General features: G+C 56.3%; 197 protein-coding genes, 14 tRNA genes, 7 rRNA genes, 1 pseudogene and 2 riboswitches (2 of these 221 cut by a window edge). Of the genes and pseudogenes, 81 read left to right on the forward strand and 138 right to left on the reverse strand.

The features are described 5' to 3' along the window. Positions 1-769 (reverse strand): 16S ribosomal RNA (locus EH164_RS21010); it reaches 773 nt to the left of the window's first position. 569 nt (positions 770-1338) lie between these two features. On the opposite strand from EH164_RS21010, the gene purH reads away from it, so the two are divergent. Continuing rightward, positions 1339-2928 (forward strand): bifunctional phosphoribosylaminoimidazolecarboxamide formyltransferase/IMP cyclohydrolase, encoded by a 1590-nt coding sequence (gene purH / locus EH164_RS21020; protein ID WP_023479380.1) that lies wholly within the window; start codon positions 1339-1341, stop codon positions 2926-2928. Between the two features lie 15 nt (positions 2929-2943). Beyond that, positions 2944-4239 carry a phosphoribosylamine--glycine ligase gene (purD, locus tag EH164_RS21025; RefSeq protein WP_124970734.1) on the forward strand — a complete coding sequence of 432 codons (1296 nt, stop codon included), beginning with the start codon at positions 2944-2946 and terminating at the stop codon, positions 4237-4239. Positions 4240-4461: 222 nt separating this feature from the next. Here purD and EH164_RS21030 read toward each other — a convergent pair whose 3' ends face one another. From EH164_RS21030 to nudC, 6 genes are all read right to left on the reverse strand, one after another. After that, positions 4462-5154, reverse strand: coding sequence for a DUF1481 domain-containing protein (locus EH164_RS21030; protein ID WP_206430708.1), 693 nt, complete (start codon positions 5152-5154; stop codon positions 4462-4464). 12 nt (positions 5155-5166) lie between these two features. After that, complete coding sequence (hupA, locus tag EH164_RS21035) at positions 5167-5439, reverse strand: nucleoid-associated protein HU-alpha (protein WP_002884342.1); 273 nt, start codon at positions 5437-5439, stop codon at positions 5167-5169. 186 nt (positions 5440-5625) lie between these two features. After that, positions 5626-6216 (reverse strand): YjaG family protein, encoded by a 591-nt coding sequence (locus EH164_RS21040; RefSeq protein WP_023479398.1) that lies wholly within the window; start codon positions 6214-6216, stop codon positions 5626-5628. A 33-nt stretch (positions 6217-6249) separates the two neighbouring features. Further along, on the reverse strand, positions 6250-6930 hold the full coding sequence (gene nfi, locus EH164_RS21045) for a deoxyribonuclease V (protein WP_034812663.1): 681 nt from the start codon (positions 6928-6930) through the stop codon (positions 6250-6252). A 9-nt stretch (positions 6931-6939) separates the two neighbouring features. Then, a complete protein-coding gene (gene hemE, locus EH164_RS21050; protein WP_023479397.1) occupies positions 6940-8004 on the reverse strand; it encodes a uroporphyrinogen decarboxylase in 1065 nt (354 codons plus the stop codon). Between the two features lie 39 nt (positions 8005-8043). Further along, positions 8044-8817 (reverse strand): NAD(+) diphosphatase, encoded by a 774-nt coding sequence (gene nudC, locus EH164_RS21055; RefSeq protein WP_124970740.1) that lies wholly within the window; start codon positions 8815-8817, stop codon positions 8044-8046. Positions 8818-8896: 79 nt separating this feature from the next. Between nudC and EH164_RS21060 the strand changes: the two genes are divergently transcribed. From EH164_RS21060 to EH164_RS21105, 10 genes are all read left to right on the forward strand, one after another. After that, on the forward strand, positions 8897-9400 hold the full coding sequence (locus tag EH164_RS21060; protein ID WP_023479394.1) for an Rsd/AlgQ family anti-sigma factor: 504 nt from the start codon (positions 8897-8899) through the stop codon (positions 9398-9400). 53 nt (positions 9401-9453) lie between these two features. Then, a riboswitch (TPP riboswitch) is annotated at positions 9454-9590 on the forward strand. Positions 9591-9673: 83 nt separating this feature from the next. Next, the gene (gene thiC, locus EH164_RS21065; RefSeq protein ID WP_124970743.1) at positions 9674-11569 is read left to right on the forward strand and encodes a phosphomethylpyrimidine synthase ThiC; all 1896 of its coding nucleotides are present in this window, start codon (positions 9674-9676) and stop codon (positions 11567-11569) included. Next, positions 11569-12204, forward strand: coding sequence for a thiamine phosphate synthase (gene thiE, locus EH164_RS21070; RefSeq protein WP_124970746.1), 636 nt, complete (start codon positions 11569-11571; stop codon positions 12202-12204). The genes thiC and thiE overlap by 1 nt, the downstream gene beginning before the upstream one ends. After that, positions 12197-12955 (forward strand): HesA/MoeB/ThiF family protein, encoded by a 759-nt coding sequence (locus EH164_RS21075; protein ID WP_124970749.1) that lies wholly within the window; start codon positions 12197-12199, stop codon positions 12953-12955. Before thiE ends, EH164_RS21075 begins: the two co-directional genes overlap by 8 nt. Further along, complete coding sequence (thiS, locus tag EH164_RS21080; RefSeq protein WP_042716089.1) at positions 12936-13136, forward strand: sulfur carrier protein ThiS; 201 nt, start codon at positions 12936-12938, stop codon at positions 13134-13136. The genes EH164_RS21075 and thiS overlap by 20 nt, the downstream gene beginning before the upstream one ends. 1 nt (position 13137) lies before the next feature. After that, the gene (gene thiG, locus EH164_RS21085; RefSeq protein WP_124970752.1) at positions 13138-13908 is read left to right on the forward strand and encodes a thiazole synthase; all 771 of its coding nucleotides are present in this window, start codon (positions 13138-13140) and stop codon (positions 13906-13908) included. After that, entirely contained in the window at positions 13905-15059 is a 1155-nt protein-coding gene (thiH, locus tag EH164_RS21090) for a 2-iminoacetate synthase ThiH (protein WP_124970755.1), read from the forward strand. The genes thiG and thiH overlap by 4 nt, the downstream gene beginning before the upstream one ends. 337 nt (positions 15060-15396) lie before the next feature. Continuing rightward, entirely contained in the window at positions 15397-15702 is a 306-nt protein-coding gene (locus EH164_RS21095; protein ID WP_023479403.1) for a PTS sugar transporter subunit IIB, read from the forward strand. Positions 15703-15706: 4 nt separating this feature from the next. Beyond that, on the forward strand, positions 15707-16024 hold the full coding sequence (locus tag EH164_RS21100) for a PTS lactose/cellobiose transporter subunit IIA (protein ID WP_124970758.1): 318 nt from the start codon (positions 15707-15709) through the stop codon (positions 16022-16024). 136 nt (positions 16025-16160) lie between these two features. Continuing rightward, positions 16161-17198, forward strand: coding sequence for an AraC family transcriptional regulator (locus tag EH164_RS21105; RefSeq protein ID WP_124970761.1), 1038 nt, complete (start codon positions 16161-16163; stop codon positions 17196-17198). Here the strand turns inward: EH164_RS21105 and EH164_RS21110 are convergent. The 14 genes from EH164_RS21110 to EH164_RS21180 all read right to left on the reverse strand — a co-directional run bounded on the left by EH164_RS21110 (position 17128) and on the right by EH164_RS21180 (position 32384). Then, positions 17128-18189: an alpha/beta fold hydrolase gene (locus EH164_RS21110; protein WP_124971650.1), complete on the reverse strand. Its 1062-nt coding sequence runs from the start codon at positions 18187-18189 to the stop codon at positions 17128-17130. The genes EH164_RS21105 and EH164_RS21110 overlap by 71 nt on opposite strands. Before the next feature lie 142 nt (positions 18190-18331). Beyond that, positions 18332-22555: a DNA-directed RNA polymerase subunit beta' gene (gene rpoC, locus EH164_RS21115; RefSeq protein WP_023479382.1), complete on the reverse strand. Its 4224-nt coding sequence runs from the start codon at positions 22553-22555 to the stop codon at positions 18332-18334. Between the two features lie 76 nt (positions 22556-22631). Continuing rightward, a complete protein-coding gene (gene rpoB / locus EH164_RS21120; protein WP_124970764.1) occupies positions 22632-26660 on the reverse strand; it encodes a DNA-directed RNA polymerase subunit beta in 4029 nt (1342 codons plus the stop codon). Between the two features lie 321 nt (positions 26661-26981). Next, positions 26982-27350, reverse strand: coding sequence for a 50S ribosomal protein L7/L12 (gene rplL / locus EH164_RS21125; RefSeq protein ID WP_023479395.1), 369 nt, complete (start codon positions 27348-27350; stop codon positions 26982-26984). Between the two features lie 66 nt (positions 27351-27416). Continuing rightward, positions 27417-27914, reverse strand: a complete 498-nt coding sequence (gene rplJ / locus EH164_RS21130; RefSeq protein WP_007704673.1) for a 50S ribosomal protein L10 — start codon at positions 27912-27914, stop codon at positions 27417-27419. 298 nt (positions 27915-28212) lie between these two features. Continuing rightward, positions 28213-28917 carry a 50S ribosomal protein L1 gene (gene rplA / locus EH164_RS21135; protein WP_023479399.1) on the reverse strand — a complete coding sequence of 235 codons (705 nt, stop codon included), beginning with the start codon at positions 28915-28917 and terminating at the stop codon, positions 28213-28215. 3 nt (positions 28918-28920) lie between these two features. Next, entirely contained in the window at positions 28921-29349 is a 429-nt protein-coding gene (gene rplK / locus EH164_RS21140) for a 50S ribosomal protein L11 (protein WP_023479393.1), read from the reverse strand. A gap of 141 nt (positions 29350-29490) precedes the next feature. Further along, positions 29491-30036 (reverse strand): transcription termination/antitermination protein NusG, encoded by a 546-nt coding sequence (gene nusG, locus EH164_RS21145; RefSeq protein ID WP_006816549.1) that lies wholly within the window; start codon positions 30034-30036, stop codon positions 29491-29493. A 1-nt stretch (position 30037) separates the two neighbouring features. Beyond that, a complete protein-coding gene (gene secE, locus EH164_RS21150; RefSeq protein WP_003033128.1) occupies positions 30038-30421 on the reverse strand; it encodes a preprotein translocase subunit SecE in 384 nt (127 codons plus the stop codon). A gap of 228 nt (positions 30422-30649) precedes the next feature. Beyond that, positions 30650-31834 carry an elongation factor Tu gene (gene tuf / locus EH164_RS21160; RefSeq protein WP_076768836.1) on the reverse strand — a complete coding sequence of 395 codons (1185 nt, stop codon included), beginning with the start codon at positions 31832-31834 and terminating at the stop codon, positions 30650-30652. 114 nt (positions 31835-31948) lie between these two features. Then, a tRNA-Thr gene (locus EH164_RS21165) sits at positions 31949-32024 on the reverse strand. Positions 32025-32029: 5 nt separating this feature from the next. After that, positions 32030-32104: transfer RNA gene (locus EH164_RS21170), tRNA-Gly, on the reverse strand. A gap of 111 nt (positions 32105-32215) precedes the next feature. After that, positions 32216-32300: transfer RNA gene (locus EH164_RS21175), tRNA-Tyr, on the reverse strand. Between the two features lie 8 nt (positions 32301-32308). Then, a tRNA-Thr gene (locus EH164_RS21180) sits at positions 32309-32384 on the reverse strand. Positions 32385-32795: 411 nt separating this feature from the next. On the opposite strand from EH164_RS21180, the gene coaA reads away from it, so the two are divergent. Further along, positions 32796-33746, forward strand: a complete 951-nt coding sequence (coaA, locus tag EH164_RS21185) for a type I pantothenate kinase (protein ID WP_034812588.1) — start codon at positions 32796-32798, stop codon at positions 33744-33746. A gap of 31 nt (positions 33747-33777) precedes the next feature. On the opposite strand, the gene birA is transcribed toward coaA, so the two are convergent. The 11 genes from birA to pepQ form a co-directional block, all read right to left on the reverse strand. Continuing rightward, a complete protein-coding gene (gene birA, locus EH164_RS21190; protein WP_124970767.1) occupies positions 33778-34740 on the reverse strand; it encodes a bifunctional biotin--[acetyl-CoA-carboxylase] ligase/biotin operon repressor BirA in 963 nt (320 codons plus the stop codon). Beyond that, complete coding sequence (gene murB / locus EH164_RS21195; protein ID WP_124970769.1) at positions 34737-35765, reverse strand: UDP-N-acetylmuramate dehydrogenase; 1029 nt, start codon at positions 35763-35765, stop codon at positions 34737-34739. The genes birA and murB overlap by 4 nt, the downstream gene beginning before the upstream one ends. Positions 35766-35892: 127 nt before the next feature. Further along, positions 35893-36008: ribosomal RNA gene (gene rrf, locus EH164_RS21200) — 5S ribosomal RNA — on the reverse strand. Positions 36009-36203: 195 nt separating this feature from the next. Further along, a 23S ribosomal RNA gene (locus EH164_RS21205) occupies positions 36204-39110 on the reverse strand. A 178-nt stretch (positions 39111-39288) separates the two neighbouring features. Continuing rightward, positions 39289-39364: transfer RNA gene (locus EH164_RS21210), tRNA-Ala, on the reverse strand. 107 nt (positions 39365-39471) lie between these two features. Next, positions 39472-39548 (reverse strand) — tRNA-Ile (locus EH164_RS21215). 73 nt (positions 39549-39621) lie between these two features. After that, positions 39622-41163, reverse strand: a 16S ribosomal RNA gene (locus tag EH164_RS21220). Together the 16S, 23S and 5S rRNA genes with 2 tRNA genes alongside form the textbook arrangement of a ribosomal RNA operon. Positions 41164-41519: 356 nt before the next feature. After that, complete coding sequence (gene hemG / locus EH164_RS21225; RefSeq protein WP_124970772.1) at positions 41520-42062, reverse strand: menaquinone-dependent protoporphyrinogen IX dehydrogenase; 543 nt, start codon at positions 42060-42062, stop codon at positions 41520-41522. Between the two features lie 11 nt (positions 42063-42073). Further along, positions 42074-43525 carry a Trk system potassium transporter TrkH gene (trkH, locus tag EH164_RS21230; protein ID WP_023479564.1) on the reverse strand — a complete coding sequence of 484 codons (1452 nt, stop codon included), beginning with the start codon at positions 43523-43525 and terminating at the stop codon, positions 42074-42076. Between the two features lie 40 nt (positions 43526-43565). Further along, positions 43566-44180: an IMPACT family protein gene (locus EH164_RS21235; RefSeq protein ID WP_124970775.1), complete on the reverse strand. Its 615-nt coding sequence runs from the start codon at positions 44178-44180 to the stop codon at positions 43566-43568. After that, entirely contained in the window at positions 44180-45511 is a 1332-nt protein-coding gene (gene pepQ / locus EH164_RS21240; protein ID WP_124970779.1) for a Xaa-Pro dipeptidase, read from the reverse strand. Before pepQ ends, EH164_RS21235 begins: the two co-directional genes overlap by 1 nt. Positions 45512-45700: 189 nt before the next feature. Between pepQ and fadB the strand changes: the two genes are divergently transcribed. Together fadB and fadA are read left to right on the forward strand one after the other, a co-directional pair. After that, positions 45701-47890: a fatty acid oxidation complex subunit alpha FadB gene (gene fadB, locus EH164_RS21250; protein ID WP_124970782.1), complete on the forward strand. Its 2190-nt coding sequence runs from the start codon at positions 45701-45703 to the stop codon at positions 47888-47890. 9 nt (positions 47891-47899) lie between these two features. Beyond that, positions 47900-49063: an acetyl-CoA C-acyltransferase FadA gene (gene fadA / locus EH164_RS21255; RefSeq protein WP_124970785.1), complete on the forward strand. Its 1164-nt coding sequence runs from the start codon at positions 47900-47902 to the stop codon at positions 49061-49063. Between the two features lie 1142 nt (positions 49064-50205). Here fadA and fre read toward each other — a convergent pair. Beyond that, complete coding sequence (gene fre, locus EH164_RS21275; RefSeq protein ID WP_124970796.1) at positions 50206-50907, reverse strand: NAD(P)H-flavin reductase; 702 nt, start codon at positions 50905-50907, stop codon at positions 50206-50208. A gap of 18 nt (positions 50908-50925) precedes the next feature. After that, positions 50926-52404, reverse strand: coding sequence for a 4-hydroxy-3-polyprenylbenzoate decarboxylase (gene ubiD / locus EH164_RS21280; protein WP_023479541.1), 1479 nt, complete (start codon positions 52402-52404; stop codon positions 50926-50928). Between the two features lie 178 nt (positions 52405-52582). On the opposite strand from ubiD, the gene rfaH reads away from it, so the two are divergent. Further along, entirely contained in the window at positions 52583-53071 is a 489-nt protein-coding gene (rfaH, locus tag EH164_RS21285) for a transcription/translation regulatory transformer protein RfaH (RefSeq protein ID WP_023479606.1), read from the forward strand. A gap of 4 nt (positions 53072-53075) precedes the next feature. On the opposite strand, the gene tatD is transcribed toward rfaH, so the two are convergent. The 9 genes from tatD to udp form a co-directional block, all read right to left on the reverse strand. Continuing rightward, complete coding sequence (gene tatD / locus EH164_RS21290; protein ID WP_124970799.1) at positions 53076-53870, reverse strand: 3'-5' ssDNA/RNA exonuclease TatD; 795 nt, start codon at positions 53868-53870, stop codon at positions 53076-53078. Between the two features lie 30 nt (positions 53871-53900). Further along, positions 53901-54665, reverse strand: a complete 765-nt coding sequence (gene tatC / locus EH164_RS21295) for a Sec-independent protein translocase subunit TatC (RefSeq protein ID WP_094419083.1) — start codon at positions 54663-54665, stop codon at positions 53901-53903. A 2-nt stretch (positions 54666-54667) separates the two neighbouring features. Further along, complete coding sequence (tatB, locus tag EH164_RS21300; protein ID WP_124970802.1) at positions 54668-55192, reverse strand: Sec-independent protein translocase protein TatB; 525 nt, start codon at positions 55190-55192, stop codon at positions 54668-54670. A 3-nt stretch (positions 55193-55195) separates the two neighbouring features. Beyond that, on the reverse strand, positions 55196-55459 hold the full coding sequence (tatA, locus tag EH164_RS21305; protein WP_042716354.1) for a Sec-independent protein translocase subunit TatA: 264 nt from the start codon (positions 55457-55459) through the stop codon (positions 55196-55198). Between the two features lie 101 nt (positions 55460-55560). Further along, positions 55561-57201, reverse strand: a complete 1641-nt coding sequence (ubiB, locus tag EH164_RS21310) for a ubiquinone biosynthesis regulatory protein kinase UbiB (RefSeq protein ID WP_124970805.1) — start codon at positions 57199-57201, stop codon at positions 55561-55563. Beyond that, the gene (locus tag EH164_RS21315; RefSeq protein ID WP_124970808.1) at positions 57198-57803 is read right to left on the reverse strand and encodes an SCP2 domain-containing protein; all 606 of its coding nucleotides are present in this window, start codon (positions 57801-57803) and stop codon (positions 57198-57200) included. The genes ubiB and EH164_RS21315 overlap by 4 nt, the downstream gene beginning before the upstream one ends. Positions 57804-57814: 11 nt before the next feature. Further along, entirely contained in the window at positions 57815-58570 is a 756-nt protein-coding gene (gene ubiE, locus EH164_RS21320) for a bifunctional demethylmenaquinone methyltransferase/2-methoxy-6-polyprenyl-1,4-benzoquinol methylase UbiE (protein WP_023479593.1), read from the reverse strand. 66 nt (positions 58571-58636) lie between these two features. Beyond that, positions 58637-60094 carry a DNA recombination protein RmuC gene (rmuC, locus tag EH164_RS21325; RefSeq protein WP_124970810.1) on the reverse strand — a complete coding sequence of 486 codons (1458 nt, stop codon included), beginning with the start codon at positions 60092-60094 and terminating at the stop codon, positions 58637-58639. Between the two features lie 132 nt (positions 60095-60226). Continuing rightward, positions 60227-60988, reverse strand: coding sequence for a uridine phosphorylase (gene udp / locus EH164_RS21330; protein WP_042716347.1), 762 nt, complete (start codon positions 60986-60988; stop codon positions 60227-60229). A gap of 258 nt (positions 60989-61246) precedes the next feature. On the opposite strand from udp, the gene EH164_RS21335 reads away from it, so the two are divergent. Then, on the forward strand, positions 61247-62053 hold the full coding sequence (locus EH164_RS21335) for a dienelactone hydrolase family protein (RefSeq protein WP_124970813.1): 807 nt from the start codon (positions 61247-61249) through the stop codon (positions 62051-62053). A 23-nt stretch (positions 62054-62076) separates the two neighbouring features. Here EH164_RS21335 and EH164_RS21340 read toward each other — a convergent pair whose 3' ends face one another. From EH164_RS21340 to metE, 4 genes are all read right to left on the reverse strand, one after another. Beyond that, entirely contained in the window at positions 62077-63105 is a 1029-nt protein-coding gene (locus EH164_RS21340) for an ABC transporter ATP-binding protein (RefSeq protein ID WP_124970816.1), read from the reverse strand. Continuing rightward, on the reverse strand, positions 63093-64802 hold the full coding sequence (locus tag EH164_RS21345; RefSeq protein ID WP_124970819.1) for an iron ABC transporter permease: 1710 nt from the start codon (positions 64800-64802) through the stop codon (positions 63093-63095). Before EH164_RS21345 ends, EH164_RS21340 begins: the two co-directional genes overlap by 13 nt. Positions 64803-64805: 3 nt before the next feature. Then, positions 64806-65783, reverse strand: a complete 978-nt coding sequence (locus EH164_RS21350; protein WP_124970822.1) for an ABC transporter substrate-binding protein — start codon at positions 65781-65783, stop codon at positions 64806-64808. A 129-nt stretch (positions 65784-65912) separates the two neighbouring features. Further along, complete coding sequence (metE, locus tag EH164_RS21355) at positions 65913-68174, reverse strand: 5-methyltetrahydropteroyltriglutamate--homocysteine S-methyltransferase (protein WP_124970825.1); 2262 nt, start codon at positions 68172-68174, stop codon at positions 65913-65915. A 234-nt stretch (positions 68175-68408) separates the two neighbouring features. Between metE and metR the strand changes: the two genes are divergently transcribed. After that, the gene (gene metR, locus EH164_RS21360; protein WP_054803671.1) at positions 68409-69362 is read left to right on the forward strand and encodes an HTH-type transcriptional regulator MetR; all 954 of its coding nucleotides are present in this window, start codon (positions 68409-68411) and stop codon (positions 69360-69362) included. On the opposite strand, the gene EH164_RS21365 is transcribed toward metR, so the two are convergent. From EH164_RS21365 to pldB, 3 genes are all read right to left on the reverse strand, one after another. After that, complete coding sequence (locus tag EH164_RS21365; protein ID WP_124970828.1) at positions 69250-70149, reverse strand: carboxylate/amino acid/amine transporter; 900 nt, start codon at positions 70147-70149, stop codon at positions 69250-69252. The two genes, metR and EH164_RS21365, sit on opposite strands and share 113 nt — an antisense overlap. Before the next feature lie 98 nt (positions 70150-70247). Further along, complete coding sequence (yigL, locus tag EH164_RS21370) at positions 70248-71054, reverse strand: sugar/pyridoxal phosphate phosphatase YigL (protein ID WP_023479545.1); 807 nt, start codon at positions 71052-71054, stop codon at positions 70248-70250. Positions 71055-71079: 25 nt separating this feature from the next. After that, a complete protein-coding gene (pldB, locus tag EH164_RS21375) occupies positions 71080-72072 on the reverse strand; it encodes a lysophospholipase L2 (protein ID WP_023479539.1) in 993 nt (330 codons plus the stop codon). 109 nt (positions 72073-72181) lie between these two features. Between pldB and rhtB the strand changes: the two genes are divergently transcribed. Further along, positions 72182-72802 (forward strand): homoserine/homoserine lactone efflux protein, encoded by a 621-nt coding sequence (rhtB, locus tag EH164_RS21380; RefSeq protein ID WP_042714313.1) that lies wholly within the window; start codon positions 72182-72184, stop codon positions 72800-72802. Positions 72803-72969: 167 nt separating this feature from the next. Here the strand turns inward: rhtB and rhtC are convergent, their stop codons facing one another. The 3 genes from rhtC to pldA form a co-directional block, all read right to left on the reverse strand. After that, positions 72970-73590 carry a threonine export protein RhtC gene (gene rhtC, locus EH164_RS21385; protein WP_023479561.1) on the reverse strand — a complete coding sequence of 207 codons (621 nt, stop codon included), beginning with the start codon at positions 73588-73590 and terminating at the stop codon, positions 72970-72972. A gap of 60 nt (positions 73591-73650) precedes the next feature. Continuing rightward, positions 73651-75477, reverse strand: coding sequence for an ATP-dependent DNA helicase RecQ (recQ, locus tag EH164_RS21390; protein ID WP_124970831.1), 1827 nt, complete (start codon positions 75475-75477; stop codon positions 73651-73653). 68 nt (positions 75478-75545) lie between these two features. Then, positions 75546-76415, reverse strand: a complete 870-nt coding sequence (gene pldA / locus EH164_RS21395; RefSeq protein ID WP_124970833.1) for a phospholipase A — start codon at positions 76413-76415, stop codon at positions 75546-75548. A 159-nt stretch (positions 76416-76574) separates the two neighbouring features. Between pldA and yigI the strand changes: the two genes are divergently transcribed. The 4 genes from yigI to EH164_RS21415 all read left to right on the forward strand — a co-directional run bounded on the left by yigI (position 76575) and on the right by EH164_RS21415 (position 78953). Continuing rightward, on the forward strand, positions 76575-77042 hold the full coding sequence (gene yigI / locus EH164_RS21400; protein ID WP_023479602.1) for an acyl-CoA thioesterase YigI: 468 nt from the start codon (positions 76575-76577) through the stop codon (positions 77040-77042). 55 nt (positions 77043-77097) lie between these two features. Continuing rightward, entirely contained in the window at positions 77098-77994 is an 897-nt protein-coding gene (gene rarD / locus EH164_RS21405) for an EamA family transporter RarD (RefSeq protein WP_023479586.1), read from the forward strand. A gap of 148 nt (positions 77995-78142) precedes the next feature. Further along, positions 78143-78529 (forward strand): hypothetical protein, encoded by a 387-nt coding sequence (locus tag EH164_RS21410; RefSeq protein ID WP_124970836.1) that lies wholly within the window; start codon positions 78143-78145, stop codon positions 78527-78529. A gap of 31 nt (positions 78530-78560) precedes the next feature. Beyond that, the gene (locus EH164_RS21415; RefSeq protein WP_124970839.1) at positions 78561-78953 is read left to right on the forward strand and encodes a DUF2628 domain-containing protein; all 393 of its coding nucleotides are present in this window, start codon (positions 78561-78563) and stop codon (positions 78951-78953) included. Between the two features lie 40 nt (positions 78954-78993). Here the strand turns inward: EH164_RS21415 and corA are convergent, their stop codons facing one another. From corA to EH164_RS21450, 8 genes are all read right to left on the reverse strand, one after another. Further along, positions 78994-79944, reverse strand: coding sequence for a magnesium/cobalt transporter CorA (corA, locus tag EH164_RS21420; RefSeq protein ID WP_023479615.1), 951 nt, complete (start codon positions 79942-79944; stop codon positions 78994-78996). Positions 79945-80097: 153 nt separating this feature from the next. Next, positions 80098-80154 carry a YsgD/CorL family protein gene (ysgD, locus tag EH164_RS22955; protein ID WP_353656052.1) on the reverse strand — a complete coding sequence of 19 codons (57 nt, stop codon included), beginning with the start codon at positions 80152-80154 and terminating at the stop codon, positions 80098-80100. A 148-nt stretch (positions 80155-80302) separates the two neighbouring features. After that, positions 80303-82465 (reverse strand): DNA helicase II, encoded by a 2163-nt coding sequence (gene uvrD, locus EH164_RS21425; RefSeq protein ID WP_023479611.1) that lies wholly within the window; start codon positions 82463-82465, stop codon positions 80303-80305. A 135-nt stretch (positions 82466-82600) separates the two neighbouring features. Beyond that, positions 82601-83317, reverse strand: coding sequence for a 5-amino-6-(5-phospho-D-ribitylamino)uracil phosphatase YigB (gene yigB, locus EH164_RS21430; RefSeq protein WP_124970842.1), 717 nt, complete (start codon positions 83315-83317; stop codon positions 82601-82603). Then, the gene (gene xerC, locus EH164_RS21435) at positions 83317-84219 is read right to left on the reverse strand and encodes a tyrosine recombinase XerC (RefSeq protein WP_124970845.1); all 903 of its coding nucleotides are present in this window, start codon (positions 84217-84219) and stop codon (positions 83317-83319) included. The genes yigB and xerC overlap by 1 nt, the downstream gene beginning before the upstream one ends. Continuing rightward, positions 84216-84923: a DUF484 domain-containing protein gene (locus tag EH164_RS21440; RefSeq protein ID WP_023479550.1), complete on the reverse strand. Its 708-nt coding sequence runs from the start codon at positions 84921-84923 to the stop codon at positions 84216-84218. The genes xerC and EH164_RS21440 overlap by 4 nt, the downstream gene beginning before the upstream one ends. Then, positions 84920-85744 carry a diaminopimelate epimerase gene (gene dapF / locus EH164_RS21445; RefSeq protein WP_023479551.1) on the reverse strand — a complete coding sequence of 275 codons (825 nt, stop codon included), beginning with the start codon at positions 85742-85744 and terminating at the stop codon, positions 84920-84922. Before dapF ends, EH164_RS21440 begins: the two co-directional genes overlap by 4 nt. Before the next feature lie 36 nt (positions 85745-85780). After that, positions 85781-85984, reverse strand: a complete 204-nt coding sequence (locus tag EH164_RS21450; protein WP_023479542.1) for a lipoprotein — start codon at positions 85982-85984, stop codon at positions 85781-85783. A 136-nt stretch (positions 85985-86120) separates the two neighbouring features. Between EH164_RS21450 and cyaY the strand changes: the two genes are divergently transcribed. Then, on the forward strand, positions 86121-86441 hold the full coding sequence (cyaY, locus tag EH164_RS21455; protein WP_023479612.1) for an iron donor protein CyaY: 321 nt from the start codon (positions 86121-86123) through the stop codon (positions 86439-86441). A 31-nt stretch (positions 86442-86472) separates the two neighbouring features. Here the strand turns inward: cyaY and cyaA are convergent, their stop codons facing one another. Then, complete coding sequence (gene cyaA, locus EH164_RS21460) at positions 86473-89016, reverse strand: class I adenylate cyclase (protein ID WP_023479540.1); 2544 nt, start codon at positions 89014-89016, stop codon at positions 86473-86475. A 357-nt stretch (positions 89017-89373) separates the two neighbouring features. Here cyaA and hemC point away from each other — a divergent pair, with 357 nt between their 5' ends. Genes hemC through hemY form a run of 4 tightly spaced genes read left to right on the forward strand, consistent with a single transcriptional unit; the run spans position 89374 to position 93436 of the window. Then, positions 89374-90315 (forward strand): hydroxymethylbilane synthase, encoded by a 942-nt coding sequence (hemC, locus tag EH164_RS21465; protein WP_034812856.1) that lies wholly within the window; start codon positions 89374-89376, stop codon positions 90313-90315. After that, entirely contained in the window at positions 90312-91052 is a 741-nt protein-coding gene (hemD, locus tag EH164_RS21470) for a uroporphyrinogen-III synthase (RefSeq protein WP_124970848.1), read from the forward strand. The genes hemC and hemD overlap by 4 nt, the downstream gene beginning before the upstream one ends. Positions 91053-91073: 21 nt before the next feature. Next, on the forward strand, positions 91074-92237 hold the full coding sequence (gene hemX, locus EH164_RS21475; protein ID WP_124970851.1) for a uroporphyrinogen-III C-methyltransferase: 1164 nt from the start codon (positions 91074-91076) through the stop codon (positions 92235-92237). Between the two features lie 2 nt (positions 92238-92239). Next, on the forward strand, positions 92240-93436 hold the full coding sequence (hemY, locus tag EH164_RS21480; protein ID WP_023479581.1) for a protoheme IX biogenesis protein HemY: 1197 nt from the start codon (positions 92240-92242) through the stop codon (positions 93434-93436). A gap of 577 nt (positions 93437-94013) precedes the next feature. Here hemY and EH164_RS21485 read toward each other — a convergent pair. From EH164_RS21485 to trxA, 18 genes are all read right to left on the reverse strand, one after another. Beyond that, positions 94014-94090 (reverse strand) — tRNA-Pro (locus EH164_RS21485). A gap of 39 nt (positions 94091-94129) precedes the next feature. Further along, positions 94130-94216, reverse strand: a tRNA-Leu gene (locus EH164_RS21490). 30 nt (positions 94217-94246) lie between these two features. Then, positions 94247-94322, reverse strand: a tRNA-His gene (locus EH164_RS21495). A gap of 69 nt (positions 94323-94391) precedes the next feature. Beyond that, positions 94392-94468, reverse strand: a tRNA-Arg gene (locus EH164_RS21500). A 103-nt stretch (positions 94469-94571) separates the two neighbouring features. Beyond that, positions 94572-95957 carry an amino acid permease gene (locus EH164_RS21505; protein WP_023479594.1) on the reverse strand — a complete coding sequence of 462 codons (1386 nt, stop codon included), beginning with the start codon at positions 95955-95957 and terminating at the stop codon, positions 94572-94574. Positions 95958-96213: 256 nt separating this feature from the next. Beyond that, a complete protein-coding gene (gene wecG, locus EH164_RS21510) occupies positions 96214-96954 on the reverse strand; it encodes a lipopolysaccharide N-acetylmannosaminouronosyltransferase (protein ID WP_124970854.1) in 741 nt (246 codons plus the stop codon). A gap of 12 nt (positions 96955-96966) precedes the next feature. Then, positions 96967-98319 (reverse strand): ECA oligosaccharide polymerase, encoded by a 1353-nt coding sequence (wzyE, locus tag EH164_RS21515; protein ID WP_124970857.1) that lies wholly within the window; start codon positions 98317-98319, stop codon positions 96967-96969. Then, positions 98316-99395, reverse strand: coding sequence for a TDP-N-acetylfucosamine:lipid II N-acetylfucosaminyltransferase (locus EH164_RS21520; RefSeq protein WP_124970860.1), 1080 nt, complete (start codon positions 99393-99395; stop codon positions 98316-98318). The genes wzyE and EH164_RS21520 overlap by 4 nt, the downstream gene beginning before the upstream one ends. Further along, a complete protein-coding gene (gene wzxE / locus EH164_RS21525) occupies positions 99392-100642 on the reverse strand; it encodes a lipid III flippase WzxE (RefSeq protein WP_124970863.1) in 1251 nt (416 codons plus the stop codon). The genes EH164_RS21520 and wzxE overlap by 4 nt, the downstream gene beginning before the upstream one ends. Before the next feature lies 1 nt (position 100643). Next, positions 100644-101774: a dTDP-4-amino-4,6-dideoxygalactose transaminase gene (rffA, locus tag EH164_RS21530; protein WP_124970866.1), complete on the reverse strand. Its 1131-nt coding sequence runs from the start codon at positions 101772-101774 to the stop codon at positions 100644-100646. Between the two features lie 4 nt (positions 101775-101778). Then, positions 101779-102456 carry a dTDP-4-amino-4,6-dideoxy-D-galactose acyltransferase gene (gene rffC, locus EH164_RS21535; protein ID WP_124970869.1) on the reverse strand — a complete coding sequence of 226 codons (678 nt, stop codon included), beginning with the start codon at positions 102454-102456 and terminating at the stop codon, positions 101779-101781. A 9-nt stretch (positions 102457-102465) separates the two neighbouring features. After that, positions 102466-103728: a UDP-N-acetyl-D-mannosamine dehydrogenase gene (gene wecC, locus EH164_RS21540; RefSeq protein WP_124970872.1), complete on the reverse strand. Its 1263-nt coding sequence runs from the start codon at positions 103726-103728 to the stop codon at positions 102466-102468. Next, on the reverse strand, positions 103725-104855 hold the full coding sequence (gene wecB, locus EH164_RS21545) for a non-hydrolyzing UDP-N-acetylglucosamine 2-epimerase (RefSeq protein WP_023479595.1): 1131 nt from the start codon (positions 104853-104855) through the stop codon (positions 103725-103727). The genes wecC and wecB overlap by 4 nt, the downstream gene beginning before the upstream one ends. Positions 104856-104910: 55 nt before the next feature. Continuing rightward, complete coding sequence (gene wzzE, locus EH164_RS21550) at positions 104911-105957, reverse strand: ECA polysaccharide chain length modulation protein (protein ID WP_023479608.1); 1047 nt, start codon at positions 105955-105957, stop codon at positions 104911-104913. A gap of 13 nt (positions 105958-105970) precedes the next feature. After that, positions 105971-107074 (reverse strand): UDP-N-acetylglucosamine--undecaprenyl-phosphate N-acetylglucosaminephosphotransferase, encoded by a 1104-nt coding sequence (wecA, locus tag EH164_RS21555; protein ID WP_124970874.1) that lies wholly within the window; start codon positions 107072-107074, stop codon positions 105971-105973. A 241-nt stretch (positions 107075-107315) separates the two neighbouring features. Next, positions 107316-108575, reverse strand: coding sequence for a transcription termination factor Rho (gene rho, locus EH164_RS21560; protein ID WP_023479599.1), 1260 nt, complete (start codon positions 108573-108575; stop codon positions 107316-107318). Positions 108576-108662: 87 nt separating this feature from the next. Continuing rightward, complete coding sequence (locus EH164_RS21565; protein ID WP_124971653.1) at positions 108663-108761, reverse strand: rho operon leader peptide; 99 nt, start codon at positions 108759-108761, stop codon at positions 108663-108665. 161 nt (positions 108762-108922) lie between these two features. Continuing rightward, positions 108923-109252 (reverse strand): thioredoxin TrxA, encoded by a 330-nt coding sequence (gene trxA, locus EH164_RS21570; RefSeq protein ID WP_023479590.1) that lies wholly within the window; start codon positions 109250-109252, stop codon positions 108923-108925. A 144-nt stretch (positions 109253-109396) separates the two neighbouring features. Between trxA and rhlB the strand changes: the two genes are divergently transcribed. Continuing rightward, positions 109397-110668: an ATP-dependent RNA helicase RhlB gene (gene rhlB / locus EH164_RS21575; RefSeq protein ID WP_023479570.1), complete on the forward strand. Its 1272-nt coding sequence runs from the start codon at positions 109397-109399 to the stop codon at positions 110666-110668. A 5-nt stretch (positions 110669-110673) separates the two neighbouring features. After that, entirely contained in the window at positions 110674-112158 is a 1485-nt protein-coding gene (ppx, locus tag EH164_RS21580; protein WP_124970877.1) for an exopolyphosphatase, read from the forward strand. 51 nt (positions 112159-112209) lie between these two features. On the opposite strand, the gene EH164_RS21585 is transcribed toward ppx, so the two are convergent. From EH164_RS21585 to rep, 7 genes are all read right to left on the reverse strand, one after another. After that, complete coding sequence (locus EH164_RS21585; RefSeq protein ID WP_164483635.1) at positions 112210-113838, reverse strand: class I SAM-dependent methyltransferase family protein; 1629 nt, start codon at positions 113836-113838, stop codon at positions 112210-112212. A gap of 61 nt (positions 113839-113899) precedes the next feature. Beyond that, on the reverse strand, positions 113900-114850 hold the full coding sequence (locus EH164_RS21590) for a hypothetical protein (protein ID WP_124970882.1): 951 nt from the start codon (positions 114848-114850) through the stop codon (positions 113900-113902). Between the two features lie 30 nt (positions 114851-114880). After that, entirely contained in the window at positions 114881-115621 is a 741-nt protein-coding gene (fabG, locus tag EH164_RS21595) for a 3-oxoacyl-ACP reductase FabG (RefSeq protein ID WP_124970885.1), read from the reverse strand. 12 nt (positions 115622-115633) lie between these two features. Beyond that, a complete protein-coding gene (locus EH164_RS21600; protein WP_124970888.1) occupies positions 115634-116407 on the reverse strand; it encodes a MaoC/PaaZ C-terminal domain-containing protein in 774 nt (257 codons plus the stop codon). After that, positions 116404-117678, reverse strand: coding sequence for a beta-ketoacyl-[acyl-carrier-protein] synthase family protein (locus tag EH164_RS21605; RefSeq protein WP_124970891.1), 1275 nt, complete (start codon positions 117676-117678; stop codon positions 116404-116406). The genes EH164_RS21600 and EH164_RS21605 overlap by 4 nt, the downstream gene beginning before the upstream one ends. 1 nt (position 117679) lies before the next feature. Further along, positions 117680-117931: a phosphopantetheine-binding protein gene (locus tag EH164_RS21610; protein WP_124970894.1), complete on the reverse strand. Its 252-nt coding sequence runs from the start codon at positions 117929-117931 to the stop codon at positions 117680-117682. A 278-nt stretch (positions 117932-118209) separates the two neighbouring features. Next, the gene (rep, locus tag EH164_RS21615; protein WP_023479546.1) at positions 118210-120231 is read right to left on the reverse strand and encodes a DNA helicase Rep; all 2022 of its coding nucleotides are present in this window, start codon (positions 120229-120231) and stop codon (positions 118210-118212) included. Positions 120232-120376: 145 nt separating this feature from the next. On the opposite strand from rep, the gene ppiC reads away from it, so the two are divergent. Further along, positions 120377-120658: a peptidylprolyl isomerase PpiC gene (gene ppiC, locus EH164_RS21620; RefSeq protein ID WP_001140255.1), complete on the forward strand. Its 282-nt coding sequence runs from the start codon at positions 120377-120379 to the stop codon at positions 120656-120658. Between the two features lie 50 nt (positions 120659-120708). Here the strand turns inward: ppiC and ilvC are convergent, their stop codons facing one another. After that, complete coding sequence (gene ilvC / locus EH164_RS21625; protein WP_023479616.1) at positions 120709-122184, reverse strand: ketol-acid reductoisomerase; 1476 nt, start codon at positions 122182-122184, stop codon at positions 120709-120711. A 153-nt stretch (positions 122185-122337) separates the two neighbouring features. Here ilvC and ilvY point away from each other — a divergent pair, with 153 nt between their 5' ends. Then, entirely contained in the window at positions 122338-123228 is an 891-nt protein-coding gene (ilvY, locus tag EH164_RS21630) for an HTH-type transcriptional activator IlvY (protein ID WP_124970897.1), read from the forward strand. Here ilvY and ilvA read toward each other — a convergent pair. From ilvA to ilvL, 6 genes are all read right to left on the reverse strand, one after another. Beyond that, positions 123225-124769 (reverse strand): threonine ammonia-lyase, biosynthetic, encoded by a 1545-nt coding sequence (gene ilvA / locus EH164_RS21635; protein ID WP_124971656.1) that lies wholly within the window; start codon positions 124767-124769, stop codon positions 123225-123227. The genes ilvY and ilvA overlap by 4 nt on opposite strands. Positions 124770-124771: 2 nt before the next feature. Further along, the gene (gene ilvD, locus EH164_RS21640; RefSeq protein ID WP_023479566.1) at positions 124772-126622 is read right to left on the reverse strand and encodes a dihydroxy-acid dehydratase; all 1851 of its coding nucleotides are present in this window, start codon (positions 126620-126622) and stop codon (positions 124772-124774) included. A 186-nt stretch (positions 126623-126808) separates the two neighbouring features. After that, positions 126809-127738: a branched-chain amino acid transaminase gene (locus tag EH164_RS21645; RefSeq protein WP_076770438.1), complete on the reverse strand. Its 930-nt coding sequence runs from the start codon at positions 127736-127738 to the stop codon at positions 126809-126811. 17 nt (positions 127739-127755) lie between these two features. Then, positions 127756-128025 (reverse strand): acetolactate synthase 2 small subunit, encoded by a 270-nt coding sequence (ilvM, locus tag EH164_RS21650; protein WP_023479554.1) that lies wholly within the window; start codon positions 128023-128025, stop codon positions 127756-127758. Next, positions 128022-129668 carry an acetolactate synthase 2 catalytic subunit gene (ilvG, locus tag EH164_RS21655; RefSeq protein WP_124970900.1) on the reverse strand — a complete coding sequence of 549 codons (1647 nt, stop codon included), beginning with the start codon at positions 129666-129668 and terminating at the stop codon, positions 128022-128024. Before ilvG ends, ilvM begins: the two co-directional genes overlap by 4 nt. 138 nt (positions 129669-129806) lie before the next feature. Next, positions 129807-129905, reverse strand: coding sequence for an ilv operon leader peptide (ilvL, locus tag EH164_RS21660; RefSeq protein ID WP_032229281.1), 99 nt, complete (start codon positions 129903-129905; stop codon positions 129807-129809). A 319-nt stretch (positions 129906-130224) separates the two neighbouring features. Between ilvL and EH164_RS21665 the strand changes: the two genes are divergently transcribed. Further along, on the forward strand, positions 130225-131745 hold the full coding sequence (locus EH164_RS21665) for a YifB family Mg chelatase-like AAA ATPase (RefSeq protein ID WP_124970904.1): 1521 nt from the start codon (positions 130225-130227) through the stop codon (positions 131743-131745). A gap of 26 nt (positions 131746-131771) precedes the next feature. Here the strand turns inward: EH164_RS21665 and EH164_RS21670 are convergent, their stop codons facing one another. After that, on the reverse strand, positions 131772-132110 hold the full coding sequence (locus EH164_RS21670) for a DUF413 domain-containing protein (protein ID WP_023479578.1): 339 nt from the start codon (positions 132108-132110) through the stop codon (positions 131772-131774). Between the two features lie 118 nt (positions 132111-132228). On the opposite strand from EH164_RS21670, the gene hdfR reads away from it, so the two are divergent. Next, entirely contained in the window at positions 132229-133050 is an 822-nt protein-coding gene (hdfR, locus tag EH164_RS21675) for an HTH-type transcriptional regulator HdfR (protein WP_124970907.1), read from the forward strand. Positions 133051-133173: 123 nt separating this feature from the next. On the opposite strand, the gene EH164_RS21680 is transcribed toward hdfR, so the two are convergent. The 9 genes from EH164_RS21680 to btuB form a co-directional block, all read right to left on the reverse strand. Further along, positions 133174-133249: transfer RNA gene (locus EH164_RS21680), tRNA-Trp, on the reverse strand. Positions 133250-133257: 8 nt separating this feature from the next. After that, positions 133258-133334, reverse strand: a tRNA-Asp gene (locus EH164_RS21685). 55 nt (positions 133335-133389) lie between these two features. Then, a 5S ribosomal RNA gene (gene rrf / locus EH164_RS21690) occupies positions 133390-133505 on the reverse strand. A gap of 203 nt (positions 133506-133708) precedes the next feature. Further along, a 23S ribosomal RNA gene (locus EH164_RS21695) occupies positions 133709-136615 on the reverse strand. A 178-nt stretch (positions 136616-136793) separates the two neighbouring features. Continuing rightward, a tRNA-Ala gene (locus EH164_RS21700) sits at positions 136794-136869 on the reverse strand. 107 nt (positions 136870-136976) lie between these two features. After that, a tRNA-Ile gene (locus EH164_RS21705) sits at positions 136977-137053 on the reverse strand. 73 nt (positions 137054-137126) lie between these two features. Next, positions 137127-138668: ribosomal RNA gene (locus tag EH164_RS21710) — 16S ribosomal RNA — on the reverse strand. Positions 138669-139023: 355 nt separating this feature from the next. Beyond that, entirely contained in the window at positions 139024-139875 is an 852-nt protein-coding gene (murI, locus tag EH164_RS21715; protein WP_023479359.1) for a glutamate racemase, read from the reverse strand. Next, positions 139820-141658 (reverse strand): TonB-dependent vitamin B12 receptor BtuB, encoded by a 1839-nt coding sequence (btuB, locus tag EH164_RS21720; RefSeq protein ID WP_124970910.1) that lies wholly within the window; start codon positions 141656-141658, stop codon positions 139820-139822. Before btuB ends, murI begins: the two co-directional genes overlap by 56 nt. Before the next feature lie 65 nt (positions 141659-141723). Then, positions 141724-141894: riboswitch (cobalamin riboswitch) on the reverse strand. 116 nt (positions 141895-142010) lie between these two features. Between btuB and trmA the strand changes: the two genes are divergently transcribed. Next, a complete protein-coding gene (gene trmA / locus EH164_RS21725) occupies positions 142011-143111 on the forward strand; it encodes a tRNA (uridine(54)-C5)-methyltransferase TrmA (protein WP_124970913.1) in 1101 nt (366 codons plus the stop codon). Between the two features lie 41 nt (positions 143112-143152). Here trmA and EH164_RS21730 read toward each other — a convergent pair whose 3' ends face one another. Next, positions 143153-143524, reverse strand: a complete 372-nt coding sequence (locus EH164_RS21730) for a YijD family membrane protein (RefSeq protein WP_023479341.1) — start codon at positions 143522-143524, stop codon at positions 143153-143155. 3 nt (positions 143525-143527) lie between these two features. Further along, entirely contained in the window at positions 143528-144172 is a 645-nt protein-coding gene (gene fabR, locus EH164_RS21735; protein ID WP_034812619.1) for an HTH-type transcriptional repressor FabR, read from the reverse strand. 196 nt (positions 144173-144368) lie between these two features. On the opposite strand from fabR, the gene sthA reads away from it, so the two are divergent. After that, complete coding sequence (sthA, locus tag EH164_RS21740; protein WP_023479370.1) at positions 144369-145769, forward strand: Si-specific NAD(P)(+) transhydrogenase; 1401 nt, start codon at positions 144369-144371, stop codon at positions 145767-145769. Here sthA and oxyR read toward each other — a convergent pair. The 4 genes from oxyR to argC form a co-directional block, all read right to left on the reverse strand. Next, positions 145752-146669, reverse strand: a complete 918-nt coding sequence (gene oxyR, locus EH164_RS21745) for a DNA-binding transcriptional regulator OxyR (RefSeq protein WP_124970916.1) — start codon at positions 146667-146669, stop codon at positions 145752-145754. The genes sthA and oxyR overlap by 18 nt on opposite strands. A 261-nt stretch (positions 146670-146930) precedes the next feature. Further along, positions 146931-148304, reverse strand: a complete 1374-nt coding sequence (gene argH / locus EH164_RS21750) for an argininosuccinate lyase (protein ID WP_124970919.1) — start codon at positions 148302-148304, stop codon at positions 146931-146933. 75 nt (positions 148305-148379) lie between these two features. After that, positions 148380-149156: an acetylglutamate kinase gene (gene argB, locus EH164_RS21755; protein ID WP_124970922.1), complete on the reverse strand. Its 777-nt coding sequence runs from the start codon at positions 149154-149156 to the stop codon at positions 148380-148382. 13 nt (positions 149157-149169) lie between these two features. Continuing rightward, positions 149170-150174, reverse strand: coding sequence for an N-acetyl-gamma-glutamyl-phosphate reductase (gene argC / locus EH164_RS21760; protein WP_124970925.1), 1005 nt, complete (start codon positions 150172-150174; stop codon positions 149170-149172). A 170-nt stretch (positions 150175-150344) separates the two neighbouring features. Here argC and argE point away from each other — a divergent pair, with 170 nt between their 5' ends. From argE to fsa, 5 genes are all read left to right on the forward strand, one after another. Then, on the forward strand, positions 150345-151496 hold the full coding sequence (gene argE, locus EH164_RS21765) for an acetylornithine deacetylase (RefSeq protein ID WP_023479340.1): 1152 nt from the start codon (positions 150345-150347) through the stop codon (positions 151494-151496). A 253-nt stretch (positions 151497-151749) separates the two neighbouring features. After that, entirely contained in the window at positions 151750-154401 is a 2652-nt protein-coding gene (ppc, locus tag EH164_RS21770) for a phosphoenolpyruvate carboxylase (RefSeq protein ID WP_124970928.1), read from the forward strand. A gap of 225 nt (positions 154402-154626) precedes the next feature. Continuing rightward, a complete protein-coding gene (locus EH164_RS21775) occupies positions 154627-156360 on the forward strand; it encodes a phosphoethanolamine transferase CptA (protein WP_124970931.1) in 1734 nt (577 codons plus the stop codon). Between the two features lie 81 nt (positions 156361-156441). Further along, complete coding sequence (locus EH164_RS21780) at positions 156442-157287, forward strand: helix-turn-helix domain-containing protein (protein WP_124970934.1); 846 nt, start codon at positions 156442-156444, stop codon at positions 157285-157287. Between the two features lie 214 nt (positions 157288-157501). Then, positions 157502-158164: a fructose-6-phosphate aldolase gene (gene fsa / locus EH164_RS21785; protein ID WP_124970937.1), complete on the forward strand. Its 663-nt coding sequence runs from the start codon at positions 157502-157504 to the stop codon at positions 158162-158164. A gap of 10 nt (positions 158165-158174) precedes the next feature. Here fsa and metF read toward each other — a convergent pair whose 3' ends face one another. From metF to metB, 3 genes are all read right to left on the reverse strand, one after another. Then, positions 158175-159074 (reverse strand): methylenetetrahydrofolate reductase, encoded by a 900-nt coding sequence (gene metF, locus EH164_RS21790; protein ID WP_124970940.1) that lies wholly within the window; start codon positions 159072-159074, stop codon positions 158175-158177. A gap of 205 nt (positions 159075-159279) precedes the next feature. Beyond that, positions 159280-161712, reverse strand: coding sequence for a bifunctional aspartate kinase/homoserine dehydrogenase II (locus EH164_RS21795; RefSeq protein WP_124970943.1), 2433 nt, complete (start codon positions 161710-161712; stop codon positions 159280-159282). Positions 161713-161714: 2 nt separating this feature from the next. Beyond that, the gene (gene metB, locus EH164_RS21800) at positions 161715-162875 is read right to left on the reverse strand and encodes a cystathionine gamma-synthase (protein WP_124970946.1); all 1161 of its coding nucleotides are present in this window, start codon (positions 162873-162875) and stop codon (positions 161715-161717) included. A 262-nt stretch (positions 162876-163137) separates the two neighbouring features. Here metB and metJ point away from each other — a divergent pair, with 262 nt between their 5' ends. Next, a complete protein-coding gene (gene metJ / locus EH164_RS21805) occupies positions 163138-163455 on the forward strand; it encodes a met regulon transcriptional regulator MetJ (RefSeq protein WP_023479337.1) in 318 nt (105 codons plus the stop codon). Between the two features lie 307 nt (positions 163456-163762). Here metJ and rpmE read toward each other — a convergent pair whose 3' ends face one another. Further along, on the reverse strand, positions 163763-163975 hold the full coding sequence (gene rpmE, locus EH164_RS21815; RefSeq protein ID WP_023479344.1) for a 50S ribosomal protein L31: 213 nt from the start codon (positions 163973-163975) through the stop codon (positions 163763-163765). A 207-nt stretch (positions 163976-164182) separates the two neighbouring features. Here rpmE and priA point away from each other — a divergent pair, with 207 nt between their 5' ends. The 7 genes from priA (at position 164183) to rraA (ending at position 172150) form a co-directional block, all read left to right on the forward strand. Then, entirely contained in the window at positions 164183-166375 is a 2193-nt protein-coding gene (gene priA, locus EH164_RS21820) for a primosomal protein N' (RefSeq protein ID WP_124970952.1), read from the forward strand. A gap of 124 nt (positions 166376-166499) precedes the next feature. Next, positions 166500-167525, forward strand: a complete 1026-nt coding sequence (gene cytR, locus EH164_RS21825; protein WP_023479294.1) for a DNA-binding transcriptional regulator CytR — start codon at positions 166500-166502, stop codon at positions 167523-167525. Between the two features lie 95 nt (positions 167526-167620). Beyond that, positions 167621-168610: a cell division protein FtsN gene (gene ftsN, locus EH164_RS21830; RefSeq protein WP_124970956.1), complete on the forward strand. Its 990-nt coding sequence runs from the start codon at positions 167621-167623 to the stop codon at positions 168608-168610. Between the two features lie 91 nt (positions 168611-168701). Continuing rightward, a complete protein-coding gene (gene hslV / locus EH164_RS21835) occupies positions 168702-169232 on the forward strand; it encodes an ATP-dependent protease subunit HslV (RefSeq protein ID WP_023479345.1) in 531 nt (176 codons plus the stop codon). 9 nt (positions 169233-169241) lie between these two features. Next, the gene (hslU, locus tag EH164_RS21840) at positions 169242-170576 is read left to right on the forward strand and encodes an HslU--HslV peptidase ATPase subunit (RefSeq protein WP_023479328.1); all 1335 of its coding nucleotides are present in this window, start codon (positions 169242-169244) and stop codon (positions 170574-170576) included. A 66-nt stretch (positions 170577-170642) separates the two neighbouring features. Next, a complete protein-coding gene (gene menA / locus EH164_RS21845; protein WP_124970959.1) occupies positions 170643-171572 on the forward strand; it encodes a 1,4-dihydroxy-2-naphthoate polyprenyltransferase in 930 nt (309 codons plus the stop codon). Positions 171573-171664: 92 nt separating this feature from the next. Next, positions 171665-172150, forward strand: a complete 486-nt coding sequence (gene rraA, locus EH164_RS21850) for a ribonuclease E activity regulator RraA (RefSeq protein WP_124970962.1) — start codon at positions 171665-171667, stop codon at positions 172148-172150. A 194-nt stretch (positions 172151-172344) separates the two neighbouring features. Here rraA and zapB read toward each other — a convergent pair whose 3' ends face one another. Beyond that, positions 172345-172590 (reverse strand): septal ring assembly protein ZapB, encoded by a 246-nt coding sequence (gene zapB / locus EH164_RS21855; protein ID WP_023479321.1) that lies wholly within the window; start codon positions 172588-172590, stop codon positions 172345-172347. Positions 172591-173083: 493 nt separating this feature from the next. On the opposite strand from zapB, the gene EH164_RS21860 reads away from it, so the two are divergent. From EH164_RS21860 to fpr, 4 genes are all read left to right on the forward strand, one after another. Continuing rightward, the gene (locus EH164_RS21860; protein ID WP_023479322.1) at positions 173084-173935 is read left to right on the forward strand and encodes an MIP/aquaporin family protein; all 852 of its coding nucleotides are present in this window, start codon (positions 173084-173086) and stop codon (positions 173933-173935) included. Positions 173936-173956: 21 nt separating this feature from the next. Beyond that, positions 173957-175465 (forward strand): glycerol kinase GlpK, encoded by a 1509-nt coding sequence (glpK, locus tag EH164_RS21865; RefSeq protein ID WP_076768846.1) that lies wholly within the window; start codon positions 173957-173959, stop codon positions 175463-175465. Positions 175466-175572: 107 nt separating this feature from the next. Further along, on the forward strand, positions 175573-176583 hold the full coding sequence (gene glpX, locus EH164_RS21870) for a class II fructose-bisphosphatase (protein ID WP_042717041.1): 1011 nt from the start codon (positions 175573-175575) through the stop codon (positions 176581-176583). Between the two features lie 96 nt (positions 176584-176679). Beyond that, positions 176680-177426 carry a ferredoxin--NADP(+) reductase gene (gene fpr / locus EH164_RS21875; RefSeq protein ID WP_023479366.1) on the forward strand — a complete coding sequence of 249 codons (747 nt, stop codon included), beginning with the start codon at positions 176680-176682 and terminating at the stop codon, positions 177424-177426. Here the strand turns inward: fpr and EH164_RS21880 are convergent, their stop codons facing one another. After that, a complete protein-coding gene (locus EH164_RS21880; protein WP_124970965.1) occupies positions 177427-177846 on the reverse strand; it encodes a DUF805 domain-containing protein in 420 nt (139 codons plus the stop codon). A 113-nt stretch (positions 177847-177959) separates the two neighbouring features. On the opposite strand from EH164_RS21880, the gene EH164_RS21885 reads away from it, so the two are divergent. Continuing rightward, entirely contained in the window at positions 177960-178559 is a 600-nt protein-coding gene (locus tag EH164_RS21885) for a DUF1454 family protein (protein ID WP_042717036.1), read from the forward strand. A 107-nt stretch (positions 178560-178666) separates the two neighbouring features. Beyond that, positions 178667-179434 (forward strand): triose-phosphate isomerase, encoded by a 768-nt coding sequence (gene tpiA, locus EH164_RS21890; protein WP_023479339.1) that lies wholly within the window; start codon positions 178667-178669, stop codon positions 179432-179434. A gap of 39 nt (positions 179435-179473) precedes the next feature. On the opposite strand, the gene EH164_RS21895 is transcribed toward tpiA, so the two are convergent. The 6 genes from EH164_RS21895 to cpxP form a co-directional block, all read right to left on the reverse strand. Further along, complete coding sequence (locus EH164_RS21895; RefSeq protein ID WP_124970968.1) at positions 179474-180778, reverse strand: SLC13 family permease; 1305 nt, start codon at positions 180776-180778, stop codon at positions 179474-179476. A gap of 73 nt (positions 180779-180851) precedes the next feature. Then, on the reverse strand, positions 180852-181610 hold the full coding sequence (locus tag EH164_RS21900; RefSeq protein WP_124970971.1) for a CDP-diacylglycerol diphosphatase: 759 nt from the start codon (positions 181608-181610) through the stop codon (positions 180852-180854). 112 nt (positions 181611-181722) lie between these two features. Continuing rightward, a complete protein-coding gene (locus EH164_RS21905; RefSeq protein WP_124970974.1) occupies positions 181723-182712 on the reverse strand; it encodes a sulfate ABC transporter substrate-binding protein in 990 nt (329 codons plus the stop codon). Between the two features lie 146 nt (positions 182713-182858). Beyond that, entirely contained in the window at positions 182859-183821 is a 963-nt protein-coding gene (gene pfkA / locus EH164_RS21910) for a 6-phosphofructokinase (protein WP_023479317.1), read from the reverse strand. A gap of 201 nt (positions 183822-184022) precedes the next feature. Next, positions 184023-184907 (reverse strand): CDF family cation-efflux transporter FieF, encoded by an 885-nt coding sequence (fieF, locus tag EH164_RS21915; RefSeq protein ID WP_023479353.1) that lies wholly within the window; start codon positions 184905-184907, stop codon positions 184023-184025. 149 nt (positions 184908-185056) lie between these two features. Beyond that, a complete protein-coding gene (gene cpxP, locus EH164_RS21920) occupies positions 185057-185551 on the reverse strand; it encodes a cell-envelope stress modulator CpxP (protein ID WP_023479354.1) in 495 nt (164 codons plus the stop codon). 151 nt (positions 185552-185702) lie between these two features. Between cpxP and cpxR the strand changes: the two genes are divergently transcribed. Beyond that, positions 185703-186401, forward strand: a complete 699-nt coding sequence (gene cpxR / locus EH164_RS21925; RefSeq protein ID WP_034812606.1) for an envelope stress response regulator transcription factor CpxR — start codon at positions 185703-185705, stop codon at positions 186399-186401. Continuing rightward, entirely contained in the window at positions 186398-187771 is a 1374-nt protein-coding gene (gene cpxA, locus EH164_RS21930) for an envelope stress sensor histidine kinase CpxA (protein ID WP_124970977.1), read from the forward strand. Before cpxR ends, cpxA begins: the two co-directional genes overlap by 4 nt. Here cpxA and yiiM read toward each other — a convergent pair. Beyond that, positions 187736-188477 (reverse strand): annotated as a pseudogene (yiiM, locus tag EH164_RS21935) (6-hydroxyaminopurine reductase). The gene cpxA and the pseudogene yiiM overlap by 36 nt on opposite strands. Positions 188478-188690: 213 nt before the next feature. Between yiiM and EH164_RS21940 the strand changes: the two are divergent. Beyond that, positions 188691-189542, forward strand: a complete 852-nt coding sequence (locus tag EH164_RS21940; protein WP_241175056.1) for a dihydrodipicolinate synthase family protein — start codon at positions 188691-188693, stop codon at positions 189540-189542. A 78-nt stretch (positions 189543-189620) separates the two neighbouring features. On the opposite strand, the gene sodA is transcribed toward EH164_RS21940, so the two are convergent. Continuing rightward, positions 189621-190241: a superoxide dismutase [Mn] gene (gene sodA, locus EH164_RS21945; protein ID WP_023479369.1), complete on the reverse strand. Its 621-nt coding sequence runs from the start codon at positions 190239-190241 to the stop codon at positions 189621-189623. 288 nt (positions 190242-190529) lie between these two features. On the opposite strand from sodA, the gene rhaT reads away from it, so the two are divergent. After that, positions 190530-191564 (forward strand): L-rhamnose/proton symporter RhaT, encoded by a 1035-nt coding sequence (gene rhaT / locus EH164_RS21950; protein WP_124970986.1) that lies wholly within the window; start codon positions 190530-190532, stop codon positions 191562-191564. Here rhaT and rhaR read toward each other — a convergent pair whose 3' ends face one another. Then, entirely contained in the window at positions 191565-192413 is an 849-nt protein-coding gene (rhaR, locus tag EH164_RS21955) for an HTH-type transcriptional activator RhaR (protein ID WP_023479373.1), read from the reverse strand. 73 nt (positions 192414-192486) lie between these two features. Beyond that, complete coding sequence (gene rhaS, locus EH164_RS21960; RefSeq protein ID WP_124970989.1) at positions 192487-193323, reverse strand: HTH-type transcriptional activator RhaS; 837 nt, start codon at positions 193321-193323, stop codon at positions 192487-192489. Positions 193324-193624: 301 nt separating this feature from the next. Here rhaS (EH164_RS21960) and rhaB point away from each other — a divergent pair, with 301 nt between their 5' ends. The 9 genes from rhaB (at position 193625) to rhaM (ending at position 203594) form a co-directional block, all read left to right on the forward strand. Next, positions 193625-195094, forward strand: a complete 1470-nt coding sequence (gene rhaB / locus EH164_RS21965) for a rhamnulokinase (RefSeq protein ID WP_124970992.1) — start codon at positions 193625-193627, stop codon at positions 195092-195094. Further along, the gene (locus EH164_RS21970) at positions 195091-196350 is read left to right on the forward strand and encodes an L-rhamnose isomerase (RefSeq protein WP_124970995.1); all 1260 of its coding nucleotides are present in this window, start codon (positions 195091-195093) and stop codon (positions 196348-196350) included. The genes rhaB and EH164_RS21970 overlap by 4 nt, the downstream gene beginning before the upstream one ends. Positions 196351-196523: 173 nt before the next feature. Beyond that, complete coding sequence (rhaD, locus tag EH164_RS21975; protein WP_124970998.1) at positions 196524-197354, forward strand: rhamnulose-1-phosphate aldolase; 831 nt, start codon at positions 196524-196526, stop codon at positions 197352-197354. 116 nt (positions 197355-197470) lie between these two features. After that, positions 197471-198457: a rhamnose ABC transporter substrate-binding protein gene (gene rhaS, locus EH164_RS21980; RefSeq protein WP_124971001.1), complete on the forward strand. Its 987-nt coding sequence runs from the start codon at positions 197471-197473 to the stop codon at positions 198455-198457. Positions 198458-198503: 46 nt separating this feature from the next. Continuing rightward, positions 198504-200015, forward strand: a complete 1512-nt coding sequence (locus tag EH164_RS21985; protein WP_124971004.1) for a sugar ABC transporter ATP-binding protein — start codon at positions 198504-198506, stop codon at positions 200013-200015. Further along, the gene (locus EH164_RS21990) at positions 200012-201016 is read left to right on the forward strand and encodes an ABC transporter permease (RefSeq protein ID WP_094422599.1); all 1005 of its coding nucleotides are present in this window, start codon (positions 200012-200014) and stop codon (positions 201014-201016) included. Before EH164_RS21985 ends, EH164_RS21990 begins: the two co-directional genes overlap by 4 nt. Further along, a complete protein-coding gene (locus EH164_RS21995) occupies positions 201013-202017 on the forward strand; it encodes an ABC transporter permease (protein WP_124971007.1) in 1005 nt (334 codons plus the stop codon). The genes EH164_RS21990 and EH164_RS21995 overlap by 4 nt, the downstream gene beginning before the upstream one ends. A 117-nt stretch (positions 202018-202134) precedes the next feature. Continuing rightward, positions 202135-203283, forward strand: coding sequence for a lactaldehyde reductase (gene fucO, locus EH164_RS22000; RefSeq protein ID WP_124971659.1), 1149 nt, complete (start codon positions 202135-202137; stop codon positions 203281-203283). Continuing rightward, positions 203280-203594 (forward strand): L-rhamnose mutarotase, encoded by a 315-nt coding sequence (gene rhaM, locus EH164_RS22005; RefSeq protein ID WP_054804141.1) that lies wholly within the window; start codon positions 203280-203282, stop codon positions 203592-203594. Before fucO ends, rhaM begins: the two co-directional genes overlap by 4 nt. Before the next feature lie 42 nt (positions 203595-203636). On the opposite strand, the gene EH164_RS22010 is transcribed toward rhaM, so the two are convergent. Beyond that, positions 203637-204185, reverse strand: a complete 549-nt coding sequence (locus EH164_RS22010) for a helix-turn-helix domain-containing protein (RefSeq protein WP_023479331.1) — start codon at positions 204183-204185, stop codon at positions 203637-203639. 102 nt (positions 204186-204287) lie between these two features. On the opposite strand from EH164_RS22010, the gene EH164_RS22015 reads away from it, so the two are divergent. Then, positions 204288-204950 carry an AzlC family ABC transporter permease gene (locus EH164_RS22015; RefSeq protein ID WP_076768856.1) on the forward strand — a complete coding sequence of 221 codons (663 nt, stop codon included), beginning with the start codon at positions 204288-204290 and terminating at the stop codon, positions 204948-204950. Continuing rightward, positions 204950-205273, forward strand: a complete 324-nt coding sequence (locus EH164_RS22020) for an AzlD domain-containing protein (RefSeq protein WP_042712304.1) — start codon at positions 204950-204952, stop codon at positions 205271-205273. The genes EH164_RS22015 and EH164_RS22020 overlap by 1 nt, the downstream gene beginning before the upstream one ends. A gap of 46 nt (positions 205274-205319) precedes the next feature. On the opposite strand, the gene EH164_RS22025 is transcribed toward EH164_RS22020, so the two are convergent. Together EH164_RS22025 and fdhD are read right to left on the reverse strand one after the other, a co-directional pair. Continuing rightward, a complete protein-coding gene (locus tag EH164_RS22025; RefSeq protein WP_124971010.1) occupies positions 205320-205529 on the reverse strand; it encodes a YdgH/BhsA/McbA-like domain containing protein in 210 nt (69 codons plus the stop codon). A gap of 124 nt (positions 205530-205653) precedes the next feature. Further along, entirely contained in the window at positions 205654-206493 is an 840-nt protein-coding gene (fdhD, locus tag EH164_RS22030; protein ID WP_124971012.1) for a formate dehydrogenase accessory sulfurtransferase FdhD, read from the reverse strand. A 154-nt stretch (positions 206494-206647) separates the two neighbouring features. Here fdhD and fdnG point away from each other — a divergent pair, with 154 nt between their 5' ends. From fdnG to fdhE, 4 genes are read left to right on the forward strand one after another with little or no spacing between them, the layout of a single operon-like run. Then, complete coding sequence (gene fdnG, locus EH164_RS22040; protein ID WP_164483636.1) at positions 206648-209698, forward strand: formate dehydrogenase-N subunit alpha; 3051 nt, start codon at positions 206648-206650, stop codon at positions 209696-209698. Positions 209699-209710: 12 nt separating this feature from the next. Beyond that, positions 209711-210613, forward strand: coding sequence for a formate dehydrogenase subunit beta (gene fdxH, locus EH164_RS22045; RefSeq protein WP_023479333.1), 903 nt, complete (start codon positions 209711-209713; stop codon positions 210611-210613). Further along, complete coding sequence (gene fdoI / locus EH164_RS22050) at positions 210610-211248, forward strand: formate dehydrogenase cytochrome b556 subunit (RefSeq protein WP_124971018.1); 639 nt, start codon at positions 210610-210612, stop codon at positions 211246-211248. Before fdxH ends, fdoI begins: the two co-directional genes overlap by 4 nt. Next, a complete protein-coding gene (gene fdhE / locus EH164_RS22055; RefSeq protein WP_023479362.1) occupies positions 211245-212174 on the forward strand; it encodes a formate dehydrogenase accessory protein FdhE in 930 nt (309 codons plus the stop codon). The genes fdoI and fdhE overlap by 4 nt, the downstream gene beginning before the upstream one ends. A gap of 50 nt (positions 212175-212224) precedes the next feature. Here fdhE and EH164_RS22060 read toward each other — a convergent pair whose 3' ends face one another. Beyond that, complete coding sequence (locus EH164_RS22060; protein WP_124971021.1) at positions 212225-212470, reverse strand: CopG family transcriptional regulator; 246 nt, start codon at positions 212468-212470, stop codon at positions 212225-212227. A gap of 200 nt (positions 212471-212670) precedes the next feature. Between EH164_RS22060 and EH164_RS22065 the strand changes: the two genes are divergently transcribed. Next, a complete protein-coding gene (locus EH164_RS22065) occupies positions 212671-213582 on the forward strand; it encodes an alpha/beta hydrolase (RefSeq protein WP_124971024.1) in 912 nt (303 codons plus the stop codon). Positions 213583-213635: 53 nt separating this feature from the next. Here the strand turns inward: EH164_RS22065 and fabY are convergent, their stop codons facing one another. The 5 genes from fabY to typA all read right to left on the reverse strand — a co-directional run bounded on the left by fabY (position 213636) and on the right by typA (position 218483). Further along, entirely contained in the window at positions 213636-214577 is a 942-nt protein-coding gene (fabY, locus tag EH164_RS22070; protein ID WP_023479318.1) for a fatty acid biosynthesis protein FabY, read from the reverse strand. A gap of 44 nt (positions 214578-214621) precedes the next feature. Next, positions 214622-215056 (reverse strand): D-aminoacyl-tRNA deacylase, encoded by a 435-nt coding sequence (dtd, locus tag EH164_RS22075; protein ID WP_124971027.1) that lies wholly within the window; start codon positions 215054-215056, stop codon positions 214622-214624. Then, entirely contained in the window at positions 215053-215925 is an 873-nt protein-coding gene (locus tag EH164_RS22080; protein ID WP_124971029.1) for a virulence factor BrkB family protein, read from the reverse strand. Before EH164_RS22080 ends, dtd begins: the two co-directional genes overlap by 4 nt. Beyond that, a complete protein-coding gene (gene yihX / locus EH164_RS22085; RefSeq protein WP_124971032.1) occupies positions 215922-216518 on the reverse strand; it encodes a glucose-1-phosphatase in 597 nt (198 codons plus the stop codon). Before yihX ends, EH164_RS22080 begins: the two co-directional genes overlap by 4 nt. Positions 216519-216659: 141 nt before the next feature. After that, the gene (gene typA, locus EH164_RS22090) at positions 216660-218483 is read right to left on the reverse strand and encodes a ribosome-dependent GTPase TypA (RefSeq protein ID WP_023479326.1); all 1824 of its coding nucleotides are present in this window, start codon (positions 218481-218483) and stop codon (positions 216660-216662) included. 380 nt (positions 218484-218863) lie between these two features. Here typA and glnA point away from each other — a divergent pair, with 380 nt between their 5' ends. The 4 genes from glnA (at position 218864) to EH164_RS22625 (ending at position 223149) form a co-directional block, all read left to right on the forward strand. Then, a complete protein-coding gene (gene glnA, locus EH164_RS22095) occupies positions 218864-220273 on the forward strand; it encodes a glutamate--ammonia ligase (protein WP_023479289.1) in 1410 nt (469 codons plus the stop codon). Between the two features lie 201 nt (positions 220274-220474). Beyond that, positions 220475-221524 carry a nitrogen regulation protein NR(II) gene (glnL, locus tag EH164_RS22100; protein ID WP_023479377.1) on the forward strand — a complete coding sequence of 350 codons (1050 nt, stop codon included), beginning with the start codon at positions 220475-220477 and terminating at the stop codon, positions 221522-221524. 8 nt (positions 221525-221532) lie between these two features. Beyond that, positions 221533-222942, forward strand: coding sequence for a nitrogen regulation protein NR(I) (gene glnG / locus EH164_RS22105; protein ID WP_023479374.1), 1410 nt, complete (start codon positions 221533-221535; stop codon positions 222940-222942). Between the two features lie 96 nt (positions 222943-223038). Further along, positions 223039-223149 (forward strand): YshB family small membrane protein, encoded by a 111-nt coding sequence (locus EH164_RS22625; RefSeq protein ID WP_094192975.1) that lies wholly within the window; start codon positions 223039-223041, stop codon positions 223147-223149. 33 nt (positions 223150-223182) lie between these two features. On the opposite strand, the gene hemN is transcribed toward EH164_RS22625, so the two are convergent. Together hemN and yihI are read right to left on the reverse strand one after the other, a co-directional pair. Then, a complete protein-coding gene (gene hemN, locus EH164_RS22110; RefSeq protein ID WP_124971035.1) occupies positions 223183-224556 on the reverse strand; it encodes an oxygen-independent coproporphyrinogen III oxidase in 1374 nt (457 codons plus the stop codon). A gap of 186 nt (positions 224557-224742) precedes the next feature. Beyond that, complete coding sequence (yihI, locus tag EH164_RS22115) at positions 224743-225246, reverse strand: Der GTPase-activating protein YihI (RefSeq protein WP_023479295.1); 504 nt, start codon at positions 225244-225246, stop codon at positions 224743-224745. Positions 225247-225816: 570 nt separating this feature from the next. Here yihI and yihA point away from each other — a divergent pair. Further along, positions 225817-226446: a ribosome biogenesis GTP-binding protein YihA/YsxC gene (yihA, locus tag EH164_RS22120; protein ID WP_023479300.1), complete on the forward strand. Its 630-nt coding sequence runs from the start codon at positions 225817-225819 to the stop codon at positions 226444-226446. 303 nt (positions 226447-226749) lie between these two features. On the opposite strand, the gene polA is transcribed toward yihA, so the two are convergent. Further along, positions 226750-229536: a DNA polymerase I gene (gene polA, locus EH164_RS22125; RefSeq protein ID WP_124971662.1), complete on the reverse strand. Its 2787-nt coding sequence runs from the start codon at positions 229534-229536 to the stop codon at positions 226750-226752. A gap of 422 nt (positions 229537-229958) precedes the next feature. Between polA and EH164_RS22130 the strand changes: the two genes are divergently transcribed. Then, positions 229959-230686, forward strand: the 5' portion of a protein-coding gene (locus tag EH164_RS22130) for an acyltransferase (RefSeq protein WP_124971665.1). Its footprint extends 181 nt past the window's final position; the window shows 728 of its 909 coding nt (coding positions 1-728); it begins with the start codon at positions 229959-229961; its stop codon lies beyond the right edge, outside the window.

Consider the following 230686-nt stretch of genomic DNA (forward strand, 5'->3'; position numbering starts at 1 on the left):
CTTTCGCACCTGAGCGTCAGTCTTCGTCCAGGGGGCCGCCTTCGCCACCGGTATTCCTCCAGATCTCTACGCATTTCACCGCTACACCTGGAATTCTACCCCCCTCTACGAGACTCAAGCCTGCCAGTTTCGGATGCAGTTCCCAGGTTGAGCCCGGGGATTTCACATCCGACTTGACAGACCGCCTGCGTGCGCTTTACGCCCAGTAATTCCGATTAACGCTTGCACCCTCCGTATTACCGCGGCTGCTGGCACGGAGTTAGCCGGTGCTTCTTCTGCGGGTAACGTCAATCGACGCGGTTATTAACCGCATCGCCTTCCTCCCCGCTGAAAGTACTTTACAACCCGAAGGCCTTCTTCATACACGCGGCATGGCTGCATCAGGCTTGCGCCCATTGTGCAATATTCCCCACTGCTGCCTCCCGTAGGAGTCTGGACCGTGTCTCAGTTCCAGTGTGGCTGGTCATCCTCTCAGACCAGCTAGGGATCGTCGCCTAGGTGAGCCGTTACCCCACCTACTAGCTAATCCCATCTGGGCACATCTGATGGCAAGAGGCCCGAAGGTCCCCCTCTTTGGTCTTGCGACGTTATGCGGTATTAGCTACCGTTTCCAGTAGTTATCCCCCTCCATCAGGCAGTTTCCCAGACATTACTCACCCGTCCGCCACTCGTCAGCGAAGCAGCAAGCTGCTTCCTGTTACCGTTCGACTTGCATGTGTTAGGCCTGCCGCCAGCGTTCAATCTGAGCCATGATCAAACTCTTCAATTTAAAGTTTGATGCTCATCGAATTAAACCGTAATGAATTACGTGTTCACCCGTGAGACTTGGTATTCATTTAGTGTCCGAAGACATCAAGAATCCATGTCACCTGAGTGCCCACACAGATTGTCTGATAAATTGTTAAAGAGCAGTTGCGACGCGCTTCAGCGCTCTGTCGCGAGGTGGCGTATATTACGCTTTCCTCTTTCAGAGTCAACCCTGAATTTCAGGATTTTTTCTCTTCCGACTTAACGTCGCTGCAAGCTGTTGTTTGCTTAGCGCCGTGTCGATGGAGGCGCATTATAGGGAGTTCTCCGCACCCCGCAATAGAAAAATGACATAAAAATGACTGACTGCTGCATTCCACAGCAAAAGCCGCCCTTATACGCATTTACGCACAGAGTTATCCACAAAGCGCCAAAAGTGGAAAAATTCCCGAGCGTTGCGCAAACGTTTTCGTTACAATGCCCGCGCAAAATTAATCCGCCCTGCCTGGGGTGTTAGCTGAATCTTCCCATAATAAAGAAGCGAAAATTCAGCTAACGCTCTCTGTTAAAGTCAAATCCAGGGGATTTACCATGCAACAACGTCGTCCAGTCCGCCGCGCCCTGCTCAGTGTTTCTGATAAGGCCGGTATCGTCGAATTCGCCCAGGCGCTCTCACAGCGTGGCGTCGAACTGCTCTCTACCGGCGGAACCGCTCGTCTGCTGGCAGATAAAGGCCTGCCGGTGACTGAAGTCTCCGACTACACCGGTTTCCCGGAAATGATGGATGGACGCGTAAAAACCCTGCACCCGAAAGTGCACGGCGGCATTCTGGGTCGTCGCGGCCAGGATGATGACATCATGGCGCAGCACGCCATCGCCCCAATCGATATGGTAGTGGTTAACCTCTACCCCTTCGCCCAGACCGTTGCCCGTGAAGGGTGCTCGCTGGAAGACGCCGTTGAGAATATCGATATCGGCGGCCCGACCATGGTGCGCTCTGCCGCGAAGAACCATAAAGATGTCGCCATCGTGGTTAAGAGCAGCGACTACACCACCATCATTAATGAAATGGATGCCAACGACGGCTCGCTGACGCTGGAGACCCGTTTCGACCTCGCGATCAAAGCCTTTGAGCACACCGCCGCTTACGACAGCATGATCGCCAACTACTTCGGCAGCCTGGTGCCCGCCTATCATGGCGAGAGCAAAGAGCCAGCCGGCCGCTTCCCGCGCACGCTGAACCTCAACTTTATTAAGAAGCAGGATATGCGCTACGGTGAAAACAGCCACCAGCATGCTGCCTTCTATATAGAAGAAGAGATCAAAGAAGCTTCCGTTGCCACCGCTCAGCAGCTGCAGGGCAAAGCGCTCTCCTATAACAACATCGCCGACACCGACGCGGCGCTGGAGTGCGTGAAAGAGTTTGATGAGCCCGCCTGCGTAATTGTGAAACACGCCAACCCGTGCGGTGTTGCCGTCGGCGGTTCAATTCTTGATGCGTACGATCGCGCTTATAAAACCGACCCAACCTCAGCGTTCGGCGGCATTATCGCTTTCAACCGCGAACTGGATGCTGAAACGGCGCAGGCCATTATCTCCCGCCAGTTTGTGGAAGTGATTATCGCCCCTTCTGCCACTAAGGAAGCGCTGAGCATTACCGCCGCTAAACAGAACGTCCGCGTACTGGTCTGCGGCCAGTGGGCAGCGCGCGTACCGGGCCTCGATTTCAAACGCGTTAATGGCGGCCTGCTGGTTCAGGATCGCGACTTGGGCATGGTAACCACCAACGAGCTGCGTGTGGTCAGCAAGCGCCAGCCGACCGAGCAGGAGCTGCGCGATGCGCTGTTCTGCTGGAAAGTGGCGAAGTTCGTTAAATCCAACGCCATTGTCTACGCCAAAGAGAACATGACCATCGGTATTGGCGCAGGCCAGATGAGCCGTGTCTACTCTGCGAAGATCGCCGGTATCAAAGCCGCTGACGAAGGGCTGGAAGTGAAAGGTTCCGCAATGGCTTCTGACGCCTTCTTCCCGTTCCGTGATGGTATTGATGCCGCTGCCGCTGTTGGCGTGAGCTGCGTTATCCAGCCGGGCGGATCTATCCGCGATGACGAAGTGATTGCCGCCGCCGACGAGCACGGCATCGCGATGATCTTCACCGACATGCGTCACTTCCGCCATTAATCCACGGAGCAGAGAATGAAAGTATTAGTGATTGGTAACGGCGGGCGCGAACACGCGCTGGCCTGGAAAGCGGCCCAGTCTAAACGGGTTGAAACTGTCTTTGTCGCACCGGGTAACGCAGGCACAGCGCTGGAGCCGACGCTGCAAAACGTGGCGATTAGCGCAACGGATATTCCTGCACTACTCAGCTTCGCCCAGAACGAGAAGATCGATCTGACCATCGTCGGCCCGGAAGCGCCGCTGGTGATTGGCGTAGTCGACGCCTTTCGCGCGCAGGGGCTGAAAATTTTTGGCCCGACGCAGGGTGCGGCACAGCTGGAGGGCTCCAAAGCCTTCACCAAAGATTTCCTTGCACGCCACAACATTCCGACGGCGGAGTACCAGAACTTTACCGAGGTAGAGCCAGCGCTGGCTTACCTGCGCGAGAAAGGCGCGCCGATTGTCATCAAAGCGGACGGTCTGGCAGCCGGTAAAGGGGTGATTGTCGCCATGACGCTGGAAGAGGCGGAAGCGGCGGTCCACGATATGCTGGCCGGTAACGCCTTTGGCGATGCCGGTCATCGCATTGTGATTGAGGAGTTTCTCGACGGCGAAGAGGCGAGCTTTATTGTGATGGTCGACGGCGAGCATGTGCTGCCGATGGCGACCAGCCAGGATCACAAACGGGTCGGCGACGGCGATACCGGCCCGAATACCGGCGGTATGGGCGCGTACTCCCCGGCTCCAGTGGTGACCGATGAAGTGCACCAGCGGGCAATGGATCAGGTTATCTGGCCAACCGTGCGCGGCATGGCGGCAGAAGGAAATACCTACACCGGTTTCCTCTATGCCGGGCTGATGATCGATAAGCAGGGCAACCCGAAGGTGATCGAGTTCAACTGCCGCTTTGGCGACCCGGAGACGCAGCCGATTATGTTGCGCCTGCAGTCGGACCTGGTAGAGCTCTGCCTGGCAGCCTGTGACGGCAAGCTGGATGAGAAAGTCTCGAAATGGGATGCGCGCGCGTCGCTTGGCGTGGTGATGGCTGCCGGAGGCTATCCGGGCAACTATCGCACTGGAGATCAGATCCACGGCCTGCCGTTGGAAGAGGTGGCGGACGGGAAAGTGTTCCATGCCGGTACCACGCTTGCTGACGACGATCGGGTGCTGACCAACGGCGGACGTGTGCTGTGCGTGACCGCGCTTGGTGACACCGTTGCCGAAGCGCAGCAGCGCGCTTATGCGCTGATGACCGATATCCACTGGGATGGCAGCTTTAGCCGCAGCGATATTGGTTACCGCGCGATTGCCCGCGAACAGGGCAGCAAGTAATACGCGATCCACGGCCGGGTGGGATTGTGCTTATCCGGCGTTCAGAAGTCGAATTGCCGGATGGCGCTGCGCTTATCCGGCCTACAAAAACAGTGCCGTGATCATTGCCGGGTGGCGTTTCGCTTACCCGGCCCACGGAACACACCTTACTGTCGTGAAAGCGCTTTTCGTAGGCCCGATAAGGCATCGCCGCCATCGGGCAACACCCCGATGACGCCAACGCTAAAAGTTCTTCTCCGTCGGCTGCCAGTGACAGAAATCCTCATTCGCCACCAGCAACAGCTGCGCCCCTTCCGGCGCTTCCAGCCACGCCACGCTCACCGCCAGCGACGAACGGCTCTGGCGCTGCGCAATATGGTTTAACGCCCACGTATCAAGCTCTGGCTTCACGGTCTGCCCTTCACAGGTCTGCACCGTGTTATTTGCCTGCCAGCGCCCCTGACGCAATACAACCCATCCCTGACGCAGCGCATCGCTGGTCTGGCGGATCTGTTCGGCGCGGTAGCGATAAAGCGCAATCTGGTCGCTGGAGAGCTGCTGCTTCTGGCCGTTCACTTCGCGCTGCATAAAGCTCAGCTCGCCGCGATCGTCAAAACGCACGCGAATATGCTCAGGCGGGTTGGCGTAGATATTGAGTTCGATAAGGGTGAGCGCATCGCCTTGCCAGCGATACTCAGCTAAAGAGGTGTTCCCGCGATGCCACGGGCTAAATGCGGAGAGCAGATGGGTCTCACCGCCTGAATCTTTACGCCAGATGCGTATTGCGCCCTGATCGCCGGCGAAACCGCTGGCGGTAAAGGGCGGCAATGACGAATCGTGGCTACAGGCGGCAAGCAGCAGTGCGCCGACCAGCAAAAGCGGGCGACGCCAGTATGACAAAAGGGGCGTTACCGCCCCTTCGACAAAACTGTTCACTGCCATGCTGTCTTACTTAACAGCGTCTTTCAGTGCTTTACCAGAAACAAATGCCGGCACGTTAGCTGCGGCGATTTTGATTTCTTTACCGGTCTGCGGGTTGCGGCCAGTACGCTCAGCGCGGTGGTTCACCTTGAAAGTGCCGAAACCAACCAGTTGTACCGCATCGCCTTCTTTCAGAGACTCAGTAATGGCAGCCAGGGTGGATTCCAGTGCAGCTTTCGCTTGCGCTTTAGACAGATCAGCCTTGTCTGCAATTACATCAATCAGTTGAGTCTTGTTCATAAGTTATCCTTTCAATGTGTTTATCGCTTGCTAAGCATCGAGTGCGACGGAAATGCCTCAAAAGCACTCTCCTGCATACACGCACCGATAGCCACTTTTTTTCGCCCCCCAAATGTAGACCAGACGGGGGTAAGAAGGGAAGCCTTCAGGCGCGACAAAACAGGCCTTAAATCACGTTTTATTGTCTCATTGCTGCAAATTTATACCGATATTACTCTCGCCAGCCTCGCGCAGGTCTGCGCGCAAGCCTTTGATCAGGTCAATATCACGCTCTTCGCAGGCGGCCAAAAGGCGGAAAATCTCCCACTGGATATCCCATTCCTGCTCTACAGCGGGATTGAGACCCAGCTCTTCATCGGTCATTTCGCGGCCCTGCTGCGTCATTTCCAGCATCGCCACGGTGGTGATCGAGGTCTTGCTGACTTCAATGGCGTGTTCCAGCGTTTCACCGCTCAGACGCGAATGAATCAACTCGCTCAGCGCCACACAGGCGTCAATCGCCGGGTAGACACCGTAGAGATCGTAATCCTCTGCGGCGGGGATCCCCTCTTCCAGCTTCTCAAGCTGGCTGTCGAAATTGACCTTCGCATCTTTGACGGTCTCTGTTTCCCACACCAGGTCAAGAATACGGCGATAGAGCTGCGCATCGCCAAAGCCGGTCTGGCGGCAGAACAGCGCATAGTTGGGGTACATGCGCTCGCACAGACAGGCCATGAAAACAACGTGCTGCCAGCTTTCCTGCTTTTCCAGTCGCAGATGAATCGGGTTTTGTAACATGATCGCTTCTCAAAAACGGTAATGCGCCGCAGTTTACCCGATATCGCGCTGAATTGCCTGCCATCGCGCAAAGGCGGGGCGACCCGATGCCACAGCGTCTGCCCAGCGCGTCGGCTCCGGCAAGCGGTAGCCCTTCATGCAGCGCTGCACCCACGCCAGCGCCGTATCCTGGCTGACGCGGTGGCCGGTGGCGACAAAGAGCGGATTACAGCGCGCTTTACTGCGCCATACCCACGCCAGCTGTTCGCCTTTATCCATCAGCGGCGACAGTGCGCCGGGCTCATCGGCCAGCGGTTCGAACTTGCCGCACAGCCGTTTTTTCGCCACGCCGATGGTCGGCACATCCACCAGCAGGCCAAAGTGGCTGGCAACGCCAAGGCGGCGCGGATGGGAGATCCCATGCCCGTCGACAAAGAGTAAATCGGGTTTCTGCGACAGCATCTCCCACGCCGCCAGCAGCGCGGGATACTCACGAAATGAGAGGAAGCCAGGAATATAGGGCATGGTGGTGGCGATACGCGCCACCTGATACTCAACCAGTTCCAGCGAAGGCCAGGTGAGCAGCACCATTGCCGCCCGCGTCACTTCGCCACCTTGCTCGAAACCGACATCCGCCCCGCCGATCAACGTCGGCGGATCTTTATCAAGACGATCCTCGCGGATCACGGAAGAGGCCAGTTCAAGTTGTTGTGCGCGTAGCGACGCGAGATCCATACTCACTCCTTATTGATGCCAGGGGGCCGACAGACGGTGAACCGCCTCGACAAATACTCCTGCATGTTCCGGCGGGACATCCTGGTGAATGCCGTGACCGAGGTTAAATACATGGCCTTCGCCTTTGCCAAAGCCAGAGAGAATTGTAGACACTTCTTCCTCAATGCGTGCAGGCGGCGCATAAAGCATGGAGGGATCCATGTTGCCCTGCAGCGCTACTTTGTCGCCAACGCGACGGCGCGCATCGCCAATATCGGTGGTCCAGTCGAGGCCGAGCGCATCGCAGCCGGTCGCCGCCATCGCTTCCAGCCACTGGCCGCCGCCTTTGGTAAACAGGGTCACCGGTACGCGACGCCCCTCGTTTTCACGCAGCAGGCCATCGACGATTTTATGCATGTAGTAGAGAGAAAACTGCTGGTAGTCGCGCCCGGTCAGCACGCCGCCCCAGGTGTCGAAAATCATCACCGACTGCGCGCCCGCGCGGATCTGCGCGTTGAGATAAGACGTCACGCTCTGCGCCAGCTTATCCAGCAGCGCATGCAGCACCAGCGGCTCGGCGTACATCATCTTTTTGATTTTAGTGAACGCTTTGCTGCTGCCGCCTTCAATCATGTAGGTCGCCAGCGTCCACGGGCTGCCGGAGAAACCAATCAGCGGCACTTCGCCTTTCAGTTCACGGCGAATGGTGCGCACGGCGTTCATCACGTATCCCAGCTCATCTTCCGGGTCCGGTACGGGCAGCTTGTCCACATCCGCTTTACAGGTGATGGGATGGCTAAAACGCGGCCCTTCACCGGCTTCGAAATAGAGCCCCAGCCCCATCGCGTCCGGCACCGTCAGGATATCGGAGAAGAGGATCGCCGCATCCAGCTTGTAGCGGCGCAGGGGCTGCATCGTCACTTCACAGGCCAGCTCCGCATTGCGGCACAGCGACATAAAGTCGCCAGCTTGCGCACGGGTCGCCTTATATTCCGGCAAATAGCGGCCTGCCTGGCGCATCATCCATACCGGCGTCATATCTACTGGCTGGCGCTGAAGCGCGCGCAGGTAACGATCGTTTTTCAGTTCGGTCATTGTCAGTTCCTCAAGCGTCAGGCCGCCAGTATATACACCTTATTCGCTCTCTGCCCGACACATCGCCACGGTATCCTCGATCAGGCGGCGCGCGACGGTACCCGGCGGCGGAAGCAGCGGTAGGTCGTCATAGCGATACCAGCCGGCATCGATCAGCTCTTTGGTATCAATGACGATATCACCGCTCTCATACTCGGCCATAAAGGCAGTCATTAATGATTGCGGGAAGGGCCACGGCTGAGAGGTAACATAACGCAGGTTCTTGATTTTAATCCCGCTCTCCTCCATCACCTCGCGCGCTACCGCCTGCTCCAGCGTCTCGCCGACTTCAACAAATCCGGCCAGCACGGTATACACACCATTACGATGACGCGTATGCTGGGCAAGTAGCAGGCTGTCATCGCGGCGAATAGCGACAATGATGCAGGGAGCAATTTGTGGATAGTAGCGTTCCCGGCAGTGGTCGCAGAGCATCGCCCATTCGGTTTTGCTGGGGTGCATGGTGTGCCCACAGTAGCCGCAAAACTTATGCGATCGGTAAAACTCGGCCAGCTGCACGCCGCGCCCGGCTAACTGGAACAGCGCGGTATCCTGATCGATCAGTAAACGTACCGATCCCATCTCGCTGGAGCGCTGCTGGCGAACAAGCCAGACGCTCTCTCCCTGCCATTCGCCGATAATTTGCGCGGGTTGACCCACAAGATCGAAATTTCCTGCCTCTCCATGTGGTAATTCTCCAGCGGGCAACCATAATTTTTGTTCATGGCTGACTATCCACCAGCCACGGTGATGAGCTTCAAGAGTTTGTACCATTGCGCGACCTTAGCTTCACTGGCATGTTATTAACATTATTATTACATCATTTTTAATCTTACATTTTGCGGAGTCATTTATGCTGAACCAGTTAGAAAGCCTGACAGAACGACTGGGGGGAAGTAACAAGCTTATCGATTTCTGGCTCAACGAACGTAAGCAGTTGCTTATCTCCTATTACAATCTGGTGGGAATCAAGCCGGGCAAAGGGTCGTACATGCAGCTTAACGAAAAAGCGCTGGATGATTTTTGCCATAACCTGGTTGAATACCTTTCCGCCGGTCATTTCACTATTTATGAACGCATCATCAATGAAATGGAAGGCGCCAGCCCACTTTTAGCAGCGACTCAGCTCTATCCGCAGCTTGAAGCCAATACCGTTGAAATCATGAAACATTATGATTCCAGCCTCGAACAGTCCATCGATGATGACAACTGCATGGAGTTCCAGCAGGCTCTCTCAGACATCGGTGAAGCGCTGGCGGCGCGTTTTACGCTGGAAGATCAGCTGATCACGCTGGCGTTCGATAACCACCTCAGCGAAAGCGCCAATGATGAAACCGGGATGGCGCGCCCGGCTTGAGTTCTTAAGCATTAACGCGTAGTTTAAAAACAGTCCCCCGCTTCGGGCGGGGGTTTTTCTTGTCGGAGTGCCACTCTTTTACACCAACGCTTTCTGAAAGCTGACGTGTAAAAAGGCTGAGACCGTTAATTCGGGATCCGCGGAACCTGATCAGGCTAATACCTGCGAAGGGAACAAGAGTAATCCATCCACAACACCACCCTTACGGGCGGTTTGCTGCCATTACTCCATCCGTCGTCTGACAAGCCATCTCCTTTGACACTGGAATGAGCTATGTCTACTACTCAATATTCACGCCGTGAACAACGCGCCCAGGCGCAACACTTTATCGATACGCTGGAAGGCACCGCTTTCCCCAACTCCCGCCGCATCTACCTCACCGGCTCACAGCCCGATATTCGCGTGCCAATGCGTGAAATCCAGCTCAGCCCGACGCTTGTCGGCGGCTCTAAAACCGACCCGCAGTACGAAAAGAACGAAGCGGTGCCGGTGTATGACACCTCCGGCCCGTATGGCGATCCGGCGATCGCCATTGATGTGCAGCAGGGGCTGGCGAAGCTGCGCGCGGCGTGGATTGCCGCCCGCGATGACAGCGAAGAGCTGGATCATCGCAGCTCGGCTTATACCAACCAACGCCTGGCGGATGACGGCCTTGATGCGCTGCGTTTTAACGGTCTGCTGACGCCGCGCCGCGCCAAAGCGGGTAAATGCGTGACGCAGCTGCACTATGCCCGTTTGGGCATCATTACCCCCGAAATGGAATTTATCGCCCTGCGCGAAAACATGGGGCGTGAGCGCATTCGCAGTGAAGTATTGCGTCGCCAGCACCCTGGAGAAGGGTTTGGCGCGCGGCTGCCGGAGAACATTACGCCGGAGTTTGTCCGCGCTGAAGTGGCGGCGGGCCGGGCCATTATTCCCGCCAACATCAACCACCCTGAATCAGAGCCGATGATCATTGGCCGCAACTTCCTGGTGAAAGTAAATGCCAATATCGGTAACTCTGCCGTCACCTCATCGATTGAAGAGGAGGTTGAGAAGCTGGTGTGGTCTACCCGCTGGGGCGCGGATACGGTGATGGATCTCTCTACCGGTCGCTATATTCATGAAACCCGCGAGTGGATCCTGCGCAACAGCCCGGTGCCGATCGGCACTGTCCCGATCTACCAGGCGCTGGAGAAAGTCAACGGGATCGCCGAAGATCTCAGCTGGTCGGTACTCCGCGACACCCTGCTGGAGCAGGCGGAACAGGGAGTCGACTACTTCACCATCCACGCCGGTGTGCTGCTGCGCTATGTGCCAATGACCGCGCAACGCCTGACGGGCATTGTCTCGCGCGGCGGCTCGATCATGGCGAAATGGTGTCTCTCCCATCACGAGGAGAACTTCCTCTACACCCATTTCCGCGAGATCTGCGAGATTTGCGCGGCTTACGATGTCTCTTTATCACTCGGCGATGGCCTGCGCCCGGGATCAATTCAGGATGCCAATGACGAAGCGCAATTTGCCGAGCTGCATACGCTGGGTGAACTGACCAAAATCGCCTGGGAGTATGACGTGCAGGTGATGATTGAAGGCCCCGGTCACGTGCCAATGCAGATGATCCGCCGCAATATGACCGAAGAGCTGGAGAGCTGCCACGAAGCGCCCTTCTACACCCTTGGGCCACTCACCACCGATATTGCGCCGGGTTATGACCACTTCACCTCCGGTATCGGTGCGGCGATGATTGGCTGGTTTGGCTGCGCGATGCTCTGTTACGTCACGCCGAAAGAGCACCTCGGCTTGCCGAACAAAGAGGATGTCAAACAGGGGCTGATTACCTACAAAATCGCCGCCCACGCTGCGGATCTGGCCAAAGGCCACCCTGGCGCGCAGATCCGCGATAATGCGATGTCGAAAGCGCGATTTGAGTTCCGCTGGGAAGATCAGTTTAACCTCGCCCTCGACCCCTTTACCGCCCGCGCCTATCACGATGAAACCCTGCCGCAGGAGTCCGGCAAAGTGGCGCACTTCTGCTCGATGTGCGGGCCGAAATTCTGCTCGATGAAAATTTCGCAGGAGGTGCGTGACTATGCCGCCGCGCAGACCATCGATGCGGGCATGGCGGATAAAGCCAGCGACTTCCGCGCCCGCGGCGGGGAGATCTATCTGAAACAGGAGGAGGCATAATGTACCAGCCTGATTTCCCGCCGGTACCCTTTCGCCTCGGGCTCTACCCGGTCGTTGATAGCGTGGAGTGGATCGCCCGCCTGCTGGATGCAGGTGTGCGCACCCTGCAACTGCGCATCAAAGATAAACGCGATGAAGAGGTGGAAGCGGACGTGATGGCCGCGATTGCCCTGGCGCGCCGCTACAACGCGCGGCTGTTTATCAATGATTACTGGCGGCTGGCGATCAAACATCAGGCCTACGGCGTGCATCTCGGTCAGGAAGACCTTGCTACTACCGACTTAGGCGCTATTCGCCAGGCCGGGCTGCGGCTCGGCCTCTCAACCCATGACGATATGGAGATTGACGTCGCGCTGGCGGCGCGCCCCTCCTATATCGCCCTTGGGCATGTTTTCCCGACCCAGACCAAGCAGATGCCTTCCGCTCCGCAGGGGCTGGCAACGCTTACGCGCCACGTTGCGCGGCTCGGCGACTATCCGACGGTGGCAATTGGCGGTATCAGCCTTTCGCGCGCGCCCGAGGTGCTGGCAACGGGCGTCGGCAGCATTGCCGTGGTGAGCGCCATTACCCAGGCGGATGAGTGGTCGCAGGCCACGCGGCAGCTGCTGGATCTCGCGGGGGTGGGCGATGAATGACCACGACTTTATGCGCTACAGCCGCCAGATCTTGCTGGAGGAGATCGCCATCGCCGGGCAGCAGAAGCTGCTCGATGGCCGGGTATTGATTGTCGGCCTTGGCGGTCTTGGCGCACCGGCCGCCGCCTACCTGGCGGGCGCGGGTGTCGGCATGCTGGTGCTGGCGGATGATGACGCCGTGCACCTGAGCAACCTGCAACGGCAGATCCTCTTTACCTCGCGCGATATCAACCAGCCAAAAGCCACGGTGATAGCAGAGCGGCTGCATCAGCTCAACCCGGAGATTGAACTGGTCTCTCTCTCACAGCGGCTCAGCGGCGACGCGCTGCTTGAAGAGGTCTCGCGCGCCGATGTGGTGCTTGATTGCAGCGATAACATGCAGACCCGCCAGGCGATTAACGCCGCCTGCGTGGCGCGTAATACGCCGCTGGTTTCCGCCAGCGCCGTCGCCTTTGGCGGCCAGTTGCTGGTGCTCACCCCGCCCTGGGAGCAGGGCTGCTACCGCTGTTTGTGGCCCGACGAGCGCGAGCCGGAACGCAACTGCCGCACGGCGGGCATTGTCGGCCCGGTGGTCGGCATTATGGGAGCGATGCAGGCGCTGGAAGCGATCAAGCTGTTAACCGGTATGCAGGCGGCGCAGGGGGAGCTGCGGCTGTTTGACGCCCGCACCAACCTGTGGCGCACCCTCGCATTGCAGCGCGCCAGCGCCTGCCCGGTCTGCGGAGGGCATCATGCAGATTCGCTTCAATGATGAACCGATGACCTGCGCACAAACGCTAAGTGTTGCCGACCTGCTTAAGGAGCTTGAACAGTTAAAGCCGGGCGTCGCGCTGGCGCTAAACGAGGCGATTCTGCCGCGCGAGCGCTGGGAAGAACAACAGTTGCAGGATGGCGATCGCATCCTGCTGTTTCAGGTTATCGCAGGGGGTTGAGATGTTACGTATTGCAGATAAAACCTTTTCCTCACGCCTCTTTACCGGCACGGGAAAATTCGCCACGCCGCAGCTGATGGTGGAGTCGATTCAGGCTGCGGGCAGCGAGCTGGTGACGCTGGCGATGAAGCGCGTCGATTTACGCCAGCGCAATGACGCCATTTTGCAGCCGCTGATTGACGCAGGCGTCACGCTGTTGCCGAACACCTCCGGTGCGAAAAATGCCGAAGAGGCGATCTTTGCCGCCCAGCTCGCGCGGGAAGCGCTGGGCACACACTGGCTGAAGCTGGAGATCCACCCCGATGCGCGCTGGCTGCTGCCGGACCCTATCGAAACCCTGCGCGCGGCAGAGAAGCTGGTGCAGAGCGGGTTTGTGGTGCTGCCCTACTGCGGCGCAGATCCGGTGTTATGCAAACGGCTGGAAGAGGTGGGGTGCGCAGCAGTAATGCCGCTCGGCGCGCCGATTGGCTCTAACCAGGGGCTGGAGACCCGCGCCATGCTGGAGATCATCATTGAGCAGGCCAATGTTCCGGTGGTAGTAGATGCCGGCATCGGTGCGCCAAGCCACGCCGCACTGGCGCTGGAGATGGGCGCGGATGCTGTGCTGGTCAATACCGCCATCGCCGTCGCGGACGATCCGGTCGCCATGGCGCGCGCGTTTCGCCTGGCGGTGGAAGCCGGGGCGCTGGCGCGCCGCGCCGTACCGGGCGCTCGCCAACATTACGCCGCGGCCACCAGCCCGCTGACCGGCTTTCTGGAGACGCTGCAATGAACACCTTTACCGACCGCTGGCGGCAACTGAACTGGGATGATATCCGCCTGCGTATTCACAGCAAGACCACCGCCGACGTCGAGCGCGCGCTTAACGCCCGGCAAGTGACCCGCGACGATATGATGGCCCTGCTCTCCCCGGCGGCTAGCGAGTTGCTGGAACCGCTGGCGCAGAAAGCGCAGCGCCTGACCCGCCAGCGCTTTGGCAACACCGTCAGTTTTTATGTCCCGCTCTATCTGTCGAATCTCTGCGCCAATGACTGCACCTATTGCGGGTTCTCGATGAGCAACCATTTGAAACGCAAAACGCTGGATGAGGAGGAGATCGCCCGCGAGTGCGCTGCCCTGCGTGATCTGGGGTTTGAGCATCTCCTTCTGGTCACCGGCGAGCATCAGGGAAAAGTGGGTATGGACTATTTTCGCCGCCATTTCCCCGCTATTCGCCGCCAGTTCGCCTCATTACAGATGGAAGTGCAGCCGCTTTCTGAAGAGGAGTATCGTGAGCTAAAAGGGCTTGGGCTGGATGGCGTAATGGTCTACCAGGAGACCTACCATGAGGCGCAGTATGCCCGGCATCATCTGCGCGGCAAGAAGCAGGACTTTTTCTGGCGGCTGGAGACGCCGGATCGCCTTGGCCGTGCGGGGATCGATAAGATCGGCCTTGGCGCGTTGATGGGGTTATCCGATAGCTGGCGCGTCGACTGCTATATGGTGGCGGAACATCTGCTCTGGTTACAGCAGCACTACTGGCAGAGCCGCTACTCCGTGTCGTTTCCTCGCCTGCGCCCCTGCGCGGGCGGGATCGAACCGGCGTCAATCATGGACGAGAAACAACTGGTGCAGACCATTTGCGCCTTTCGCCTGCTGGCACCGGATACCGAGCTGTCGTTGTCGACGCGCGAGTCACCACACTTTCGCGATCATGTTATTCCCCTCGCCATCAACAATGTCAGTGCGTTTTCTAAAACACAGCCCGGCGGCTATGCCGACGATCATCCGGAGCTGGAGCAGTTCTCGCCCCATGATGGACGTCGCCCGCAGGTGGTCGCTGATGCGCTCATCGCCCGCGGGCTGCAACCGGTGTGGAAAGACTGGGATAGCTGGCTGGGACGTGTGCCGCAAAAAAAGAGTAATACGCTGATAAGCGGTTAATTTTCTTGCGGCCTGTTACGTAAAGTGAAATTCGGGCGCTGGCACGAAAGCGCCCGCTACGGCAACCTTGCTTCGTCAGCGTACACTGACCGGAGCGGGCGCCGTTCCCCTCTCCCGCTCCGCCCCCCCTTCGGCACGTACGCTGCTTATGGCGCTGGAAAACAACGCGACCAACGGCGGTCATGCAAGGAGTGAAACGAAGTAATGTCAGGTTGTAACCGGTTTCACATTCGCTGCCCTTTCTTTGTGATGCCAGACACACAATCACCGTAAAGCGGTTGTTGAAGTCAACGCCGACGGATAATTATCAATTATCCCATCAACACCGAGGCTGACTATGAAAAACATCGTTTTATGCTGTGCAGCAGGTATGTCCACCAGCATGTTGGTGCAACGAATGAAAGACGCGGCGCAAAAGAAAGGCGTCGAGGTCACTATCAAAGCGGTTCCTGTTGCGGACTTTAAAGATGAGATTGCAACGGCAGATATCGTGTTGCTGGGGCCGCAGGTGAAGTATGAGCAGGCAAAACTGCAGGCGCAGGCCGAGCCGCTGGGCAAGAAGGTGGCGGTGATCGATATGATGGATTACGGCATGATGAAAGGCGATGTCGTACTGGAAAAAGCCCTTAAGCTGCTGGAGTAAGCGCGTGGAAGAGTTAGAAACCATCATTATGGAACTGCTGGTCAACGCCGGTGCGGCGCGCAGCCAGGCACTGACCGCGCTGCAGATGGCGCGCAAAGGCGATTTCGACGACGCGGAAAAAGCGATGGAGGAGTCACGCGAATTTGTTAAAGCGGCGCATAAGATCCAGACCCAGCTAATCGGTCTGGACGAAGGCACCGGTAAACTGCCGGTCAACCTGATTACCGTTCACTCACAGGATCACCTGATGAACGCGATGGTCATCCAGGACCTGGCCGACGACCTGATTGAGATCTACCGCAGGCTTCCGCCGCGCGGTTAATATTCGCCTCACCATACGCATAGACGCCCGCTTTACCGGGCGTTTTTTATTGCTGCCAAAACGGTGAGGTGTATTCCGCGTCGTTTTATGGCACAACATGGCATTCGCCGATCGTAATCACCACCGCAGGTGCCTGATGCCCGCCATTCCCGTTCCGTTTTATACCCTCTCCCTGCTGCTGATGCTGCTGGCAAAGGTCTGGCTGCAACGCCCCTCCGGCTACCGCCCCCTCGCCACCTTTATCACCGGCTGCGCGCTGCTGGTGCTGATGACGGCGCTGCGCTGGCAATTTGATGCGCTAATTTTGCGACAACTACAGTCGATGCTGGCGATTGCGCTGCCGCCGCTGGCGTGGCGCTGTTTTGCCCGCGTCACCGATCAAAGCCGCACTTCTGAACGTATTGCCTCGCTGCTGCCGCCTGTCATTGCGCTGGTGCTGAACCTGATTGCTCCCATGGCTACCGACTTTGTTCTGATGCTGCTCTACATCGGTTACGGCGGCGCACTAATTTGGACCGCTTATCGCGGCGCGGATGCCTTTGTGCTGACACGGTTAACGGATGCGCGCAGCACCTCGGTGATGGCCTTTCTTGCTGGGGCGTTTCTCTGCTTTAGCGGCCTGACCGATGTGGCGATTATGCTCGACTTCGCCTGGTATGACGGCTTGCAGGCACCGCGCCTCGTCGCCCTCTCGCAGGCGATACTGCTGCCGTTTATCTGCCTCGCCATTCTCTACAGCGGCAAGAAAATCCCCGCCGCTGATGAAACACCGCTCATACCGCCAGCCGACGTACAAAGCGTGGAGGTAGATAGCGATCTGGTTACCCTCTGCGAAAAGCTGGAGGCGCGTCTTACCGAACAGCAGCTGTTTCTCAATAGCGACCTGACGCTCGATCTGCTGGCGCGAAAATGGGTGATCCCGGCGCGCCAGATTTCACGGGCTGTTAATGCGGTGCGCGGCTGCAATGTCTCACAGTGGATTAACGGCTTTCGCATTCACTATGCCCAACACCTGCTGCTCACCACCGACGCGCCCGTCACCAGCATCATGCTTGATGCTGGCTTTGCCACCAAATCCAACTTCAACCGCGAGTTTGTGCGTATCAGCGGCGTGAGCCCGACGGAGTTTCGCCGCGCGGCGGGTAATCCAGCGCCTGTTGCAGAAAAGCCGTGATCGTGTCGCTTAGCCGCTGATGAATGTCAGCCCGGCTTAGCGAACCGCCATCGTCACACACAATTCCTTCGCCGGGATCCTGCGCCTCAATCAACGCCTTCGCGCCGGGCTTGCAGAGCTGCATAAAACTAAAGTGGGTTGCGCCCGTAACGCTTTGTGCCTGCTGCTTCGCTGCCGGAATGTAGTGTTGCAGATAGCCGGACTCCAGCCGGGCAGGTAACTCGTCGCTATCGGCCTGCGCGGAGAGGATCAGCACCGGCAAATCGAGTTGCGCGAGGCTCTCCGGAGTGAAACCGCGTGCCAGCCCCAAATCCAGCGAAACAACGGCTTTGATCAGCGGCTCGCGCTGGCTCTCCATCAACGGCGCGGATGCCTCAGGACGATTGATGCCGAGGGTCGGGATCAGCTTACAGCCCGCCAGCGCGGGATGGCTTTTACAATCCGTCTGGAAACGCTCTGCGTCGAAGCGCGCGCCTGCCAGCTCCATTACCGTCCAGCCCCCCAGCGAGTGGCCGATCGCGGCGATGCGCCGGGTGTCCACCTGGCCAGCAATAGCAGGATCGCCAATCAGGTCATTCATTACGCGGCGCAGATCGCGCGGGCGTTGCCAGAGCTGCCAGGCATCCTGCTGCGCTTTATTGCGGGTGGTGGTGCCCGGATGATCGGGCGCGGCGACGATATACCCCTGCGCCGCCATGCGTTGCGCCAGCCAGTTCAGGTTGCGCCAGTTGCCGCCATACCCGTGTGAGAGCAGCAATAATGGATGCTTGCCGGTTGCGGGCTGTGCGTTACGCAAAGCCGGTGTGCCGACAAAAACCGGGTTGTCGCCCACCGTTTCCGGGGTGCCGGTTTGTGCTGTGGGATACCAGACGGCGACATCAAGCGGGCGGGCTTTATCCTCTTGCAGATGCAGCTGGCGAAAGGCGGTGTCGGCATGGGTTATGCCGCTCAGAAGGAGCGTAAAACAGAGAATGAGTGTGCGTAAGGACATCATGCGTTCCTGATGGGTTAACAGAACGCTGAGTGTGCCCGTCCCTTGTGCGGCGGGCGTCCTGAAACACGATCGAGGACCGGTTTAGCGGATTTCGGGCATAAAAAAACCCGCCGAAGCGGGTTTTTAGGACGAGAAACGATTACTCGTTGTCGGAACCACCCAGACCTGCGTTCAGCAGTTCTGCAAGGCTCGCGGACGCGTCTTCCGCAGTGACCTGCGGTGCTGCCGGCAGTTCGCCAGCGGCGCGACGGCGCATACGATCCTGGTGGTACGCATAACCGGTACCGGCCGGGATCAGACGACCCACGATAACGTTCTCTTTCAGACCGCGCAGTTCGTCGCGTTTGCCCGCAACAGCTGCTTCGGTAAGCACACGAGTTGTCTCCTGGAACGATGCCGCGGAGATGAAGGACTCGGTCGCCAGAGACGCTTTGGTGATACCCAGCAGATCGCGTGCATAGGTTGCACTGATTTTGCCGTTCGATTCGAGATCGCGGTTAGCAATCTTGACGCGAGAGTATTCAACCTGCTCGCCTTCCAGGAACTCGGAGCTGCCCGCGTTCACAATGGTGGCTTTACGCAGCATCTGACGAACGATAACTTCGATGTGCTTATCGTTGATCTTAACGCCCTGCAGACGGTAAACGTCCTGTACTTCGTTGGTGATATAACGCGTTACCGCGTGTACGCCACGAAGACGCAGAATGTCGTGCGGTGCTTCCGGACCGTCGGAAACCACGTCACCACGTTCTACACGTTCACCTTCAAACACGTTGAGCTGACGCCATTTCGGGATCATCTCTTCGTACGGATCGCTACCGTCAACCGGCGTGATCACCAGACGGCGTTTCCCTTTGGTCTCTTTACCGAAGGAAATAATACCGCTGATTTCAGCCAGGATTGCCGGCTCTTTCGGACGACGTGCTTCGAACAGATCCGCAACGCGCGGCAGACCACCGGTAATATCCTTGGTACCGCCGGATTCCTGCGGAATACGTGCCAGGGTGTCACCGGAGCTGATCTGTACGCCATCTTCCAGCTGAACAATCGCTTTACCCGGCAGGAAGTACTGGGCAGGCATATCGGTGCCTGGGATCAGTACGTCGTTACCATTGGCATCAACGATTTTCAGTGCCGGACGCAGGTCTTTACCGCCAGCGGTACGCTCTGCAGAGTCCAGAACCACCAGCGAAGAGAGACCGGTCAGTTCGTCGGTCTGACGGGTAATCGTCTGACCATCGATCATGTCGGTGAAGCGGATGAAACCAGCCACTTCGGTGATTACCGGCATGGTGTGCGGATCCCAGTTTGCAACGGTTTCGCCGCCGGCAACCTGCTCGCCATCACCCTTCGCCATCACCGCACCGTAAGGCACTTTATAGCTCTCTTTGGTACGACCGAATTCGTCGATCAGTTTCAGCTCAGTGTTACGGGAGGTAACCACCAGCTTACCGCTGGAGTTAACAACCGACTTCGCATTGCTCAGACGGATGCTACCTTTGTTTTTCACCTGGATGCTGGATTCAGCAGCCGCACGCGATGCCGCACCACCGATGTGGAACGTACGCATCGTCAGCTGTGTACCCGGCTCACCGATGGACTGTGCTGCGATAACGCCGATTGCTTCACCTTTGTTGATGATGTGGCCACGCGCCAGGTCACGACCATAGCAGTGGGCGCACACACCAAAGTCGGTGTCACAGGATACAACGGAACGCACTTTCACGGAGTCGACAGAGTTCGCTTCCAGCAGGTCACACCACTGTTCGTGCAGCAGCGTGTTGCGCGGAACCAGAATGTCTGCGGTGCCCGGCTTCAGAATGTCTTCAGCGGTCACACGACCCAGAACGCGATCGCGCAGCGGCTCTTTAACGTCGCCACCTTCGATAACCGGCGTCATGGTGATCCCTTCGAGGGTTCCACAATCGTCTTCAGTTACAACCAGATCCTGTGCCACGTCAACCAGACGACGGGTCAGGTAACCGGAGTTCGCGGTTTTCAGTGCGGTATCCGCCAGACCTTTACGCGCACCGTGCGTGGAGATGAAGTACTGGAGTACGTTCAGACCTTCACGGAAGTTCGCGGTGATCGGCGTTTCGATGATGGAGCCATCCGGCTTCGCCATCAGACCACGCATACCAGCAAGCTGACGAATCTGGGCTGCAGAACCACGCGCACCGGAGTCGGCCATCATGTAGATGCTGTTAAAGGAAACCTGCTGCTCTTCAACGCCGTCACGGTTAATAACGGTTTCAGTCTGCAGGTTATCCATCATCGCTTTGGATACGCGATCGTTCGCCGCGGCCCAAATATCGATAACTTTGTTATAGCGTTCGCCCGCGGTGACCAGACCAGACTGGAACTGCTCCTGGATCTCGGCAACTTCAGCTTCCGCTTCGGAGATGATCTCGTGTTTCTTCTCCGGGATGACCATGTCATCGATACCAACGGATGCACCTGAACGCGCTGCATAAGCAAAGCCGGTGTACATCGTCTGGTCAGCGAAGATAACGGTCGGCTTCAGACCCAGAATGCGGTAACAGGTGTTCAGCATTTTGGAGATCGCTTTCTTGCCCAGCGCCTGGTTGACGATGGAGAAAGGCAGACCTTTCGGTACGATCATCCACAGAATGGCACGGCCAACGGTCGTGTCTTTCAGGCTGGTGGTCGCAACGAACTCGCCGTTAGCATCTTTTTCATATTCGGTGATACGCACTTTAACGCGCGCATGCAGAGAGGCCAGGCCAGCGCGGTAAATACGCTCAGCTTCTTTCGGGCCAGTCAGCACCATGCCTTCGCCTTTGGCGTTAACACAGTCACGGGTCATGTAGTACAGACCCAGTACAACGTCCTGAGACGGAACGATGATTGGTTCGCCGTTCGCCGGAGACAGGATGTTGTTGGTAGACATCATCAGCGCACGCGCTTCCAGCTGGGCTTCCAGCGTCAGCGGTACGTGAACAGCCATCTGGTCACCATCGAAGTCGGCGTTATATGCCGCACAAACCAGCGGGTGCAGCTGGATCGCTTTACCTTCGATCAGTACCGGTTCAAAGGCCTGGATACCCAGACGGTGCAGTGTTGGTGCACGGTTCAGCAGTACCGGGTGTTCGCGGATAACTTCGTCCAGGATATCCCAAACGACAGCTTCTTCGCGCTCAACCATTTTCTTCGCGGCTTTGATGGTGGTGGCGAGGCCACGCAGTTCCAGCTTGCCGTAAATGAACGGTTTAAACAGCTCCAGCGCCATTTTCTTCGGCAGACCGCACTGATGCAGACGCAGGTATGGACCTACGGTGATTACAGAACGACCGGAGTAGTCAACACGCTTACCGAGCAGGTTCTGACGGAAACGACCCTGCTTACCTTTGATCATATCGGCCAAAGATTTCAGCGGACGCTTGTTGGAACCGGTGATCGCACGACCGCGACGGCCGTTATCCAGCAGGGCGTCGACCGCTTCCTGCAGCATACGTTTTTCGTTGCGTACGATGATGTCCGGTGCCGCCAGATCCAGCAGACGTTTCAGACGGTTGTTACGGTTGATCACGCGACGGTACAGATCGTTCAGATCCGACGTTGCGAAACGACCACCGTCCAGCGGAACCAGCGGACGCAGGTCCGGCGGCAGCACTGGCAGAACGGTCAGGATCATCCACTCCGGCTTGTTACCAGACTGTACGAAGGCTTCCAGCAGCTTGATACGCTTGGTCAGCTTCTTACGTTTGGTTTCGGAGTTGGTTTCGTTCAGCTCTTCACGCAGCTGTTCGCACTCTTGCTCCAGATCCATGCTTTTCAGCAGGGCCTGGATCGCTTCGGCGCCCATCTTCGCGTCGAATTCGTCACCGAACTCTTCCAGCGCGTCCAGATACTGCTCTTCAGTCAGGATCTGGTTACGTTCCAGGTTGGTCATCCCACCTTCGATAACCACATAGGATTCGAAGTAGAGAACGCGTTCGATATCACGCAGCGGCATATCCAGCAGCAGACCGATACGGGACGGCAGTGATTTCAGGAACCAAATGTGCGCGGTCGGGGAAGCCAGTTCGATGTGGCCCATGCGCTCACGACGCACTTTAGTCTGGGTCACTTCAACGCCGCACTTCTCACAGATCACACCGCGGTGTTTCAGGCGCTTGTACTTACCGCACAGGCACTCGTAATCTTTTACTGGCCCGAAAATACGCGCACAGAAAAGGCCGTCACGCTCAGGTTTGAACGTACGGTAGTTGATGGTTTCTGGCTTCTTAACTTCACCAAAAGACCATGAACGGATCATGTCTGGCGAAGCCAGAGCAATTTTGATCGCATCAAACTCTTCGGTTTTAGTTTGCGCTTTCAGAAACTTTAATAAGTCTTTCACGGATTTGCTCCCGTCGGAGTTAGCACAATCTGGTGCCGGGTGTTACCCCGGCACCAGTGACCTGTTTGAGCGAGAGTTACTCGTCTTCCAGCTCGATGTTGATACCCAGCGAACGAATCTCTTTCAACAGTACGTTGAAGGACTCTGGCATCCCCGGTTCCATCTGATGGTTGCCGTCCACGATGTTCTTATACATCTTGGTACGACCATTCACGTCATCAGACTTAACGGTGAGCATTTCCTGCAGGGTGTATGCCGCGCCATATGCTTCCAGCGCCCACACTTCCATCTCCCCGAAGCGCTGACCACCGAACTGCGCCTTACCACCCAGCGGCTGCTGAGTAACCAGGCTGTAGGAACCGGTGGAACGCGCATGCATTTTGTCATCAACCAGGTGGTTCAGTTTCAGCATGTACATGTAGCCAACGGTAACCTGGCGCTCGAACTGCTCACCGGTACGACCGTCGAACAGTGTGATCTGACCGGAAGTCGGCAGGCCACCCAGCTGTAACAGTTCCTTGATTTCAGACTCTTTCGCACCGTCGAAGACCGGCGTTGCGATCGGCATGCCTTTACGCAGGTTTTCAGCCAGACGCAGTACTTCGTCATCGCTGAAGGTGCTCAGGTCGACTTTCTGACGAACGTCAGCGCCCAGATCGTATGCACGCTGGATGAACTCGCGCAGTTTCGCGACTTCCTGCTGCTGTTTCAGCATGGCGTTAATCTTGTCGCCAATACCTTTCGCAGCCATACCCAGGTGGGTTTCAAGGATCTGACCGATGTTCATACGAGACGGTACGCCCAGCGGGTTCAGTACGATGTCTACCGGCGTGCCGTTTTCATCGTATGGCATATCTTCGATCGGGTTGATCTTGGAGATAACACCCTTGTTACCGTGACGACCTGCCATCTTATCACCAGGCTGGATCTGACGTTTAACGGCCAGATAAACCTTAACAATCTTCAGCACGCCCGGTGCCAGATCGTCGCCCTGAGTGATCTTACGGCGTTTCGCTTCGAGTTTTTTCTCGAACTCGTGTTTCAGTTCGTCGTACTGCTCAGCCAGCTGTTCCAGCTGATTCTGTTTCGCTTCGTCGGTCAGGCCGAGTTCCAGCCAGCGGTCGCGCGGCAGTTTGTCGAGCTTCTCAGCTTCAACGCCACCGGATACCAGCACGGAGTGGATACGGCTGAACAGGCCAGCTTCGAGGATCTGCAGTTCTTCAGACAGGTCTTTCTTCGCCTGTTTGAGCTGCATCTCTTCGATTTCCAGCGCACGTTTGTCTTTTTCCACGCCATCGCGGGTGAAGACCTGAACGTCGATAACCGTACCGGAAACACCGTTTGGTACGCGCAGAGAAGAGTCTTTAACGTCAGACGCTTTCTCACCGAAGATCGCGCGCAGCAGTTTCTCTTCTGGCGTCAGCTGGGTTTCACCTTTCGGCGTTACCTTACCAACCAGAATGTCGCCGCCGGTCACTTCTGCACCGATGTAAACGATACCGGATTCATCCAGTTTGGAGAGCGCAGCTTCACCCACGTTCGGGATGTCAGCGGTGATCTCTTCCGGCCCCAGTTTGGTGTCACGGGACACACAAGCCAGTTCCTGGATGTGAATAGTGGTGAAACGATCTTCCTGAACCACACGCTCGGAGACGAGGATGGAGTCTTCGAAGTTGTAACCATTCCACGGCATGAACGCTACGCGCATGTTCTGACCGAGCGCCAGTTCACCGAGGTCGGTGGACGGACCATCTGCCAGCACGTCGCCGCGCTCAATCGGCTCACCCAGGTAAACACACGGCATCTGGTTGATGCAGGTGTTCTGGTTAGAACGGGTGTATTTGGTCAGGTTGTAGATGTCGATACCTGCTTCGCCCGGGTACATCTCGTCTTCGTTAACTTTGATAACGATACGGGAAGCATCCACGTACTGAACGGTACCGCCACGTTTCGCAACGGCAGTTACGCCGGAGTCAACGGCAACAGCACGTTCCATACCGGTACCAACCAGCGGCTTATCAGCGCGCAGAGTCGGAACCGCCTGACGTTGCATGTTCGCACCCATCAATGCACGGTTGGCGTCATCGTGTTCCAGGAACGGGATCAGGGATGCACCGACGGAAACCACCTGCTGGGTGGATACGTCCATGTAGTCAACCTGGTCTGCGCTGAAGAGGCTTGATTCGCCTTTGCTGCGGCAGGTTACCAGATCTTCTGCAAAACGCCCTTCTTCCGTCAGGTTGGTGTTCGCCTGAGCGATAACGTAGTTACCCTCTTCAATTGCAGAGAGGTAATGGATCTCGTCAGTCACCACGCCGTCAGTCACTTTACGGTACGGCGTTTCGAGGAAGCCATATTCGTTAGTCTGTGCATAGACGGACAGGGAGTTGATCAGACCGATGTTCGGACCTTCAGGCGTTTCGATTGGACATACGCGACCGTAGTGAGTCGGGTGTACGTCTCGAACTTCAAAGCCTGCGCGCTCACGGGTCAGACCGCCCGGGCCAAGTGCAGAGATACGACGTTTGTGCGTAATCTCAGACAGCGGGTTGTTCTGATCCATAAACTGAGAGAGCTGGCTGGAGCCGAAGAACTCTTTCACCGCCGCCGAAATCGGCTTGGCGTTGATCATGTCCTGCGGCATCAGGGTATCCAGATCGCCCAGAGAGAGACGCTCTTTCACCGCACGCTCTACACGCACCAGGCCAACGCGGAATTGGTTTTCCGCCATTTCGCCTACGGAACGGATACGACGGTTGCCGAGGTGGTCGATATCATCCACTTCACCGATGCCGTTACGGATACCGATGAGCTTCTTCATCACTTCGATGATGTCGTCGTTGCTCAGGATACCGGAACCTTCAATGCTGTCGCGCAGCAGAGAACGGTTGAACTTCATGCGGCCTACCGCAGAAAGGTCGTAGCGGTCTTCGGAGAAGAACAGGTTTTCGAACAGGCTTTCAGCCGCTTCGCGAGTCGGCGGCTCACCCGGGCGCATCATGCGGTAGATTTCTACCAGCGCGCTCAGACGATCGTTAGTTGGGTCGACGCGTACGGTTTCAGAGATGTACGGGCCGTGATCCAGATCGTTGGTGAACAGCGTTTCGATACGTTTGTGACCGGCCTGGCTCAGTTTAGCCAGCAGATCGAGCGACAGCTCCATGTTAGCCGGGCAGATCAGCTCGCCAGTGGATTCGTCAACGTAGTCTTTCGCCGCAACTTTGCCCGCGATGTACTCAACCGGCACTTCGATATGTTGGATTTCGTCTTTTTCCAGCTGACGAATGTGGCGCGCGGTGATGCGGCGGCCTTTCTGAACATACATTTTGCCGTTGGCTTCGATATCGAAGGAGGCGGTTTCGCCACGCAGGCGTTCCGGTACCAGTTCCATCTGCAGCTTGTTGTCGCGGATCTCAAAGACCACTTTTTCAAAGAACAGGTCAAGGATCTGTTCAGTGGTGTAGTTCAGCGCGCGCAGAATGATGGTTGCCGGCAGCTTACGACGACGGTCGATACGAACGAACAGGTTGTCTTTCGGATCGAACTCAAAGTCCAGCCATGACCCACGGTAAGGAATGATACGTGCGTTATAGAGCACCTTACCGGAAGAGTGGGTTTTACCCTTGTCGCTGTCAAAGAAGACGCCCGGGCTACGGTGCAGCTGAGAAACGATAACACGCTCAGTACCGTTGATAACAAAGGTACCGTTGTCGGTCATGAGCGGAATTTCGCCCATGTAGACTTCTTGTTCTTTAATGTCTTTTACGGTGCCTTCCGGCGCTTCGCGCTCGTAGATCACCAGACGCAGTTTTACGCGCAGCGGGGCGGAGTACGTCACACCACGGATTTGACACTCTTTAACGTCAAATACGGGTTCGCCAAGACGGTAGCTGACGTATTGCAGTTCCGAATTGCCGCTGTAGCTCTTGATCGGGAACACGGAGCGGAATGCCGCTTCGAGCCCGTACTGGCCTTCAGGATCTTGCTCGATGAACTTCTGGAACGAGTCAAGCTGGATAGAAAGGAGATAGGGAACATCCAGTACTTGTGGACGTTTACCAAAATCCTTACGAATACGTTTTTTCTCGGTATAGGAGTAAACCATAGGGTTCCTCAGCTCGCTGACAAGTCGACCCATCTGCCCAGGGAAAGGACAGTTTGTGCAACACTATTTTTTTGACCGGAAAGTGGAGCACTTTCCGCAATGCTTGTTGCTATCACGCTTAAATCATTTCATTGCGATTTACACAGCGCCGAGCGACTGTCGCAGTATATTAAGTCGTCGATAGAAACAAGCATTGAAAAGGCAACAGGTAGTCAAACAGTGTGAAACACTACCAGCGCCTTCTACAGCGCAAAAAGGCTGGTGACCAAAAAGTCACCAGCCATCAGCCTGATTTCTCAGGCTGCAACCGGAAGGGTTGGCTTATTTAACTTCAACTTCAGCGCCAGCTTCTTCCAGAGATTTTTTCAGAGCTTCAGCGTCATCTTTGCTCACGCCTTCTTTCAGAGCGGCCGGAGCAGATTCTACCAGGTCTTTAGCTTCTTTCAGACCCAGGCCAGTTGCGCCACGTACTGCTTTGATAACAGCAACTTTGTTAGCGCCAACAGCTTTCAGAATAACGTCGAATTCAGTTTTCTCTTCAGCAGCTTCAGCAGCCGGGCCAGCAGCAACAGCTACAGCGGCAGCAGCAGAAACACCGAATTTTTCTTCCATTGCAGAGATCAGTTCAACAACGTCCATTACGGACATAGCGGAAACTGCTTCAATGATTTGATCTTTAGTGATAGACATTTAAATTGTTCCTGAATATCAGAATAAGTTTATACGTAAGCGAATGCGTTATAGAGAAAACTGCGATTAAGCAGCTTCTTTCGCATCGCGTACAGCAGCCAGAGTACGAACCAGTTTGCCAGCAGAGGCTTCTTTCATGGTTGCCATCAGGCGTGCAATTGCTTCTTCGTAGGTCGGCAGGGTTGCCAGGCGATCGATCTGGGACGCCGGGATCAACTCACCTTCAAAGGCAGCGGCTTTGACCTCAAATTTTGCATTCGCTTTCGCGAAATCTTTGAACAGACGAGCAGCAGCGCCCGGGTGTTCCATAGAATATGCAATCAGGGTCGGACCAACGAACGCGTCTTTCAGGCACTCGAACTGAGTACCTTCAACAACACGGCGCAGCAGGGTGTTGCGAACAACACGCATGTAAACGCCGGCTTCGCGACCTGCTTTACGCAGTTCGGTCATTTTATCTACGGTAACGCCACGGGAATCCGCAACAACCGCAGACAGCGCGCCTTTGGCTACTTCGCTGACTTCAGCAACAATCGCTTGTTTGTCTTGAAGATTTAAAGCCATTAGCTTTGCTCCTGGATGTTTGCCAGGGCTCATGCCCTGGAACTCACTTCACTCTTTTCAACGAAAAGAGCGTCTTAATACGGTGAGCAGAAACAAGCCAAAGAGTACTTAAAAAATATTCTTCAGGTTCTGTCACCGTCTACGCAGGGAATTAAGTCTCTTGCGAAACACCTGCGGTCTTCGACGGAGGCCTGGATAGGCCAGGCTCCAACGAACAAATCTGTTTGTTTGCTAGCTTACGCGAGCAAAACGTGGGGGAAGATTGTAGACAAATCCGCCACCCACGTAAAGGCGAATATTAGTTCGCCGCTGCGTTCAGACCAGCCTGGTCTACCGCAACACCAGCACCCATGGTGGTGGAGATGCTAACTTTCTTGATGTACACGCCTTTCGCCTGAGACGGTTTTGCTTTTTTCAGCGCAACCAGCAGAGACTCCAGGTTTTCTTTCAGTTTGTCAGCGTCAAAGTCCACTTTACCGATGGTGGTGTGGATGATGCCGTTTTTGTCGTTACGGTAACGAACCTGACCCGCTTTAGCGTTCTTAACCGCTTCAGCAACGTTCGGCGTTACAGTACCAACTTTCGGGTTCGGCATCAGGCCGCGCGGACCCAGAACCTGGCCCAGCTGGCCAACAACGCGCATTGCATCCGGGGAAGCAATAACAACGTCAAAGTTCATTTCGCCTTTCTTGATCTGGTCAGCCAGATCTTCCATACCTACCAGCTCAGCGCCAGCTGCTTTAGCAGCTTCAGCGTTCGGGCCCTGGGCAAATACGGCTACGCGAACAGAACGGCCAGTACCGTGCGGCAGTACAGTTGCACCACGTACGTTCTGGTCAGATTTACGTGCGTCGATGCCGAGGTTAACGGCAACGTCTACGCTTTCTACGAATTTAGCAGTGGCCAGCTCTTTCAGCAGAGCAATGGCTTCGTTGATGTCGTACTGTTTGGTCGCATCAACTTTGTCACGGATCACGCGCATACGCTTGGTCAGTTTAGCCATTTCTTAATCCTCCACTACCAGGCCCATGGAACGCGCAGTACCTTCGATTGAGCGAGTCATCGCTTCAATGTCAGCACCGGTCATGTCCGCGGCTTTAGTCTGAGCGATTTCCTGCAGCTGAGCGCGGGAGATGGTGCCCACTTTGTCTTTGTTCGGCTTGCCGGAACCAGACTTGATACCAGCCGCTTTCTTCAGCAGAACTGCTGCCGGAGGCGTTTTGGTAACGAAAGTGAAGGAACGGTCAGCGTAAACGGTAATAACAACCGGAATCGGCAGACCTTTTTCCATGGATTCTGTTTTTGCGTTGAACGCTTTGCAGAATTCCATGATGTTAACACCCTGCTGACCCAGAGCCGGACCAACCGGTGGGCTCGGGTTTGCCATGCCAGCTGCAACCTGCAGCTTGACGTAGGCCTGGACTTTCTTAGCCATTGAAATTTCCTCGTTTGGGTATAGCGCCCCGAAAGGCTCCCCGTGGTTAAAACTGTTTTACCGGTTCAGAACCCGTAAAAACAAAAGGCGCGAAATTGTATGTCAATTTCGCGCCCTGTGCAACGTTTGATCGCCGAATATTTAGGCTTTTTCGACCTGGCTGAAGTCCAGCTCTACCGGGGTCGCACGACCGAAGATAGAGACGGAAACTTTCAGGCGGGACTTCTCGTAGTCCACCTCTTCAACCACACCGTTAAAGTCGGCAAACGGACCATCGCTAACGCGGACCATTTCACCCGGCTCGAACAGCGTTTTCGGACGCGGCTTATCACCAACCTGCTGCAGGCGGTTCATGATCGCATCCACTTCTTTGTCGCTAATCGGCGCCGGACGATCGGAGGTACCACCGATGAAGCCCATTACGCGCGGAACGCTGCGCACCAGGTGCCAGCTGGCGTCGTTCATTACCATCTGGACAAGTACGTAGCCCGGGAAGAATTTGCGTTCGCTTTTGCGACGCTGGCCGCCACGGATTTCGACCACTTCTTCGGTCGGCACCATAACTTCGCCAAACAACTCTTCCATGTTGTGTAATTTGATATGCTCGCGCAGCGACGTTGCTACGCGGCCTTCAAAACCGGAAAACGCCTGAACGACGTACCAGCGCTTTTTAGGAGCTTCAGACATCTCAGAACCTCAGGCCAGTGATAAAGGAAACCAGGCGGACCAGAATACCATCCAGCCCCCACAGGATCAGTGACATAACTGCGGTGACCGCAGCCACAATCAACGTGGTGTGCAATGTTTCCTGACGAGTGGGCCAAATCACTTTACGTACTTCGGTTCTCGCTTCACGGGCAAAAGCAACGGTCGCTTTTCCCTTCGTCGTCAACAGCGCGACACCACCTGCTGCAGCAATCAGAATTACAACTGCCAGCGCGCGGAGCGGCAGCATCATGTCACGATAAAGATAGTTGCCAACGATAGCCACGAGCAGCAGTACTGCAACAACAACCCACTTCATCGCTTCCAGGCCGCGCCCGCTCCCTTGAGCTTCGGTATTCGCACTCATAAACCAACCTGTCACAAGAATTCAGACAAACATTTTTGCCCCGCATAAGCGAGGCAACCAAACCGAAATGCTCTGGCGAGTTTCGGACTCACGCCCTCTTCAGAGCCTGTCTCAGCAATGATTATGGACAAAAAAATCACTGATGAGCCAGGTTCTGGGTCGAAAGCGTACAAAAAGGGCATCAAATGATGCCCTTTTCTTGCGCATTGCGTCAAATGTTATCAGCGATTAGCTGAGAACTTTTGCTACAACGCCCGCGCCAACGGTACGGCCGCCTTCACGGATTGCGAAACGCAGACCATCGTCCATCGCAATCGGGTGAATCAGGGTAACAACCATTTTGATGTTGTCGCCCGGCATTACCATCTCAACGCCTTCCGGCAGTTCGATGGTGCCAGTCACGTCAGTTGTACGGAAGTAGAACTGCGGACGGTAGCCTTTGAAGAACGGAGTATGACGGCCGCCTTCGTCCTTGGACAGGATGTACACTTCAGATTCGAATTTGGTGTGCGGCTTGATGGAACCCGGCTTAGCCAGTACCTGACCACGTTCGATTTCTTCACGTTTGATACCACGCAGCAGAACACCAACGTTCTCACCAGCACGGCCTTCGTCCAGCAGTTTGCGGAACATTTCAACGCCGGTACAGGTAGATTTCGCGGTGTCTTTGATACCAACGATTTCAACTTCTTCACCAACCTTGATGATACCGCGCTCTACACGACCGGTAACAACGGTACCACGACCGGAGATGGAGAATACGTCTTCGATCGGCAGCAGGAACGGCTTGTCAATCGCGCGCTCTGGTTCCGGGATGTAGGAATCCAGGTAGCCAGCCAGCTCGATGATTTTCTCTTCCCACTCAGCTTCGCCTTCCAGCGCTTTCAGCGCGGAACCGCGAACGATCGGGGTGTCGTCGCCCGGGAAGTCGTACTGAGACAGCAGCTCACGCACTTCCATCTCAACCAGTTCCAGCAGCTCTTCGTCATCAACCATGTCACATTTGTTCAGGAACACGATGATGAACGGAACGCCTACCTGACGACCCAGCAGGATGTGCTCACGGGTCTGCGGCATCGGGCCGTCAGTCGCAGCAACAACCAGGATCGCGCCGTCCATCTGCGCAGCACCGGTGATCATGTTTTTAACATAGTCGGCGTGGCCCGGGCAGTCTACGTGCGCGTAGTGGCGAGTCGGGGTGTCATATTCAACGTGAGAGGTGTTGATGGTGATACCACGAGCTTTTTCTTCCGGCGCGTTATCGATCTGGTCGAATGCGCGAGCAGCACCGCCGTAGGTCTTAGCCAGTACGGTAGTGATTGCAGCAGTCAGCGTTGTTTTACCATGGTCAACGTGGCCGATAGTACCGACGTTAACGTGCGGTTTTGTACGTTCAAACTTTTCTTTAGACATCGATTGTCCCTCTAAGACACGGATAAATCGGTGATATCACCACATCAACCAGGCAACATGCCCGACTCGTTGAATGCTAAATAACAGAAGAGAAACCAGGAAGGAGAAGTGAAGTGGTGCTGATACCCAGAGTCGAACTGGGGACCTCACCCTTACCAAGGGTGCGCTCTACCAACTGAGCCATATCAGCACGTCTGGAGCGGGCAGCGGGAATCGAACCCGCATCATCAGCTTGGAAGGCTGAGGTAATAGCCATTATACGATGCCCGCATCCTGAAACTCGGCTACCCAGTGCTTCTGTATTGCCGGGAGAAGATTCTCTCCCTGAGAGCTGATTCACTACTGACACCAACTCAGGTTACGTTTTAGCGTAACCGAAAATGGTGGTGGGGGAAGGATTCGAACCTTCGAAGTCTGTGACGGCAGATTTACAGTCTGCTCCCTTTGGCCGCTCGGGAACCCCACCGGACTTGATGGTGCCGACTACCGGAATCGAACTGGTGACCTACTGATTACAAGTCAGTTGCTCTACCTACTGAGCTAAGTCGGCATCAAGTAGCGCGCATTCTAGGGAGACCTGCGGAGGGATGCAACAAAAAAATTGCACAAAATGCTCTATCGCTCACATTTTGCACGACAACGCGAATAAATGCTGTAATTTCATGCAACACCGTGGAAAAAACCATCATATCTGCTCGCGAATTTGGTGCGCCAAAAGGTCGTTTCATCCCTTTTAATTTTATTGTCTGGCTGCGCATTCTCCTTAATGGGTGTAACCGATGGGTGGGAAACCCTCTCCAGAGTGTGATTTTTCATATAATTCACTGTCATCTGGTGTTAACCTCCTGCCCATTGTTCCCACTTATTTAATAACGCCGAGCCATAGCATTATCTAAAGAGATGCTCTCGTTGCGCGCCGCCAGGCGCACCGCAGAGAGCCATGGCAGGCCGATAAAAGCGTATGAGTAAAAAAGAGCAAACGTTAATGACGCCCTACCTACAGTTTAATCGCAGCCAGTGGGCTGCCCTTCGTGCTTCGGTTCCCATGACGCTGACCGAAGGCGAAATCGCAAGATTAAAAGGCATTAATGAAGACCTTTCTTTAGAAGAAGTGGCGGAAATTTATCTCCCTCTTTCCCGTTTACTCAATTTCTATATCAGCTCTAACTTGCGACGCCAGGCTGTGCTCGAACAATTTCTCGGCACTAACGGGCAGCGCATTCCTTATATCATTAGCATTGCCGGAAGCGTGGCAGTAGGTAAAAGCACCACGGCACGCGTACTGCAAGCCTTATTGAGCCGCTGGCCCGAACATCGCCGCGTTGAACTCATTACTACCGATGGTTTTTTACATCCAAACCAGGTGCTAAAAGATCGCGGTCTGATGAAGAAGAAAGGCTTTCCGCAATCTTATGATATGCATCGCCTTGTGAAATTCGTGTCAGATATCAAATCCGGGGTGACCAATGTTACCGCGCCGGTTTATTCGCACCTGATTTATGATGTCATTCCGGATGGTGACAAAACGGTTGCTCAGCCCGATATTCTGATTCTTGAAGGGTTGAATGTCCTGCAAAGCGGTATGGATTATCCTCATGACCCGCACCATGTATTTGTCTCTGACTTTGTCGATTTTTCAATATATGTCGATGCGCCTGAAGAGTTGCTGCAGAACTGGTATATCAATCGCTTCCTGAAATTCCGTGAAGGGGCATTTACCAACCCAGATTCTTATTTCCATAACTATGCGAAATTATCGAAAGAGGAAGCCGTCGAGATTGCGCAATCGCTGTGGAAAGAGATTAACGGGTTAAATCTTAAAGAGAATATCCTTCCAACGCGCGAGCGCGCGAGCCTGATTATGACTAAAAGCGCTAATCATGCTGTTGAAGAAGTACGTCTGCGTAAGTAATAAAAAAGGGAGCATCTCTGCTCCCTTTCAGTTATTCCGCGCTGCGTAGCGATATTTCCCCACCAACCCAGGGTTTAACTACGCCATCCTGCTCAAGCAACAAAGCCCCCTGCGAATCGATGCCGCGAGAGATACCGAAGATCTCTTTCTCGCCAATAATCAATTTAACCGGACGGTTAATAAAATTATCCAGCACTTCCCAGCGGGCAAGAAAAGGCGTGAGCCCCTCTTGTTCAAAGCAGTGCAGAGCGCTGCGTAACTCAGTGATAAGCCGTGCAGCAAGAACGTTGCGGTCGATACGCACGCCCGCTTCCTGCAGGTTAATCCAGCCCTGATTGATATCACCTGCCTGCGCATTTCGCATGGCCAGATTGACACCGGCGCCGATTACGATCTGCGCCGCATCGCCTGTTTTTCCCGTTAGTTCGACGAGGATGCCGGCCAGTTTGCGATCCTGAAGATAGAGGTCGTTAGGCCATTTCACACGCACCTGATCCGCACCTAAGTCGCGTAATACTTCAGTCATGACGATGCCAATAACCAGGCTTAAGCCGATAGCGGCAGCGGGGCCTTGTTCAAGACGCCAGTACATGGAGATATAGAGATTGGCACCAAAGGGCGAAATCCATTTCCGGCCGCGGCGTCCACGGCCTGCCTGCTGATACTCGGCGACACAGGCATCGCCTGACTGCAGTCCGGCAAGACGATCGAGCAAATACTGGTTAGTGGAGTCAATGACAGGCAATACCGCCACGCTCCCTTGCTCAACTTCGCGACGAATGAAAGTCTCATCCAGCAGTTGAATAGGTTCAGGAAGACTATAGCCTTTCCCCGGTACGGTGAAGACATCCACACCCCAGTCCCGAAGCGTCTGTATATGTTTATTGATTCCAGCCCGGCTCATACCCAGGCTTTCACCAAGCTGTTCACCGGAGTGAAACTCGCCATCAGCCAGAATCGAGATGAGCGTCAATGGGATAGTATTATCTTTCACGCAATAACCTCCACGGCATTCACCTCTCCGGCATGGCCAATAAAGCGCACCTCAGGCTCCAGCCAGACGTTGAATTTTTCGCCGACGCGCTGGCGCACTAAATGGGCAAGCTGAACCACATCATCACTTGTCGCCCGATCTGCATTAATGAGCACCAGAGCCTGTAAGTGATGAACGGCAGCTCCGCCTGTCGATGTCCCTTTCAACTGACATTGATCGATAAGCCAACCGGCGGCCAGTTTTACCGAGCCATCGGCCTGTGGATAGTGCGGGGCTTGAGGATGAGCAGCCAGCAGAGCAACGGCTTGTTCGGCAGAGATCACCGGATTTTTGAAGAAGCTGCCCGCATTACCGTAAATTTTGGGATCTGGCAGCTTGCTGGTACGCATATGACAAACGGCGTCGAAAACCTGCTGCGGTGTTACTGTCGCAGGATCAAGCCGGGTGAGGTCCCCATAGGTCAGTACCGGTTGCCAGGCTTTAGCCAGACGCAATCCTACGGCAGTGATCGCAACGCGATCCTGATACTCATGCTTGAATATGCTGTCACGATAGCCAAAGCGGCACTCTTTTGCGGTTAAACGTTGTTGCTTGCCACTGCTTAGTTCAACGCAATCAACGTAATCGCAGACACGTTGCAATTCAACGCCATACGCGCCGATATTCTGGATAGGTGAGGATCCCGTACAACCCGGGATTAGCGCCAGGTTTTCGAGACCGGGCATTCCGCGTTCAAGCGTGAATTGCACAAGCTGATGCCAGTTCTCACCAGCACCAACGTGCAGAAACCATGCATCAGCCTCTTCGCTAATAGTGATGCCTTTGATGCGATTGATGATGACGGTTCCGGCAAAATCCTCCAGGAAAAGCACATTACTGCCCTCTCCAAGAATTAGCACCGGTTGCTGATGCTCTACTGCACTCTGCCAGGCTTCCAGCAGTTGTTGGGTATTCTCGGCGCATACGATGCGACGGGCATTATGCTCAATACCAAAGGTATTCCACGGCTTAAGGGAGAGATTCATTCACGCTATCCTGATGCAAAAACAGGGCTAGTTTACCGTATCCGAAGGGGGAGCGCTTGCGGTGTTTCAGGAAGATACAACGCAAAAAGCCTCATGCTTTCGCATGAGGCTTTCGGCTTTGTTTGATGCCTGGCAGTTCCCTACTCTCGCATGGGGAGACCCCACACTACCATCGGCGCTACGGCGTTTCACTTCTGAGTTCGGCATGGGGTCAGGTGGGACCACCGCGCTAGTGCCGCCAGGCAAATTCTTTGTGCCCGGAACGTCTCTTTTACCCTGATGCGGCGTTGGCTGCGCTCGTAAAGTCAGTCACATACTTCAGTATGCTCCTTCCTTTCCGTCACTTGCCGCCTTGCCTCAGTGCAAAAGCGTTCGTTCCTTCAAATCTGGTATCAGCTGAAAATCTGTCTCTCACCGCCAAAACATCTTCGGCGTTGTAAGGTTAAGCCTCACGGTTCATTAGTACCGGTTAGCTCAACGCATCGCTGCGCTTACACACCCGGCCTATCAACGTCGTCGTCTTCAACGTTCCTTCAGGAGACTTAAAGTCTCAGGGAGAACTCATCTCGGGGCAAGTTTCGTGCTTAGATGCTTTCAGCACTTATCTCTTCCGCATTTAGCTACCGGGCAGTGCCATTGGCATGACAACCCGAACACCAGTGATGCGTCCACTCCGGTCCTCTCGTACTAGGAGCAGCCCCCCTCAATTCTCCAGCGCCCACGGCAGATAGGGACCGAACTGTCTCACGACGTTCTAAACCCAGCTCGCGTACCACTTTAAATGGCGAACAGCCATACCCTTGGGACCTACTTCAGCCCCAGGATGTGATGAGCCGACATCGAGGTGCCAAACACCGCCGTCGATATGAACTCTTGGGCGGTATCAGCCTGTTATCCCCGGAGTACCTTTTATCCGTTGAGCGATGGCCCTTCCATTCAGAACCACCGGATCACTATGACCTGCTTTCGCACCTGCTCGCGCCGTCACGCTCGCAGTCAAGCCAGCTTATGCCATTGCACTAACCTCCTGATGTCCGACCAGGATTAGCTGACCTTCGTGCTCCTCCGTTACGCTTTAGGAGGAGACCGCCCCAGTCAAACTACCCACCAGACACTGTCCGCAACCCGGATTACGGGTCCACGTTAGAACATCAAACATTAAAGGGTGGTATTTCAAGGTTGGCTCCACGCAGACTGGCGTCCACGCTTCAAAGCCTCCCACCTATCCTACACATCAAGGCTCAATGTTCAGTGTCAAGCTATAGTAAAGGTTCACGGGGTCTTTCCGTCTTGCCGCGGGTACACTGCATCTTCACAGCGAGTTCAATTTCACTGAGTCTCGGGTGGAGACAGCCTGGCCATCATTACGCCATTCGTGCAGGTCGGAACTTACCCGACAAGGAATTTCGCTACCTTAGGACCGTTATAGTTACGGCCGCCGTTTACCGGGGCTTCGATCAAGAGCTTCACCTTGCGGTTGACCCCATCAATTAACCTTCCGGCACCGGGCAGGCGTCACACCGTATACGTCCACTTTCGTGTTTGCACAGTGCTGTGTTTTTAATAAACAGTTGCAGCCAGCTGGTATCTTCGACTGGTTTCAGCTCCGCGAGCAAGTCGCTTCACCTACGCACCAGCGTGCCTTCTCCCGAAGTTACGGCACCATTTTGCCTAGTTCCTTCACCCGAGTTCTCTCAAGCGCCTTGGTATTCTCTACCTGACCACCTGTGTCGGTTTGGGGTACGATTTCGTGTTACCTGATGCTTAGAGGCTTTTCCTGGAAGCAGGGCATTTGTCACTTCAGCACCGTAGTGCCTCGTCATCACGCCTCAGTGTTAAAGTGAACCGGATTTACCTGGAACACACACCTACACGCTTAAACCGGGACAACCGTCGCCCGGCCGACATAGCCTTCTCCGTCCCCCCTTCGCAGTAACACCAAGTACAGGAATATTAACCTGTTTCCCATCGACTACGCCTTTCGGCCTCGCCTTAGGGGTCGACTCACCCTGCCCCGATTAACGTTGGACAGGAACCCTTGGTCTTCCGGCGAGCGGGCTTTTCACCCGCTTTATCGTTACTTATGTCAGCATTCGCACTTCTGATACCTCCAGCATGCCTCACAGCACACCTTCAACGGCTTACAGAACGCTCCCCTACCCAACAACACATAGTGTCGCTGCCGCAGCTTCGGTGCATGGTTTAGCCCCGTTACATCTTCCGCGCAGGCCGACTCGACCAGTGAGCTATTACGCTTTCTTTAAATGATGGCTGCTTCTAAGCCAACATCCTGGCTGTCTGGGCCTTCCCACATCGTTTCCCACTTAACCATGACTTTGGGACCTTAGCTGGCGGTCTGGGTTGTTTCCCTCTTCACGACGGACGTTAGCACCCGCCGTGTGTCTCCCGTGATAACATTCTCCGGTATTCGTAGTTTGCATCGGGTTGGTAAGCCGGGATGGCCCCCTAGCCGAAACAGTGCTCTACCCCCGGAGATGAATTCACGAGGCGCTACCTAAATAGCTTTCGGGGAGAACCAGCTATCTCCCGGTTTGATTGGCCTTTCACCCCCAGCCACAGGTCATCCGCTAATTTTTCAACATTAGTCGGTTCGGTCCTCCAGTTAGTGTTACCCAACCTTCAACCTGCCCATGGCTAGATCACCGGGTTTCGGGTCTATACCCTGCAACTTAACGCCCAGTTAAGACTCGGTTTCCCTGCGGCTCCCCTATACGGTTAACCTTGCTACAGAATATAAGTCGCTGACCCATTATACAAAAGGTACGCAGTCACCCCATAAAAGAGGCTCCCACTGCTTGTACGTACACGGTTTCAGGTTCTGTTTCACTCCCCTCGCCGGGGTTCTTTTCGCCTTTCCCTCACGGTACTGGTTCACTATCGGTCAGTCAGGAGTATTTAGCCTTGGAGGATGGTCCCCCCATATTCAGACAGGATACCACGTGTCCCGCCCTACTCATCGAGCTCACAACCTGTGTGCTTTTGTGTACGGGGCTGTCACCCTGTATCGCGCGACTTTCCAGACGCTTCCACTAACACTCAGGCTGATTCAGGCTCTGGGCTGTTCCCCGTTCGCTCGCCGCTACTGGGGGAATCTCGGTTGATTTCTTTTCCTCGGGGTACTTAGATGTTTCAGTTCCCCCGGTTCGCCTCACAGCACTATGTATTCATGCTGTGATAGTGCAACGGATTGCACTGGGTTTCCCCATTCGGACATCGCCGGCTGTAACGGTTCATATCACCTTACCGGCGCTTTTCGCAGATTAGCACGTCCTTCATCGCCTCTGACTGCCAGGGCATCCACCGTGTACGCTTAGTCGCTTAACCTCACAACCCGAAGATGTTTCGTAAAACATCTCTGATTGCGAAAATTTGAGAGACTCACGGAACAATTCGCATTGTTCTGTGTTTCAATTTTCAGCTTGATCCAGATTTTTAAAGAGCAAAACTTCGCAGCACACACAGCATGTGTACTCTGAAGTTTTCTTGTGACGAACAGTGAGGATGGTGGAGCTATGCGGGATCGAACCGCAGACCTCCTGCGTGCAAAGCAGGCGCTCTCCCAGCTGAGCTATAGCCCCATCGTAGTTAAACTCTGTACCTTGAATTCGTTTCCGGGCGCGGCGTGATGGAGCGAAGCATACGTAATGTATGTGAGCTTCAGCACAACAAAGCACGGGAGCGAATTTGGTAGGCCTGAGTGGACTTGAACCACCGACCTCACCCTTATCAGGGGTGCGCTCTAACCACCTGAGCTACAAGCCTGCAGAGATTTTCACTGCTCGTTATTTTTCATCAGACAATCTGTGTGGACACTGCAGGGAAAGGTTCTTTAAGGTAAGGAGGTGATCCAACCGCAGGTTCCCCTACGGTTACCTTGTTACGACTTCACCCCAGTCATGAATCACAAAGTGGTAAGCGCCCTCCCGAAGGTTAAGCTACCTACTTCTTTTGCAACCCACTCCCATGGTGTGACGGGCGGTGTGTACAAGGCCCGGGAACGTATTCACCGTGACATTCTGATTCACGATTACTAGCGATTCCGACTTCATGGAGTCGAGTTGCAGACTCCAATCCGGACTACGACGCACTTTATGAGGTCCGCTAGCTCTCGCGAGATTGCTTCTCTTTGTATGCGCCATTGTAGCACGTGTGTAGCCCTGGTCGTAAGGGCCATGATGACTTGACGTCATCCCCACCTTCCTCCAGTTTATCACTGGCAGTCTCCTTTGAGTTCCCGGCCGGACCGCTGGCAACAAAGGATAAGGGTTGCGCTCGTTGCGGGACTTAACCCAACATTTCACAACACGAGCTGACGACAGCCATGCAGCACCTGTCTCACAGTTCCCGAAGGCACCAATCCATCTCTGGAAAGTTCTGTGGATGTCAAGACCAGGTAAGGTTCTTCGCGTTGCATCGAATTAAACCACATGCTCCACCGCTTGTGCGGGCCCCCGTCAATTCATTTGAGTTTTAACCTTGCGGCCGTACTCCCCAGGCGGTCGACTTAACGCGTTAGCTCCGGAAGCCACGCCTCAAGGGCACAACCTCCAAGTCGACATCGTTTACGGCGTGGACTACCAGGGTATCTAATCCTGTTTGCTCCCCACGCTTTCGCACCTGAGCGTCAGTCTTCGTCCAGGGGGCCGCCTTCGCCACCGGTATTCCTCCAGATCTCTACGCATTTCACCGCTACACCTGGAATTCTACCCCCCTCTACGAGACTCAAGCCTGCCAGTTTCGGATGCAGTTCCCAGGTTGAGCCCGGGGATTTCACATCCGACTTGACAGACCGCCTGCGTGCGCTTTACGCCCAGTAATTCCGATTAACGCTTGCACCCTCCGTATTACCGCGGCTGCTGGCACGGAGTTAGCCGGTGCTTCTTCTGCGGGTAACGTCAATCGACGCGGTTATTAACCGCATCGCCTTCCTCCCCGCTGAAAGTACTTTACAACCCGAAGGCCTTCTTCATACACGCGGCATGGCTGCATCAGGCTTGCGCCCATTGTGCAATATTCCCCACTGCTGCCTCCCGTAGGAGTCTGGACCGTGTCTCAGTTCCAGTGTGGCTGGTCATCCTCTCAGACCAGCTAGGGATCGTCGCCTAGGTGAGCCGTTACCCCACCTACTAGCTAATCCCATCTGGGCACATCTGATGGCAAGAGGCCCGAAGGTCCCCCTCTTTGGTCTTGCGACGTTATGCGGTATTAGCTACCGTTTCCAGTAGTTATCCCCCTCCATCAGGCAGTTTCCCAGACATTACTCACCCGTCCGCCACTCGTCAGCGAAGCAGCAAGCTGCTTCCTGTTACCGTTCGACTTGCATGTGTTAGGCCTGCCGCCAGCGTTCAATCTGAGCCATGATCAAACTCTTCAATTTAAAGTTTGATGCTCATCGAATTAAACCGTAATGAATTACGTGTTCACCCGTGAGACTTGGTATTCATTTAGTGTCCGAGGACATTAAGAATCCATGTCACCTGAGTGCCCACACAGATTGTCTGATAAATTGTTAAAGAGCAGTGCCGCTTCGCTTTTCGCAGCGGCGCGGGGTGTGCATATTACGCTTTCCCGCTGTGAAGTCAACTGATTATTTTCAGAATTCTTCACCTGACAGGCCGGTGTGTTTGCCGTTGTGCCGTGTCAGTGGAGGCGCATTATAGGGAGTTAATTTCCGCTGACAACCCCTAATTTCAAAAAAGTTTTCGTTCGCTTATTTTTCGGTCGCAATGCCCATTAAACGGGCGTTTTGCTTTTTAACTGAGCAATTTCGCGAGCGAAATGCGCCACTTGCTGCCAGTCGGTATAGACCACCTCCTGACTGGTGTTCGTTTCTCCCCCCGTCATCTTCATAATCAGCCGAATCATAAAACGGTCATACCAGCGATAACGCGGGTAACGGAGCGCGCCGGCAAACACGGCGCAGTGATCGGGCTTCCAGGGAGAAGAGAGAAGAAACTTGCGCGTATAGCTATTGGTCTGCGGCGAACTCTTCTCTGGTTTACGCGCGACCAGGTTAACGGAATAGAACGCGCTCGGCAGAGTATTCAGCGTTTGCAGGTGCTTTTTCACAAAGCTCTCCAGCGCCGGGTGGAAATGACCGTAGCGAATAGAGGCCCCAATCACCACGCGGTCATACTTCGCCCAGTCAATCTCCGGCGTGCGGTTCAGGTTCACCACATCGGCGTAAACGCCCAGCTCTTTCAGTTCAGAGGCGAGGTAAGAGGCAATCTCCCGCGTTTGCCCATCCCGGGTAGAAAAAAGAATCAATGTTTTCACGTAACGCTCCCTTATTCGCGCCAGAAAGTGGGGGTAAACAGCACCAGCAAGGTGAAGACCTCCAGACGACCAAACAGCATATTGGCGATAAGTACCCATTTTGCCACCGGGTTCATACTGGCGAAGTTGTCTGCCACCACGCCCAGCCCCGGCCCCAGGTTATTGAGCGTAGCCACAACTGAAGCGAAGGCGGAGAAATCATCCACGCCGGTGGCGATAATCGCCAGCATGCTGACAATAAAGACCAGCGCATAAGCGGAGAAGAATCCCCATACCGCTTCAAGAATACGTTCCGGCAGCGCGCGCTGGCCGAGCTTAATACTGTAAACCGCATTCGGGTGCACCAGACGCTTAAGCTCTCGGTTCCCCTGCTTGAAGAGCAGTAAGATGCGGATCACTTTTAGGCCGCCGCCCGTTGAACCGGCACACCCACCGATAAACGCCGAGCATAACAACAGCACCGGCAGGAACAGCGGCCAACGAGCAATACTGTCGGTGGTAAAGCCAGCCGTGGTAGCCATAGAGACCACCTGGAAGAAAGCCTGGTTCACCGTGGTCAGCGCCGAGGTGTAGACATCATGGAACCAGAGCACCACGGTACAGATAACCACCAGCGTCAGCTGCACGCCGATAAACATGCGAAACTCAGGATCGCGCCAGTACACCTTCAGGCTGCGCCCGCTCAAGAGCGAGAAGTGCAAACCGTAGTTACAACCGGAGATGAGTAAGAAGATAGCAATAATGGTGTTAATCGTCGGGCTGTCGAAATAGCCGATACTGGCATCGTGCGTCGAGAAGCCACCGATAGCGATAGTGGCGAAGCTGTGTCCGATAGCGTCAAACGCCGGCATACCGGCAAACCACAGCGCCAGCGCACAGGCCACCGTCAGTAACACATAGATAAGCCACAGCGTCTTCGCCGTTTCCGCAATACGCGGGCGCATCTTATTGTCTTTCAGCGGCCCCGGCATCTCGGCGCGATAGAGCTGCATACCGCCGACGCCAAGAATAGGCAGAATGGCGACGGCCAGCACAATGATCCCCATCCCGCCGAACCATTGCAGCATCTGGCGATAAAAGAGAATCGCATGCGGCAGCGAATCAAGCCCCACCAGCGTGGTGGCCCCCGTGGTTGTCAAACCAGAGAAGGATTCAAAAAAGGCGTCGGTCACCGTCAGATTCGGGCTTTCCGAGAAGATAAAGGGCAGCGCACCGACGCTGCCCAGCACGGTCCAGAAAAGCACCACGATCAGAAACCCTTCGCGGGATTTCAGTTCCCCTTTCTCACGGCGGTTCGGCCACCACAAGATGGAGCCAATCACCAGCGCGGCGAGAAAGGTCTGGGTGAACGCGCGCCCCGCGCCGTCGCGGTAAATAAGGGCTACCAGTCCAGGTAAGATCATCGTTCCGGAAAAGAGGATGACCAGCAGTCCAACGATTCGGGTTATGGCGCGAAAATGCATCTCTGCCGCTTCCTATGGTGTTCAGAAAATCAGGTGGCGATTATTCTTCAGTTTTTAACAATTGCAATGCGCCACGGCTAAAATCAGCCAGCTTTGCCGAAAAGGCGTCCAGATGACTCTGCGGAAGCGCGACACGTAGCTGCACCGCCGCCTGATAGTCGCTGGAGACAATTTTCCCGTCGAACTGCCCAAGCAGCCCTTCGACTCCCGCAAGCTGTGCATAATCGCAACACAAAGTATATTCGGTTAACGGCATTTTGCGGGTGGTGGTGAGCTGCGTGAGCGCTTGCTGCACACCGCCGCCATACGCCTTCACCAGCCCGCCGGTACCCAACAACACGCCGCCATAGTAACGCACCACTACCGCGGTAATTTCCCCGACGCCGCTGCCCATCAGCTGCGCGAGGATCGGCTTGCCCGCCGTCCCTGCCGGCTCGCCATCGTCAGAAAAACCTAACTGTTGTGAGTCATCCGGCGCACCGGCAACCCATGCCACGCAGTGGTGGCGGGCAGTCGGGTGTTCAGCGCGCACGGACTCGACAAACGCCTTTGCCGCCTCGACGCCATCCGTGTGCGCCAGCAGAGTAATAAAGCGGCTCTTTTTGATCTCCTCGCTAAAGGTGACCGGCGCCGCCGGAATAAGCCAGCTCTCCATTACGCCAGCTTCAGATCCCGCGTCATGTTCTCGGTACCATTTTCATGAATGACGACGTTATCTTCGATACGGATGCCGCCAAACGGCTTCAGCGCCTCAATTTTCTGCCAGTTGAAGTGCTTGCCGAGCGGGCCATCGCGCCACGGTGCCAGCAGCGACTCAATAAAGTAGATCCCCGGCTCAATGGTGACGACCATGCGCGGCTGCATCACGCGCGTGCAGCGCAGGTAAGGGTATTTCGACGGTGCGGCCAGATGGGTACCGGTATCATCCTGCATAAAGCCACCGACATCATGCACCTGCAAACCGAGCGGGTGACCCAGGCCATGCGGCATAAACGGCCCGGTAATGTTCTGCTCAACCATCGCCTCTTCGCTGATATCGGTAATGATCTGGTGGCGACGCAGCAGTTTCGCGATGCGCTGATGGAACTGAACATGGTAGTCAACGTAGTTAACGCCCGCTTTCAGTGTGGCGATCAGCGCGAGCTGCTCTTCATTCACATCTTTTATAAGCTGCGCAAAGTCGGTGTCGCTGTTCGCCGCCCAGGTGCGCGTTAAATCGGCAGCATAACCGTTATATTCCGCACCGGCGTCCAGCAGGAAACTGCGCATCTCGGCGGGCGCACGGTGATCGAGTTTGGTGTAGTGCAGCACCGCGGCATGTTCATTAAGCGCCACGATATTGCCGTACGGCACATCGGTATCGCGATGCCCGGTGGCGGTCAGATAGGCGAGGTTGATGTCGAACTCGCTCATCCCGGACTGGAACGCTTCATGCGCCGCGCGATGACCGATCACCGCGGTCTTCTGCGCTTCGCGCATACAGGCCAGCTCGTAATCCGTTTTATAGGCGCGATAGTAGTGCAGATAATCAATCACCGCTTTCGGGTTGATATTGCTGGCGGCGATATCGAGCTTCAGCGCGCGCTCAGGCACCGGGCCAATATAGGCGATATTGCTGCGCGCGGCAGGCAGCTGGCCACCGATATCATCAGCTTTCGGCAGGGCAATCACCTCAATCTCTTCGGTCCAGAACGCGGTCGGCAGCGGCTCAACGTTATGCCAGTAATCGACCGGCAGATAGAACCACAGCTTCGGCTTGTTCACGCCATCCACCAGCAGCCAGCAGTTCGGTACCTGTGTCACCGGCACCCAGGCTTTGAATTGCGGGTTCACTTTAAAGGGATAGGGATGGTCATCAAGAAAGACGTTAAACAGCTCACCAGAGTGAATCAGTAACGCGTCAAGATTGCTGCGTGCCAGCACGTCACGCGCGCGTTCTTGTAGGGTAACAATATGATTTTTATACAGCGCTGCCAGCGAATCCATCGTCTTTCCTTTTGTTAATCAAGACCACAAGTTGTCGCATCTTAGCACACCTCCTTTTATGTGAGTGATTTCCGCCGAGCGTGATCGACGCTGCATTTTTTTAATGACTCATTTGCAATTTATTAACATAAAAACCACACTCCGCTTCATCTGGTATGACCAGATCACTGCTGAATTCTGGAGACTGACATGCTCTACAAAGGCAATAACCTGTACCTCAACTGGCTGGAAGATGGCATTGCCGAACTGGTGTTCGATGCGCCCGGCTCAGTGAATAAGCTCGATACCGCCACCGTCGCCAGCCTCGGCGAAGCGCTGGACGTGCTGGAGAAGCAAACAGATTTAAAAGGGCTGCTGCTGCGCTCGGAGAAAGCGGCCTTTATCGTCGGTGCCGACATTACCGAATTCCTCTCCCTCTTTCAGGTTCCTCAGGAGCAGCTGAGCCAGTGGCTGCATTTCGCCAACAGCGTCTTTAACCGCCTGGAAGATCTGCCGGTGCCGACCCTCTCTGCGGTCAACGGTTACGCCCTCGGCGGCGGCTGCGAATGTGTGCTGGCAACCGACTACCGCCTGGCGACGCCGGATCTGCGCATCGGCCTGCCGGAAACCAAACTCGGTATTATGCCGGGCTTTGGCGGCTCGGTGCGTCTGCCGCGCCTGCTGGGTGCCGATAGCGCGCTGGAGATTATCGCCGCCGGGAAAGATGTTGATGCTGAACAGGCGCTTAAAATTGGCCTTGTCGATGGCATCGTCAAACCAGAGAAGATCCTTGAAGGCGCTGTCGCCATTCTGCGCCAGGCGATTAATGGCGATCTCGACTGGAAAGCGAAGCGTCAGCCGAAGCTTGAACCGTTAAAGCTCAGCAAAATCGAAGCGTCGATGAGTTTTACCATCGCCAAAGGCATGGTGATGCAGACCGCCGGTAAACACTACCCTGCGCCGATCACCGCGGTGAAGACCATTGAAGCGGCGGCGAAGCTGGGGCGTGACGAGGCGTTAAAGCTGGAAAACCAGAGTTTCGTCCCGCTGGCGCACAGTAAAGAAGCGCGCGCGCTGGTCGGTATCTTCCTTAACGATCAATTCGTCAAAGGCAAAGCGAAGAAGCTTACCGCCGATGTCGAAACGCCAAAACAGGCGGCCGTGCTGGGCGCGGGCATTATGGGCGGCGGCATTGCCTACCAGTCAGCCTGGAAAGGCGTGCCGGTATTAATGAAGGATATTAATGAGAAGTCGCTCAGCCTCGGCATTAATGAAGCAGGCAAGCTGCTGAATAAACAGCTTGAGCGCGGCAAAATCGACGGACTCAAGCTGGCGAAGGTGATCGCCACCATCCAGCCGACGCTGGAGTACGCCGGGTTCGAACGCGTGGATGTGGTTGTCGAAGCGGTGGTGGAAAACCCGAAAGTGAAAAAAGCGGTGCTGGCGGAAACTGAAGAGAAAGTTCGCCCGGATACCGTGCTGGCTTCAAACACCTCCACCATTCCTATCAGCGAGCTGGCAAGCGTGCTGAAACGCCCGGAGAACTTCTGCGGCATGCACTTCTTTAACCCGGTGCACCGCATGCCGCTGGTTGAAGTGATCCGCGGCGAGAAAACCTCCGATCAAACCATCGCCAAAGTGGTGGCCTGGGCGAGCAAGATGGGCAAAACGCCGATTGTGGTCAACGACTGCCCCGGCTTCTTCGTCAACCGCGTGCTGTTCCCCTACTTTGCCGGTTTCAGCCAGCTGCTGCGCGATGGCGCGGACTTCCGCAAAATCGACAAAGTGATGGAGAAACAGTTCGGCTGGCCGATGGGCCCGGCCTACCTGCTCGACGTTGTCGGCATTGATACCGCGCATCATGCGCAGGCGGTAATGGCCGCCGGTTTCCCGCAGCGTATGCAGAAGAATTATCGCGACGCCATCGACGCGCTGTTTGAGGCGAACCGCTTTGGGCAGAAGAATGGCCTCGGTTTCTGGCGCTATAAAGAGGACAGCAAAGGCAAACCGAAGAAAGAGGAAGATAGCGCCGTTGAAAGCCTGCTGAGCGATGTGCGCCAGGGCAGCCATGAGTTCTCCGATCAGGAGATCATCGCCCGCATGATGATCCCGATGGTCAATGAAGTGGTGCGTTGCCTTGAGGAAGGCATTATCGCAAGCCCGGCCGAAGCGGATATGGCGCTGGTGTATGGCCTCGGCTTCCCTCCGTTCCACGGCGGCGCTTTCCGCTGGCTCGATACGCTTGGCAGCGCGAAATACCTCGATATGGCACAAGCGTATCAGCACCTTGGGCCGCTGTATGACGTCCCGGCCGGGTTACGTGAAAAGGCACTCCACAACGAGCCTTACTATCCCGCGGTTGAACCTGCGCGCCCGGTTGGCGCTTTGAAAACGGCTTAAGGAGTCACAATGGAACAGGTTGTCATTGTCGATGCAGTACGTACCCCGATGGGCCGTTCAAAAGGCGGCGCTTTTCGCCACGTCCGCGCGGAAGATCTCTCTGCGCACCTGATGCGTAGCCTGCTGGCGCGCAACCCGGGGCTGGAGGCGAGTGCGATTGACGATATTTATTGGGGCTGTGTCCAGCAGACCCTCGAACAGGGCTTCAACATTGCCCGTAACGCCGCGCTGCTGGCGGAGATCCCCCACTCAGTTCCGGCAGTGACGGTTAACCGCCTGTGCGGGTCGTCGATGCAAGCACTGCATGATGCCGCGCGCATGATCATGACCGGCGATGCGCAGGTCTGCCTGGTGGGTGGCGTGGAACATATGGGTCACGTGCCGATGAACCACGGCGTCGATTTCCACCCGGGTATGAGCCGTAACGTTGCTAAAGCGGCGGGAATGATGGGGCTGACCGCGGAAATGCTGTCGCGCATGCACGGTATCAGCCGTGAGATGCAGGATGCTTTCGCCGCCCGCTCTCATGCTCGTGCCTGGGCCGCCACGCAGTCCGGCGCGTTCAAAAACGAGATCATTCCCACCGGCGGGCATGACGCTGACGGGGTGCTCAAGCAGTTTAACTACGATGAAGTGATCCGCCCGGAAACCACCGTTGAAGCGCTCTCTACCCTGCGCCCGGCGTTTGATCCGGTGAGCGGTACCGTTACCGCCGGTACATCATCGGCGCTGTCCGATGGCGCATCGGCGATGCTGGTGATGAGCGAAAGCCGCGCTCGCGAGCTCGGCTTAACGCCACGCGCGCGGATCCGCTCAATGGCGGTGGTCGGCTGCGATCCATCGATTATGGGTTACGGCCCGGTACCGGCGTCGCAGCTGGCGCTGAAAAAAGCCGGGCTGACCGCCAGCGATATCGATCTGTTTGAGATGAACGAAGCGTTTGCCGCGCAGATCCTGCCGTGCATTAAGGATCTGGGGTTGATGGAGCAGATCGACGAGAAGATCAACCTCAACGGCGGCGCGATCGCCCTCGGTCACCCGCTGGGCTGCTCTGGTACCCGTATCAGTACCACGCTGCTCAACCTGATGGAGCGCAAAGATGCCCATCTTGGTCTGGCAACGATGTGTATCGGTTTGGGTCAGGGGATCGCCACGGTGTTTGAGCGCGTATAACGCATCACCTATGCCGGGGGCGCTGCGCTTGCCCGGCCTACAAGCACACTCCGTAGGCCGGATAAGGCACTTGTGCCGCCATCCGGCACGGAACGCCGGGGGCGCTGCGCTTGCCCGGCCTACAATGCACACTCCCATAGGCCGGATAAGGTGCTTGCGCCGCCATCCGGCATGGATCGCCGGGGCCGCTGCGCTTGCCCGGCCTACAAGCACACTCCCGTAGGCCGGATAAGGCGCTTGCGCCGCCATCCGGCATGGAACGCCGGGGACGCTGCGCTTGCCCGGCCTACAAGCACACTCCCGTAGGCCGGATAAGGCGCTTGCGCCGCCATCCGGCACGGAACGCCGGGGGCGCTGCGCTTGCCCGGCCTACAAAGCACGCACCCGTAGGCCGGATAAGGCGCTTGCGCCGCCATCTGGCACGGAACGCCGGGGGCGCTGCGCTTGCCCGGCCTACAAATACACTCACGTAGGCCGGATAAGGCGCTTGCGCCGCCATCCGGCACGGATCGCCGGGGGTGCTTCGCTTGCCCGGCCTACAAGCACACTCCCGTAGGCCGGATAAGGCGCTTGCGCCGCCATCCGGCATGGATCGCCGGGGGCGCTGCGCTTGCCCGGCCTACAAGCACACACTCGTAGGCCGGATAAGGCGCTTGCGCCGCCATCCGGCATGGATCGCCGGGGGCGCTGCGCTTGCCCGGCCTACAAAAGCACACTCCGTAGGCCGGATAAGACACTTGCGCCGCCATCCGGCATGGAACGCCGGGGGCGCTGCGCTTGCCCGGCCTACAAAAGCACACTCCGTAGGCCGGATAAGGCGCTTGCGCCGCCATCCGGCATGTATGCTGAAAGAGAGAAAATTTAGTTGCCGTTTTTACCGCCTGTCAGGGGCGGTTTTTTTATGGCGTTATACGCAAGGCGGCAACTGAGAGAGTCCCCGGGAGCATTGATAACTATGTGACCGGGGTGAACGAAGGCGCCCAACGCCGCTATGGCGGCAAGGGCAAACAATGCGGTTTTATCGAGCCATTGGCGTCAGAGCAAGGCGGCAACTGAGAGAGTCCCCGGGAGCATAGATAACTATGTGACCGGGGAGAACGAAGGCAGCCAACGCCGCTATGGCGGCAAGGGCGAAGATAAAATCAGATGAACGCGAACGCGTCGCCGAACAACCGATCCTCACGCGCGCCGCGCTCGTTACAGAAGAGATCGCGGGCGATTTTTGCCATCTCGAAGCGGCCAGCGATGTAGATATCGTGCCCGGAGAGGGAGCCGAAATCCTGCAGCACGGCGGCGAGTACGGTGCCTGAACGGCCGCGCCACTCTTCATCAGGCTGCTCTACTACTGGCACTACACTCAGATTCGGGTGTGTAACCGACAGCGCTTCCAGTTCGGAAAGATCGTAAAGATGCTTCGCTTCACGCCCGCCCCAGTAAATGGTGATATCACGGTCCGGCGTTTTCGCCAGCGAGGTGAGCAGAATAGAGCGCACATAGGAGAAACCTGTCCCACCGGCAATCAGCACCATCGGGCGCTCTTCATCGTCGCGCAGCCAGGCATCGCCGTGGGGAATGTCGATAACGATTTCGCGCTCTTTCAGGATGCGATCCATTACCGCCATTGCGTAAAGGTTTAACTCGGAAGCACCGATATGCAGTTCGATATAGTCGTGCTGATCGGGGGTCGACGCCATGGAGAAGGGGCGCTTGTCGCGCTCATCCATCACCACCATCAAGTACTGGCCTGCACGAAATGAAAATGCCGCTTCCGGCACTAAACGGACGCGATACACGGTATCAGTGATGGCATCTACCGAGGTCACTTTACAGCTTAAGGTTGTCATGCGCTCTCTCTGTCGGGTCTATTTTTCGGCGTTCATTATGGCCAGTTCATCCCAGATGGCGTCGATTCGCGCCGTCACCTCGGGATCTTTCTTGATCGGGCGACCCCACTCACGGTCGGTTTCGCCGGGCCATTTATTGGTGGCATCCAGTCCCATTTTTGAACCAAGCCCGGAAACCGGCGAGGCAAAATCCAGATAATCGATCGGCGTATTCTCCACCAGCACCGTATCCCGCGCAGGGTCCATGCGGGTGGTGATCGCCCAGATCACATCGTTCCAGTCGCGGGCGTTAACATCGTCATCGCACACGATCACAAATTTGGTGTACATAAACTGGCGCAGGAAAGACCAGACGCCCATCATCACGCGCTTGGCGTGCCCGGCATACTGCTTCTTGATGGTGACTACCGCCAGGCGATAGGAACACCCTTCCGGCGGCAGATAGAAATCAACAATCTCCGGGAACTGCTTTTGCAGGATCGGCACAAACACTTCATTCAACGCCACGCCCAGCACCGCGGGCTCATCCGGCGGCCGTCCGGTGTAGGTGGAGTGATAGATGGCATCTTCACGCTGCGTGATATGCGTAACCGTAAACACCGGGAAATTATCGATTTCATTATAGTAGCCGGTGTGATCGCCATACGGCCCTTCCGGCGCCATCTCACCCGCTTCAATATAGCCTTCCAGCACGATCTCGGCGCTGGCGGGCACTTCCAGATCGTTTGATATGCACTTAACGACTTCGGTTTTATTGCCGCGCAGCAGCCCGGCAAAGGCATATTCAGAGAGGGTATCCGGCACCGGCGTCACTGCGCCAAGAATGGTGGCCGGATCGGCACCCAGCGCCACGGCGACCGGGAAACGCTCGCCCGGGCGGGCATTTTGCCACTCCTGAAAATCGAGAGCGCCGCCGCGGTGCGAGAGCCAGCGCATAATCAGCTTATTTTTGCCGATCAACTGCTGGCGGTAGATCCCCAGGTTCTGGCGCTCTTTGTGCGGCCCGCGAGTGACGGTAAGACCCCAGGTGATCAGCGGCGCGGCATCTTCCGGCCAGCACTGCATAATCGGGATGGTGTGCAGATCGACCGCATCTCCCTGCACCACCTTTTGCTGACATGGCGCACCGCGTAGACGTTTGGTCGGCATGTTCAGCACTTGCTTGAACTGCGGCAGCTTATCGAAGAGATCGCGGAACCCTTTCGGCGGCTCCGGCTCTTTCAGAAACGCCAGCAGTTTGCCAACGTCGCGCAGCGCGCTGACATCATCCTGCCCCATGCCCAGTGCGACACGACGCGGCGTGCCGAAGAGGTTGCACAACACCGGCATCGCGTAGCCTTTCGGGTTTTCAAACAACAATGCCGGACCGCCCGCACGCAGCGTGCGATCGGCTATTTCCGTCATTTCCAGATAGGGATCAACCGGAAGCGCGATGCGTTTCAGCTCGCCCTGTTGCTCAAGTAGTGTCAGAAAGTCGCGAAGATCGGTGTATTTCATGGGGTTATGATTGCCTCCAGATAAGCGCTTTATTATACGGTGTTCGTCCTAAGGTTGCTGTATTTTTGTTAAATAGGCGTGAAATACAACGGCATTGCTCAGTCAGCGTTATAATCACCTTAGCCATCATGCGGTGGTTTTGATATTCTTGCGGCCGAACTTACGGAAAAGAGTCATTATGCAATCCTGGTATCTACTCTACTGCAAACGAGGCCAACTTCAGCGCGCCCAGGAACACCTGGAACGCCAGTCAGTCTCCTGTCTGACGCCGATGATTGCGCTGGAAAAGATTGTCCGTGGCAAGCGGACAACGGTGAAAGAGCCTCTCTTTCCAAACTACCTGTTTGTGGAATTCGATCCAGAGGTCATACACACCACGACCATCAACGCGACGCGCGGCGTCAGCCACTTTGTGCGTTTTGGTATGCATCCGGCAAGCGTTCCGCAGGCGGTGATCCAGCAGCTTGAAGCGTATCAGCCGGAAGGGATCACCGACCCGGAAACCCCCTACCCTGGCGACAGCGTTGTAATTACGGAAGGTGCGCTCGAAGGGTTGCAGGCGATCTTCAAAGAGCCGGATGGCGAAGCACGCTCCATGCTGCTTCTGCATCTTCTCAATAAGCAAGTTTTGCAGAGTGTCAAAAACACCGATTTCCGCAAAGCCTGACCGCTTAAAACGCTATCCCAAATAGCCGCTTCACATTCTCATCCGTCGCAGTACTTAGCGCCTGCGGCGTTTCGCCGCGCAGTTCGGCAACCGTCGTCAGAATATGCGCAAGCAGAGCAGGCTCGTTACGGCGAGAAGCGGGCTTCGGTTTAAGATCGCGCGGCAGCAGCCAGGGCGCATCGGTCTCAATCATCAGCCGATCGGCAGGAATCATTGGCACCACTTCGCGCAGTTCCAGTCCGCGCCGCTCATCGCATACCCAACCGGTAATTCCAAGCCAGAGACCGCGGGCAATGCACTCCTGCGCCTCGTGCGCTGAACCGGTAAAACAGTGCAGTACCGCACCGGGGAGCTTATCGAGCCAGGGATCCAGCAGGGTGAGAAAACGCTGATGGGCATCGCGACAGTGCAGAAACACCGGCAGATTAAGCTCGGCGGCTAATGCCAGCTGGGCGCTGAACGCCCGCTCCTGCTCCTGCGGCGTTGAGAAGTTACGGTTAAAATCGAGCCCGCACTCGCCGATCGCCACCACACCCGGCATTGCAGCCAGAGCACGAATCGCCCGCGCGGTCTCATCCGTCCAGCTACTGCTGTCATGGGGATGTACGCCAGCGGTCGACCAGCAGCGCGCATAGCGCTGCGTAAGCTGCTGCGCCTGCTGGCTCTCATGCAGGTTCGTGCCAGTAATTAACATCCCGGTCACGCCCGCCGCCTGCGCACGGGAGACAATATCGTCCCGATCACGGTCAAACTGCGAGCTGGTTAAATTTACGCCAATATCAAACATGCTGTTTCCCATACAACAACCGCCCTGGCGGGCGGCTGATTATTACTCTTCGGTGGTTTCCGTTTCGCTCTCATCGTCCGGCACGCGACGCTTCCCGACGTAGAAGCGGGCGAAAAAGACGCCGACTTCAAACAGGCAGTACATCGGGATTGCCAGCAGCGTTTGCGAAAAGACATCCGGCGGCGTCAGCAGCATGCCGACAACAAACGCGCCAACCAGCACATAGGGGCGCTTCTGCCGCAGATCGTCCGGCGTGGTGACGCCCATCCAGCAGAGCAGGACGATGGCAACCGGCACTTCAAACGAGACGCCGAAGGCCATAAACAGCGCCATCACGAAACTGAGGTAGCTGGCGATATCGGTCGAGACCTGTACCCCTTCCGGCGCGGTATGGGTCAAAAAGCCAAACGCCAGCGGGAAGACCACGAAGTAGGCGAATGCCATACCGATATAGAACAGCAGCGAGCTGGAGACCAGCAGCGGCACCACCAGGCGGCGCTCATGCTTGTAGAGTGCGGGTGCAACAAAGGCCCACACCTGGTAGAGCACAACCGGCGCGGAGAGGATCAGCGACACCATAAAGGTGAGCTTGATCGGCGTGAAGAAGGGCGAGGCGACATCGGTGGCGATCATCGTCGCGCCCAGCGGCATCTGTTTGATCAGCGGCGCGGAGACCAGCTGGTAGATATCATTCGCGAAGTAGACCAGCGCGAGGAAAATCACCATCACCGCGATGATGCAGTTCAACAGACGTTTACGCAGCTCAATCAGGTGCGCGATCAGCGGTTGGGTATCGTCTACGGCCATGTTCAGGACTTATCACTTGCAGAGGGGGTGGAGTCGGAAACCGGCGCAGCGGTTTTCGCCAGAGAGATTTTTGCCGGGGCATTTTCTTCCGGCACATCCTGGGGAGCCTGTTGCGGCGCGCTCACCTGATGTTCAGCAACGCCAGGCGTAACGCCTTCATGCTGCGCTTCGTAATCTTTCACCACCGGGTTATGGATGGTATGCGCTTCGTCACTCGCTTTTTCCGCGTCGTTGGCGCTGTAGGTGCGCTTCATCGATTCCGCTGCCTGACGCAGCTCGTCCATCGACTCTTTCAACTCCGGCGTCAGGTTGTCCAGGCTCGCTTTCTCTACCTTCTTCAGGCTGTCCTGAAACTCCTGCAGCTTAAGCTCCTGCGTCAGCTCGTTCTGTACGGTGGTCGCCAGCGAGCGCAGGGCGCGGATCCAGCCAACCACAGTGCGCACGGCGACGGGCAAACGCTTCGGACCCAGCACCACCAGACCAATGATAAAAACGAGTAACAATTCGCCAAAACCTATATCGAACACGACTTACACCTGCTCTTTATCGTGACGTTTTTCGTCGCTCTTCACGACGTCGGGGTTACGGGTATCAGAGAGATTCTTCGCGGTAAAATCCGCATCCTGTGCCGATTTTGCCTCACTCTCTTTTTTATCATCGTCGCTCATCGCTTTTTTGAAGCCCTTGATCGAAGCACCGAGATCGGAGCCAATCGAGCCGAGCTTTTTGGTGCCGAACAGCAACACAACGATGACTGCAATAACCACCAACTGCCAAATGCCGATACTACCCATACTCACTTCCCCTCTAAGAGACGATGTTAGAAAGAGGCCACAGTATACACGTTATGCCACGGGCTGCATGTCCCTGACCGGCATGGCCAGGGCGCATCAGGTCAACGCGTCTTACGCCAGCCCAACAGCCAGACAAGCAGCCCGCCGCCCATTAACCACAACGGATTATTTCCCAGTTCAGGGCGGGTTATCAGCAATAAGGTGCCGCTTAACAGCAGCGTCGCACCAATGCCAAACAGATAGCGGGACTGCCCCTGCCGTACGCGGTTGACCTCTAACTCACGGGCAATCTTATCAACGCTTTGTTGCAAATGTTTTCCATGCTGCAATCCGTTGAAAATCAGTTCAGGAACTTCCGGCATTCTTTCGATCCAGAAGGGGCCTTTCTCCTTGATTGCCCGCACCAGCGCCGGGAAACCGACCTGGTCTTTGATCCACGTTTCAAGGAAAGGCTTCGCCGTTTTCCACAAATCGAGCTGCGGATAGAGCTGACGCCCTACCCCTTCAATGTAGAGCAGAGTTTTTTGCAGTAATACCAGTTGCGGCTGCACTTCCATATTGAAGCGGCGCGCGGTGTTGAAGAGGTTCAGCAGCACGTGACCAAAGGAGATCTCCGCGAGCGGCTTCTCAAATATCGGCTCACAGACGGTACGAATGGCAAACTCAAACTCTTCAACGTTGGTATCCGCCGGTACCCACCCTGAATCAACGTGCAGCTCCGCCACTTTGCGGTAGTCACGGTTGAAGAAGGCGATAAAGTTTTCCGCCAGATAGCGCTTATCTTCTTTGTTCAGCGAGCCGACGATACCGCAGTCAATGCCAATGTATTGCGGATCTTCCGGGTGATCGTAGCTAACGAAAATGTTGCCAGGGTGCATATCGGCATGGAAGAAGCTGTCCCGGAACACCTGGGTGAAGAAGACCTGCACACCGCGTTCAGCCAGCAGCTTCATGTTGGTGCCGTTCTTCTCCAGCGCCGCGACATCAGAAACCGGAATGCCGTAGATGCGCTCCATCACCATCATGTTCTGGCTGCAGTAGTCGGAATAGACTTCCGGCACATAGAGCATCGGGCTGTTTTCAAAGTTGCGGCGTAGCTGAATAGCGTTAGCCGATTCGCGCAGCAGATCGAGTTCGTCGATCAGCGTCTTCTCATATTCATGCACCACTTCTTGCGGGCGCAGACGGCGGCCATCCGGCAGCAGGCGCGGAACCCAGCCCGCCAGGCGGTAGATCAGGCGCAGATCCGCTTTGATGATCGGCAGAATGTCCGGGCGGATCACTTTGATCACCACCTCTTTGCCATTCTCTTTCAGCCGTGCGGTATGCACCTGCGCGATAGAGGCTGATGCCAGCGGTTCAATATTGAAATCGTCAAACCACTCCTCAACCGGGCGGTCGCCCATCGCTTTTTCAATCTGCTTTTTTGCCAGCCTTCCGTCGAAGGGCGCGACGCGATCCTGCAACATCGCCAACTGATCGGCGATCATCGGTGGGAAGAGATCGCGGCGGGTGGAGAGCATCTGGCCGAATTTAATCCATACCGGCCCAAGCTCTTGCAGCGCGAGGCGCAGACGAACGCCTAACTCCTTCTCTTTATGCCGGTTGGGCATCCAGAAGAGGGTTCTGCGCCACAGACGCAGCGGCAGGGTAAGACGCATTTTGGGGATGAGCTCATCAAGCCCGTAACTCAAAAAAGTCTGGATGATGAAATAGAGTCGCCGTAATTCTCCGGGCGTCATTTGCCCTCCAGTTTATCCAGTCGTTTGGCTAAGGCGTCAGCGGCACGTTCAACCGCCGCGGTCTCTTCGGCAAACCAGGCGATTTCCAGCGCGCCCGGTGCCACGCGCCACTCTTCCGTTAAGGCTTCAGAGAGGTAGCGTTGCTGGCGCGTAAAGCCGTGGCGAAAAAGGCGTGCGCCGCCGCGCAGAAATTTGCTGATACCCTCAGCGGCAATGTCGCCGGTCCACGGCGCAAGCACTTCCGCCGGGTCAAACTCGGCCTGATCCATCAGTGAAGAGAGGTTTTGCACGACCTGAATATCGCCCTGCACCTCCAGTTCACCGCTGCGGATAAGCGCGGTGAGCTGCTGACGGTCGCGCAGCTTTGGCAGCACGTTGAGGCGGGTAATGACCGAACAATCGGCTTCCCCTTCCCACTCACTCAGCACGTCGACCTGGCGCTCGCTGAAGACCAGCACAATCGGTGCGGAAAACTCCTGCACCACCACGCGCAGCACTTTGCCGTAGAGGCGCTGGCGCGCCGCTTTCAGCGCGCTGTCGCGGTAAAAAAAGGTATTCAGCACGCGTTCAATTCCCGCGGCCACCATCGGCTTAAAGGGCATACGCACTCCTGTCAGAATTTGTAGCCACGGTGCAGGGCAACAATACCGGCGGTCAGGTTGTAGTAATCGACGTTTTCAAAACCGGCATCCTGCATCATCGCTTTCAGGGTGTCCTGATCGGGATGCATACGGATAGATTCGGCCAGGTAACGGTAGCTCTCCGCGTCGTTTGCCACCATCTGACCAATGCGCGGCAGAACGTGGAAGGAGTAAGCGTCGTAAGCTTTGCTCAGCGGCTCGATAACCGGTTTGGAGAACTCCAGCACCAGCAGACGGCCGCCCGGCTTCAGCACGCGAAACATGGAGCGCAGCGCTTTCTCTTTGTCGGTAACATTACGCAAACCGAAGGAGATGGTGATGCAGTCGAAGGTGTTGTCCGGGAACGGCAGCGCTTCGGCATTCGCCTGTACATATTCAACGTTGCCGATAACACCGAGATTGCGCAGCTTTTCGCGGCCCATCTTCAGCATCGACTCGTTAATGTCCGCCAGCACAACCTGGCCGGTTTCGCCGACCAGACGAGAAAATTTTGCGGTGAGATCGCCGGTGCCACCCGCCAGATCGAGGACTTTCTGCCCACGGCGTACGCCGCTGCAATCGATGGTAAATCGCTTCCATAAGCGGTGGATACCCATCGACATTAAGTCGTTCATCACATCGTATTTTGACGCAACCGAGTGGAAAACATGCGCCACCATATCGGCTTTATTTTCCTTGGCGACGGTCTGAAAACCAAAGTGTGTTGTCTCTTTTGAATCTTCCGCCATCTTAGTGCCTGCTATTTAAGGATTTGTTGATGAAGTGTATCAGATTGGACGCGATTGCCCTACGTTTCAACCACCCGAAGAGGCCTTCGCCGCAGCCTCTTCGCCCGGCGTCGCCATATCTAATCCCTTGTCTTGATTATGATCGTTAAACGCGTCTTGTCCTGCCCGCAGACGAAATTCTTCGTCCTGCTCTTGCGCCTGCGCGACCAGTTCCGGATTAATCTCGCGCTTGATCTCGACGCCAAGGCCACGAAATGCCTCAGTTTGTGCCAGCAGGTTGCCGCGCCCTGAGCTCAGTTTTTTCATCGCCTGGCGGTAGTTCTCCTGCGCCTTCTCCAGACTCTGGCCAATCGCGGTCATATCGTCGACAAAGAGACGCATTTTGTCATACAGGCGGCTCGCCCGCTCCGCGATCTGCTGGGCGTTGCGGCTCTGGTGCTCGTAACGCCACAGGTTGGCAATGGTGCGCAGCGCGACCAGCAGCGTTGTCGGGCTGACTAGCATAATGTTGTTTTTCAGCGCCTCGGTAATCAGCTCCGGCTGCCTGTCGAGGGCGATTAAAAAGGCGGGTTCCACCGGGATAAACATCAGGACGTAGTCCAGGCTGCGCAGGCCGGAGAGCTGCTGATAATCTTTCCTTCCCAGCAGGCGAATGTGACCGCGCACGGAGGTGATGTGCTCCTGCAGCGCCGCTTCGCGGGAAAACTCATCCTCGGCGTTGAAGTAGCGCTCGTAGGCCACCAGCGTCATTTTGGCGTCGATCACCACGTCCTTGCCCTGCGGCAGGCGCACAATGACGTCCGGCTGCATGCGCGCGCGGCTCTCGTTCTCCATGCTGACCTGAGTTTCATACTCATGCCCTTCGCGCAGGCCGGAGGCTTCAAGCACGCGGGTCAGCACCACTTCGCCCCAGTTACCTTGGGTTTTGTTATCGCCTTTCAGAGCGCGGGTGAGGTTGATGGCTTCCTGCGCCATCTGGGCATTCAGCTGCTGGAGGTTGCGGATCTCATGCGCCAGAGTGTGCCGTTCGCGCGCCTCCTGGCCAAAGCTCTCCTGCACCTGGCGGCGAAAGCCGTCGAGCTGCTCGCGCAGCGGGGTGAGTAAACCATTGAGGCTCTGGCGGTTCTGCTCGTCAACGCGGCGGTTGCTCTGTTCGAAAATACGGTTAGCGAGGTTTTCAAACTGCTCGCTCAGACGCTGCTCGCTGCTGTGCATCTGGCGCAGTTTCTCTTCCGCATGCAGCTGGGTGGATTCAAGCCGGGTGGTGACTTCACGCAGATCCGCTTCCAGCGAGCTATTGATATGTTGCAGGCTGCGCAGTTCGTTATTGAGCAGCTCGCACTCTTCGCGCCAGTGGCTATTCTGGGCGATCTGCTGGCGGGCGGCGCTCAGTTCACTGAAGACATCGCGCTGCTCGGCGAGCAACTCCGCCTGCTGCTGCGCACCGCGCCAGCTTGCGGCCAGCCAGCCGACCAGTAACCCTGCCAGCGCCACGGCTGCCAGTACGATGATTGAACTCTCCATTCCGCTCCCTCTTCATCACCCATTCCGTCGGGATTGTGCTGTATAAACGTCCAGTTTGGAAGGGCTTTTCTGCGAGGCGTTACGCAAATAAAAAAGGCCGAACGCGTCGGCCTTGTAAATCTGGAAGCGGGATTACAGAAGTCGACGCGCGGCATCGACCACAATTTTCACCGCGTGGCTTTCGGTCTTCTTCATGGTTTCCGCGTTCGGGATCTCCTGCTGGGTGCGGTTGACGATCACCCCGGCAACCATCCCGGCGCGCAGCCCCTGGCTTGCACACATGGTCAGCAGCGTAGCGGACTCCATTTCATAGTTCATCACGCCCATTGACTGCCACTCTTCCATTGAGCCTTTAAAGCTTTTCACTACGCGGCCGGAGAAGGTGTCATAACGCTCCTGACCCGGGTAGAAGGTGTCAGACGAGGCGGTCACGCCGATATGTTTAGTCGCGCCAATCGCATCGGCCGCGGCCACCAGCGCCGTGGTGCACTCGAAATCCGCCACCGCCGGGAACTCCATCGGGGCAAAATGCAGGCTGGCACCGTCAAGACGCACGGAAGCGGTGGTGATCAGTACATCGCCGACGTTGATATGCGGCTGGATCGCGCCGGTGGTGCCGACACGCAGGAAGGTGCGGATGCCCAGCTGCGCCAGCTCTTCAACGGCGATGGAAGTAGAAGGACCGCCGATACCGGTAGAACAGATGATCACTGCTTTGCCATCCAGCTCGGCGCGCCAGCTGGTGAATTCGCGGTGAGAGGCCAGCTTGACCGGCTTATCCATCAGCGCGGCGATCTTTTCCACTCGCTCCGGATCGCCAGGGACGATGGCCAGGGTAGCCCCTTGTAAATCGTTTTTAGTGAGGCCGAGGTGAAAAACATCAGACTTGGACATAACAGACTCCTCTGTGGTCGGTATTATCGGGGGGAGGTAAAACGGTACTTTACAGAAGCCACGCGCTTGTTTTCGTGACTGCTGTCACCATGAATGAAATTGATTGCACTCAATTTCCATAAAATAGTGACGCGCGTCACACTAACACGTTATCCCCGCTAACTCAGCAGCAAAGATTGCCTGCGTACGGCGATTGCGCATGCCCTGGTCTTCATGACTATAGTTAGGGGAGCGCTAATAAAGGGTAGGGAGAATCTCATGACCACCACCAAACAGCCGGGCTTTGCGCCTGCGGCTTCACCGCTTGCGTCAACCACGGTTCATACGCCGGAAGAGAGGCTGATCGCAGGCGAAACTTCCATTCCAACGCAGGGCGATACCATGCCCGCGTATCACGCCCGACCAAAAGATACCGAAGGCCCGCTGCCGATTGTTATCGTCGTGCAGGAGATTTTTGGCGTCCATGAACATATTCGCGATCTCTGCCGCCGGCTGGCGCTGGAGGGGTATCTTGCCGTCGCGCCGGAGCTCTATTTCCGCCAGGGCGATCCGAATGATTTTGCCGATGTTCCCACGCTCTTAAGCGGGCTGGTCAGCAAAGTGCCGGATGCGCAGGTGCTGGCCGATCTCGACCACGTCGCCAACTGGGCGGCACGCAACGGCGGTGACGCCCATCAACTGCTGGTGACCGGTTTCTGCTGGGGCGGCCGCATTGCGTGGCTTTACGCGGCGCACAACCCGCAACTGAAAGCGGCGGTCGCCTGGTACGGCAAGCTGACGGGTGAAAAAACTTTAAATTCGCCGAAACACCCGGTCGATATCGCCACCGATCTGACCGCCCCAGTGCTCGGCCTGTATGGCGCGCAGGATACCGGTATCTCGCAAGAGAGCGTGGAGACGATGCGCCAGGCCCTGCGCGCGGCGAATGCCAACGCGGAGATCATCGTCTACCCGGAAGCGGGTCACGCGTTCAATGCCGATTATCGCCCGAGCTACCATGCGGAATCTGCCGCCGACGGCTGGCAGCGAATGCTGGCGTGGTTTGCGCAGTACGCGAAAAAGTAATCTTCCCGCACGGAGGCGGCGCGCTATGCCGCCTCCAGCTTCCAGCCCTGTAGTAAACGCACGCAGACCGACTGCTGCGGTTCCAGCGCGGCGTAATGAAACGCCGTCAGCCCCTGCCCGTCCGCTAAACGTAGCGCCAGCAAATAGCGCTCGCCCTGATAAATACAGCTCTCCACCTGCGCGCTTAACCCTTCCCCGGCAATCTGCACATGCTCCGGGCGCACCAGCACCGGCTGTTGCGCGCCATACCCGCTCTGCGACAAGCCGTGATGCAGCGAGGCGCTGTCCAGCTGTTGATCTCCGGCGGGCGTCGCCAGCGTCAGCACGCTGCCCTTGCCAATAAAGCGCGCGACCCAGCCACTTTTCGGCTGCTGGTAGAGATCCTGCGGTGCGCCCCACTGCATCAGCTCCCCCTGGTGCAGCACCGCAATATGGCTCGCCAGCGCCATCGCTTCCGCCTGATCGTGGGTGACATAGACAAAGGTGGCACCGGTGCGGCGATGAAACTCCCGAAACGTCTGCTCCATGGTGGCGCGCAGGTGCCTGTCGAGATTGGCTAATGGCTCATCCAGCAGCACCACTTGCGGCTCGGAGACCAGACAGCGCGCCAGCGCAACACGCTGACGTTGCCCGCCGCTCAGTTCGTGCGGCGCACGCCCGGCATACGCCCCAAGTTCTACCACCTCCAGCGCCGCCATCACCTGTTTTTGCCGCGCGGCACCGTTCACCTTGCGCAGCTTCAGCGGATAACCGACGTTTTCGGCGACCGTCATATGCGGCCACAGGGCATAGGATTGAAATACCATCCCCATATCGCGCTGTTCCGGCGGCGTATGGTGGCTTTTATCCGCCAGCAGCCGCTCACCCAGCAGCAAACGCCCGTCGCTTAATGTCTCCAGCCCGGCGAGAATGCGCAGCGTGGTGGTTTTGCCGCAGCCGCTGGGGCCTAACAGCGCGGTAAACGCGCCCTGCGGCAGCGTTAAGGAGAGATCCCGCACCACCGTCTGCTCGCCAAACACTTTGCTGAGCCCTTCAAGCTTCAGTTCTGCCATGGGATCACTTCTTTCGGTAGATAGCGCCCGAGGGCGCCGAGCAGCAGCATCACCAGCGCGACCAGCGCCACCACCAGCACGGAGAGCGCCGAGGCCAGCACCTTATCGCCGCTCTCATCAAGGTTGAAAATCACCACGCCGATGGTCTCCTTTCCCGCGCTCCATAACAGCGCCGAAACGGTTAACTCATTAACCGCCGTAAGAAATACCAACAGCGCACCGGCGAATGCTGCCGGGGCCAGCAGTGGTAAGACGATATGGCGCAGACGCTGGCCGAAAGCTGCGCCCGCCAGGCTTGCCGCCTCCTCCATCGCCGGGTCGAGTTGCAGCATGCTGCTGTGCACCGGCTTCAGGCAGACCGTCAAGAAGCGCGCCAGATAGGCCAAAAAGATAATCGTCAGCGTGCCGCCGAGCGCGATATCAAGCAGCGGCAGCGGGCGGGCGAAGAGCAGAATGCAGGCGATCGCCTGCACCACACCCGGCAATGTGTAAGGAATATCAATTATGCTGTGCAAGCCGCGCAGCAGGCGGTTCGGGTAGCGCACCAGCAGCCACGCCAGCGGCAGGCTAACCAGCATCAGCACCAGCGCTGCTGCGATCGATAGCAGAAAACTGTTGCCGAGGGCGCGCGCCGTGGCGCTCTGCCCGGTGAAGAGGTTGTGCCAGGCGGTGAGGGTGAAGGTTTCGCTGTTAAGCGGCACGCCGAGCGTCGGCACCAGCGATGTCGCGATCAGCGCCAGCAGGGGCGCAAGCAAGATTGCGCACAGCACCGCGCCGAGCAGCACTTCAATTGCCAGCCGCCCTCTTCCCAGCCTGAAGGCGATCGCGCGCCCGGTTGTGCCAATCAGCGGTAAGGCATAGCGCCGCTGCATCCGGCTCTGGAGCATGACAATGCCAATCGCCAGCACGCCCATCAGCAGCGAGAGCGCCGCCACGTCATTGAGCATTGAGGGGCCGAAGCTTGCCAGCGTCTGGTAGATATGGATTGGCAACACGAAATAGGAGATGGGAATGCCGAGCATTGCCGGAATACCAAAGTTGCCCAGCGCCGAGACAAAGGCGATGGCCGCCCCGGCCCATAGCGCGGTGCGGCACAGCGGCAGCACAATATCGATAAATACACGCCATAATGACGCGCCGTTAAGCCTCGCCGCTTCAATATGCTCCTGCGGCAGTGCGCGCAGTTGCGTACGCAGCGCGAGAAACACCAGCGGTGCATGCTGGATGCCAAGCAGCAGCGCAATCCCTTCCGGCGAGTAGAGCGGGTTGCTGCTGCCAAACCCCGGCGCGATACCGAGGCTGTTAAGCAGAATGCTGCCGGGGCCGAAGAGTTGCAGCCAGCTTAGGGCCGTCACCTGCGGCGGGATCATCATCGGCAACATAAACAGAAACACCCACATCTGTTTCAGGCGGATGTTGGTCAGCGCCAGGCAGAAGGCGAACAGGCTGCCGAGCAGCAGCGACAGCAGTGTGCCGAGCCCGCTGGTATAAAGGCTGTGCCAGAGCGCCAGCCAGGTCGCCGGGTTGCTGAGCACGCGCCACAGGCTGCTGTCACTCCCCTGCCGCCAGTCCACCAGCGCCGAGAGCAGCAGCCGCAGGCTGGGCAACAGGCTCAGCAGCGCCACCAGGCACAGCAATAGCCAGAGCAGCCCTTTGGTTGCGCCGCCGCTGCTGTTCGGCACGATTGCGCTACTCATCGTTTAACGGTTACCGAAGAGATCGGCGAAGCGTTTTTTGTTCGCCTCGGTCTCGGCCAGCGCTTTCGCCGCATCAAACGGCATCAGTTTGATGCTGTCACGCGGCGGGAAGCCTTTCGGCACCGGCAACTTCGCATCCGCAGGCAGGTAGCCCTGTTGCAGCACCAGTTTCTGACCCGCGTCCGAGAGGACAAAATCGATAAACTCTTTCGCCCCTTGCGGGTTCTTTGTCCCCTTCATCATCGCTACCGGTTCGGTAACAACGCTGACGCCCTCTTTCGGGAAGAGAAACTCAACCGGCGCGCCTTTGGCTTTTTCGCGGATCGCCAGGTAATCCACCAGCACGCCATAGGCTTTGCTGCCGGAGGCGATGGCGCTCATCACCGCGCCATTGCCGCTTTGCGGCATCGCGCCGTTCTGTTTCAGTTTTTCGTAGTATTGCCAGCCGAGCGCCGGGTCGTTCATTAGCGTCGCCTGGTGGATCTGCGCCGCGCCGGAGTAGAGCGGGCTTGGCAGCGTGGTCATGTTTTTCACTTCAGGTTTGAGCAGATCCAGCCATGAGGTCGGTTTGAGCGGCGCTTTGCTGTGGTAAGCAATGCCGGTAGTGATCACTTTGGTGCCGTAGTAATAGCCTTCTTTATCAAACAGCTGTGGGTCGAAGCGCGCCGCTTCGGGTGACTTATAGGCTGCCAGCAGGTTCTGTTTTTTGAGGGATTCCATGGTCACGCTGTCGGCAATCAGCAGCACATCCGGCGCGGCGCTTCCGGCGGCTAACTCTGCCTGCAAGCGGGCAATAAGCTTGCTGGTGCCGTCGCGGATCCACTTCACTTCAATATCCGGGTGCGCTTTTTCGAAGGCGCTGACGGTCATCTGCGCATCATCATTCGGCTGGCTGGTATAAAGCGTTAAGGTTGATTTTGCCCATGACGAGGCACTGATGAGAGCCAGCACAACTGCGGCCAGCACACGTTTGTTATTCATGGATCTCTCCCGCTGTTTTCGTTGCGACGATTAAAACAAGGGAGTTTGACAATCATGTTACGAAGGCGGGATGAGATGCGCTAAGACAATGACGCGCCGCCGTTTTTAACAGCGGCGCGGTAAGGCTGATTACTGCTGACGCAGGTTCTGCGCGGCTTTCACCATGTTCGCCAGCGCGCTGCGCGTTTCCGGCCAGCCGCGGGTTTTCAGGCCGCAGTCCGGGTTGACCCACAGACGCTCTGCCGGGATACGCTGCGCCGCTTTCTGCAACAGCTCCTCGATCCACTCAACGCTCGGGACGTTTGGCGAGTGAATGTCATACACGCCCGGCCCGATTTCGTTCGGGTATTCGAACTCTTCGAAGGACTCCAGCAGCTCCATGTCGGAACGGGAGGTTTCGATGGTGATAACGTCGGCATCCAGCGCGGCGATAGAGTCCATGATGTCGTTGAACTCGCAGTAACACATGTGGGTGTGGATCTGCGTCTCATCTTTCGCCACTGCGGCGTTAAGGCGGAAGGCTTCAACACCCCATTGCAGATAGGCGTCCCAGTCGCTGCGGCGCAGCGGCAGCCCTTCGCGCAGGGCAGGTTCATCAATCTGAATGATGCCGATACCGGCAGCTTCCAGATCCGCCACTTCATCACGCAGCGCCAGCGCAATCTGTTTGGCGATGGTTTCACGGCTGACATCTTCACGCGGGAAGGACCAGCAGAGAATGGTCACCGGGCCGGTAAGCATCCCTTTGACCGGTTTATCGGTCAGCGACTGGGCATACTTCGCCCACTCAACGGTGATCGGCTGCGGACGGCTGACATCGCCGATGACTACCGGCGGTTTCACGCAGCGGGAGCCGTAGCTCTGTACCCAACCATTTTGCGTAAAGACGAAGCCGTCGAGGTTTTCACCGAAGTACTCGACCATGTCGTTACGCTCGGCTTCACCATGCACCAGCACATCCAGCCCCAGGCGCTCCTGCTCGGCAATCGCCTGTTTGATATGTTCCGCGATACCGGTGCGGTAGTTGCTGGCGTCGAGATTGCCCTTTTTAAAGTCCAGACGCAGGCCACGAATTTCAGTGGTTTGCGGGAAGGAGCCGATAGTGGTGGTCGGCCAGGCCGGCAAATTAAAGCGCGCGCGCTGCGCCTGAGCGCGTTCGGCGTAGGGGCTTTGACGCTGGCTGTCCTGCGCGGTGATCGCCGCCAGGCGTTTCGCAACGGCGGTGTTGTGCACGCGGGTTGAGTGGCGACGCGCCTGGATTGGGGCGCTCCACTCCGCCAGTTTGTCGGTATTGCCGCTGTTGAGCGCATCGCGCAGCAGCGCCAGCTCCTGGCATTTTTGCAGGGCGAAGGCGAACCAGCTTTTCACCTCTTCATCGAGACGAGTTTCTACGCTCAGGTCGATCGGGCTATGCAGCAGCGAGCAAGAGGAGGCAACCCACAGCGGGCGTTTACCCACCAGCTCTTTGATCTGCGCATACTTCTCGGTGAGATCGGCGCGCCAGACGTTACGGCCATTAATCAGCCCGGCGGAGAGCAGCCAGTCGGCCGGCAGGCGCTGATGCAGCTCGGCAACGTTGTCTTTGCCGTGCACCAGATCGACATGAAGGCCCTGCACTGGCAGCGCGGTAATGGTATCGAGGTTCGGCGTGACGCCTTCGAAATAGGTGGTCAGCAGCAGTTTGACCTGGCCGCTCAGCGCGTCGTAAGCCGGTTTAAAGGCATCAAGCCAGGCTTGCGGCAGCTCCAGCACCAGCGCAGGTTCGTCAATCTGCACCCACTCAACGCCGCGTTTCGCCAGCTCCGCCAGCACCTGCTGGTAGACCGGCAGAATATAGTTCAGCAGGCTCAGGCGGTCGAACTGCTCGCCTTTGACTTTGCCCAGCCACAGGTAGGTAACCGGGCCAAGCAGCACTGGCTTGACGTTGTGGCCGAGCGCCAGCGCTTCATCTACTTCGTCCAGCAGTTGGGTCCAGGTGAGTTTGAACTGCTGGCCCTGGGTGAATTCCGGCACCATGTAGTGGTAGTTGGTGTTAAACCATTTGGTCATTTCCGCTGCCGCCGCCGGTTCGCCGGTCGGTGCACGACCACGACCGATGCGGAACAGGGTATCGATATCGACAGAGCCGTCTTTGTTCTGATGACGAGCCGGCACGTTGCCAAGCAGCAGGCTGGTGGTCAGAACATGGTCGTACCAGGCGAAGTCGCCGACCGGCAGCAGATCGACACCCGCTTCTTTCTGCTGATCCCAGTGACGAGCGCGCAGCTCGCGGCCCACCGCCAGTAACTCTTCACGGCTGGCGTTGCCGGCCCAGTAGCTCTCTTGCGCTTTCTTCAGCTCGCGACGCAGACCAACACGAGGAAAACCGAGGGTGTGGTTGATTACTGTCATTTTATTAGCCTCTTCAATTAGTTAATCCAAAGGATTTCGGATTAAGGGAAGGCGGCAAGTTCATGAATCCCCGGGAGCTTACTGAAGTAAGTGACCGGGGTGAATGAGCGCAGCCAACGCACCGTTAATTCGAAAGACGCAGGATTTGGACGTCCAGATGTTTACACATCCATAATGTGAAGGTAGTGTGTATTCCTCAAGCGCAAAATATTCATGCCGGAGTGAAAGAGTTTCATGATCGAGATTAAGCACCTGAAAACGCTGCAAGCGTTACGAAATAGCGGATCGCTGGCCGCCGCTGCGGCAACGCTGCACCAGACGCAATCCGCCCTTTCCCATCAGTTCAGCGATCTGGAACAGCGCCTTGGTTTCCGTCTGTTTGTGCGTAAAAGCCAGCCGCTGCGTTTTACGCCGCAGGGGGAAATTTTGCTGCAACTGGCTAATCAGGTGCTGCCGCAGATTAGCCGCGCGCTGCAGGCCTGCAATGAGCCGCAGCAAACTACCTTACGCATCGCCATTGAGTGCCATAGCTGTATTCAGTGGTTGACCCCCGCGCTTGAGAATTTCCGCCAGAGCTGGCCGCAGGTGGAGATGGATTTCAAATCTGGCGTTACCTTCGATCCGCAGCCCGCTTTGCAGCAGGGCGAGCTGGATGTGGTGCTCACCTCCGACATTCTGCCGCGCAGCGGTCTGCACTATTCGCCGATGTTTGATTTTGAAGTGCGTCTGGTGCTGGCGCCGGATCATCCGCTGGCGGCGGTGGCGCATATCACGCCGGAAGATATTGCCAGCGAAACGCTGCTCATCTACCCGGTGCAGCGCAGCAGGCTTGATATCTGGCGGCACTTTCTGCAACCGGCAGGCGTCAGCCCGTCGCTGAAAAGCGTCGATAACACGCTGCTGCTGATTCAGATGGTCTCCGCGCGCATGGGGATTGCCGCGCTGCCGCACTGGGTGGTGGAGAGTTTTGAGCGCCAGGGTCTGATTGTGACCAAAACCCTCGGCGAGGGATTGTGGAGCCGGCTGTACGCCGCAGTGCGCGACGGCGAGCAGCGTCAGCCGGTAACGGAAGCGTTTATTCGCTCAGCGCGGAACCACGCCTGCGATCATCTGCCGTTTGTGCGGAGCGCGGAGCGACCCAACGGCGATGTACCCATAGCGAAGCCATTATCACCGCACCACCAATAATAAAACTGGGCCAGTGCGGCTGCTGCTGCCAGATGGCAAGGTTGACCAGCAGCCCGGCGGGAACATGCACATTGTTCATGATGCCGAGCGTGCCCGCATCCACCTGCGTCGCGCCGTAGTTCCACATAAAGTAACCGAGCCCCGACGCCACGACGCCCAGCCACACCAGCACACCCCACTGCAACGTGGTGGTCGGTAATTTCTGCGGATTGCCCATTATCAGCCACGCTACTGCTGCCACCACAAACGCGCCAAGATAGAACCAGGCAAAAGCGTTGTGCTGCGGCATCGGTCGCGTCTCCATCAGGCGCTTATACCCCACCATGCCAATCGCAAAGCTGATATTCGCCAGCTGCACGAGGATCAGCCCCGTCCAGAAGTGATCGCTCACTTTGTCGTAGCGGATGATCGCCGCGCCAATCACCGCCAGCCCGGCGCTCAGCAGGTAGCTCCAGCGCAACCTGCGTTTGCTCAGCAGGTCGTAAATCAGCGTGATATAGAGCGGGGTAAACACGGTGAAGAGCAGGAACTCGGAGACCGTTAAGTAGAGATAGGCCTGGAAGCCGAACAGATACATGATACCCAGTTGCAGCGCGCCCACCAGCATATACAAGCCGATGGTTTGCAGGCTATGGCCGCGCGCTCGCAGGAAAGGTAAAAAGACCAGCGCCGCCAGCCCGACGCGCATCAGCACCGAAAAGTAGCTGTCGACATGCCCGGCAAGGTATTCGCCAATCAGGCTAAACGAGAAGGCCCACAGAATGGTGGTGATGATCAGTAACGCCACAATGAATGTCTCTCAAGTGAAAGGACACGCATTGTAGCGAACTCAGGTGTACAAAGTTTGACTATTTAGTTGACGTCTGTTTGTTTTGCGAACAGTTGTCAATCTTCGCCAAGATAGAGCTTACGCAGGTATTTCGGCACGGCGTTGTCGGCGTTGGTACCAATTACTTCCAGTTCCGGATGGAGCTGTTTCAGGCGCTGATGGGCGTTCGCCATAATGCAGCCTTTACCCGCCATCGACAGCATTTCAGCATCGTTCATGCCGTCGCCGAAGGCGATGCAATTTTTCAGGCTGTAACCCAGCGCGTGCGAGACCGCTTCCAGCGCATGGCCTTTCGATACGCCGCCCGCCATCACTTCCAGGCAGGTCAAGGTGGAGAAGCTGACGTTGACACGATCGCCCCAACGGGCGTTGATCGCCTGCTCCAGCGGCAGCAGTTTTTCGTGGTTGTCGCAGGAGAAGAAGACTTTGCTGACGCCCTCCGGCTCCAGTAAACCCGGCTCGTAAATCGCGTATTTGAAAACCGCCTCTTTGAAGAAGCGCATCTCATCCGGACGGTGGCGGTTCATAAACCACTCATCGTCGCGGTAGACGTTGGTGATGATCTCCGGCTCGTTATGCATCATGCCGAAGAGATCGGCGGCGATATCGCGGTCGAGGTTATGGGTGAAGACCAGGTTTCCGTCGGTATCGTGCACGCGCGCGCCGTTGGAGGTGATCATGTAGGCTTTGATATCTAAATTATCGCGGATCTGCCCGACATCAACGTGGTGGCGGCCGGTGGCGAAGACAAAATTCACACCGCGCGCGGTCAGCAGTTTTAAGGTTTCTTTGGCGAAAGGCGACAGTGTGTGGTCGGGAGAGAGCAGCGTACCGTCTAAATCAGAGGCAACAACCTGGTACATAAGAAAATTTAACCTCAATAAATCATCAGTTATGTCGATCGAAAAAATCGACGATGGCGTTGAGCGCGACTGAGCGCATGGCGTCCTTTTCAAAAAGGATCTCATGGTACGCGCCTTCGATGACCAGCGGTTTCCCCCCTTCGCAGGGGTGACCGGCGGCGGCGCGGCGTTCGCAGAAGCGCTGATGCATGCGGTTATCCACCACATGCTCCTCTTCTGCCTGAATCAGTAATGTCGGCGTGGCGTCTTTTTCCACCCCGGCCAGCGCCTGCTCGCCCGCGAGGATGCCTTCACGCACCCAGTGCCAGGTCGGGCCGCCGACGCGCAGGGTCGGTTCATCAGCGTAGAAACGAACGTTACGGCGGTAGCGCTCGCGGCTGTGGGTCAACACGTTGATGGCGAAGGGCAGCGGACGCCAGCTGCCGGTGCCGATAGCGTAACCGTCGCGGATGCTCGGGTAGCTCTCAGCCCACTCCAGCAGCGGACGCACCACCCAGTCCGGCAGGTGAATAACAATGCCGAACATCGGCGCGCAGAGCGCGATGGCGTCGCAAGCGTGCGGATAGCGCTGTAAAAAGAGCGTTGAGATCGCGCCGCCCATTGAGTGCGCCAGAATATAGCGTTTGCGCCACGGGCCGCTGGCAACTTCCTGCTCCCAGAAGGCGGCCAAATCTTCGACATAGTCGCTAAATTTCACCACATGGCCGCGATGCGCGTCGGGCAGCATGCGCCCGGAGCGACCCTGGCCGCGGTGATCGATAATCAGCACGTCGTAACCAAGGTGGAACAGGTCATAGGCCAGTTCGGCATACTTTACGTAGCTTTCGATACGGCCAGGGCAGATCACGATCACCCGATCGTTACTCTGCGCGCGAAAACGCACAAAACTGACCGGCACGTCGTCCACGCCGGTAAACACGTCCTCTTCACGCGATCGCCAGAAATCCATTAACGGACCCATGGTGAATGCGGCGAACGCTTTTTCTCTGCTTTCCCACGCCTTTTTTTGCCGAAACATCGGGATTTTGCCCCTTTTAGCCATGTAAAATCGTTTTTTTGTGACCAATAGCAAATTCCACAGACAATGGCGTATTGTGGCATAAAAACCGACAACCAGGGAATTTCTCATGACCTTCGAGTGGTGGTTCGCCTACCTGCTGACATCGTTGATTTTAAGCCTCTCCCCCGGCTCCGGGGCGATCAATACCATGACCACTTCAATTAGCCACGGCTATCGCGGCGCGGCGGCCTCAATTGCCGGTTTGCAGACCGGGCTGGGGATCCATATCGTGCTGGTCGGTATCGGTCTGGGCACGCTCTTTTCCCGCTCGGTGCTGGCTTTTGAGGTGTTGAAGTGGGCGGGCGCGGCCTACCTGGTGTGGCTCGGAATTCAGCAGTGGCGCGCCGCAGGCGCGCTCGATCTCCATACCCTGGCGCAGACGCAATCACGCGGGCGGCTGTTTAAACGCGCGGTGTTTGTGAACCTCACCAACCCGAAGAGCATCGTGTTTCTTGCCGCCCTCTTTCCGCAGTTTATCGCGCCCAATCAGCCGCAGGTGATGCAGTATGTGGTGCTTGGAGCGACGACCATCGTGGTCGATATCATTGTGATGATTGGTTATGCCACGCTGGCGCGGCGCATTGCGGGATGGATCAAAGGCCCGCATCAGATGAAGGCATTGAATAAAGTGTTCGGATCGCTGTTTGTGCTGGTGGGGGCGTTGTTGGCGTCGGCAAGACACGCGTGAGTGCGGTCTGTTTGCCGGATGGCGGCTGCGCCTTATCCGGCCTACGCGAACATTCGCACATTTGTGACTGATATGCCGGATGGCGGCTGCGCCTTATTCGGCCTACAAGATTTGCCGCCTGGTTTTCGTAGGCCGGATAAGCGCAAGCGCCATCCGGCAATCCGGCATTAACGGGAGATGATCAGATGGATACCAAACCCGGCGAAGAGCGCACCGGCGACGCCATCGATCCACTTCGCCATTCGCTGATAGCCGCGACGCACGCGCGGTAACGCAAAGACGCTGGCGACCAGCGTAAACCAGGCGAAGGTCTCTACCACAATCAGCACAAAGATGCCCCAGCGCGCGTTAGCGCCGACGCTGTCGCCAACAAACAGCGAGAAGACCGATCCGAAATAGATAATCGCTTTCGGATTTGCAAGGTTGGTTAGTAAGCCTTTCACAAAACTACGGCCGCCCGCCGCCAGCTCAACCTGCGGCGCATCGCTGTTCGCCGTCTCTTTCTTCAGCGCACCGCGCAGCATCTGGAAGCCCATCCAGCAGAGATAGAGCCCGCCGCCGACCATAATGATGCTATGCAGCCACGCCATTTTCGCGAGGATCAGGTTGAGGCCAAGCAGCGCGACCGCTGCCCACACCATTACACCGGCGGTGATGCCGAGCACGCCCAGCATCGCTTCTTTGCGCGAGCGGCTGACGGCAGTTTGGGAAACAAAGAAAAAATCGGGACCGGGGCTCATCAGCGCAATGAAGTGCACTGTCATGACGGAGAGAAAGAGCGTTAACATAGCGAACTCGCGAGAAAAGATTCAGTGAAGGGCTATCCTGACACTTTTCCCGCAGGCTGACTACTCTTCATCGCCGTCGACATGGGCGCGGATCAGCGCCATAAACTCCTGGCCGAAACGCTCCAGTTTGCGCGTGCCGACGCCGTTGACGCTCAGCATATCGCCCGGCGAAAGCGGCATCTGCTCCGCCATCTCAATCAGCGTGGCATCGTTAAACACCACGTACGGCGGGATGTTCTCTTCGTCGGCAATCGCTTTACGCAGCTTACGCAGTTTGGCGAACAGCTTGCGATCGTAATTGCCGACCGCCGCCTTCTGCATCACCTTCGGCTTCAGCGTTACCATGCGCGGCACCGCCAGCATCAGCGGCACCTCACCGCGCAGAACCGGACGCGCCGCTTCCGTCAGTTGCAGCGCCGAGTGCTGGGCGATATTTTGCATGGCGAAGCCCAGGTGGATCAGCTGGCGAATCACGCTTACCCAGTGTTCGTGGCTCTGCTCGCGCCCGATGCCGTAGACCGGCAGCTTGTCATGGCCCATCTCGCGGATACGCTGGTTATTCGCGCCGCGCAGCACCTCAACCACATAACCCATCCCGAAGCGCTGGTTAACGCGATAGATGGCGGAGAGCGCTTTCTGCGCATCCTGCAAACCGTCGTACTGGCGCGGCGGATCGAGGCAGATATCGCAGTTGCCGCAAGGCGCGTGACGCCCTTCGCCAAAGTAGTTGAGCAGCACCAGGCGACGACAGGTTTGCGCTTCAGCAAAGGCTCCCATCGCATTGAGCTTGTGACGCTCGATATCCTGCAACGGCCCGGCGGGCTTCTCCTCCAGGCAGCGGCGCAGCCAGGCCATATCTGCCGGATCGTAAAACAGCATCGCTTCTGCGGGCAGGCCATCACGCCCGGCGCGGCCGGTCTCCTGGTAGTAGGATTCGATATTGCGCGGGATGTCGAAGTGCACCACAAAGCGGACGTTGGGTTTGTTAATCCCCATGCCAAAGGCGACGGTAGCAACCACAATTTGCAGGTCATCGCGCTGGAACTGCTCCTGCACCCGCGCGCGAACCTCGTTTTCCAGCCCGGCGTGATAAGGCGCGGCGCTGAAGCCCCGGGCCTGTAAGCGCGCGGCGGTATCTTCCACTTTCGCCCGGCTGTTACAGTAAATGATGCCGCATTTGCCCCGCTGCTCCTGCACATAGCGCAGCAGCTGATCGAGAGGCTTAAACTTCTCCATCAGCATGTAGCGGATGTTTGGACGGTCGAAACTGCTGACCTGAATCAGCGGATCGTTAAGGCTGAGCAGGCGTTCAATATCGCGCCGCGTGGTGTCATCGGCGGTGGCGGTAAGCGCCATAAAGGGCACGTTGGGGAGCATATGGCGCAGCTGGCCGAGCGCGGCGTATTCCGGGCGGAAATCGTGCCCCCACTGGGAGATACAGTGCGCTTCATCGACGGCAATAAGCACCGTGTTCCACTGGCGCAGCTGATCAAGGAAGTTGTCGAGCATCAGGCGCTCAGGCGCGATATAGAGCAGACGGATCTGCCCGTTGCGACAGCCGTTTACCACCTCGAGCTGCTGCTCGCGATTCTGGGTCGAGTTGAGACAGGCCGCCGCTACGCCGTTGGCGAGCAACTGGTCGACCTGATCTTTCATCAGCGAGATAAGCGGCGAGACCACCACCGTCAGCCCTTCCAGCACCAGCGCCGGAATTTGATAACAGAGGGATTTGCCGCCGCCGGTCGGCATCACCACCAGGCAGTCGCGACCGCCAAGCACGGTGTCGATAATATCCTGCTGGCCAGGGCGGAACTGCTGGTAGCCAAAGGTCTCTTGTAAAACCTGTTTAGCCAGCGATTCCTGATTCAATACTTCCGCCTGCGCCACATTGACCCCATTTGCCTGAAATAAAAACAGGCGCTATTTTCAGCGCCTGTGACTGAAACTGCAATGCCTTAAAACAGATCGTTGAGCATCACGCCCACGCCGAAGCGGGTCTGATTGAAATTATAATCAATCAGCGATTCGCCGTAGCCGCTGTAAACCTGAGTATAGAGGCGAACGTGTTTGGTCACCGGGTAGCTGAGGCCGATCTCTGCGCCGCCGTAGCCGGTATTCCAGTTGTACTGCCCTTTCGCGCTGAGGATCGCATCACCAATTTCGTAACCGATTTTCAGCTGGTAGTAACCCATATATTTGGTGATATCCGGGTTGTCATCCGTGGAGCCTACGACATACCAGGGCTTCACTTCCACCATCCAGTTACCGTTTTGCGCCATCAGGCGGGTGTAAGCACGGTTCCAGCTGCGCGAGGTCGGATCGGAGCGGCCATTGGAGTCATGGTTAAAACCAACTTCCACGTCACGCAGCGTCCAGCCGGCAAATTTGTAATCCGTGGCGAAACCGAGGAACAGCTGCGGTTCGTAGTTGGTTTCTCGGAAGGGAGAAGACTCACCGCTGTTGGAGAGCTGCCACCAGGATTTTTGCGTATAGGAGCCGCCTAATACCGAGTTTGGCCCGAGAATGCCGCGCCAGAAGGGGAAAGCGAGGCTTATCTGGAACTTCACTTCATCTTTACGCGCGTTGTCAGCCCAGTTGTAGGAGCGGATCGCTTCCTTATTCAGATCGCTGGTATCGGTATAGATCACATAGTTGGATTCATACGGATAGAGCGTGAAGGGATTATCATGCTCCTGCAACATATTCGCGATGATGCTACCGCGCACGACGGGCGCATCATGAACTTCTTTGATGGTTGCTTCTTGTGCGAGTGCCATAAACGGCAGTGCCAGCACTGCGAAAATATACCCCGGCCAGGTGCGCATCGGTTTAAGCTCCGAATTCTAGTTGAGTTAATTAATAGTCTTATCCGCACGTATTCTACATATTTCTTGCGTCACTGCTCGTCTATCGCTCTTAAAGTAGCAATCAACAAACATTGAGCATAAAATTAACACTCCATTAACTCATCGGATCAGATTGATATGTCAGCCGTTCTTACCGCCGATCAAGCCCTGCAAATGGTGGGCGAAATTTTTGTCTATCACATGCCCTACAACCGTGCGTTAGGCCTTGAGCTAGGGCGCTATGAAAAAGCATTCGCAGAACTGCATTTCAATAACCAGCCGATGATGGTCGGTAACTGGGCGCAGAGCATTCTGCACGGCGGAGTGATTGCCTCCGCGCTGGATGTCGCCGCCGGGCTGGTGTGTGTCGGCAGCACCCTCACCCGCCATGAAACCATCAGCGAAGAGGAGCTTCGCCAGCGCCTGGCGCGGATGGGAACGATTGATTTGCGTGTCGATTATCTGCGTCCTGGCCGCGGTACGCGCTTTACCGCCAGCAGCAGTTTGCTGCGCGCGGGCAATAAGGTCGCCGTTGCACGCGTGGAGCTGCATAACGAGGAGCAGGTGCATATCGCCAGCGCAACCGCTACCTATATGGTGGGGTGAGCAGGCCTGCGAAATCGGGTACCATGCGGTTACATTTTCGCAACGAGTCTTTCTGATGGATGCAAAGCAGACGCGGCTTGGCGTATTACTTGCGCTCGCCGCTTATTTTATCTGGGGCATCGCGCCCGCCTACTTCAAAGTGATTTGGTATGTTCCCGCCGATGAGATCCTGACTCACCGCGTCATCTGGTCCTTCTTTTTTATGCTGGCGCTGATAAGCGTAAGCCGCCAGTGGAAGAGCGTGAAAGCGCTGCTGCAAACGCCGAAAAAGATTTTGCTGCTGGCGGTTTCGGCGGTGCTGGTGGGCGGTAACTGGCTGCTGTTTATCTGGGCGGTTAACCATAACCATATGCTGGAAGCGAGCCTCGGCTACTTTATTAACCCGCTGGTGAATATCCTGCTGGGGATGCTTTTCTTAGGCGAGCGCTTCCGTCGCATGCAGTGGCTGGCGGTGATCCTCGCCGCGCTGGGCGTGCTGGTACAGCTCTGGACCTTTGGTTCGCTGCCGGTGATTGCCCTCGGCCTCGCCTTTAGCTTCGCCTTTTACGGTCTGCTGCGAAAGAAAATCGCTGTCGAGGCGCAAACCGGCATGCTGATAGAGACCCTGTGGCTGCTGCCGGTGGCCGCCATCTGGCTGTTTGGCATTACCGATAGCCCGACCAGCCATATGTCGCAGAACAGCCTGTCGCTCAATCTACTGCTAATCGCTGCGGGCGTGGTGACCACGGTGCCGCTGCTCTGCTTTACCGGAGCGGCAACGCGTCTGCGCCTCTCAACCCTCGGTTTCTTTCAGTACATCGGCCCGACGCTGATGTTCCTGCTGGCGGTGACCTTTTACGGTGAGCATCCCGGCGCGGATAAGATGGTGACCTTTGGCTTTATCTGGGTGGCGCTGGCGATCTTCGTAATGGATGCCCTTTATACCCAGCGCGCATTGCGTAAAACACGCTAATTCCGCTTAGGGAACAAATCAGGCGGGCGGAATTGCCGCCCGCTCCCTACAAATATTCGTGGGTTATTCGATCGTCGCGTCGCATATTAATCTACTGAATGGTATGTTCGCCGCTTTATTATTACGCTATTCAGGACGACCCGGAAAAATGATCCGCAGGATTTTTTGGCCAACAGGCAAGGCATGCCTCGCGCGTAAGCCCTATTTCCTTATTTTTATGCTTCTGCATATTGTTTTTTTAATTGCCATGGTTAGCGTGGCGAAGCTTCCTATACTGCCGCTGCTCTGCCTGCTGGTTTACACGTGGGTGAAGATCAATATCAATGCGCAGCGCTGCCGGGATAGTGGATTAAAGGGGCGTTATGTCGTCATTTTGTCGATCCTGGTTTATCTCATTTCGCCAGTGGTCTCCGCAGCAGGTTTCGTGCTGGATGATGAATATCTGCTGCTTGGCGTTCAGATCTATTTTTGGTTCGACGGCCTGGTATTTTTTATGCTTATGTTCGCGCCAACGGAAGTAAAAACAGCTAATTAGTTTTAAAGACAGGGTTTTTCAGGAGAGAAAAATGAGCACCATCAACGACTATGACTATCAGAAAGACGAATCGCTGAGCGATAAGTGGAAGTATCGTTTCGCATTTTTTGAAAAGAATGGTTATCCCGGATTCTGGCGTGTTTCACCGGCGTGGAAGCAAGCGTTCAAAGGAATGTCTTTTTGGGAGAAACGCAGAGTCTCCGTAAATTACTTCGCATTATCTTTCAGCTTTATTTATCTCTTTATTCTGGGCCTGTGGAAAAAAGCACTGACCTCTATTGCTCTGATTATATTGGGATTATTCGTTTCCGCTCTTATAGGCATACCCTTCCTGACCATTTTTGTAGCCATGATGATCGGATTTCGGGCTAATGTCTGGTATTACGAATATAAGGTCAAAGGCATCCAGACCTGGGGCTTTTAAAGAAAAAAGGTTCAGCGCAGGCTGAACCTTTTTTTTGGCTTCAAAGCCAGTTGCGGCGTTTAAAGTAGAGGTAGGGGGCAAGACCGGCAAGGATCATAAAGATAATCGCGCCGGGGTAGCCGAAACTCCAGTGCAACTCAGGCATAAACTCGAAGTTCATCCCATAGCTCGATGCCACCAGCGTTGGCGGCAGAAACACCACCGAAACGACCGAGAAGATCTTGATGATTCGGTTCTGCTCGATATTGATAAAACCCATCGCCGCCTGCATCAGGAAGTTCACCTTCTGGAACAGGGATTCGTTATGCGGCAAAAGCGATTCGATATCGCGCAGGATCTCGCGCGCCTGCTCAAGCTGACCCGCCGGTAAACGCGCTTTGCGCACCAGGAAGTTCAGCGCGCGCTGGGTATCCATCAGACACAAACGCACTTTCCAGCCGATATCTTCCTGCTCAGCAAGCGTCGAGAGCGCTTCGTCATACTCATCGCCCTGCTGCCCTTCCATAATGACGCGGCTGAGCTTTTCCAGATCGCTGTAGATGTTTTCAATCTCATCCGCCAGCTGTTCAATTTTGGTTTCGAAGAGATCGAGCAGCAGCTCATAGGCGTTGCCGTCAACCATCTCCTGGCTGCGGGCGCGCATACGATAAAGACGAAACGCGGGCAGTTCGCGCTCGCGCAGGGTAAAGAGACGCCCTTCGCGAATGGTGAATGCTACCGTTGAGTTGCCTGCGTGATCCTCCGCATCTTCATAAAAGAAGAAGGAGTGAATGTGCAGACCGTCTTCGTCTTCGAAAAAACGCGCCGAGGCTTCGATGTCTTCCAGTTCAGGTCGCGTAGCCAGATTCTGGCCCAATTCCGTTTGCACGCGGGTACGTTCATCATCGTCCGGCTCGACCAAATCCACCCAAACCGAGCTGGCGAGGTGTTTGATTTCGTCAGCCTCAAGACGGCTTAAACGATTGTTTTCCAGTTGAAATGCGCTCAGCATGGCCGGGACTCCCAATGCAAAAAATATCGGACAGTTCGCAGGGCACACAAGAAACAATTGGGGTTTCAGACCATTAAACAGTCTGACTCAGCGCGACGGGGGATAAAGCAGGTCGCCGACAACCACTAAGGCCATCAGCGTGAGGAGAAAGCCTTAGGAGTTGTTCCTGAAATCCAGGAAATTGAGCCAGCATCTACTGGGTGTGTCCAAGGCGAATGTCCTCTTAGCGTGATCGTGCGCGCATGTTACGCCAGCACTCAGAAGGCGTCAACACGCAACGAAACGCTAAAGAGCAATATTTGCCCTTTAGCGTATAAGGCTAGCAGAATATTACAAAATGATGATATTTTTCTGAAGGTTACACAGTTTCGAGCTTCGCATAGGCGGCGACTAACCACTTAATGCCCTGCCCCTGGAACGCCACCTGCAAGCGGCTGTGCTCGCCGCTGCCTTCCATATTCACCACCGTGCCTTCGCCAAATTTGGCGTGGCGCACGCGCTGACCAAGCTTATAGCCCGTATCGCTCTGTGCTACCGGCGTGCCCATCCGCTGATGGCTGACCGGACGGCTGATGCTGGCGCGCAAGCGCACCTCTTCAACGCACTCTTCCGGCAGCTCGCCGATAAAGCGCGAAGGGCGGTGATAAACCTCTTTGCCATACAGCCGACGCGTTTCCGCATAGGTTAAGGTCAGCTTTTTCATCGCGCGCGTGACACCGACATAGGCCAGACGGCGCTCCTCTTCCAGACGGCCGCCCTCATCAAGGGACATCTGGCTCGGGAACATCCCCTCTTCCATGCCGACAATAAACACCTGCGGGAACTCAAGCCCCTTCGCCGAGTGCATGGTCATTAACTGCACCGCGTCCTGCCAGGTGTCCGCCTGCCCTTCACCCGCTTCCAGCGCCGCGTGGGAGAGGAACGCCTGCAGCGGCATTAAATCTTCATCTTCTTCGTTGTAGCTGAACTGCCGCGTTGCGGTGACCAGCTCCTCTAAGTTCTCAATTCGCGTCTGGCCTTTTTCGCCCTTCTCCTGCTCGTACATCGCGCGCAGGCCGGAATCGCTGATCACCCGGTCGGTTTGCACATGCAGCGGCATATCTGCCGTCTCTTGTGCCAGTGCGTCGATTAGCTCAAGAAAACGCTGCAACGCACCCGCCGCGCGTCCTGCCAGCGCTTTCTCTTGCAGCAGCTCGCGGGTTGCCTGCCACAGCGTCAGCTGGCGCTCGCGGGAGGTCTGACGAACAACATCAAGGGTGCGATCGCCGATGCCGCGCGTCGGCGTATTGACCACGCGCTCGTAAGCGGCGTCATCGTTACGGTTGGCTATCAGGCGCAGATAGGCGAGCGCATCTTTGATCTCCTGGCGCTCGAAGAAGCGCATGCCGCCATAGATGCGGTAGGGCATGCTTGCCTGCAGTAACGCCTCTTCCAGCACGCGCGACTGGGCGTTACTGCGATAGAGAATGGCGCACTGCGTCAGCTGGCCGCCGTTGTCCTGCCAGGCTTTGATACGGTTGACGACAAAACGCGCCTCATCCAGCTCGTTAAATGCGCAGTAGAGGGAGATCGGCTCGCCGTCGCTCCCTTCGGTCCAGAGCTTTTTCCCCAGACGCCCGTTGTTGTTCTCAATCAGGGCGTTGGCGGCACTCAGAATATTGCTGGTGGAGCGGTAGTTCTGCTCAAGACGAATAGTTTGCGCGCCGGGAAAATCGGTGAGGAAGCGCTGGATGTTCTCCACCTGCGCGCCGCGCCAGCCGTAGATCGACTGGTCATCGTCGCCGACGATCATCACCTTGCCGGTATCGCCCGCCAGCAGGCGGATCCACGCATACTGAATGTTGTTAGTATCCTGGAACTCATCGACCAGGATATTGGTAAAGCGTTCGCGATAGTGCTGCAGGATATGCGGTTTGTTCAGCCACAGCTCGTGGGCGCGCAGCAGCAGTTCAGCAAAATCGACCAGCCCGGCGCGATCGCACGCCTCCTGATAGGCCTGGTAAACCTTCTGCCAGGTCTGCTCTACCGGATTGCCGAAGCTTTGAATGTGGTGCGGGCGGATGCCCTCATCTTTCTGACCGTTGATGTAGTACATCGCCTGGCGCGCCGGCCACTGCTTCTCATCAAGGTTCATTGCTTTGATCAGACGCTTGAGCAGGCGCAGCTGATCTTCGCTATCGAGGATCTGGAAATCCTGCGGCAATTTCGCGTCCATATGGTGCGCGCGCAGCAGGCGATGCGCCAGCCCGTGGAAGGTGCCGACCCACATGCCGCCCTGAGTGGTGCCCATCAGCTGGCCGATACGGTGGCGCATCTCCGCCGCCGCTTTGTTGGTAAAGGTGACCGCCATAATCGAGAAGGGCGAGCAGTTCTCCACGGTCATCAGCCATGCGATACGGTGCACCAGTACGCGCGTCTTGCCGCTTCCCGCTCCCGCCAGCACCAGCATATTGCTGCGTGTCGCCGCTACGGCGTCGCGCTGTTTGTCATTGAGGCTGTCGAGCAGATAAGAAACGTCCATAGGTACCGTCGCGTAGTCATCAGGAATTGAACAAAACGCCGGTGGCGCTTCGCGTACCAGGGCCTGGTTTGCGTGGACGCATTCGCGCCGCGCCCGCCACCAAAACCCTGGTATTTTATACAGAACAATGGGTGATTATATCAGCGTAGTGAGGGATGCCAACCGCGAAATTTCCATATGCGGCAACAGGCGGCTGTCGCTGGCTTGCAGCAGATCTGCACCTTCAGGTTTGATCCAGCAGGCCTGCATGCCACAGCGGATCGCGCCCGCAACGTCGGTGGTGAGATCGTCGCCAACGTGCAAAATGGTGCCAATGGGCACGTCAAGACGCTCAGCGGCGCGGTGATACATATCGCTGAAGGGTTTTGATCGCCCGTCCGGCCCGGCGCGCAGAACAAATTTGAAATAGTCGCCGAGCCCGAACAGCTCCGGCTGCGCATTGCCATTGGTGATCGCCACCAGCGGCCACTTTTTTGCCAGCTTCGCCAGCGTGTCGTGGGTCTCGTCCGGGACATCAATGCGGCTGCGCCAGTGCGCAAAGTTGGCCATGGCGGCTTCGGCACCAGCCGTGGCCTCTTCTGCCGTCAGCCCGGCTTCAAGCATGGCGCGCTCAACGGCGCGTCGCCGCCACTCGGTGACATCGTGGTAGATATCCGGCTCGGTTTCGCGCAGCGCCTGGCGCAGACGCTTAAATTCGCTATTCTCCAGCGTGCTGAGCGCCGGGTGGTAGCCCTGCAAAAAGGCCAGCGACTCCTGCTCTGTACGCTGGATCACCAGCCGGTTGTCATAAAGGGTGTCGTCCAGGTCGAAAGTGATCGCAGAGATCTCGCCTGGTGGGCGGTAAAAACGCATTATTTCCCCCGTTTTGCGCGCGGATGCGCCGCATCGTAGACCGAAGCAAGGTGTTGAAAATCAAGATGGGTATAGATCTGGGTGGTGGACAAATTGGCGTGGCCGAGCAGCTCCTGCACGCCGCGCAGATCGCCGCTCGACTCCAGCATATGGGTGGCAAAAGAGTGGCGCAGTTTATGCGGATGCACATGGCTGTTCAGCCCCTGCTTAATGCCCCATTCAGCAAATCGTTTCTGCACGTTGCGCGCCGAGATGCGCTTGCCGAGCTTTGAGAGGAACAGCGCATCGTCCTGCGCGCCAAACAGCTCGCGCAGATCGAGCCAGTGCTCAACCCAGCTCACCGCATTGCGGCCTATCGGCACGCGGCGCTCTTTGCTGCCTTTGCCGAGAACCCACACTTCGCCGCTCTCCAGATCGAGATGTTTGATATCGAGATTGACCAGTTCCGACAGACGCAGACCCGCGCCGTACATCACTTCCAGCATCGCGCGGTCGCGCACCGCCAGCGGATCGTTAATGTCGATCTCCAGCAGGCGGTTTACATCATCGACATCGATATTTTTCGGCAGATGGCGCGCGGCTTTCGGCGCGGAGATCCCTTTCGCCGGGTTAGCGGGCAACTCGCCCTGGCTCACCAGCCAGTCGAAGAAGCTGCGCAGGGCGGAGAGCCGTAGCGCGAGACTCGCCGCGCCCAACCCTTTGCGGCGGCTGCGGGTGGCAATTGAGCGCACCGTCGCAGCATCGCACTGTTGCCAGCTTTTGAGTCCGAGATCGTCCGCCATCGCCATTATGGCGTCCAGCTGGCGCTGGTAGTTGCGCAGGGTGATTGGGCTGAGCTGGCGCTCAACGCCGAGGTAACGCAAAAAGCGGGTAACGAGCGGGAAGAGCGGCGAAGCGGTCATGCGCGTGCGATCCAGCGCTCAATCAGATCCGGCAGCATCTGCGCGATCTCCTCCAGCAACTGAGTGCCCTGACCATGTTGATAATGGTGCGGATCGCGGCTGCTGAACAGCACCACGCCGAGCGAGCCATCTTGCCCCATCAACGACATCGCCACTGAACCGATGGCTTTCGCTTCCGGCAACAGCAGCAACAGCTCCGGCCCGTTGAGCGATCCCAGATAGTGATGCTGGTGACCAAGGCGCTGAATGCGCAGTGGCTCAAACGCCTGACGAGAGAGGGAGAGATGGGTATAGCGCGACGGCGCACCGAGACGCCAGCGATCCGGAAAGAGGCGCACCGTCGCGCCCGCCAGCCCTAAATCGCGCGCCCAGCGGTGCAGGCGGTTCAGCATCTCATCAAGGCTTGGCGCGGAAGCCAGCCGACTTTGCAGGCGCAGCAGGCGGTAAAAGAGCCCTTCATTGGCGCTCGCCTGCTCCATCAGCAGCGTCATGTTCTCTTCCAGCACGTTGATGTGGTTGCGCGAGCGCGCCATATGCCACTCCACCAGAGAAACCGTGTCGCGCACCGCATGCGGCACGCGCATCTGTTCCACCAGCCGCGCGTTACGGATAAAGAAGTCAGGATGGCGCACCAAATAGTCGGCAACGGTCTGATCTTCCAGCTCCGTCAGCGTCTCCTGCAATTCTTCCCCTGGTTGCTTCATAGATGAATAAACCCGTCATAAACATGTGCCGCCGGGCCAGTCATGTACAGCGGTTGGCCCGGGCCTTTCCAGGCGATATCAAGTCGACCACCCGGTAACTCCACACGAACGCTTTCCGCCAGCAAGCCTTGCTGAATGCCGACGGCAACGGCTGCGCAGGCACCGCTTCCGCACGCCTGCGTTTCACCTGCGCCGCGCTCGAAAACGCGCAGGCGGATATGATCGGTTTTGACGACCTGCATAAAGCCGATATTGGCGCGTTCAGGAAAGCGCTCATGGCTCTCCAGCACCGGTCCCAGCGTCTCTACCGGCGCGTTTTCCACGCTATCGACCTGAATAACACAGTGCGGGTTGCCCATCGATACGACGCCGCAGAGCACGGTTTGTTCCGCCGCGCGCATAATATAGGTCTTCTCAGCTTTGTTCGCGCGAAACGGCACCTGCGACGGTTCGAAGTTCGGCTCGCCCATATTGACGCGCACCAGTTCATCTTCCGTTACGCTCAATACCATACGCCCGTTCGCTGTACTGACGCGAATGTCACGTTTATTGGTCAAACCTTTCAGACGCACAAAACGGGCGAAACAGCGCGCGCCGTTGCCGCACTGCGACACTTCGCTGCCGTCAGCGTTAAAAATACGGTAGTGAAAATCGAGTTCTGGATCGTAAGGAGGCTCAACCACCAGCAGTTGATCGAAGCCTACGCCAAGATGGCGATCCGCCAGACGACGGATCAACTCCGGGGAGAAAAAGAGGTTCTGCGTCACCGCGTCGACGACCATAAAATCGTTGCCAAGGCCATGCATCTTTGAGAACTGCATTATCTACTCCATTTACGCGGGTACAGAGCGGTAACGTCAATAATTCACCTGGGTCGGCGAGCCGGTATCACCCCGATCGTTACTATTCGGAATAGTAGGCTGGATCGTGCTCTCCTGCTTTTTGGTTGGCGGCGGCGCGGTTTTATCGGCCGGAGGGAAGTAGAGCGGCCCTTTCAGACCACAGCCCGTCAGGCTGAACAGAGTCAGCACTACGGCCAGCGTGCGAAACAGATCTTTCATTATCGTTGCCTGTGAGTTGATTCTTACTGCGCTCTATCATCGCAGGAGAAGACACAAAAGCAAGAGTTTGCACGTTTAGGGCAACGGGAAATGTTTCGCGTTATACTGCGGCCATCATAAAAAACAGGAAAGCAGAATGAACGATTCAGAATTTCATCGCCTCGCCGACGGCCTGTGGCTCACCATCGAAGAACGCCTGGATGAGTGGGACGGCGATAGCGATATCGACTGTGAAATCAATGGCGGCGTGTTAACCCTCAGCTTTGAAAACGGCAGTAAGATCATCATCAACCGCCAGGAGCCGCTGCACCAGGTGTGGCTGGCGACAAAACAGGGCGGTTACCATTTCAATCTCAAAGGGGATGAGTGGGTCTGCGATCGCAGCGGCGAAACCTTCTGGGATCTGCTGGAGCAGGCGGCAAGCCAGCAAGCAGGCGAAAGCGTCACTTTCCGCTAAGACGCACTGCCCGGGAGACCGGGCAGCACTATCAGGAGAAGTACTGCTGCAACAGCGGTGCGGCGTTATCCTGATTGGCTGGCGATGCGGTGCTGATCGCCTGGTTGCGGAACGGGATCACCTGCGCGCGCCCTTCAACATTCACAATCTGGTAGAACTGCGGCAGGTTGAAGTTGATAAAGCTTGAGCCGTAGGTAAAACGATCGTGGGAGGAGGAGAAGAAGCGGCTTACGTCACGCACCAGCTCCTCTTTGCTGCCTTCGCAGTGGTGATACACTTCAGCGCGGTTGCTCTCATCCAGAATATAGATGTTAAAGCCCTCTTCCCCCGCCTCTTCAAAGAAGAACTGAATAATCCCTTCGCTGGCAAAACCATCCACCACCGCCGGTAATTCGACGTGGTTGGTCTCCACCTGCACCGACAAACCATGCAGCTTGTTGTGGGAGATAGCGCCGTAAAACTCAATGGCATTTTCCAGCTTCTGCACCGAAACGTTCACGCGCTCGAAGAACAGCCCCCAGGTTTGCCCCGCCACGCGCAGCGCTTTAAAGCGACCGGTTTCGTGACGCGTCGTCGAGAGGCGCAGTTCGATACATTCAGAGACCAGTTGCTGCACGCGGGTGCGGATCAGGCCACGCAGATGCTGGCTGTAACAGAAGACTTCGACGCTGTCCGGCGGCGCGGCATCCTGGTGCATTTTGCCGAGGATGGTTTTCAGCGCTTCAATCATCGCCTGCTCGCCGTTGAAGTGCAGGGTACGCACTTCGTTCCACGAGTTGCGATAGAGCAGATCGACGCTGCCAACGAGGCAGTTTTGCTGCTCGCCGAAGCTGAAGACATCAAGCTTGCGGAAATCAAAGTGCACCACCTGGTTACGGAACGCCGCTGTCGGGTCGTACTCCAGGTTGACGATAATCGCCAGATGGCGGATTTCGCACGGGCTGTAGAGCGCTTTTGGCGTTGGCGCAGGCAGGCGCAGCGGGAAGTGGTGCGAGACATCAGCAACCATCTCCTGCAGCTTCGGCAGATCGACAATGCCGTTGCCCTTAATAAACAGGCGCGTACGCGACGTCAGCAAACCGTTAAACCATGCCCAGGCGACCAGCTTGTTCAGGTAACGGTTATACTCCAGCGGCTGATGGCTGACGATGGAGTCCATATTCGGCGCACGGTTGTAGAGATACCAACCGGTACGGTTGGCGCGTCCCGGCGGCACATGAATAAAGGTTAAGTTCGGTTCGGAGAGATCCGGTGAAATCTGCGGGTTCACCAGCGTCACTTTGCCCGGCAGCGCTTCAAACGCCGCGTAGAGTTTACGGGTTAAAACACCGATATCCTGCGGGCTGGCGGAGACGCTAAGGTTATTACGGCGGGCAAAGCGGATCAGGTTGCGGTAGCTCTGCATCATCGCATCGAGCAGCTCATTGTGCGCTTCGCGCACCTGATCGATTTTCCAGTTGGCGCGGTTATCGAGCATTGCGAGGCGCGCTTCGTCCCATCCCCACTCTTTCACTAACTGCGTGATCACTTCGCGACGCCAGCCGACGCAGGCGCGTTCACGGCTCAGCTTTTCACACACTTTTAAGTAGAAACATCGACGCACCAGGTCCAGACGCGTTGGATCCTCAATCGCTTCCAGATAGTGCGTGACGCGCTCAAGCATCATGCAGTAGTGATCGAGACCAAATGAGACGATCTCGCCGTCGTGCAGGCGCTGTTTGATATCTTTCGCCAGCAGGCGGGTATTCGGATATTCCCAGGAGTAGGCTTCGAGCAGCAGGGTTTTCAGCACCGCTTTATAGGGCGAGTCGATACTCTTATAGAGCTGCCACAGGCTGGCACCAAAATACTCTTCCGCCGAGAGCGAGCTTAAGCCGCCCAGATCGAGCCACTCGTTCGGGGTCAGCACGCCCTGCGCGTAGAGCGTCATGACGTAATCGTCGTAATTTTCCTCTTCGTCGCCCGGCACCATATTCCACAGAATACGTTTACCTGCCAGGCGCACGGCGGTGCGGTAGAACTCATCGAGCAGTAAAATGTGCTGCGTTGAGCCGCAATCTTCGCCGCCGAGGCTGCCGCTTTCATTATGGCGGAAGCGGTTCTCATCAATCAAGAAGAAGCTCACTTCCACGCCGAGGGAAGCCGCCCAGCTCTCCAGCAGGCTGCATTTACGCTGTAACAGCTGGCGCTCGTCGTTATCGAGCCAGGATTGGTGGCAGACCCAGATATCGAGATCGGAAGAGCAGCTCTGCCCAACCGAAGAGGTGCTGCCCATGGAGTAGACGCCGGTGATCGGCAGTTCGCCGGTCGGCGCATCCTGCGCAGGCAGGCCACGGTTCAGCTCAAGTTCGTTCAGGTAGTGGAGTTGGTTTTCATCAGGCGTGTAAAGGCAAATGCCATTGGGAACGTTACCGTCAAGGTAGCCAGGCATCAGCGGATGGTGATAGTGCAGTAATGTCGGCAGCAGACTGTAAACCTGCTGAAAAGCAGGGCCCATGGCAGCAAGCGCGCGATCCACACGCAGTTGATTAATGGCATCCAGTCGCTGTTTCAGCGTCTCAATATAGAGGTACAAGACATATCGCCTGATGTTTTATACACACCTTCATGCTGATGTTTTGTAGGCCGCAGCTTGAAAAGGGGTGCGTAGACAGAAAATCCAAAAGTAGCCGTTGCCCTTTTTTCGTCGTTATCGTTATGGGAGGACAGACGAAAAAATGGTCTAAAACGTGATCAATCTAACACCTTGCTCATTGACCGTAAAGAAAGATGCGCTACAAACCAGTTTAGCATTAAACGCACTCTGTAAATTCCGAATTACATCCCCCGCTGCGCCTGTTGCGCGGCGCGAGACCCGCAATCGACCGTGAACACTGACACCCTAATGCAACAGTGTTAGGATGGTCAACGGACGAAATTGACGGTATCAAGCATGGTAGACAATGTTTTAAGAATTGCCACACGGCAAAGCCCGCTTGCTCTCTGGCAGGCACATTATGTAAAAGCGCGCCTTGAAGCGAGCCATCCGGGGTTAGCCGTTGAGCTGGTGCCGATGGTCACGCGCGGCGATGTGATCCTCGATACGCCGCTGGCGAAAGTGGGTGGCAAAGGTCTGTTCGTCAAAGAGCTTGAGCGTGCGCTGCTCGACAACCACGCCGACATCGCCGTGCACTCAATGAAAGATGTCCCGGTCGACTTCCCCGATGGACTGGGCCTTGTAACGATTTGCGAACGCGACGATCCGCGCGACGCCTTTGTCTCTAACCGCTATAAAGCGCTGGATGAACTGCCCGCAGGCAGTATTGTCGGCACTTCCAGTTTACGTCGCCAGTGTCAGCTGGCTGCGCTGCGCCCCGATCTGGTGATCCGCTCGCTGCGCGGCAACGTTGGCACCCGCCTGAGCAAGCTGGATAACGGCGAATACGATGCGATTATCCTCGCCGTCGCCGGCCTTAACCGCCTGGGTCTTAGCGATCGCGTACGCTGGGCGCTGCCGCCGGAAATCTCACTCCCGGCCGTAGGCCAGGGCGCGGTAGGCGTTGAGTGCCGTCTTGACGATGCGCGTACCCGCGCGCTGCTGCAGCCGCTGAATCATGATGAAACAGCGATTCGCGTCAAAGCCGAGCGGGCGATGAATACCCGTCTTGAAGGCGGATGCCAGGTGCCGATCGGCAGCTATGCTGAACTGATTAACGGTGAACTCTGGTTACGCGGGCTGGTTGGCGCGCCGGATGGTTCGACGATGATACGCGGCGAGCGCCGCGGCCAACCGGAAGATGCAGTAAAAATGGGTATTTCGCTGGCCGAAGAGCTGCTGGATAACGGCGCGCGCGCCATTCTTGCTGATATTTACAACGGAGAAGCCCCCGCATGAGTATCCTGGTCACCCGTCCCTCTCCCTCCGGGGAAGAATTAGTGAGCCGACTGCGCACACTGGGTTTGGTGGCCTGGAGCTTTCCGTTGATTGAATTCACGCCGGGTCGAGAGCTGCCTTTATTACCTGAGCGGCTCGCAAGGCTCGGCGCGAATGACCTCGCGTTTGTCCTGTCACAGCACGCTGTCTCCTTCGCGCATGCCTATTTGCAGCAGGCTGGTCTCACTTTCCCAACGGAACCGGCCTGGTTTGCCATCGGACGCACCACCGCGCTCGCGCTGCATACGGTAAGCGGCATCGATGTGCGCTACCCTCATGACCGGGAAATCAGCGAAGTGTTGCTACAATTACCTGAATTGCAAGATGTTCAGGGCAAGCATGCGCTAATCTTACGGGGCAACGGCGGACGCGAGCTATTGGCGGAAACGTTGACTGAGCGCGGCGCACATGTTGAATTTTGCGAGTGTTATCAACGCAGTGCAAAATTTTATGACGGTGCAGAAGAAGCGATGCGCTGGCATACGCGGGGTGTCTCAACGCTGGTGGTCACCAGCGGCGAAATGCTGCAGCAACTTTTTTCACTTATTCCTCCCTGGTATCGGGAGAACTGGTTACTTCGCTGCCGCCTGGTGGTGGTAAGCGAACGTCTGGCGAACCTTGCCCGGGAACTGGGCTGGCAAGAGATTCAGGTCGCTGACAATGCCGACAACGATGCGCTGCTTCGCGCATTACAATAACTCTCATAATGGGAAGCCATAATGACGGAACACGAAAACTCCTCCGCCGTGGTTGAAGAGACCAAAGCGGCTGACGGCGTAACGCCGCCGCCGGAGAAAGCAGAGAAGAAGAGACGCGCTAACAGGACCAGCCTCGCGCTAAGCGCGATCGCCATCGCTATTGCGCTGGCATCGGGCGCCGGGCTTTATGGCTGGGTGAAGCATCAAAATAAAACCCTGCAAACCAGCAATGGCGAAATCGCCGACCAGCTGATCGCGCTGCAACAGACGCAGGATAAGCAGCGTAGCGAGCTGGAAGGGGTGATTAAACAGCAGGCTGATGCGCTGGCGGCAGAAAAACGCCAGAGCGAAGCGCTGGCGAAGCAGCTTGATGAAGTTCAGCAGAAAGTCGCGACCATCTCTGGCTCCGATGCCAAAACCTGGCAGCTGGCGCAGGCCGATTTCCTCGTCAAACTGGCGGGCCGTAAGCTGTGGAGCGATCAGGATGTCACCACCGCGGCCGCGCTGCTGAAAAGCGCTGACGCCAGCCTGGCGGATATGAACGATCCGAGCCTGATTACTGCGCGCCGCGCCATCACTGACGATATCGCCAGCCTCTCCTCCGTGACGCAGGTCGATTATGACGGGGCCATTCTTAAGCTGAACCAGCTCTCCAACCAGATCGACAATCTGCGGCTGGCCGACAATAACGACGATGATTCGCCGATGGATTCCGACAGCGGCGAACTCTCAAGCTCCATCAGCGAGTGGCGCGTTAACCTGCAAAAAAGCTGGCACAACTTTATGGACAGCTTTATTACCATTCGCCGCCGCGATGAGACCGCCGTGCCGCTGTTAGCGCCGAATCAGGATGTCTATCTGCGCGAGAACATTCGCTCGCGCCTGCTGGTTGCGGCGCAGGCTGTGCCGCGTCATCAGGAAGAGACCTACAAACAGGCGCTGGATAATGTGTCGACGTGGGTTCGCGCCTACTACGACACCGACGATGCGGCCACCAAAGCGTTCCTCGAAGAGGTGGATAAGCTCGGCCAGCAATCTATCGCCATGGAGCTGCCTGAATCGCTCCAGAGCCAGCCTATTCTGGAAAAATTGATGCAGACCCGCGTGCGTAATCTGCTCGCGCAGCCCGCTGTGCCGTCTGAACAGGCGCCGTCCGCGCCCGCCGATGCAGCGCAGGGAGAATAATCATGCTGAAAGTATTATTGCTCTTTGCACTGCTTCTCGCCGGGATCGTGCTGGGCCCAATGCTCGCCGGGCATCAGGGTTATGTGCTGATCCAGACGGATAACTACAACATTGAAACCAGCGTCACGGGGCTGGCGATCATGCTGGTGCTGACGCTGGTGGTCTTCTTTGCGCTGGAGTGGCTGCTGCGTCGTATTTTCCGTACCGGTGCGCATACTCGCGGCTGGTTTATGGGCCGTAAGCGCCGTCGCGCACGCAAACAGACAGAACAGGCGTTGCTGAAGCTGGCGGAAGGCGATTATCAGCAGGTTGAGAAGCTGATGTCGAAAAATGCCGATCACGCAGAGCAACCGCTGGTTAACTATCTACTGGCAGCGGAAGCCGCCCAGCAGCGCGGCGATGAGATGCGCGCTAATCAGCACCTTCAGCGTGCCGCCGAACTGGCAGAGAATGACCCGATTCCGGTGGAGATCACCCGCGTACGTCTGCAACTGGCGCGCAATGAGAACCATGCTGCGCGTCACGGCGTCGATAAACTGCTGGAGATTGCGCCGCGCCATCCGGAAGTGTTGCGTCTGGCGGAACAGGCCTATATTCGCACCGGCGCGTGGACATCGCTGATCGACATCATCCCTTCAATGGCGAAAGCCAACGTTGGCGATGAAGAGCACCGTGACATGCTGCAACAGCAGGCGTGGATCGGCATTATGGATCAGGCGCGCGCCGATCAGGGCAGCGATGGCCTGAAGGGCTGGTGGAAGAATCAGAGCCGCAAAACGCGTCACCAGGTGGCGCTGCAGGTGGCAATGGCGGAGCACTTAATTGAGTGTGACGATCACGACACCGCGCAGGAGATCATCCTCGACGGCCTGAAGCGGCAGTATGACGATCGTCTGGTGCTGGTGATCCCGCGCCTGAAGACCAATAACCCGGAACAGGTTGAAAAAGTGCTGCGCCAGCAGATCAAGACGCAGGGCGATCGCCCGCTGTTGTGGAGCACGCTCGGTCAGTCGCTGATGAAACATGGTGAGTGGCAGGAAGCGACGATCGCGTTCCGCGCCGCGCTGAAACAGCGCCCGGATGCGTTTGACTACGCCTGGCTCGCAGACTGTCTCGACCGCCTGCGCCAGCCTGAAGAGGCCGCAACGATGCGTCGCGACGGTCTGCTGTTAACGCTGCAAAACAATCCGCCCGCTTAAGCCCTTCCCTTCGCGTTACAGAGTTTATCTGTGGCGCGAAGCCTCTCTTCTCCCGCCATAAAAAAACGCCTGTCAGCATACACTGACAGGCGTTAAAACAGGTCTTTGACAACTAATGGGTGCTTCACTCAACGTTATGCCCATGGTGTTTGATGAGGCCGAAGCGACATCTCTCGGTGGACGATAAGCACCATAAAACGGCTCTGCGTCATTCCTGAGTTTATGAGGCCAGAAGGCGAACATAAGAGATGGAATGAGCATCTACCCCTGTATTATTGCACATAGCGTGCCAACCCTGCATTAATAAACGTTATATCGCGCAACCTTTTAAGAAACCTCTATATTCAGGCTGCTGGTGGGCAGAGAGCGCTCTTCCTGTGCATCTCTATAGAGACAATGTGTCGCTGTGGGACGACATTTCTACGCGCTTTTAGGTAAAGCTATTCCAGTCAACAGGTTACGTGTAGCTGATAGGCGACAACGCCTGATAAGAATGTCGCTGAAGAGCAACAGCGAGAAAATGAGGAAAACCTGAACCGCAGAAAACAAAAAACCCCGCTTACGCGGGGTTCAAAATTGGTCGGCGAGAGAGGATTCGAACCTCCGACCCACTGGTCCCAAACCAGTTGCGCTACCAAGCTGCGCTACTCGCCGTTTTTACTGCTTTTTGACTTTTTTGTTCAATCAAAGTTGTGGTGCGAGGGGGGGGACTTGAACCCCCACGTCCGTAAGGACACTAACACCTGAAGCTAGCGCGTCTACCAATTCCGCCACCTTCGCATCGCCACGAAACTTTTTACTGCTAAATAATGGGGTGGCTAATGGGACTCGAACCCACGACAACTGGAATCACAATCCAGGGCTCTACCAACTGAGCTATAGCCACCACTGTAAATCTGTTCACGCGGTATCGTGATAATTCACGAACCACCGCAGCTCAAGCGCCGGGTTAAAATGGCGCGCCCGACAGGATTCGAACCTGAGACCTCTGCCTCCGGAGGGCAGCGCTCTATCCAGCTGAGCTACGGGCGCGTAGCGCCGTTGCGGGGGTGGATAGTACGGACTTCGGGGGCAGCTGTCTAGTGCTTTTTTGAAGAAAAATGCGCGTTTGGTTATGCTTTGCGCACTTTGTCTCTTATTCACCCACCCGAGGCGTTGCCGCACGGCGATCGAAGCCAAATAGCTTATATACCAGCGTTACGGCAGCCAGGAAGATTACGCCGACAAACAGCGACATACGGGTGTCTTCATTGAATCCCATGCCAATCAGCACGCAGACGAGGAAGGCCATAGTGAGCCAGTTCGCCCACGGGAACAGCATCGAGCGGAACGGATGGCTGGCAATCGCCTCTTTGTGAACCTTACGAAAACGCAGCTGGCTAATCAGGATCACGAACCACGGCACCATGCCCGGCAGCACGCTGGCGCTATAGACATAGACAAACACGCGCTGCGGGTTAGGAATGATGTAGTTCAGGCACGAACCGATCAGCAGAATGATAATAGAGATAGTCACGCCCACCGCCGGCACGCCGTTTTTAGAGACTTTGGCTACCGCTGCCGGTAACTGACGGTTCTTCGCCAGCGCATAGAGCATGCGGCCACAGCTGTACATCCCGCTGTTACAGCCGGAGAGCGCCGCCGTCAGCACAACAAAGTTGATGATGCCTGCCGCCGCGGTAATACCGATTTTCGCGAAGGTCAGTACGAACGGGCTGCCGTTGGTACCAATTTCATTCCACGGGAAGATGGTGACGATAACGAAGATTGCGCCAACATAGAAAATCAGGATGCGCCACAGCACCTTGCTTACGGCACTGCGCAGCGTCACCTGCGGGTTTTTCGCTTCACCCGCGGTAATACCAATCAGCTCAACGCCCTGATATGAGGCGACAACAATACAGAGCGCGGTGAGGAACCCTTTCCAGCCGCCTGCGAAGAAGCCGCCGTGCTCGGTGAGATTGCTAAAGCCGATGGAGTGACCGCCATTGCCAAAGCCGAAGAAAATCACACCCAGCCCCACGATGATCATCACAATGATGGTGGTGACTTTGATCATCGCAAACCAGAACTCAATCTCACCATACAGGCGCACCGCCGCGAGGTTCGCCAGCGCCACCAGCCCAACGGCAATCAGTGCCGGTATCCACTGGGCGAGATCCGGGAACCAGAACTGGACATAGACGCCAATGGCGGTGATTTCCGAAATCCCTACCGCCATCCACATAAACCAGTAGGACCAGGCGGTGAGATAACCAAAGAAGGGACTCATGTAACGATGAGCATAGACCGCGAACGATCCGGCGACCGGCTCGAGGAAGAGCATTTCGCCCATCGAACGCATAATAAAGAAGACGAAAAGTCCGGCAATTATATAGGCCAGCAGAACTGACGGGCCAGCCCACTTCAGGGTGCTGGCGGCGCCCATAAACAGGCCAACGCCGATGGTGCCGCCAAGGGCAATTAATTCAATGTGACGAGACTCCAGCCCACGCTGAAGTTCGGGTTGTTTTTCGGCCATAAATCCTCTGTTGTATTTGCTTCATGCTTCGCCCGCGTCGCGGGTTATTGTTATGAGTTTCCCTCATCCCCTAACAGGCCATGCTGCTCCGCCCCGCGAGAGGGAGGACGCAAAATGAGCGCGGCGCTGCAGTGAGAGAGCGAATGGTTTCTTAAATCGACGGAAATGGCAAACGATGTGTATAAAAAATCCTGGTGGCGCGCAATAAAAGAGCAGCCAGAGGAGAAAAGGCAGCGCATTGCGCCGCCGGAGGGGGTCAGAGTTTTCCGCTGTAGTGCCAGCGTAAATAGCGTAGCAGACGGAGCTGGCGCTTCAGCCGTGAAGGCTGCGATAACAGGCGGTATAGCCACTCAAGGCCGAGGTTCTGCCAGAATTTAGGCGCACGCTTAACATGTCCGGTAAAGACATCGTAGGTTCCGCCAACGCCCATATAGAGCGCATCCGGATAAACGAGGCGGCAGTCACGCATAAAAATCTCCTGCCGTGGCGAGCCCATCGCCACGGTGACAATCTTCGCCCCGCTGTAGCGGATAGCCGCAAACAGCGTCTCGCGCTGCTCGGGTTTGAAGTAGCCATCCCGGCAACCGACAACATTCACCTGCCACTGGTCACGCAGTTTCTGCACGGTTTGCGCCAGCACGTCCGGCTTACCGCCCACGAGGAACACCGGCGTACCCGTCTCCCCTGCCCTTGCCATTAACGCTTCCCACAAATCGGCACCCGCCACGCGGGAGACCTGCGCCTGCGGAAACTTTTTGCGTATCGAGCGCACGACGCTGATGCCATCAGCATATTTAAACTCCGCCGCCTCAATCAGGGTGCGAACCTCGGCATCATCTTCCAGCGTCAGCATCTTTTCGGCATTGATCGCTACCAGCGTACCCTGCTTCACGCGCCCGTCAGCGAAGAGATGATCCAGCGCGTGGGGCATATCGCGCCAGCCAATCAACTTCAGGCCGCGCAGGTCATACAGCGGTGCCGCCGTCTTGTCCGTCATGTTTGATCCTTTTTACAACTGGGAGAGCGGTTTGACCGCGCGCGTACCGCGACGCTGTATCAATCCGGCGCTATCGAATAGCCAGTACAACAGTTTCGCCGCCAGCAGGCAGAAAGCGAACACGGCGAGGAAAAAGACCACACGAGAGGCGAATGCATCCAGCCCTTCACGCGCCAGCACAATCATGTTGAAGATCGCCCCAAAGCAGAAGCTGTGCAGGATCGCCGCCTTGTAGCGGTTTGTTTCCCGGTTGCCCAGGTTATACACCCAGTCGAACCATTTGATGATCAGCCCCACCGCTGCCGCGCCCAGCGGAATAAACCACGCACCGCCCATCACCACTAATGAGCCAATCAGCGTCGGTGAAATCGCCAGCCCTGAGTGGTTATTCAGCACTTCCCAGGTAAAGTAGTTCGCAGTGTTGAGCACAATACCCGGGCGCGATGGCCACAGCCAGGTGGGGATAAAGACGTAGAAGTCGCGCACAATAGGCGCCAGCCCCTGAAACTCAATCTTGTCGTAGTTTTGCAGCAGCAGCGCGAGGTTTTCCCACGGCGAGAAGGTATCGCGCGTCAGGTAGAGGAAGGTGTAAAACGCTTCATCGCCGCGCACATCCAGCCCGTAGCGTTTCAGCGCCAGCCAGAACATGCCAACAATGCCGAGCACGCCCGCCGCCGCCAGCATCCACAACGAGATCCAGCCGCGAATAATGCCGATAAACAGGAAGATAGCGAAGGCAATGATGATATTGGCGCGCGTACCGCCAACAATCATGTAGGTCAGCAGGCCAAACGCCACGGTGCTGACCAAAAAGAAGAGCCAGGTCTGGGCATTCTGCCGCAGGAAGTAGACCACCAGCATCGCCGGAATAAAGAAATAGAAGAAGCGCTTCAGCGCTACACCGGAGACTTCGCTGGAGAAAATCTGGCTATAGGAGTGCAGACGGAAGAGTAGAAACCCGTTGTGCATAAAGAAGATACCGACGCTCACCAGCGCGATGGCCATCAGGATCACCCACGTCAGATGCGCCTCTACCCGGTTAATGGTAAAGAGCGGACGACGCGGCGTCAGCGACGACGAGGTGCGCAGCCGCGTTTTATAGGTCACATAGTAGATGCCATAGAAGCAGGTCGCCGCCAGGAGCGTCTGCATCAGGATATCGGGTGGTGCAACGCCAACGTTGAAGCGGAACACCAGCACGCTGGTCAGCGGAAAACCAAAGAAGAAGGTCAGCAAAAAGAGCAGCGAGAAGAAGACGTTAAAGTTAAAACGTACGCGGCGAAATTCGAACCAGGTGAGCGTGCCGATAAACAGCGTCGCCAACAGCCAGATAACAAACAGTCCGCAAAATTCGAGTGGGCTCATCCGTTGATCCCCGCAGCGTTAAGGAGCGCTTTGTGCCACAGCGTTTCGTAATTCGGGCTGAAAAAGGCGATGGCGTTTTTATCCACCGCTAATAGCTGGCGGCGGGCCTCACGAATCACCGCCTCATCCAGCGCATCGCCGGTAAAGAGGACGGGAATGCCTTCCGCCACCATATCGCGCCAGAAGGGGTTTTCACGGTTCAGCACACAAGGTACACCCGCCTGGATCAGCAGACACATCGTGCCAATCCCCTGCTGGCGGGCAAAAATGAAATAGCCCAGATCGCACTGCGCGAGCAGCCCGAGATAGGCATCAAAATCCATTTTCTCATCGAGGATGCGCAGGTTATCAGCGCTGAAGAGCGCCAGCCCGGCGCTGCGCACCGACGCGATATAAGCGTCGTTATTCGCCGGATAGCCCATCGGCACAATGATATTGACCGTATCGCCAAACTGACGGTGGATCGCCTGCAAAGCAGCAATATGCTCATTGCTGGCATCGCCGGAGTTGCCGACCAGAATCGTCAGCTTGCCCGTCTGCGGGCGCTCATCCGCCATATTGTTCAGCGCCGGATCCATACGCGTTGGGAAGTAGAGCAATTCACCAGGCACTTTAGGGTTACGTTCGGCAAACCACGCCAGATCGCCGCGGGTCGCGAAGATACGGCCTACGCGACGCTGCGCTAAACGGCGCAGCGGATAAAAGAGACGGAATTTCAGGCTGCGGGAGACCTCATACAGATCGGCGCCCCAGGCGTGCCAGTAAAATTGCTCGCGCTTGATAGCCCCTTGCAGCAACGCCAGCCAGAGATCGAAATTAAACTGACCATGAAAAAAGAAGCGTTGCTGACGTTGCGCTTTCGCCTGGGCAATTACCGCCTTTGCCAGCGTCTTTTTGTCGGGATAAAAATGCAGCGTCAGCGCAGGATAGAGCGCCCGCTGCGACTCGTCGCGCCCGACAACCATAAACTCGCGGGCATACTCTCCCGATGCCGCGAGATGGTCATTAAAGAAGCGCAGCACAGTTTGGTTATGGTGAGGGATATCCGATCCCAGTATGTGAATCAGTGCAGTCATGCCTTTTTACGCCAAATCAAAAAAACGCCGCAACAAACAGCGAAATAGATAATGTAGGTAGCCATGTAGGCCTGCGCCGCGCCCGCAGCGCCGTGCGCCGGGATAAGCCAGCGCGCGAAGAGCGTCAGCAGCGCAAACTGGCTTATCTCAGCCAGTATATAGAATCGCAGCGAAGCCTTCGCGATGACTAAATAGCCAAAGACGTAAGCCCCCACTTTCAATACATCCCCGACCAGCTGCCAGGCGAAGAGATCGCGCATGGCGATAAACTTCTCGGAAAAGAGCAGCCAAATTGCTACATCGCGCAGCAGCCAGACACCGAGGCTTACCGCCGCAACGGCAGGCAGAACAAAGCGCAATGACCTGCCGATTTCACGCGAGATCTCCTGCTTCGTCACCAGCCGCGACAATGTCGGTAACAGATAGACGCTAAACGAGGCGGTAATAAACTGCAGGTAAGCATCCGAGATGGTGCTTACCCCCTGCCAGATCCCCACGTCATCCCAGCTGTAATGAGCAGCAAGCTGGTTTCGCATCATCACGTAAGCCAGCGGCATCGTAAACGAGGTGATGAGCGCCATCAGGGTAAATTTACCCAGTTGGCCGGCCAAAACACGATCCCACTGCGGCGTAAAGAAACGCAACGGTATCGCTTTACGTCTCAGCAACATCGCCATTGCCGGGATCACCACCAGCGCGGGCACCAGCGCCAGCCCCAGCAGCGCACCCTGATAGCCGCCAATGCGATAACAGAGATACCAGGCCAGCACGCCAATGAGGCTACCGATAATCAGCGACAGCGCATTTCCTGCCGCATCGCGGAACCCCCTCAGCACTGCAAGTAGCAGGTTGGCCCAGGCGATGCCCATCTGCACCAGCGCGACTAAACGCACAAGGCCCTGATAGTGGGTATGACCAAACAGCCCCTGGCTGATGGGCGCAGCGGCCAGCAGGAACAGCAGCGCCAGCAGGGTAGAGAAACCGAGCACCATCGCCGATGAGGTGCCAACAACCACGCGCAGACGCGCGGGATCGTCATGAGACTGCGCCACAAACTTAGTGACGCCATTAAAAATCCCCGCGCCAGCCAGCACGCCAAGCACGGTAATCAGCTGGCGAAAGTTACCCGCCTGTCCGACGCCGGATGGCCCGAACGCCATCGCCAGCAGTTTGACCACCAGCAGGCCCGCGCCGATTTTGACCAGCGTGCTTGCGGCAGTCCAGAGCGATGCTTTTGCCAGCGACATATCAGTTGAAGTAGCTCAGAAGCGTGCTGATCACCGCCCGCTGATTGACCGACGTCAGGTTGTAGAAGAGCGGCAGGCGAAGCAACCGCTCACTCTCTTGCGTGGTATAGCGGTCTTCGCCGTGGAAGGTGCCGAACTTCTCGCCGGCCGGCGAGGCATGCAGCGGGATATAGTGGAACACCGCCATAATCTCCGCTTCCTTCAGGAAGGCAATTAGCTTGCTGCGATCCGCTTCGTCGCGCAGCTTAATGTAAAACATGTGCGCATTGTGGCTGCACTCTGCCGGAATCGAGGGCAGTTCAATGCGCCCGGTTTTTGCCAGCGGGGAGAGCGCATCATAGTAGTTTTGCCACAAGGCCAGCCGCTGCTGGTTAATGCGATCGGCCGACTCCAGCTGCGCCCACAGGTAGGCGGCCTGCAAATCGGCCATCAAATAGCTGGAGCCGATATCGCGCCAGGTGTACTTATCGACCTGCCCGCGGAAAAACTGGCTGCGGTTGGTGCCCTTTTCACGAATCACTTCGGCACGTTCAACCAGCGCGCGATCGTTAATCAGCGTCGCGCCGCCTTCACCGCCCGCGGTGTAGTTTTTGGTTTCGTGGAAACTGAAGCAGCCAATATGGCCAATGGTGCCTAATGCCCGCCCTTTGTAGGTCGACATCACGCCCTGCGCGGCATCTTCCACCACGAACAGCTTATGCTTTTGCGCGATCGCCATGATGGTGTCCATTTCACAGGCAACGCCCGCGTAATGCACCGGCACAATCGCGCGCGTCTTATCGGTGATCGCCGCTTCAATCCGCGTTTCATCAATGTTCATCGTATCCGGGCGGATATCGACGAAGACAATCTTCGCCCCGCGTAGCACAAAGGCGTTGGCGGTGGAGACGAAGGTGTAGCTCGGCATGATCACTTCATCGCCGGGCTGGATATCCAGCAGCAGCGCGGCCATCTCCAGCGATGCGGTGCATGAAGGCGTCAGCAGGACTTTGGCGCTGTGAAAACGCTGCTCCATCCACTGCTGGCAGCGGCGGGTAAAACCGCCGTCGCCGCATAATTTCCCGCTGCCCATTGCCGACTGCATGTAGTCAATTTCCGTTCCTACTACCGGTGGTGCATTGAAAGGGATCATAGCGTTACCTGTATAGCCATAAGGCGGTGCTTTCTACATTCGCGCCGCTCTGAATATATCGTTTAAGCGCGGCAGTATTCCCGAGCTGGGTCGCCACACGCACGTGCGTTAACTGCCGCGCTCGCGCCCACTGGCACGCCGCCTGCATCAGTTTCTCGCCCATACCGCGTCCGCCGAGCAGGCCAATACGCGCCTCGTGCTCATTAAGCTGGCGAAGGGAGACAAAACTGCTAATTGCATGGTCCTGCGCGCGGAAGATCAGGCACTGGTGGTCGAAAAGGCCTTTTACCGCGTTTTCAATCCACTGCGCGTAGAAACGCCCGCTCGCATCAGGCGCATACCAGGGCGCACGAAAGCGGCTCTGGACAAACATCTCAGCCGCCATCTGGCGCAGCGCGGGAATATCGCTTTTATCTGCCACAGTGGCGACGGGATCGATACCCTGTGCAGCAACCGGCAGGAGTAGATCGATCTCACCTTCGACCAGTTGAAAACCCTGCTGTTGCAGGGCATCAAGCTGATGGGGTTGCGCGGCGGGCAATTTCACCTGCAGGCGTTCCCACTGTGCAAAATCTGCGCCAGTGAGCGCGGGCGCGGAAGAATTCAGACGAATAATCCCACTGCGCACGCCAAAAAAGGCGCTTTCCCATGCCAGCTCTTCTATCGTGCCATGTACAGACATACTATGTCCTCAGCGCCAGACGCCTTTGGTATCAACGACCCACGGCTGCGAAATGGTGGCGGCATCAACCGCTTTAAACTGCTTATGGTCGACCAACATGACCAGCACATCGGCCTGCGCCAGCGCATCCTGGGTATTAACCAGCGTGCTCTGCCCGGCCATTTTCTCCGGCAGCGAGTGGATATTCGGTTCGACGACCAGCGTTTGACCACTGTGCCACTGGGCGATATCGTGCGCGATCTCCATTGCCGGGCTTTCACGCAGATCGTCAATGTTCGGTTTAAACGCCAGCCCGAAGCAGGCAATTTTAACCTCGCTGGCACGCTTGCCAGTCGCGGTGAGGCAATCGGCGACCGTGGCTTTCACCTGGCTCAGCACCCAGTGCGGTTTGTGATCGTTCACTTCACGCGCGGTACGGATAAGCCTTGCCTGATCGGGGTTCTGTGCCACGATAAACCACGGATCGACCGCGATACAGTGACCGCCAACGCCCGGGCCGGGTTGCAGGATATTGACGCGCGGATGGCGGTTCGCCAGGCGGATCAGCTCCCAGACGTTGATCCCCTGATCGGCGCAAATCAGCGACAGTTCATTGGCAAAAGCGATGTTAACGTCGCGGAAGCTGTTTTCCGTCAGCTTGCACATCTCAGCGGTGCGGGCGTTAGTGACCACACACTCGCCTTCAAGGAAGATTTTATAAAGCTCGCTGGCGCGGGCGGAACACTTAGGTGTCATACCGCCAATCACGCGGTCATTTTTAATCAGTTCGACCATTACCTGGCCCGGCAGCACGCGCTCCGGGCAGTAGGCGATATTGACGTCCGCCTGCTCGCCAGCCTGCTGAGGGAAGGTGAGATCCGGGCGCGCCTCGGCGAGCCACTCTGCCATCTGCTCCGTCGCGCCAACCGGCGAGGTCGATTCGAGGATCACCAGCGCGCCTTTATGCAGCACGGGCGCAATGGATTTTGCGGCCGCTTCAACGTAGGCCATATCCGGCTCGTGATCGCCTTTAAAGGGTGTCGGCACCGCAATCAGGTAGGCGTCTGCCGCAACAGGCGTGGTGCTGGCGCGCATGTAACCGCCCTCCACCGCCGCTTTTACTACGCTATCCAGTTCCGGCTCAACGATGTGGATCTCACCACGATTAATGGTCTCCACGGCGCGCGCGTTGATATCCACCCCCACGACCTGCTTCTGCCGGGAAGCAAAAGCCGCTGCGGTAGGCAGGCCAATGTAGCCGAGGCCAATCACGGAAATGGTTGTAAAGCTCATAGTGTTACCTGATTGTGTTTAAGTGCGTGCAAAATTCGGCCACAAGCCTGCCCATCCCCGTAAGGGTTGTGCGCGCGGCTCATGGTCTGCCATGCTTCATTGTCATTAAGCAGGAGCGTGACCTCATCCACGATGCGCTGGCGATCGGTACCCACCAGTTTTACGGTCCCGGCATCAACGGCTTCTGGCCGCTCGGTCGTGTCACGCATCACCAGCACCGGTTTACCCAGTGAAGGTGCCTCCTCCTGAATACCGCCGGAGTCCGTCAGGATCAGCCAGGCGTGGTTCATCAACCACATGAAGGGTAAATAGTCCTGCGGCTCAATCAAAAAGACATTTTCGACCGGCCCGAGAATGCGGTTTACCGGTTCGCTGACGTTAGGATTGAGGTGCACGGGATAAACAATCTGGACATCGTCATGCCGGGCAGCGATATCTGCCAGCGCATGACAAATCTGCTCGAAGCCCTGGCCGAAGCTCTCCCGGCGATGGCCGGTAACCAGCACCAGCTTTTTCTTTGCATCAAGGAACGGGTAACGGGCTGCCAGCGCCTCATATTGCGCGGGGTTGTTCATCACGCTATCGCGTACCCAGAAGAGCGCATCGATCACCGTATTACCGGTGACAAAAATGCGCTCATCGGCGACATTTTCCCGGCGTAGATTTTGCCGGGAGTTCTCCGTCGGCGCGAAGTGGTACATCGCCAGATGACCTGTCAGCGTGCGGTTAGCCTCTTCCGGCCAGGGTGAGGAGAGATCGCCGGTGCGCAGACCCGCCTCCACATGCCCCACGGGTATGCGTTGATAAAACGCGGCGAGGCTTGCAGCAATAGTGGTAGTCGTATCGCCGTGAACCAGCACCACATCCGGACGAAACGCTTCAAGAATGGGTTTTAATCCCTGCAAGATGCCGCAGGTAATTTCGGTCAGCCCCTGCCCGGGACGCATAATATTTAGATCGTAATCCGGGACAATAGAAAAGAGGTTCAGCACCTGATCGAGCATCTCCCGATGCTGTGCAGTGACGCAAACTCTTGCCTCAAAGTCAGGATCCTTTGCCAACGCATGAACCAGAGGTGCCATTTTAATGGCTTCTGGTCGCGTGCCGAATACGGTCAGTACTTTCACAACGATTCTCTTTAATTAGAGGATGGAGGCATAGCGCCTCCATCTCAGACGGCGTTTAGTTCGAACGGCGACGTGCTAACGCCACCCCAGCTCCGGTTAACGCACCGACAATTCCCCACATAATCATCAGGAAAGCACGACGCGGGCTGTCGCGTTTCACCGGCTCTTCCGGTGTACGCAGATATCGATAGGTCTGAAAACGCGGATCCAGCGTCGGGCCGACGTTGAGAGTATTCAGCATCGCCCGGTTTTGATCATAGTCCAGATCGTATTGCGGCCCCACCGCCTGCAGGTTTTCCAGACGTGCCTGCAGCATCGGGCGACCAAGCATAAAGAGTTCAGAATCCGGCAGTTCATCTGTCGGAATATCGGTCACATTGCGCGAGATGTTGTTTTGCTCAGCGATTTTCAGCGCCTGCTCAACATTGTGGACGCGCCGTTTGTAGATAGCTTTCGCCACCTCTTCCTGACGTTTCACCTGCGCTTTCATCTGAATAGTCCGCGCAGCCCATGCACCTTTCAGTTCATCATTCAGATGGCTGGCGGCACGCTGGCTGGCGAAAGCAATGTATTGACGCAGCAGATTGTTGGCGTCCGGCGCGGTTTCGGCGATCAGCTTGACGTTGTCATTCTGGTTGCGCACGGCATCACCCGGCGTGTACTGAATATTGTTGATGAGGTCGTCAAGCATCGCGGCATCCGCTTTGCTGTTGCCGACACGGCGCTGCTTGTAATAGTCGGTTTGCGACCAAAAATCACGACGCGTGTCCCAGGCAGCAAGCTGCATGATGAACTCTTTATACGCCTCATCCATGACAGAAACTTGCTCTGCTGGCGCAAGGTTCGCTTTAACATCCAGGTTGCGCAGAAATTGCTGCTGAGAGTAGTAACCGCCAAGCATGTTGACGGTTGGGCGGTCGGTAACAGCGGTGGCTCCCCACTCCTGGGGAGCAAAAAAGGTCCAGACCAGCGCCAGCAAAGAGAAGAGCAGCGCTACGCCAGCAATCCAAAATTTTCCTGCCCACAAAGTACGAAACAAACCCCGAATATCCAGTTCATTTTCCGTAACAGCTGAAGGTGTTTCCGACGCTTGTTGAATCATCGCTTTCCCGATTTTACTTGGTTAGTGTTGATTTTTGACCTCTGCTACGGCGCATTCTGCGTTTGATCCGTTTGATAAAACGCGCCACTTTCCATGCGCGCTTAATACAGTAGCCATACAGAAAGAATGCTAGCAAGAATAATGCCAACATCACCCATTCAGGGACCAAATGAAGATATTCCGCAGTCACGCCAATCGTTGCCAGCAGCGCAGCGGCAAGCGTAATGAGAACGAATGCCTGGCGAGAGGTAAAGCCAGCGCGCATGATCAGATGGTGAATGTGTTGGCGATCGGGAGAGAAAGGACTCATGCCTTTACGCAGGCGACGGTACATAATCGCTACCATATCCATCAGCGGAATGGCGATTATCCACAGCGCCGTCACCGGGCTAATAGGGTGAGTTTTGCCCTGCGTAGTTTCCAGTAAAATCCAAATCACGGTAAAGCCGATGAGCGTACTCCCGGCATCACCCATGAAGACTTTGTAGCGGCGCCCAAGCACGCCCAGGTTGAGCAGAATGTAGGGCAAAATCGCGGCAATCATGGCGAAGCACCACAGCGCGAGGCTTGATTGGCCATCGAACCACAGAATGAAGCCAATCGCGGCAAACGACACACAGGAGAGCCCGCCAAGCAAACCGTCGATACCGTCAACCATATTAAAGGCGTTGATCGCGGCCCACACGGCAAAGAGCGTCAGCAGGTAACCGAACGGGCCGAGAACCATCTCCCATGAACCGAAGATGTAACCAAGGCTGCTGAGGTAGAGTTTACCGACCACCATCATTACGACGGCGACCAGGGCCTGAACAGAAGCACGGAATTTAACGCTGATATCGAAGCGATCGTCCAGCGCGCCAATTAAAACCAGCGCGCCGGCGCAAAGAAGATAGAGAGCGGCGTGAGGAATATAGTAGTTTGTGATCCCAAAGGTAAAGCAGATACCCGCATAGACCGAGATGCCACCAACCAGCGGTATCAATCCCTGGTGACGCTTACGGAAGTTGGGCTTGTCAACCAGACCGATCCGTTTTGCTACTTTGCGCGCAACAAATAAGAAAAGCATAGTAAACAAAAAAATACTGAATAATTCAGTAAAAGCAGTGAGTAGATTCACAATGCATGCTCTCAGCTAATGTTTATCCTAACAGTATAACGACAGAGCTATGGCCCATAAAAGGAGAAAGCGAGCCTTACGCTGATATTATCTTTTTCTTTTAAACCAGCAGATATTTTGAAGATCAATAACCTATCCGGTCTCGCCAGCCCTGGATAATGCCTGGTCCAGTGCCTATAGCGTATAGCCCACCAATGAAAAACGCCACGTAAAAACGTGGCGCTTCGGGGGTTTATTTAAATTAAGAGCGCTTCATCATGTCGAAGAACTCATCATTCGTCTTCGTCATAGCCAGCTTGTTGATGAGGAACTCCATCGCATCGATCTCACCCATCGGGTGAATGATTTTGCGCAGGATCCACATTTTCTGCAGCTCTTCCTGTGTGGTGAGCAGCTCTTCTTTACGGGTACCGGAGCGGTTGTAATCAATCGCCGGGAAGACGCGTTTTTCTGCGATTTTACGTGAGAGGTGCAGCTCCATGTTACCGGTGCCTTTAAACTCTTCGTAAATCACTTCATCCATCTTCGAACCGGTATCGATCAGCGCCGTCGCGATAATGGTCAGGCTACCGCCCTCTTCCACGTTACGCGCAGCACCGAAGAAACGCTTCGGACGGTGCAGGGCGTTCGCATCCACACCACCGGTCAACACTTTACCGGAAGCCGGAACAACGGTGTTATAAGCACGCGCCAGACGGGTGATGGAGTCGAGAAGGATAATGACATCTTTCTTATGCTCAACCAGACGTTTCGCTTTTTCGATAACCATTTCAGCAACCTGCACATGGCGGGAGGCCGGTTCGTCGAAGGTTGACGCAACCACTTCACCTTTCACCAGGCGCTGCATTTCCGTCACTTCTTCCGGACGTTCATCAATCAGCAGCACCATCAGCACGCAGTCAGGATGGTTGTAAGCGATGCTCTGCGCGATATTCTGCAGCAGCATGGTTTTACCGGCTTTCGGCGGTGCCACAATCAGACCACGCTGACCACGACCGATCGGCGAAGCCAGATCGAGAACGCGGGCAGTTAAATCTTCAGTAGAGCCGTTACCACGTTCCATACGCAGACGAGAGTTCGCGTGCAGCGGCGTTAAGTTCTCGAACAGAATCTTATTGCGCGCATTTTCCGGTTTATCGTAGTTCACCTCGTTAACTTTCAGCAGTGCAAAGTAACGTTCACCTTCTTTAGGTGGGCGAATCTTACCTGAAATGGTGTCACCGGTGCGGAGGTTGAAACGGCGGATTTGGCTGGGGGATACGTAGATGTCGTCGGGGCCGGCAAGGTAGGAGCTGTCTGCGGAACGGAGGAAACCAAATCCATCCTGCAGAATCTCCAGCACACCGTCGCCGAAGATATCTTCGCCACTCTTTGCGTGCTGCTTCAGGATGGCGAAAATGATGTCCTGTTTGCGCATACGGGCCAGGTTTTCCAGCCCCATATTTTCGCCGAGAGTGATAAGCTCAGAAACCGGCGTATTCTTTAATTCGGTAAGATTCATAATGGTGTGGGTTCTTAAACTCGGGGTGATACTCGAACTTAATGTTGTGAATGGTATGGCAGGGTCATCCATGCCTGTTAGCGGCCATCAACTCATGTCTAATCGGTGCCTGGTCACAGGAGAGTACGCAGAACTGAAACGATAAGACGGAATGAGCGACAAGCCCGGAATCTGTCTACTTCTCAACGCGGCTGAGATGCTCAGCGGGAAGTATTGGGGTAATGCAAGGTTCAAACAACTATAGATATGTTTAGAACGAAGTCAAAACTAAATTAGCACGGCTGGGGTCGGGCGTCCAGCAATCCTGGCAATTTAGGAGAGCTGGCCGCACCGATGCGAGTCTGGAATTACGCCAGGTTAGCGTCCAGGAACTCTTTCAACTGACCTTTGGACAGTGCGCCCACTTTGGTCGCCGCCACTTCGCCGTTTTTGAACAGCAGCAGGGTCGGGATGCCACGGATACCATACTTCGGCGCGGTGCCTGGGTTCTGGTCGATGTTCAGCTTCGCAATGGTCAACTTGCCTTCGTACTCATTAGCGATCTCATCCAGAATCGGGGCGATCATTTTGCACGGTCCACACCACTCTGCCCAGAAATCAACGAGCACGAGCCCGTCCGCTTTGAGTACATCCGTGTCAAAACTATCGTCAGTCAGGTGAATAATTTTATCGCTCATATATAACTCCACAGGAATAAGCCTGGCATGTTGGTGTAGCATAAAACAGCAACGTGTTGATGCCACAATAGCCAACTAAAGGTTGACTTTATTTCACCGGATACGCTTTCGTAAAGCAATAGTAAGCTGATATTCTACCACACTATGAGCAAAACACATTTAACAGAACAGAAGTTTTCCGACTTCGCCCTGCACCCAAAAGTGATAGAAGCCCTTGAAACTAAAGGCTTTCATAATTGCACGCCTATTCAGGCTCTCGCCCTTCCGCTGACGCTGGCGGGTCGTGATGTTGCAGGTCAGGCGCAAACCGGTACCGGTAAAACGATGGCGTTTTTAACGTCAACGTTTCATTATCTCCTCTCTCACCCTGCAATCGAAGACCGTAAAGTTAACCAGCCGCGCGCGATTATCATGGCGCCGACACGTGAACTTGCGGTGCAAATTCACGCCGATGCAGAGCCGCTGGCACAGTCGACAGGGCTGAAGCTGGGTCTGGCTTACGGCGGTGATGGCTACGACAAACAGCTGAAAGTGCTGGAAAGCGGCGTCGATATTCTTATCGGCACCACGGGTCGTATGATCGATTACACCAAACAGAACCATATTAACCTGGGCGCGATTCAGGTCGTGGTGCTGGACGAAGCCGATCGTATGTACGATCTGGGCTTTATTAAAGATATCCGCTGGCTGTTCCGCCGTATGCCGGCAACCGATCAGCGCCTCAATATGCTCTTCTCCGCTACGCTCTCCTACCGCGTGCGTGAACTGGCATTCGAGCAGATGAACAACGCAGAATATGTTGAAGTGGAACCGGAACAGAAAACCGGCCACCGCATTAAAGAAGAGCTTTTCTACCCGTCTAACGACGAGAAAATGCGTCTGCTGCAGACCCTGATTGAAGAAGAGTGGCCGGATCGCGCCATTGTTTTCGCCAATACCAAACACCGCTGTGAGCAGATCTGGGGCAGCCTGGCCGCCGATGGTCATCGCGTTGGCCTGCTGACGGGCGACGTGGCGCAGAAGAAACGCCTGCGTATCCTGGATGAGTTCACCCGTGGCGATCTCGATATCCTGGTTGCGACCGACGTCGCAGCGCGTGGCCTGCACATTCCGGCTGTAACGCACGTCTTTAACTACGATCTGCCGGATGATTGCGAAGATTACGTTCACCGTATCGGCCGTACCGGTCGCGCGGGTGCCAGCGGCAACTCGATCAGCCTTGCGTGTGAAGAGTACGCGCTGAACCTGCCGGCAATTGAGACCTACATTGGTCACTCCATCCCGGTCAGCAAATATAACCCGGATGCGCTGCTCAGCGAGCTGCCGCCGCCGAAGCGCTTAACGCGTTCTCGCCCGGCTAATGGTCCGCGCCGTAGTGGTGGTGGCGCGCCGCGTAATCGTCGTCGTTCAGGTTAATTACTATGCTCGGTTCCGCCTCGCTCTACGCAGCTATTGATCTCGGTTCCAACAGTTTTCATATGCTGGTTGTGCGCGAGGTGGCTGGCAGTATCCAGACTCTGTCGCGTATTAAACGCAAAGTTCGCCTGGCGGCGGGCCTGAGCCAGGACAATCGCCTCTCTCAGGAGGCGATGGAGCGCGGCTGGCAATGTCTGCGCCTCTTTTCCGAACGCCTGCAAGATATCCCGCAACAGCAGATCCGCGTGGTGGCGACCGCCACGCTGCGTCTGGCCGTCAATGCACATGAGTTTCTCGACAAAGCGCAGGAGATCCTCGGCTGTCCGGTACAGGTGATCAGCGGCGAGGAAGAAGCGCGTCTGATTTACCAGGGCGTTGCCCACACCACCGGCGGCGCGGATCAGCGTCTGGTGGTCGATATTGGTGGCGCAAGCACGGAACTCGTGACCGGCACCGGGGCACAAACCACTTCGCTGTTCAGCCTGTCGATGGGCTGCGTTACCTGGCTCGAGCGCTATTTCACCGATCGTCATCTGGCGCAGGAGAATTTCGACACCGCAGAGCAGGCGGCGCGCGAAGTGCTGCGTCCGGTCGCGGATGAGCTTCGTCGCCACGGCTGGAAAGTGTGTGTTGGCGCGTCTGGCACCGTGCAGGCGCTGCAAGAGATTATGATGGCGCAGGGCATGGATGAGCGCATCACCCTTGCCAAACTCCAGCAGCTTAAGCAGCGCGCGATCCAGTGCGGGCGGCTTGAAGAGCTGGAGATTGAAGGGCTGACGCTTGAGCGCGCGCTGGTCTTTCCCAGCGGCCTCGCCATTCTGATCGCCATTTTCACCGAAATGAACATTGAGAGCATGACTCTCGCCGGCGGTGCGCTGCGCGAAGGGCTGGTTTACGGCATGCTTCATCTGGCGGTCGATCAGGATATTCGCAGCCGTACCCTGCGCAACATTCAGCGCCGGTTTATGGTGGATATCGATCAATCGAGACGTGTCTCAATGCTGGCGGAGCGATTCGCGCAAAGTGTTTCGACAAGCTGGGATTTAGACGCTTACAGCACTGAAATCCTGCATGTCGCCTGCGAACTGCACGAAATCGGCTTAAGCATTGAGTTTAAGCAGGCACCGCTTCATGCCGCCTGGCTGGTGCGTAACCTCGATTTGCCGGGCTTTACCCCCGCGCAGAAAAAGCTGCTCGCCACGCTGCTGCTTAACCAGACCAATGCGGTCGATCTCTCCTCTTTGCACCAGCAAAACGCTGTTCCGCCGCGCGTGGCGGAGCATCTCTGCCGCTTGCTGCGGCTGGCGATTATTTTCGCCAGCCGTCGTCGTGATGATTTGCTGCCGGAAATCTCCGTCACCGCGCAGGGTGAACAGCTCACGCTGGCGCTGCCGCCGGGCTGGCTGGCGAGCCATCCGCTGGGCGCAGAACTGATCGATCAGGAGAGCCAGTGGCAAAGCTACGTTCACTGGGCGCTGATTATTCGCTAAGAGCCTGAATCTATCGCCGCGAAGCCCTTTCGCGGCGATAAATCGATTACCCTACCTCACCTTTTTTGCCAGCGTAACGCTGAACAATCCCCAGCCATCTACCCGCTGAGTTACTTTGACAAAACCGGCACGCTTCACCATCTGATCGATCTCGCGCTGGGAGCGCCGACGCAGTAACCAAAACGCCCCTTTTTGGTGGCTGGGCAATACGCGCGCCATCAGCGCCAGTTTTGGGTTCCACAGCTTGGTCGTATAAACCAGATACCCCCCTTTCTTCACCGCGTTAGCGAGGCCATTGAGCGATGCCAGCACCAGGTTGTTGTCGCTGAAGAGTTCATAGAGCCCTGACACCACCGCCAAAGTACGATCGGCAGGCAAGGTCGTAAGATCGGCAGGCGAAAAAGCATCGCCCTGCTCGAAGCGCGCGCGTTCATTTAACTCTCGCTGTAGCAGGAGACGGTTCCCCTCCTCCACGTTGGCAGCATCAAAATCGCGCAGCAGAAGATGTTCTACCGGAGGCTCAATGTTTTCGATCGCATCGAGAATATAGCGCCCCTTGCCGGCAGCGATATCCAACAGGCGCACCGTCTGACCCTGCTGCGCAAGCAGCGATGCTGCCATCGCGATCAGCGCTTCAAGATGTTGTTTGCGCTGTCGCGTACAGCGCCAGCCAAGCGTATTGAGGTAGTAGCGGTCAACTGCTCTGCCCGCAGCGCCTTTACCCGTCGGTTGATTTTGGTAGACATACTCCAGCGAAGCGCCGGAGTCGAAGCCGGTTTCCAGCCCTAGCCGAATCCCCGATGAGAAGTGCCCCATGGCGCGCAGCGCAAGATTCGCCAGCCTCCAGTAGCCGCGCCGTAACAGACTTTTTTCCGGCATACGTAACCTCTCATACTCCTCCCATGTTGCGCCCTGCTGCCAGGAATCAAATAGCGAAGGCACCGGGTGATGCTGAGAGAAGTGCAGCCGCAAAAAGGTGCGTGTCTGGGCCAGTACGCTCTTATCCCATAGCTGTCCTGGGCAGCCGAAGCCGCTATCCGGCATCATTAACACCGTTTTTGTGCTGCTACCGAGGTTAGCGTAAAAGGTCATCAGCGTACCCGCAGCGGCTCTGCGATCGCTTTGCGTGAGCACAAGCTGCGTCGGCGTCGGCCAGGCAAACAAGCTGCGAAAAATACGTTGGCTGGTATAGTGCAGATCGCGCAGCGTGTTCCATGCCTTTGGCTTTGTAAGCAGTTCGAATAAGAGATCGCGTTTTCTCAGCAAAAAGCGCGGTGAGAAGAGCGTGACGGAGCGGATGTCCGGGGCATAATCGACCATCCAGGCGGCAATAATCACGGCGCACTCCCGGTGCGCAACCAGGGCAATATCCTGCGTTCGCAGCCCGTGCTGCGCGGTTATATGCTCAATAAACTGCTGAAAATAATAACTTTGTAGCGAGAGCGCCGATGAGCCATCGGTCGTCTCTGCGTCAAGCTTGCCGGGTGCACAATCGACAGCGAAAAAGGTACACTCCGGCAACCCGAGCGCGGCTATTTTCTCTTTGAGATCCACGTTGTGATACAACAGCACGATGGCCGCCGCAGGTCCATTTTGCGAGCGCGCCGGAAAGAGCTGGTAAGGTATTTGCTGATTGTCATGGCTGACAAAGTGCTGCATCTGGCTGGTCTGCGTCATCATTACTCTTCCGCATGTTAACGCTGATGCCCAACGCGCGTCAGGCATCAGCGAGAGTAGAACGTTACCCTCGGGCACCTGCGCGAATACGCTGCGCGATCTTCTCTAACAAACGCGGTTCCCACTCGTTGTCCCAGCGTTCGACCAGCGATTTACGGCGAGCCAGGATCTCCGGCTCTCTGGCATTGAATCCTTCAACAATGTATTTCTTCGCCATCTGCTCACGATACTGGTAGGCCACGCTGTTAGTGATCTGCTCAACGGTGAGTTGCTGGTTAAGCATTCTGGCGACATGCAGGGTCGAAAGCAGAACCTGGCTGGCAAGCAGGTTGCGGCTGTGGATATGTTGATCGACTAAGGCGTGGGTCCAGACTTTCTCCTGATAAATGGTTTCGAACGCTTCGATCGAAACGCAGCAGTGCTCCATCTCTTCGGTGTAGTGATAGCCCAGTAAATAGAGTACGCCGAGGTTGCCAGAGAGATTACTCACCAGTTCAAAGCGGCCGTTTTCAAACAGGTTTTCAAAGAAGGAGAGCCCGGTCATGCACACCTGGCTTTCAAATATCGCGATACTGCGTACCGCCTCTTTGAAAAAGGCTCCATCGGCTTTTTTGCCGTTTGCCTTATCGCGCTCGATGCCGCCGATAATCGGCTCGGCCATCTCTTTATAAGCACCGTAGAGAAAATCATAAACGCGGGGATGGAACTTCTCCCGGACCGGCGGAGCGATGCTCTTGGTAATAAAGTTATTGAGTTTTCGGTGTGCCGCCGCGTGCCTTTTTTCCTGCGTCACAAACAGGGCGAAGCGCTCATCTTTTTGCGGCGACTCCGGAATAAACTCATCGTAGTAATCACCAATGCGCTCTCCGTAGAATTCGAAAAACTCCAGCACATAGGATGTGCCAAGACCAATAAGCGAAGAGACGGGGTCGGGGTTCCACAGAAAATTAAAATTATCATTCAACTCCATCACGCCATACACTTCTTGCGGTACCGCTCTTAATTTAAGATCCATACTCTTTTCCTCTTCATTTGAACGTCCTGATCAAATGGACAAGCCGCCGTCGATAACAAAGGTCTGTCCGGTAATATGTTTCCCGCCTCTACCGAGCAGAAAAGCAACCATGAGCGCCACATCTTCGGGCTGACCCAGCTTTCTGAGCGGGGTCATTTTGACAAGCTGCGAAACGGCTTTTTCCGGGAGCGCCGAAAGCATGTCGGTCTTCACCGGGCCGGGCGCGATGCAGTTCACGCGAATATTAAAATTCCCCACTTCCCGGGCCAGCGTTTTGGTAAAGCCATACTGCGCGGATTTTGATGCTGAATAGTTCGCCTGGCCGATATTGCCGCGTAAGCCAGCAACCGAATTAATATTGACAATGCAGCCATCTCTCTGCATTAACATCTCATTAAGCAAACAGTGATTGAGATAAAAGAGCGAGTTGAGGTTGGTATTAATTACATCCAGCCAGTCATCGAGGCTCATGGTAAAACTGAGCGCATCTTTGGTAATCCCGGCATTATTAATAATGGCGTAGGGGGTGCCATGATTTTTACGTAATATTTCGCTGAGCGCCTTCACCGATTCAACGCTCGAGACATCACAGGGGTAGCACCAGCAAACCTCGTGATCAACGTTGAGTGAATGCATTAGCACGGCCGCAAGCGCACTATTATTTTTGTAGGTGAAAACAACGTGATAATCTTGCCGCACCAGCTCTTTGACAATAGCAGCCCCGATGCCACGGCTGCCTGCCGTGACTAAAACCCATTTCTTGTTACCCATTTTGTTAATCCTTTAACTTTCCTGCGTGCGATCGTAGACCCTGGTTAAACAATCGATAGAGGACTGGAAAATAATCTCATCATTCTCCAGCACATGAATAGTAAAGGTATTGTAAGCAGAGTCCTGATCGATATAGATATCTTTATCTTCGATCAGATACCTGAGATCGGAATAACTTAATTCGCCTCCGGTAATTAACCGTTGGTGAATAAATATCTTATTCGCTACATGGTATGTCGTAATATTTTCTAAAGAATGAAATTTAGCTATTTTCTCAGCCTGCTTTTTAAAATAGACATCTTTCCTTTGATTAAAAGAAATTGAAAATAGCAGGGTATCAAACATGACCCATTGATGGGTGATATGTGGATAACAGAGTCTCAATTGTTCAAGATGCGTCTGGATAGTTTGCTCGCTCACTGCAGCAGGATAGGCGCATACGGGGCGATCAGGCGGCTTTTGCGGCAAAACCGCCGCCGTAATAGAGCTATTCGGATCATCACCCACTTTAACCGCGACACTTCTCTTCCCGCTCTCACACTTTATGCTCATCTGAACATCGGTATCGATCGGCACCGGCTTTTTAATATAGAAATTGAGCACAGAGGTTTGGTCGAGGCTATCCGCCAGCAGTAACTTTGCATCAAGCAAAGGGAGCATGCCCTGCACGATAATATCTTTCAGGCCATTTTTTATCGCAAAGTCTTTATCAAAGTGAACACGATTGCGATCGCCGGAAAATTGCGCCCACCGCTCGATATCCTGCGCGCCATAGCGTCTTATCATGCGGAGAACCTCTTCAGTACCAGGCAGCTGTTTGCCCCACCAAAGCCGTAATTCACGTTGATGACATGATCTAATTTTTGACCAAACAGATGGTTATTAGGGACATAGTTGAGATCGCACTTCGGGTCCGGGCGCTGAAGATTTATCGTCGCCGGGATCATCCGATCGGCCATACTTTTCAGGCAGAAGATCGTTTCCGCCCCGCCAGCCGCGGCAATAAGATGCCCCGTATAGGATTTGGTGCTGGAAACCGGAATAGCATGTGCGCGCTCGCCAAATACCTCTTTTAGCACCAGCGTTTCGTTGTAATCATTCATCGGCGTCGAGGTACCGTGGGCATTGATATAGTCAATGTCCTCAACCCCAAGCCCGGCATACGCCATCGCCCGCTGGATGGTGGTTACTCTGCCAATAAGATCCGGCGCAGGCGCGGTGAGATTGACGTAAGCATCGCTGTGATTCGCATAGCCCACCACTTCACCATAGATAGTCGCATTACGCGCCAGCGCATCTTCCAGCCGCTCAAGACAGACGGTCGCGGCACCCTCGGAGAGGATGAACCCACTTCTGTCCAGGCTGAAAGGACAGCAGGCCTTAACAACATCCTGCTGCTCTTTCGACAAGGCACCAAGAATGTCGACAGACCAGACGGTAAAAGGCTGCATCAGGCTCTCGCCGCCGCCAGCAATCATCATCCGCGCTTTTCCGCTTTTGATAATTTCATAGGCATCGCCGATGGCGATATTGCCCGTGGCACAGGCGGCAACCGGGCTATTTTGATAGCCCCTGAGCTTCCAGTTGACGGTGATAAGTGAGGTGCCAATGCTCGGCATCGAGTGAAAACAGCTATGCGCCGATGCGGTCAGCGAGTGGGGATCGGAATAGGCATAATAGTTGATGGTTGAGCAATCAAACCCCGCCCAGCCGGTACCAAAGATGACGCCGCAGTCGCACGGATCGTAGTGGGAAAAGATATCCTGCTCATTACCAAAGGCCATGGTGATGGCTTCATCCGCGGCAATCAGGCCGAACTCGGCAAAACGCGGGGCGTTTTTAAGGACTTTTCTCGAGAAGCGAGAGAGATTTAGGGGAGAATTAACCCGACCGAAGAATTTAGCGCCGACGCCTTTTCCCGGATCATCCCATATTTCATAGCCTGTTTTTTTATCGCGTATCGCTTGCCATATTTGCTCGCTATTCTCGCCTAATGAGCAAATGGCACCATAGCCTGTAATAACAACGCGTTGTCCCTGATATGCACCTGCGTCCATTTTATTCCCCCCGCAGAACGTTTTTTTGCAAATAGTCGATTAAATCGCCGTATGTTTCGGGCTGCGACTGCGCTAATGCATTCAAATCGATATCAATGCCAAGCACCTTTTTCGCTTCGACTTTGATAGTCACAAAGTCAAGGCTAACCAGCTCCAGCGCTTCGATGGGGGTATCGTGATTAAGCTCTGCGGTATCATAATCCGTTAGCTTATCAATTAATGACCGAAGAAAGTGATCGAGATTTTCACTCATATTTATATCCTTATAAACATGTTTAGACAGTAAATATAAATAACTAATATACAGCAGAGATGTGACATAAATTAAACTACAAGCGCCATTTGATAATGTCAAAGATTATACGAGATATATCTCTTCATTTAATAAGAGTGCGAAGAGGGTCACGATTAATAGCGGAGAGAATTAGACATGCAATAAATATGCTTTAATAGAAAACAAAATTCTGAATAATATTTAAGGAAATAAAATCAGAAGCTTCCCGATAATTAATCTGGAAGCTTCCGCTTATTTTATTGGCCCTTCGCTTTTGCCAGCATGGCGCGAATATTGGCAACGTTGGCCTGGCCTTTATGCATCCGCTCTTCAGCACTGATGACTTTACGCTCCTGCTCCCAAATAAGATCGTCCTGCGGCAGTTCCAGCAAGAAGCGGCTCGGCTCCGGGCGCACCAGCTCGCCATACTGGCGACGCTCTTTGCACAGGGTAAAGATCAGCTCTTTTTGCGCACGGGTAATGCCCACATAAGCCAGACGTCGCTCTTCATCGACGTTGTCCTCATCAATACTGCTCTGGTGCGGCAGCAGCCCCTCCTCCATGCCGACTAAAAAGACATAGGGGAACTCGAGGCCTTTGGAAGCATGCAGGGTCATTAACTGCACCTGATCCGATTCATCATCGCTTTCGCCGCGCTCCATCATATCGCGCAGGGTAAAGCGCGTGACCACTTCGGCCAGCGTCATCGCTTCATCCAGTTCATTACCTTCGAGCATTTCGGTCATCCAGCCAAACAGCGTATTGACGTTTTTCATGCGCATTTCAGCGGCTTTCGGGCTGGGCGAGGTTTCAAATAGCCAGGATTCGTAATCAATACCGTGAATCAAATCGCGCACCGCGGCGATTGGTTCACGCTCCGCCAGGCGCTGGATCTCGCCGAGCCATTGGGTGAAGCGCGTTAACGCTTCATAACCGCGCCCGGTCAGCGTCTGGTTAAGGCCGACGTCAAAGCTGGCGGCAAACAGGCTCTTATTGCGCACCATCGCCCATTCGCCCAGTTTTTGCAGCGTCGCGGAACCAATCTCGCGCTTCGGCGTATTAACGATGCGCAGAAAAGCGCTGTCATCATCACTATTGGTAAGTACGCGCAGGTAAGCGAGCAGATCCTTAATTTCCGGGCGCGAGAAGAACGAGGTGCCGCCGGAAATTTTGTAAGGAATACGGTTCTGCATCAGGAATTTTTCAAACACGCGCGACTGGTGGTTGCCGCGATAGAGGATCGCATAATCCTTATATTGCGTTTTATTGATGAAGTGATGGGCGATCAGCTCGCCGGTCACGCGCTCCGCCTCATGCTCTTCATGGTTGGCGCTGAGGACTTTTAACTCGGTGCCGTAGCCCAGCTCCGAAAAGAGCCGCTTTTCAAAAACGTGCGGGTTATTGGCAATAAGAATGTTGGCCGCTTTCAGAATGCGCCCGGAAGAGCGGTAGTTCTGCTCCAGCTTCACCACCTGTAACGCAGGGAAATCCTGGCTTAGCAGAACAAGGTTTTGCGGTCGCGCGCCGCGCCAGGAGTAGATCGACTGATCGTCATCCCCCACCACCGTAAAGCGCGCGCGCTGGCCCACCAGCAGTTTTACCAGCTCATACTGGCTGGTGTTGGTGTCCTGATACTCATCCACCAGCAGGTAGCGGATTTTGTTCTGCCAGCGCTCGCGCACCTCTTCATTGCGCTGTAATAGCAGCGTCGGCAGCAAAATCAGATCGTCAAAGTCGAGAACGTTACACGCCTTCATATGCGCGTCGTACAGACCATAGCAGTGCGCGAAAATGCGATCCCGTTCGCCCGCCGCCTGCGCGGCAGCCTGCTGCGGCGTCAGCAGATCGTTTTTCCAGTTGGAGATCGTCGAGATCAGCTGTTGCAGCACGACCTTATCGTCATCGATCACCCCTTCGGTAAGATCTTTGAGCAGCGCCACCTGATCGGTGTCGTCAAACAGCGAGAAGTTGGCTTTCATGCCAAGCGCAGCATATTCACGCTTGATGATGGTCAGGCCCAGCGTATGGAAGGTTGAGATCATCAAGCCGCGCGCCTCTTTGCGACCCAACGTCTGCGCCACGCGCTCTTTCATTTCGCGCGCCGCTTTGTTGGTAAAGGTGACGGCGGCAATATGCTTCGCCTGATAGCCACAGCCGCGGATCAGGTGGGCGATCTTATTGGTGATCACGCGTGTTTTACCGGATCCCGCGCCTGCAAGCACCAGGCAAGGTCCGGTGACAAATTCGACGGCTTGTTGTTGTCCGGGGTTTAAACGCATAAAGAAACATCACTCAATAAAAGTCAGGGAAAATATACCGATTCGGCAAGGCGACGACGGGCCAACAAAGAGGCAGGCTGAAGGCCGAAGTGTATAAAGGCGTGGTAGTATAGCCAGCCTCAATAACCTCACTCAAGGCACGATCATGGCAAAAACTGCAGCAGCACTGCATATCCTTGTTAAAGAAGAGAAACTGGCGCTGGACCTGCTGGAGCAGATCAAAAACGGCGGCGATTTCGAGAAGCTGGCGAAAAAACACTCTATCTGCCCGTCAGGCAAAAAGGGCGGTCACTTAGGTGAATTCCGCCAGGGCCAGATGGTTCCGGCGTTCGATAAAGTGGTCTTCTCCTGCCCGGTGCTGGAGCCAACCGGCCCGCTGCACACCCAGTTCGGTTACCACATCATCAAAGTGCTGTACCGCAACTAATAAAAAAGCCCGGTAGCATTTACCGGGCTTCTGTTCCTGTTCTGCGAAAATCAACCTGCGACGGCGATACGCTTCATATCTTTCATATACCCACGCAGTTTGTGACCCACTTTCTCAATCTCATGGCTGCGAATCGCTTCGTTCACATCGCGCAGCTGCGCGTTATCAACCGCACCTTCAGCAATCGCTTTGCCCAGGTCGCCGGTCTGCAGCGTGGTCATAAACTCTTTCAGCAGCGGCACACAGGCGTATGAGAAGAGATAGTTACCGTACTCGGCGGTATCGGAGATCACCACGTTCATTTCGTACAGACGCTTACGCGCGATGGTATTGGCGATCAGCGGCAGTTCGTGCAGAGATTCGTAGTACGCCGACTCTTCGATGATGCCGGAAGCGACCATGGTTTCGAATGCCAGCTCAACGCCCGCTTTCACCATCGCGATCATCAGTACGCCTTTGTCGAAGTACTCCTGCTCGCTGATTTTGCCTTCATACTGCGGCGCGGTTTCAAACGCGGTTTTACCGGTCTCTTCACGCCAGGTCAGCAGTTTCTTATCGTCGTTCGCCCAGTCAGCCATCATGCCGGAGGAGAATTCGCCGGAGATGATGTCATCCATATGCTTCTGGAACAGCGGCGCCATAATGCCTTTCAGCTGCTCGGAGAGCGCGTAAGCACGCAGTTTCGCCGGGTTGGAGAGGCGGTCCATCATCAGCGTGATACCGCCCTGCTTCAGCGCTTCGGTAATGGTCTCCCAGCCGAACTGGATCAGTTTTTCCGCATAGGCCGGATCGGTACCTTCAGCCACCAGCTTGTCAAAGCAGAGCAGCGAACCCGCCTGCAGCATGCCGCAGAGGATGGTTTGCTCGCCCATCAGGTCAGATTTCACTTCGGCAACGAAGGAGGATTCCAGCACGCCAGCGCGATGACCGCCAGTCGCTGCGGCCCAGGCTTTGGCAATCGCCATGCCTTCGCCTTTCGGATCGTTTTCCGGGTGAACCGCAATCAGCGTCGGCACGCCGAAACCACGCTTATACTCTTCGCGCACTTCGGTACCTGGACACTTCGGCGCCACCATCACCACGGTGATATCTTTACGGATCTGCTCGCCCACTTCGACGATGTTGAAACCGTGAGAGTAACCAAGCGCCGCGCCATCTTTCATCAGCGGCTGAACCGTACGCACAACGTCAGAGTGCTGTTTGTCCGGCGTCAGGTTTACCACCAGATCCGCCTGCGGGATCAGCTCTTCGTAAGTGCCAACTTTAAAACCGTTTTCAGTCGCTTTACGCCAGGAGGCGCGCTTCTCGGCGATCGCTTCCGCACGCAGGGCGTAAGCGATATCCAGACCGGAGTCACGCATATTCAGCCCCTGGTTGAGACCCTGTGCGCCACAGCCGACGATGACCACTTTTTTACCCTGAAGGTAGCTTGCGCCATCAGCAAATTCTTCACGCGTCATAAAGCGACATTTGCCCAGCTGCGCCAGCTGCTGGCGCAGGTTCAGTGTATTAAAGTAGTTAGCCATGGTGTACTCCGTAGATGTTGTGTCGTGCTTATTGTTCGATTCGCTGTTGCGCGAGGTTGAACCCACTATATGTCAGGAAATGCGTTGCTTAAATTGATATATTAACAATGTGACATTGCAATTTTTGCAATGTAATTTTGTGGAGCGGGTCTCATGGATTTACGCGATCTGAAAATGTTTCTGCACCTGGCCGAGAGCCGCCATTTTGGCCGCAGCGCGCGCGCCATGCATGTCAGCCCCTCAACACTTTCGCGCCAGATCCAGCGGCTGGAAGAGGATCTCGGCCAACCGCTCTTTGTGCGTGATAACCGCACCGTCACGCTGACCGAAGCGGGCGAAGAGCTGCGGGTTTTCGCCCAGCAGACGTTATTGCAGTATCAGCAGCTGCGGCACACGCTCGATCAGCAAGGCCCTTCGCTTTCCGGCGAACTGCATCTCTTCTGTTCTGTGACCGCGGCGTACAGCCATTTACCACCGATACTCGATCGCTTTCGCGCGGAACACCCGTCGGTGGAGATTAAGCTCTCTACCGGCGATGCCGCCGATGCGATGGAAAAAGTGGTAACCGGCGAAGCGGATCTGGCGATTGCCGGCAAGCCGGAGACGCTGCCAGGTGCCGTGGCCTTTTCGATGCTGGAGAATCTCACGGTCGTGCTGATTGCCCCGGCGCTGCCCTGCCCGGTACGCAACCAGGTCTCGCAGCCCGATCCGGACTGGTCGACGGTACCGTTTATTCTGCCCGATCAGGGACCGGTGCGCCGCCGTATTGAGCTCTGGTTCCGCCGCCATAAAATCAGCAATCCGTCGATTTATGCCACCGTCGGCGGTCATGAAGCGATGGTTTCGATGGTTGCGCTGGGCTGTGGCGTGGCGTTAATCCCGGAAGTGGTGCTGGAGAATAGCCCTGAACCGGTGCGCAACCGCGTGATGATCCTTGAGCGTAGCGATGAAAAAACGCCTTTCGAGCTTGGCGTCTGCGCACAAAAAAAGCGGCTGCATGAGCCGCTTATTAACGCGTTCTGGCAGATCCTGCCGGGCCATTAACCGGCGAGGAAGAAGCGAAACGCCGGGTTATGGGTCTCATCGTGACACTCATAGCCCAGCTCATTAAGCCGGGTTTCGAAATCCGGCTCATGCTCGCCCAGCTCAAACGCCGCCAGCACGCGCCCGTAATCGGTGCCGTGGCTGCGGTAGTGGAACAGCGAGATATTCCAGTGGGTGCCCAGCGTATGCAGGAATTTCAGCAGCGCGCCCGGCGACTCCGGGAATTCGAAGCTGTAAAGACGCTCCTGCAACGGCTTGGACGGGCGACCGCCCACCATATAGCGCACGTGCAGCTTCGCCATCTCATCATCGGAGAGATCCACCACGCTGTAGCCGCCTTCATGGAGCAGATCGAGGATCTCTTTGCGCTCTTCCAGCCCGCGGCTCAGCCGCACGCCGACAAAAATGCAGGCATCTTTCGCATCCGCGAAGCGGTAGTTAAATTCCGTCACTGAGCGCCCGCCCAGCAGCTGGCAGAATTTGAGGAAGCTGCCCTTCTCCTCCGGAATGGTGACCGCCAGCAATGCTTCGCGCTGTTCGCCCAGCTCGCAGCGCTCGGAGACATAGCGCAGGCCGTGGAAGTTGACGTTCGCGCCGGAGAGCACATGCGCAAGTCGCTCGCCGCGAATGTTATGTTTGGCGATATACTTTTTCATCCCCGCCAGCGCCAGCGCGCCTGAGGGTTCCGCTACCGCGCGGACATCTTCAAACAGATCTTTCATTGCCGCACAGATGGCATCGCTATCGACGGTGATGATGTCATCAAGGTAGGACTGGCAGAGCCGGAAGGTCTCATCACCAATGCGTTTTACCGCCACGCCTTCGGCAAACAGACCCACGCGCGGCAGGTCGACAGGATAACCGGCGTCCAGTGCCGCTTTCAGGCAGGCGGAATCTTCCGCTTCTACAGCAATCACTTTGATTTGCGGCATCAGCTGTTTAATCAACACCGCGACGCCCGCCGCCAGCCCGCCGCCACCGACCGGCACAAAGATGCGATCGATATGCGCATCCTGCTGCAACAGCTCCAGCGCCAGCGTACCCTGGCCGGCAATCACCATTGGGTGATCGAACGGCGGCACAAAGGTGTAACCCTGCTGCTGCGAGAGGGTAATCGCTTTGGCCTTCGCTTCGTCAAAGTTTGCGCCGTGGAGCAGCACTTCGCCGCCAAACGCGCGCACTGCGTCAACTTTGATATCCGCCGTCGCAACCGGCATAACGATCAGCGATTTGATGCCGAGCCGCGTGGATGATAGCGCTACACCCTGGGCATGATTGCCCGCCGAGGCGGTGATCACGCCGTGGGCTTTCTGTTCTGCGCTCAGGCCGGCGATCATCGCGTAGGCCCCGCGCAGCTTAAAGCTGTGCACCGGCTGGCGGTCTTCCCGCTTCACCAGCACAACGTTATCCAGCCGGGCAGAGATCTTCTCCATCTTCTGCAGCGGCGTTACTTGAGCCACTTCATAGACCGGCGCGCGCAGCACGGCGCGCAGATACTCCGCCCCTTCGGGGGCGGCAGAGAGGGGTTGGGCGTCGGCCATCATTAACCTCCCAGTTTGGATTTGTCGCGTACTGCGCCTTTATCCGCACTGGTAGCGAGAGTCGCGTAAGCGCGCAGCGCAAAGGAGACCTGGCGCTCACGGTTGACCGGGGTCCAGGCTTTATCGCCACGGGCTTCCTGCGCTTCGCGGCGGGCCGCCAGATCGCGGTCGCTCAACTGCAGCTGGATCCCACGGTTCGGGATATCAATTGCGATGATGTCGCCATCTTCAATCAAACCGATATTGCCGCCGCTGGCAGCTTCCGGTGAAACGTGGCCAATAGAGAGGCCAGAGGTACCGCCAGAGAAACGACCGTCGGTGATCAGCGCGCACGCTTTGCCGAGACCCATTGATTTCAGGAAGCTGGTCGGATAGAGCATCTCTTGCATGCCCGGCCCGCCTTTCGGCCCTTCATAACGAATAACCACCACATCGCCCGCGACCACTTTCCCGCCGAGGATCGCTTCAACCGCCGCATCCTGGCTTTCATACACTTTCGCCGGGCCGGTAAAGGTCAGGTTGCTGTCATCAACGCCCGCGGTCTTAACGATACAGCCGTTCTCCGCGAAGTTGCCGTACAGCACCGCCAGACCACCCTCCTGGCTGTAAGCGTGCTCAAGGGAGCGGATACACCCTTCGGCGCGATCGTCATCCAGCGTATCCCAGCGGCAATTCTGTGAGAACGCCTGGGTGGTGCGAATGCCTGCCGGACCCGCGCGGAACATGGTTTTCACCGCCTCGTCCTCGGTCAGCATCACATCATATTTTTCCAGCGTCTGCGGCAGCGTCAGGCCGAGCACGTTTTTCACCTCGCGATTGAGCAGCCCGGCGCGATCCAGCTCGCCCAGAATGCCCAGCACCCCGCCCGCGCGGTGAACATCTTCCATGTGGTATTTCTGCGTGCTCGGTGCCACTTTGCACAGCTGCGGCACATGGCGGGAGAGACGGTCGATATCACTCATGGTGAAATCAATTTCCGCTTCCTGCGCTGCTGCCAGCAGGTGCAGCACGGTATTGGTGGAGCCGCCCATGGCGATATCCAGCGTCATGGCGTTTTCAAAGGCTGCTTTGCTGGCGATAGCGCGCGGCAGCGCGGTTTCATCGTCCTGCTCGTAGTAACGTTTGGTCAGCTCAACAATGCGTTTACCAGCGTTGATAAAGAGCTCTTTGCGATCGGCGTGGGTGGCCAGCAACGAACCGTTACCCGGCTGTGACAGGCCGAGCGCTTCGGTCAGACAGTTCATCGAGTTGGCGGTAAACATGCCTGAGCAGGAGCCGCAGGTCGGGCAGGCGGAGCGCTCAACCTGCTCGCTCTGATCGTCGGAGACTTTCGGGTCCGCGCCCTGAATCATTGCGTCCACCAGATCGAGCTTGATGATCTGGTCGGAGAGTTTGGTTTTCCCGGCTTCCATCGGGCCGCCGGAGACAAAAATGACCGGAACGTTCAGGCGCAGGGAAGCCATCAACATCCCCGGGGTGATTTTGTCGCAGTTGGAGATGCACACCATCGCGTCGGCGCAGTGGGCATTCACCATATATTCAACGGAGTCGGCGATAAGCTCGCGCGAAGGCAGAGAGTAAAGCATGCCGCCGTGACCCATGGCGATGCCGTCATCCACGGCGATGGTATTAAACTCTTTCGCCACGCCGCCTGCGGCTTCGATCTGCTCCGCAACCAGCTTACCGAGATCGCGCAGATGTACGTGGCCTGGCACGAACTGGGTAAACGAGTTGACGACGGCAATGATCGGCTTACCGAAATCGTCATCGGTCATTCCGGTAGCGCGCCACAGCGCGCGGGCACCCGCCATATTGCGCCCATGAGTGGTGGTGGCGGAACGGTACTTAGGCATGCTCTTTACTCCCGTCTGTCTTGTCGATGGGATGGTGCGTGCCATCCCATATTTATTTGCTCTACCCTAAATAATTCGGGTTGCAGGAAAGCGACAAGCGAGCGAATTCCCAGGAGCTTACATAAGTAAGTGACTGGGCCGAACGCGTGTCGCCAACACACCGACAACCTGAAGTATGACGGGTATTTATGGATTAACTTGATCCAACCAGCCCCACTTATCTTCCGTTTCACCGGTGAAGAGGCCAAAGAATGCTTGCTGAATACGTTTGGTGACCGGGCCACAGCGACCTTCGCCAACCTGAATACCATCGACGCTGCGCACCGGCGTGATCTCAGCCGCGGTGCCGGACATAAAGACTTCGTCGGCCAGGTAGAGGGATTCACGAGACAGCACCTGCTCGCGCACTTCGATACCGAGATCTTTTGCCAGCTTGATGATAGCGTCGCGAGTAATGCCCGGCAGCGCGGAGGAGGTGAACGGCGGCGTAAACAGGATGCCATCTTTCACTTCGAAGAGGTTTTCGCCTGCGCCTTCAGAGATATAACCGTGAACGTCCAGCGCGATCCCCTCCTGATAACCGTGGCGGCGCGCTTCGCTACCGACCAGCAGGGAGGAAAGATAGTTACCGCCCGCTTTCGCAGCCGTTGGAATGGTGTTCGGCGCGACGCGATTCCAGGAGGAGACCATCGCATCGATGCCCTGATCCAGCGCTTCTGCGCCCAGATAGGCTCCCCACGGGAAGGCGGCGATGATGACATCGGTGGTGTAGTCTGCCGGCGGGTTAACGCCCATGCCGACATCACCGACAAACACCAGCGGACGGATATAGGCGCTGGTCAGGTTGTTTTTACGGATCACCGCGCGGCAGGCTTCCATCAGCTCGTCGACGCTCTGGGAGACCGGGAAGCGGTAGATTTTGGCGGAGTCGCGCAGACGTTGCATATGCTCACGATGGCGGAAAACAACTGGCCCTTTGTGCGAGTCATAGCAGCGGATACCTTCAAATACAGACGTACCGTAGTGCAATGCGTGAGACATTACGTGAACTTTCGCGTCTTCCCAACGTACCATCTCGCCATTGGACCAAATGTAGTCTGCTTTTTTCGTCGTCATTATTCTTCCTTTTGCGCTTACGCGCGGATCTGTTGTGATGATGATGATGTAGCGCGCTGCCGGATATCGACCCTGGCAACGTCGACAAGTTTGCTCAACTGGCTAAACAGTAATTCGACAGGCCGCGGGCTGGCAACGGTCAATTCAATATTTATGTTGCGCGCATCGCAGGCCGTTTCCATGTTCATTGCACATACCTGAAAGCCACGATGGCGCACTACGCGCAGCACGCGTTCTAATGTTTCCGGATTAAAGCGGGCTTCAACAGCGACGTCATGGTGCATCATGATAATTTCTCCAGCATTTGTGAGTTACTGGCACCGGGCGGCACCAGCGGCCAGACATTCTCGAGCTCGTCGATCGAGACATGAAGCAGATAGGGCCCATCGCTTGAGAGCATTGCGTCGAGTGCCGCTTCAACCTGGTCTTTACGGGTAATGTGTTGGCCTGGGATGCCGAAGGCGTTGGCCAGCATGAGAAAATCGGGGTTATCGGTCAGGGTGGTTTCACTGTAACGCTCATTGAAGAACAACTGCTGCCATTGGCGAACCATCCCTAATCGCTGGTTATCGAGTAAAACGATCTTCAGCGGTAACTGCTTGCGTTTTACGGTGCCCAACTCCTGCACATTCATCATGAAGGAGCCGTCACCGGAGATACAGATTACCGTATCGTCCGGACGCGCAACCTGCGCACCAACAGCGGCGGGCAGGCCAAAGCCCATGGTGCCTAAGCCGCTGGAGGTGATGAAGTTTTCTGGGCGGGTAAAGCTCAGATGCTGGGCAGCCCACATCTGATGCTGGCCAACATCCGTCGTCACGACGCTGTTTTCCGGTTTGCGATCGGAGAGCTGCTTTAACAGCAGCGGAGCATAGATCGCTTCGCCGGGGTGATCGTAGCGCCAGGCATGTTCGTGGCGCAGATCGGCACAGTGTTGACGCCACTCATCGATCGCAAGCTGCTGTTGCAGCGCAGGCAGCAGCGCATTTAAATCGCCCTGTAATGCAACGTGCGCCTGGCGCAGCTTGCTCATCTCTGCCGGGTCGATATCCATATGGATAACGCGAGCATGAGGCGCGAAGGTGTTCAGTTTGCCGGTTACACGATCATCAAAACGTGCGCCAACGGCAATCAGCAAATCACACTCCTGTACGGCAAAGTTAGCCGCTTTCGTGCCGTGCATGCCCAGCATACCAAGGTAATAGGGGTAGTCAGATGCTACCGCGCCTAAGCCTTTCAACGTGCAGGCAACCGGCATTTGCGTCTCTGTCAGGAATTCACGCAGGGCAGGTACCGCTTGCGCCATCCCCACACCACCGCCAACGTAGAGCATCGGTTTTTTCGCCTGGGCGAGCATCGCTGTGGCCTGAGAAACCTCAGCCTGAGGAAATGCGACCTCCTCCTGCTCAGTAACGAAGTCCGGCTCCCAGTTACCAACGGCCAGCTGAATATCTTTCGGGATATCAACTAACACCGGGCCGGGGCGACCAGAATTGGCGATATGAAACGCTTCCGCCATCACGCGCGGCAGAGAATCAAGGGAGTCAACCAGGAAGCTGTGTTTGGTACAGGAGAGAGACATGCCCAGCACATCCACTTCCTGAAAAGCGTCAGTGCCAATCAGCGGAGCAGCAACCTGCCCGGTGATCGCCACCACCGGAACGGAATCAAGCAGGGCATCCGCAAGACCGGTGATTAAGTTCGTCGCACCCGGGCCGGAAGTGGCGATGCAGACGCCGGTTTTACCCGTTGCGCGAGCATACCCGATAGCCGCCATCGCCGCGCCCTGCTCATGCCGACACAATAGGTGTTCCACGCCGCCGTCATATAGCGCATCGTAAACCGGCATGATTGCACCGCCAGGATAGCCGAAAACCGTATCGACCTGCTGCGCTCGCAACGCATGTACCACCCATTGTGCTCCATTCATAGCTACATCCCCGTCGAATATCGTGAGAAACAGAATTTTATGCTGATATTCATTTCTGTTCCTGATTTGCGTTTTTTGGTGATAAAAAAACCCCCGGACCTTTCGGTGCGGGGGTCTTAGTTCGTTAAGGCTTGATTTCTAAGCCTTTCCTCGTCCAAGTGCAGCCCCGCACGGTGGGATAATAATCACCACCACGCTAATCACGATAAGGCTAATCACTCGTAGAAGGGCTGTCATAGTTGTTCGTTCTTGCTTCATGTTCGAAGGAATGCCTAAAGAGGTAACACAGATTTGCGATGTGGCACAAGAAAAAATTATGACGCCTCATTTGAAAGGTAAGGGGATTAACTAAAAAGCGTTTGTTTTATATAGCAAAAATATGAGGTGAAAATATTTCACGCTTTATCGGCTGGCTGGCAAGTTGTGAACTCCCTTCCAGCGTGGCGAAACATATACGAAATTGCAGCGATATGTTGGAAACAAACGCGTAATAACAATATCTGCTCGATGAAAAAAGCAGGAGGCAGCGAGATAATGCTATCGACAAGGAGGGTCTATGGCGTTGTCAGTAATTTATACAAGAGCGGTGTTAGGTGTCGCCGCTCCGCTTGTCACCGTCGAAGTCCATATCAGCAATGGGCTGCCAGGATTAACCATTGTCGGGCTGCCCGAAACGACGGTTAAGGAGGCCCGCGATCGCGTACGCAGTGCCGTCATCAATAGTGGTTATGATTTCCCCGCAAAGCGGATCACCATTAACCTGGCGCCCGCAGATCTGCCTAAAGAGGGTGGGCGATATGACTTACCTATCGCTATCGCGCTCCTGGCGGCCTCTGAGCAGGTGAACGCGGCGTCACTCGACCATTACGAATTCGTCGGTGAGTTAGCGCTTACGGGCGCGTTACGCGGCGTTCCCGGCGCTATCTCGTGCGTTATGGAAGCCGTGAAGGCTAACAGGCGAATTGTTATTGCGAAAGAGAACGAAGCGGAAGCGAGCCTGGCGGAGACGCAGGCGTGTCTGGTGGCGAATCATCTTCTGGAGGTGTGTGCGTTTCTGGAAGGTAAACAGAGGTTGTTGAACCCTACCCCCCTGGCTGCGCTGGAAGATGAGCACAGAGAGGATTTGCGGGACATTATTGGTCAGGAGCAAGGGAAGCGTGCACTGGAAATTACAGCGGCCGGAGGGCATAACTTGCTTCTGATTGGCCCGCCGGGTACGGGGAAAACCATGCTGGCCAGCCGAATGAGCGGCTTACTTCCTCCGCTCTCTAATACCGAAGCATTAGAGAGCGCGGCGGTGATGAGCTTAATCAATAGCGCAAGCTTGACCCGCCACTGGAAGCGCAGGCCGTTTCGATCGCCGCATCACAGCGCCTCATTAACCGCCATGGTTGGAGGAGGCTCCATTCCTGCACCAGGCGAGATCTCTCTGGCGCATAACGGCGTGCTTTTTCTTGATGAGCTCCCCGAATTTGAACGCCGTGTTCTCGATGCATTACGTGAACCAATTGAATCCGGGCAGATCCATATTTCGCGTACACGGGCAAAAGTCACTTTCCCCGCCCGCTTTCAATTGATCGCAGCTATGAATCCAAGCCCAACCGGCCATTATCAGGGCAAACATAATCGCTGTTCGCCCGAGCAAACGTTACGTTATCTGGGAAAGTTATCCGGCCCTTTTCTCGACCGCTTCGATCTCTCCCTGGAGATACCGTTGCCCGCACGCGGTTTGATGAGTGAACCACAACAAGGGGGTGAAGGCAGCGACGCTGTGCGTGCACGAGTGGTTGAAGCGCAGGCACAACAGCATCAGCGCCAGCAAAAGCTCAACGCGCAACTGGAGAGCAGTGAAACCAGGCGCTTCTGTGCGCTGACGAAAGAAGATGGGAAATGGCTGGAAGAGACGCTGACACGGCTGGGTTTATCTGTACGCGCCTGGCAGCGGTTGCTTAAAGTAGCCAGAACCATCGCGGATCTTGAACAACAGGAAACCATTCGTCGGGAACATTTGCAGGAAGCGCTAAGTTACCGGGCAATCGACAGGCTACTCATTCATCTACAAAATATGTTGGCATAAAAAAAGGGGCCGGAGCCCCTTTCTTCTTAATCCTCGGATTCAGTGTAATCTTCCGCGCCTTCCATCTGCGGTTTTCCACCTGAGAGAGTATGGAAACGCTTCGGACGTTTGATGCGTGCCATATACTTGATCCATACACGTTCAGCTTCCGTGTTGGGTTCACGCTCACCACGGCAAACGGCAACAAACTGGTTCTCTTCTTCAGTCACCGGTTCACGCTTGCCGAGTTCCAGCTCGTTAAAAGCATAACCATGACGTTCAAGCAGTTGCGCCTCTTTGATGGTGAAATCACCGTGACGGGAGAACCCGCGAGGATAATTTTTATTGTCGAAAAAACGATTAGTCGTCGTAAAGCTTTCCGCCATCCTGCACGCTCCTAATTCTTTGGCCGAGCTATTTATGGCGCGGAGTATTAGTTACGCTTGACAGAGTGTAAAACAAAACATTTAAATCATTACGACAAAAAATTTTGCGGAGAAAACAGTGGATACGGAATTGTTAAAAACTTTCCTCGAAGTGAGCAGGACTCGTCACTTCGGGCGCGCAGCGGAAGCACTTTATCTCACGCAGTCCGCGGTGAGCTTTCGTATCCGCCAGCTGGAGAACCAATTGGGGGTTAATCTCTTCACCCGCCATCGTAATAATATCCGCCTGACCGCGGCCGGTGAGAAGCTGCTGCCCTATGCAGAAACGCTTATGAGTACCTGGCAAGCTGCCCGCAAAGAGGTAGCACATACGTCGCGGCATCATCAGTTTTCAATTGGTGCCAGCGCATCGCTTTGGGAATGTATGCTGAGTGACTGGCTCTCCCGGCTTTACCATTTGCAAGATAACCTTCAGTTTGAAGCGCGCATTGCGCAACGACAATCACTGGTAAAACAGTTACATGAGAGGCAACTCGATCTGCTGATAACAACCGAGACGCCAAAGATGGATGAGTTCAGCAGCCAGTTATTAGGCCATTTCACGCTTGCTCTTTATAGCGCCGAGCCAGAGAAGAAGAAAAACGATCTCAACTACTTACGCCTGGAGTGGGGGCCGGACTTCCAGCAACATGAGTCGGGACTGATCGCCAGTGATGACGTGCCGACGTTAACGACCAGTTCAGCAGAAGTGGCGCATCAACAATTACCAAAACTAAATGGTTGTACCTGGTTGCCCGTTTCATGGGCTGAGCCGAAAGAGAGCCTATATCGTGTTGTCGATACAGAGACACTCTCGCGCCCGTTATATGCGATCTGGCTGCAAAACAGTGATAAACAGAGCCAGATAAAGGATCTTTTGAAGGTTAACGTTATCGAATAGGGCGTTCTGGAGGGCAAGGACGCTCTTCAGATCTTTTGAAGTATCAGAAAGGTACTGGCGCAAGAGGGGAGTTGCCTGAAAAAAGGCAAAAAAAAATCCTTAGCAGATGCTAAGGATTATTTCTGGCAGGGGCGGAGGGACTCGAACCCCCAACACCCGGTTTTGGAGACCGGTGCTCTACCAATTGAACTACGCCCCTAATTAGGGTGGCGGAACGGACGGGACTCGAACCCGCGACCCCCTGCGTGACAGGCAGGTATTCTAACCGACTGAACTACCGCTCCACCGAATTTTTCTACAACCACCGGTTTGTTGCCCCGGTTTACTGCTTAATTTGATGCCTGGCAGTTCCCTACTCTCGCATGGGGAGACCCCACACTACCATCGGCGCTACGGCGTTTCACTTCTGAGTTCGGCATGGGGTCAGGTGGGACCACCGCGCTAGTGCCGCCAGGCAAATTCTTTGTGCTCCGTCCTGTGTCTTTTACGCCGCTCCTGCGTTGGCTGCCTTCGCTCGCAACAGTCACATACTTCAGTATGCTCCTGTCGTCTCGTCTCAGTTGCCGCCTTGCTGCTGCGCAAAATCCTTCGGACTTAACATTTAATCTGTATCAGCTGAAAATCTGTCTCTCATCCGCCAAAACATCTTCGGCGTTGTAAGGTTAAGCCTCACGGTTCATTAGTACCGGTTAGCTCAACGCATCGCTGCGCTTACACACCCGGCCTATCAACGTCGTCGTCTTCAACGTTCCTTCAGGAGACTTAAAGTCTCAGGGAGAACTCATCTCGGGGCAAGTTTCGTGCTTAGATGCTTTCAGCACTTATCTCTTCCGCATTTAGCTACCGGGCAGTGCCATTGGCATGACAACCCGAACACCAGTGATGCGTCCACTCCGGTCCTCTCGTACTAGGAGCAGCCCCCCTCAATTCTCCAGCGCCCACGGCAGATAGGGACCGAACTGTCTCACGACGTTCTAAACCCAGCTCGCGTACCACTTTAAATGGCGAACAGCCATACCCTTGGGACCTACTTCAGCCCCAGGATGTGATGAGCCGACATCGAGGTGCCAAACACCGCCGTCGATATGAACTCTTGGGCGGTATCAGCCTGTTATCCCCGGAGTACCTTTTATCCGTTGAGCGATGGCCCTTCCATTCAGAACCACCGGATCACTATGACCTGCTTTCGCACCTGCTCGCGCCGTCACGCTCGCAGTCAAGCCAGCTTATGCCATTGCACTAACCTCCTGATGTCCGACCAGGATTAGCTGACCTTCGTGCTCCTCCGTTACGCTTTAGGAGGAGACCGCCCCAGTCAAACTACCCACCAGACACTGTCCGCAACCCGGATTACGGGTCCACGTTAGAACATCAAACATTAAAGGGTGGTATTTCAAGGTTGGCTCCACGCAGACTGGCGTCCACGCTTCAAAGCCTCCCACCTATCCTACACATCAAGGCTCAATGTTCAGTGTCAAGCTATAGTAAAGGTTCACGGGGTCTTTCCGTCTTGCCGCGGGTACACTGCATCTTCACAGCGAGTTCAATTTCACTGAGTCTCGGGTGGAGACAGCCTGGCCATCATTACGCCATTCGTGCAGGTCGGAACTTACCCGACAAGGAATTTCGCTACCTTAGGACCGTTATAGTTACGGCCGCCGTTTACCGGGGCTTCGATCAAGAGCTTCACCTTGCGGTTGACCCCATCAATTAACCTTCCGGCACCGGGCAGGCGTCACACCGTATACGTCCACTTTCGTGTTTGCACAGTGCTGTGTTTTTAATAAACAGTTGCAGCCAGCTGGTATCTTCGACTGGTTTCAGCTCCGCGAGCAAGTCGCTTCACCTACGCACCAGCGTGCCTTCTCCCGAAGTTACGGCACCATTTTGCCTAGTTCCTTCACCCGAGTTCTCTCAAGCGCCTTGGTATTCTCTACCTGACCACCTGTGTCGGTTTGGGGTACGATTTCGTGTTACCTGATGCTTAGAGGCTTTTCCTGGAAGCAGGGCATTTGTCACTTCAGCACCGTAGTGCCTCGTCATCACGCCTCAGTGTTAAAGTGAACCGGATTTACCTGGAACACACACCTACACGCTTAAACCGGGACAACCGTCGCCCGGCCGACATAGCCTTCTCCGTCCCCCCTTCGCAGTAACACCAAGTACAGGAATATTAACCTGTTTCCCATCGACTACGCCTTTCGGCCTCGCCTTAGGGGTCGACTCACCCTGCCCCGATTAACGTTGGACAGGAACCCTTGGTCTTCCGGCGAGCGGGCTTTTCACCCGCTTTATCGTTACTTATGTCAGCATTCGCACTTCTGATACCTCCAGCATGCCTCACAGCACACCTTCAACGGCTTACAGAACGCTCCCCTACCCAACAACACATAGTGTCGCTGCCGCAGCTTCGGTGCATGGTTTAGCCCCGTTACATCTTCCGCGCAGGCCGACTCGACCAGTGAGCTATTACGCTTTCTTTAAATGATGGCTGCTTCTAAGCCAACATCCTGGCTGTCTGGGCCTTCCCACATCGTTTCCCACTTAACCATGACTTTGGGACCTTAGCTGGCGGTCTGGGTTGTTTCCCTCTTCACGACGGACGTTAGCACCCGCCGTGTGTCTCCCGTGATAACATTCTCCGGTATTCGTAGTTTGCATCGGGTTGGTAAGCCGGGATGGCCCCCTAGCCGAAACAGTGCTCTACCCCCGGAGATGAATTCACGAGGCGCTACCTAAATAGCTTTCGGGGAGAACCAGCTATCTCCCGGTTTGATTGGCCTTTCACCCCCAGCCACAGGTCATCCGCTAATTTTTCAACATTAGTCGGTTCGGTCCTCCAGTTAGTGTTACCCAACCTTCAACCTGCCCATGGCTAGATCACCGGGTTTCGGGTCTATACCCTGCAACTTAACGCCCAGTTAAGACTCGGTTTCCCTGCGGCTCCCCTATACGGTTAACCTTGCTACAGAATATAAGTCGCTGACCCATTATACAAAAGGTACGCAGTCACCCCATAAAAGAGGCTCCCACTGCTTGTACGTACACGGTTTCAGGTTCTGTTTCACTCCCCTCGCCGGGGTTCTTTTCGCCTTTCCCTCACGGTACTGGTTCACTATCGGTCAGTCAGGAGTATTTAGCCTTGGAGGATGGTCCCCCCATATTCAGACAGGATACCACGTGTCCCGCCCTACTCATCGAGCTCACAACCTGTGTGTTTTTGTGTACGGGGCTGTCACCCTGTATCGCGCGACTTTCCAGACGCTTCCACTAACACTCAGGCTGATTCAGGCTCTGGGCTGTTCCCCGTTCGCTCGCCGCTACTGGGGGAATCTCGGTTGATTTCTTTTCCTCGGGGTACTTAGATGTTTCAGTTCCCCCGGTTCGCCTCGTTAACCTATGTATTCAGTTAACGATAGTGCAACGGATTGCACTGGGTTTCCCCATTCGGACATCGCCGGCTGTAACGGTTCATATCACCTTACCGGCGCTTTTCGCAGATTAGCACGTCCTTCATCGCCTCTGACTGCCAGGGCATCCACCGTGTACGCTTAGTCGCTTAACCTCACAACCCGAAGATGTTTCGTAAAACATCATCAGTTGCGAAAATTTGAGAGACTTACGGAACAATTCGCATTGTTCTGTGTTTCAATTTTCAGCTTGATCCAGATTTTTAAAGAGCAAAACTTCGCAGCACACACAGAATGTGTACTCTGAAGTTTTCTTGTGACGAACAGTGAGGATGGTGGAGCTATGCGGGATCGAACCGCAGACCTCCTGCGTGCAAAGCAGGCGCTCTCCCAGCTGAGCTATAGCCCCATCGTAGTTAAATTCTGTACCTTGAATTCGTTTCCGGGCGCGGCGTGATGGAGCGAAGCATACGTAATGTATGTGAGCTTCAGCACAACAAAGCACGGGAGCAAATTTGGTAGGCCTGAGTGGACTTGAACCACCGACCTCACCCTTATCAGGGGTGCGCTCTAACCACCTGAGCTACAAGCCTGCAGAGATTTTCACTGCTCGTTATTTTTCATCAGACAATCTGTGTGGACACTGCAGGGATTGGTTCTTTAAGGTAAGGAGGTGATCCAACCGCAGGTTCCCCTACGGTTACCTTGTTACGACTTCACCCCAGTCATGAATCACAAAGTGGTAAGCGCCCTCCCGAAGGTTAAGCTACCTACTTCTTTTGCAACCCACTCCCATGGTGTGACGGGCGGTGTGTACAAGGCCCGGGAACGTATTCACCGTGACATTCTGATTCACGATTACTAGCGATTCCGACTTCATGGAGTCGAGTTGCAGACTCCAATCCGGACTACGACGCACTTTATGAGGTCCGCTAGCTCTCGCGAGATTGCTTCTCTTTGTATGCGCCATTGTAGCACGTGTGTAGCCCTGGTCGTAAGGGCCATGATGACTTGACGTCATCCCCACCTTCCTCCAGTTTATCACTGGCAGTCTCCTTTGAGTTCCCGGCCTAACCGCTGGCAACAAAGGATAAGGGTTGCGCTCGTTGCGGGACTTAACCCAACATTTCACAACACGAGCTGACGACAGCCATGCAGCACCTGTCTCACAGTTCCCGAAGGCACCAATCCATCTCTGGAAAGTTCTGTGGATGTCAAGACCAGGTAAGGTTCTTCGCGTTGCATCGAATTAAACCACATGCTCCACCGCTTGTGCGGGCCCCCGTCAATTCATTTGAGTTTTAACCTTGCGGCCGTACTCCCCAGGCGGTCGACTTAACGCGTTAGCTCCGGAAGCCACGCCTCAAGGGCACAACCTCCAAGTCGACATCGTTTACGGCGTGGACTACCAGGGTATCTAATCCTGTTTGCTCCCCACGCTTTCGCACCTGAGCGTCAGTCTTCGTCCAGGGGGCCGCCTTCGCCACCGGTATTCCTCCAGATCTCTACGCATTTCACCGCTACACCTGGAATTCTACCCCCCTCTACGAGACTCAAGCCTGCCAGTTTCGGATGCAGTTCCCAGGTTGAGCCCGGGGATTTCACATCCGACTTGACAGACCGCCTGCGTGCGCTTTACGCCCAGTAATTCCGATTAACGCTTGCACCCTCCGTATTACCGCGGCTGCTGGCACGGAGTTAGCCGGTGCTTCTTCTGCGGGTAACGTCAATCGACGCGGTTATTAACCGCATCGCCTTCCTCCCCGCTGAAAGTACTTTACAACCCGAAGGCCTTCTTCATACACGCGGCATGGCTGCATCAGGCTTGCGCCCATTGTGCAATATTCCCCACTGCTGCCTCCCGTAGGAGTCTGGACCGTGTCTCAGTTCCAGTGTGGCTGGTCATCCTCTCAGACCAGCTAGGGATCGTCGCCTAGGTGAGCCGTTACCCCACCTACTAGCTAATCCCATCTGGGCACATCTGATGGCAAGAGGCCCGAAGGTCCCCCTCTTTGGTCTTGCGACGTTATGCGGTATTAGCTACCGTTTCCAGTAGTTATCCCCCTCCATCAGGCAGTTTCCCAGACATTACTCACCCGTCCGCCACTCGTCAGCGAAGCAGCAAGCTGCTTCCTGTTACCGTTCGACTTGCATGTGTTAGGCCTGCCGCCAGCGTTCAATCTGAGCCATGATCAAACTCTTCAATTTAAAGTTTGATGCTCATCGAATTAAACCGTAATGAATTACGTGTTCACCCGTGAGACTTGGTATTCATTTAGTGTCCGAAGACATTAAGAATCCATGTCACCTGAGTGCCCACACAGATTGTCTGATAAATTGTTAAAGAGCAGTGCCGCTTCGCTTTTCGCAGCGGCGCGGGGTGTGCATATTACGCTTTCCCGCTGTGAAGTCAACTGATTATTTTCAGAATTCTTCACCTGACAGGCCGGTGTGTTTGCCGTTGTGCCGTGTCAGTGGAGGCGCATTATAGGGAGTTAATTCCCGCTGACAACCCCTAATTTCAAAAAAGTTTTCAACCGTCTCTTTTTTGCTCAAAACGGCGTTAAACAGCCAGTTTTTCGAGCCTTTCGAAGCCATAGCGCTGCAAAACGGGCAGTAATTGCGCAGTTTCCGGCGTTAAAGCCATGCAATAGGCAATATTACTGTCAGACGATTTAGCCTCCGGCGCTTCATGCTCCAGCAGCCAGGCGGTACGCCGCGCAATAGCCGAACCGGAATCAATCAGCCGCGTCCCTTCCGGCAGCACCTGCAACAGCTCTTCTTGTAATAGCGGAAAATGGGTACAACCCAGCACCACGGTATCCGGCGGCTCCTTCATACGCAGCCACGGGCGCAGAATACGGCGCAACTCCTCAAGCGGCACAGGTTCGCCGTGCAGCTTGCCCTCGGCCAGTTCCACCAGCTCAGCGGAACCCAGCATTTCGATTCGGCACTCATTGGCAAAGCGCGCGATCAACTCATGCGTATAAGGACGCTTCACCGTCCCGCGCGTCGCCAGCAGGCCCACGATGCCGTTTGCCGTTAACCGCGCCGCAGGTTTGATCGCCGGCACCACGCCCACTACCGGGAAGGTGAACTTCTCACGTAGCGCGGGCAGCGAAACGGTACTTGCCGAGTTACAGGCAATAATGGCCAGAGAGAGGGGATAACGTGCCTGAACGGCGGAAACAATCTCGACAACACGTTCAACGATAAACTCCTCGCTCTTCTCCCCATAGGGAAACGCGACGTTGTCGAAGGTGTAGATATAGTGCAAGTCCGGCAGGAGCTGCCGGATCTCGTCATACACGGAAAGCCCACCGACACCGGAGTCAAACACCAGCACGGTGGGCCGCGCGTCAGAAGGTGTAGCTGCCAGACAAGGTGTATTCCCGTCCTGCAGTTTGGTAACCATATGCTGTCTCGTACTCTTTATCGAACAGGTTGGCGATTTTACCACGAACTGTCAGGTGAGAGGTTACAGGATATGAGGCAGAAAAATCGACGGTGCTATAACTTGGCAGAATACGTTTCTCCCCCGTTGTATAATCGTGACGCTTACTGAAATACTCCCAGGCCAGATCCAAATCGACATCATATACAGACCAGTCAAGCTGGTACTTCGCCTGGCGCTGCGCCCTGCGCTGCAACACGTCGTGGGTTTCATCATCACGCGGGTCAATATATTGCAGGGTGACACGGTGGGTGAAAATGCCCGTATCAATATCGCCGGTCCACTCAACACCCTTAATAGTGGCTGACTTAACATTGATATAAGCCTGGTTGCTGTAATCAATGAGATTATCTATCTCATAGCGGTACGCCGAGAGACGCCAGTCCAGCGGACCGGTAAGCCCTTCAATGCCCGCTTCCCACTGTTTCGACTCTTCCGGCTTCAGATTGGGATTCGATGCAATGCCAAACCGCTTCGCGCCGAACTGCTGGCCCAGCGACGGCGCAAGGAAACCGGTGCCGTAAGAAAGCGTCAGGCGATAGTCCGGTACAAACTCCCACCCTGCCGCCGTCTGCCAGGTGCCGTGCCAGCCAAACGTATCATCTTTATCTTCGCGACCGGACGCCTCAAGCGTCACATCGCCTAACTGCTTCATCCCCGTCAGATAGAGCCCAGTGTTATCGCGATCGTAGGCATCGCGGCTGGTCTCGTTGGACGACACCAGGCGCTCCTGCTTCCAGTCCACGCCTGCGCCAACCGAGCCTTTACCGATATCAACGTTATTTGCCCACTGGATATAACGCTGCTCCAGCTCATCCAGCGTCGTGCCCGTATGGTATCGACCATAGATGCTGCTGTAGTTGTAGTCTTTGCTTTTTTGATAGCTCGCCAGCAGCTGAGAAGAGTAGATCCCCTGGCTGAAGTTGAGCCCGGTATCCCAGCCCTGGGCATAGAGCTGACGCTCATCGGCGCTGTACTCCGGCGAAAATGGCGGGCTGCCGAGGTCATAGTCCACGTTATTGCTGAAATCATACCCGCGGAAGAAGCCGTCAAAATTGTCGTTAAACGTATGCTGCACGCTGCCCCAGAAGGTTTTGTTCCGGTAGCCGTCGCGATCTTCGTCATGATCCCAGCTTGAACCGGGCTGCACGTTAAACCCGCGCGTGCCGGTATAGGAGGCCGCACCGGTCACCACCGTGTCGCCAAAACGCTGGCGCACTGTACCGTCGTAGGTTTGATACCCCTTCGAACCGATGCCAGCGTTAATTTGTGATTTCTGATCGCCCGTCAGGGTAATGATGTTTACCACGCCGCCAATCGCGCCGGAGCCATACACCGTCGAGCGCGGCCCGCGGATGTACTCCACACGCTGCACCAGCGAGAGCGGGATCTGGTTGAGTTCGGGACTGTTGCTGATACCCGAACGGCCAACCGGTACACCGTCAATCATCAGCAGAAGATGTTTGGCTTCTGTACCCCGCACATAGACAGAAGAGAGCTGCCCGAGACCGCCGCTTTGCGAGACATCAATGCCCGGAAGGCGGCGTAGAACCTCTATCAATGAACGCGACTGCCAGCGATCAATATCTTCACGCGTAACAATTTCCGTCGGCGCCAACACGGTTTTAAGCGGTTGTTGAAAACGGTTTGCTGTCACCACTAACTGATCCTGACCGCTATCCTGCGCCCAGCCGGAAAACGCCGTGACGGAGAGCGCCGTCAGCAGCGAAGCTTTTTTTATCATTATGTAAGCATCCACATAATAAGAAGGATGCCGCAGGTTCCATCAATAGCTCGCGATGATGACAACCAGATGCGACGTATGCCGGCAGGTCTTCGGGCTCGGAGGTACTACGACAGGCGACTTCCCACCCGCAGGCAGTGTCTGGCCTCTCACCTTTATCCTTACCGCTGCGCGTCAGCCCCAGATTTGCACTGGGTTCCCTTTTAACTCACAGGACCGGAAAAAGGATGCTACATTCCGTTACATATAGATGTCCAGACTGCCACGAGACTATTTCGTTGCGCTGCGGGCTGGACATCCCGTGAGCAATCCCTACAATCCCCGCGTTATTCATAATCTCTCAGGAAGCATCATGACCCCAGAACACCTGCCGACAGAACAGTACGAAGCCCAGCTGGCCGAAAAAGTCGTACGTCTGCAATCGTTGATGACGCCCTTTTCCGCGCCGCTTCCGGAGGTGTTCCGCTCACCCGTCAGCCATTACCGCATGCGCGCCGAGTTTCGTATCTGGCATGATGGGGACGATCTCTACCACATCATTTTCGATCAGCAGACCAAATCGCGTATCCGCGTCGACAGCTTCCCGGCGGCAAGCGAGCTGATTAACCAATTAATGTCGGTGATGATCGAGGCGGTGCGCGACAACAAAACCCTGCGCCATAAACTCTTCCAGATTGATTATCTGAGCACCCTGAGCAACCAGGCGATCGTCACGCTGCTCTATCACAAGAAGCTGGATGCCGAGTGGCAGGAAGAGGCCACGCGCCTGCGCGATGCGTTACGCGCGCAGAACCTGAATGTGCAGATTATTGGCCGCGCCACCAAAACCAAAATCGAGCTGGACCAGGATTTCGTCGATGAGCGTCTGCCGGTTGGCGGCCAGGAGATGATCTACCGCCAGGTAGAGAACAGCTTCACCCAGCCGAATGCGGCGATGAATATTCAGATGCTGGAGTGGGCGCTGGATGTCACGCGTGGGTCGAAAGGCGATCTGCTGGAGCTTTACTGCGGTAACGGCAACTTCTCGCTGGCGCTGGCGCGTAATTTCGAGCGCGTGCTGGCAACAGAAATTGCCAAACCTTCGGTTGCGGCGGCGCAATACAACATCGCGGCGAACCAGATTGATAATGTGCAGATTATCCGCATGTCGGCGGAGGAGTTTACCCAGGCGATGAACGGCGTACGCGCTTTTAACCGCTTACAGGGCATTGATTTGCAGAGCTACCAGTGCGAAACGATTTTCGTCGACCCACCGCGCAGCGGGCTGGATGCGGAAACAGAGAAGATGGTGCAGGCCTACCCGCGCATCCTTTACATCTCCTGCAACCCGGAAACGTTGTGCAAAAACCTGGAAACATTAAGCCAGACGCATACGGTTTCACGCCTGGCGCTGTTTGACCAGTTCCCCTACACGCACCATATGGAGTGCGGCGTCCTGCTGACGCGCAAGTAATCGCGATGCCGGAGGTGATAAAACGCCCTCCGGCTTACCGCTTACTCGGAATCGGAAGCTTCGTACTGACGGCTGCGGTTGCGCAGGCGAAAGCCAATCCAGAACACCAGAATCACCGCCAGCAACGCGGGCAGGAAGTTGGAGCCCATATCCGGATACTCCGCGCGCACCACGGCGCTATAAAGCAGCACACCGAGAATAAAGCAGGCCGCTGAAAGACCCGGTAAACCTACCGGCATGGTGCGATTCTGGTAGCGCTGATGCAGACAGTAGATCGTCAGCACCAGCGAGATAATCGGAAAGAGCGAAAAGGGTACGAGGGAGCTAAACACGGCGGTAAACGTGCCGTTAATCGATAAACCGGCGATCAGCGCCAGCAGCAGCGTACCTTTCTCTTGACCTGACTGTTTCATCATTCATCCTTCACTCGTCGGTTGTTGCGCCATTTTTTCCTGTTCGCGGCGATACCAGTAATATGCGCCCTTTGAAATCATACGCAGCTGTAAAACCAGCCGCTCTTCCAGCTGTTTGCGCTGCTCAGCGCTCACGTCCAGCGCTTCCGCACCGGCGTTAAAGACGATGGTGACCATCGCTTCAGCCTGCGCTTCCGTAAAGGCGCGCGGCATGTGGTTTTCGAGTTCGAGGTAATCGGCAAGTTCCGCAATAAAGTGCTGGATCTCGCGCGCAACCGCTGCACGAAACGCGGCTGACGTTCCGGAGCGTTCACGTAAAAGTAGCCGGAAGGCGTTCGGGTTATTGCCAATAAATTCCATAAAAGTGGAGACCGACGTGCGGATCACGCTGCCGCCTTTGGCAATTCGCTGACGTGCCTGGCGCATCAGCTGGCGCAGCATCAGGCCGCTCTCATCGACCATCGTCAGGCCGAGTTCATCAACGTCGCGGAAGTGCCGGTAAAATGACGTTGGCGCGATGCCCGCTTCACGAGCCACTTCCCGCAGGCTCAGGCTGGTAAAACTTCGCTCAGCGCTCAGTTGGCTGAATGCGGCTTCAACCAGTGACCGCCGCGTTCTCTCTTTTTGTTGCGCTCTTACACCCATCACGATGTTTGAATCCTTCCAGGGGCCCGCTGGCACTATACCAGAGAATAAATCCAAACCGATTGTACTGGATTGTGACGGATTGTTTACGCGCAGATTCTTCTTTTTCAGCGGAAAAAAGCACAGTGATAATTGGGTTATCCCGTGGTTAATGTTAGTATTATGTTGCTTTTATGTATAAGAACAGGTAAGCCTTACCATGCCACATTCCTACGATTACGATGCAATAGTGATAGGCTCCGGTCCCGGCGGCGAAGGCGCAGCCATGGGCCTCGTTAAACAGGGAGCCCGGGTAGCGGTTATTGAGCGCTACCACAATGTCGGCGGCGGCTGTACGCACTGGGGCACCATCCCCTCGAAAGCGCTCCGTCACGCAGTCAGCCGTATTATCGAATTTAACCAAAACCCGCTCTACAGCGACCATACCCGCCTTCTTCGCTCCTCTTTCTCCGATATCCTGAACCATGCCGAAAGCGTGATTAACCAGCAAACGCGTATGCGTCAGGGTTTCTACGAGCGTAACCACTGCGACATTCTGGAAGGCAACGCGCACTTTATTGATGACCACACGCTGGGGCTGGAGTGCCACGATGGCACCGTTGAAACCCTGACGGCGGAGAAGTTTGTCATCGCCTGCGGCTCGCGCCCTTATCACCCGGATGATGTCGACTTCGCGCACCCGCGCGTCTACGACAGCGACTCGATTCTCGATATGCACCACGAACCTCGCCACGTGATTATCTATGGCGCAGGGGTTATCGGCTGTGAATATGCATCGATCTTCCGCGGTATGAATGTGAAGGTCGACCTGATCAACACCCGCGATCGTCTGCTGGCATTTCTCGATCAGGAGATGTCGGACTCCCTCTCCTACCACTTCTGGAACAGCGGCGTGGTGATTCGCCACAACGAAGAGTATGAGCGCATTGAGCCATTAGATGATGGCGTCATCATGCATCTGAAATCGGGTAAGAAGCTGAAAGCGGACTGCCTGCTCTACGCGAACGGCCGCACCGGGAATACCGACAGCCTGCAGCTTGCCAATATTGGGCTGGAAGCGGATAGCCGTGGTCAGCTGAAGGTCAACAGCATGTACCAGACCGCGCTGCCGCATATCTATGCCGTGGGCGATGTGATTGGTTATCCGAGCCTGGCATCAGCGGCTTACGATCAGGGGCGTATCGCCGCGCAGGCGATGATCAAAGGTGAAGCCACCGCGCATCTGATTGAGGATATCCCGACCGGGATCTACACCATTCCGGAGATCAGCTCCGTCGGGAAAACCGAACAGCAGCTCACCGCCATGAAAGTGCCTTATGAAGTGGGCCGTGCGCAGTTTAAACACCTTGCGCGTGCGCAAATCGTCGGCATGAACATTGGCACGCTGAAGATCCTCTTTCACCGCGAAACGAAAGAGATTTTGGGGATCCACTGCTTTGGCGAGCGCGCGGCCGAGATTATTCATATCGGCCAGGCGATTATGGAGCAGAAAGGTGGCGGTAACACCATTGAGTACTTCGTTAACACCACCTTCAACTACCCAACCATGGCGGAAGCCTATCGGGTAGCGGCACTGAACGGCCTAAACCGCCTGTTTTAAGCCATTGTCGAAATGGCCATCCATCGCGCCGCGGATGGCCTCTGCCAGCTGCTCATAGCGGCTGCGCAGCGGCGAGCCTGGACGATAAACCAGCCCAACGGTACGCTTCGGCTCCGGCTTAATGCACGGTAAGTAGACCACGCCATCACGTTTACGCTCGCGCGGTACGGCAAGCGCAGGCAGCAGCGTGATGCCGCTCCCGGCCGCGACCATATTGCGCAGCGTTTCCAGGCTGGTTGCGCGGAAATGGGTATCCTCATCCGCGCCCGCTTCAAAGCAGAAGCCCATCGCCTGATCGCGCAGGCAGTGCCCATCTTCCAGCATCAGCAGCTTTTCACCCGCCAGATCGGCCATTGGCACGCATTCACGGTTCGCCCAGGCGTGATCTTCGTAAATAGCCAGCATCATCGGCTCGTCAAACAGCGGCACTTCAATAAAGGCTTCGCTCTCTTTGACCAGCGCGAGGATCGCGCAGTCGAGCTTACCGCTATCAAGCTGCGCCAGCAGTTGCTGCGTCTGCGCTTCGTGCAGATACATCTCAAGTTTCGGGAAGGTTTGATGCAGCAGCGGAATAATATGCGGCAGCAGATAGGGGCCTACGGTCGGGATCAGCCCGATATGCAGCGGGCCGGACATGGCTTCACCCTGCTGGCTTGCCATCTCTTTCAGCACCTTGACCTCGCGCAGTACCGTGCGCGCCTGGTCCACCAGCAGCAATCCAGCCTGGGTAAAGAGAACTTTGCGGCTGGTGCGCTCAAGCAGCATCACGCCCAGTTCATCTTCCAGTTTGCGGATCTGCCCGCTCAGCGTAGGCTGGCTGACGTGGCACGAGTCGGCTGCACGGCGAAAATGGCGGTGTTCCGCTAACGCCACCAGGTATTCAAGATCACGAATATTCATCTTCATCCTCCGTCGCCACGATAGTTCATGGCGATAGATAGCATAGCAACGAACGATTATCCCTATCAAGCCTTCTGTACAATAATTGGCTCCAGGAAACGTAGCGGTACTGTGTTCTACCCTAACCAGTCACCCTTTTCACTACCGTTTCTCTCTGTACAACTAAAGCCAACGTGAACGTTTTGCGGACCCCGTGTCCGCTTTTTTTTTGCATAAAAAAGCCCGGCGTTACGCCAGGCTCACTCTGTTTCCACGCTTATCTCACACCAGGCGCGCTTTCGCTTCAGCAATCGCCCGCGCAACCTGCGTCGGGGAAACGCCCCCTTTCGCCGCGCGTTTATCCAGGCACGATTGCAGGGCAAGGATTGGGTAAACATCGTCACCAATCACCGCACTGAACTGTTGCAGGTCGGCAAGCGCCAGCTCCTCCAGCGGTTTACCCTGACGAATCGCCTCTACCACAGCCTCACCCACAATATGGTGTGCTTCACGGAACGGCACGCCTTTAGCGACCAGGTAGTCAGCTAACTCGGTCGCATTGGCATAACCCTGCTGCGCCGCTTCCTGACAACGCGGGCGTTTCACCTGAATACCATCCAGTACCAGCGTCGCCATATGCAGGCAGTCAAGCCAGGTATCGAGCGCGTCGAACAGCCCCTCTTTATCTTCCTGCATATCTTTGTTGTAGGCCAACGGCAGCCCTTTCAGCGTCATCATCATGCCGGTCAGCGCGCCCTGAACACGGCCACATTTGCCGCGGATCAGCTCCAGCGCATCCGGGTTTTTCTTCTGCGGCATTAAAGATGAGCCGGAAGTGACGCGATCGGAAAGCTCAACAAAGCCCGCTTCGCCGGAGTTGAAGAAGATCAGATCTTCGGCAAAACGCGACAGATGCACCATACCAATCGAGGCATCGGAGAGCAGTTCAAGCACGTGGTCGCGATCGGAGACGCTGTCGAGGCTGTTACGGGTAGCCGACGCAAAACCTAACCAGCCCGCCAGCTGTTCGCGATCGATCTCATAAGCGGTGCCCGCCAGCGCGCCGCAGCCCAGCGGGCTGACATCCAGACGCTTCAGCGCATCCTGCAAACGGCTCTCATCGCGGGCCAGCATCTCAACGTAGGCCAGAGACCAGTGCGCAAAGGTGACCGGCTGGGCGCGTTGCAGGTGCGTATAGCCCGGCATGACGGCGTCCTGATTGTTCTCTGCGGTCACCACCAGCGCGCTCTGCAACTGGCGGTTGGCCAGCAGCAGTTCACTGATAGTCTCTTTGCACCACAGTTTTAAATCCGTCGCGACCTGATCATTACGGCTGCGGCCGGTATGCAATTTCTTGCCCAGTTGGCCCACTTTGTCGATCAGCTTGCCTTCCACCCAGCTATGAATATCTTCCGCATCGCTTTGCAGGATCTGCTCCGGATTGGCGCGTACCTCTTCCAGCAGAGTGTTCAGCGCCTCTTCCAGCTGCTGCTGTTCGGCTTCCGTCATCACGCCAACGGTGACTAACGCTTTGGACCAGGCCACAGAGCCAACGATATCCTGCTCCGCCAGGCGGTAGTCAAAGCGCAAAGAGTCGTTGAACTGTTTGAACCGTTGATCCGCTGCCTGAGTAAAACGCCCGCCCCAAAGTGCCATAATATGCTTCCTTCTTTTTCTACGTTTTGCCGGATGGCGCCTGCGCTTATCCGGCCTACATAAGTGTGTCTGTGATTAAGCCAGAATACGGGTGCCGATCGGCGTGCCGTTAAACAGTGCCGGCAGTTGCTCGGCGTGACGCCAGGAGGCGATATCCACCGGACGACCCAGCGTGCGCGCCGCATCCAGCGCCGCATTCACTTTCACGATCATGCCATCGGTAATAATGCCCTGCGCAATCAGCTGCTCTGCTTTAGCCGCGGTCATCTCGGCGATGCGCTGGCCTTTGCCATCAAGAATACCGCTCACGTCGGAGAGCAGAATCAGATCCGCGCCCAGGGTCGCCGCCAGCGCCGTTGCCGCCTGATCGGCATTAACGTTCATCAGCTTGCCTTCATCGGTCACGCCGATGGAGCTGACGACCGGCAGGAAACCGCCCTCCAGCAGGGTGTTAATCAGCTTCGGCGAGCCCGGCTGCGCTAAACCGACATGGCCAAGCTCTTCATCCAGTTGGGTAACGCTGACGCTGTCGCCATCACCGAGGAACAGACCAACCGAGGCGATATGATGTTTCTTCGCCCACGCCAGCAGCGTTTTGTTGGCGGTGCCCGCCAGCGCGCCGGTAATGATGTCAATCTGATCGGCAGGCGTTACGCGCAGGCCATTCTTCTTCTTCACCGGCAGATTGAGCTGCTTCATTAACTCATCCACCACGCAGCCGCCGCCGTGAACGATCACCAGCGGGCGCTGATGGGCTTCGCGATACTGCACCAGGGCGGTAAATAAACGCTCCAGCGCTTCTTCGCTATCCAGCAGTACGCCACCGAGCTTAATAATTAATGGATTCATCATCACGCCTGTTCGATTAGATAAGAGACTGGGTTTCAGCATAGCCGAAACGAATATTGGCACACTGCATCGCCTGCGCCGCCGCGCCTTTCAGCAGGTTATCTTCCGTCGCCACCACAATCAGGTGCTCGCCCTGCACGGCAAAGCCGATATCGCAGAAAGGCAGGCCGACCACGTTTTTCAGCGCCGGGACGCCTTTTTCATACAGACGCACCAGCGGTTTGCCGTCGTAAGCCTGTTTGAACACGGCTGCGATTTGCGCATGGGTCACGCCCGGTTTTAAGCGGCAGGTGATGGTTTCCAGGATCCCGCGCGGGAAGCTTGCCAGGTGCGGCGTGAAGATCACGTCCGTACCAAGGTGCGTGGCGATTTCCGGATGGTGGCGATGGTTGAAGATGCCGTACGGTTGCAGGCTCACTTCACAGAAGCTGTTGGAGAGCGCGGCTTTGCGCCCTGCACCGCTGACGCCACTGGTGGCGTTGATCACCGGCCACTGGTTGAGATCCAGCAGGCCCGCATCGATCAGCGGTTTTAAGGAGAGCTGCGCCGCCGTCGGGTAGCAACCCGGCACGGCAACCAGCTGTGCCTCTTTGATTTTTTCATGGTTCCACTCCGCCAGGCCGTAGACCGCTTTTTCGAGCAGATCGGCATGCTGATGGGTAAAGCCATAGAAGGTTTCATAAAACGCGGGATCGTTCACGCGGAACGCGCCGGAGAGATCGAACACCACGCAGCCAGCCGCCAGGCAATCCGGCACCAAATCGTGGCTCACTTCATGGGCGGTTGCGAGGAACACCACATCCACACCGGTCAGAAAATCCTTGATATCGGCCATCGGCTGCAGCGGCAGATCGACAATGCCCTTCAGCTGCGGATGTAAATCGGAGAGACATTTTCCTGCATCATTACTTTGCGCAGAAACCGTCAAAGCGGTTATGTTCATATGAGGATGGCGATTTACATAGGACACAAGTTCTGCGCCGGCGTAACCGCTGGCACCCACAATTAATGTGTTCAACATCGGTGCGGTCTACCTTCTTACGTCATGTTCGGATCTGGAAGGGCGCATTCTCCCTCCCGCGTCGCTGAGCAAAGTCGCCTTACGGGTTCCCATACGCTCAACATTATTGTATTTTTATGCACATTTACTGCATGAATATTGATACTATCACGAACTCAGGTATGTCAACAATGAAAATGAATTTGCCGCCATTTATCGAGATCTACCGCGCCCTGATTGCCACTCCGTCGATCAGCGCAACGGAAGAAGCGCTCGATCAGAGTAATGCGTCTTTAATCAATCTGCTGGCAGGATGGTTTGGCGATCTTGGGTTCACTGTTGAAGTGCAGCCGGTACCCGGCACACGTAACAAATTCAATATGCTTGCCAGCGTCGGCAGCGGCGCGGGCGGTCTGTTACTGACCGGCCATACGGACACCGTACCGTTTGACGACGGGCGCTGGACGCGCGATCCCTTCACCCTGACCGAGCACGACAACAAGCTCTACGGCCTCGGCACAGCAGACATGAAAGGCTTCTTCGCCTTTATTCTTGATGCCCTGCGTGACGTCGATGTGACAAAACTGAGCAAGCCGCTCTACATCCTCGCTACCGCCGATGAAGAGACCAGCATGGCGGGCGCGCGCTACTTCTCTGAGAATACGCAGCTGCGCCCGGATTGCGCCATTATCGGCGAGCCAACCTCACTGCAGCCGGTTCGCGCCCATAAAGGCCACATCTCCAACGCCATTCGCATTCTTGGTCAGTCCGGCCACTCGAGCGATCCGGCGCGTGGCGTCAACGCCATTGAGCTGATGCACGATGCCATCGGCCATATTCTGACCCTGCGCGACAACCTGAAAGAGCGTTATCACTACGAAGCGTTCACCGTTCCCTACCCAACGCTTAACCTGGGTCATATTCATGGTGGTGATGCGGCAAACCGTATCTGCGCCTGCTGTGAATTACATATGGATATTCGTCCGCTGCCGGGAATGACGCTCGACGATCTCAACGGTCTGCTTAATGAAGCGCTGGAGCCGGTCAGTTCGCGCTGGCCGGGCCGCCTGAATGTTTTTGAACTCCATCCTCCAATCCCCGGTTATGAATGCCCGCCGGATCATCAACTGGTTGAAGTGGTGGAAAAACTGCTCGGCGTCGAAACGGAGGTGGTGAACTACTGCACCGAAGCGCCGTTTATCCAGACGCTCTGTCCGACGCTGGTCCTCGGCCCTGGTTCCATTAACCAGGCGCATCAACCGGATGAATACCTGGAAACGCGCTTTATTAAGCCAACGCGCGAGCTTATTACCCAGGTTGTGCACCATTTCTGTTGGCATTAAGCGCGACAAAACAGATGAATATTCCCCTCTGCTGAGGGGATTTTTATGCGCCAAAATAGTGCATTTCATAAGCGAAACTTATCTGCAGCGAAGGGTGTTAACTTTCATAAATTCCCGTGATTTATTCGTTTGCTGAACCGATTTCGCCGCAATTGACGTAGTGAGTTTTACGTGGCTTTATAAAAGACGGTGTCTTATATCTGCTCAACGGCGGGTATAACAAAACAAAATGAGATGGGGTGTCTGGGGTAACATGAACGAACAATATTCCGCGTTGCGTAGTAATGTCAGTATGCTCGGCAAACTGCTGGGAGATACCATCAAGGATGCACTGGGCGAGAACATTCTCGACCGCGTCGAAACAATCCGTAAGCTGTCCAAATCTTCTCGCGCCGGCAACGAAACCGACCGCCAGGCACTGCTCACCACCTTGCAGAATCTCTCGAATGATGAGCTGCTACCGGTGGCCCGCGCATTCAGCCAGTTTCTGAATCTGGCGAACACCGCCGAGCAGTACCACAGCATTTCAGCGAAAGGCGAAGCGGCCAGCAACCCGGAAGTGATTGCCCGCACCATCAGAAAGCTGAAAGACCAACCTCATCTCAACGAATCCACCATTATCAATGCGATTGAATCCCTCTCGCTGGAGCTGGTACTGACCGCCCACCCGACGGAGATTACGCGTCGCACCCTGATCCACAAGATGGTGGAAGTGAACGCCTGTTTAAAACAGCTCGATAACAGTGATATCGCTGATTATGAGCGCCACCAGCTGATGCGCCGTCTGCGCCAGCTGATCGCCCAGTCCTGGCACACGGATGAGATCCGCCGCAACCGCCCAAGCCCGGTAGATGAAGCGAAGTGGGGCTTTGCGGTGGTGGAAAACAGCCTGTGGGAAGGGGTGCCGAACTACCTGCGCGAGCTGAACGAACAGCTGGAAGAGAACCTCAATTACAAGCTGCCGGTCGATTTTGTCCCGGTGCGCTTTACCTCCTGGATGGGCGGCGACCGCGACGGCAACCCGAACGTCACCGCCGATATCACCCGCCACGTTCTGCTGCTTAGCCGCTGGAAAGCGACCGATCTCTTCCTGAAAGATATCCAGCTGCTGATTTCCGAGCTGTCGATGGTTGAGTGTACCGATGAGCTGCGCGAGCTGGCCGGTGCCGAAGGTGCCCGCGAGCCGTATCGTTACCTGATGAAAAAACTGCGCAGCGATCTGATCGCGACGCAGAGCTGGCTGGAAGCGCGCCTGAAAGGGCAGAAGCTGCCGAAGCCTGCCGGGCTGCTGACGCAAAACGAGCAGCTGTGGGAGCCGCTCTACGCCTGTTATAAATCCCTGCAAGCCTGCGGCATGGGCATTATCGCCAACGGCGAACTGCTTGATACTCTGCGCCGCGTGAAGAGTTTCGGCGTGCCTTTAGTGCGTATCGATATTCGCCAGGAGAGCACCCGCCACACCGAAGCGCTGGGCGAACTGACCCGTTATCTCGGCATCGGCGATTACGAAAGCTGGTCAGAAGCCGATAAACAGGCCTTCCTGATCCGCGAACTCAACTCCAAACGTCCGCTGCTGCCGCGCCAGTGGGAGCCAAGCGAAGAGACGCGTGAAGTGCTCGACACCTGCCGGGTGATCGCCGAAGCGCCGCGCGGATCGATTGCCGCCTATGTGATCTCAATGGCGAAAACGCCCTCCGACGTGCTGGCCGTGCATCTACTGTTGAAAGAGGCCGGTATTGGCTTTGCGCTGCCGGTTGCGCCGCTGTTTGAAACCCTCGACGACCTGAACAACGCCAATGACGTGATGAGTCAGCTGCTCAATATCGACTGGTATCGCGGCTTTATTCAGGGCAAACAGATGGTGATGATTGGCTACTCTGACTCCGCGAAAGATGCGGGCGTGATGGCCGCAAGCTGGGCGCAGTACCAGGCTCAGGACGCATTGATCAAAACCTGTGAGAAAGCGGGCATTGAACTGACGCTGTTCCACGGTCGCGGTGGATCTATCGGCCGCGGCGGCGCACCGGCGCACGCGGCTCTGCTCTCACAACCGCCTGGCAGCCTGAAAGGCGGCCTGCGCGTCACCGAACAAGGCGAGATGATCCGCTTTAAATATGGTCTGCCGGAAGTGACCATCAGCAGCCTCTCCCTCTATACCAGCGCAATTATGGAAGCCAACCTGCTGCCGCCGCCGGAGCCAAAAACCGAATGGCGTCACATTATGGATGAGCTGTCGGCCATCTCCTGCGAGATGTACCGTGGTTATGTGCGCGAAAACAAAGACTTTGTGCCCTACTTCCGCTCGGCAACGCCGGAGCAGGAGCTGGGCAAGCTGCCGCTGGGTTCGCGTCCGGCTAAACGTCGCCCAACCGGCGGCGTCGAGTCGCTGCGCGCGATTCCGTGGATCTTCGCCTGGACGCAGAACCGCCTGATGCTGCCGGCCTGGCTCGGCGCGGGCGCAGCGCTGCAAAAAGTGGTGGAAGATGGCAAACAGAGCGAGCTGGAGGCAATGTGCCGCGACTGGCCATTCTTCTCTACGCGCCTTGGCATGCTGGAGATGGTCTTCTCGAAAGCGGATCTGTGGCTTGCGGAGTATTACGATCAGCGCCTGGTGAAACCAGAGCTGTGGCCGCTGGGCAAAGAGCTGCGTAAGCTGCTGGCGGCCGACATTAAAGTGGTGCTGGATATCGCCAACGATTCGCATCTGATGGCCGATCTGCCGTGGATTGCTGAATCTATCCAGTTACGCAATATCTACACCGACCCGCTCAACGTCCTGCAAGCCGAGCTGCTACAACGCTCGCGTCTGGCAGAAGAGCAGCAAAAAGAGCCTGATAGCCGCGTCGAGCAAGCGCTGATGGTGACTATCGCTGGCGTCGCCGCCGGGATGCGTAACACCGGCTAATTCTCTCGCCCCGCTTTTGTTAACCGATTGCAGCATTTTTATCTTTTGGGTAAAAATGCTGCAAATTATGGTTGTCATATATCCTTCACATTCCTTATATTCCTCGCGAAATTCTCACGCTTTGATGAGTTTCTCTACAACTTATCCGCCTGAATGATGAGATTCAGGTTTGCTTAAGCTTTAGCCGCTATGTTTTAGCGCTATTTATTCGCACAGGCACTTCGTATGCGCTCCACACAAACTCACGCTAAACAACCGTTTAGTGTGAAAGCCCTTGGATGGGCTCTGCTCTATTTTTGGTATTTCTCCACGGTTCTGCAGGTCGCTATCCTGGTTAGCGGATACAGCGGCACCAATGGTTTTCGCGACTCCATTCTGTTTAGCTCACTGTGGTTAATCCCGGTCTTCCTCTTACCACGCTATACGCGCGCCATTGCCGCAGCCATTGGCGTGGTGCTGTGGGCCACCTCGCTGTCGATGCTTTCCTACTACGTCATCTATGGGCAGGAGTTCTCGCAGAGCGTGTTGTTTGTGATGTTCGAAACCAACACCCATGAAGCGAGCGAGTTTTTAGGTCAATACTTCAGCCTGAAGCTGGTGCTGATTGCGCTGGCCTACACCGCGGGTGCGATCTTCCTCTGGACTCGCCTGCGTCCGGTTTACATTCCTAACCCGTGGCGCTGGGTTGTCTCTTTCGCCCTGCTGTATGGGCTGATCCTCAATCCGATTGCAATAAACATGCTGAAATATAAGCAGGATCTTGCTAAGGCTTCCTCAGGATTAGCCTCCAAGCTGGAGCCTGCCGCGCCGTGGCAGCTGGTGATGGGCTATGTGCAGTATCGTAACCAGTTGAGCAGCCTGAACAGACTGCTCGACAGCAACCACGCCCTGCCGCCGCTGGCAAATCTGAAAGATGAGTCGGGCGATGCACCGCGCACGCTGGTGCTGGTGATTGGTGAATCGACGCAGCGTGGCCGCATGAGCCTGTATGGCTATCCGCGCGAAACCACGCCGGAGCTGGATGCGCTGCATAAAAGCGACCCGCGCATGAGCCTCTTTACTAACGTAGTGACTTCGCGCCCCTACACCATCGAGATCCTGCAACAGGCGCTGACGTTCGCCGATGAGCAGCATCCCGATCTCTATCTGACGCAGCCCTCGCTGATGAACATGATGAAGCAGGCCGGGTACAAAACCTTCTGGATCACTAACCAGCAGACGATGACCGAGCGCAACACCATGCTGACCGTCTTTTCAAAACAGACGGATGTGCAGTTCTATATGAACCAGCAGCGTACGCAGAGCGCCCGCGAATATGACACCAACGTGCTGAAGCCGTTTAAAACCGTGCTCGCCGATCCTGCGCCGAAGAAGTTCATCATTGTGCACCTGCTCGGCACGCATATTCGCTACGACTTCCGCTACCCGCAGGGCTGGGGCAAGTTTACGGATAAGCACGACCATCAACCGCCGGGGCTGGATGCCGATCAATCCGAGACTTACAACAACTATGACGATGCTAACCGCTTTAACGATCATGTTGTCTCCTCGCTGATTAATGATTACAAGGCGACCGACCCGAACGGCTTCCTGCTCTACTTCTCCGATCATGGCGAAGAGGTGTATGACACGCCGCCGCACAACATTCAGGGGCGCAACGAAGCGGAGCCGACGCGGCATATGTACACCATTCCGTTTATCCTCTGGACTTCGGATAAGTGGCAAGCGGCGCATCCGCGGGATTTCTCCGCCGATCTCAACCGCAAATACAGCAGCTCACAGCTGATCCACACCTGGTCTGATTTAGCAGGCCTGCGCTACGACGGCTATGACGCCACGCGCTCGGTAGTCAGCCCGCAGTTCGTTGAAGCGACGCGCTGGATCGGTAACCCGTATAAGAAAAACGCGTTACGAGATTACGACGCGCTGCCGTACGGCGATCTCCCCGCCAACCAGTAAGCGTGTAAAGCCATCCCATCGGGATGGCTTTTTTTTTAGCCTGGCGCTATGGTGAGCCTGTTTTTTTGTCGCAGGAACATCATGAGCCACGATATTGCGTCTCTCCTCTCCCGACTGATCCACGGCCCGACAACGGTTGGGCAGATTCGCTTTGCGGCGGTGAATGCAACCGCGCCTGCGCTTGCCTGCCAGGTCGATTTCCCGCGCCTTGAAATTGTGCTTGAAGGGGCGCTGACCGATGCGGCGATCGTCGGCGAAACGGCATTAATGATGCAGCATGATGTGCTTTACGTTCCCGCTGGCGGCTGGAACTGCCCGCGCTGGCTGGCCCCGGCCAGGAGCTTAAGCGTGCTGTTTGGCAAACAGCAACTCTGCTTTAGCCTTACGCAGTGGGATGGCGCAGCACTACAGACGCTGGCCCGACAGCACGTAGCCCGGCGCGGCCCACGCGTAGGCTCCTTTCTGCTGCAAACGCTGCATGAAATGCAGATGCAGCCGGATGAGCAGCACACGGCGCGGTTGATTGTCACCAGCCTGCTGAGCCACTGCCACGATCTGCTCGGTAGCCAGATCCACACCGCATCGCGTAGCCAGGCGCTGTTTGAAGCCATTCGTGACTATATCGACGAACATTACGCCATGCCGCTCACCCGCGAGTCGGTCGCGCAGGCGTTCTACATTTCGCCCAACTACCTCTCCCATTTGTTCCAGAAAACCGGCGCGGTCGGCTTTAGTGAATATCTCACCCATACCCGGCTGGAACATGCGAAAACGCTGCTTAAAGGCTACGACCTGAAAATCAAAGAGGTGGCGCACAGTTGCGGGTTTGTCGACAGCAACTACTTCTGCCGTCTGTTCCGTAAAAATACCGAGCGCTCACCCTCGGAGTATCGCCAGCACTACCACAGCCAGCTACGAAACAAATAACTCCTGCACTGGATTTTTGTACGCTTTTCTACCCGCTCCTGCTCTACGCTCCGCGCCTGAAGCCGCTTTGCATCAGGCTGAACTGCATTTTGTGAGCGCTGTCGCACTTCATCCGCATGCGTACATTTGTCCAGTGTTTGGCAGAAATGTTATATAGCCGCCGTCGCCCCGCAGACCGTATGCTTTCGCCAGATCATATTGATGAGGAAGCAGGATGGAACTCTATCTGGATACGGCCGATATCGCGGAAGTGGAGCGCCTTGCGCGCATCTATCCGCTGGCTGGCGTTACCACCAATCCGAGCATTATTGCCGCTGGTAAAACCCCGATCTGGGAGGTTTTGCCGCGCCTGCAACAGGCAATAGGTGCGAACGGGACGCTCTTTGCCCAGGTGATGAGCCGCGATGCAGAGGGCATGGTAAGCGAGGCGAAAAGGCTTCATCACGCGCTGCCGGGTATCGTGGTTAAAATCCCGGTGACGGGCGAAGGGCTGGCGGCGATTAAGCAGTTGAAAAAAGAGGGGATCGTTACGCTCGGCACGGCGGTCTATAGCGCGGCGCAGGGCTTACTGGCGGCGCTGGCCGGAGCCAAATATGTCGCGCCCTATGTTAACCGCGTCGATGCCCAGGGCGGTGATGGTGTGCGCATGGTGCAGGAGCTGCAAACCCTGCTGAACCTCCATGCGCCGGAGAGCAAGGTGCTGGCGGCGAGCTTTAAAACTCCGCGCCAGGCGCTCGACTGTCTGCTGGCCGGGTGCGAGGCGATTACCCTGCCGGTCGATGTGGCGAAACAGATGCTCAATACGCCCGCCGTTGAATCCGCCGTCGAGAAGTTTGAACAGGACTGGCAAGGCGCTTTTGGCAGCCTGAGCCTGTAATGCCGCCAAACTAGACGGCATTACAGGCCGGGCGCACGCCGAGGGTGTGGCAAATGGCATAGCTCATTTCGGCGCGGTTCAGGGTATAGAAGTGGAAATCTTTAACCCCTTCGCGGCTGAGGATCTTCACCATATCCATCGCGATATTCGCGCCGACCAGCTTGCGGGTTTCCGCATCGTCATCCAGCCCGGCGAACATTTGCGACATCCACGCCGGGATACGCACGTTGGTCATGTCGGCGAACTTTTTCGCCTGCTTAAAGTTGGAGACCGGCAGAATGCCGGGGATGATCTCGACGTCGATACCGGTTGAGGCGCAGCGATCGCGAAAGCGCAGGTAGCTCTCAACATCGAAGAAAAACTGTGTGATGGCACGGCTGGCGCCCGCATCGACTTTACGCTTCAGGTTGAGCAAGTCGGCCTGCGCGCTTTTCGCTTCCGGGTGCACTTCCGGGTAAGCCGCAACGGAGATATCAAAATCCGCCACCTCTTTTAACAGGCTCACCAGATCGGTGGCATACATTTCAGGCTTTCCGCCGCCCGGCGGTAAATCGCCGCGCAGAGCAACGATATGGCGAATGCCGTTGTTCCAGTAATCCTGCGCGATAGTGCGCAGCTCATCGCGGGTGGCGTCGATGCAGGTCAGATGCGGCACCGCTTCCAGCCCGGTGCGATCTTTAATCCCTTTAATAATGCTGTGCGTGCGGTCGCGTTCGCCGGAGTTCGCGCCGTAGGTGACCGAAACGAATTTCGGCTTCAGGCTGCTTAAGCGATCGATGGAGCTCCATAAGGTCTGTTCCATTTCACTGGTGCGCGGCGGGAAAAACTCAAAGGAGACGTTAATCTGGCCGTGAACTTCCGCCAGGCTCTGATTCAGGGCTTCCCGCTGATTGGCGTGAAAAAAGCTCATACCTTACCTCATCAATCACAAGTCATTATTCAGGGTGAGTGAACTTCTATACGTTTAGACGTCCAGATGTAAAAATGACGGAAATCGTACAAAGCGTCAACAGAAATATCTCGATTGTGCGTGAGGAGTTTTCAGCGAAGATGAAAAAGATTCATGAGGCGGGAAATACTCCCCTCCCGGTGCGGGAGAGGAGTTACAGCGAGGGCTACAGCAACTGCGCGAGGCGGTTAATATCGGACTGAATAGCGCCCGCGGTGACATCACGCCCTGCGCCCGGCCCGCGGATCACCATCGGGTTATCGCGATACCAGCGGCTCTCAATAGCAAAGACGTTATCGCACGGCAGCAGCGCGGCCAGCGGATGCTCCGGGCGCACCGCTTCAACGCCAACGCGCGCTTTGCCATTGGCATCGAAACGGGCGACGTAACGCAGCACCAGCCCCAGCTCGCGGGCGGCTTCAAGACGCTGGAGCATCTGCTCATTTAACGCCTCGCCATTCTCAAAGAAGTGATCGACGGATTCTGCTTCGCAGCCCGGCGGCACCAGCGACTCGACGCGCACCTGATCCGGCTCAATGTCATACCCCGCTTCGCGGGCAAGGATCACCAGCTTGCGCATTACATCTTTACCGGAGAGATCGACGCGCGGATCCGGCTCGGTCAGCCCCTGCTGCCACGCCTGATCCACCAGCTCGGTGAAGGGCACGCTGCCATCAAATTGCAGGAACAGCCAGGAGAGCGTACCGGAGAAGATACCGCTGATCGCCAGAATCGAATCGCCGCTGTCGCGCAGATCGCGCACGGTGTGGTTAACCGGCAGACCCGCGCCGACGGTGGCGTTATAGAGCCAGTGGCGGCCGGTTTTTTCAAAGGCGTCATGGATCTGGCGAAAGCGATCGCTTTTGCTCGCGCCCGCCAGCTTGTTAGCGCTGATCACATGGAAACCGTGGCTGGCGAAATCGAGATACTGCTCCGCAAGCTGCTCGCTGGCGGTGACATCCAGCACCACTAAATCATCATACGGATGGGCGCGCATCCACAGGAACAACGACTCCTCATCCTGCTCTACTGCTTCATCATTGAAGAAAGCAAGCGCGCGGCTGGCATCCAGCCCGTCGTAGCTCAACAGGCTGCGGCGGCTATCAACCACGCCTGCCAGCACAAACTCAAACCCGGTGCGCGCCGAAAGCGCGCTCTGCTCGCGGGAGAAGAGCTCCAGCCAGCGCGAGCCGATATTGCCTTTACCGAACAGCACCAGGCCAATGCGTTTTTCCGCGCGGAACAGCGACTGGTGCAGGCCCTGGATCAGGCTCTCGGTCGGGCCGACGCGGAGCACGGCCACCAGGCTGATCCCTTCGTCCGATTGCCAGATAAACTCGACCGGCTGCCCTTTTAACTGCTGCCAGAAACGGTGGCTGTGCAGCGGGTTTCGGCATACGCCCGCACCGACCATCGCCACCAGCGCCAGACCCTGGCGCAAACGCAGCTCGCCCGGCAGACCCGCTTCATCAAGCAGTTTAAAGACGCTGTCGACCACTTCGGAGGTGTAGCAGAGTTGCAGCAGATTGCGGTCAGCGTGAACACCGACCGCCAGCGGGCGCACCTGCGCGCGCTTGAGAATAATGTCGATCTCTCTGTGCGCCAGCTTAAAGTCCTGCCCTGACGGCACGAGGAACTCAATCAGGCAGACATCGTCATGGCTGGTAACAATGCGCGCTCCGGTGCCGGAAGCGAGCACGCGCTCAATGCGCGTTGACCCCTGCTCGGGGTTGTAGCTGCAACGGAGTTGCAGATCGATATTGCTGCCGGAAACCGGCTGTAACGTGCGGGCATGGAGCACCGGCGCAGCCAGGCGCGCCAGCTCGCTTGCTTCATCCAGACGCAACAGCGGCAGCAGACAGGCATCTTTGACTTTGCGCGGATCGGCGCTGTAGACCCCGGCGACGTCGCTCCAGATGGTCACGCGCGAAACATCGCCCAGCGCACCGATCTGCGTTGCCGAGTAGTCGGAACCGTTACGACCAAGCAGCACGGTTTCGCCCGCGTCGTTACGGCTGATAAAGCCGGTCACCACAATTCGTTTACCCGGATGCTGCGCCAGCTGCTGCTGGAGTAAAGGGTAAGAGGCGCCTTCATTAACCTGCGGCTGCGCGCTGCGCTCGGCGCGCAGGAAGTCGCGGGCATCAAGCCACGTAGCATCAAGTTCCTGCTGATTCAGCACCGCCGCCATTAAGCGCGCGGACCAGATTTCACCGTGACCCACCACTTCGGCATAAACGGCATCGGTGATGCCGCTGTCGAGCAGCGCGGCGAGGTGCTCCAGATCGTGAATAAAGGCGCTGGTCAGGCCATCGGCTACATCGGCAGGTAACAGGCCGTTAATTAATTCGAGCTGATAGCGGCGCAGCGATTGCTGCACCTGATGCGCAGAGAGGCGATCGGTCTGGCTCAGTTTAAGCCAGCTGATCAGCTGGTTGGTGGTGCTGCCGGCGGCCGAAACCACCATCATGTCGCCCGGTTGCGAGTACTCCGCCATGATCCCTGCTACGCGCAGATAACACTTCACATCCGCCAGACTACTGCCACCAAATTTGTGCAGTTGACGAGCCTTCGTCCCTGCCTGCGCAATCACACTCATGTTTACCCCTCAGCGGCGATCCGGAAGCCATTTTCCAGATCGGCAATCAAATCTTCACTATCTTCAATACCGGTTGAGATGCGCAGCAGCGTCTCACCGATCCCGGCGGCGGCGCGTGCTTCCGGCGCCATGCCCGCGTGGGTCATGGTCGCGGCGTGGGAGATTAAACTCTCAACCCCGCCTAACGATTCCGCCAGTGTAAACAGCGACAATCCGCTCAGGAAACGACGCAGCGTCTGCTCATCGCCATCCAGTTCAAAACTCAACATCGCGCCAAAGCCCTTTTGCTGACGCGCCGCAATCTCATGGCCCTGGTTATCAGGCAGAGAGGGATGGTACAGCTTTTTCACCAGCGGCTGAGTCTGCAAAAAGTCGACAATCGCCTGCGCGTTACGCTGCGCCACTTCCATACGCGGCGACAGGGTGCGCAGCCCGCGCAGCAGCAAATAGCTGTCGAAAGCGCTGCCGGTGACGCCAATATTATTCGCCCACCATGCCAGTTCGGTGACGGTCTCTTCATCTTTCGCAATCACCACGCCGGCCACCACATCGGAGTGACCGTTGAGGTATTTGGTACAGGAGTGCAGCACCAGATCCGCTCCCAGCGCCAGCGGGTTTTGCAACGCCGGGCTCAGGAAGGTGTTATCCACCACGCTTACCGCTCCCGCTTCCCGCGCAAGCCCACAGATTTTCGCAATATCTACGACGCGCAACAATGGGTTACTTGGAGTTTCTACCAGCACCAGCTTCGGTTTTTCCGCCAGCGCCGCTTTTAGCGCCTGCTCATCGCCCTGATCGACAAACTTCACGCGGTAGCAGCCGCGCTTCGCCAGGCTATCAAACAGACGATAGCTGCCGCCGTAACAGTCGTGCGGCGCCACCAGCAGATCGCCAGGCTTGAGGAACACCGTGGTCACCAGGTGAATCGCCGACATGCCGGTATTGGTCATCACCGCGCCTGCACCGCCCTCCAGCTCCGCCAGCGCGCGCTGCACCACATCACGCGTAGGATTACCGCGACGCGAGTAGTCATGGGCGCGGGGTTCGTTAAAACCGGTGAAGTTATAGGTACTGGAGAGGTGAATCGGGGGGACAACGCAACCGTACTGCTCGTCATCGTTCAATCCGCTACGCACTGCGATGGTGGCCTGTTTACGCGTCATGGTGAAGGCTTCCTGGCTTAATGGATGAAAAGTCAGGTCACAGAGTAAACACTGGAATAATAGACGTCAATACATCTGGACATCTAAACTTCTTTGCGTATAGATTGAGCAATCGCATAATAGCCGTTAAAATTATATGCTTTCGTACGATATTGCAGAGCGATACACGGTGTCACCCCGATGACTCTACGGTAAACTACGCGCAATTACGGCCCGGCGCGACCGGGTATAGATCAATGACTGAGAGGATTAAAGGTATCTCATGGCTGAATGGAGCGGCGAATATATCAGCCCATACGCTGAGCACGGCAAGAAGAGTGAGCAAGTAAAAAAAATTACGGTGTCCATTCCTCTTAAGGTGTTAAAAATCCTCACCGATGAACGTACCCGTCGTCAGGTGAATAACCTGCGCCACGCCACCAACAGCGAACTGCTGTGCGAGGCGTTTTTACATGCGTTCACCGGCCAGCCTTTGCCGAATGATGAAGACCTGCGCAAGGAGCGCAGCGATGAGATCCCGGAAGAGGCGAAAGTGATTATGCGTGAAATGGGCATCGACCCGGATACGTGGGAATACTGATTGCAATAAAAAGGGCGGAAATTATATTCCGCCCTTTTTAACTTATCGCACCTGCTTATCAGAAACGCGTCACTTCCGGATGCACTTCTGCCAGTGAGAGCAGGTAAGACATAAATACGTTTTTCATTGCTGTCAGCATACAAATGATCCTTTTACGCTCAAATAGTGTGAGGAGATGTATGGCGACAGAATATGCCTGTTTTTTGACCAGAGCAATATTTTTGTGAAGCTCATCACAAAAATAACGCCCCTGAGGCAAACCGCAGAGACAAAAAAAGCGCCTTTCGGCGCTTTTTTCTTTGGCAACTTACTTGCTGCCCGGGATGCTGAAGCGTTTGTTGAAACGGTCAACACGGCCACCAGTTGCAACATCACGCTGCTTACCGGTGAAGAACGGGTGGCATTTACCACACACGTCCAGGTTCAGATCGTGACCCAGAGTAGAGTGGGTTTCGATCACGTTACCGCAAGAACAGGTTGCAGTAATCGCTACGTAATTCGGGTGAATACCTTTTTTCATGGGGAAACCTCAGTTTAAGGCCGCGTCGCTCTTCCAGCCCTAACGCCAGACACCACGCGAGTTGATATGTAAGTGAATCTTTGACGCCGCAATGAGCATCAAAGGCGGCGAATCATACAGAAATTAACCAGCGTATGCAAACTGATCCGCTCGACCGTCTTAACAATGTGTATACTAACCCGCCACTTTTCAAGTCAGGATGATGAAATGCCCGTCGCCCACGTTGCGCTCTCTGTACCGCTGCCCCGCACTTTCGATTACCTGCTGCCGGAGGGAACCCCCGCCAGCGCTGGTTTTCGCGTGCGCGTGCCGTTCGGTAATCAGACCCGCGTCGGGATTGTGGTGGCGGTCAGCGACAAAAGCGAGTTACCGCTGGCGGAGCTGAAAAGCATCGAAGAGGTGCTCGATAGCGAGCCCGCATTTTCAACGCCCGTCTGGCGGATGCTGCTCTGGGCGGCTGACTACTATCACCACCCTATTGGCGATGTGTTATTCAATGCCCTGCCCGTTCTGCTGCGCCAGACCAAACCGGCCAGCGCCGAGTTTCAGGGCTACTGGTTCGCCACCGAACAGGGGCAGGCAACCGACATCAACCGCATCAAGTCGCCAAAACAGCAGCAGGCGTTATCGGCGCTGCGCAAAGGCAAAGTGTGGCAGCATCAGTTAGCGGCGTTAGATCTGAAAAGCGTCACTCTGCAAGCACTGCGCGCAAAAGGGCTGGTGGAGATGAACAGCGAAGCGCCGACGTTTACGGACTGGCGCAGCACCTTTTCCGTCAGCGGCGATCGTCTGCGGCTCAACACCGAACAGGCCACCGCCGTCGGCGCAATCCACAGCGCGGCGGATCGTTTCTCCGCCTGGCTGCTGGCGGGCGTCACCGGCTCCGGCAAAACGGAAGTCTATCTGAGCGTGCTGGAAAATGTGCTCGAACAGGGCAAACAGGCGCTGGTGATGGTGCCGGAAATTGGCCTGACGCCGCAGACCATCGCCCGTTTTCGCGAGCGGTTTAATGCCCCCGTTGAAGTGCTGCACTCTGGCCTTAACGACAGTGAACGCCTGACCACCTGGCAGAAAGCAAAGAGCGGTGAAGCGGCGATTGTCATCGGCACGCGCTCCTCGCTCTTCACTCCTTTTAAGAATCTTGGCGTCATCGTTATTGATGAGGAGCACGACAGCTCCTATAAACAGCAGGAGGGGTGGCGTTACCATGCGCGCGATCTGGCTGTTTACCGTGCGCACAGCGAGCAGATACCGATAATCCTCGGTTCGGCGACGCCGGCGCTGGAGACGCTGCACAACGTGCGGGCGCGGAAGTACCACATTCTGCGTTTAACCCGCCGCGCAGGCAACGCACGTCCGGCGATGCAGCACGTGCTGGATATGAAAGCCCAGCCGCTGCAGGCGGGCCTTGCCCCGGCATTAATCAACCGCCTGCGTCAGCATCTGCAAGCGGGCAACCAGGCGATCCTTTTCCTTAACCGGCGCGGCTTCGCCCCGGCGCTGCTCTGCCATGATTGCGGCTGGATCGCCGAGTGCGCGCGCTGCGATCACTACTACACCTTCCACCAGGCGCAGCAGCATCTGCGTTGCCACCACTGCGACAGCCAGCGCCCGGTGCCGCGCCAGTGTCCGTCGTGCGGCTCAACCCACCTGCTGCCGGTTGGGCTTGGTACCGAACAGCTGGAGCAGGCGCTGGATCCGCTGTTTCCCGGCGTGCCGATTTCGCGCATCGACCGCGATACCACCAGCCGCAAGGGCGCACTGGAGCAACATCTTGCTGAAGTACACCGCGGCGGCGCGCGCATTTTGATCGGCACCCAGATGCTCGCCAAAGGACACCACTTTCCGGATGTCACGCTGGTAGCATTGCTCGATGTTGACGGCGCGCTCTTTTCCGCCGACTTCCGCGCCGCAGAGCGCTTTGCTCAGCTCTATACCCAGGTTTCCGGCCGCGCCGGACGCGCAGGCAAACAGGGCGAAGTGGTGCTGCAAACGCACCACCCGGAGCATCCGCTGCTGCAAACGCTGCTGCATAAAGGCTACGACACCTTTGCCGAGCAGGCGCTGGCCGAGCGCCAGACGCTGCAACTGCCGCCGTGGACCAGCCATGTGCTGATCCGCGCGGAAGATCAGAACAACCAACACGCCCCGCTCTTCCTGCAACAGCTGAAAAACCTGCTGCAGGCGAGCCCGCTGGCAGATAACCAACTCTGGATCCTCGGCCCGGTTCCGGCGCTGGCGGCCAAGCGCGCCGGGCGCTACCGCTGGCAAATCCTGCTGCAACACCCCTCCCGCATTCGCCTGCAACACATTGTGCATGGCGCGCTGGCGCTGATTAACACCCTGCCCGATGCCCGACGCGTAAAATGGGTGCTGGATGTCGATCCGATCGAAAGCTAATGCTGCGAGCCAGCGCGTAAAATAGAATGCTTGTCACATTTTTTGTGAAATTTCTGTAACCGATGCGCTTAACTATCTGATAAAAATGTGGCTACGCCTGCGCCGTGCATGCGAGGAGAACAAGGTGAAACCGAAAAATCAGGTTGCGGCAGCAACCATGAAAGATGTTGCCATGAAAGCAAAGGTTTCTACGGCAACCGTATCTCGTGCATTAATGAACCCGGAAAAAGTGTCACAGGCGACCCGCAACCGCGTTGAGCAGGCCGCCATGGAAGTGGGCTACCTGCCGCAGTCGATGGGCCGCAACGTAAAGCGCAATGAGTCCCGTACCCTGCTGGTGATTGTGCCGGATATCTGCGATCCCTTCTTCAGTGAGATTATCCGCGGCATCGAAGTGACCGCTGCGGAGCATGGCTACCTGGTGCTGATTGGCGACTGCGCCCATCAAAATCAGCAGGAAAAGACCTTTATCGATCTGATTATCACCAAGCAAATTGATGGCATGCTGCTGCTCGGTTCACGTCTGCCGTTTGACGCCAGTATTGAAGAGCAGCGCAATTTACCGCCGATGGTGATGGCCAATGAGTTCGCGCCGGAGCTGGAGCTGCCGACGGTGCACATCGACAACCTGACCGCGGCCTTCAACGCCGTCACTTATCTGCAAGAGCAGGGGCATCAGCTGATTGGCTGTATCGCCGGCCCGGAAGAGATGCCGCTCTGCCATTACCGTTTACAGGGTTACGTGCAGGCGCTGCGCCGCGCGGGTGCGACGGTGGATAAGGAGTATATTACGCGCGGTGATTTCACCTTCGAAGCCGGGGCGCAGGCACTGGAACAGCTTCTCAACCTGCCGAAACCGCCGACGGCTCTCTTCTGCCACAGCGATGTGATGGCGCTTGGTGCGCTGTCGCAGGCGAAACGCCGGGGTCTGAAGGTGCCGGAGGATCTGTCGATTATCGGCTTTGATAACATCTCGCTGGCGGAGTATTGCGACCCGCCGCTCACCACCGTTGCGCAGCCGCGCTACGACATTGGGCGCGAAGCGATGCTGCTTCTGCTGGAGCAGTTGCAGGGCCACACGGTGAGCAGCGGCTCGCGACTATTAGATTGTGAATTAATCCTGCGTGGCTCAACGCGAGCGCTAACGTAAAGCCGGGGGCTTTCGGACGCCCTCTTCTGGTCAAAACCCCGTCGCTTAAGTAACATGGCGGGCTGTTAAACGAATATGAATACAGCGAAACGATAGTGGCACAACGAGATTATGTACGCCGCAGCCAGTCGACTCCTGCGCGGCGAAAGAAGAGCACCTCAAAGAAAAAGCAGCGCAGCGCGCCTGCGGTCTCGCCAGCAATGGTCGCGATAGCGGCCGCCGTGCTGGTCGCCTTTATCGGTGGTTTGTACTTTATTACGCATCATAAGAAAGAAGAGTCAGAATCCCTGCAGAACCAGAAAGTGACCGGTAACGGCCTGCCGCCGAAGCCGGAAGAGCGCTGGCGCTATATTAAAGAGCTGGAGAGCCGCCAGCCTGGCGTACGCGCGCCGACCGAGCCGACGGCCGGGGGCGAAGTGCAAAAACCGGAGCAGTTAACCGATGAGCAGCGCCAGCTGTTAGCCCAGATGCAGGCAGATATGCGCCAGACGCCGACGCAGCTCAATGAGGTGCCGTGGAACGAGCAGACGCCGGAGCAGCGCCAGCAAACGTTGCAGCGTCAGCGCCAGGTTCAGCAGATGCAGCAACAACAGCAGCAGTCACAGTGGACGCAAAGCCAGCCGGTTCAGCAACCGCGTACGCAGCCGCGCACGGTGGAACAACAGCCTGCGCGCGTTGCCACGCCGCCGCGCCAGACCCAGCAAGCGCAGCAGAAACCGGCTACCAATTCACAGCCTTATCAGGATCTGCTGCAAACGCCGCCGCACAGCAACGCCGCGCAGCCAAAAACGCAGCAGGCCGCGCCGGTAACGCGCGAAGCGGAAACGGCGAAGGCGCAGCCGACAGAGAAAAAAGATGAGCGTCGCTGGCTGATCCAGTGCGGCTCGTTCAAAGGCCAGGAGCAGGCGGAAACCGTCCGCGCGCAGCTGGCGTTTGAGGGCTTTGACTCGCGTATCACCAGCAATAATGGCTGGAATCGCGTTGTGATGGGCCCGCTGAAAGGCAAAGAGAGCGCTGAAGCCACCCTTGGCAAGCTGAAACTGGCCGGTCACGCAAACTGCATTCGACTTTCCGCCGGGGGTTGAAACCCCCAAAATCCCCCCCATCTATAAATGCATTCTGCCCCGTACGCTGTGCGGGGCGCTGTATGTGCTTTTGTAACCAAGGGGTCTGCTCGTGACAACAATCGTAAGCGTACGCCGTAACGGCCATGTCGTTATCGCCGGTGATGGCCAGGCCACACTGGGTAACACCGTGATGAAGGGCAACGTTAAAAAAGTTCGCCGTCTCTATAACGACAAAGTCATTGCAGGCTTTGCGGGCGGCACAGCGGATGCCTTCACGCTGTTTGAGCTTTTTGAACGCAAACTGGAAATGCACCAGGGTCATCTGGTGAAAGCCGCCGTCGAGCTGGCAAAAGACTGGCGTACCGATCGTATGCTGCGCAAGCTGGAAGCGCTGTTAGCGGTCGCCGACGAAACCGCGTCGCTGATCATCACCGGTAACGGCGATGTGATTCAGCCGGAAAATGACCTGATTGCCATTGGCTCCGGCGGACCATACGCCCAGGCCGCTGCCCGCGCACTGCTGGAGAACACCGAGCTTGGCGCGCGCGACATTGCTGAGAAGGCGTTGGGGATCGCAGGCGATATCTGCATCTACACCAACCACTTCCATACCATCGAAGAATTACCCGCTCAAGCGTAAGGATCTCCCATGTCTGAAATGACCCCACGCGAAATCGTCAGCGAACTGAATAAACACATCATCGGCCAGGACGCGGCAAAGCGCTCTGTGGCGATTGCTCTGCGTAACCGCTGGCGCCGTATGCAGCTCGATGAAGAGCTGCGTCACGAAGTGACCCCGAAAAATATTCTGATGATCGGCCCGACCGGCGTTGGTAAAACCGAAATCGCCCGTCGTCTGGCGAAGCTCGCCAATGCGCCGTTTATCAAAGTGGAAGCGACCAAGTTCACCGAAGTGGGCTATGTCGGGAAAGAAGTGGATTCGATTATCCGCGATCTGACCGATGCCGCCGTGAAAATGGTGCGCAGCCAGTCAATTGACAGAAACCGCTACCGCGCCGAAGAGATGGCGGAAGAGCGCATCCTCGATGTGCTGATCCCGCCGGCGAAAAACAACTGGGGCCAGCCGGAACAGGCGGCGGAGCCTTCTGCGGCGCGCCAATCCTTCCGTAAAAAACTGCGCGAAGGCCAGCTGGATGACAAAGAGATTGAGATCGATCTCGCCGCTGCGCCAATGGGCGTCGAAATCATGGCCCCTCCGGGCATGGAAGAGATGACCAACCAGTTGCAGTCGATGTTCCAGAACCTCGGCGGGCAGAAGCAGAAGCCGCGTAAGCTGAAAATCAAAGACGCGATGAAGCTGCTGATCGAAGAGGAAGCGGCGAAGCTGGTTAACCCGGAAGAGCTGAAAGAGGAAGCGATCGAAGCCGTTGAGCAGCACGGTATCGTCTTTATCGATGAGATCGACAAAATCTGTAAGCGCGGCGGTAACACCTCCGGCCCGGACGTCTCCCGCGAAGGCGTACAGCGCGACCTGCTACCGCTGGTTGAGGGTTGCACCGTGTCGACCAAACACGGGATGGTGAAAACTGACCATATCCTGTTTATCGCGTCCGGCGCGTTCCAGGTTGCCAGCCCGTCCGATCTGATCCCGGAATTGCAGGGTCGTCTGCCAATCCGCGTTGAATTGCAGGCGCTGACCGCAGAAGACTTTGAGCGCATCCTCACCGAGCCAAACGCCTCTGTGACCGTGCAGTACAAAGCGCTGATGGCCACCGAAGGGGTGAATATCGAATTTACCGACGACGGTATTAAGCGTATCGCGCAGGCCGCATGGCAGGTGAACGAAAGCACCGAAAACATCGGCGCACGCCGTTTGCATACCGTGCTGGAGCGTTTGATGGAGGATATCTCCTATGACGCCAGCGATCTGGGCGGCGAAACCATTACCATTGATGCAGACTATGTGAGTAAACACCTTGATGCTTTAGTGGCGGATGAAGATCTGAGCCGTTTTATCTTATAATCGCGGCCAGACTCTTTTCATCACACTCGATGGGGGCTTATGCCCCCATTTTTATTGGCCGGACTTATGAACGATACGCACTCTCTTAGCCTTACCCAGGCATGGCTGGAAAGCCTGCGACCGAAAACGTTGCCGCTGGCCTTTGCCGCTATCGTGGTGGGAACCGTGCTTGCCTGGTGGCAGGGCTACTTCGATCCGCTGGTCGCGGCGCTGGCGCTGATCACCGCCGGTTTGCTGCAAATTCTCTCTAACCTCGCGAATGATTACGGCGATGCCATCAAAGGCAGCGATAAGCCGGATCGCATTGGTCCCCTGCGCGGGATGCAAAAAGGGGCCATCTCCCTTGGGCAGATGAAGCGCGCGCTGCTTATCGTCATTGTGCTGAGCTGCATTTCCGGGCTCGGGCTGGTGAGCGCAGCGACCCAGACGATGGCCGATTTTATCGGCTTCCTTGCGCTTGGCGGGTTGTCGATTGTCGCCGCCATCACTTACACCGTCGGCAAGCGGCCGTATGGTTATCAGGGGCTGGGCGATATTTCGGTGCTCACCTTCTTTGGCTGGATAAGCGTGATGGGAAGCTGGTATTTGCAGGCGCATACGCTGATTCCGGCGATCTTCCTGCCCGCAACCGCCTGCGGTTTGCTGGCGACGGCGGTGCTGAACATCAATAACCTGCGCGATATCGATAGCGATCGCGAGAACGGCAAGCATACGCTGGTGGTGCGCTTAGGCCCGGTGAATGCCCGCCGTTATCATGCCGGTTTGCTGGCGGGCGCGCTGCTCTGCTTTGCGCTCTTCAACCTGATTTCGCTCCACAGTCTCTGGGGCTGGCTGTTTTTACTTGCCGCGCCGCTGCTGTTTAAACAGGCGCGTTATGTGCTGCGCGAGCGCGATCCGCGCGCGATGCCGCCGATGCTCGAACGCACCGTGAAAGGCGCGCTGCTGACTAATCTCCTGTTTGTAATAGGGATTATTTTGAGCAAGACGCTCGCCTGAGTGCCAACAAACAATTAAAAATTGATGCTTTTGCCAACAGCGCGCGATGCGCGATATACTTACGGCTCTCGCAGCAACTGAACGTAAATCCTATGAAATACGATACTTCTGAGCTTTGTGACATCTACCAGGAAGAGGTCAACGTCGTCGAACCGCTGTTCTCCAACTTTGGCGGTCGCTCCTCTTTCGGCGGGCAAATCATCACGGTGAAATGTTTCGAGGATAACGGGTTGCTTTACGATCTGCTCGAACAGAATGGCCGTGGTCGCGTGCTGGTCGTCGACGGCGGCGGTTCTGTTCGCCGGGCGTTAGTCGACGCCGATCTCGCGCGTCTGGCGGCGCAAAACGAGTGGGAAGGGGTGGTGGTCTACGGCGCGGTGCGCCAGGTGGACGATCTGGAAGAGCTGGATATCGGCATCCAGGCGATGGCCGCGATCCCGGTTGGTGCAGCGGGCGAAGGCATTGGCGAAAGCGATATTCGCGTCAACTTCGGCGGCGTGACCTTCTTCTCCGGTGACCATCTTTATGCCGATAACACCGGCATTATTCTCGCCGAAGATCCTCTCGATATCGAATAAACGAAAGGGCACCTGAAGGTGCCCTTTTTTGTCGCTGCCGAATGCAATGGCGCTTAACTATTTTGCTTAATACGCGAAAGATTTCGTGTTGTGGCAAGGCGGCAAGCAAGTGAATCCCCGGGAGCATAGATAACTATGTGACCGGGGTGAGCGCGCGCAGCCAACGCCGCTACGGCACGAAAGATAAAGCGTAATTACACTTCTTCCATGCGGCCCAGCAGCGCCTGCAGACGCTCCTGCCAGCCGTGCTGCTGCTCGCGCAGCTGTTGGTTTTCGCGCTCCAGCTCTTCACGGCTCTGGTGTGCAGAGTGAACATCCTGCGACAGGCTGTTGTTCTTCTCTTTCAGTTCTTCGATTTCCATCTGCAGCAGGGTGATGGTATCAATCGCCTGCTGTACTTTTGCTTCCAGTTTCTCAAACACTTCTAATGACATAGTCATACTTCTCCTGAGTGGCAAGGCGTTGATGGACTTACACCTCATTATTCGCCAGACAAATAGGTTACCCCTCTGCCCGCTAAATTATGTGTGTCTTTAAGCGTCCTCGTCCCGCAGAGCGGCGACGCCTTAATACAATGAGCGGATTTCGCTTGTTACCGATTGTATGAATCGCGCCAGCCCCTGTCCAGCGTGGAGCGGCGCTGTTTGCGCTTTGCAACACTTTTCGTCCTCATCCTGGTGCAATCCGCTTCGCTACCCCGTAATTGTTAATGCCCGGGTTACAAAAATGATTCAGCTCTCATTTCGTATTGGTGCAAAAACGCGCGACACCGCTCGTAAACGCTCATTTTATTGACGCAGTACACACATTTCGATTTCGATATTTCTCGTTTTTGCTCGTTAACGATAAATTAACACTATGTCTACACGACATCATGGGGGTGCTGTTTCCCTCATGCCTACAATAACCATTAAACTTCTGCAGGATCCGATTATGAGTCAGACACCAACCGTAAAAGGCCAGTGCATTGCCGAGTTTCTCGGTACCGGGTTGTTGATTTTCTTCGGCGTGGGATGTGTTGCAGCGTTAAAAGTGGCGGGTGCCACCTTTGGCCAGTGGGAGATCAGTATCATCTGGGGTTTGGGCGTGGCGATGGCCATCTACCTGACCGCAGGGGTTTCCGGCGCGCATCTTAATCCGGCTGTAACCATTGCACTTTGGCTCTTCGCGAGCTTTGACGGACGCAAAGTTGTTCCTTTTATTTTTTCTCAATTTGCCGGCGCGTTTTGCGCGGCTGCACTTGTTTACGGGCTTTACTACAATCTTTTCCTCGACTTCGAACAGACGCACAATATGGTACGCGGCAGCGTCGAAAGTCTTGATCTGGCTGGCATCTTTTCAACCTACCCCAACCCGCACATCAATTTTGTGCAGGCCTTCGCTGTTGAGATGGTAATTACCGCTATTCTGATGGGCGTGATTATGGCGCTGGGCGATGATGGCAACGGCGTGCCGCGCGGCCCAATGGCTCCGCTGCTGATCGGTCTGCTGATCGCGGTCATTGGTGCTTCAATGGGTCCGCTCACCGGCTTCGCCATGAACCCGGCGCGTGACCTGGGACCGAAGACCTTCGCCTGGCTCGCCGGCTGGGGTAACGTCGCCTTTACCGGCGGCAAAGATATTCCCTACTTCCTCGTGCCGCTGTTTGGGCCGATTGTAGGCGCGGCGCTTGGCGCGTTCAGCTATCGCAAACTGATCGCCCGCCATCTGCCGTCTGGAACCAGTGAGGCTGCGAAAGAGAAAGGCACCGCCTCCACCACGGCTCAACAAAAAGCTTCGCTGTAATGTGACTACGGGATCATAACTATGACTGACAAAAAATATATCGTTGCGCTCGACCAGGGCACTACCAGCTCCCGCGCCGTTGTGATGGACCACGATGCCAACATCATTAGCGTTTCACAGCGCGAATTTGAACAAATCTACCCGAAGCCAGGCTGGGTTGAGCATGACCCGATGGAAATTTGGGCGTCACAAAGCTCCACGCTGGTCGAAGTGCTGGCGAAAGCGGATATCAACTCCGACGAGATTGCCGCCATTGGCATTACTAACCAGCGCGAAACCGCGATTGTCTGGGAGCGTGAAACCGGCAAACCGATTCACAACGCTATCGTCTGGCAGTGCCGTCGCACCTCTGAGATCTGCGAAAAGCTCAAACGCGACGGCATGGAAGATTACATCCGTAGCACCACCGGGCTGGTGATCGACCCCTACTTCTCCGGCACCAAGGTGAAGTGGATCCTCGACCACGTTGAAGGTTCGCGCGAGCGTGCTAAACGCGGCGAACTGCTGTTCGGCACCGTCGATACCTGGCTTATCTGGAAAATGACCCAGGGGCGCGTACACGTCACCGATTACACCAACGCCTCACGCACCATGTTGTTCAACATCCACACGCTGGAGTGGGACGACAAAATGCTGGAAGTGCTGGATATCCCGCGCGCAATGTTGCCGCAGGTGCGTAAGTCGTCCGAAGTGTACGGTCAGACCAACATCGGCGGTAAAGGCGGCACGCGTATTCCTATCGCCGGTATTGCGGGCGACCAGCAGGCGGCGCTGTTTGGCCAGCTCTGCGTGAAAGAGGGGATGGCGAAAAACACTTACGGCACCGGCTGCTTTATGCTGATGAACACCGGCGAGCAGGCAGTGAAATCCGATCATGGCCTGCTGACCACCATCGCCTGCGGCCCGAAAGGCGAAGTGAACTATGCGCTGGAAGGCGCGGTGTTTATGGCTGGCGCCTCCATTCAGTGGCTGCGCGATGAGATGAAGCTGATCAATGACGCGTTCGACTCCGAATACTTCGCTACTAAAGTGAAGGACACCAACGGCGTCTACGTTGTTCCGGCCTTCACCGGCCTGGGCGCGCCGTACTGGGATCCGTATGCACGCGGCTCCATCTTCGGCCTGACCCGTGGTGTTAACGCGAACCACATCATTCGTGCGACGCTGGAGTCGATTGCCTTCCAGACCCGCGACGTGCTGGAAGCGATGCAGGCTGACTCCGGTATTCGCCTGCACGCGCTGCGTGTGGATGGCGGCGCGGTGGCAAATAACTTCCTGATGCAGTTCCAGTCGGACATTCTCGGCACGCGCGTTGAGCGTCCGGAAGTGCGCGAAGTGACCGCGCTGGGTGCCGCTTACCTGGCAGGCCTGGCGGTTGGTTTCTGGCAGAACCTGGATGAGTTGCAGGAGAAAGCCGTTATCGAGCGCGAATTCCGTCCGGGCATCGAAACTACCGAGCGTAACTTCCGCTACAGCGGCTGGAAAAAAGCCGTGAAACGCGCGATGGCGTGGGAAGAACACGAAGAGTAACCGCTCCACTTATGCCCTCTCCCTGCCGGGAGGGGGCATCTGCCTCACCCCCCTCCTCTTTTCACTGTGTTAAACTTCGCGCAATTTCTTTCAAAACTGAGTGTGTGATGAAACGAGAACTTGCCATCGAATTCTCCCGTGTTACCGAAGCTGCGGCGCTGGCTGGCTATAAGTGGCTGGGGCGCGGCGATAAAAACACGGCGGACGGCGCAGCGGTACACGCTATGCGCATTATGCTCAACCAGGTCAACATTGACGGCACGATTGTCATCGGCGAAGGGGAGATTGACGAAGCGCCGATGCTCTTTATCGGTGAGAAAGTGGGCACCGGCAAAGGCGACGCGGTGGATATCGCCGTCGATCCGATTGAAGGGACGCGCATGACGGCGATGGGCCAGGCCAACGCGCTGGCGGTGCTGGCGGTTGGTGACAAAGGCTGCTTCCTCAACGCCCCCGATATGTATATGGAAAAGCTGATCGTCGGCCCCGGAGCCAGAGGCGCTATCGATCTCAACCTGCCCTTAGCCGATAACCTGCGCAATATCGCCGCCGCGCTCGGCAAACCGCTCAGCGAACTGACGGTCACCATTCTTGCCAAGCCGCGCCATGATGCGACTATCGCCGAGTTACAGGCGCTGGGCGTGCGCGTGTTTGCCATTCCCGACGGCGATGTCGCCGCCTCGATCCTCACCTGCATGCCCGACAGTGAAGTGGATGTGCTCTACGGAATTGGCGGCGCGCCGGAAGGCGTGGTATCGGCGGCGGTGATCCGCGCGCTGGATGGCGATATGCAGGGCCGCCTGCTGGCGCGTCACCAGGTGAAAGGCGACAGCGAAGAGAACCGCCGTATCGGCGAGCAGGAGCTGAAACGCTGCCGCGGTATGGGCATTGAAGCGGGCAATGTGCTGCGCCTCGATGAGATGGCGCGCAGCGATAATGTCATCTTCTCCGCCACCGGCATCACCAAAGGCGATCTGCTGGACGGCATTACGCGCAAAGGCAATATGGCGACCACCGAGACGCTGCTGATCCGCGGTAAATCTCGCACCATTCGCCGGATTCAATCGATCCATTATCTGGATCGTAAAGACCCGGACGTACAACGACATATACTGTAAGTCTATTTGTTCAATTGAGCTTTCCGGCCCGCGCGGGCTGGAAATCTCAGGCGACAACCACCAGGATAAGGCAACGTTACAGAACAGGAGAGAACCATGGCGGATTGGGTAACAGGAAAAGTCACAAAGGTGGAATTCTGGACCGATGCACTCTTCAGCCTCACCGTACATGCCCCCGTTCAACCCTTCACTGCCGGACAGTTCGCCAAGCTTGGGCTGGAGATTGACGGCGAGCGCGTGCAGCGCGCGTATTCCTACGTCAACGCGCCAAGCAATCCCGATCTTGAGTTCTATCTCGTCACCGTTCCGGAAGGCAAACTGAGCCCGCGCCTGGCCGCCCTGCAACCGGGCGATGAGCTGTTAATTGTCAGCGAAGCCGCTGGCTTTTTCGTGCTGGAAGAGGTGCCGGAGTGCGAAACGCTCTGGATGCTGGCGACCGGCACGGCTATCGGGCCTTACCTTTCGATGCTGCAGGAGGGGAAAGATCTTGAACGGTTCAAAAATATCGTCCTGCTGCACGCGGTGCGCTACGGTGCGGATCTAAGCTACCTGCCGCTGATGCTGGAGCTGCAAAAGCGCTATGAAGGGAAGCTGCGCATTCAGACGGTGGTCAGCCGCGAGACGCTCTCCGGCTCTTTAACCGGGCGCGTTCCGGCGTTGATTGAGAGCGGCGCGCTGGAGGAAGCGGTCGGTCTGCCGATGAGCGCCGAGACCAGCCATGTGATGCTGTGCGGCAACCCGCAGATGGTGCGCGACACCACCCAGTTACTGAAAGATACCCGGCAGATGGCCAAACACCTGCGCCGCCGTCCAGGGCATATCACCGCTGAGCACTACTGGTAATCAGCGGAACTTCACCTCGAGCGTCTCATTGCCAAAACGGTTTTTGCCCTGGGTGCCGAGCATCGCGCCCAGGTCGATCATCATTACCACGATAATCGCCACCGGGATCAGGCGTCCCACCGCCCATGCCAGCGTGCCGTCGAGGATCGCCCAGTTACCTGACAGCAGCATCCACGCCAGCACCATCAGCAGCGCCCAACCGCCATGACGACCGCGATCGTGCAGCCGTTTGACCATCACGCAGGCGGTCGGCCAAATCAGGCAGACGAGAATAAACGCCGCCGTCTGAAAATCGAGCATGCCATTATTCGCCAGCACAAACAGCAGGGTCATGCTCACCACCCACAGCACCATCCAGATCCAGAAATCGCGGCGTCCGATGCGCCCCTTAAACGAAAACAACCACTGCTGTATGCCCATGTAAGGTTCCTTATTATCGTAATAGCGGCTAGTGTACCCTGGCGGCGGGAGTTTTTGACAAGGCCGCCCAATCTCGTTTTAATCGTCAGCACACTCTACAGAGGGCGATGTGAATGAAAGCACGGCGTTACCACTTTTGGCTGCTCTTTTCCGCGCTGGCGTTCTGCGCGCCGGGTTGGGCAGAAGAGGCGCCAGCCGCCGTCACCGCGCCCTACTTACTGCCGGGCGCGCCTACCTTTGATGAATCGATCAGCCAGTTCCGGGAGAAGTTTAATACCGACAATCCCACGCTTGCGCTGAATGAGTTCCGCGCCGTCGACAGCCGTAGCGATCGTGCCAACCTGACGCGCGCGGCGACGCGTATCAATGATTATCTCTATGCCTCCACGGCGCTGGAGCGCGGCACGTTAAAGATCAAATCGATGCAGATCACCTGGCTGCCGGTGCAGGGGCCGGAGCAGAAAGCGACGAAAGCGAAGGCGCAGGAGTATATGAGCGCTTTTATTCGCGCCTTCTCTCCGACCATGACCGCGGCGCAAAGTATGCAAAAAGTACAAAAACTGCTGACCAACGGCAAAAACAAGGCTTACTACGCTGAGACGGAAGGCGCGGTGCGCTATGTGGTGGCAGACAACGGGGAAAAGGGGCTAACCTTCGCGGTTGAACCGATTAAGCTGACGCTATCTGAACCTCTGGAAGGGAACAATAAATGACAAAAAGCAAAGCCTTTCAGGGGAGGGATCTCTATACTGTTTCTCAGACCATGCTGCCCTGAGGGGCGGCCATTTTCATTAATTCGCCAAGCGCGTGGAGAGTAAAAATGCGACATCCTTTAGTGATGGGTAACTGGAAGTTGAACGGCAGCCGCCACATGGTTAACGAACTGATTGCCAACCTGCGTACCGAACTGGCGGGCGTTTCAGGCTGCGGCGTGGCGATTGCGCCGCCGAACCTCTACCTGGATCTGGCAAAACACGCCGCTGACGGCAGCCACATCATCCTTGGCGCGCAGAACGTTGACACCAACCTCTCTGGCGCGTTCACCGGCGAAACCTCCGCTGAAATGCTGAAAGATATCGGCGCAAAATACATCATCATCGGCCACTCAGAGCGTCGTACTTACCACGCTGAATCCGATGAGCTGATCGCGAAAAAATTCGCCGTGCTGAAAGAGCAGGGTCTGGTTCCGGTGCTGTGCATCGGTGAAACCGAAGCGGAAAACGAAGCGGGTAAAACCGAAGAAGTGTGCGCGCGCCAGATCGACGCCGTGCTGAAAACGCAGGGCGCGAGCGCGTTCGAAGGCGTGGTTATCGCCTACGAACCGGTTTGGGCGATCGGTACCGGCAAATCCGCTACCCCGGCGCAGGCTCAGGCCGTGCACAAATTTATCCGTGACCACATTGCTAAAGCCGACGCGAAAGTAGCTGAGCAAGTGATCATCCAGTACGGCGGTTCTGTTAACGCCAGCAACGCGGCAGAACTCTTTGCCCAGCCGGATATCGACGGCGCGCTGGTTGGCGGTGCTTCCCTGAAAGCTGACGCCTTCGCAGTAATCGTTAAAGCTGCTGAAGCCGCTAAACAGGCGTAATACTGCTGTTACCCTCTCCCGCCCGGGAGAGGGTCTCTTCTACAATTTCCCCAGTACTTTAAACCACGCGTAATCAAGCGGCAGCAACAGCAGATAACTCACCAGCGCCAGCGCCAGACAGAGCAGCATCCCTGCGCGCGCAGGCACTTTACCGAGCGCCATCGCCACTACAATCGGCGAAGCCTGATAGGGCAACAGCGGCGTCGAATAGCCCAGCACCTGAATCATAATCACCGACAGCAGCGGGAAACCGGTGGCGTCGGCAAAGCTTTGCGCCAGCGTGGTAAACAGTGCCGGGACGCCGTTGGCGGTCATAATAAAATTGAGCGCGGTGGTAATGCCGGTGAGCGCGAGAAAACTGGTGAACGGGCGTTCGGCATCAAGCGGCATCACATGCAGCAGCGCATCGCCCACCGCGCTACCGATACCGGTTTGCGTCACGGTGATCGCCAGCCCCAGAATCCCGGCGACGTAGATGCAGGTGCGGATATTCACCCCGCTGGAGAACTCATCGCCGGAGATAAAGCCAACGCGCGGCAGCAGCGTGACGAAAGCGGCCGCCAGCCCGGTCCACGCCGGGCCAATGCCGTGCCAGCTCTCCGTTACCCACAGCGTCAGCACCACCGCCAGCAGCCAGGCGAGACGCTTTTCATCCCTACTCATCGGCGTAGAAGGCAGCGCTTCGCGCATCGCCTGCGGTTTACCGGGAAAGAGCCAGCAGATCAGGCCAATCAGAATTGCGCCTTTCAGGATCCCCAGCACCGGCGTATGCAGCAGCAGATAAGGCAAATAGTTGAGATGGATACCGTAGGAGCCTTCCGCCGCGCCGCTCATCACCAGGTTGGGGACGTTAGCAGGCAGAATGGTCGCCGAAAGCTGGAAAGTGCCGAAGCCAACCGCCAGCGCCAGGCCATACCACGCGCGTGTGCCCTCATTGATGCCAGCGCGCGCCGCCATCGCCGCAACAATCGGCATTAACAGCGCAATCCGCCCCATATTGGAGGGCATAACAAACGCCAGCGCATAGCTGAGCAGCACCACGCTTGCCACCATCTGCGGCCAGGAGCCGGTCATCTTCGCCGATAGTGCCCGCGCCGCGCGATCCGCCAGCCCGGTTTTGCGAATGGCGACGCCAAGCACAAAGCCGCTAAACACCAGCCAGAAAGCGGACGAGGCAAAGCCGCCAAAAATTACCTCCGGCGGCGCGATTTTCGCGATCATCGCAGCGGTGAAAAAGAGCAGCGCGGTGATGAACTCCGGCAATAGCGACGTCGCCCAGAGAATAATGGTGATACCGACGATAACAGAGGGAAGGAACAGAGGGTGCGAAAGCCAGAGCGACATGCCTGTCTCCTGTAGATTTTTTCAGCAATTCTACGGGGACAGGCAGAGTGAGTAAATGCGAATTATGGTGGGGTTATTTGAGGATTTCGCACTGATGATCCTGAATCTCTTCCGCCGATGCGCGGTTTAACGCCAGCAGATTTCGCTCTGTCGCCAGCAGCACAAACGAGCCGTCCGACTGCTGCGCCAGCGCCAGTGCAAAGCGTCCCATATGCTCTTTCGCATCCGGCACCTCTTCCGCCAGCATCAGGAAGGGGCTACGCTGCGCCAGCTCTGCCGCCGTTACGCGCCGGGCTAAATACTCATGGCCAAGCAGCCCGCCGGGGAAGGCCAGCCACTGGCTGCTGATGCGCCCGGCATTCTCATTAAGCTTTTCGCGCACGTCGGTACGCAGGCAGGAGATATGAATATGGAAATGGTTCTGGGTGCGGCCAGAGCGGGAGTTAATCGCCAGCGAGACCGCCTCATCCGGGATCGGGCTGCCGCGCCGGGTGCTCATCACATCTCGTGATTGCCAGGACTGCCAGAAGAAGTTCGGCGTCGCAGGCTTAAGCAATAAGGGGCTTTCGGTGCCATTAATCAGGTAGGTGGGCATTAACAAATACTGCAACGGGCCGTTGCGGTCCTTCATTAACACATAGCCGTTTTTGAAATTAACCTGCTCGCAGGGTGCGGGGTTGTTGTGATTACGCATATTGGGCAGGCACTGCTGAAAGACGATTTGGCGCAACGCGTCCGGGTTGCTGGTGAACTTCATCCAAATCCATACACCTGCGGCTGCAACGACAACCAGGACCAGCAGGGCAATAATAAGACGTTTAACAGTTTTCATTTTCCGCTTCCTTTGCTGAAAGAAACGGCATAATAGCGCAAAAATTAAACGAAGCGACACCCCGAATTTGCCGGATAGCACTTACGCCATCCGGCTGGTTTAACAGTAAAAATTACCGCTTACTAATCTGATCAAAAGTGCCGCCGTTGGCGAAGTGCTCTTTCTGCGCCTTGCTCCAGCCGCCGAACACATCATCAATGGTGAACAATTTCAGTTTCGGGAATTCGCTGGCGTATTTCGCCGCAACCTGCGCATCGCGCGGGCGGTAGAAGTTCTTCGCGGCAATCTCCTGCCCTTCTGGCGAATAGAGATATTTCAGATAGGCTTCCGCCACTTTCTGTGTGCCCTTTTTATCCGCGACTTTATCGACCACTGATACGGTCGGCTCGGCGAGGATAGATTCGCTCGGGGTGACGATCTCAAACTTATCTTTGCCCAGCTCTTTGGTCGCCAGCAGCGCTTCGTTTTCCCACGCAATCAGCACATCGCCAATCCCGCGTTCTACAAAGGTGTTGGTCGCGCCGCGCGCGCCGGAATCGAGCACTTCGACATTTTTGTACAGCGCTTTAACAAACTCCTGCGCTTTAGCCTGATCGCCGCCGTTCTGATGCAGAGCGTAGCCCCAGGCCGCCAGATAGTTCCAGCGTGCGCCGCCGGAGCTTTTCGGATTCGGTGTGATAACGGAAACGCCCGGTTTTACCAGATCGTTCCAGTCATGGATCTGTTTCGGGTTGCCTTTACGCACCAGGAAGACAATGGTCGAGGTGTAGGGCGCAGAGTTGTCGGGCAGGCGTTTAATCCAGTTTTTGTCGATACGGCCGCGCTCGGCAATCGCGTCGACGTCATAGGCCAGCGCCAGCGTCACCACATCGGCATCAATACCGTTGATAACCGAGGTCGCCTGTTTGCCGGAGCCGCCGTGCGACTGGCGGATCACCACATTGTCGCCGGTCTCCTGTTTCCAGTGCGCGCTGAACGCTTTGTTGTACTGCTCGTACAGTTCACGCGTCGGATCGTAAGACACGTTCAACAGTTGGATATCTTTTGCCAGTACGCTGCTGGAAGCCAGAAGCAGCGTTAAGCCCACGCCCCATTTATTCATTGTCCGCTCTCTTCGGTTGTCAATTTTGATGACACCAGCCTGCCAGAAAGGGATCCGATGATTAAAGAATAAAAAAAGATTGGCTATAACTTTGAGGAATATCTTGCGGTAAAAAAACGCCCTCAGCAGCGAGGGCGTAGTGCGGATTAGTAGAGCTTTTTCGCGCAGTCCAGCCAGTCGCCTTTGAACGGACGCTTCATGTTTTCAATCGCGTCGATGATGTCGTGATGCACCATTTTTTCGTTCTGGATGCCGACGCAGCGGCCACCGTAGCCCTGCAGCAGCAGATCGATAGCGTAGGAGCCCATACGGGAGGCGAGAATGCGGTCGTAAGGCACCGGCGAACCGCCACGCTGGATGTGGCCAAGCACGGTCGCGCGAGTTTCGCGCTGCGTTTCGCTCTCAATGTACTTCGCCAGCTCGTCGATATCGCAGATGTGCTCGGTGATCGCCACAATCGCGTGTTTTTTACCTTTGGCGATACCGGCTTTGATCTCGGCGACCAGGTCTTCGCGGTTGAACTCCACTTCCGGCAGAACGATAAACTCACACCCGCCGGCAATGGCTGCGGCCAGGGTCAGATCGCCGCAGTAACGGCCCATCACTTCGACGATGGAGATACGCTGGTGTGAAGAGGAGGTGTCGCGCAGGCGGTCAATCGCTTCAACCACGGTTTGCAGCGCGGTGAAGTAGCCGATGGTGTAGTCGGTACCGGCAACGTCGTTATCGATGGTGCCCGGCAGACCGATGCACGGGAAGCCCATTTCGGTCAGGCGCTTCGCGCCCATGTAGGAGCCGTCGCCGCCGATAACGACCAGCGCGTCAATGCCGCGCTTTTTCATGTTTTCGATAGCCACGGCACGGATATGCTCTTCGCGGAACTCCGGGAAGCGGGCAGAGCCGAGGAAGGTACCGCCGCGGTTGATCATGTCAGACACGCTGTAGCGGTCGAGCTGGATCATCCGGTCTTCATACAGGCCCAGGTAGCCGTCGTAGATACCTGCAACTTCCAGACCTTCTGTTAATGCTGCACGGACAACGCCGCGGATGGCGGCATTCATGCCTGGCGCATCACCGCCGCTTGTCAACACACCGATTTTTTTAATCATGACTACCTCTGAACTTAGGAATGCAAAATAAAATTCTGTGGCCCGAAGCAACTCCCACGGGGAGCGAACAACAATGCTGCAAATAGTATCTCAATCCACTACTGCTGAATTGATTCAGGTCAGGCGAAATGGGGGTATTTTATACACAACCGCACTGCCTGACCCACACTTAAAAAACGCGTTACGAAAGCCTCTGCGGGCTTATCGTCCTTGAGGAACAACTGAGCACGGATCCTGATGAATAATCACATCGGAGCCGGGGAAACGGCGCAAAATTGCCTGCTCTACCTGCTCGGCGACAAGATGCGCCTCAACCAGCGGCAGGTGATCGTCCATTTCCAGATGTATTTGAATAAAGCGGGTCGGCCCTGACTGCCGCGTGCGAAGATCGTGAGCGCCTCTGACGCCCGGCCAGGAAGTGACAATATCAACAATTTCCTGGCGCTCTCCATCGGGTAGTGCGCGATCCAACAGCGCCTGTACCGCCTCATACCCCATACGCAACGCACTGTACAAGATATAGCCGCCGATACCCAGCGCAAACAGCGCATCCGCCCGATGCCAGCCATACCACGCCAGCCCAAGCGCGATGAGAATAGCGCCGTTCATCATAACATCAGACTGATAATGAAGCATATCCGCGCGCACCGCCTGGCTGTGTGTTTTGCGCACAACCCAGCGTTGAAAAGTGACCAGAATCACAGTGCTGATCAGCGCCACCAGCGTAACGGCAACGCCAATTCCCGCGGCCTGCAACGGCTCCGGCCGAGCAAGATGCTGAATGCCGGTTAAAAAGAGGAACAGCGCGGAGCCGGAGATAAACATACTCTGCGCCAGCGCGGCTAACGACTCCGCTTTGCCGTGCCCGAACGTATGCTCCTCATCCGCCGGTTGCAGCGAATAGCGCACCACCAGCAGGTTGGTGAGCGACGCGGCGATATCCACCAGCGAATCGACCAGCGCCGCCAGAATACTGACCGAACCGGTATGCCACCAGGCGAAAATTTTAATCACCAGCAGCAGCGATGCCATGATGGTTGCCGCCATTGCCGCCCGTGTGACCAGCCGTCCATAAGATGCTTTCATACACGCTCCTGCTTGTCGTTGGCGGAATTATAACGGATAGCAAAAGGAGCAATGGAGAAAATAGGGGCAGGAATTGCGGGCAAAAAAAACCCCCACATCATGTGGGGGAAGACAGGGATGGTGTCTATGGCAAGGAAAAACAGGGGTTGTTACCTGGTACTGCTACTACTCATTACCGTCAACGGGGAGCTTTTTTGCATCTGCGCAACGTTACGCAGCTTTGCCATCCGTTGTTGGTGCTTCTGGTTTAAAACCGCTTGCTGCTCCGGCGTTAGCAGGTGGTACATCTGGTTGCGGACTTTCGCCATCTCAACCTGGCGAGCGACCTGCTCCTGCGCCATTTTTTCTGCCTGAGCGCGTACAGCGGTTTCATCAAATTTATCTGCGGTGACAAGGCTGTGCATTGTCTCCATTTCGCTAACATTAACAGGTGGCTGGTCGTGCCGCGCCTGTGTCATCAGATCCCGCATCTGCTGGCGCTGATGTTCGGTCAGATTAATACCGTCGAACATATGGCTCTGAACACTGCGCTGTGCAATCCCCTCAGTGGGGTGCCAGTTATCGCCTGTTACGGCTTCAGCAGCCTGGCTAACAGCGCTTAATGTCAGCGTTGAGGCCATGACGGCAGCGGTAACGATGCGCATCATTTACTCCAGTAACCTATTTGTCTCACGAGTGAACGAAAATCAGTCTACGATTCAGGCTGCAAACATGCGTCAGGGGGTGTAAAACAACGTAAAGTCATGGATTAGCGACGCTTGATGACGTAATTTCTGCCTCGGAGGTATTTAAACAATGAATAAAATCCTTTTAGTAGATGATGACCGAGAGCTGACTTCCTTGTTAAAGGAACTTCTCGACATGGAAGGTTTTAACGTGCTCGTTGCCCATGACGGTGAACAGGCGCTCGACCTCCTTGATGACAGCATCGATTTGCTTTTGCTCGACGTGATGATGCCGAAGAAAAACGGCATTGATACCCTTAAAGAGCTTCGCCAGACACACCAGACACCGGTAATCATGCTTACAGCCCGCGGCAGCGAGCTGGATCGCGTTCTCGGCCTCGAGCTGGGCGCGGATGACTATCTCCCGAAACCCTTTAACGATCGTGAGCTCGTGGCGCGTATTCGCGCGATTTTGCGCCGCTCCCACTGGAGCGAACAGCAGCAGAACAGCGACAGCGGTTCGCCGACGCTGGAAGTGGACGCGCTCAGCCTCAATCCTGGCCGCCAGGAAGCGAGCTTTGACGGTCAGTCGCTGGAGCTTACCGGCACGGAATTCACCCTGCTCTACCTGCTGGCTCAGCATTTAGGCCAGGTAGTGTCGCGTGAACATCTGAGCCAGGAAGTGCTGGGTAAACGCCTGACGCCGTTCGATCGCGCCATCGACATGCATATCTCCAACCTGCGCCGCAAACTGCCGGAGCGTAAAGATGGGCATCCGTGGTTTAAAACCCTGCGCGGTCGCGGTTATCTGATGGTCTCCGCTTCATGATAGGAAGTTTGACCGCCCGCATCTTCGCCATCTTCTGGTTAACCCTGGCGCTGGTGTTGATGCTGGTATTGATGGTGCCAAAGCTGGACTCCCGCCAGATGACGGAGCTGCTCGACAGCGAGCAGCGCCAGGGTCTGATGATTGAACAGCATGTAGAAGCGGAGCTGGCTAACGACCCACCGAACGATCTGATGTGGTGGCGCAGGCTGTTTCGCGCCATCGACAAATGGGCGCCGCCCGGTCAACGTCTGCTGCTTGTGACCAGCGAAGGGCGCGTGATCGGCGCGGAGCGCAGCGAAATGCAGATCATCCGCAACTTTATCGGCCAGGCCGATAACTCCGATCATCCGCAGAAGAAAAAGTATGGCCGCGTCGAAATGGTTGGCCCCTTCTCCATTCGCGACGGGGAAGATAACTACCAGCTCTACCTGATCCGTCCTGCCAGCAACTCGCAATCTGATTTTATCAACCTGCTGTTCGACCGCCCGCTGCTGCTGCTGATCGTCACCATGCTGATCAGTTCACCGCTGCTGCTGTGGCTGGCGTGGAGCCTGGCAAAACCGGCGCGTAAGTTGAAAAACGCGGCGGATGAGGTGGCGCAAGGCAACCTGCGCCAGCATCCGGAGCTGGAAGCCGGGCCGCAGGAGTTTCTCGCCGCCGGAGCCAGTTTTAACCAGATGGTGAGCGCGCTGGAACGTATGATGACCGCGCAGCAGCGTCTGCTGTCGGACATCTCTCACGAGCTGCGCACGCCGCTGACGCGCCTGCAACTTGGCACCGCGCTATTGCGCCGCCGTAGCGGAGAGAGCAAAGAGCTGGAGCGCATTGAAACCGAAGCGCAGCGGCTGGACAGCATGATCAACGATCTGCTGGTGATGTCGCGCAACCAGCAGAAAAACGCGCTGGTCAGCGAAACGGTCAAAGCCAATCAGCTATGGCATGAGGTGCTGGATAACGCCGCGTTCGAAGCCGAGCAGATGGGCAAATCCCTGACGGTCACCTTCCCGCCCGGGCCCTGGCCGCTGTATGGCAACCCCAACGCGCTGGAGAGCGCGCTGGAGAATATTGTCCGCAACGCGCTGCGCTACTCCCACACCAAAATCGAAGTGAGTTTTGCGGTGGATAAAGAGGGCATCACCATCAACGTTGATGACGACGGCCCTGGCGTCAGCGCAGAAGATCGCGAGCAGATTTTCCGTCCCTTCTACCGCACCGACGAAGCGCGCGACCGCGAATCGGGCGGCACTGGCCTTGGGCTGGCGATTGTCGAAACGGCAATCCAGCAGCATCGCGGCTGGGTAAGAGCGGACGACAGCCCGTTAGGCGGTTTACGCTTAACCCTCTGGCTGCCGCTCTACAGACGCGCCTGATAATGCGCCCTCTCCTGCCGGAGGGGGCGTTTTTTTATCCGCGCAGCCGCCGGGCGTTATCCTCAATTTTGCCGCTCAGGCGTCGCTTCTGCATCGTGCGCGTCCAGCTTGCCGATAACCCCGCCGCCGCCAGCAGGCGTTGATACTGCTCGTCATCAAACGGTTGATACCAGGCGATCGCCGCCGCCTGATGAACGCTGACATCGCTTACCCTTGATACCAGCTCTAACGGCGCGTCAGCGGCGACTTTGCCTGCGGCAATCACCCGATAGAGCCAGCCCACGCGGCCGCTCGCCTGCATCTGCGTGGCCATATCCTCAATGCCGAAGTGGTAGTTGAGCTTAAAGCAGGGGGAGCGCGGCTGCGTCACCTGAATCAGCGTCTCGCCCCAGCGGAAGATATCGCCGATAAAGACATTCTGCTCCGTCAGCCCGACGGTAGAGAGGTTTTCGCCGAAGGCGGGCGCGCAAAAGAGCGCGGCCTGTTGCGGGAAGGCTTGCGCCCAGTGCGTGTAGTGTTCACGCGGATAGTGGCAGAGCGCGCGATCTGCCCCGCCGTGGTAGCTTTTCTCTGCCTGCTCATCGCCGGCAAGGCCCAGCTCCGTCAGAGTCAGCTCTCCCTGCACCTGCAATTTGGCGATGGCGCTCGGTCGGCTGCCGTCATAATCCCTTATCTTGCCCCTGAAAACGTTAACCTGATGGCGCATCTTCCCTCCCGGAATTCCGTTGTTGGTCGCGTTATTAGAGCACACTTTTTTCTCACCCGAAGCGGCGAAAATGAGACATTCATGCGCGTGTCTGACGCCCTGCCGTGTTATCACTTACCTTGAGTTTTGAAACGCAATTTCATTAAACGAGGAGAGAGCGACGTGGCCACTACAGTTCCATTTTCCGGCGTCTGGTGCCCTTCCATCACGCCGATGGATCGTGAAGGGAGTATCGATCTGGCAGGCTTAGCGCAACACATTGCCCGCCTGAACGCGGCAAAAGTCGATGTCGTGCTGCTGATGGGCAGCATCGGGGAGTTTGCCTCGTTCTCGCTGGAGGAGCGCTTAATGCTTATCCGCGAAGCGCGGGAGATGACGCCGGGCACGCTGGTAGCAAACGTCTCCTCCCCCTGCTTTTCTGATGTGGTGCGCATGGCGCAAGAGGCCAGGCGCGTCGGGTATGACGCGGTAATGGTGCTGCCGCCCTACTACTACGGGCAGACCAGCGGGCAGTTATTGCACTACTTCCGCGCCATCGGCCAGGCGGTTGAGGGCAAGTGGTTCGCCTATAACTTCCCGGCGCGCACCGGCTGCGATTTAACGCCGGAACTGGTCGCTACCCTTGCCGCCGAGTTTCCTGCTTTCGCTGGCATCAAAGATACGGTCGATTGCCAGTCCCACACGCGCAACATGATCCTCGCCACCCAGGCGGTGCGCCGAAATTTCGCGGTGTTGAGCGGTTACGACGAGTACTACATCCCGAACTTACTGGCAGGCGGCGCAGGGGTGATCTCCGGGTTGAATAACGTTATGCCGGAGCTGTTTGTGCAGGCGAGAGAAGCCTGGCGCACCGGCGATCTCGATTCCCTCAGCAAGGCGCAGCAGGAGATCGGCAAGTTTATGGCGATCTACGCCATCGGGGATGATTTCGTCACCACCATCAAAACCGTGGTGTCACGCAAATTTGGCTACTCGACGCCCGTCTCGCGCAACATCGGCGGCACGCTCAGCGACGCGCAGTGCGCCATTGTCGACCAGCTGTTTAATATCACCTCGCGAAGGTAAAGCGCGGGCAATAAAAAACCCCCGACGGCGAAGCCGGACGGGGGTTGACCTCACGCAAGCGTGGGGGAGCGTGCGAACTTATTTTTTAGCGGCGAAACGCGCTGCTGCTTCGTCCCAGTTCACTACGTTCCAGAACTCTTTAATGTAGTCCGGGCGGCGGTTCTGGAATTTCAGGTAGTAAGCGTGTTCCCACACATCCAGGCCGATGATCGGGAAGCCGGATGCGCCAGAGATCGCTTCACCCATCAGCGGGGAGTCCTGGTTTGCGGTAGAAACTACAGCCAGTTTGTCGCCTTTCAGCACCAGCCATGCCCAGCCGGAACCGAAGCGGGTTGCTGCTGCTTTTTCAAATTCAGCTTTGAAGTTGTCCACGGAACCGAAATCGCGCTCGATAGCCGCTTTCAGATCGCCCTGCAGGGTGGTGCCGACTTTCAGGCCTTTCCAGAACAGGCTGTGGTTAGCGTGGCCGCCCGCGTTGTTACGCAGTACGGTTTTCTTGTCGGTCGGCAGCTGGTCCAGCTTGGTGATCAGCTCTTCAACCGGCAGGCTTGCGAACTCCGGCAGGTTTTCCAGCGCGGCGTTAGCGTTGTTTACGTAGGTCTGGTGATGTTTAGTGTGATGGATTTCCATCGTCTGCTTGTCGAAATGAGGCTCAAGGGCATCATACGCATACGGCAGAGCGGGCAGTGTATAGCTCATTTTCATCTCCATTTTAGTCTGGCGGCGGATTTGTTAACGCCGCGTAAGCAGTTGGATCATTATAGTTAATTACGTGATATTGAAAATGTTTATCAATGCCGTAGTTTCTATAAGGTTATCTATTTTAGTTATGTTCTTGAAATTGTGAAGCTGCTCATTCCCATCATGCCCTGATTGCCAGCGCCAGGCGCAGCGCGGCAATCGTCTCAAGGTTAAATCGTTTACTGATTTTTACACTCTGCGAGTCGGCGACCTCTGTCCCGGCCATAAAAACAAAAGGAGTGCACAATGAGTAACGCGATTACGATGGGTATTTTGTGGCATTTGATAGGCGCGGCCAGTGCTGCCTGTTTCTATGCCCCGTTCAAAAAGGTCAAACAGTGGTCATGGGAGACGATGTGGTCGATAGGCGGCCTCGTCTCCTGGATTATCCTTCCCTGGAGCATCAGCGCGCTGTTACTGCCCGATTTCTGGGCCTATTTCAGCTCGTTTAATGCCTCCACCCTGCTGCCGGTCTTTCTCTTCGGTGCGATGTGGGGCGTCGGCAATATCAATTACGGTTTAACGATGCGCTATCTCGGCATGTCGATGGGCATCGGTATCGCCATCGGCATCACGTTGATTGTCGGCACTCTGATGACGCCGGTGCTCAACGGCACTTTCGGCGTGCTGATCCATACCGATGGTGGCCGGATGACGCTGCTTGGCGTGCTGGTTGCCCTGATTGGCGTCGGCATTGTGACGCGCGCCGGGCAGTTGAAAGAGCGCAAAATGGGCATCAAAGCCGAAGAGTTCAACCTGAAAAAAGGGCTGGCGCTGGCGGTCATGTGCGGCATCTTCTCGGCAGGGATGTCCTTTGCGATGAACGCTGCCAAACCGATGCACGACGCCGCTGCGGCGCTGGGCATCGATCCGCTCTATACCGCGCTGCCAAGCTATGTGGTGATCATGGGCGGCGGCGCTTTGGTCAACCTTGGCTTCTGCCTTATCCGGCTGGCAAAAGTGAAAAACTTATCGGTCAAAGCGGACTTCTCACTGGCAACGCCGTTGATTATCAGCAATATCCTGCTCTCCGCGCTCGGCGGCCTGATGTGGTATCTGCAATTCTTCTTCTACGCCTGGGGTCACGCCCGAATTCCGGCGCAGTATGACTACATCAGCTGGATGCTGCACATGAGTTTCTACGTGCTGTGCGGCGGCATTGTCGGGCTGGTGCTGAAGGAGTGGAAAAATGCCGGACGCCAGCCGGTCAGCGTGCTGAGCCTCGGCTGCGTGGTGATCATTATCGCGGCCAATATTGTCGGCCTCGGTATGGCGAGCTAATCAGGCGGCGGCGCGACTACGATGACGCCACTGTCCTGGCGTCATCCCCACTTCGCGGCTAAAGACCACCGAAAAGTAGTTACTGTCCTCGAATCCGCACTGCATGGCGATGTCGCCAATCATCTGCTCCGAGTGCTGAAGCAGATATTGCGCGTGGCAGATGCGCAGCTGGCGCAGATAGTGGTTAATGGTCATGCCGGTCTGGGAGCGAAACTGCTGGCGCAGGGCGCGCTCGCTGCACTGCTCCTGCTCGCAAAACTGCTCAAGCACAAAGCTGCGATTCAGGCTGCCGGAAAGGGCGGTGATCAGCTTATCCAGCAGCGCTTCGCTGTGGGTGGCGGCAAGGTTATCGGCGGCGAAACGGTGGCGTTTTAAGGTCATCACCAGCTGGGCAAAGAGCGTTTCCGCCATTCCATTCGCCAGCGGATCGCTCTTATTGCTCTCATGCTCCAGTTGGGCAATCACCTGGCGAGCCTGCGTCATGCCGCTGCTGCCGATACGCCAGTGCGGGCTCCACGCCCCACCGCTAAAGCCCGGGATCAGCCCCGCCCAGTCGAGATTGAGCGTCAGCCGCTCCGGGCAGTAGATGATGTTCTGCAACACCAGATCGTTAACCGAGGCGTAAGAGTGGCAATCCTCGGCGCGAATATAGAAGAGATCGCCGCGCGTAATGCGGTACGGGCGGTTGTTGAGTACATGCAGGCCATTGCCGCGCCACACCATCACCAGTTCATTAAACTCGTGGGTGTGTTCGGCAAACACATGTTGCGGGTAGCGATCCGCCACCGCCACCGCCTGACCGGCGCGCGGAAAAAAGTCGTCCCGACGAAGAATAAGCTGGCCTGTCACATCATCACCTCTGCGTGCACTAACCTGACATTATTAGCCAAAGCGCAGCCAAAAATCGGTGATTCTCTTCTCGTTACTGAAGCAGCGTATCCCGCCCCTGGCGGATCTCGCGCGGTGACCAGCTAAACTCACGGCGAAACAGGGTCGAAAAGTGGTTACTGTCGCCAAACCCGCAGCGAAAAGCGATATCCGTTACGCTCTCATCGCTGTGGCGCAACATATGGCGGGCTTTGATCAGCCGCAGGCGGTTCAGATAGCGCTGCGGTGTCATGCCGGTGGTCTGTTTTAGCTGGCGATGCAGCGTGCGCAACGAGAGCGTAAAGCGCTCGGCAAGCGACGCCCAGCAGATATCCTCCGCAAAGTGATCTTCCAGCCACAGCAGCAATTGGTTAAGCCGCGCGTCGCTGTTGCCCATCTCCGCCTGCTGGCTGCTACGGCGCAGCAGCACCAGCAGCTGCATAAAGAGCATTTCGCGGTTGGCAATATCGTGGGTTTCCAGTTCCGCGCCCTGCGCCTCCATCTGGTTGATAATGCCGCGCACCTGCCCCAGCGTCTGCTGGCTCACCCGCCAGTGCGACGGGTAGTGCCCCTCCTGCTCCTGCGGTAACAGCTGGTTTAACCCGGCAAGGAACTGGAAAGCATCCGGCGAGCGGTAGAGCACGTTGGTCAGGCAGAGATTATCGGTGTGCTCATAGAGATGGCGATCGTGATCGCGCACAAAGCAGACCGTGCCGCCGCTGATGGTGTAAGGCTGGCCGTTAAAGACATGAATGCCGGAGCCATGCTCAACAATCACAATTTCATGAAAATCATGATGATGCTCAGGGAAAGCTGCCTGCGGCAGCCGCGGCTCAATGGCAACCGGTGATTTACCTGGCGGAAAGAAATCAACGCTATGCAGTATGGTCATGATCGCCCCAGCAAATGAGAAACAGTCTCAAAATAGTAATTAAGGGCGGCCAACCTCACCTTTAATTTTCGACGCCATTTCGCGCATAAGCTGCCCGTTTTTCAAGAAACGCCCGGAAAGATCGGGAAATGTGGCGAGAGTCACAATGGCGCAACACCGCGCCATCACTGGAATATGTGAACTCTCTCACGTTCATCTTTGCTTTCTTGCCAGCGCCCCTCCGCCGCTGTCAGTAGCAAGAAGGTAGACCCCACGCCCCCTTTTTTAGACTGTCCGCAATGACTCTATGAAGGACCTCATCATGACTTTTCGCCACTGCGTCGCGGTTGATTTAGGTGCCTCCAGCGGACGGGTAATGCTGGCGCGTTACGATCGCCAGAGCCGGACGCTGACGCTTCAGGAAATCCATCGCTTTGTTAACTGCTTACAGAGAGTCGGCGGCTTCGACTGCTGGGATATCGACCGCCTGGAAGCCGAGATCCGCACCGGGCTGCAAAAGGTGTGCGAATCCGGCGTGCAGCCTGACAGCATCGGCATTGATACCTGGGGCGTCGATTATGTGCTGATTAACCGCGCGGGCGAACGCGTCGGCCTGCCGATCGCCTACCGCGATAGTCGCACCGACGGCATTATGCAGCGCGCTTTCCAGCAGCCGGGAAAAGCCGATATCTATCGCCGCAGCGGCATCCAGTTTCTCCCCTTCAATACTCTTTATCAGCTGCGCGCGCTGGCGGAGCAGCAGCCGCACACCGTAGAGCAGGTGGAGCACGCCCTGCTGATCCCGGACTACTTCAGCTTCCGCCTGACCGGGCAGCGCAACTGGGAGTACACCAACGCCACCACCACGCAGCTGGTCAATATCAATACCGACAACTGGGACGCCACGCTGCTCGACTGGGCTGGCGTGCCCGCAAGCTGGTTTGGTACACCGACCCATCCAGGGAATGTGATTGGCGACTGGATCTGCCCGCAGGGCAACGCCATTCCGGTGGTCGCCGTTGCCAGCCACGATACCGCCAGCGCAGTGATCGCCTCGCCGCTGGCCGATAACGATGCGGCGTATCTCTCTTCCGGCACCTGGTCATTGATGGGCTTTGAGAGCAAAACGCCCTACACCAGCGACGCCGCGCTCGCCGCCAATATCACCAATGAGGGCGGTGCCGAGGGGCGCTACCGGGTGCTGAAAAACATCATGGGCCTGTGGCTGCTACAGCGGGTGCTGAAAGAGCAGAACATCAGCGACCTGCCCGCACTTATCGCCCTCACTGAGCAGATCGCGGTCTGCCGCTTCATCATCAACCCGAACGATGAGCGCTTTATCAACCCGACGAACATGAGCGCCGAGATCCAGGCCGCCTGCCGCGACGCGGATCAACCCGTGCCGCAGAGCGCGGCGGAACTGGCGCGCTGCATCTTCGACAGCCTCGCCCTGCTCTATGCCGATGTGCTGAGCGAGCTGGCAACCCTGCGCGGTAAGCCCTTTACCCGCCTGCACATTGTTGGCGGCGGCTGCCAGAACCAGTTATTGAACCAGCTTTGCGCCGACGCCTGCGGTTTGCCGGTGGTCGCCGGGCCGGTTGAAGCCTCAACGCTCGGCAATATTGGCGTACAGCTAATGACGCTCGATGAGCTGACCAACGTCGATCAGTTCCGTCAGGTGGTGGCGGCTAACCACCCCCTGATCACCTTTACCCCCGATTCTGATAATGAAATCGCCCGCTATGTCGCGCGTTTTCAGCAAAAACGACAGACAAAGGAGCTTTGCGCATGACCACTCAACTTGAACAAGCCTGGGAGATTGCCAGAGAGCGTTTTGCCGCGGTCGGCATCGATGCCGAGGAGGCGCTGCGTCAGCTCGATCGCCTGCCGGTCTCGATGCACTGCTGGCAGGGCGACGATGTGGCCGGGTTCGAAAATCCGGAAGGCAGCCTGACCGGCGGTATTCAGGCCACCGGTAACTATCCGGGTAAAGCGCGCAACGCCGCCGAATTACGCGCCGATCTTGAGCAGGCGCTGAGCCTGATCCCCGGCCCTAAGCGCCTCAATCTGCACGCGATTTATCACGAAGCCGATGCGCCCGTGGCGCGCAACGAGATCAAACCGGAGCACTTCAAAAACTGGGTTGCGTGGGCGAAAACCAACAAACTGGGGCTCGATTTTAACCCCTCCTGCTTTTCGCACCCGCTCAGCGCCGACGGTTTTACCCTCTCCCACGCCAATGATGAGGTTCGCCAGTTCTGGATTGATCATGTAAAAGCCAGCCGCCGCGTCTCCGCCTCGTTCGGCGAGCAGCTCGGCACGCCGTCGGTGATGAATATCTGGGTGCCGGACGGCATGAAGGATGTCACCGTCGATCGCCTGGCCCCGCGCCAGCGTCTGCTGGCCGCGCTGGATGAAGCGATGAGCGAGAAACTGAACCCGGCGCACCATATCGATGCCGTGGAGAGCAAGTTGTTCGGCATCGGTGCCGAGAGCTACACCGTCGGCTCGAATGAGTTCTATATGGGGTACGCCACCAGCCGCCAGACCGCGCTCTGCCTGGATGCGGGCCACTTCCACCCGACTGAGGTGATCTCCGACAAAATCTCCGCCGCCATGCTCTATGTGCCGCGCCTGCTGCTGCATGTCAGCCGCCCGGTGCGCTGGGACAGCGATCACGTGGTGCTGCTGGATGATGAAACCCAGGCCATCGCCAGCGAGATCATTCGTCACAAGCTGTTCGATCGCGTGCATATCGGCCTCGACTTCTTTGACGCCTCTATCAACCGTATCGCCGCGTGGGTGATTGGTACCCGCAATATGAAAAAAGCGCTGCTGCGCGCCCTGCTGGAGCCAGTTGAACAGCTGCGCCAGCTGGAAGCCGATGGCGATTACACCGCGCGCCTTGCGCTGCTCGAAGAGCAGAAATCCCTGCCGTGGCAGGCGGTGTGGGAGATCTATTGCCAGCGCCACGACACCCCCGCCGGTAGCCAGTGGCTTGAGAGCGTGCGGGCGTATGAGCAAGCGGTATTACGCCAGCGCCAGTAACGCTGTGCCGGATGGCGGCTTACGCCTTATCCGGCCTACAAAAGAGGCGCACCGCTTAACGAATGCTGTGCCGGATGGCGGCTCGCGCCTTATCCGGCCTACAGAGAAACCGATTCACGTAGGCCGGATAAGCGCAGCGCCATCCGGCAACAGAACCAACAGGAACTCCATACATGCAGACCATTATTAACGCCTGGTTCGTCCAGGGGATGATTAAAGCGACGACCGACGCCTGGCTAAAAGGCTGGGACGAGCGCAACGGCGGCAACCTGACCCTGCGTCTCGACGATGCGGATATTGCGCCCTATGAAGCAGATTTCCACCCGCAGCCGCGCTACATTCCCCTCAGCCAGCCGATGCCGCTGCTCGCCAACACGCCGTTTATCGTCACCGGCTCCGGCAAATTTTTCCGCAACGTGCAGCTTGATCCAACGGCCAACCTCGGCGTGGTTAAAGTCGACAGCGACGGCGCCGGTTACCACATCCTGTGGGGGCTGACTAACGAAGCGGTACCCACCTCCGAGCTACCGGCGCACTTCTTGTCCCACTGCGAGCGCATCCAGGCGACCGGCGGCAAAGATCGGGTGATCATGCACTGCCACGCCACCAACCTTATCGCCCTGACCTATGTACTGGAAAACAGCTCGGATCTGATTACCCGCAAGCTGTGGGAAGGGAGCACCGAGTGCCTGGTGGTCTTCCCGGACGGCGTCGGCATTCTGCCGTGGATGGTGCCTGGCACCGATGAAATCGGCCGCGCCACCGCCAACGACATGCAGAAACATTCGCTGGTGCTGTGGCCGTTCCACGGCGTTTTCGGCAGCGGCCCGACGCTGGATGAAGCTTTTGGCCTGATCGACACCGCGGAAAAATCCGCCGAGGTGTTAGTCAAAGTCTATTCGATGGGCGGTATGAAACAGACCATCATCCGTGAAGAACTGATCGCACTGGGCAAACGCTTCGGCGTCAACCCGCTGCAATCGGCGTTAGACCTGTACCACTAAAAAAACGCGCCCCGCTCACGCAGACGGGGCGAACTCTGTTCACCTGCAAAAAACCACTCCCTGGTGATTTCGGCAACACGAAAGCGGACGGGAGTGTCATCCGTGGAGTACGAGCAATGAAAACAAAAGCAAGCTTGATCCTCACCGTTGTCATGATGGCGTTATCCGGTTCCGCCATCGCCGAAGTGAAAATCGCCCTGGTGGCGAAATCGTTAGGAAATGGTTTTTTTGAAGCCGCCAACACCGGCGCGCAGGAAGCAGCGAAAGAGTTAGGCGACGTTAAAGTGATCTACACCGGGCCGACCACCACCACCGCGGAAGCACAGATCGAAGTGCTGAACGGCTTGATCGCCCAGGGGGTAGATGCGATCGCCATCTCCGCCAACGATCCCGACGCGGTAGCGCCGGTGCTGAAAAAAGCGATGCAGCGCGGTATCAAAGTGGTGTCGTGGGACTCCGGCGTGGCGAAAACCGGGCGGCAGATCCACCTTAACCCCTCCAACAACGCGCTGATTGGCGAAACCAACGTCAAGCTTGCCGCCGATGCGCTGAAAGCGCTAAACGTTGAGAAGGGCGATGTCGCTATTCTGAGCGCCACGCCCACCTCGACCAACCAGAATATCTGGATTGCGGAGATGAAAAAGGTGCTGCCGAAGTACCCCTCCGTCAACCTGGTCACCGTCGCCTATGGCGACGACCTCTCCGATAAAAGCTACCGCGAAGCGGTCGGCCTGCTGAAGTCTTATCCGGATCTGAAAGTGATTGTCTCCCCCTCATCCGTCGGCATTGTCGCCGCCGCGCAGGCGGTGAAGGATCAGGGCAAAATCGGCAAAGTCTACGTTACCGGTCTCGGCTTGCCCTCTGAAATGGCGGGCGCCATCAAATCCGGTGCCAGTAAAAGTTTTGCCATCTGGAACCCGATCGATCTCGGCTATGCCGCCACCTATTTAGCGGACGATCTGGTGAAAGGGACGGCGACGAAAACGGAAGCCAGCATGGGACGCTTAGGAAAAGTGACGCTGGATGCCGACGGCAATGGCGCGATGGCGCAACCGTTCGTCTACGATGCCAGCAACATTGATAAGTTCTCGAAGATGTTCTGACCCTTTCCCCTCTCTGACGGGAGGGGGTAAAAACCGGAGAGTTATCATGACGGCATCCACCCCACTGCTGTCGCTTAAGGGCATCAGCAAGCGCTTTCCCGGCGTGCGCGCACTTGAGAACGTACAGCTTGATCTCTGGCCTGGCCACGTAACCGCCCTGATTGGCGAGAACGGCGCGGGCAAATCGACGCTGGTCAAAGTGATGACCGGCATTTATCAGCCTGATGAGGGCGAGATCCTCTATAAAGCGATCCCCATCTCTCTGCCGACGCCCGATGCGGCGCACAGAGTGGGCATTACCGCCATTCACCAGGAGACGGTGCTGTTCGACGAGCTGTCGGTCACCGAAAATATTTTTGTCGGCCACTACCTCTATAAAGGGCTGCTGAAAAAGCTCGACTGGCCCGCCATGCACCAGCAGGCACGGGCACTCCTCGCCCGGCTGGAGGTGCAGATCGATCCGCGCGCGACGCTTAAAACCCTCAGCATTGCCCAGCGTCATATGGTGGCGATTGCCCGCGCGCTCGCCTTCGATGCGCAGGTGGTGATCCTCGATGAGCCGACCGCCGCCCTCTCGCAGCACGAGATTCTGGAGTTCTACCACATCGTTGAGCGCCTGAAGCAGGAGGGGAAAGCGATCCTCTTTATCTCGCACAAGTTCGATGAAATTTTCGAACTGGCGGATCACTACACCATTTTGCGCGACGGCGCCTTTATCGAATCTGGTGCCATTAAGGAGATTACCGAAGCGCGGATGGTGACGTTGATGGTCGGGCGTGCGATTAGCCAGAACTGGCCGAAAATCGCCTGCGAGCCGGGCGAGGTGGTACTGGAGGTAAACGATCTCTGCCATGCCACCGAGTTTGCCCATATCAACTTCAGCCTGCGCAAAGGGGAGATCCTCGGCTTTTATGGCCTGGTGGGAGCAGGCCGTACCGAGCTGATGCAGGCGCTCTGCGGCGTAACGCGTCCCGCTTCTGGCGACATTATCCTTAACGGCAAAGCGGTGCAGTTCCGTCAGCCGGCGGATGCGATTCAGGCCGGGATTGTCTGCGTGCCGGAAGAGCGGCAGCAGCAGGGGGCGATCACCGCCCTGTCGATTGCCCAGAACATCAGCCTGCCGCAGCTAAGCACGCTCAACGCCAACGGGGTGCTGAACGACGCCAAAGAGTGGGCGCTGGCGGAGGAGTACGCCCGCCGTTTGCAGGTTAAAGCCTTTAGCTGGAAGCAGGCGGTTGAGACGCTCTCCGGCGGCAATCAGCAGAAGGTGGTGATCGGTAAGTGGCTCGCCACCCAGCCGCAGGTGATTATTCTCGATGAGCCGACCAAAGGGATCGATATCGGTTCGAAAGCGGCGGTGCACCAGTTTATGTCCGAACTGGTGGCGCAGGGGCTGGCGGTGATTATGGTCTCCTCCGAACTGCCGGAAGTGATGGGGATGGCGGATCGGGTGATCGTCATGCATGAAGGATTGATGGTCGCGCACTACCGGGCCGGAGAAGCGTCGGCAGAAACCATTGTCAGCGCCGCCAGCGGTGCCGGGCAGGAGGCCGCATGATGAACGCACTGCTTAAACATCGTGAAGCGCTGCTCGGCGGGGTAATTGTGCTGCTGATGCTGGCAATCGGCAGCCGCGTACCCGCCTTTATCAGCCCCGGCAACCTGGTGGAGATGTTCAACGATACTGCCATCCTGATCATTCTCGCCCTCGGGCAGATGATGGTGCTGCTGACCAAAGGGATCGATCTGTCGATGGCGGCAAACCTGGCGCTCACCGGCATGATCGTCGCGCTGATTAACTTCCATCACCCGGATGTGCCGGTGTGGGCGTTGCTGCTGCTGGCAACCGCGCTCGGGCTGGTGATGGGGATTATCAACGGCCTGCTGGTGTGGAAACTGGGTATTCCGGCGATTGTGGTGACGCTCGGCACCATGAGCATCTACCGCGGCATTATCTTTCTCCTCTCCGGCGGCGGCTGGGTGAATGCCAACCAGATGAGCGCCGATTTTCTTGCCGTGCCGCGCAGCGGGCTGTTGGGGCTACCGGTGCTGAGCTGGTGCGCCATCGCCGCGCTGCTGCTGGTCGGCTACTTCCTGCGCTACAGCCGCAGCGGACGGGCGCTCTATACCGCAGGCGGCAACGCCACGGCGGCCTACTACACCGGCATCAACGCCGGCAAGATGCAGTTTGTCAGCTTCTGCCTCTCCGGCGCGCTGGCCGGGTTCTGCGGCTATTTGTGGATCTCGCGCTTCGCCGTCGCCTATGTCGATGTCGCCAACGGCTTTGAGCTACAGGTGGTAGCCGCCTGCGTGATTGGCGGCATCAGCACCATGGGCGGCAGCGGGCGCGTGCTCGGCTGTCTGTTTGGCGCGCTGTTCCTCGGCGTTATCAACAATGCCCTGCCGGTGATTGGCGTCTCGCCCTTCTGGCAGATGGCGATCTCCGGCACGGTGATCGTGATTGCAGTGCTGCTCAACGAGCGTGGCAATAAGCGCAAAGGGCGGTTAATCCTGCGCGATGCGGCGCTGGCCCGGCAGAAACAGGCGGTGAAATCATGAGCAAAATTCTCACTTCTGAAGCGGTAAATAGCCCGGCTGCGCCGACGCCACTCTTGCGCCGTCTGCTCTGCTGGGAGGGGTTTTTACTGGCGGTGACGCTGGCGGTGTTTGTGGTCAACGCCCTCGCCTCGCCCTACTTTCTTAATATCTGGAACCTGTCAGATGCCACCTTCAACTTCACCGAGAAGGCGATCATCGTGCTGCCGATGGCGATGCTGATTATCGCCAGGGAGATCGATCTCTCGGTCGCCGCCACCATCGCGCTCAGTTCAACGGCGATGGGCTTTTGCGCGCAGGCGGGCGTCGATACGCCGCTGTTAGTCTGCGTGGGTTTGGGCGTCGGCTTGCTGTGCGGATTATTCAACGGCTTTCTGGTGACCCGCTTCAACCTCTCGTCGATTGTTATCACCATCGGCACCATGAGCTTGTACCGCGGCATCTCCTACATCCTGCTGGGCGACCAGGCGCTCAACAGCTGGCCGGAGAGCTTCGCGTGGCTGGGCCAGGGCTACATCTGGGGCGCGCTGTCGTTCGAGTTTGCGCTCTTTATCGTGCTCGGGCTGCTGTTTGCCTTTCTGCTGCATAAAACCAACTTTGGCCGCCGCACTTACGCCATTGGCAATAACCCGACCGCCGCGTGGTATGCCGGGATCAATGTCAAACGCCACAACCTGATCCTCTTTGCGCTGGTGGGGTTAATGGCGGGGCTGGCATCAGTGCTGCTCACCTCGCGCCTCGGCAGCACGCGCCCAACTATCGCGCTGGGCTGGGAGCTTTCCGTGGTGACGATGGCGGTGCTCGGCGGCGTCAATATTCTCGGCGGCTCCGGCAGCATGGTCGGCGTGATTATCGCCGCCTTTTTGATGGGGCTGGTGACCTTTGGCCTGAGCCTGCTCAACGTGCCGGGGATTGTGATGTCGATTATTGTCGGCGCGATGCTGATCGTGGTGATTTCACTGCCGATCCTCACCCGCCGCCTGTTGCAGCGTAGGCGGCTGTAGCGCAGGCATGGCTTGCCGGATGGCGGCTTACGTCAAAGCGCCAGCGGGGAAAAGTTTCATCCGGCGACAGGGAGCATTGCCGCCGGTCAGGATTCAACCAAATCAAGGAGAAACATGATGAGCTTTATGTTGGCACTGCCGAAAATCAGCCTGCACGGCGCGGGCGCAATTGGCGATATGGTGAAACTGGTGGCAGACAAAGCGTGGGGTAAGGCGCTGATTGTCACAGACGGGCAACTGGTGAAACTCGGTCTGCTCGACAGCCTGTTTACCGCGCTCAAGGCGCACGAGATGCCCTATCAGCTGTTTGATGGCGTCTTCCCCAACCCGACCGAAGCGCTGGTGCAGGAGGGATTTGCCGCCTATCAGCAGGCAGGCTGTGACTACCTGATCGCCTTCGGCGGCGGTAGCCCGATCGATACCGCGAAAGCGATAAAAATCCTCACCGCTAACCCCGGGCCGTCGACTGCCTACTCCGGCGTTGGCAAAGTGAAACACGCCGGGGTACCGCTGGTGGCAATCAACACCACCGCAGGCACGGCGGCGGAGATGACCAGCAACGCGGTGATTATCGACAGCGAGCGCCAGGTGAAGGAGGTGATTATTGATGCCAACCTGATCCCCGATATCGCCGTCGACGATGCCAGCGTGATGCTGGCGATCCCCGCTGCGGTCACCGCCGCAACCGGCATGGATGCCCTGACTCATGCGGTCGAAGCCTATGTCTCCGTGGGGGCGCATCCGTTAACGGATGCCAACGCGCTGGAGGCAATTCGCCTGATCAACCAGTGGCTGCCGACCGCCGTTGCCGAGGGCGATAACCTTGAGGCGCGCGAACAGATGGCTTACGGGCAGTATCTGGCCGGGATGGCCTTTAACAGCGCCGGGCTCGGGCTGGTGCACGCGCTGGCCCACCAGCCGGGCGCGACCCACAATTTGCCGCACGGCGTCTGCAACGCCATCCTGCTGCCGATCATCGAAAACTTTAACCGCCCCCATGCGGTGGCGCGTTTCGCCCGCATCGCGCAGGCGATGGGCGTTGATACCCGGGAGATGAGCGAGGAGGCGGCAAGCCAGCGGGCGATTGCTGCCATTCGCGCACTGAGCGCCAAAGTCGGTATTCCTTCCGGCTTTAGCGCGCTGGGCGTGCGCGAAGCCGATATCGAAGGGTGGCTGGATAAGGCGCTCGCCGATCCGTGTGCGCCCTGCAACCCGCGCAGCGCCAGCCGCGATGAGGTGCGCGAGCTCTATCTGGAGGCATTATGATCCGTAAAGCGTTTGTTATGCAGGTCAATCCCGATGCGCATGAGGAGTACGCGCGTCGCCATAACCCGATCTGGCCGGAGCTGGAAGCGGTGCTGAAAGAGGCGGGCGCGCACCATTACGCCATCTATCTTGATAAAGCGCGCAACCTGCTCTTCGCCACTGTGGAGATTGAATCAGAAGCGCGCTGGGAGGCGGTTGCCCGCACCGAGGTGTGTCAGCGCTGGTGGAAGCATATGCGCGACGTGATGCCTGCGAATGCTGATAACAGCCCGGTGAGCGCCGAGCTGGAAGAGGTGTTTTATCTGGCGTAAGCCGATCCCTTCATCCCCTCACTGCACGCAGGGGATGAAGGCTCAATTCTGCTCGGCAACGAGGATCGCCTGCGTATCCGGCTCCAGCGCTTTAAAGATATGCTCGCGATCCGCCGGGTAACAGATGTAATCCCCTTCGTTTAACTCTTCAGGCGCTTCGGTCAGCCCGACCAGCGCTCGTCCCTGCGTCACAATAATGTGCTCAACGGAACCGGCGGGATGCGGATGGGAGATACGATCCGCACCGGGTTGCGTCAGCAGCAGATAGATATCGCGCCGCGCGCCGGGCGGGCAGGTTGCCAGCAATATCGCCTGGTAGTGCGCCTGCTCGGCAACCACTTTGGTGCCTTCACCGCGGCGAATCACCTGCGTTTGCGGGTTTTGCGGCTCCAGCAGGCGGGCGAAAGGAATATCCAGCGCCACGCAGAGTGCCCACAGGGTTTCGAGGCTCGGATTGCCGTTGCCCGCTTCCAGCTGCGAGAGCGTCGATTTCGCAATCCCGGCGCGGCGGGCGATCTCCGCCAGCGAGAGCCCGGTCCGCTGCCGCTCACGCGCCAGGCTTTTGGCGATAATAGCGATGGGTTGTGTCATACCGGCCTTAAATGTTCATTTAATCGAACGTTATGTTCGTCTTGAAAAACGGTGTCAGGGTGTTCATTATAATGGATACACGTTCGATATGGCTAAAAAGCGATGTTCACACAACACTTTTCTTCCCTTACACGCGACACGGTTAGAGCGATTGGGCTGGTCTGCCTGGCGGTCGGCGTTGTCGGCGTCTCCTATGGTTCGCTGGCGATGGCTTACGGCTTTCCGCTATGGGTGCCGCTGATGCTCTCAACGCTGGTGCTGGCAGGCGCCTCGGAGTTTATGTTTATCGGGATTGTGGCAAGCGGCGGTAGCCCGCTGGCGGCAGCGGTCGCCGGGCTGCTGGTCAATGCCCGCCATATTCCCTTCGGCGTGACGGTGCGCGAACTGGTGGGTAAACGGGCCGCCGGGTTATTGGGCTGCCACATTATGAATGATGAGAGCGTGGTGTTCGGGCTTTCGCAATCCACCCCGGAACAGCGCAAAGCCGCCTACTGGCTCTGCGGCCTCGGCGTGGCGCTGCTGTGGCCGGTTGGCGTGCTGATCGGCGCATCAGTCGGCACGTTTTTGCCCGCGCCGGAAACTATCGGCCTGGACGCGGTGTTCCCGGCGATTTTGCTGGCATTAGTGCTGCCGGCGCTGAAAAAGCGCACCACGCTGATACGCGCCTGTAGCGGCGCAGCGCTCTCGCTGGCGACGGTACCCTTCGCGCCGGTGGGGTTACCGGTGCTGCTCTCACTGCTTGGTTTACTGACGAGGAAGCGATAATGGCAAGCGTTGCACTGACCCTTGGCGGTATCGCCATTCTCTCGGTAGGCACCTATCTGATGCGGCTCGGCGGCGCGAAACTGGGCGGGCGTCTGGCGCTGTCGGAACGCGCGCAGGGGCTGCTTTCGGATGCAGCGACCACGCTTTTGTTCGCTGTGGCGCTGGCCGCAATGCTCTATGAAGGGGATCACTTCGCCGGGATGGCGCGGGTTTGCGGCGTGCTGTTTGCGCTGTTTCTCGCCTGGCGCAAGATGCCATTAATTGTGGTAATTCTGTCGGCAGCGGTGGTGACAGCTCTGCTGCGTCTGGCGGGTCTGCACTAAAACGAAAAAAGCGCCCGTAGGCGCTCTTTCGACGATGGTGCTTAACTTATTTGGTCAGTTCAGCGGTCATGTGAACCTGGTTACCGTTATACGCTTCGGTGATCTGGTAAGAGGCACCAGCCTGTTGTGCCTGGGCCGCGATTTTCGCTTCAGCACCGCTCAGGGTGGTGTCGGTTGCGGTCACGGTTTGCGCAGCAAAAGTACCGAACGAGGAAGCGAGAGCGATAACTGCAACAAAAGTTTTGATGTTTTTCATGAGATAAACCCTTACGTTGTTTTGTTTAAGTGAGGCGCCGTGCCTCGATGAAAGTAATGATAGACCTCTACCCTCAAAACAAAAAGCGGAAGGATTTGTTAAACTCTTTCAGTTTTTTTGACGATTATTTAACACCTATTAATCGCTGTGGATGGGTATAAATTGTCGCCCTGCCCGGCTTGCAAAAACCGACCAGCGTCAGGTTACAACGCTCTGCCACTTCTACCGCCAGCGTAGTCGCCGCCGAGACGGCAAAGAGAATTTCGACGCCGCACATCGCCGACTTTTGCACCATCTCATAGCTGGCGCGGCTGGAGACCAGCACCGCGCCGGAGGCCCACGTTTCACCGGCGCGCGCCCGGTGCCCAAGCAGCTTATCCAGCGCCACATGGCGACCCACATCTTCATGCCCCCCCGCCAGCTCGCCGGAAGGCAACAGCCACGCGGCGGCGTGAGTACAGCCGCTCAGTTGCCCAATCGGCTGCACATCAGTTAAGTGCGCAAGCGCATTATCCAGCGCGGCTAAATCAAAGGTCTGAGTGAACGGCAGCGGCGCAATGGGCTTGCCGATATCATTGAGCTGCTCAACGCCGCAGACGCCGCAGCCGGTGCGCCCTGCCAGCGCGCGGCGACGCTCTTTCAGCCCCATAAAACGGCGGCTGGAGAGATCGATCTGCACTTCCAGCCCGTTACAGGACGGCACAACCTCCATGCCGTAAATATCGGCGGGGGTTTCAATAATCCCTTCGGATAAGGAGAAGCCGATGGCGAACTCCTCCAGATCTTTTGGCGATGCCATCATCACTACGTGGGAAATACCGTTGTAGACCAGCGCAACAGGCACCTCTTCCGCCAGCATGTCTGGCTGGGCCTGCTGCAAGTTGTCACGCTTCCAGAGCACGACTTCGCGTACGCCTGTGACTGATGTTGCATTTTTGTGCTTTTTAGTATGCAAAATGTTCACTTTGTATTAACTACCCTCGAACAAGCGTACCGACATTGTGGTATTCTCCGCGCATATCCTTCTTAAGCAGAGGGATATGCGGCAATTCTGAACCTTTGTGAAATTCACCGCAAAGAAAAAAACGATAAGAGTAATGTCAACCCAGGAGTAACCCATGCAGGTCAGCAGAAGGCAGTTCTTTAAGATCTGCGCTGGCGGTATGGCAGGTACAACGGCTGCAGCACTGGGCTTTGCCCCTAACATTGCACTCGCGGAGACACGGCAATATAAGCTGTTGCGCACCCGCGAAACCCGTAATACTTGCACATATTGTTCCGTGGGCTGTGGGCTATTAATGTATAGCCTCGGCGACGGTGCAAAAAACGCCAAAGCGTCAATTTTCCATATCGAAGGGGACCCGGACCATCCGGTAAACCGCGGCGCGCTCTGCCCGAAAGGGGCAGGTTTGGTGGATTTCATCCACTCTGAAAGCCGCCTGAAATACCCGGAATACCGTGCTCCAGGTTCCGATAAGTGGCAACGCATCACCTGGGAAGATGCCTTTGAGCGCATCGCCAAACTGATGAAAGCCGACCGCGACGCCAACTATGTTGCGCAGAACGCCGAAGGCACCACCGTGAACCGCTGGCTGAGCACCGGGATGCTGTGCGCATCCGCTTCCAGTAACGAAACCGGCTATTTAACCCAGAAATTTACCCGCGCCCTCGGCATGTTAGCCGTCGATAACCAGGCGCGTGTCTGACACGGACCAACGGTAGCAAGTCTTGCTCCAACATTTGGTCGCGGTGCGATGACCAACCACTGGGTTGACATGAAGAACGCCAATCTCATCGTGGTGATGGGAGGGAACGCGGCAGAAGCGCATCCGGTGGGATTCCGCTGGGCGATGGAAGCCAAGATCCACAATGGCGCGAAGCTGATTGTTATCGATCCACGCTTTACGCGAACCGCCTCTGTTGCGGATTTTTATACGCCGATTCGTTCCGGTACTGACATCGCTTTCCTGTCAGGCGTGTTGCTGTACCTGCTGAACAACGAAAAATATAACCGCGAATATACCGAAGCCTATACCAACGCCAGCCTGATCGTGCGTGAAGATTTTGGCTTTGAAGATGGCCTGTTCACCGGCTATGACGCGGAAACACGCAAGTACGACAAAACTACCTGGAACTACGAGCTGGATGAGAAGGGTTTCGCTAAGCGCGATAAAACGCTGACTCACCCGCGCTGCGTGTGGAACCTGCTGAAACAGCACGTTTCCCGCTATACGCCAGAAGTGGTTGAAAACATCTGCGGGACGCCAAAAGCGGACTTCCTGAAGGTGTGCGAGTACATCGCGGAAACCAGCGTGCATGATAAAACTGCCTCGTTCCTCTATGCCCTGGGCTGGACGCAGCACTCCGTCGGCGCGCAGAACATCCGTACCATGGCGATGATCCAGCTGCTGCTCGGCAATATGGGGATGGCAGGCGGCGGCGTAAACGCCCTGCGCGGCCACTCCAATATTCAGGGTCTGACCGATCTTGGCCTGCTGTCGCAGAGCCTGCCGGGTTACATGACGCTGCCGAGCGAGAAGCAGAAGGATCTCAAGACCTACCTGACCGTCAATACGCCGAAACCGCTGCTGGAAGGCCAGGTTAACTACTGGAGCAACTACCCGAAATTCTTCGTGTCGATGATGAAAGCCTTCTTTGGCGACAAAGCGACCGCGGAGAACAGCTGGGGCTTTGACTGGCTGCCGAAGTGGGACAAAGGCTACGACGTTCTGCAGTACTTCGAAATGATGAGCCAGGGCAAGGTCAACGGCTATCTCTGCCAGGGCTTTAACCCGGTCGCCTCGTTCCCGAACAAGAACAAGGTGGTGGCATCCCTGTCGAAACTGAAGTTCCTGGTGACCATCGATCCGCTGAATACGGAAACCTCGACCTTCTGGCAGAACCACGGCGAGTCTAACGATGTCGATCCGTCGACCATCCAGACCGAAGTGTTCCGCCTGCCGTCGACCTGCTTTGCTGAAGAGAACGGCTCCATCGTTAACTCCGGCCGCTGGTTGCAGTGGCACTGGAAAGGCGCAGACGCCCCGGGCGAAGCGCTGAACGACGGTGAGATCCTGGCCGGTATCTTCTTACGCCTGCGTAAGATGTATGCCGCAGAGGGTGGCGCGAATCCGGAACAGGTTCTGAACATGACCTGGAACTACTCGACGCCGGAGAATCCGTCGGCGGAAGAAGTGGCGATGGAGAGCAACGGCAAAGCGCTGGTCGATATTATCGATCCGGTAAGCGGCGACGTGCTGGCGAAGAAAGGCAACCAGCTTGGCAGCTTTGCGCACCTGCGCGATGACGGCACCACCTCAAGCGGCTGCTGGATTTTCGCCGGAAGCTGGACGCCGGACGGCAACCAGATGGCGCGCCGTGATAACGCCGATCCGTCGGGCCTTGGCAATACGCTGGGCTGGGCATGGGCGTGGCCGCTCAACCGCCGTATTCTCTATAACCGTGCCTCCGCTGACCCGCAGGGTAACCCGTGGGATCCGAAGCGCAAGCTGCTCAGCTACGCCAACGGCAAGTGGGTGGGTGCAGATATTCCGGACTACAGCACCGCCGCACCTGGCAGTGAAGTCGGGCCGTTTATCATGCAGCCGGAAGGGATGGGTCGCCTCTTCGCTCTCGATAAGATGATGGAAGGGCCGTTCCCGGAACACTACGAGCCGTTTGAAACGCCGCTGGGCACCAACCCGCTGCACCCGAACGTCGTCTCGAACCCTGCCGCGCGCGTCTTTAAAGACGATCTCGCTGCGATGGGTAAAGCCGATAAGTTCCCGTATGTCGGGACCACTTACCGCCTGACCGAGCACTTCCACTACTGGACCAAACACGCGCTGTTGAACTCCATCGCGCAGCCGGAACAGTTTGTGGAGATTGGCGAGAAACTGGCGGGCAAGCTGGGCATTACGCAGGGCGATACCGTGCGCGTCTCCTCCAACCGTGGCTATATCAAAGCCAAAGCGGTGGTGACCAAGCGTATTCGTACCCTGAAAGTGGACGGCAAAGATATCGACACGATTGGTATTCCGATTCACTGGGGTTACGAAGGCGTGGCGAAGAAAGGCTTTATCGCCAACACGCTGACGCCGTTTGTCGGTGATGCGAATACCCAAACGCCAGAGTTCAAGGCGTTCCTGGTGAATGTGGAAAAGGTGTAACGGAGACGACTTATGGCTTATCAATCGCAAGACATCATCCGTCGTTCCGCGACTAACGGTTTCACACCCGCGCCTCAGGCGCGGGATCACCAGCAGGAAGTGGCGAAGCTTATCGACGTCACCACCTGTATCGGCTGTAAAGCCTGTCAGGTGGCCTGTTCCGAATGGAACGACCTGCGTGATGAGGTGGGGCATAACGTCGGGGTGTATGACAACCCGGCGGATTTGACCGCCAAATCATGGACGGTGATGCGTTTCTCGGAAGTGGAGCAGAACGACAAACTGGAGTGGCTGATTCGTAAAGATGGCTGCATGCACTGCGCCGATCCTGGCTGTCTGAAAGCATGTCCGTCAGAAGGGGCTATCATTCAGTATGCTAACGGCATTGTCGACTTCCAGTCTGAGCAGTGCATTGGCTGCGGTTACTGCATCGCTGGCTGCCCGTTTGATGTGCCGCGCCTGAACCCGGAAGACAACCGCGTCTACAAATGTACGCTGTGTGTTGACCGTGTGACGGTGGGCCAGGAACCGGCCTGCGTGAAAACCTGCCCGACCGGCGCTATCCACTTTGGCTCCAAAGAGGATATGAAAAACCTCGCTGGCGAGCGCGTGGCAGAGCTGAAAACCCGTGGTTACGATAACGCAGGTCTGTACGATCCGGCCGGTGTTGGCGGCACGCACGTTATGTATGTGCTGCACCATGCCAATAACCCGAATCTGTATCACGGCCTGCCGGAGAACCCGGAAATCAGCGCAACCGTGAAGTTCTGGAAAGGGATCTGGAAACCACTTGCGGCGGTCGGCTTTGCTGCCACCTTCGCGGCCAGCATCTTCCACTATGTCGGTGTCGGTCCGAACCGCGCAGAAGAGGAAGAGGACAACCTGCATGAAGAGAAAGACGAGGTGCGCAAATGAGAAAACGTGACACCATCGTGCGCTATTCGGCACCCGAGCGCATCAACCACTGGATCACCGCCTTCTGCTTCGTGCTGGCGTCGGTGAGCGGGCTGGGGTTTTTCTTCCCCTCCTTCAACTGGTTGATGAACATTCTCGGGACGCCGCAGCTGGCGCGTATTCTTCATCCGTTTGTCGGCGTGGTGATGTTTGCCTCGTTTATAATCATGTTTTTCCGCTATTGGCACCATAACCTCATCAATAGGGATGATATCTTTTGGGCGAAGAATATTCGTAAGATCGTCATCAATGAGGAAGTGGGTGACACCGGGCGCTATAATTTCGGTCAGAAGTGTGTGTTCTGGGCGGCGATTATCTTCCTGGTGTTGCTACTGGCAAGCGGCGTGGTTATCTGGCGCCCTTACTTTGCACCCGCGTTTCCCATCCCGGTGATCCGCTTAGCGCTGATGGTGCATTCATTTGCAGCAGTCGCGTTAATTGTGGTTATCATGGTGCACATTTATGCCGCCTTGTGGGTTAAAGGCACCATAACCGCAATGGTGGAAGGCTGGGTTACCAGCACCTGGGCGAAGAAACATCACCCGCGCTGGTACCGGGAAGTTCGCAGCAAGACAACGGAAAAACCAACTGAATGAGTATTCGCATAATCCCGCAAGATGAGCTGGAGAAGAGCGAAAAACGCACGGCGGAAGTGATTCCGCCGTTGTTATTCCCCAGACTCAAAAACCTCTATAACCGCCGTGCGGAACGTCTGCGCACGCTGGCAGAGAGTAATCCGCTGGGTGATTATCTGCGTTTTGCCGCGCTTATCGCCCATGCCCAGGAGGTGGTGCTGTATGACCACCCGTTACAACTCGATCTGACGGCGCGTCTTAAAGAAGCTGCCGCGCAGGGCAAGCCGCCGCTTGATATTCATGTCCTGCCGCGCGATACGCACTGGCACAAACTGCTGCATTCGCTGATCGCTGAACTGAAACCGGAGATGAGCGGCCCGGCGCTGGCGGTGATCGAGAACCTGGAAAAAGCCTCCGCACAGGAGCTGGAAGCGATGGCCAGCGCGCTCTTTGCCGCCGACTTCGCCTCCGTCAGCAGCGATAAAGCGCCCTTTATCTGGGCCGCGCTGTCGCTCTACTGGGCGCAGATGGCCAGCCTGATTCCGGGGAAAGCCCGCGCGGAATATGGCGAACAGCGCCAGTTCTGCCCGGTCTGCGGATCGATGCCGGTTTCCAGTACGGTGCACATCGGCAGCAGCCAGGGGCTGCGCTACCTGCACTGCAACCTGTGCGAAACCGAGTGGCACGTGGTGCGCGTCAAGTGCAGCAACTGCGAGCAAACCCGCGATCTGCACTATTGGTCGCTGGATAACGAGCAGGCGGCAATCAAAGCGGAAAGCTGCGGCGACTGCGGCACTTACCTGAAGATTCTTTATCAGGAAAAAGACCAGAATGTCGAAGCGGTAGCCGACGATCTTGCGTCGCTGATCCTCGATGCCCGCATGGAGCAGGAAGGGTTCGCCCGTAGCTCCATCAACCCGTTCTTATTCCCCGGCGAAGGGGAGTAAAATCAGCAGGTCGCGGTAAATTTTTGCCCGGCCTGTTACTTTGGTCATCACTATGACCACTCCTCGCGCAGTTTCCTCTCGCATTCGAGCCCATCCTCGCCCTTGCGTCTCCACAACCCCAGGGCATTTCGCAATCTTGTCGTGTTCTGCTTTTCAAGATATTGCTCAACCGCTTCTCGTAATAATTCAGCTCGAGGAAGGTTACGCTGCTGCTTTAAGCTATCGAGCCTGCGTATAACATCATCTGATAAATCCAACAAAACAGGCCCCATAATCACTCCAGAGAGAACATCCATATATTGCCTCAGTTATCGTATGCGTTTATTTTCCAGCCACACGATACGCTGTCATTTTTACTGGGCAAGTGTCATTTTGAGGAAAAAAACGTTCTTTCGAGCTGGGTTCCACTTTTCATTTTCAGCTCAAAACCCCCGTTTCCATTTCGCAAAAACCAGGCTATAAAACCTGGGTATTTATACAGACAAAGGAATGCGAAATGGCACTGGAACAGGGTATTAGCCAACTGGTAAGCGACTTTATTGCTGCAGGACGGCCTTCCGTCGGCGAGCAGAGTATTGATGACCGGCGCGCGGGGTATCTCGCCAGCACGACGCTGGCAGGCGAGACGGAAACCCGTGTTGAGGTGAGTGAGTTAACGCTTGAGGGTATCCGCTTTCGCGGCTACTCACCGCAAAATGCCAACGGCAATCTGCCTGCGCTTATCTACTATCACGGTGGCTGTTTTGTTAGCGGCAGCTTTGATACCCATGATAAACAGCTGCGTCAGCTCGCCTTTTACAGCGGCTGCCGGGTCATCGCCGTGCAGTACCGGCTTGCGCCGGAACACCGCTGGCCAGCGGCGCATGATGATGCGCTGCGGGGTGCAGAACTTATCCGGCAAAACGCGCAGCAGCTTGGCATCGATCCTCAGCGCATCACGCTGGCGGGCGATAGCGCGGGCGGGCATCTGGCGCTGGTCACGGCACTGCGCTTAAAAGCCGCAGGCGAGTGGCTGCCTGCTCAGCTGATCCTCATCTACCCGATGCTTGATGCAACCGCCTGGTTCGACAGCTATACCCTTAACGGCGCAGATTATGTGATCACCCGCGAGGCGCTGCTCTCCGGCTATACGCACTATCTTGGCGAGACCGATCGCCTGCTGCCGGACGTCAGCCCGCTGTGGCGCGATGATTTCAACGGCCTGCCGCCGACGCATATTGTCACAGCGGAGTTTGACCCGCTGTGCGATGAAGGAGAGTCACTCTATCAGCGAATGACCGAACAGGGCGTGGCCTGCTCCTGTTCGCGTTATCTCGGCGTGATACACGGTTTCTTCCAGCTTGCTGGCATCAGCCGCACGGCAGTGGATGTGATCTACGATGTGGCAGCACGCATCGCCAGAGTGTAACTGGCTATACGGGAAAGCGCGCCTTTCGCGCGCGCCATCGGCAGGCCCAGCGCCTACTCCTCTTCGTTGCCGCCCTCTTCGAACGAGCCGAACGGTTTTGCCGGCAGAACGATATAGATGCCTTCGAAAATCGCGCCCTGCTTATCATCGCCAAACAGTTCCACCTGCATCTGTACGCGCGCTTTTTTCCCGCGTGCCAGGCGGTCGAGATCGCCGCTTAACGAGCCGAGATCGGCAATGGCGCTTGGTTTACCGCTGATGGGCGAGCTGTAGCGGATATGGGCGTCGGCGAGAATAATCGTGCCGCCGAGGTGGCGTTCGCGCAGCATCAGCCAGATAAGTCCCCAGCCGGTGAGCGTCGCCAGTGAGAAAAGGCTACCGGCAAACAGCGTATGGTGCGGATTTTGATTGCCAATCTCCGGCATGGTGGTAATAAATTTCTGCCCGGTGTACTGCTGGATGCGCACGCCCATCTTTTCGCTGAGCGGAATATGCTGATACCAGGCCTGCTGCAGCTGACCGCACCAGTCGCCGCGATGAAGAATATCATCCAGCGAGGCGATGGGTTTGATCATCAGAAAATGGCGGATGGGTGTGGTTTGCGGCGCGGTGATTTCGCCTTCATTGATAAACCCAAGCTTGGCGAAAAAGGGCACCGCATCTTCACGGGCGCTGCAGGTTACGCGCTTAACACCTTCCTGACGGGCGACGGATTCAAGGGTCATCGCCATCAGCGTGCCGAGGCCTTTATCCTGTACGGAGGGGTGCACCGCCATAAAGCGGATCGAGCCTTCGTTATCGGCATTGATATAGAGCCGACCGGAGGCAACGATATTGCCCTCTTCATCAACCACCATCTGGTGATGAGCCATAGCGTCCCAGGCGTCGCGCTCGGAGCCCTGCGGCTGGTGCAATGGCTTGCGTAACATTTCCCAGCGGAACTGGTAGTAACGTTCTAACTCTTCTTCAGTTTGCGGTACGCGAAGATGATACATAGCTGCATTCTCTCTTGTGACCCGGGGCCGCGCCGCAAGCTGGCTCATATCTCTAGCCAGAATGTGACGGGACCGTCATTGACCAGCGACACCTGCATATCGGCAGCGAAGCGCCCGGTTTGCGTGGCGATCTGCTGACCGCAGTGTGCAACAAAGTGGTTATAGAGCGCCTCAGCTTTTTCCGGCGCGGCACCGCGCGAAAAGCCCGGACGCATGCCGCGTTCCGTATCGGCTGCCAGCGTAAACTGCGACACCACCAGCACGCTGCCACCGGCCTGCTGGACGTTGCGGTTCATTTTCCCGTCGGCATCGCTAAAAATTCGGTATCCCAGCACCCGTTCACACAGGCGGTTTGCTTTCTGCTCGTCGTCTTCCCTTTCGACGCCCAGTAATACCAGAAGACCCGGGCCGATTTCACCCGTCACCTCTCCCGCCACGCTAACGCTCGCGCGAGAAACGCGTTGAATTAATGCAATCATGGTTGGTCTGCTTCTTCTCGTTGTGCTGCTTTTTTTAGTTCGCGGTATTCCCCGAGAGTGACAGTAATTTCAGCCCCTAGCAAGACGATACACCAGGTCCAGTAGACCCAGAGAAACATGATAGGGATAACGGCCAGCACGCCATAAATTAGCTGGTAGGAGGGGAACATGGTGATATATAAGCCAAAACCTTTCTTGCCCAGTTCAAACAGCACCGCCGCAACAAACGCGCCCAGCACCGCATCGCGGTTTGGTACGCGCGTAGTCGGAACAATGCTGTAGAGCAGCCAGAATGAGAGCCAGGAGAGGATCAGCGGAAAAATACGCAGCACATCATCAATCACGCTATTGAGCTCACTCGCCCAGCGCAGCGACAACAGATAGGAGCTGATCGCCAGGCTCGCCCCGGCCAGCAGCGGGCCGAGGGTCAGGATCATCCAGTAGACGGCAAACGAGTAGACATGCGGGCGCACGCGGGTGCTGCGCCAGATGGTATTCAGCGCGCTGTCGATGGAGTACATCAGTAGCAGCGAAGTAACCACCAGCCCACAAGCCCCGACCGCCGTCATTTTCGTCGAGTTTGCGACAAACTGCTCAATGTAGTTCTGGATAACGTCGCCGGTTGTGGGAATGAAATTGGCAAAAATAAAGTGACGCAGCTGGATGCTGATGTCGGAAAACATCGGGAAAACGGCGAACAGCGCGAAGATCACCGCAATCAGCGGCACCAGCGACAGCAGTGAGACGTAGGCGAGATTCCCCGCCAGCGTCGTCATATTGTCATCGTTGATATGTCGCCACAGCAGTTTTGACCAGGCCTGCAGCGACTGCGCACTCCTCTTCGCGCGCTGTTTTACGGCATCTTTCATAGCAGCTTTGAAAAATAGTCCGGAATGGTGGCCTTGTTAGCGACCAGGATCGACGTAATCCCCACGCGCTCAGCGCCAGCGATATTTTCAGCATTGTCGTCGAAAAAGACGGCATCCTCGGCAGAAAAGCCTTCCTGCGTAAGAACCTGCTGGTAAATTCTGGCTTCGGGTTTACGCATGCCCATCTCTTGCGAGAGATAGATACGATCGGCGGCGGCGCGGATCTCCGGATACTGTTCCGGCCAGAAGGTCGTATGCAGACGGTTGGTGTTCGACAGCACCACCACGCGGTCTCCTTTCGCGCGCAGTTTGTGCATGATGTCGATAACGTCCGGGCGTAGCGCGACGAATACCGCCTGCCAGCCGGTGGAGAATTGCTCATAACTTAGCGGCAGCGCCATCTCTTCACACAGGGCTTTGGCGAACTCCTCATCGCTGATCTCCCCGCGTTCATGACGGTGGAAGGCCTCCCCCATGACAAAGTTCTGCTTCAGGGTTGCCAGCGGTACGCGGCTGAAATCGCTCCAGGCTCCGAGCACCCGGTTGAAGTCGATATCGACAATCACATTACCTAAATCAAAGATATAGAGCATTTGCCTCTCCTTGCCTGCCATGGAGAGTTAACTGTAGCGGGAAAGTTTCCGCTTGAATAGCGGGCCCTTTCACGCCCGCGATCGCTGGATAAAAAAAAGCCGCTGATTATCAGCGGCTTTTGTTGGGCTAAAAGAAGTTAATTAGTCTTCTTTTGCACCGCGCATTGCGCGTTTACGGTCGTTCTCAGTCAGATGACGTTTACGGATACGAATGGACTGAGGAGTTACCTCTACCAGTTCGTCGTCATCGATGAACTCGAGCGCCTGCTCCAGGGTCATCTTGATCGGCGGAACCAGAACCGTCGCTTCGTCCGTACCGGACGCACGCATGTTGGTCAGTTTCTTACCGGTCAGGCAGTTTACCGTCAGGTCGTTAGAACGGCTGTGAATACCGATGATCTGGCCTTCATACACTTCCGCACCGTGACCGAGGAACAGCTTACCGCGATCCTGCAGACCGAACAGCGCAAACGCAACCGCTTTACCCTGACCGTTGGAGATCAGCACGCCGTTGTTACGCTGGCCCACTTCGCCCGGACGAATATCGTCGTAGTGGCTGAAGGTGGAGTACAGCAGACCGGTACCGGAGGTCATGGTCATGAACTCTGAACGGAAGCCGATCAGACCGCGGCTTGGGATCACGTAGTCGAGACGTACGCGGCCTTTGCCGTCCGGATTCATGTTTTTCAGATCGCCTTTACGCTCGCCCAGTGCCTGCATGACAGAACCCTGGTGCTGCTCTTCAACGTCCAGCGTTACGTTCTCGAACGGCTCTTGTTTACGGCCGTCGATTTCGCGGAAGATTACTTTCGGACGGGAAACCGCCATTTCGAAACCTTCACGACGCATGTTCTCGATCAGAACAGAGAGGTGCAGCTCACCACGACCAGAAACACGGAACGCATCCGCATCCTGAGTCTCTTCAACGCGCAGCGCAACGTTGTGCACCAGCTCTTTGTTCAGGCGATCAAGGATCTGACGAGAGGTAACATATTTACCCTCTTTGCCACAGAACGGAGAGGTGTTGACGTTGAAGAACATGGTTACGGTCGGCTCATCAACGGAGAGCGCCGGCAGTGCTTCAACACTCTGCGGATCGCAGATGGTGTCGGAGATGTTCAGCTCGCCCAGACCGGTGATCGCAATGATGTCACCCGCTTCAGCCACGTCACTCTCGATACGCTCCAGCCCCAGGTGAGTCAGCACTTTGCCAACTTTACCGTTACGGGTTTTGCCTTCGCTATCGATGATAGTGACCTGCTGGTTCGGCTTCACTTTACCGCGTTTGATACGGCCGATGCCGATTACGCCAACGTAGTTGTTGTAATCGAGCTGGGAAACCTGCATCTGCAGCGTGCCGTCGAGATCGACGTTCGGTGCCGGTACATGTTCAACAATCGCCTGGTACAGCGGGGTCATGTCTTCAGCCATGTTTTCGTGGTCCAGACCCGCGATACCGTTCAGCGCAGAAGCGTAAACGATCGGGAAGTCCAGCTGTTCGTCGGTCGCGTCAAGGTTAACGAACAGGTCGAAGACCTGATCAACAACCCAGTCCGGACGCGCGCCAGGACGGTCAACTTTGTTGATTACCACGATAGGTTTCAGACCATGGGCAAATGCTTTTTTGGTCACGAAGCGCGTTTGCGGCATCGGGCCGTCAAATGCGTCAACCACCAGCAGCACGGAATCGACCATGGACATTACACGCTCAACTTCACCACCGAAGTCGGCGTGCCCTGGGGTATCAACGATGTTGATACGATAATCATTCCATTTGATAGCGGTGTTTTTAGCGAGGATGGTAATCCCACGCTCTTTCTCCAAATCGTTGGAGTCCATCACACGCTCTTGAGTTTCAGCACGTTCGTCGAACGTACCGGATTGCTGCAGCAGCTTGTCAACCAGGGTCGTTTTACCATGGTCAACGTGAGCAATGATGGCGATGTTACGCAGATTTTCGATCACAACTTTGCCTCAGGCATTAGAAATAGCGCGTTATTGTACACGTATTAATCGAAGGACTAAACAGGATCACAAACATACCCTGCAAACAAGTATTGCAGAGTTGCTTTGTGATCGCTTTCACGGAGCGTTAAAAGGGGCAAATAACGAAAATTGCACCAATATGGTGCCCTATGTTTCCATAAAAGCACTATATTGGTGCAAGGTAACCATCATGGTGCAGCCCTTTTGCACTATGCCGAGCATGATAACGCCTTTTTAGGGTGATTTAAAAGTTGGCATAGATTTCGCTTATCCATTGTACGGCAACTACGCCAGATTTACGTAGTAATTAGAAGACCTCGTTACCACGACGACAATGACAATCCCGGGAGAGTTTAAGTATGTCCGCTGAACACGTTTTGACGATGCTGAATGAGCACGAAGTGAAGTTTGTCGATCTGCGCTTCACAGATACCAAAGGTAAAGAACAGCACGTCACGATCCCAGCCCATCAGGTAAACGCTGACTTCTTCGAAGAAGGCAAAATGTTTGATGGTTCTTCGATTGGTGGCTGGAAAGGCATCAACGAATCCGACATGGTGCTGATGCCGGACGCCACTACCGCTGTCATTGACCCGTTCTACGAAGAGTCTACGCTGATTATTCGCTGCGATATCCTCGAGCCAGGCACTATGCAGGGCTACGATCGCGATCCGCGCTCCATCGCCAAACGCGCTGAAGAGTACCTGCGCTCCACCGGTCTGGCAGACACCGTGCTGTTCGGGCCAGAGCCGGAATTCTTCCTGTTTGACGACGTGCGTTTCGGCAGCTCCATCTCCGGTTCCAGCGTTGCTATCGACGATATCGAAGGCGCATGGAACACCACCACCAAATATGAAGGTGGTAACAAAGGTCACCGTCCGGCTGTGAAAGGCGGTTACTTCCCGGTTCCGCCGGTAGACTCCTCTCAGGATCTGCGTTCCACCATGTGTCTGGTGATGGAAGAGATGGGCCTGGTTGTTGAAGCGCATCACCACGAAGTAGCGACCGCGGGTCAGAACGAAGTGGCAACCCGCTTCAACACCATGACCAAAAAAGCGGACGAAATTCAGATTTACAAATATGTGGTACATAACGTTGCGCACCGCTTCGGTAAAACCGCGACCTTTATGCCGAAACCGATGTTCGGTGATAACGGTTCCGGTATGCACTGCCACATGTCTCTCTCCAAGAACGGCACCAACCTGTTCTCTGGCGACAAATACGCTGGCCTGTCTGAAATGGCGCTGTACTACATCGGCGGCGTAATCAAACACGCTAAAGCGATCAACGCCCTCTCTAACCCGACCACCAACTCCTACAAGCGTCTGGTCCCGGGTTACGAAGCACCGGTAATGCTGGCCTACTCTGCCCGTAACCGTTCTGCCTCTATCCGTATTCCGGTAGTTGCTTCTCCGAAAGCGCGTCGTATCGAAGTGCGCTTCCCGGATCCGGCTGCGAACCCGTACCTGTGCTTTGCCGCGCTGCTGATGGCAGGTCTGGATGGTATTAAGAACAAAATCCACCCGGGCGAAGCAATGGACAAAAACCTGTACGATCTGCCGCCGGAAGAGGCGAAAGAGATCCCGCAGGTTGCAGGCTCCCTGGAAGAAGCGCTTAACGCGCTGGACGCTGACCGCGAGTTCCTGACCGCTGGCGGCGTATTCACCGACGACGCTATCGACGCTTACATTGCGCTGCGCATTGAAGAGAACGACCGCGTTCGCATGACGCCGCACCCGGTAGAGTTCGAACTCTATTACAGCGTTTAATTACGTTATTAATACTCGGCCGATTTCTCGTCACAGCCAGTTGGCGGCGAGAAATCAGCCAGAGAATTTTTAGTTGCCGTGGAAACTTTGGCCCATCACACGATGGGCTTTTTTCGCCGACAACAACCTGATCTCACGCGCTTTTTCTTTCTATAACGCTATACTGCACAAAATTGGTGCATATCTCCGGGAGACTGCTACATGGCAAGCGGCGCGCTGCCCGATGCTGGGCAGATCCTCAACTCTTTGATCAACAGCATCCTGCTGGTTGATGACGACCTGGCGGTACATTACGCCAACCCCGCGGCACAACAGCTGCTGGCGCAAAGCTCGCGCAAACTGTTCGGCACTCCGCTGCCGGAACTGCTGAGCTACTTCTCCCTCAATATCGACCTGATGCGTGAAAGTTTGCATGCAGGCCAGGGCTTTACCGATAACGAAGTGACGCTGGTTATCGACGGGCGCTCGCATATTCTCTCCCTGACGGCGCAACGCCTGCCGGACGGGCTGGTGCTGCTGGAAATGGCACCGATGGATAACCAGCGCCGTTTAAGCCAGGAGCAGCTTCAGCATGCGCAGCAGGTGGCGGCGCGCGATCTGGTACGCGGCCTGGCCCATGAGATTAAAAACCCTTTGGGTGGCCTGCGCGGCGCGGCACAGCTTTTGAGTAAAGCCCTGCCCGACCCGTCGCTGCTGGAATATACCAAAGTGATCATTGAGCAGGCCGACCGCCTGCGCAATCTGGTCGATCGCCTGTTAGGGCCGCAGCAGCCGGGTATGCACGTTACCGAAAGCATCCATAAAGTGGCCGAGCGCGTGGTGAATCTGGTGTCGATGGAGCTACCGGCCAACGTCACGTTAATTCGCGATTACGATCCCAGCTTGCCGGAGCTGGCGCACGATCCTGACCAGATCGAGCAAGTTTTACTCAATATCGTGCGCAATGCGCTTCAGGCATTAGGGCCGGAGGGCGGCGAAATTATTCTGCGTACGCGCACCGCGTTCCAGTTAACGCTGCACGGCGTACGTTATCGCCTGGCAGCAAGAATCGATGTGCAGGATAACGGCCCGGGTATACCGCAGCATTTGCAGGACACGCTGTTTTACCCGATGGTCAGCGGCCGCGAAGGCGGCACCGGGCTTGGCTTATCGATTGCACGCAGCCTGATTGATCAACACTCAGGCAAAATTGAATTTACCAGTTGGCCAGGCCATACCGAGTTCTCGGTATTCCTGCCTATTCGGAAGTAGAGGTGTTTATGCAACGAGGGATAGTCTGGATCGTGGATGACGATAGCTCCATCCGTTGGGTGCTTGAACGCGCGCTCACCGGGGCAGGCTTGAGTTGTACAACGTTTGAAAGTGCCAATGAAGTGCTTGATGCGCTGACCACCAAAACGCCGGATGTTCTGCTTTCGGATATTCGCATGCCCGGTATGGACGGGCTGGCACTGTTAAAACAGATAAAGCAGCGCCATCCGATGCTTCCGGTCATCATTATGACCGCACACTCGGATCTGGATGCGGCGGTAAGCGCTTATCAGCAGGGGGCATTCGACTACCTACCTAAACCGTTCGATATTGATGAAGCGGTGGCGCTGGTTGAGCGCGCTATCAGCCACTACCAGGAGCAGCAGCAGCCGCGCAATGTGCAGGCTCTCGGCCCGACCACCGATATCATCGGCGAAGCGCCGGCGATGCAGGATGTGTTTCGCATTATTGGCCGCCTGTCGCGCTCATCAATCAGCGTATTGATTAACGGCGAGTCCGGCACCGGGAAAGAGCTGGTTGCCCATGCGCTGCATCGCCACAGCCCGCGCGTTAAAGCGCCGTTTATCGCGCTCAATATGGCGGCGATCCCGAAAGATTTGATTGAATCGGAGCTGTTTGGCCACGAGAAAGGGGCCTTTACCGGCGCCAACACCATTCGTCAGGGGCGTTTTGAGCAGGCCGATGGCGGCACGCTGTTCTTAGATGAGATTGGCGATATGCCGCTCGATGTGCAGACGCGTTTGCTGCGCGTGCTCGCCGATGGGCAGTTTTACCGCGTGGGCGGCTATGCGCCGGTGAAAGTCGATGTGCGTATTATTGCGGCGACGCACCAGAACCTGGAGCTGCGCGTGCAGGAGGGGAAATTCAGGGAGGATCTGTTCCACCGCCTGAATGTTATCCGCGTGCATCTGCCGCCGCTGCGCGAACGCCGGGAAGATATTCCGCGTCTGGCGCGCCACTTCTTACAGGACGCGGCCCGCGAACTGGGTGTGGAAGCAAAGCTGCTGCATCCGGAAACCGAAGCGGCATTGACCCGGCTGGCATGGCCGGGCAACGTGCGCCAGCTGGAGAACACCTGTCGCTGGTTAACGGTAATGGCGGCAGGCCAGGAAGTGCTGATTCAGGATCTGCCCAGTGAGTTGTTTGAAGCCACGGTGCCGGATAGCCCGTCGCAGAGTTTGCCGGACAGCTGGGCGACGCTGCTCGCGCAGTGGGCCGATCGCGCGCTGCGTTCCGGTCATCAAAATCTGCTCTCTGAAGCGCAACCGGAGATGGAGCGCACTCTGCTGACTACCGCGCTGCGCCACACTCAGGGGCATAAGCAGGAAGCGGCACGCCTGCTCGGTTGGGGGCGCAATACCCTTACGCGTAAGTTAAAAGAGCTGGGAATGGAGTAGACGTAAAGCGCGATCCGCCCGCGAAAAGTGCTGCTATTTTGTGCTTTACTGTTAGCCGCAGTGCAGTATGATCTTGCGCGTTCAGGGGGGGTTATCATGCTGGAATCGTTCATTCATCTGGTTACGGCTGGCGCCTCTGCCAGCCATACGCCACAAACGGCTGTCGCAGCGCTGCTTTGTGCAACGCTGGTCGGGCTGTTTAGCTAACGGTTTAACAGGCCTGGTGCTTTTGCAGGCCTGTTAAATCACCCGCGAGAACTGCTGTAGCCGCGCTTTCTGGCGCAGATAGACATCGAAGCACATGCAGATGTTGCGAATCAACAGACGCCCTTTCGCCGTTACCTGAAGCCCCTGCTCATCCCTCTCCACCAGCCCATCTTTAATCAATGGCGCAAGCAACTGCAGATCTTCTGCAAAGTAGTCGCGAAAATCGAGATCCCACGCGCGCTCAATATCGCTGAACGAAAGACGGAAATTGCATATCAGCCCCTTGATAACATCCCGGCGAATGCAGTCATCGCGGGTCAGCGCAATACCGCGCCACAGCGCATTTCCCTGCTCATCAACCTGCTGGTAGTAGTGTTTGAGCTCTTTCTGGTTTTGCGCGTAGCTATCGCCAATCATGCTGATGGCAGAGACGCCAAGCCCCAGCAGATCGCTGTCGCCCTGGGTGGTGTAACCCTGGAAGTTGCGGTGCAGCACGCCGTTGCGCTGGGCAATCGCCAGCTCATCATCCGGACGGGCAAAGTGATCCATGCCGATAAACTGATATCCGGATGCGGTCAGCGAGGAGATGGTCTGCTGCAGGATATCGAGCTTCTGCTGCGCCGAAGGCAGATCCGCATCTTTAATTTTTCGCTGGGCGGCAAAAAGCGTCGGCAGATGCGCATAGTTGAAGACACTTAAACGATCCGGGCTGAGTTCGGCGACGCGTTGCAGCGTATAGGCGAAACTCTCCGGCGTCTGTTTGGGCAGGCCGTAGATCAGGTCGATATTGGTCGAGGTAAAGCCGATGTCGCGCGCGTGGTTAAGCAGAGCGAAGATAAAGGTTTCATCCTGTTCGCGGTTAACCAGCCGCTGCACCTCTTTATTAAAATCCTGCACGCCCATGCTGAGGCGGTTAAACCCTTCCCCGCGCAGATGGTCGAGCACATCCAGTTCAATTTCGCGCGGATCGACCTCAATGGAGATCTCCGCATCGGCATCAAAGGCGAAGTTGCCGCGCAGCAGCGCCATCAGGCGGCTGATCTGTGCTTTGTTGAGATAGGTTGGCGTACCACCGCCCCAGTGCAGCTGGCTGACGTGACGGCCTTTAAACAGCGGCGCGCGGTGGATAATCTCCTGTTCCAGCGCATCGAGATATTGATCGGCTTTATGCTGCTGGCGGGTGACGATTTTATTGCAGCCGCAGAAGTAGCAGAGCTTGTGGCAAAACGGGATATGAACGTAGAGCGAAAGCGGACGGTCAGGATAACGCGCCACGGCGCGGTGAAAATCCGCTTCGCCGAAGGCGTCAGAAAACTCAAGCGCGGTGGGATAGGACGTATAACGCGGCCCGGAATAGTTATATTTCTGGATCAGGGCCAGATCCCAGTCGATGACGTGCTCAGACATTGCTTACTCCTTCCGATGACGCCGCTGGCGATACCGGCGGCCTGGGCCGATCCCTTTTTGGGGTATCAGCCGGTTGCGCAGCCACTGTTTGCGCCGCGACAACCGCTGTAGTTTAACGAATAACCACACCAGATAACATATAACCGGAAGGGTTATAAGCAGGACGGGAAGCCCCATAAGAAAGGATTAGTTGCCGCCCTTGAGCAGACGCATCATATCTTCCTTACGCTCCTCTTCCTCTTCTTCTTCGTCATCATCGTAGGAGAGGCCGAGCTTCTGCATCAGCTCATCAATACGATCCAGTTTGGCATCAACCCATTTCTGCTCGTCGGCGCTCAGGGTTTCGCCCTCTTCAAGACGTTCAAGTAGCGCATCCAGGCGCTCATCCGTTTCCAGCATCTCTAATTCAGCCTGCGGTGAAAGCATAGGTTTCTCACTCTTCGGTTTGTGCTGCTTAGTGACTGGCGTGTCGGTAACACCCAGCGGAATCGGTGTTTTACTGCCAATACGCGGATCTTTTTGCGCTTTGCCCTTGCCGGAGCCCGACGCGTTATCGCCACCGTTCGCGCGGCTGCCTGAAGCGTTGCCGCGATGCCGTTTCTCACGCTTACGTTCGCGGCCTTCCTGGTTCAACTCTTCACGGGTTTTACGGCGCACTTTGCCGCGCGGTTGGGTAGACGGTTTTTTCATCATAGGGGTCTTAGGTGGTTTTTCATCAGTATAGAATTGCGGCGGAATCTAGCAGAAAGCAAGCAAAGAAAAAAGGCGGCAGTGTAAACTGTCGCCTTTTTTCTTGACCCTGACCCGTAAAGGGCTCTACGTTCCCTGTTTGCTGTCAACCTGCCCTGTTTTTCCATTAGCATCAACACTCCGTGTTGCGGTCCCTCTCCTTGTGAACGTCTCCTGACGTGTTCCTCTGGTCTTCGCCTCCTGGCGCTCCCGACCCCTCGCTCCGTGAGTTATCCTTTCCTGTAAAGCGTCCTGCTACGGGGCTTACTTTACTTGTCTCAGAAAAAGAGACAAGTACGAATACCCTTACAAACGATAAATTAAGAGAATTCCATAAAGCTAAGCTATTGATTGTATTGTTTTTAGCTATTTTTTAACCTGCAATTACTCTGAAAGTTCGCAATGTATAACGGGCTGATTTCCTACAAAATGCATGGCAATCACGCACAAAGAGGAATGATGCGAGAAAAACAGTCTTTTACGTGGGTTCAGGTATAATCCCCGCATGCTTTAACGATGGAGACGACCGTTTTGACTAACCTGAATTACCAACAGACGCACTTTGTCACCAGTGCGCCTGATATTCGCCACTTACCCGCCGATACCGGCATCGAAGTGGCATTCGCTGGCCGCTCCAACGCCGGAAAATCGAGCGCACTCAATACGCTAACCAATCAAAAGAGCCTGGCGCGCACCTCTAAAACGCCGGGCCGCACGCAGTTAATTAACCTGTTCGAAGTCGTCGAGGGCAAACGCCTTGTCGACCTGCCCGGCTACGGTTATGCCGAAGTGCCGGAAGAGATGAAAATCAAATGGCAGCGCGCGCTGGGTGAATATCTGGAGAAACGTCAGTGCCTGAAGGGGCTGGTCGTACTGATGGATATCCGCCACCCGCTAAAAGATCTCGACCAGCAGATGATCCACTGGGCGGTAGCAAGCGAGATCCCCGTGCTGGTACTGCTGACCAAAGCGGACAAGCTCGCCAGCGGCGCGCGTAAAGCGCAGGTTACGATGGTGCGGGAAGCGGCAATTGCCTTTAACGGCGATGTGCAGGTAGAAGCCTTTTCGTCGCTGAAAAAACAGGGCGTCGATAAGCTGCGCGAGAAGCTGGATAGCTGGTTCTCATCCATTGCGCCAGCAACAGAAGACGCAGGCGAATAACCCCCTCTGGCGCGGCGCCCGCTGCGCTTTATTGCTTTCTTTCGCGCAATAAAAAACGCCCCAGTCATTACTGACTGGGGCGGCTAAATATTCAGCCAAATCCGATTACGTGAAGTAAAAGGTCTGAAAGATAGAACATCTTACCTCTGTACCCTACGCGAATAACTCTACTCCCTTTTTGGATCTGGAAAAAGGACTTTTTGTAATTTCTTTTCAATTTTTACATACGGAATTCTAATGATTGTCACAAAAACGCCGCGTTATGTTGCTTAGTTACAGAAAAGTCCCTTTCCGACCGCAGGCTTAGTGCGCTTGATCCCAGTTTGGTCCGCTTCCCACTTCCACCAGCAGCGGCACATCGAGTTGGGTACTACTCTCCATCAGTTCATGGATCTTCTTCGTGACCGCCTCGATATCATCTTTGTGCACTTCGAACACCAGTTCATCGTGTACCTGCATGATCATCCGCACACGCGGCTTCTCTTGCTGTAACCACGCATCGACGGCGATCATCGCGCGTTTGATGATATCGGCTGCGGTGCCCTGCATCGGGGCGTTGATCGCCGCGCGCTCAGCACCCGCACGGCGGGCAGCGTTGCTCGCTTTGATGTCCGGCAGATAGAGGCGGCGGCCATCGAGCGTTTCCACATAGCCATTCTCTTTCGCCTGCGCGCGGGTGCGCTCCATATACTCCAGCACGCCAGGATAGCGCTCGAAGTAGAGATCCATATACTTCTGCGACTCTTTGCGCGGAATATTGAGCTGGCGCGAGAGGCCAAAGGCGCTCATGCCGTAGATCAGACCGAAGTTGATCGCTTTCGCGCTGCGGCGCTGTTCATTGCTTACGCTATCCAGCGGCAGGCCAAACACTTCCGCCGCCGTTGCGCGGTGAATATCCTGACCTTCAGAAAACGCTTTCAGCAAGCCCTTATCCCGTGAGAGGTGCGCCATGATGCGCAGTTCGATCTGCGAGTAGTCCGCAGAGACGATGACGTAATCTTTCGTCGCGATAAAAGCCTGACGAATACGACGTCCCTCTTCATTACGCACAGGAATGTTTTGCAGGTTGGGATCGGTAGAGGACAACCGTCCCGTCGCGGTCACTGCCTGGTGGTAAGAGGTATGCACGCGCCCGGTTTTCGGGTTGATCATCAGTGGCAGCTTATCGGTGTAGGTCGATTTAAGCTTCGCCAGACCGCGATATTGCAGGATCACTTTTGGCAGCGGGTAATCCAGCGCCAGCTCTTCCAGCACCTCTTCTGAGGTTGACGGCGCACCGCCCGGGGTTTTCTTCAGCGGTTTAATGCCCTGTTTTTCAAACAGAATGGTTTGCAGCTGTTTGGTCGACGAGAGATTAAACGCTTCGCCCGCGATCTCATGCGCTTTTTGCTCCAGCTCCGCCAGACGCAGGGTCAGCTCCTCAGAGTGCTTGTGCAGCACAGCCGGATCGATATTGACGCCGTTGCGTTCGATGCGCGAAATGACCGGCACCAGCGGCATTTCAATATTCTGGAAGACATTCAGCGGGCCAGCGTGCTGTTGCAGCTCTGGCCACATCGCCAGATGGAGTTGCAGCGTGACATCAGCATCTTCCGCCGCATAATGCCCGGCCTCTTCCAGCGCAATCTGGTTGAAGGTGAGCTGGTTTTTACCTTTCCCGGCGATCTCTTCGAAGGTCACGGTTTTGTGCTTCAGCCAGCGCTGAGAGAGGCTGTCCATATCATGACGGCCAACAACGCTATTGAGGATGTAGGACTCAAGCATGGTGTCGAAGGCGATACCACGCAGTTCGATGCCATAATTTTCCAGCACGCCGCGATCGTATTTCAGGTTCTGGCCCACTTTGAGAAGCTTTTCATCTTCCAGCAGCGGTTTCAGCAGTTCCAGCGCGCGGTCACGCGGGATCTGATCCGGCGCATCAAGGTAGTCATGGGCGACCGGCACATAGGCTGCCACACCAGGTTCGATGGCAAAGGAGATGCCGACCAGATTAGCGCTGATGTTATCCAGGCTGTCCGTTTCCGTATCGAAGGCAAACAGCGCCGCGCTTTTCAGTTTGCCGATCCAGTTTTGCAACGTCTCTTCATCAAGGATGGTGACGTAGTTTTCAGCGGAGAGGATAGCCGTCGGGATATCGGGCTCCGCTTCGACCACAATCGTCTCCTGCGGCTTCGCGGCTGGCTTGCTTCCTCTCGCCTGTAGCCATTTACCGGCTTCGACATCCGCCGTCCAGCGCTTGAATTCGTAACGCTTAAAGAGCTCCATCAGCTCTTCGGTGGCCGGCTGCTGAACTTCGAGCTGTTCGCTCGTCAGCTCCAGCGGAACGTCGGTTTTGATGGTCGCCAGCTGGTAGGAGAGGTAAGCAACCTCTTTATTCTGCTCCAGCTTCGCCGCCATGGTTTTCGCACCACGGAAGCTCAGTTCGGCAATCTTCTCCGGCGCGGCATAGAGCGAGTCGAGACCCCCCAGCCCTTGTAACAGCGCCTGCGCGGTTTTTTCACCCACGCCAGGAACACCCGGGATGTTATCGGAGGAGTCGCCCATCAGCGCGAGGAAATCGATAATCAGCTCTGGTGGCACGCCATATTTAGTGACGACCTCTTCCGGCCCCAGAATGGTGTTGGACATGGTGTTGATCAGCGTGACATTCGGTGTCACCAGCTGCGCCATATCTTTGTCGCCGGTACTGATCAGCACCGGGCGCCCTTTTTTGTCCGCTTCACATGCCAGCGTGCCGATAACGTCATCCGCTTCAACACCCGACACCGCCAGCAGCGGCAGACCCATCGCTTTCACCATTGCATGCAGCGGCTCAATCTGCGCGCGCAGATCGTCCGGCATCGGCGGGCGGTGGGATTTGTAATGTTCGAACAGCTCATCACGGAACGTCTTACCCTTCGCATCAAACACCACTGCGACATGCGTCGGCTGATACTGCAGCAACAGGCTGCGCAGCATATTCAACACGCCATACATTGCGCCGGTGGGTTCCCCAACGCTGTTGGTCAGAGGTGGAAACGCATGATACGCGCGATAGAGGTAAGAGGAGCCGTCAACAAGAATGAGTGGGTTTTCGGGGATCTGAACCATGATATCCATGCCTGTTTTTTCAATTTACGCTAAAGGATGCCACAGACAGGATGAAAACATGAGTTTTTCCCGGTGAATGGCGGAAAAGATTTCGCGATCGTCGGGATCCCTCGCAGAAACATCCTGTGGATAAGTTTGTGCACAGTTTTTAATTGGCTGGATTTTTGTGCCTTTTCGTGGATCGTAAAAATATACAAACCAATTAAAATCAATAAATTAAGAAGTTAAAAAGGATCGTTATTGCTTTTTGGTGATAATCTGCTCTGTGTGGATAGAAGAAAAAAGGCGTTGCATTTTTGCTGGTTATCCATCAAAAGCGCTGAATAAGGTTTCCCCATTGCCGCTCTCGCTTTCTGATAAAATCGGCGCCTTGCACACCTTTTAGCGAGCATTTTGCTGCTAACTTTTTGAAATATTTAATCATGTCGAGACTACCCACGATAATTACGCTCTTTTTTAGCGTTCTTTTAACCATTCTGCTTACTGTTATCTGCTCTGTGCCGATTATTATCGCCGGCCTGTTAAAACTGCTTATTCCGATCCCAAAGTTTTGGCGGGCCATTTCCGCATTCTGTAATGCAATGATGGCTTGCTGGTGCGAAGGCCTCTACTGGCTGCTGCGCCTCAATCCCCGACTGGAGTGGGATATTCAGGGGCTTGAGGGATTGAATAAGAGAAACTGGTACCTGCTGATTTGTAACCATCACAGCTGGGCAGATATCGTGGTGCTGTGTGTTCTGTTCCGCAAACAGATCCCAATGAACAAGTACTTTCTGAAGCAACAACTCGCCTGGGTGCCCTTTATCGGACTGGCGTGCTGGGCGCTGGATATGCCTTTCATGCGCCGCTACTCAAGAAGTTATCTCCTGCGGCACCCTGAAAGACGGGGCAAAGATGTTGAGACAACGCGCCGTTCGTGTGAGAAGTTTCGCCTGCATCCGACAACGATGGTGAATTTTGTTGAAGGATCGCGTTTTACAGAAGAGAAACGGCGTCAGATGCGCTCTTCATTTAAGCATCTGCTGCCGCCAAAAGCGGCGGGTATCGCGATGGCGTTAAACGTTCTGGGTAAACAGTTCGACAAGTTGCTGGATGTGACGCTTTGCTATCCGGAAAACGATCGCACGCCCTTTTTCGACATGCTTAGCGG

The sequence above is a fragment of the Kosakonia sp. CCTCC M2018092 genome (genome assembly GCF_003864115.1).
Taxonomy (GTDB): Bacteria; Pseudomonadota; Gammaproteobacteria; order Enterobacterales; family Enterobacteriaceae; genus Kosakonia; species Kosakonia cowanii.

Bases quoted from the DNA above. Each gene is read 5' to 3' on its own strand.
- purH (WP_023479380.1), top strand. From the start codon at position 1,339: ATGCAACAACGTCGTCCAGTCCGCCGCGCCCTGCTCAGTGTTTCTGAT.
- purD (WP_124970734.1), top strand. From the start codon at position 2,944: ATGAAAGTATTAGTGATTGGTAACGGCGGGCGCGAACACGCGCTGGCC.
- hupA (WP_002884342.1), bottom strand. From the start codon at position 5,439: ATGAACAAGACTCAACTGATTGATGTAATTGCAGACAAGGCTGATCTG.
- EH164_RS21040 (WP_023479398.1), bottom strand. From the start codon at position 6,216: ATGTTACAAAACCCGATTCATCTGCGACTGGAAAAGCAGGAAAGCTGG.
- nfi (WP_034812663.1), bottom strand. From the start codon at position 6,930: ATGGATCTCGCGTCGCTACGCGCACAACAACTTGAACTGGCCTCTTCC.
- hemE (WP_023479397.1), bottom strand. From the start codon at position 8,004: ATGACCGAACTGAAAAACGATCGTTACCTGCGCGCGCTTCAGCGCCAG.
- nudC (WP_124970740.1), bottom strand. From the start codon at position 8,817: ATGGTACAAACTCTTGAAGCTCATCACCGTGGCTGGTGGATAGTCAGC.
- EH164_RS21060 (WP_023479394.1), top strand. From the start codon at position 8,897: ATGCTGAACCAGTTAGAAAGCCTGACAGAACGACTGGGGGGAAGTAAC.
- thiC (WP_124970743.1), top strand. From the start codon at position 9,674: ATGTCTACTACTCAATATTCACGCCGTGAACAACGCGCCCAGGCGCAA.
- thiE (WP_124970746.1), top strand. From the start codon at position 11,569: ATGTACCAGCCTGATTTCCCGCCGGTACCCTTTCGCCTCGGGCTCTAC.
- EH164_RS21075 (WP_124970749.1), top strand. From the start codon at position 12,197: ATGAATGACCACGACTTTATGCGCTACAGCCGCCAGATCTTGCTGGAG.
- thiS (WP_042716089.1), top strand. From the start codon at position 12,936: ATGCAGATTCGCTTCAATGATGAACCGATGACCTGCGCACAAACGCTA.
- thiG (WP_124970752.1), top strand. From the start codon at position 13,138: ATGTTACGTATTGCAGATAAAACCTTTTCCTCACGCCTCTTTACCGGC.
- thiH (WP_124970755.1), top strand. From the start codon at position 13,905: ATGAACACCTTTACCGACCGCTGGCGGCAACTGAACTGGGATGATATC.
- EH164_RS21095 (WP_023479403.1), top strand. From the start codon at position 15,397: ATGAAAAACATCGTTTTATGCTGTGCAGCAGGTATGTCCACCAGCATG.
- EH164_RS21105 (WP_124970761.1), top strand. From the start codon at position 16,161: ATGCCCGCCATTCCCGTTCCGTTTTATACCCTCTCCCTGCTGCTGATG.
- EH164_RS21110 (WP_124971650.1), bottom strand. From the start codon at position 18,189: ATGTCCTTACGCACACTCATTCTCTGTTTTACGCTCCTTCTGAGCGGC.
- rpoB (WP_124970764.1), bottom strand. From the start codon at position 26,660: ATGGTTTACTCCTATACCGAGAAAAAACGTATTCGTAAGGATTTTGGT.
- rplL (WP_023479395.1), bottom strand. From the start codon at position 27,350: ATGTCTATCACTAAAGATCAAATCATTGAAGCAGTTTCCGCTATGTCC.
- rplJ (WP_007704673.1), bottom strand. From the start codon at position 27,914: ATGGCTTTAAATCTTCAAGACAAACAAGCGATTGTTGCTGAAGTCAGC.
- rplA (WP_023479399.1), bottom strand. From the start codon at position 28,917: ATGGCTAAACTGACCAAGCGTATGCGCGTGATCCGTGACAAAGTTGAT.
- rplK (WP_023479393.1), bottom strand. From the start codon at position 29,349: ATGGCTAAGAAAGTCCAGGCCTACGTCAAGCTGCAGGTTGCAGCTGGC.
- nusG (WP_006816549.1), bottom strand. From the start codon at position 30,036: ATGTCTGAAGCTCCTAAAAAGCGCTGGTACGTCGTTCAGGCGTTTTCC.
- secE (WP_003033128.1), bottom strand. From the start codon at position 30,421: ATGAGTGCGAATACCGAAGCTCAAGGGAGCGGGCGCGGCCTGGAAGCG.
- tuf (WP_076768836.1), bottom strand. From the start codon at position 31,834: ATGTCTAAAGAAAAGTTTGAACGTACAAAACCGCACGTTAACGTCGGT.
- coaA (WP_034812588.1), top strand. From the start codon at position 32,796: ATGAGTAAAAAAGAGCAAACGTTAATGACGCCCTACCTACAGTTTAAT.
- murB (WP_124970769.1), bottom strand. From the start codon at position 35,765: ATGAATCTCTCCCTTAAGCCGTGGAATACCTTTGGTATTGAGCATAAT.
- trkH (WP_023479564.1), bottom strand. From the start codon at position 43,525: ATGCATTTTCGCGCCATAACCCGAATCGTTGGACTGCTGGTCATCCTC.
- EH164_RS21235 (WP_124970775.1), bottom strand. From the start codon at position 44,180: ATGGAGAGCTGGCTTATTCCGGCGGCGCCGGTCACCTTTAGCGAGGAG.
- pepQ (WP_124970779.1), bottom strand. From the start codon at position 45,511: ATGGATTCGCTGGCAGCGCTGTATAAAAATCATATTGTTACCCTACAA.
- fadB (WP_124970782.1), top strand. From the start codon at position 45,701: ATGCTCTACAAAGGCAATAACCTGTACCTCAACTGGCTGGAAGATGGC.
- fadA (WP_124970785.1), top strand. From the start codon at position 47,900: ATGGAACAGGTTGTCATTGTCGATGCAGTACGTACCCCGATGGGCCGT.
- fre (WP_124970796.1), bottom strand. From the start codon at position 50,907: ATGACAACCTTAAGCTGTAAAGTGACCTCGGTAGATGCCATCACTGAT.
- ubiD (WP_023479541.1), bottom strand. From the start codon at position 52,404: ATGAAATACACCGATCTTCGCGACTTTCTGACACTACTTGAGCAACAG.
- rfaH (WP_023479606.1), top strand. From the start codon at position 52,583: ATGCAATCCTGGTATCTACTCTACTGCAAACGAGGCCAACTTCAGCGC.
- tatD (WP_124970799.1), bottom strand. From the start codon at position 53,870: ATGGGAAACAGCATGTTTGATATTGGCGTAAATTTAACCAGCTCGCAG.
- tatC (WP_094419083.1), bottom strand. From the start codon at position 54,665: ATGGCCGTAGACGATACCCAACCGCTGATCGCGCACCTGATTGAGCTG.
- tatA (WP_042716354.1), bottom strand. From the start codon at position 55,459: ATGGGTAGTATCGGCATTTGGCAGTTGGTGGTTATTGCAGTCATCGTT.
- ubiB (WP_124970805.1), bottom strand. From the start codon at position 57,201: ATGACGCCCGGAGAATTACGGCGACTCTATTTCATCATCCAGACTTTT.
- EH164_RS21315 (WP_124970808.1), bottom strand. From the start codon at position 57,803: ATGCCCTTTAAGCCGATGGTGGCCGCGGGAATTGAACGCGTGCTGAAT.
- ubiE (WP_023479593.1), bottom strand. From the start codon at position 58,570: ATGGCGGAAGATTCAAAAGAGACAACACACTTTGGTTTTCAGACCGTC.
- rmuC (WP_124970810.1), bottom strand. From the start codon at position 60,094: ATGGAGAGTTCAATCATCGTACTGGCAGCCGTGGCGCTGGCAGGGTTA.
- udp (WP_042716347.1), bottom strand. From the start codon at position 60,988: ATGTCCAAGTCTGATGTTTTTCACCTCGGCCTCACTAAAAACGATTTA.
- EH164_RS21335 (WP_124970813.1), top strand. From the start codon at position 61,247: ATGACCACCACCAAACAGCCGGGCTTTGCGCCTGCGGCTTCACCGCTT.
- EH164_RS21340 (WP_124970816.1), bottom strand. From the start codon at position 63,105: ATGGCAGAACTGAAGCTTGAAGGGCTCAGCAAAGTGTTTGGCGAGCAG.
- EH164_RS21345 (WP_124970819.1), bottom strand. From the start codon at position 64,802: ATGAGTAGCGCAATCGTGCCGAACAGCAGCGGCGGCGCAACCAAAGGG.
- EH164_RS21350 (WP_124970822.1), bottom strand. From the start codon at position 65,783: ATGAATAACAAACGTGTGCTGGCCGCAGTTGTGCTGGCTCTCATCAGT.
- metE (WP_124970825.1), bottom strand. From the start codon at position 68,174: ATGACAGTAATCAACCACACCCTCGGTTTTCCTCGTGTTGGTCTGCGT.
- metR (WP_054803671.1), top strand. From the start codon at position 68,409: ATGATCGAGATTAAGCACCTGAAAACGCTGCAAGCGTTACGAAATAGC.
- yigL (WP_023479545.1), bottom strand. From the start codon at position 71,054: ATGTACCAGGTTGTTGCCTCTGATTTAGACGGTACGCTGCTCTCTCCC.
- pldB (WP_023479539.1), bottom strand. From the start codon at position 72,072: ATGTTTCGGCAAAAAAAGGCGTGGGAAAGCAGAGAAAAAGCGTTCGCC.
- rhtB (WP_042714313.1), top strand. From the start codon at position 72,182: ATGACCTTCGAGTGGTGGTTCGCCTACCTGCTGACATCGTTGATTTTA.
- rhtC (WP_023479561.1), bottom strand. From the start codon at position 73,590: ATGTTAACGCTCTTTCTCTCCGTCATGACAGTGCACTTCATTGCGCTG.
- pldA (WP_124970833.1), bottom strand. From the start codon at position 76,415: ATGCGCACCTGGCCGGGGTATATTTTCGCAGTGCTGGCACTGCCGTTT.
- yigI (WP_023479602.1), top strand. From the start codon at position 76,575: ATGTCAGCCGTTCTTACCGCCGATCAAGCCCTGCAAATGGTGGGCGAA.
- rarD (WP_023479586.1), top strand. From the start codon at position 77,098: ATGGATGCAAAGCAGACGCGGCTTGGCGTATTACTTGCGCTCGCCGCT.
- EH164_RS21410 (WP_124970836.1), top strand. From the start codon at position 78,143: ATGATCCGCAGGATTTTTTGGCCAACAGGCAAGGCATGCCTCGCGCGT.
- EH164_RS21415 (WP_124970839.1), top strand. From the start codon at position 78,561: ATGAGCACCATCAACGACTATGACTATCAGAAAGACGAATCGCTGAGC.
- corA (WP_023479615.1), bottom strand. From the start codon at position 79,944: ATGCTGAGCGCATTTCAACTGGAAAACAATCGTTTAAGCCGTCTTGAG.
- uvrD (WP_023479611.1), bottom strand. From the start codon at position 82,465: ATGGACGTTTCTTATCTGCTCGACAGCCTCAATGACAAACAGCGCGAC.
- yigB (WP_124970842.1), bottom strand. From the start codon at position 83,317: ATGCGTTTTTACCGCCCACCAGGCGAGATCTCTGCGATCACTTTCGAC.
- xerC (WP_124970845.1), bottom strand. From the start codon at position 84,219: ATGACCGCTTCGCCGCTCTTCCCGCTCGTTACCCGCTTTTTGCGTTAC.
- EH164_RS21440 (WP_023479550.1), bottom strand. From the start codon at position 84,923: ATGAAGCAACCAGGGGAAGAATTGCAGGAGACGCTGACGGAGCTGGAA.
- dapF (WP_023479551.1), bottom strand. From the start codon at position 85,744: ATGCAGTTCTCAAAGATGCATGGCCTTGGCAACGATTTTATGGTCGTC.
- EH164_RS21450 (WP_023479542.1), bottom strand. From the start codon at position 85,984: ATGAAAGATCTGTTTCGCACGCTGGCCGTAGTGCTGACTCTGTTCAGC.
- cyaY (WP_023479612.1), top strand. From the start codon at position 86,121: ATGAACGATTCAGAATTTCATCGCCTCGCCGACGGCCTGTGGCTCACC.
- hemC (WP_034812856.1), top strand. From the start codon at position 89,374: ATGGTAGACAATGTTTTAAGAATTGCCACACGGCAAAGCCCGCTTGCT.
- hemD (WP_124970848.1), top strand. From the start codon at position 90,312: ATGAGTATCCTGGTCACCCGTCCCTCTCCCTCCGGGGAAGAATTAGTG.
- hemX (WP_124970851.1), top strand. From the start codon at position 91,074: ATGACGGAACACGAAAACTCCTCCGCCGTGGTTGAAGAGACCAAAGCG.
- hemY (WP_023479581.1), top strand. From the start codon at position 92,240: ATGCTGAAAGTATTATTGCTCTTTGCACTGCTTCTCGCCGGGATCGTG.
- EH164_RS21505 (WP_023479594.1), bottom strand. From the start codon at position 95,957: ATGGCCGAAAAACAACCCGAACTTCAGCGTGGGCTGGAGTCTCGTCAC.
- wecG (WP_124970854.1), bottom strand. From the start codon at position 96,954: ATGACGGACAAGACGGCGGCACCGCTGTATGACCTGCGCGGCCTGAAG.
- wzyE (WP_124970857.1), bottom strand. From the start codon at position 98,319: ATGAGCCCACTCGAATTTTGCGGACTGTTTGTTATCTGGCTGTTGGCG.
- EH164_RS21520 (WP_124970860.1), bottom strand. From the start codon at position 99,395: ATGACTGCACTGATTCACATACTGGGATCGGATATCCCTCACCATAAC.
- wzxE (WP_124970863.1), bottom strand. From the start codon at position 100,642: ATGTCGCTGGCAAAAGCATCGCTCTGGACTGCCGCAAGCACGCTGGTC.
- rffA (WP_124970866.1), bottom strand. From the start codon at position 101,774: ATGATCCCTTTCAATGCACCACCGGTAGTAGGAACGGAAATTGACTAC.
- rffC (WP_124970869.1), bottom strand. From the start codon at position 102,456: ATGTCTGTACATGGCACGATAGAAGAGCTGGCATGGGAAAGCGCCTTT.
- wecC (WP_124970872.1), bottom strand. From the start codon at position 103,728: ATGAGCTTTACAACCATTTCCGTGATTGGCCTCGGCTACATTGGCCTG.
- wzzE (WP_023479608.1), bottom strand. From the start codon at position 105,957: ATGATTCAACAAGCGTCGGAAACACCTTCAGCTGTTACGGAAAATGAA.
- rho (WP_023479599.1), bottom strand. From the start codon at position 108,575: ATGAATCTTACCGAATTAAAGAATACGCCGGTTTCTGAGCTTATCACT.
- trxA (WP_023479590.1), bottom strand. From the start codon at position 109,252: ATGAGCGATAAAATTATTCACCTGACTGACGATAGTTTTGACACGGAT.
- rhlB (WP_023479570.1), top strand. From the start codon at position 109,397: ATGAGCAAAACACATTTAACAGAACAGAAGTTTTCCGACTTCGCCCTG.
- ppx (WP_124970877.1), top strand. From the start codon at position 110,674: ATGCTCGGTTCCGCCTCGCTCTACGCAGCTATTGATCTCGGTTCCAAC.
- EH164_RS21585 (WP_164483635.1), bottom strand. From the start codon at position 113,838: ATGATGACGCAGACCAGCCAGATGCAGCACTTTGTCAGCCATGACAAT.
- EH164_RS21590 (WP_124970882.1), bottom strand. From the start codon at position 114,850: ATGGATCTTAAATTAAGAGCGGTACCGCAAGAAGTGTATGGCGTGATG.
- fabG (WP_124970885.1), bottom strand. From the start codon at position 115,621: ATGGGTAACAAGAAATGGGTTTTAGTCACGGCAGGCAGCCGTGGCATC.
- EH164_RS21600 (WP_124970888.1), bottom strand. From the start codon at position 116,407: ATGATAAGACGCTATGGCGCGCAGGATATCGAGCGGTGGGCGCAATTT.
- EH164_RS21605 (WP_124970891.1), bottom strand. From the start codon at position 117,678: ATGGACGCAGGTGCATATCAGGGACAACGCGTTGTTATTACAGGCTAT.
- EH164_RS21610 (WP_124970894.1), bottom strand. From the start codon at position 117,931: ATGAGTGAAAATCTCGATCACTTTCTTCGGTCATTAATTGATAAGCTA.
- rep (WP_023479546.1), bottom strand. From the start codon at position 120,231: ATGCGTTTAAACCCCGGACAACAACAAGCCGTCGAATTTGTCACCGGA.
- ppiC (WP_001140255.1), top strand. From the start codon at position 120,377: ATGGCAAAAACTGCAGCAGCACTGCATATCCTTGTTAAAGAAGAGAAA.
- ilvC (WP_023479616.1), bottom strand. From the start codon at position 122,184: ATGGCTAACTACTTTAATACACTGAACCTGCGCCAGCAGCTGGCGCAG.
- ilvY (WP_124970897.1), top strand. From the start codon at position 122,338: ATGGATTTACGCGATCTGAAAATGTTTCTGCACCTGGCCGAGAGCCGC.
- ilvA (WP_124971656.1), bottom strand. From the start codon at position 124,769: ATGGCCGACGCCCAACCCCTCTCTGCCGCCCCCGAAGGGGCGGAGTAT.
- ilvD (WP_023479566.1), bottom strand. From the start codon at position 126,622: ATGCCTAAGTACCGTTCCGCCACCACCACTCATGGGCGCAATATGGCG.
- EH164_RS21645 (WP_076770438.1), bottom strand. From the start codon at position 127,738: ATGACGACGAAAAAAGCAGACTACATTTGGTCCAATGGCGAGATGGTA.
- ilvM (WP_023479554.1), bottom strand. From the start codon at position 128,025: ATGATGCACCATGACGTCGCTGTTGAAGCCCGCTTTAATCCGGAAACA.
- ilvG (WP_124970900.1), bottom strand. From the start codon at position 129,668: ATGAATGGAGCACAATGGGTGGTACATGCGTTGCGAGCGCAGCAGGTC.
- ilvL (WP_032229281.1), bottom strand. From the start codon at position 129,905: ATGACAGCCCTTCTACGAGTGATTAGCCTTATCGTGATTAGCGTGGTG.
- EH164_RS21665 (WP_124970904.1), top strand. From the start codon at position 130,225: ATGGCGTTGTCAGTAATTTATACAAGAGCGGTGTTAGGTGTCGCCGCT.
- EH164_RS21670 (WP_023479578.1), bottom strand. From the start codon at position 132,110: ATGGCGGAAAGCTTTACGACGACTAATCGTTTTTTCGACAATAAAAAT.
- murI (WP_023479359.1), bottom strand. From the start codon at position 139,875: ATGGTTACCAAACTGCAGGACGGGAATACACCTTGTCTGGCAGCTACA.
- btuB (WP_124970910.1), bottom strand. From the start codon at position 141,658: ATGATAAAAAAAGCTTCGCTGCTGACGGCGCTCTCCGTCACGGCGTTT.
- trmA (WP_124970913.1), top strand. From the start codon at position 142,011: ATGACCCCAGAACACCTGCCGACAGAACAGTACGAAGCCCAGCTGGCC.
- EH164_RS21730 (WP_023479341.1), bottom strand. From the start codon at position 143,524: ATGAAACAGTCAGGTCAAGAGAAAGGTACGCTGCTGCTGGCGCTGATC.
- sthA (WP_023479370.1), top strand. From the start codon at position 144,369: ATGCCACATTCCTACGATTACGATGCAATAGTGATAGGCTCCGGTCCC.
- oxyR (WP_124970916.1), bottom strand. From the start codon at position 146,669: ATGAATATTCGTGATCTTGAATACCTGGTGGCGTTAGCGGAACACCGC.
- argH (WP_124970919.1), bottom strand. From the start codon at position 148,304: ATGGCACTTTGGGGCGGGCGTTTTACTCAGGCAGCGGATCAACGGTTC.
- argB (WP_124970922.1), bottom strand. From the start codon at position 149,156: ATGATGAATCCATTAATTATTAAGCTCGGTGGCGTACTGCTGGATAGC.
- argC (WP_124970925.1), bottom strand. From the start codon at position 150,174: ATGTTGAACACATTAATTGTGGGTGCCAGCGGTTACGCCGGCGCAGAA.
- argE (WP_023479340.1), top strand. From the start codon at position 150,345: ATGAAAATGAATTTGCCGCCATTTATCGAGATCTACCGCGCCCTGATT.
- ppc (WP_124970928.1), top strand. From the start codon at position 151,750: ATGAACGAACAATATTCCGCGTTGCGTAGTAATGTCAGTATGCTCGGC.
- EH164_RS21775 (WP_124970931.1), top strand. From the start codon at position 154,627: ATGCGCTCCACACAAACTCACGCTAAACAACCGTTTAGTGTGAAAGCC.
- EH164_RS21780 (WP_124970934.1), top strand. From the start codon at position 156,442: ATGAGCCACGATATTGCGTCTCTCCTCTCCCGACTGATCCACGGCCCG.
- fsa (WP_124970937.1), top strand. From the start codon at position 157,502: ATGGAACTCTATCTGGATACGGCCGATATCGCGGAAGTGGAGCGCCTT.
- metF (WP_124970940.1), bottom strand. From the start codon at position 159,074: ATGAGCTTTTTTCACGCCAATCAGCGGGAAGCCCTGAATCAGAGCCTG.
- EH164_RS21795 (WP_124970943.1), bottom strand. From the start codon at position 161,712: ATGAGTGTGATTGCGCAGGCAGGGACGAAGGCTCGTCAACTGCACAAA.
- metB (WP_124970946.1), bottom strand. From the start codon at position 162,875: ATGACGCGTAAACAGGCCACCATCGCAGTGCGTAGCGGATTGAACGAT.
- metJ (WP_023479337.1), top strand. From the start codon at position 163,138: ATGGCTGAATGGAGCGGCGAATATATCAGCCCATACGCTGAGCACGGC.
- rpmE (WP_023479344.1), bottom strand. From the start codon at position 163,975: ATGAAAAAAGGTATTCACCCGAATTACGTAGCGATTACTGCAACCTGT.
- priA (WP_124970952.1), top strand. From the start codon at position 164,183: ATGCCCGTCGCCCACGTTGCGCTCTCTGTACCGCTGCCCCGCACTTTC.
- hslU (WP_023479328.1), top strand. From the start codon at position 169,242: ATGTCTGAAATGACCCCACGCGAAATCGTCAGCGAACTGAATAAACAC.
- menA (WP_124970959.1), top strand. From the start codon at position 170,643: ATGAACGATACGCACTCTCTTAGCCTTACCCAGGCATGGCTGGAAAGC.
- rraA (WP_124970962.1), top strand. From the start codon at position 171,665: ATGAAATACGATACTTCTGAGCTTTGTGACATCTACCAGGAAGAGGTC.
- zapB (WP_023479321.1), bottom strand. From the start codon at position 172,590: ATGACTATGTCATTAGAAGTGTTTGAGAAACTGGAAGCAAAAGTACAG.
- EH164_RS21860 (WP_023479322.1), top strand. From the start codon at position 173,084: ATGAGTCAGACACCAACCGTAAAAGGCCAGTGCATTGCCGAGTTTCTC.
- glpK (WP_076768846.1), top strand. From the start codon at position 173,957: ATGACTGACAAAAAATATATCGTTGCGCTCGACCAGGGCACTACCAGC.
- glpX (WP_042717041.1), top strand. From the start codon at position 175,573: ATGAAACGAGAACTTGCCATCGAATTCTCCCGTGTTACCGAAGCTGCG.
- fpr (WP_023479366.1), top strand. From the start codon at position 176,680: ATGGCGGATTGGGTAACAGGAAAAGTCACAAAGGTGGAATTCTGGACC.
- EH164_RS21880 (WP_124970965.1), bottom strand. From the start codon at position 177,846: ATGGGCATACAGCAGTGGTTGTTTTCGTTTAAGGGGCGCATCGGACGC.
- EH164_RS21885 (WP_042717036.1), top strand. From the start codon at position 177,960: ATGAAAGCACGGCGTTACCACTTTTGGCTGCTCTTTTCCGCGCTGGCG.
- tpiA (WP_023479339.1), top strand. From the start codon at position 178,667: ATGCGACATCCTTTAGTGATGGGTAACTGGAAGTTGAACGGCAGCCGC.
- EH164_RS21895 (WP_124970968.1), bottom strand. From the start codon at position 180,778: ATGTCGCTCTGGCTTTCGCACCCTCTGTTCCTTCCCTCTGTTATCGTC.
- EH164_RS21900 (WP_124970971.1), bottom strand. From the start codon at position 181,610: ATGAAAACTGTTAAACGTCTTATTATTGCCCTGCTGGTCCTGGTTGTC.
- EH164_RS21905 (WP_124970974.1), bottom strand. From the start codon at position 182,712: ATGAATAAATGGGGCGTGGGCTTAACGCTGCTTCTGGCTTCCAGCAGC.
- pfkA (WP_023479317.1), bottom strand. From the start codon at position 183,821: ATGATTAAAAAAATCGGTGTGTTGACAAGCGGCGGTGATGCGCCAGGC.
- fieF (WP_023479353.1), bottom strand. From the start codon at position 184,907: ATGAAAGCATCTTATGGACGGCTGGTCACACGGGCGGCAATGGCGGCA.
- cpxP (WP_023479354.1), bottom strand. From the start codon at position 185,551: ATGCGCATCGTTACCGCTGCCGTCATGGCCTCAACGCTGACATTAAGC.
- cpxR (WP_034812606.1), top strand. From the start codon at position 185,703: ATGAATAAAATCCTTTTAGTAGATGATGACCGAGAGCTGACTTCCTTG.
- cpxA (WP_124970977.1), top strand. From the start codon at position 186,398: ATGATAGGAAGTTTGACCGCCCGCATCTTCGCCATCTTCTGGTTAACC.
- EH164_RS21940 (WP_241175056.1), top strand. From the start codon at position 188,691: ATGGATCGTGAAGGGAGTATCGATCTGGCAGGCTTAGCGCAACACATT.
- sodA (WP_023479369.1), bottom strand. From the start codon at position 190,241: ATGAGCTATACACTGCCCGCTCTGCCGTATGCGTATGATGCCCTTGAG.
- rhaT (WP_124970986.1), top strand. From the start codon at position 190,530: ATGAGTAACGCGATTACGATGGGTATTTTGTGGCATTTGATAGGCGCG.
- rhaS (WP_124970989.1), bottom strand. From the start codon at position 193,323: ATGACCATACTGCATAGCGTTGATTTCTTTCCGCCAGGTAAATCACCG.
- rhaB (WP_124970992.1), top strand. From the start codon at position 193,625: ATGACTTTTCGCCACTGCGTCGCGGTTGATTTAGGTGCCTCCAGCGGA.
- EH164_RS21970 (WP_124970995.1), top strand. From the start codon at position 195,091: ATGACCACTCAACTTGAACAAGCCTGGGAGATTGCCAGAGAGCGTTTT.
- rhaD (WP_124970998.1), top strand. From the start codon at position 196,524: ATGCAGACCATTATTAACGCCTGGTTCGTCCAGGGGATGATTAAAGCG.
- rhaS (WP_124971001.1), top strand. From the start codon at position 197,471: ATGAAAACAAAAGCAAGCTTGATCCTCACCGTTGTCATGATGGCGTTA.
- EH164_RS21985 (WP_124971004.1), top strand. From the start codon at position 198,504: ATGACGGCATCCACCCCACTGCTGTCGCTTAAGGGCATCAGCAAGCGC.
- EH164_RS21990 (WP_094422599.1), top strand. From the start codon at position 200,012: ATGATGAACGCACTGCTTAAACATCGTGAAGCGCTGCTCGGCGGGGTA.
- EH164_RS21995 (WP_124971007.1), top strand. From the start codon at position 201,013: ATGAGCAAAATTCTCACTTCTGAAGCGGTAAATAGCCCGGCTGCGCCG.
- fucO (WP_124971659.1), top strand. From the start codon at position 202,135: ATGAGCTTTATGTTGGCACTGCCGAAAATCAGCCTGCACGGCGCGGGC.
- rhaM (WP_054804141.1), top strand. From the start codon at position 203,280: ATGATCCGTAAAGCGTTTGTTATGCAGGTCAATCCCGATGCGCATGAG.
- EH164_RS22010 (WP_023479331.1), bottom strand. From the start codon at position 204,185: ATGACACAACCCATCGCTATTATCGCCAAAAGCCTGGCGCGTGAGCGG.
- EH164_RS22015 (WP_076768856.1), top strand. From the start codon at position 204,288: ATGTTCACACAACACTTTTCTTCCCTTACACGCGACACGGTTAGAGCG.
- EH164_RS22020 (WP_042712304.1), top strand. From the start codon at position 204,950: ATGGCAAGCGTTGCACTGACCCTTGGCGGTATCGCCATTCTCTCGGTA.
- EH164_RS22025 (WP_124971010.1), bottom strand. From the start codon at position 205,529: ATGAAAAACATCAAAACTTTTGTTGCAGTTATCGCTCTCGCTTCCTCG.
- fdxH (WP_023479333.1), top strand. From the start codon at position 209,711: ATGGCTTATCAATCGCAAGACATCATCCGTCGTTCCGCGACTAACGGT.
- fdoI (WP_124971018.1), top strand. From the start codon at position 210,610: ATGAGAAAACGTGACACCATCGTGCGCTATTCGGCACCCGAGCGCATC.
- fdhE (WP_023479362.1), top strand. From the start codon at position 211,245: ATGAGTATTCGCATAATCCCGCAAGATGAGCTGGAGAAGAGCGAAAAA.
- EH164_RS22060 (WP_124971021.1), bottom strand. From the start codon at position 212,470: ATGGATGTTCTCTCTGGAGTGATTATGGGGCCTGTTTTGTTGGATTTA.
- EH164_RS22065 (WP_124971024.1), top strand. From the start codon at position 212,671: ATGGCACTGGAACAGGGTATTAGCCAACTGGTAAGCGACTTTATTGCT.
- fabY (WP_023479318.1), bottom strand. From the start codon at position 214,577: ATGTATCATCTTCGCGTACCGCAAACTGAAGAAGAGTTAGAACGTTAC.
- dtd (WP_124971027.1), bottom strand. From the start codon at position 215,056: ATGATTGCATTAATTCAACGCGTTTCTCGCGCGAGCGTTAGCGTGGCG.
- EH164_RS22080 (WP_124971029.1), bottom strand. From the start codon at position 215,925: ATGAAAGATGCCGTAAAACAGCGCGCGAAGAGGAGTGCGCAGTCGCTG.
- yihX (WP_124971032.1), bottom strand. From the start codon at position 216,518: ATGCTCTATATCTTTGATTTAGGTAATGTGATTGTCGATATCGACTTC.
- glnA (WP_023479289.1), top strand. From the start codon at position 218,864: ATGTCCGCTGAACACGTTTTGACGATGCTGAATGAGCACGAAGTGAAG.
- glnL (WP_023479377.1), top strand. From the start codon at position 220,475: ATGGCAAGCGGCGCGCTGCCCGATGCTGGGCAGATCCTCAACTCTTTG.
- glnG (WP_023479374.1), top strand. From the start codon at position 221,533: ATGCAACGAGGGATAGTCTGGATCGTGGATGACGATAGCTCCATCCGT.
- EH164_RS22625 (WP_094192975.1), top strand. From the start codon at position 223,039: ATGCTGGAATCGTTCATTCATCTGGTTACGGCTGGCGCCTCTGCCAGC.
- hemN (WP_124971035.1), bottom strand. From the start codon at position 224,556: ATGTCTGAGCACGTCATCGACTGGGATCTGGCCCTGATCCAGAAATAT.
- yihI (WP_023479295.1), bottom strand. From the start codon at position 225,246: ATGAAAAAACCGTCTACCCAACCGCGCGGCAAAGTGCGCCGTAAAACC.
- polA (WP_124971662.1), bottom strand. From the start codon at position 229,536: ATGGTTCAGATCCCCGAAAACCCACTCATTCTTGTTGACGGCTCCTCT.